This is a genomic window from Clavibacter californiensis (assembly GCF_021952865.1).
Taxonomy (GTDB): domain Bacteria; phylum Actinomycetota; class Actinomycetes; order Actinomycetales; family Microbacteriaceae; genus Clavibacter; species Clavibacter californiensis.
Window position 1 is genome coordinate 2649395 of sequence record NZ_CP040792.1, and the last position, 230686, is coordinate 2880080.

Here is a 230686-nt window from a genome sequence, read left to right on the forward strand (position 1 = left end):
GCCGCGCGGGCGTGCGCCGCGCGGGGCGGGATCAGCCGCCGAGCGCGCCGCCGCAGCGGTGCAGCGCGGTCGCGAGGGCGTCGATCTCGGCGCGGGCGGACTCCGCCCGGACGGACGGATCCACGTCCTCCGCCCAGATCGTGAACGCGACCTCGGTGCCGTCCTCCGCGTCGGCGATGCCGGTGAGGCCGTGCATGCGCTCGAGCGTGCCCGTCTTGCCGCGGATCCGGCCGGCCGCCGCGTCCGCCTCGCCCGTGAAGCGGCCGCCCTCCGCGAGCGTGCCCGTGCGCCCCGCGACCGCGAGACCCGCGTCGACGATGGCGAGGTCGCCGCGGTGCTCCGCGATGCGCACCATCAGCCGCGTGAGGAGCGCGGCGGGGACGCGGTTCGCGTCCGAGAGGCCCGAGCCGTCGACCAGGACCACCCCGTCGGTCGGCAGGTCGAGGTCCGCGAGGGCGGCGGGCGTGCCGCGCTGGATGTCCGCGGCTGCGCTGCCCGCGCCCGTCTCGATCGCGACCAGCCGCGCGAGGGTCTCGGCGAGCGTGTCGTCGGAGTGGGTGAGCATGTAGCCGACGAGGTCGCGGACGGGTGCGGACTCCACAGTGCCGAGCACGGCGGATCCGGGTGCCGCGGTCACGAGCGGGCCGTCGGCCGCCACGTCGTCGCCGAGGAGCGCCGCGAAGGCATCGGCCGCGCGCGCGACGGCCCTCTCGCCGCGGCGCGAGTAGGGCTCGGCCGGGTCGTCGCGGTCGCCGTCGATCATGAGCGCCGTGATGTTCGACATGGATCCCCCCCCGCCGCGCCTCGAGCGGCCACTCCGGCAGCCAGGCGGGCCCGGTGAACAGGCTGCTGTCGACCTGGAGGCGGCGGACGGGGACGCCGGCGAGGTCGGGATCGGCGCGTCGGGCGTCGAGCACCTGGCGCGCGAGGTCGTCGAGGTGCGGGGCGTCGGGGTAGACGCCGTCGGTGCCGGACGGCAGTCGGCTGAGCGTGGGATCGCCGCCGCCGATGAGGACGACCGTGTCGGCGCGCGCGCCCTGGACGACGCGCGTGGTGATGCGGCGGTCGGGGCCGAGCGCCTCGACGGCCGCCGCGGCGGTGAGGACCTTCATGGTGCTGGCGGTCGCGGCCGGCTCGTCGCCGCGCACGTCGAGGACGTCGCGTCCCGCGTCGCCGTCGACCTCCGCGGCCGAGAGATGGAGCGTGCCCGTGGACCAGCCGCCCGTCAGAGCGTCGACCGTGCAGGACGCGGGATCCGCCGAGGTCCCGCCCGCGGGCGACGGGAGGATCCCGGTGGCGAGACCGACGCCGACCACCGCGGTCGCGACGACGGCCGCGAGCACCGCGTCGCGACGACGACGGACGGACCGGGAGCGACCCGGCGGTCGTCGGGCGGGCGCGGGACGGGATCCGGTCATGTCCCCAGGGTAGGAAACGGCCGGGCCGGGCACCTCGGCCGCGGGTGCCGACGCGCTCCGTCGCGGGGACGAGCGGGACGAGCGCGAGCCCGAGCGGCCCGACCTCGCGTGGCCGGCCCCGGCTTCAGCGCTGGATGCCGCCCTGGCGGCCCGACTCGGCCCACGCGAGCGCGCGCGTGACGACGCGCTCGCTCACGTCGAGCACGCGCGCGATCTCCGCGGTGTCGCGCCCCTTCGAGCGCTCCTCGACGGCGATCTGCAGCTTGCGACGCGTGATGCCCTTGGGCAGCGACGGGAGGGCGGGCGCGGTGGGCGTCGCGGGGGCGGCCTCGGGGGTGCCCTCCGGTGCGGATCCCGCGGACCGGTCGGCGGACCGCCTGCGGTGCCGCTCGGCCTCCGTCGTCGTCTCCACCGTCGCGAGCGCGAGCGTGGCCGCGAACAGCCCGCGGCCGGCCGCGGTGCCGGCCTCCAGCCCCTCGCGGATGGCGCGGAACGCGATGCCCCGCGCCTCGAGCCCGTTGAGGATCCGCACCACGTCTGCGACGCCCGGCCCCAGCCGGTCGAGGCTCACGACGAGGAGCTCGTCGTTCTCGCGGAGGTAGTCGAGCGCGTCCTGGAGGCCGGGGCGCGGGGCCCTGCGGCCTCCGGCGACGTCGACGAAGATCCGCTCGCAGCCGGCCGCGTCGAGGGCGTCGACCTGGTCCTGGTACGGCTCCTCGGAGCGCGCGACGCGGACGTACCCGACGAGCGTGGTCATGCGTCCTCCCTCATGCGCTGCCTCCCCCTGCGTGCGCCCCCGCGTCACGCGACGACGGACGGGCGCCCATGCGGCGCCCGTCCGTCCCGTTCATGCGTCGATCAGCTCGCGTCGTCGGACTGCGGCGACGCCGTGTCCTTCTTCTCCTGCAGGCGCTCGATCTGCTCGCTCGCCTCCGCCTTGTTGAGGTCGGCGGGGATCTCCTCGCCGGCCTGCGTGGCGAGCGAGTCGAGGTAGCTGCGCTGCGCGCCCGTCATCGGCTCGTCGCCCGTGACCCACGTGCTCGGGTCCTTCTCGGCGCTCTGCGGCGGCGTGGGGGTGGAGGAGCCGAGCATCTCCTTCTCGTCGCCGCCTGTGGTGTCCTGGTTCGCATCGCTCATGGTGGTGCCTCCTCGTGTGGTGCCTCCGACGCTACTCGCGACCGGCGACACCGGACGGGTGCCGGAGTCGTCCTCGACGCCGGGCGGCTAGCTCCGGATCGTCAGCCGCGGGCGCCGCGCAGGAGCGCATCGCGGTGCTCGGTGACGGCGCGCAGCAGGCGCCGCTCGTCGTCGAGGTGCCCGGCCTCGGATCGGCCGGACGCGGCGGGCCGCTCCGAGAGCATCCGCTGGCGGGCGAACGCGAGCCGCGTGGCGTCGCGCGTGAACAGGCTCATCGCCCGGCCCGCCTCGCCGCCGCGCGTGCGCGCCCACAGCCGGGCCCGACGGCGACCCTGCCAGGTGCTCAGCATCTCGACCTCGGCGGGCGTGAACCAGCCGACGGCCGCGTACTCCCGGAGGCGGCGGCGCGTGAGGTGGATCTCGTAGCGGCGCAGGAGGATCACGACCGTCACGAGGAACGCGAAGATCGGCACCTGCAGCAGCACGTAGAAGGAGAGGAAGTCGCCCGTGATGGTGACGCCCGTGTTCCAGAGGGCGTGCAGCACGATGGCGCCGACCAGCCCGAGCGCGCCGAACCCGAGCGCCGCACCCGGACCGCGGCGGGCGCCGTAGCCGATCGCGATGCCGGTGATCATGGTGAAGGTCACGTGCGCGAACGGCGAGAACAGGCCGCGCAGCACGAAGGTGCCGACGAGCGTGCCCGTGGTGCCCGACACGAGCGGGCCGCCGAAGTAGACGATGTTCTCCGTGAAGGCGAAGCCGGCCGCGATGGTGGCGCCGTAGACGACGCCGTCCACCGGGCCGTCGAAGTGCCGGCGCGCGACCCAGAAGATGAGGAGCAGCCCGATCGCCTTCGCGGACTCCTCGACGACGGGCGCCTGGACGGCGAGCTGCAGGAACTCGGTGTAGCGCGTGGGCACGCCGATCGCGAGGCGCGCGTACTGCGCGACGAGGTCGAACAGCAGCGCGATCGCCACCGACGCGGCCGCGCCCCACAGCAGCGCGAACAGCAGGGCGAGCCGCGGCTCGGGCTCCCAGCGGTCGACCCAGCGGATGGCGAGGAGCACGCCGGCGAGCGGGATCAGGGCGAGGAGCGCGCAGATCGCGACGGCCTGGATCCCGAGGCTGAGCACGAGGTACGCCGCGACCACGAGGCCGACGAGCAGCAGCACCGCGACGCCCACGACGCCGAGCACGGCGGACGCGGTGATGCGCGACGACGCGCGCGGCGCGGGCAGCTCCATGGACGGCGGGGGCGAGGCCGGCGAGGGACGGTGGACGGTCACGGGGATGGACGGGTCGGTCACGACGGCCCTCTCTTCGGCGGATCGGCTCCGCCAGCCTAGCGAGGGGAGGGCCCGCCGTCCGGGTCGGATCGGCGCGTGGACACGCGACCGGATGGCCGCCTGGTCAGGCCGATCTGCCGGGGTTCAGGCCGCCCTGCTGGGGTTCAGGCGGCCTTGCCCGGGTTGAGGATCCCCCGCGGGTCGAACACGCGGCGGATCCCGCCGGCCAGCCCCATGACGTCATCACCCAGCTCGTCGGCGAGCCAGCGCCGCTTCAGGAGGCCCACGCCGTGCTCGCCCGTGAGCGTGCCGCCGAGGTCGACGGCCGCGCGGAAGAGGAGGTCCGCCGCGCGCCAGACGTCGTCGGGGATGCCGGTCGCGTCGCCGTCGGGCGTGTCCGGGTCCTCGGGGATGCAGAAGTTGGGGTGCAGGTTGCCGTCGCCCGCGTGCGCGACCGTCGGGATGGCGAGGCCCGTCTCGCGCTCGATCTCGCGGATCCGCGTGAGCATGTCGGCGAGGCGCGAGCGCGGCACGGCGACGTCCTCGATGAGCACGCGGCCGCGGGCGGCGAGCGCCGGGTGGAAGGCGCGGCGGATCGCGAGGAGGCGCTCGCCCTCGTCGGCGTCGTCGGTCACGTCGGCCGTGCCGCTGCCCGCGACGACGACCTCGACCACGCGCGCGGCCTCCTCGGCGGCGTCGGGGCCGTCGCAGCGCACGAGGAGGTGGGCGGATCCGCGGGTGGAGTGGTCGGTGCCGAGGAACGCGTCGATGGCCTCGAGCGCGCCGGCGTCGAGCAGCTCCATGGCGGCCGGCCGGATCCGCGCGGCCGTGATCGCGGAGGACGCGGCCGCCGCGGTCGCCGAGTCCGGGAAGAACGCGGCGACCGTCGCCGGCGTCGCGGTCGGCAGCGGCCGGAGCCGCACGGTCGCGCGCACGATGACGCCGAGCGTGCCCTCCGAGCCGATCATGAGCGCGGTGAGGTCGTAGCCCGTGACGCCCTTCACGGTGCGGTGTCCGGTGTCGATCACGCGGCCGTCGGCGAGCACGACCGTGAGCGCGAGGACGGCCTCGCGGGTCACGCCGTACTTGGCGCACAGCAGCCCGCCCGCGTTGGTGGCGATGTTGCCGCCGATGGTGGAGATGGCCTTGCTCGCGGGATCCGGCGAGTACCAGAGGCCGAGCGGCGCGAGCCGCGCGTTGAGGTCGTCGTTGAGGACGCCGGGCTCGACGACCGCGAGCTCGTCGGCCTCGCTCACCTCGAGGATCCGGTCCATGCCCCGCACCGACAGCACGACCTCGCCCGCGGTCGCCGTGGCGCCGCCCGCGAGGCCCGTGCCGGCGCCGCGCGTGACGACGGGGGTGCGTGTCGCGTGCGCGATGCGGAGGGTGGCGACGACGTGATCCACCTCGGTGGCGCGCACGACGGCGATCGGATCCGCGGGGCTGCGATAGCCGGACCGGTCGCCGCGCGCGTCGTCGAGGGAGGCGGGGTCGGTCGCGACGATGTCGCCGAGGGCCCGGACGAGCTCCGCGCGGACGGCATCGGGGTCCGCGTCGGCGGAGGGGGCGAGGACCACGTCGTCGATCATGCGATCCACCCTAGGTCGCGCGCCCCCGCGGTCGCGGGCGTCGGGCAGGCTGGGGGCATGGACTACCCCGGCGCCGTCGCGCACGTCGACCGCACGGTGCTCGAGGTGCCCGCGCCCTTCGACGGCGGCGGCGTGATCCGCTTCCTCTCCTGGCACGCGGTCACGGGCGCCGAGGAGGGCGACGCGACGTCGTTCACGCAGTCGGCGCGACTCGCGCACGGCGCGGGGACGGTGACCGTGCGGCTGCTCGAGGCCGAGCCGGGCGATGACGCGGCCACGCGCGTCGAGGTGACCACCCGCGTCGAGCACGCGGCCGACGCCGCGGAGCTCCTCGCCGGCACGCGGCGCCTCCTCGGCCTCGACGTGGACGCCGCCCGCATCGACGCCGACCTCGCCCGCGACCCCGCGCTCGCCGCCGCCGTGCGCGCGACGCCCGGCCTCCGCATCCCCGGCACGCTGGATCCGCGGAGCACGCTCTTCCGCACCATCGTCGGCCAGCAGATCTCCGTCGCCTCCGCCCGCGCCACCCATGGCCGCATGACCGCCGACCTCGGCGAGGACCTGCCCGCATCCGTCGCGCACGGATCCGTCACCCGGCTGCCACCGACCGCCGCCCGCATCGCCCGCGACGGCGCCGAGCTGCTGCGCGGTCCGGCCCGGCGCACGGCCACGCTGATCCGCACCGCCGAGGCCCTCGAGACCGGCGAGCTGGTGATCGAGCACGGCATGCCCCGTATGGAGCTCCGGGCCGCGCTCGTCGCCTTCCACGGCGTCGGACCGTGGACGGCCGACTACGTCGCGATGCGCGCGCTCGGCGAGCCGGACATCCTGCTCTCCGGCGACCTCATCGTCCGCCGCGGGGCAGCCGCGCTCGGGCTCCCCGACGAGGCCCGCGCCCTCGACGCGCGCGCCGCCGCGTGGTCGCCGTGGCGCTCCTACGCGACCCTGCACCTCTGGCGCGTGATGACCGATCGGATGCCGGTCGCGGGCTGACGCCTACGCGCTCTTCCGCTCGGTAGGAGGCTCCTTCTTCGTGGCGGCCTTCTTGGTCATGGCGGCCTTCTTGGTCGTGCTCGACTTCTTCGCCGTGCCCGACTTCTTCGCGGTCGTGGAGCGCGAGGACTTCGACGCCGACTTCGCCGTGCCCTTCGCGGCGGCGCTCTTCCCCTCGCTGCCCGTCTTCGCCGATGCGGCGGACGCCTTCCCCTTCGCGGGCGCCTTCCGCGAAGGAGCGTTGCGCGACGGCGCCTTCTCCGCCCCGGATCCCCCGCCGCGGCTCCGCTCGATGCTCCGCTTCAGCGCGTCCATGAGGTCGAGCACCTCGCCGCCCTCGCCCTCGTCGTCGTCCGCGTCGCCCTCCCCGAACGTCGCGTCGGTGTCGAGCGAGTCACCCTGGGCGAGCTTCGCGTCGATCAGGGTCTTCAGCTGCTCCTGGTACTCGTCGCCGAACTTCGACGGGTCGAAGTCCTCCGCGAACCCCTCCACGAGCTGCGCCGACATCTTCAGCTCCCGCGGCGAGACCTTCGGCGCCGCGTCGAGCGACGGGAAGTCGGCCTCGCGCACCTCGTCGTCCCAGAGGAGGGTCTGCAGCATGAGCACGTCGCCGCGCACGCGGAGCGCCGCGAGCCGGGTGCGCTGGCGGAGGGTGACGTGCACGATCGCCGTGCGGTCGGTCTCCTGCAGCGTCCGGCGGAGGAGCGCGTACGACTTCGGGCTCGACGAGTCGGGCTCCAGGAAGTAGCTGCGGTCGAGCATCACGGGATCGATCTGGTCGCTCGGCACGAACTCGACGACGTCGATCTCGCGGCTCCTCTCCTCCGGGAGGCTCGAGAGGTCCTCCTCGGTGATCACGACCGTGCGGTCGCCGTCGTCGAACGCCTTGTCGATGTGGGCGTAGTCGACGACCTTGCCGCACACCTCGCAGCGGCGCTGGTACCGGATCCGCCCGCCGTCCGCGTCGTGCACCTGGTGCAGCGGCACGTCGTGGTCCTGCGTCGCGCTGTAGACCTTCACGGGCACGTTGACGAGGCCGAAGGTGACGGCGCCCTTCCAGATGGCTCTCATGGATCCAGTGAACACCGGCAGGGCCATGCTGGAGCGATGGCGGGGACGAAGCAGCAGGTCGAGGTCGACGGGCACCGGATCGCGCTCACGAACCTCGACAAGGTGCTGTACCCGGCCACCGGCACGACCAAGGGCGACGTCATCGCGTACTACGCCGCCATCGCGCCGCACATGCTGCCGCACCTCCGCGACCGGCCCGTGACCCGCAAGCGGTGGGTCGACGGCGTCGGCACCGACGAGTCGCCGGGGAAGATGTTCTTCCAGAAGGACCTCGACGCGCACACGCCGGAGTGGGTGCAGCGGCGGGCGATCCAGCACCGCGACCACGCGAACGACTACCCGCTCGTCGGCGACGTCGCGACGCTCACCTGGCTCGGGCAGATCGCGGCGCTCGAGCTGCACGTGCCGCAGTGGCGCTTCGGCCGCACGGGCGACGTGCGCCGCCCCGACCGGCTCGTGCTCGACCTCGACCCTGGCCCGGGCACCGGCCTCCCCGAGTGCGTCGAGGTCGCGAAGGCGGCGCGGGCGATCCTCCGCGACATGGGCCTCGACCCGTACCCGGTGACGAGCGGATCCAAGGGGATCCACCTCTACGCCGCGCTCGACGGCAGCCACGACGCGGATGCGATCTCCGAGGTCGCGCACGAGCTCGCCCGCGCGCTCGAGGCCGACCACCCCGACCTCGTCGTCAGCGACATGAGGAAGGCGCTGCGCGAGGGCAAGGTCCTCGTCGACTGGAGCCAGAACAACCCCGCGAAGACCACGGTCGCGCCGTACTCGCTGCGCGGGCGCTCCCGGCCGATGGTCGCCGTGCCGCGCACCTGGCGCGAGCTCGCGTCGCCGACGCTCCGGCACCTGGAGCTGGACGAGGTCGTCGCGCGGATGCGGAAGCGTCGGGATCCGCTCGCCCCCGTCGAGGAGGGCCACCGCGAGAGCCTCGAGCCGACGCGCGAGCGGCTCGCGGGCTTCGCGCGGAAGGAGCCCGACGCCGACGCGCCCGCCGACGACCGCCTCGCGACCTACCGGTCCAAGCGCGACGCCGCCAAGACGAGCGAGCCCGTGCCGGCGGAGTCGCCCGCGCCCTCGGAGGGCCGCTCCTTCGTGATCCAGGAGCACCACGCCCGCGCGCTGCACTGGGACTTCCGGCTGGAGCACGACGGCGTCCTCGTGAGCTGGGCCCTCCCCAAGGGCGTGCCCACCGAGCACGGCACGAACCACCTGGCGGTGCAGACCGAGGACCACCCTCTGGAGTACGGATCCTTCGAGGGCACGATCCCCGCGGGCGAGTACGGCGGCGGCGAGGTCACCATCTGGGACGCGGGCACCTTCGAGCTGGAGAAGTGGCGCGACGGCGAGGAGGTCATCGCGACGCTGCACGGCACGGGCGACGGCACCGGCATCGACGGGCCCCGGCGGTACGCGCTCATCCACACGGGCGGGCACGGCAAGGCCGACGCGAACTGGCTGATCCACCTGATGGAGCCGGCGGACGCGCCGGCGAAGGCGCACGCGAAGGCGCACGCGAGGCCGGCACGGCCCGCGGCGCTCGCGAAGGCCGGCGGACGCACGCGCGTCGGCGCGCGGCGGAAGGGCGGATCCGCGTCCGCTCCCGCACCCATGCTCGCCACGGCCGCGACCGGTGCCGGCCTCGACCCCGCCGAGGAGTGGGCGGTCGAGATGAAGTGGGACGGCTACCGCGCCATCGCCGTCGTCGCCGACGGCCGGGCGACCATCACGAGCCGCAACGGCGTCGACCTCACGCCCGCCTTCCCCGAGCTCGCTGAGCTGCCCGACTCCCTCGACGTCGACGCCGCCGTGCTCGACGGCGAGATCGTCGTGCTGGGCGCGGGCGGCCGCCCCGACTTCGGCCTCCTGCAGACCCGCCTCGGCCTCACGGGCGAGAAGGAGATCGCGCGCGCCCGGAAGGCCGCGCCCGTGCACCTCATGCTCTTCGACGCGCTCGCGATCGGCGACCGCGTGCTCGTGGAGGAGCCCTACCGGGATCGCCGTGCCGCGCTCCTCGACGCGGTCCGGTCGCCGGGCCGCCGGCGGATCCAGGTCCCGCCCGCCTTCGACGGCGACCTCGACGGGGCGCTCGCCACCAGCCGGGAGCTCGGACTCGAGGGCGTCGTCGCCAAGCGCGTCGACGCGCCCTACGAGTCGGGCCGCCGGTCGAGCGCATGGATCAAGATCAAGCACCATCGGACGCAGGAGGTCGTGGTCGGCGGGTGGCGGCCCGGATCCGGCGGCCGCGCATCCGGCGTCGGCTCGCTGCTGGTCGGCGTCCCCGGCCCCGACGGCCTCGCGTACGCGGGCCGCGTCGGCACGGGCTTCACCGAGCGCGACCTCGCCGAGGCGCTCCGCCGCTTCCACCCGCTCGCCCGCAAGACCAGCCCATTCGCCGACGTGCCCGCCGCCGACGCCCGCGACGCGCACTGGATCACGCCCCGCCTCGTCGGCGAGGTCGAGTTCGCCGAGTGGACCTCGACGGGCCGCCTCCGCCAGGCGTCGTGGCGCGGCTGGCGGCACGACAAGTCGCCCGACGAGGTCGTCCGCGAGGACTGACCGGCGCGCGCGCAGGTGCGGCGGACCTTCCCATGCACGTTATGACCGCAACCTCGCCCGTCCACGCGCGCCCGATACGCTCGGGGTCATGAAGTTCGCCCACCTGCTCGCCGACGACGGCGTGACCCCCCGACTGGCCGCGATCGTCTCCGAGGGCGAGGCGCTCTTCCTCGACGAGGTGCTCGACGACTCCCCGCGCGACCTCCAGGACCTCATCGAGCGCGGCGACGACGAGATGGCCCGCGTGCGCGCGACCGTCGAGCGCGCCGTCGCGAGCCGCACCAGCACCACGCCGGTGGACGGCCTCACGCATGCCTCCGCGATCCTCCGCCCGCCGGCCGTCTACGCCGTGGGCCTCAACTACTCCGCGCACGCCGAGGAGCTCAACATCACGAGCGCATCCGCCCCCACGGTCTTCGCGCTCTGGCCCAACTCGCTCTCGGGCCACGAGGGCACCACGAGCTGGCCGCGCTCGCTCAGCGAGGAGGTCGACTACGAGGTGGAGCTCGGCGTCATCATCGGGAGGGCCGCGCGCGACGTGTCGGAGGCGGACGCCCTCGACCACGTCTTCGGCTACACGGTCGTCAACGACATCACGGCCCGCAACCTCCAGTTCTCGGAGCAGCAGTGGAGCCGCTGCAAGAGCTTCGACGGCTTCTCCCCCACGGGTCCCGTCGTCGTCACGCGCGACGAGGTGCCGGATCCGCAGGACCTCCGCATCACCACGGTGCTCGACGGCGAGACGGTGCAGGACGGCCGCACGAGCGGCATGGTCCGCACGGTCGCGCGCCTCGTCTCGTACCTCTCGACCTCCTCCACGCTGCTGCCCGGCACGCTCATCTCCACGGGCACGACGAGCGGCGCCGGGTACTCGCGCGACCCGCAGATCTTCCTCAAGGACGGCAGCACCGTCACGGTGTCCGTCGAGGGCATCGGCTCGCTCACGACGCACACGCGCATCCTCTGAGTCGCGAGCCGCGCGTTCCGGGGCGCGCGTAGGGTCGATCGCATGACCGACCCGCAGCAGGACCCGATCCACGACCACTCCATCCCGGAGGACGCCGACATCTCGGCACCCGACGCCGTGGATCCCGAGACGGACGAGCTGCACGACACCACCGGCCGTCGAGGCGAGAAGGACGCGTAGCGCCTCCCGGCCGACGCACGTGCGCCGCGTCTAGGCTCGACGCATGATCAACCGTCTCCTCTTCCTCGCCGGCATCGGCACCGGATACGTCCTCGGCGCGCGCGCCGGGCGCAAGCGCTACGAGGGGATCGCGCGCACCTCGCGCGCCGTCTGGTCGAGCGAGCCCGTCCAGCGCGGCGTCCGCCAGGCGCAGACCGTGCTCGACGAGAAGGGCCCCGTCGTCGTCGAGCGCACTGTCGAGACCGCCCGCGAGGTCGCGGACTTCGTCGGCCACGCGGTCCAGGGCGCCGCTGTCGCCGTCGGCCGCACCGCGCACACCGTGGGCGAGCGCATCGGCACCACCACGCAGGACGTCGCCGGTCGCGTCGGCAGCACCACGCAGGACATCGCGGGCCGGGTCGGCGACACCGCCAAGGACCTGGGCACCCGCACGGCCGACCAGACCAAGCACGTCGTCGACCGCGTCGGCCAGCAGGCCGCCGAGGTCGGGCACCGCGTCGCGGAGACGGCCGAGGACGTGCGTGACCGCGTCGTCGAGACCGCCGAGGACGCGCGCACGCGCGTCCAGGCCACGGCCGAGGACCTCCGCGAGCGCGGCGAGGAGGCCGGCCGCCGCGCCGTCTTCACCGCGGCCGAGGCGCGCGACGAGGCCCTCGCGTCGTTCGACGACGAGGACGAGACCGGTCCCGTGGCGATCCCCCAGGACGGTCACGCCGACGCGGCACCCGCCGCCGAGCCCGCACCCGCTCCCGCTCCCGCACCCGCACCCGCGAAGCCCAAGGCGGCCGCGAAGAAGGCGACCCCGAAGCCGAAGACGACGCCGGAGCCGGCCGACGCCCCGCACGTGCCGACGCCGGGTGACATCGCCGGATCCGTGCACCGCGAGGAGCCCGCTCACGCCGCGCCCGCCGACGACGCGACCGGCACCACCCCGGCCCGCACCTCCGGCGACGACGCCTGATCCCGAGCACGCCACCCCGCACGTGACAGCGCGCCGCAGCCGTCGGGCCGCGGCGCGCTGTCGTCGTCAGGGGGCGGGTCAGTCGGCCTGGCCGCCCTCCTCGGCGGCGTGCGCCGCGAGCATCTCTGGCGTGATCACCGACATGGCCGCCGTCACGGGCTCGAGCCCCGAGAGCCGGTCGGGCGCGAGGATCTTCTCCACCTGCGTCCGCGTCATGAGCCCCGCCTCGACCACGAGGTCCGGGATCGACGCGCTCGTCATGAGCGCCGTCTTCGCGAGGCTGGACGACGCGGCGTAGCCGATGTACGGCGTGAGCGCCGTGACGACACCGACCGACGACTCCACCTGCGCCGCGAGCCGCTCGGTGTTGGCGGTGATCCCGTCGATGCAGTTCACGCGCAGCGTCTTCGCCGCGTTCCGCAGCCAGCTCAGCGACTGCAGCAGCGAGTGCGCGATGACGGGCTCGAACGCGTTGAGCTGCAGCTGCCCGCCCTCGGCCGCCATGGTGACCGTCACGTCGGCGCCCGCGATGGAGAACGCGACCTGGTTGACGACCTCGGGGATCACCGGGTTCACCTTGCCCGGCATGATGCTGGAGCCCGCCTGGCGCGGCGGCAGGTTGATCTCGCCGAGCCCCGCCTGCGGCCCCGACGACAGCAGCCGCAGGTCGTTGCAGATCTTCGACAGCTTGATGGCGCCGCGCTTGAGCGTCGACGACAGCGTCATGAACACGCCCGCGTCGCTCGTCGCCTCGATGAGGTCGCTCGCGGTCACGAGCGTGTAGCCCGTGATGGCGCTGAGGTGCCCGCGCACGGCGGCCGCGTAGTTCGGGTCCGCCGTGATGCCCGTGCCGATCGCCGTCGCCCCGAGGTTGATCTCCGACAGCAGCGGCACGAGCTCGCCGAGCCGCGCGTGGTCCTCGCCGAGCGTGGTCGCGAAGCCGTGGAACTCCTGGCCGAGCGTCATGGGCACGGCGTCCTGCAGCTGCGTGCGCCCGACCTTGAGCACCTGCGAGAACTGCGCGCCCTTCGCGAGGAACGACCGGCGCAGCAGGTCGAGCTCGTCGAGCGTCTGCAGCAGCGAGTGGATGAGGGCGACCTTGAGCGCGGTCGGATACGTGTCGTTCGTCGACTGGCTGCGGTTCACGTCGTCGAGCGGGTGCATGTGCCGGTAGTCGCCGAGCGCGTGGCCGGCCCGCTCGAGGGCGCGGTTCGCGATGACCTCGTTGGTGTTCATGTTGGTGCTCGTGCCGGCGCCGCCCTGGATCACGCCGACCACGAACTGGTCGTGCAGGTGCCCGGCGATGATCTCGGTGCAGACCTCGTCGATCTGCTTCGCCTTCCGCGCGTCGAGCACGCCGATCTGCACGTTGGCGCGGGCGGCGGCCTGCTTCACCTGCGCGAGCGCGACGACGAACTCCGGGTACACGCTCAACGGCCTCAGGCTGATGGGGAAGTTCTCGAGCGCGCGCGCCGTGTGGATCCCCCAGTACGCGTCGGCGGGGACGTCCATGCTCCCCAGGCTGTCGCTCTCGGTCCGGACGGGGTGGCCGTCCGGGGTCGGGACGCGGTCGTCGTTCGGGCTGACAGGGGTCATGTGGAGGCTCCATCGTCTCGTCGCTCGTGGCATGAGGATCCCCCGACCCTACTAGCGGGGTCGCGCCGCGCCGAGGCCGCCCGGGCCCGCGGATAGGCTCGTCGGATGCGCCGCTTCCTCGGGATCGACCTCGCCTGGGCGGAGGGCACCGCGACCCGTCCGGCCCGCGAGACCGGGCTCGCGTGCATCGACTCGGCGGGCCGCGTGCTCGACCTCGCGACGGCCCGCGGGATCGACGAGGTGGCCGACTGGATCGCGCGCTGGGACGGCCCCGGAGCGGTCGCCGCGGTCGACGGGCCGCTCGTCGTCGCCAACGCGACGGGCAGCCGACTCGCCGAGAAGGAGGTCGCGTCCCGCTACGGCCGCCTCGGGATCGCCGCCTACCCGTCGAACACGGGACGCCCTGCGCAGGGCGCGGTCGCGCTGCGTCGGCGACTGGAGGACGCGGGCTGGGTGTACGACGACGGGTCGGGTGCCGCGCCCGACGCCGACGCCCGCACGATGATCGAGTGCTATCCCTACACGACGCTGGTCGGCGCGCCCGAGCTCGGGTTCGACTCCATGAAGCCGCGCTACAAGCGCCTCGCCCCGCTGCTCGCGACGGCCGAGCGCCGGCCCCATCGCGCGGCCGAGTTCCGCGTGGTGCTCGACGCGGTCGCGGGGCTCGCGCACGCGGATCCGCCGCTCGACGTGTCGACGCACCCGCGCGCGGCCGCGCTCGTCGCTGACGGCCCGGCGATCGTGGAGCGGCAGCACAAGCACCTCGAGGACCTGCTCGACGGCCTGATCTGCGCATGGACCGCCGCGTACTGGGCGCGCCACGGACGCACGCGGTCGCAGGTGCTCGGGGCGACGGATCCCGTGGTCGACGCGTCCGGGCGGCGCGGCACGATCATCGCGCCGGCCCGGCCGCACCAGCGCGCCCCCGGCGATCCGCTGCACGCACCCGAGGCGTGACCGCGGAGGCGACGCGACGGGTCAGCCCCGGCGGAGCCCGAAGCGGAGCTGCAGCACGAGCAGCAGGTTCTTCACGAGCGTGTCGCTCGGGATCTTGGACTCGCCCTCTGTGCGGTCCATGAACACGATCGCCACCTCGGTGGGTCGCTTGGCGAGCTTCAGCGCGCGCTGCTTCATCTCGATCTGGAAGCCGTAGCCCGTCGTCGTGATGGTGGACGGCGTGATCCGCCGCAGCAGCTCCGTCTCGTAGAGGTTGAAGCCGCCGGTGTAGTCGGTGATCCGCGAGCCGAGGAACAGGCGCGTGTAGAGGTTGCCGCCGACGCTGAGGAACCGGCGCTTGAGGTTCCAGTCGGGGGTCGCGCCGCCGCGGATGTAGCGCGAGGCGACCACGAGGTCGGCGCCGCCGCGCACCCGGCGCAGCATCTCCGTGATGTACGAGGGGTCGTGCGAGAGGTCGGCGTCCATCTGCAGGATGTGGGTGGGCGGCTCCTCGGTCCCCAGCAGCTTCTCGAAGGCCCAGATGTACGCCGCCCCGAGGCCGGCCTTCTCCGCGCGCGTCTCGACGCGCACCCGGAAGGACTCCGTCTCGACGCTCGGCGCGATCGAGCGGGCGAGGTCCGCGGTGCCGTCGGGCGAGGAGTCGTCGACGATCATGGCCGTGATCCGGAAGTCGGCGTTCTCCGCCGCCATGGCCGCGAGCCGGGGCAGCAGCTCCCCGACGTTGCGCGCCTCCTCGTAGGTGGGGATCACGATCGTGAGACTGCTCAAGCTGGTGGTTCCGTCTCCGAATCGGGGGATGACCCGGATCCGGGCCTCGTCGAGTCTAGCCAGCGCACGCGGATCCGACCGCGCGGGACGGCCGTCGCCCGTTATCTCCTTGTTACACTTCGGGAGGCCCGGCGCCCTGACGCCGTGCGCACCCGCCGAACCGTCCGGCGACCGCCCGGGAGGATCAGCGTGACCAGACTCCTCGCCGACCGCCGCGTCCGGTTCCTCATCGCGGGGCTCCTCAACACGGCCCTCGACTTCGTGCTGCTCAACGCGCTGATCCTCGCGGCCCACATGCCCGTGCTCGCCGCGAACCTGATCTCGGTCACGGTCGGCATCACGATCTCGTACTTCCTCAACCACTTCTTCGTGTTCCGCCACGGCGAGGCGGTGACGATCGGCCGGTTCCTCAAGTTCTTCGCGGTCACGGGCTTCAGCTCGCTGCTGCTGCAGAGCGGCGTCATCTGGCTCTTCGAGCGCGGCTTCGACACGACGTTCGGCAGGTCGCTCCTGATGTTCGGCACGAGCGCGGAGCAGGAGTTCCTCGAGATCAACATCGCGAAGGCGACCGCGGTGCTCATCGGCCTCGTGTGGAACTTCACGCTGTACCGGCTCGTGGTGTTCCGGACGCCGACGCCCGCCGCGGAGGCCGGCGCCGAGGCCGCGACCGACGGCTCCCCCGCCGTCCGCCAGGCCGCGTCCGCCGACTGAGCGCGCGCGCCGCCGGCTACAGCAGCTTCCCGACCTCCGTCACGAGCTGCTGCACGCCGAGCACCACGAACAGCAGCGCCGAGAGGCCCATGACCGTGTTGCTGAGCGGCCGGTTCCTCCACGCGCGCGGGGTGCGGTCGGTGTTGAGGAGCACGAGCAGCGTGATCGCGAGGAACGGCATGAAGAGGGCACCGAGCACGCCGTACGCGATGATCAGGCCGATCGGCTGGTCGAGGAACAGCAGCGCCATGGGCGGCACGGTCAGCCAGAGGATGAACGCCCGGTAGTAGCTGCCGCCGAGGCGACGGCGCGGGTCCTCGACGTCGAGGCCGCGGACGGTGCCGAGGAAGTCGGCGAACATGAGCGAGACGCCGTTCCAGACGCCGAGGATCGACGAGAACGACGTCGCGAAGAAGCCGAGCAGGAAGAACCAGGTCATGAAGGCGCCGTAGCGCTCCCCCAGCACGTCGGCGAGCTGCACGAGCCCGCCCTCGCCGTCAGCCAGGGCGATGTCGGCCGAGTACAGGAGCTCCGCGCCGACGACGAGCATCGAGAGCACGAAGATCCCGCTCATCACGTAGGCGACGGAGTTGTCGATGCGCATGACCGTCATCCAGCGGGGCGCGACCCAGCCCTTCTCGCGCAGCCAGTAGCCGTAGGCGGCGAGCGTGATGGTGCCGCCTACGCCGCCCGCGATGCTCAGCGCGACGACGAGGCCGCCCTCGGGGATCGTCGGGACGAGGCCCGTGAGGAGCGCGGGCAGGTTCGGCACGGTGACGATCGCGGCGCCCACGACGGTCACGAACATGAGGCCGACGAACACCGCGATGATCTTCTCGAACGCGGAGTAGCGCCCGAACCAGACCACGACGGCGCCCACGAGGCCGCACGCGATGGCGAACACCTTGAGGTCCACGCCCGGGAAGAGGGCCGCGAGCGGGAGCGCCGAGGAGCTCATCGCGGCCGCGCCGTAGACGAGGCCCCAGATGAGGATGTACGGACCGAAGTACCACGTGGTCCAGCGGCCGACGGTGCGCCAGCCCTCGAAGATGGTCCTCCCCGTCGAGAGCGAGTACCGGCCGGCGCCCTCCACCAGGAAGATCTTGATGATCACGCCGAGGACCGCGGCCCAGAGCAGCGCGTAGCCGAATCGGGATCCGGCCACGAGCGTCGCCACGAGGTCGCCCGCGCCGATGCCCGTGGCGGCCACCACGAGGCCGGGGCCGACGATGCGCCAGCGCTTGGCTGACTCCTGGGGTTCGCGGACGTCGCCGCGGCTGTCGAGGTCGGTCATGAGCGGGCTCCCGTGCGTCATCGGATGGGGGTCCCGTCCCACCTTACGCAGGGCTGGGCGCCGCGCGGCCGCCAGCGGTCGCGCGACGTGCGCGGATCAGACGCCCAGCAGCTGCTCGATGGGCCCGCGCGCGAAGAAGACCAGGAAGCCCGCGGAGACGACCCACAGCAGCGGCGAGACCTCGCGGATGCGACCCGAGAACGAGCGCACGAGCACCCAGGAGAGGAAGCCGACGCCGATGCCGTTGGCGATCGAGTACGTGAGCGGCATGACGAGCACCGTGAGGAACACGGGCAGCGCGACCGAGAAGTCGGTCCAGACGATGTCCTTGATCTGCGACGCCATGAGCGTGCCGACGATCACCAGCGCGGCGGCCGCGACCTCGAGCGGCACGACCTGCGTGAGCGGCGTGAAGAACATGGCCAGGAGGAACAGCACGCCCGTGACCATCGACGCGAGGCCCGTGCGGGCACCCTCGCCGATGCCGGAGGCCGACTCGATGAAGACCGTGTTCGACGAGCTCGACGTGGCGCCGCCGGCGACCGCGCCGAAGCCCTCGACGACGAGCGCGCCCTTGAGGCGGGGGAAGTCGCCGCGCTCGTCGGAGAGGTCGGCCGCCTTGGCGAGGCCCGTCATGGTGCCCATTGCGTCGAAGAAGTTCGTGAAGACGAGCGTGAAGACGAGCATCAGGCTCGAGATGATCCCGATGCGGCCGAACGCGCCGAAGTCGAAGGCGCCGACGAGGCCGAGGTCCGGCAGCGCGACCGGGGTGCCGGGCAGCACGGGCGCATTGAGGTTCCAGCCGGTGGTGCCCGAGGTGAACGACGGGCCGATGTGGAAGACCTGCTCCACGACGATGGCGATGAGGGTGGTCGCGACGATGCCGATGAGGAGCGCGCCCGGCACGCGGCGGGCCATGAGCACGCCCATGATCACGAGGCCGAGGATGAAGACGACGGTCGGCAGCGACGCGATGGACCCGTCGATCCCGAGCGCGAGCGGCGACGCGGGCACGCCCGTGCCGCGCACGAAGCCGGAGTCGACGAAGCCGATGAACGCGATGAAGAGGCCGATGCCCACCGTGATGGCGGTCTTGAGCTCGCGCGGGACGGCCCGGAAGATCAGGGTGCGGAGGCCCGTGGTGGCGAGCAGCACGATGACGAGGCCGTTGATGACCACGAGGCCCATCGCCTCCGGCCAGGTGACCTCGCCGACCACGCTGACCGCGAGGAAGGAGTTGATGCCGAGGCCCGCGGCGAACGCGAACGGGAGGCGCGCGACGAGGCCGAACAGGATCGTCATGACGCCCGCGGTGAGGGCCGTCGCGGCGCCCACCTGCGAGGCGCGCAGCCAGTTGCCCTCGACGTCGAGCGTGGCCGCGTCCGCGCTGAAGCCGCCGAGGATCAGCGGGTTGAGCACGACGATGTACGCCATCGTCACGAAGGTGAGGACGCCGCCGCGGATCTCGCGCGCGTAGGTGGATCCGCGCTTCGTGATCTCGAAGAACCGGTCGAGCGCGCCGCGCCCGTCCGTGCTCTCGGGGGCGGGGGACGACGTGCGCGCTTCGGTCATGGGCTTCTTCCGCGAGGGGTGGGGCGACGGGAGGGAGAGGAGCCGACGACCTTGTCGGGACGGGGTCGAGCCTAGGGGCGGGCGCGCGCCGGGCACCAGCCGCGGATCCGCAGGCCGCGGTCAGGAGTGCAGGGCGGGGACGATGAGGTAGACGCCGTACAGCACGGCGACGCCGCTGAGGGCGAAGCAGACGTAGCCGCCCACGGTCGCGGCCTGCGGGCGGATCCCCGTGACCGAGACCTTGTCGCCCTCGTCGTCGTACTCGGTGCCCACGGCCAGCAGGCGCACCCCGAGGGAGAAGAGGCAGACCACCGCTACGGCGCCCACGAGGGCCGCCACGGCGACGACGAGGAACGCGCTCCAGTCGATCATGCGGCCTCCCTGGCCTTCCGAGCGGCCTTGGTGGCCTTCCGTCCCCGCACGGCGAACCCGGCGGCGTCCACCTCGACGATGGCGTTGCGGGCGTCGACCGCGTTCCGGCGCGAGCGCCAGAAGATCCAGACGATGACGGCCACGCCGACGACCGCGTCGATGACGAAGCCGACCGTGCCGGTGCTCGCCACGAGCGCCGCGATCGCGCCGACGATGGCGGCCGACGGCAGCGTGAGCAGCCAGCCGAGCGCGATCTTGCCCACCGTGTTCCAGCGCACGGACGCGCCGCGGCGACCGAGGCCCGAGCCGATGACGGATCCGGACGCGACCTGCGTGGTCGAGAGCGCGAAGCCGAGGTGGCTGGACGCGAGGATGGTGGCCGCGGTCGACGCCTCGGCGCTGAAGCCCTGCGCGGGCTTGACCTCGGTGAGGCCGGATCCCATCGTGCGGATGATGCGCCAGCCGCCCATGTAGGTGCCGAGCGCGATGGCGACGGCGCAGACCGCGATGACCCAGAACTCGGGGCCGGAGCCGGCCGCCTGGAAGCCGCCCGCGATGAGCGTGAGGGTGATGATGCCCATGGTCTTCTGCGCGTCGTTGGTTCCGTGCGCGAGGGCCACGAGCGACGACGTGAAGATCTGGCCGTAGCGGAAGCCGCCGCGCTCGTTCGGGCCGCTCGAGCGGCGCGTGATGGAGTAGGCGAGCTTGGTGGTCGCGTACGCGATGAGGCCGGCGATCGCGGGGGCGAGCAGCGCCGGGAGGATCACCTTCGACAGCACGACGCCGAAGTCGACCGAGCCGAGGCCCGCGCCCACGACGGCCGCGCCGATGAGGCCGCCGAACAGCGCGTGGCTGGAGCTCGACGGGAGGCCGCGGAGCCAGGTGACGAGGTTCCAGACGATGGCGCCCATGAGGCCCGCGAAGATCATGGTCGGCGTGATCTGCACGCCGCCGTCGCCCTCGCGGATGATGCCGCCGGAGACGGTCTTCGCGACCTCTGTGCTGAGGAACGCGCCCACGAGGTTGAGGACCGCGGCGATCGCGACGGCGACCCGCGGCTTCAGCGCACCCGTCGCGATGGGGGTGGCCATCGCGTTCGCCGTGTCGTGGAAGCCGTTGGTGAAGTCGAAGAACAGGGCCAGGGCTATGACCAGGACGACGATGAGGGTGAGATCCACTATCGGATCCCTCGAGCGGATGTCACAGTCGTCGATCCTAACGGCCTGCATACGCTGGGCTCGAACGGGCGTCCGGCGGATGGAGATCCGGTGAACATCCTGCGCCGGACGCCGGGCGTCAGATGTGCGGCACGAAGTCGCGCCACGCGACGCGGCGCTCGGCGTGCGGGTCGTGCTCGATGCGGTCGACCACGTCGAAGACGAGGGTCGCGCGCTCGCCCGACGCGCCTGCGTCGGCCGCACCGGTGCCCGGGGCCTCGTCGGCGACGCCCACGTAGGGCGGCCAGGACTCGTCGACGGTGCCGTCCTGCGCGAAGCGGAGCCACGCGATGCGCATCCGCTCCCCCGCCGCGACGAACGCGCGCCGGCCGCCGAGGAGGGTCATGCCGCGGCCGAGCATCGAGTCCATGCGGTCGAACAGCGCGAACAGCTCGAGGCCGTGCGTGGCGTCGAGGCCCATGAGGTGCACGAGGCGCGGCGCGATGTCGAAGCGGTAGAAGTGCACGGGCGCGTAGCGGGCATGGCGCTCGGCGACCTTGATGGACGGGAACCAGAAGGCGTAGTCGCCGCCGAAGTCGAGCGCGGCCCGGCGCTTGGGCAGGCCGGGGTAGAGCGCGGCGAGCTCCTCGCGGTGGGCCTCGTCGGTCTTCGCGAACACCGCGTCGATGCGCGGCGGCGTGGTGGCGAGGATGTCGAGGCGGCCGGTGAACAGGGATCCCTCGCGCTCGTTGGTGCCGATGATGAGCGGCACCCGGGCCGCGCGGCCGTGCTTGAACGCGTCGAGCGGGCGCTCCGGCAGCACGTCGCCGTCGATGACGGGGCTGAACGTGATGGTGCCCGGCTCCTCGTCGGGCGTCCGCACCATCAGCTCGTTCGCCGCGGCGGCGAGGGTGGACGCGCTCGCGGCCGTGAGCAGCCGGACCGCCTCGGCGTCGTCGGGGGCGCGGCCCGCCCGACCGGCGAGGAGGCCCACGAACTCGGCCGCCCATCGCGCGGTCTGCTCGGCCGGGTAGACGGCGTTCGTCGGCGAGCTCTGCGCGATGGCGCGGGCGAACAGCCCGTGCGCCGACGGCACCGCCATGAGGGTCGTGACGGCGTTGCCGCCGGCGGACTCGCCGAAGACCGTGACGTTGTCGGGATCCCCGCCGAACGCGCGGATGTTGTCGCGCACCCACTGGAGCGCCTGCACCTGGTCGCGCAAGCCCAGGTTCGACTCGATGGGGCGCTCCGGCGTCGAGTACCGGCTGAAGTCGAGGTAGCCGAGCGCCCCGAGGCGGTAGTTGAAGCTCACGTAGACTATGCCGCCCTGACGGACGAGGCCCTCGCCCTGCACGGGGTTCTCGCGCGAGGAACCGACGACGTACGCGCCGCCGTGGATGAAGACCATGACGGGCCGCAGCTGCGACTCACGGTTCACGCGCGCGGCGTCGGGGCTGAGGCCGGAGGGCGCGATGACGTTGACGGTGAGGCAGTCCTCCCCCATCGGCGTGCCCTGCGGCGCGCCCATGAAGGCTCCCGCGCTGACCTGCGGCGCGACCTTGCCGAAGTGCTGCGCGAACCGCGCGCCCTCCCAGCCGACGACGGGCTGCGGCGCCCGGAAGCGGAGGTCGCCGCGGGGCGGTGCGGCGAAGGGGATGCCGCGCCACGCCTCGATCCCCCGCTCGCGCACGCCGCGGACGGTGCCGCCGGTGACCCGCACGTCGAGCTCCGACGGGTCGTACGCCGGGGTGGGCACGTCGGCGTCTGGGGTCACCCGATCGAGTTTACGGTCCGCCCTCACGCTCCCGGGACGGGGGTCGCGAGCAGGCGCTCCAGCGCGCGCTCCGCCCGCCAGAGCGCGGACTGGGTGCGCAGCCGCTCGGCCTCGTGCAGCACGCCGAGCGCGAAGGCGTCCTCACCGCGGGCCGCGAGGCGCTTCGCCTCGTCGCGGAGGACCCGCTGCATCGCGATGCCGTCGCGGTGCTCGCCGAGCTCGTCGTGCACCTCCTCGGCGGCGGTCGCGAGCCGCATCGTCTTCCGGCCGAGGACCTGGACCGTGCGGCCGCTGACCTCCTCGGCGGCGTAGCGGAGGCGCTTGGCGGCCTTGCGGACCTCGTGCAGCGCCTCGGTGCGCGCTGCCTCGCCGACCGCCTCCTGCGCGACCGCTGCCCGGCGGCCGACCCGCTCGGCGTCGCGACGGAGCGCCGCGTGCAGGGCGGGCCCCGCCGGGGCGCTCGCATCGTGCGTGAGGGGCGGATCCGCGACCAGCCGGTCGAGGTCGTCGAGCAGCGCGAGGTAGCGCGCCGACGAGAGCGCGCGGACCACGCGCTCGTGGGCGCGGCGGTACCGCTCGTCGAGGACGTCGTGCAGGGCGTCGCCGACGTGGTCGGGCACGGTCTCCGTGTCGTGCTCCACCACCGACCAGACGACGCGGTCGCGCAGCACCTCCATGTCGCGCGCGCCGCCGAGCACGGTCCCGAGCGCGGTGAGCTCGGCGCGGACGGCCGCCGTGGCCGCCGGGTCGATCACGTCCTGGTGGGTGCGGAGCGCGCTGCGGAGGCGGCGGACGGCGACGCGCATCCTGTGCACGGCGTCGTGCTCGTCGGCGCGCACGTGCGGGTCGGCGGCCACGAGGTCGCGGACGCCGCGGGCGAGGATCGCGCGGGCCACCTCGGACGCGGGGCTCTCCTTGGTGAGGGTCGCGGGATCCGGCAGGGCGGGACCCGCGGGAGCCTCGCGGCCGAGCGCGTCGGCGCCGAGCGCGCGGGCGAGCTTCGAGGCGCTGTCGGAGGGGCGGGCGCCCGCGTCGACCACGTGCCGCTCGATCAGGTCGAGGAGCGCCGCGCGCTGCTTCCGCTTCGCGGGCGCGTCCGGCAGCAGCTCGACCTCCCACTCGTGCCAGGCGCGCACGGTGCCGCCGCGGACGTCGGATCCGGTGACGCGGTCGTCGGCGAACTCGGCGACCGCGCGCCCGTCGGCGTCGAGCAGCGTGACGGTGGTGCGGACGGTCTCGAGGCGCGCGAGGGGCGTGAGCTCGCGGCCGCGCACGTGCACGGCCACCTGGTCGAGCACGGGGCCGGGGATCGCGCCGTCGTCGCCGTCGCCGTCCTCGAGCGGCCAGCCGAGCTCGGTGCGGCCCTCGCCGCCGTCGGCCGGGAGCTTCACGTGCCAGCCCGCGTCGTGGCCTCCCTCGCGGCGGCGGAGGATCATGCGGCGATCGGCGAGCGCGTGGTCCGCGGTGTCGAGGTAGACGGCCACGAGCGTCACGGGATCCGCGGCTCGCGCCTCGGCGATCCCCTCGATGCCGACGAAGGCCGGGACCGGCACCCCGTCCGCGACGTCGTACTTGCGCTCGATCTCGACGGAGGATGTGTGCACCATCCCCCTTGTGTAGCGCACCCGGAGTGGCGCGGCCAGCCGCTGAGCGCCGTCGCGGCCTCCGGGCGCGCGGGCGTGGGTCAGACTTGCGGGCATGCCCATCCGCCCGCGCCGCGCCGCGCCCGACGACGCCTCGCCGCAGGCCGAGCTCGACGAGCAGGCGCTGCACCGGCGGCAGCGCATCGGCCGCGAACTCGGCTGGTACGCGTGCCGCCGCGCGGTCTACGGATTCATGAAGCACCGCGGCATCGACATGGCCGCGAGCCTGACCTTCTACTCCACGCTCTCGCTCGTCCCCGCGGCGGTCGCGGTGCTCAGCCTCATCGGCGTCGTCGGCGACACGCGCGCCGGCGTCGAGGGCGTGCTCGGCGTGCTCACGGCGGTGCTGGGCGACTCGGCCGTCGACGTGATCCGCGACCCCGTCGAGCAGCTCGCCGACGGTCCCCGCTCCGGCATCGCCTTCACGGTGAGCTTCCTCGGCGCGCTCTGGACCTCGGCCGCCTACGTCACCGCCTTCGGCCGCGCGATGAACCGCGTGCAGGAGACGGAGGAGGGCCGGCCGCTGGTGAAGTACCGGGCGCTGATGCTCGGGGTCACGGTCGCGCTGCTCGTCGTCAGCGTCGTGATGGTCGGCATGCTGCTGCTCACCGACGACGGCGCCCGCGCGCTCGGGCAGCAGCTCGGCCTCGGCGACACGACGCTCGTGGTGTGGGCGATCGTCAAGTGGCCGCTGCTCGCGGCGCTGCTGACGGGGATCATCGGCGTGCTGTACGCGGCGACCCCGAACCTCCGCCGTCGCCGGGTTGACCTGCTCACCTGGGGCAGCCTCGTGGCGATCGTCGCGTGGGGCCTCGGCACCGCCGGCTTCGTCTGGTACGTGACGACCATCGCGACCTACGAGTCGACCTACGGGGTGCTCGGCGCGGTGATCGTGCTGCTGCTGTGGCTCTACATCGGGAACCTGTCGCTCGTCCTCGGCGGGGAGCTGGATGTGGAGATCATCCGCGCCCGGCAGCTGCAGGCGGGGATCCCGGCCGAGCACGCGCTGCGGCTGCCCGTGCGCGACACGACCCGCGCCGACCGCCTCGCCAGGCGCCGGGCCCTCCTCGAGGACGAGGGACGGCGCCTGCGCGAGGCGCGCTCGGGACGGGAGGCGACGGCCGCCGAGGAGCGCCGGGCGGATGCCCCGCCGACGCTCCCCGAGGACGACACGAGGGAGGTGCGGATCAGGCGGAGGCGCGGGTCCGCACGACCATCTTCCCGACGTTCTCGCCGCGCATGAGGCCGGTGAAGGCCTCGAACGCGCGGTCGATGCCGTCGATCACGGTCTCGTCGGCGGTGATGCGGCCCTCGGACAGCCACGGGCCCATCTTCGACGCGAACTCGGGCGCGAGGTCCTGGTGGTTGCCGAGGGTGAAGCCGCGGAGCGTGAGGCCGCGCGTGACGATGCGGCCCGTGTTGCGGATCGCGATCTCCTCGCCGGTGGAGTTGTAGGTCGAGATCGACCCGCAGTTGGCGACGCGGCCGAAGTCCCTCAGGGCGCCGAGCGCGGCGGAGAGGTGGTCGCCGCCGACGTTGTCGAAGTAGAGGTCGATGCCGTCGGGGGCCGCCTCCGCGAGCTTCTGCTCGAGGTCGCCGCCGTGGTAGTCGAACGCGGCGTCGAAGCCGAGGTGCGACGTGAGGCGCTCGACCTTCTCCGCGGAGCCGGCGCTGCCGACGACGCGCGAGGCGCCGAGGAGGCGGGCGATCTGGCCGACCATCGAGCCGACCGCGCCGGCCGCGCCGGACACGAAGACGACGTCGCCCTCCTTGATGGAGGCGATGCGGGTCAGGCCGACGTACGCGGTGAGGCCCGTGAGGCCGAGCACGCCGAGGTGGGCGGACGACGGCACGCCGGGGACCTCGGGGACGGGGCGGAAGCCGCCGGCCTGGCCCTGCGCGACGTCGCGCCAGCCGAGCATGTGGCTGACGAGCGTGCCGACCGCGAGGTCTTCGGAGCGGGACTCGACGACGCGGCCGACCGCGGATCCGGTCATCGCCTCGTCGAGCTGGAACGGCGGCACGTAGGAGGGCACGTCGTTCATGCGGCCGCGCATGTAGGGGTCGACGGAGATGAACTCGTTCTCGACGCGGACCTCGCCGTCCTGCAGGTCGGGCAGGTCGACCTCGACGCGGCGGACGTCGTCGGGGGTGGGCTCGCCGGTGGGGCGCTTCGCCAGCTGCCACTGGATGCTGCGTGCAGACATGGGTCTCCTTCGTTCTCGGGGGCGGGCGGTCGGACGGCCGACCCGCGGCGCTCGTGGCGCGGCCCCACCCTTCCACCGCCCGCTGGATGCGGCACCCAGCGAGCCGTGGCCTCGTGACGAGGGCCGCGCGGCCGGCTACGCGGCGGACGCGCTCACGCGCTCGGCGACGTGCGCGGCGAGCACGTCGCGCACGCTCGTCCAGGTGTGCGCGCCGAACCGCTCGCGGTCCACGTGCCGCAGCTCCGCCTCGCCGCTGTACATGCTCACGAGGTACTGCATCCCCTGCCAGGCCGGGAAGGTCTCCTGCTCGTCGCGGCCGACGCGGCGCATCGCCTTGGCCGCCGTGGAGAGGACCCCCGTGCTGCCCGCCCACTGCAGCGCGAACGGCGTGCCCGTGATCTCCGTCATGGTGCGCGCGAGGTCCCGCGCGGTCACCCGGTCCCCCGCCACCTCGACCACGCGCGGCGCGTGGTCGTCGAGCGCGACGAGCGCCGTCACGCGGGCGGTGTCGTCCTTGGTCGTGAAGTCGAGCACCTGGTCGGCGGACGACCAGTAGAGGACGCGGCGCCGGTCGAACAGGACGATGGGCGCCTGCCCGGTGAGCATGTCGGCGAAGGCGCCGTTGAGCACCGAGGTGGCCCGGATCGGCGCGGCGTCGAGGTCGGCCGCGAACTCGCGGCGCAGCTCGAAGTTGCGGTTGCTGCCGGGCGTGACCCGGCGGTAGTCGGAGGAGTAGTCCGAGGGGATGAAGCGCGGCACGCCGGCCGCGACCGCCGCCGTCAGGAGCGCACGCTGCGCCCCGACGATCACGGCGCGGGCGCCGCTGACCGCGGAGACGACGACGCGCGCGCCGGCGACCCCGCGGATCAGCGCGGCCCGGTCGGTGTACGCGGCCTCGACGACCTCGACGCGCGGGTCGTCGCCCCACGCCTCGGCCGCCGCGGTTCTTCCGGGCCGGGTGAGGACGCGGACGCGCGCGCCGGCCGCGAGCAGCTCGCGCACGATGCGGCGGCCGAGGTCGCCGGTGGCGCCGGCGACGACGACGGGGCCGGATGCGGATGCGGATGCGGATGCGGGCGATGCGGTCATGGGCGGGTCTCCTCCTGGGCGGCGCCGCACGGGGAGGGCGGCGTCGGTCGCGCCCGCGTCGGGCGCCTCCCGACGAGCATGCTCGGGAACCGTGCCCGTGCGGGCGACGCGCCGGGGCGGGGCCGGGATCCGCGCGCCCTGGATGAGCGACGCCCTCCCGGATCAGCCCCCGAACGGCCGCAGCGACACCGACTCGAGCGTGCCGTCGCGGGTCTGGTCGACGACGAGGCGCACGGCGCGCGCGACGGACGCGGGCTCCAGGTAGCGGGCCTCGTCGTACTCGCCGCCCTCCTTCGCGCGGAGCTCGCGCTGCATGTCGGTGGCGACGCGGCCCGGGTGCACGCTCGAGACGCGCACGCCGTGCGAGCGCTCCTCCTCGCGCAGGGCGTCGCCGAGCGCGCGGAGGGCGAACTTGGATCCCGCGTAGACGCCGCCCGTGGGGTTGGCCGTGAAGCCGGATCCGGAGTTCACGAGCACGACCTGCCCCTGCGCCGCCCGGAGCGCGGGCAGGAGCACGCGCGTCACCTCGGCGACCGCGAAGACGTTGACCTCGAAGACCCGCCGCCACTCGTCGACGGGCGTCTCCGCCACGGCGTCGCCGCCGATCACGCCGGCGGAGTGCACGAGCACGTCGAGGCGGTCGAGGCCGGGGACGAGGTCGGCGAGGCCGCCCGCGGCGAGGTCGGCCGCCCAGCCGACGGCGTCCGGCAGGGACGCGGCGAGCGCGTCGACGGCGTCGCGGTCGCGGCCGTGCACGATCACGCGGTGGGTGCGGCCGAGGTCCTCCGCGATGGCGCGGCCGATCCCGCGGGTGGCTCCCGTGACGAGGGCGACGGGGCGGGCGTGGTCGGTCATGGATCCTCCTGGGTCGCGGTCCTCCAGGCTACCGACGGCATCCGACCACCCCGTCCGCCCAGCGCGCCCCGGGGCATGACGTAGCGTGAAGGGACGGCGGCCGTGAGGCGCGTCGGCCCGCCGCCCGAGAGGATCCGCCCGTGCACGCCCGCTTCCCCGCCAGCCTCGAGGTGCTGCGGCAGGAAGCCCGCGACGAGCTGGACGCCGTGATCGAGCACCGATGCCGGAACGGCGACGACCCGTGGGAGATCATCCCCCAGCTGCCCACGGTGGACGAGCACGTGGTCGCGACCCTCCGCCAGGACGCGCTGGAAGCCGACGGGATGGCCGACGAGCTGGCCCGCGTGCGCCACCCGTCAACGGCGCCTGGCGTCGTCGCGCGCTTCGAGTACCGGCTGTTGCGCGGCATCGCGCTCGAGCACCCGGACCTCTCGCGCGCGGTCTGGACGCTCATCGGGCGCATGGAGCGCGACCTCCGCCGCCGCTCCTGAACAGGTGATGAGAGCGGCATTCGCCGTAGGCGAACGGCTTGGCACTCCCCTGCGCCGAGTGCTAATCTCATCGTGGTTGAGCCGAGGAGGCTCAACCCCGGAGATCATCACCGCAGATCATCAGAGGAGTCGAGCATGAACATGACCTTCGATCCGTTCCGCGAGCTGGACCGCGCCATGGGCGCGCTGGCCGAGACCCGCCAGGCGAACCGTCCGATGCCCATCGACCTGCACCGCGAGGGCGACACCTACGTGCTGGCCGCCGACCTCCCGGGCATCGACCCGGGCTCGGTCGACATCGACGTGGACGGCCAGCTGCTGACCATCCGCGCCGAGCGCACGCTCGCCGGCGACCAGAACGTGCGGTGGCTGACGCGCGAGCGCGTGGCGGGCACGTTCCTCCGCCAGCTCACGCTCGGCCAGGGCATCGACACCGAGCGCATCTCGGCGCACTACGCGAACGGCGTGCTGAGCGTCACCATCCCGGTGAGCGAGCGGGCGAAGCCGCGGAAGATCGCGGTCACGTCCGACGAGCCGCAGGGCCAGGAGGGCCGCACGCTGACGGTGGAGCAGGGCGCGCACGCGGCGAGCTGATCCGACCGGGCGGCGCTCCGGCGCCGCACACGACGACGGGAGCCGTCGTCCGCACGAAGCGGGCGGCGGCTCCTCGCGCGTCCGGTCCGGGACGCGTGTCGGCGCCGTCGACGTCAGCTGATGCGCGGCCGCAGCCCCGCGTGGATCGCGAGCGGGTTCCGCAGCGAGCCGCGGATCTGCATCACCGGCGCCTGCAGGTCGACCATGCGCCGGTTGTCGCGCAGCTGCAGCCGGTTGAGGCAGGAGCGGTCGAAGGACGGCGCGAAGAGGTCGAACCGGGCGATGCGCTCCGCCAGCTCCGGGTGCGCCCGCTCGTGGTCGGCGAGCGCCTCCGCGGCCACGCGCCACGGGCCGTCGGGGCCGAGGTCGTCACGGTCCTCGACGAGCGCGGCGGCGAAGCGGAGGAAGCCGTCCATCACGTCGGTGAAGACCGTGAGGGTGCGCTCCTCCTCGGGGACGTCCATACGGATCCGGCGCACGTCCTCCGGCAGCTCGCGCTCCATGTCGAAGAGGGCGACCTCCTCGGCGATGTCCTTCATCAGCACGCGTACGACGACGTGGTCGCGGAGCACGAGGATCACGTTCTCGCCGTGCGGCATGAAGGCGAGGTCGTGCGCGATCAGCGCGTGCGCGAGCGGCACGAGGTAGGCGTCGAGCCAGCGACGGATCCAGGCGGCCGCGCCGATCCCGGACGCGTCGATGAGCGCCTCCAGCACGCTCGCCCCCTGCGCGTCGACGTGCAGCAGGCTCGTCATGCTCATCAGCCGCTCGCCCTCCGCGAGGCTCGGCACGGGCGACTCCCGCCAGAGCGCGGACAGCATCTTGCCGTGGGAGTGGCCGGCGGGCAGGGCCGAGTCGACGCGGGCGTCGCGCACGCCGACGGACGCGACCTCGCGGAGGATCCCGAAGCCGCGCCGCGCGAACTCCGGGTCGCCCGTGACGAGCGCGTGCACCCAGTCGTTGATCGCCGGGGTGACCGCCATGTAGGCCGGCGAGAGGCCGCGCGTGAACCCCATGTTGAGGATCGAGAGCGACGTCTTCACGTAGCAGCGCTCCGGGGTCGTGCGGTTGGCCCAGGTGCGGATCGACTGCTGCGCGCCGTACTCGTCGTCGCCCGTGCCGAGGAGCACGATGTCGCGGGTGGCGACGAGGCCGGCGAAGGTGACCGTGACGACGTTCTCCCACTGCCACGGGTGCACCGGCACGAGCACGCGCTCGGCCGGGTCGATGCCGAGGTCCGCCATCCGGGCCCGGAACCGCTCGCGCACGGAGGCGCCGAGCTCGGCGTCGAGGAAGGCCTCGCGGTCGGGGCCGTCGACGGCGGCGAAGCGCGCGAGGCGCTCGTGGACGGCGAGCCAGAGGATCCGCACGTCCTCCCCCGCCTCGGGCGCGTACCGGTCGTGGTCGTCGAGGTCGAAGCCGATGCGGCCGTTGGTCGCGACGAAGCAGGGGTGGCCCTCGTCCATCGTCGACTCGACCTCCGCGTACGACGCCGTGAGGAGGCCCTGCGCGTCGGGCACGTCGCGGAGGCGCGAGAAGGCCGCGGCCGAGAGCGTGCTCTGGATCTCGTCGAGGTAGACGGGCAGCACCTCGTCGGTGATCCCCAGGCGGTCGCGGAGGTCGAGCACGAGGTCGGTCGCGTCGAGCTCGGTGGGCCGGCCGTCGACCGTGCGGCGGATGCTCGCCTCGTTGACGTCCCAGTGGTCGAGCTCGAGGATCCTGGCCCGGTACGCGTACGCGCTCCGGCCGTCGCCGCTCGCGACGCGGTAGGCGGCCCAGCGCCTCGGGTCGTGCGGCAGGCGGGGAGCTCCGGATCCACGCGCTCGGGTGCGATGAGCAGCTCGTGCGCGAACTCGGCGAGCGCCTTGCGCACGAGGTGGCGGGTGGCGGCGGCCCACACGTCGGGACGGAGGTGCGCGGCGCGGTGCACGCGGGGATCCGGCTCGGCGGTCCTCGAGGCGGCAGCCGGCCGGGCCTCGGGGTGGGTGTCGAGGGGGTGGTCGTGGGTGAGGGTCATGGCATGTCCGTCCATGGGGGTGGCGTGCAGGAGGGCGTCGTTGCGGGTGGCGACGCTGAGGAGCGCGTGCTTCGCGCCGAGGTCGACGACGCGGAGCGGCCGGAAGCCGACGAGCTCGTTGAGGCGCTGGATCCGGGTGTTGCGGACGTCCGGCTCGACAACGAGGCGCTCGACGGCCGGGTCCCGGAGGAGGTGCGCGACGACGTGCCGCATGACCGCGCTCGTGAACCCCGGCAGCGGGTCGCCCGCGGGCGGGCCGACGAGCAGGTGCATGCCACGGTCGCCGCAGGGCGGACCGACGCCCGCCCCCGCTCGTAGGGTGGGGGCATGAGCGATCGCGACGACCAGGCAGACGGCATACGCACCGGGCGCGGCCCCGGCGATCCCGACGGGCTGGTGACCGTGGACGACGTGGTCGGCGGCGACGACGCCCCCGCGGGTGTCGGCGACGAGGTGCGCGCGCCCGAGGGCACCGGTTACGGGCACGCCGAGGAGGACACCCTCGAGGTCGAGGACGCGGATCCGGCGAGCGCCGAGTACCCCGAGGTGCCCGACAACCGCTCCGTCACCGCGGCGGACTCGCACATGAGCGCCCCGGCCGACGACGCGGCCGGCCACGTCGACCCCGAGGGCCGCTGAGGTGACGGATCCCGCCGACGCCCCGCGCCACCCGCTCGCCGAGCCCGCCCGCATCGACGCCGACTCGATCGCGGAGCTCGCCGAGGCCGCGGAGGAGGACGCCCGCGACGCCGCGGCCGACCCGGTCGGCGAGGGTCCCGACGACATTTGATCCGCCCAGGGAGACCCGCCTGCACGCCGCTCGGGACCGCTCCATGGGCGTTGCCTGAACGCAACCACACAGCTCTCGGGGCCGAGCGTAGCGTCGGACGCATGGACACCGACGACCCGCGCCTCCAGCCCGCGGGCACCTCAGACACCCGGCAGGACAAGGACTTCATCTCGCCCAGCGAGGACGACACGCGCGTCAAGCAGAGCGAGCAGATCGTCGAGAGCGAGGGCGTCTCCGACGACGTCCCCGCCGCCGCGGACGACGTGCAGGTGCTGCCCGGCTCGGGCGGACCCGACGACGTCGGCGAGATCGACGTGGATCCCGACGAGCTCAACCTCAGCGGCGACTCGATCCCCGGCCACCCCAAGCCCGAGGCCGGTGCGTGACCGTGACCGACGCCACCGCCACCCCCGCTGACGACTCCACCGGCGACGACACCGCGCTCGACACCGAGGCCCTCGCGAACGAGACCGCCGTGAACGACGCCGTCGCCGGCGAGACCGTCCTCCCGGACACTGACGAGCCCGTCGAGGAGCCCGATGACGACGCCGTAATGGGCGCCGACGCGGAGCCCACCGCCGACGTCCTCGGCGTCGACGGCGAGGCCGAGCCCGTGCTCGCCGACAACGAGCTCTCAGGCCAGGACATCGACCTGGACGACACCCCGCCCAGCTGATCCACCCCGCCTTCCCGCACGCAGATCACCGCACCAGGAGACACATGAGCACCGACCAGTACACGTTCCAGGACCCGACGAAGATGTACGCGGACATCCAGCCCAGCGCGCAGCAGCAGGACGGCCCCGGCCTCGACGCCGCGCTCGACGACACGGCGGACCGCGGCGAGAGGACCTACCGCGGATCGAACCGCCTCGAGGGACGCAAGGCCCTCGTGACCGGCGCCGACTCCGGCATCGGCGCGGCCGTCGCCATCGCCTACGCCCGCGAGGGCGCGGACGTCGCGCTCTCCTACCTCCCCGAGGAGGAGGAGGACGCGAAGAAGGTCGTCGCCCTCATCGAGGAGGCGGGACGCACGGCCGTCGCCATCCCCGGCGACATCGCCACGGCGGAGTTCAGCCGCGAGCTCGTCGCGAAGGCGGTCGAGGGCCTCGGCGGCCTCGACATCGTCGTGAACAACGCGGGCAAGCAGCAGAACTTCGACTCCCTCGAGGACATCTCGGACGAGGAGTTCGACGTCACCTTCAAGACCAACGTCTACGCGATGTTCTGGATCACGAAGGCCGCGCTCCCCCACCTCAAGCCCGGCTCGTCGATCATCAACACGTCGTCGATCCAGGCCTACGCGCCGTCGCCGAACCTCGTGCACTACGCCACGACCAAGGCCTCGATCAACGCGTTCTCGAAGGGACTCGCGCAGCAGCTCGCCCCCAAGGGCATCCGCGTGAACGTCGTCGCGCCCGGCCCGATCTGGACGCCGCTGCAGACCGCGGGCGGCCAGCCCGAGGACGCGCTTCCCGAGTTCGGCGAGGACACCCCCCTCGGCCGCGCCGGCCAGCCCGCCGAGCTCGCGCCCGCCTACGTGTTCCTCGCCTCCAACGAGTCGAGCTACGTGGTCGGCGAGACGCTGAACGTCAACGGCGGGATGCCGACGCCGTAGCGGCACGGCGCCTCCGCGCAGCGAATCGTCCGACGCCCGGGCCGACCATCTGGTCGGCCCGGGCGTCGCCGCGTGCCGCTCGACGATCTGGAGCCGGACGCCGGGAGCGCACCGGAATAGGGTCGGGAGATGTCCGGCACCCCGGCCCGCGTCGGCGGGAACGTCCTCGCGGGGCTGGTCTCCGCCGTCCGCCTCGTCCGCCGGCCGCGACCGCTGCATCCGCACGGCGTCGCGCTCTCCGGGACGCTGACGCCCGTCGCCGGTCGTGCGGCATCGGGGCTCGCCTGGCTCGACGCGCTCGACGAGACGCTCGCGGTCGACGCCCGGTTCTCGCGGGGCGGCGGCCTCCCCGCGGCGCTCCCCGACGTGCTCGGGCTCGCGCTGCGGATCCCGGGTGAGGGCGGCACCACGGTCGACGTGCTGCTCGCCACCACCGGGATCTCGCCCACCGGCCGGTTCCTGCTGGCGCCGCGGCGCGCCCTCTCGGGGGCGCGGCTGACGACGCTGATGCCGTACCGCGGATCCGCCGGGCCCGTGCTGCTCGGCGTGCTGGTGGACGCAGATCCGCCGCTCCCCGCGGGCGCGGACGACCTCGGTCGCGCGCTCGCGACACGACCCGCGCGCATGCGGCTGGTGCACGCGACACCACGCGGACTCTGGCACGTCGCCGCGCGCATCGAGCTGACGCACGACGCCGCGGGACCGCTCGACACGGCGGCGCGCGCGGATCCCGTGCTCGCGGCACCGCCCGGCGACACGACGTACCCCTGGACGCGCCGGCTCCGCTCCCCCGGCTACCGCGTCGCGCGCGCGGGCCGACCGGTCGCGTCCCGGCACGCGTCCCTTGATCCGGACGCCTGACCTGCGTGCCGCCGGTGTGACATCAGCACCCTCGACGTGGGTCGCGCGCCCTTGTCACTGCTCGCGGTCAGGCGTTGCCTGGAGTCAGAGCGCCGACGGCGGCGCCGGAACCGGCAGGAGACCCCATGAGGGAGTTGAGGCTCGTCGCGGCCATCGCGAGGATCGAGGACGCGGAGGCGCTGGATCCGATCGTCGACCGGGTGAAGGGCGTCGTCACGGCGCTGCTGAAGCCGCGGGCGCTGGCCGACCTGCTGCACGGCGTGCCGTTCGGGCACCCGCTGCACCCGGTGGCCGTGCTGGTCCCCACCGGCGCCTGGCTCTCCTCGACCGTCCTCGATCTCCTGCCCGGCAACGAGAAGGCCAGCCGCGCGCTCGTCGGCGTCGGCGTGCTGAGCGCGGCGCCCTCCATCGCCTCCGGCTACGCCGACTGGTCGCAGCTGCACGAGCAGCAGATGCGCGTCGGCATCGTGCACTCCGCCGCGAACGCGCTCGCGACGGGCATCTACGGGCTGTCGTGGATCCAGCGGGCCCGCGGCAAGCACACGAGCGGCAAGGTCCTCGGGCTCGCGGGCCTCGGACTCGTCTCGGCCGGCGGCTTCCTCGGCGGGCACCTCGCCTACCGCCAGGCGGCGGGCGCGAACCACGCCGAGGACGTGCCGCACCGCTTCCCCGCGGGCTGGCAGGAGCTCGGCCACCTCGACGAGCTGCCCGACGGCCGCCTCGCGACGCGCGACGTCGCGGGCCTGCCGCTCCTGGTGCGCCGGAACGGCATGACCGTGGATGCGCTGAGCGACGTGTGCAGCCACCTCTCCGCGCCGCTCCACGAGGGCGAGCTCGGCACGGACCCGAAGACCGGCGAGGCGTGCGTCACGTGCCCGTGGCACGACAGCGTGTTCAGCCTGAAGACCGGAGCGGTGATCCACGGCCCCGCGACCGCGCCGCAGCCCCGCTTCGAGACGCGCGTCACGGGCGGTCTCGTGGAGGTGCGGCTGCCGAACGCGGGCTGACCCCGATCAGGCTGGACTATCGGGCAAGGGGGTGGGGCGCCGTCCGCCGACGAGCAGACCCGTTGCCGCCATGAGGAGGACGACGCACATGACCGCGAGCAGACCGCGGTAAGGGACCACGGTTATCAGCACAGCACCGGCCGCTATCGCCAGTGTTTGCGGGACGGTCACGGAGGCGTCGAAGGCGGACGCGATCCGGCCTCGGAGCTCGTCGGGCGACCGCCTCTGAACGAGCGTGGTCGCTCCCACGATTAGCCAGGGCAATCCGAGCCCAAGTAGCGCCGAGCCGACCGATACGGCGCTATCGGCGGGGACAGCCCAGAGCGCGCTGGCAACAGCCATCGCGAGCGCACCTGATGCGGTCGACCGCGCCTCGCCGAGCTGACGGAGGAGACGCGGAGCGGTGAGTCCGCCGACCACCGCACCCACCCCCTGGATGGTCACTAGCACCGCCAAATGCTCAGGCGGCAGCCCAAGCCCCTCGCCAACCACGACGAACATCACGCTCTCGGAGAGACCTAGCACGAGCCAGACCGCCGCCGAGGCGACGACGACCGCGAGGAGAGGCCTATCCGCGCGTATGTGCGCGAACCCACCCAGAAGGTCGGATGCCCGCGCCCGCTGCCGCTCGTGCCTTGCAGGCACGCGCTCATCTACCTTGATAATTAGGAGGCTGCCTGCCCCTAGCAGGAATGTCGCCGCGTCGATGACCGCCACCGTCCCTCCCCCGAAGCGGGCGAGCAAGGTCACGCCGATCAGGGGGCCAGCAAGTCGCAAACCCTGCCGCACCGTCTGCAGCAGTCCGTTCGCGTCCGCTAGGAGCTCGCTGCCGACGACTGCAGGCAACAAGGCGGTCTGCGCCGAGCTGATGACAACGGCCCCGAGGCCATATAACACCATGACCACGTATACGATCCCCACGTCCTCCGCGGTGGAGACAAACGTGAGCAGCAGCACGGCGGCCGCCATAGCGACGTTCGTCGCCACTAGTAAGGTGCGTCGACGAACCCGGTCGACGAGCAGACCCACTGCTGGCGCCAGCAGAGAGGGAGCGGTGACGCAGAAGAACACGGCGGCTGCGGCGGCGTCCGAACCCGTCAGCTGACGAACCCAGACCGCGGCAGCAAGGAACATCACGGTGTCGCCGAAGACCGAGACGACCTGCCCACCCAGGTAGAGGCATGTGCGTCGGTTCGTGAGCAAGGGTGTGATCACCTTCGGCCGCCCGATGCGAGGCAGGGCGCCAAAGCCTGAAGCGCCTCACCCGAGGCCGCTTTCGAGACAGGAACGGCAGCGCTTTGCACGTGGTAGTCCCGTCTCTCTACCTCGGCTACTCGTACATGCATGTTCGATGCCCTTCATTCTGGCTGCGCACTCTTCAGATGACAGCCGCCCAGTTCCAGACGGCCTCTAGCCAGACGGGCCGCAGTTACTGGCCTCGAAAGCTGCCGCCGGCGGCTTATGCCGGCGTGGCGCCGGCTGAGCGCTCAACGACATGGAACGTACACGACAGCACCTATTCCTCGCCAGCTGAAAACTGACATCGTTCGACCTATTGACACGCCGGAGAACTTGAGGACACTTAATCGCGAACGACCGCCCGGCCGTTCAGTCGCAATTACTCGAACGGAGAAATAGCAATGCAGACCTACGCCATTTCTGAACTCGCTAGCGCCATGGACACCACCTCGGCGGCCCCCGCCATGTCTCCGGACACGGCCATCGCATTCGAGGCTTACCGCAGTGAGTACCTCGCGGAGCAGCGCGTTCTGAAGAAGGACAACTAAGCACTGTGAGTACGCCCTGGCGGACGGCGCAAGCCGTCCGCCGGGGCGTCTCGGCGAAGAGAAGTGAGCATATGGCGTTCCAGAATTGGTATCTAGAATCACAAGGCCTCGAAATCCCGCTAGGGAAAGCAAATGGCGACTTTTACTCAACGATGCTGTCCCTCTTTGGTGACAGCCTGAGCGCCCAGCCGCCCGAGCTAATGATATTGACACGACGAAACGATGCCGAGGCGGATCAGCTGTCAATCGCGCTCGGCCGCCGGGGGCACGCCGTCGCCCGATGCAACGTTGAGGACCTGAACAACGCTACAACATTGACCATCGGGGTCGGCGAATATGGTGCATCTCCGAGCCTTCGGCTTGGACACGTCGATCGCCCGCACTACAATCCCCGGCTCGTGTACATACGCCATTTCGATCTCGATGCGCTGGCGCCGGCCATCACGAAAAGATCGCGGGGATGCGAAATTCTCAACAAGTATCATCGGCAGCAATGGACGGCCATGACGAACGCTTTGCTTCATAGCGGAGTAGAAATCATTGGCCTCAATGCCGTGCGCGCCAACGACGACAGAATTCGTCAAATCACGACGGCGCAACACCTGGGATGGGCGACCCCGTCGACCCTCGTCAGTAATAGTACAAAAGACCTTCGAACATTCGCGCTAGCCAGCCCCTCGGGCATAATTGTGAAAGCATTGGGCTCGCACTTTGTCGAGGAACCGCCACAATTACTGAATGGATACTTTCCGCGCATACTCAGATCTCGCGATGCGATACGAGCTATCTTCGACGAGCAAGATCAGGGATTCGAGCCATCACCTGTCTTATGCCAGTGGTTCATCCCGTCGCATTATGAGGTCAGGGTATATGTAGCTGGCACCGACACCAGGGCATTCCAGATAAAGAAGGCGAGCCACGACAACCTCTGGATCGATCCGGAAGGGACGGCTGCCGAGTTCATAGATATCGGCGATGAGACATCGCGCGCACTCGTCCGGCTGTCCCAAGCCCTGGGTATGGACGTAGCGGCGATCGACCTCTTGTATACCGAGCAAGGCTTCGTATTTCTCGAAGCAAACGCGAATGGGGACTGGTGTTGGGTCGAATCAACAACAGGCAGCGCAGACGTGACCGCCATGCACGCCAAGTATCTAGAAGGGAAGATCGGTGAGATATCACCTCAGTAGGGCGGGCGTGATCTTCGTTGACGGTGACCAAATCATCTGGGACGGCTACCTTTCGCATGAGCAATTTGCTTTGAGAACCGAGGCTCTCAAAATGCTCCTTCAGGCCCGCACATGGGTGACGTGGAGCGAGTTGGTGGCGGCGGAAAATCGGTCAGAGCAGCACGACAGGGAGACGCTGGCACAGAATCTCATCGACGAGGGTCTACTCGTGGAGCAAGACTCTCCGCTGGCAATTGCTGAAGCGAATCTGCTCGGGTGGGATGAATGGGGAACCAGCTCGAAGCACTACCACTTCTCCAGTCGAATACTCAAGAAGACCATCTTCACACCGCCGTCGGAGGACGTCAACCGCCTCAAGGCGAAGGCGATGATCATGCAACGACCTCCCCTGGTGAGTAGAGCAGCTAACGAAATCATGTTAGGCACCGGCGGTGACACCAGCCAAGGCAAGATATCCCTGGCGGAAGCGCTGCGCAAACGGCGAACAGAACGTAACTTCGACTCTTCGCCCATCGAGCTTCATGCTCTCTCCGAGCTTTTGGACATGAGCGCACGATACACGTCTGTGTCCGAAACCGCCGACGGAGGCGTGGTCGCGCAGCGAAGCAGTCCCTCCGCAGGGTGCCTGCAGAGCACAGATATCTACGTCATATGCTCCGACGTGACCGGACTTCCAGCGGGGGCTTACGCCTATCTGCCTGATCGGCATGCCCTCTCTCCCGTGACCGCTACCCCACCGCCCTTAGCAAAGCTGTTACCCGAGCAGACCTACTACCAGCGCGCGTCTGCCTTCGTCGTATATGTAGGCAACGTTTCGCGCATGCAATGGAAGTATGACGGACCACGAGCTTACCGGGGTCTTTTACTTGATGTCGGCCATCTCAGTCAAACCTTTTATTTGTCTTGCACGGCTCTCAATCTTGCTGTCGGCTTCTCGGGTGCCGTGTGCGATGAGGCGATCGAAGAGTACCTGAACTTGAATCCATACGAGCATCTTGTGTTCGGGATCACAGTCATCGGAAACGAGTCGCCAGGCGGAGCGATGGCGACTCGTCAATCGCTGATCGGATCACGGAAACCACCGGAATGATGTTTTAAGATGGGCCGGGAATCACGCGAGACTTACGACTGCTGACCCTCGGATCACGACGTCGGGTACCGCTAATTAGCGAGGCTCGCCGCAGGCGAAATCTGCGTACAGTCAATTTGCGATGTAAAGCGCACCCACCGCCTGGACGCGTTACGTCATGAGCCCGACTGACGGAACTCGCTAAGTCTCCGTGTTCTAAGAGCCGAGTCCCGAAGAACGCAAAACACAATCTGTCTTTCCGCAACACTCTATTTATTCCCGACGCGTCAAGTGGCGCAGCGCCACCACCGCGAGCACCGCGCATCCCGCGAACACGATCGCACCCGCGACGGTCGGCAGCGCGATGCCCGAGGTCGCGAGCATGCCGCCCAGCGCGGATCCGGCGGCGAGGCCGAGCAGGCTGACCACCCGGCCCGCAGCGCCCACGCGCCCCAGGAGGTCCGCCGGGACGAGCCGCTGCCGGAGCGTGGTCGCGCAGATGCTCCAGACCACCGCGTGCAGGATGTAGAGCGCGAGCAGGATCCCCGCGACGATCGGCTCCCGCGCCACGGCGAGGCCCGCGAGGCTGGCCGCGCCGAGCGCCAGGGCCCCGGTGATGGTCCACCGGGAGCCGAGGCGGGCCCGCAGCGGCGCGGCGATCGCGGATCCGGCCAGGCCGCCGAGCGCGCTGGCCGCGAGGAGCACGCCGTAGCCGGCGGCGTCGAGTCCGAGCCGCTCGCCCGCGAAGAGCACGAGGACCGAGAACGGCAGCATGTAGCCGACGCTCGCGAGGCCGCCGATGAGGGCGAGGGATCCGACCACGCGGTGCCGGGCGAGCCAGCGCACGCCCTCCGCGGCCTCGCGGAAGACGGAGGGGCGCGGGCTCGAAGCGGAAGACGCCGGATCCACCCGCCGCGGCAGCGCGAGCGCCACCGCACCCGCCGCCACCCACAGCCCGCCCGTGGCGTACACGGGAACCGCGGCGGCGAGCGCGAACAGGATCCCGCCGAGCGGCGGCCCCACGAACTCGTCCGCCACGAGCTGCGTGCCGGTGATGCGCGCGTTCGCCCGGTCGAGCCGGTCACCCGGCACGATCGACGGCAGCACGGCGACCGCGGCCCCGTCGGCGGCGCTCTCGAGCACGCCCACCACGGCCATCACCGCGTAGAGCACCGCGAGCGACGCGACGCCCGACTGGATCGACACCGCGAGCCCCAGCACCGCGACACCCCGCAACAGGTTCGCGACGACGATCAGCGTGCGCCGGTCGAGCCGGTCGACGTACACGCCCACGGGCAGCGCGACCAGCAGCCGCATGAGCGCGTACGTGGTCGCGAGCCCGGCGACGCCGCGCGGGTCGTCGGTGAGGCCCGCCGCGACGAGCGGCAAGGTGACGAAGACGAGCCCGTCCGCGAGGTTGGAGAGCGCGCTCGCGACCCACAGCGCCCGGAACGGGCTCGTGGATCTCACGCCGTGCTCCCCGGGGCGGCGTGCGCCCCGAGGAGCCGCGGCATCGTGATCAGATCCCGGCGCCCTCGGACGCGGCCGTCGTGGGGCCGACATCCGTGGAGGTCGCACCGGACGCGGATCCGCCGGCGGATGCGCCCGCCGCCGTCGAACCCAGGAACGAGCTCAGCGCCGTGGCGACGTCGATGCCCGTGGTGTCCTTGAGCAGCTTCGGCAGCGTCGCCATGTTCTCGGCCACCGAGCGGTTGAGCGCGTTCGCGCCGTCCGCGGAGATGATCGTCATGTTGTCGACGTTCGCGAGCGGCGCCGCCATCTCGCGCGCGATCTCCGGCATCGACGCGATGATGCGCGCCTGCAGCGCCTCGCGCGACAGCTTGTTCTGCGCCTCGGCGAGCGCGGCGGCCGCCTCGGCCTCCGCCTGGCCGCGGGCCTGGATCGCGTCGGCGTTCGCCTTCCCGAGCGCGGTGATGGACGCGGCCTCATTCACGGCAGCGGTCTTCGCCGCCTCGGCGTTCTGCGTGCGCTGGTAGACCTCCACGTCGACCTTCGCCTTCTCCGCGTCGCGGGCGGCCTGCGCGTCCTGGACGGTCGCGTACTTGCGGGCCTCGGCGGGGAGCTCCACGTCGATGCGCAGGCGCTCCTTCGAGACCTCGGCCTGCGCGGCGACGGCCGTGCGCTCCTGGTCGGCGACCAGGCGGTCCTGCTCGGCCTTCGCGAGCTCGCCGGCCGCGAGCGCGGTGGCGTTGGCGCGGTCGGTGTCGGCCTTGATGGCCGCGCGGCGCAGGTCGAGCTCGAGCTGGCGCTCGGCGGTCTGCTGGTCGTTCTCGATGGCGGCGAGCGCGGAGATCCGCTTGTTCTCGGCCTCAGCGACCTCGGCGATCTGGCGGGCGCGCGCGGCGTTCGAGCGGGCCCGGTCGTCGAGGTACGTGCTGCCCGGCGTCGTGATCTCGCGGACGTTGAGCGTCTCGATCTGGAGGCCCAGCTCCGCGAGGTCGTTCTTGGTCTGGTTCACGGCCTCCTGCGCCACGACGGAGAAGCTCTTGACGAGCTCGTCGACGGGCCGGTCGCCGATGAGGCCGCGGATCGCGCCCTCGAGCGACTGCCGCACGATCTCCGGCAGGGCGTCCTGCTGCAGGAGGTAGCGCTGCACCGCGCGGCGCACGCCGTCCTCGGTGCCCGTCACCTTGAAGTTGACGGTCGCCACCACGGCGGTGTTGATGAAGTTCGCGTCGCGCGCTTCGGCCGTGACGCTCGTCTGGTACTGCTCCAGGGAGAGCGTGAAGCCCTCCTGGAAGATCGGCCAGATGAAGGTCCGGCCGCCGATGATGACCTTCTGCGGGCTCGAGAAGCCGGCGCCGCCCTCGCTCTTCTCGGCGTTGCGGCCGACGATGACGAGCGCCTGGTTCGGCGGGACGCGACGGACGCGGGAGGCGATGAACGCCACCAGCGCCACGAGTATGACGATGACGACGATGACGGCGATGGCTGTGGTGCCGCCGGAGATCAGGTCCACGGGATGGTTCCTCTCGTTGGGACGGGTGCTGCTAGGTGGTGGGGTCGGCGTCGGCGTCCGCGTCGGCGTCGGGCTCGACGCGCACGCGGAAGCCGTCCTCCGAGACGACGCGGATGCGCGTGCCGACGGCCAACGGCTCGGCGCTCATGGCGAGCCGGCGCTCCAGCTCGCGGGTGTGCTCGAGCCGCACCTCGCCGCCGCTCGGAGAGGTGGGCGAGGTGACGACGCCGACCATCCCGACGGGCGAGTAGGAGCCGCCGCTCTCCTGCTTCGCGACGAAGCGGACGGTGAGCTGCACGACCACGAGGGCCACGAGCGCGAGGGCGACGGCGATCGCGATGGCGCCGCCGGATCCGATGCCGGCCTGGTCGGCGAGCACGCCGCCGACGCCGTAGATGGCGAGGGCCGCGCCGAGCGCGACGCCGGAGACGAGGCCGTCACCGCCGCCGATCGCGTCGAGGATGTCGCCGAGCACGATGCTGGAGAGGAGGAGGAGCAGGCCGACGGCGCCGACGACCACGAAGACGATCACGCGGCGGCTCCCGGGCAGGCCGCCGCGGCGGAGACGTGCGCGCCGTCGTGGTGCGTGGTCATACGGGGCCGATCTGCCGGATGCGTGTCCTCCGAACGTACCGGGTGATCCGCCGAGCGTCGCGTCCTCGTCCGGGGGCCGCCCGACGCCCTATGCTCCGTGCCCCCGCGCGTAGCCTCGTGAGGTGATCCTCCTGTTCGGCACGCGCGCCCGCGACGCCCTCATCGTCATCGTGACCTTCGCGTGCCTCCGCTGCGGTGTCACCAGCGCACAGCGCGTGCTCCACAGGACGCTCCGCTTCACCGTCTTCTTCGTGCCGCTCATCCCGCTGCGCTCGACCTACCGCGTCGCGTGCCCGAACTGCGGCCTCGAGACCCGGCTCTCGAAGGACCAGGCGATGCACGCCCTCGAGTGGGCCGTGCGGAACCGGGGCGCGCGCCGCTGAGCCGGCTCGCGCCGCTCTCCCAGGAATCCCGACCAGGGGTTAGGAATAAGTTTCGTCGCGCGCTTAGAGTGATCGTGGGCCCTGGCCCATCTGCCATCAACGACGACGGGAGGGATGCGATGACGCATTCGATCAGCAGGAGACAGGCTCTGGGGGTGGGGGCCGCCGCCGCAGGGACGCTCGCCCTCGCATCGTGCTCGGCGCCGGGCGGGAGGCTGGTCAACTCCGATCCGGTCATCCCCGCCGCAGCGCCCGGCGAGAAGGTCACGCTCACGTACTGGGCGTGGCTGAAGGACCTGCAGAAGGTCGCGGACGTCTGGAACGCGCAGAACCCCGACATCCAGGTCGAGGCGGTCTGGATCCCCGGCGGCAACGCGGGCGGCTACCAGAAGATGTACTCCGCCATCACGGCGGGCGGCGGCCCCGACATCGGCCAGGTCGAGCTCCGGCAGCTGCCCGAGTTCCTCCTCGCGAACGGGCTCGTCGACCTCACCCGCTACGGCGTCGAGGAGTACAGGGACAGCTACGACGAGGCGCTCTGGAAGCAGGTCAGCTTCCAGGACGGCGTCTTCGGGATCCCGCAGGACTCCGGCCCCATGGCCTTCTACTACCAGCGCGAGCTCCTCGACCAGGTCGGCGGCCAGCCGCCGGCGACCTGGGACGACTGGGCGACGCTCGGCGCCGAGGTGCGGAAGACCGGCGCCGGCAACTACCTCGACTGCTTCCCCGTCGCCGACGCCTCGGTCTTCACCTCCTACGCGACGCAGGCCGGCGCGAACTGGTTCAAGGTCGACGGCGAGCGCTGGGTGGTCGACATGCTCGACGAGCGCACGATGGAGGTCGCCGCGTTCTTCGACAAGGCCATCGACGACGACGTGGTCAACACCTCGTACTCGGCCTTCTCCCCGCCGTGGACCGCGGCCGCCGCGGACGGCAAGGTCTTCGGCGTCACGAGCGCCAGCTGGGGCGACGCCCTCATCCAGTCGGTCTCCGGCGGCGAGGGCAAGTGGAAGGTCGCGCCCATGCAGACCTGGGGCTTCGACGGGGCGTACGGATCCAGCTACCTCGGCGGATCCACCGCGGCCGTGCTCGCGAACAGCAAGCACCCGGCCGAGGCGCTCAAGTTCATGACGTGGATGACGACCTCCCCGGAGGGCATCGACGCGATGATCGAGAACTCCGGCATCGGCTGGTCGCCGTCGCCCGACTACATCGGCGCCGCCCGGCAGCAGCCGAGCGAGTGGTTCAGCGGCCAGAGCTACAACGAGGAGGTGTTCGCGCCCGCGGCGAAGGAGCAGAACCTCGACTGGTCCTGGTGCCCGCTCACGCAGTTCACCCTGAACACGCTGCAGGACGAGTTCCGCCGCAAGCTCACGAGCGGCCAGACCCTCGTCGACTCCCTGCCCCTCGCGCAGGAGGCCGTGATCGAGGCCTTCCGCAACAAGGGCCTCACGGTCGAGGCGGCCTCCGCATGAGCGTCGATACGCGTCCCGCCAGCGGCGAGCGCGCCGCGACCCGCCCCGCCCGCGCCGAGCGCTCGGGCGTCACGAAGGGCCAGCTGAAGAAGTCGCAGACCATCGCCCCGTGGGTGCTGCTCGCGCCCTTCCTGGCGGTGTTCCTGCTGACCTTCGTCCTCCCGATCATCTACGCGGTGTTCCAGTCGTTCACGACCGTGCGGCGGGAGGGCCTGTTCGGCGAGCAGGGCGTCACCACCGTGTTCGCCGGGTTCGAGAACTACGCGCTCGCGCTCGCGAACGACGCCTTCACGGCGTCCATCGGGCGGGTGCTGCTGTTCGGCATCGTGCAGGTGCCGGTGATGATCATCCTCTGCACGATCCTCGCGCTCCTGCTCGAGTCGGCGTCGGCGAAGTGGCCCCAGTTCTTCCGGGCGGCGTACTTCATGCCGTACGGCGTGCCGGGCGTCATCGCGACGATCCTCTGGGGCTTCCTCTACATCCCCGGCCTGTCGCCCATCATCGACATCGGCCAGATGTTCGGGCTCCAGCTCGACTTCCTCGGCGCGGGCACCGTGCTCTGGTCCATCGCGAACATCGTGACCTGGACCTACACGGGCTACAACATGCTCATCATCATCGCCCAGCTGAAGTCGATCCCCGGGGACGTGTACGAGGCCGCGCGCATCGACGGGGCGGGCGCGTGGCGCACGGCGATGTCGATCCAGCTGCCGCTCATCCGGCCGGCGCTCGTGCTCGCGACCGTGTTCTCGATCATCGGGACGCTGCAGCTGTTCGCGGAGCCGCAGGTGCTCGCCACCTCCGCCCCCGCGATCGACTCGCAGTACACGCCGAACCTGTCGGCGTACACCACGGCGTTCGCGTACAACGACTACGGCGTCGCCGCGGCCCAGGCGGTCATCATCGCCCTCGCCGCGTTCGTGCTCTCGTTCGTGTTCCTCGCGTTCACGAACAGGAAGCCCAAGGAGGAGCGGGAAGCCGCCGCAGCGAGGAACAAGGGGGCACGCGCATGACCGCCACGGAGGCACGACCCACCACCACGGAGACGGCAGCCGAGAAGGCGGAGCAGAAGCGCCTCGCGCAGGCCGCCGAGTCGAGGGTGAGCCGACCGTCGAAGAACGGCAGCGCCCCGGGCGCGGGCACCAAGCCGGCGACGCGGATCATCGTCACGGCGATCCTCACGCTCGTCGCGCTGTACTTCCTCGTCCCCGTCTACTACATCGTGGTCGCCGCCACGAAGACGACGGCCGACCTGTTCAGCACCAACGGGTTCCTGTTCGCGAACATGAACCTCTGGCAGAACCTCACGATGGTGTTCACGTACGACGGCGGCATCTTCGTGCGCTGGTTCATGAACTCCGTGCTGTACGCGGGCGTGGGTGCGCTCGTCGCGACGTACTTCGCCGCCGCCGGCGGGTACGCGCTCGCCAAGTACAGGTTCCGGGGATCGAACATCGTGTTCGGCACCATCCTCGGCGGGGTGCTCGTGCCGGGCACGGCGACCGCGCTGCCGCTGTTCCTGCTGTTCAGCAGCATGGGGATCGCGAACACGTACTGGTCGGTGCTCATCCCGTCGCTCGTCTCGCCCTTCGGCCTGTTCCTCTGCCGGATCTACGCGCAGGCGTCGGTGGAGGACGCGGTGATCGAGTCGGGCCGGATCGACGGGGCGAGCGAGCTGCGGATCTTCCACACGCTCGCGCTCCGCTCCATGACGCCCGCGCTCGTGACGGTGTTCCTCTTCCAGCTCGTCGGCATCTGGAACAACTACTTCCTGCCGCTGATCATGCTGGCCGACACGAAGCTGTACCCGATCACGCTCGGCCTCAACAACTGGCGGAGCCAGGTCGACCGGCTGCCGGAGTTCTACCAGCTCACCACCGGCGGCGTCCTCGTCTCGATCATCCCGCTCATCGCGGCGATGATCGTGCTGCAGAGGTTCTGGCGCGGCGGTCTGACAGACGGCGCCGTGAAGGGCTGACGCCCCGACGCGATCGATCGCGGACGGCCGGGCGGGGCGACCTGCCCGGCCGTCCGCGCATTCGGCGCGTCGCCCCCGGACCCACGATGATGGATGCGCGGCACGTCGCCGCACCCGCCCACGCGCAAGGAAGCCCATGACGCACGCCCTCCCCTACTTCGAGGACTTCGCCCCCACGACGGGCCCGGCCCGCCGCCCCCGTTCCTGCCTGCACTCGGATGCCCCGCGCATCGTGCTGAACGGGGACTGGCGATTCCGCCTCTCCCCCACCCCGCGCGGCCTCTCCGACGAGATGGCCGACCCCGCGTTCGACGACTCCGGCTGGGACGAGATCCCCGTGCCGAGCCACTGGGTGCTCGGCCAGGACGGCCGCTTCGGCCTCCCCGCCTACACGAACGTGCAGTACCCGTTCCCCGTCGAGCCGCCCTTCGTGCCGGACGAGAACCCCACGGGCGACTACCGCGTCGAGGTCGACGTGCCCACGGACTGGCAGTCGCTCGAGCGCGTCGTGCTCCGGTTCGAGGGCGTCGAGTCCGCGTTCAAGGTGTGGCTGAACGGCGAGGAGGTCGGCACCGCGATGGGATCCCGCCTCTCGCACGAGTTCGACGTCACCGCGTCGCTCCGCCCCGGATCCAACGTGCTCGCCGTGCGCGTGCACCAGTGGTCGATCGCCAGCTACCTCGAGGACCAGGACCAGTGGTGGATGCCCGGCATCTTCCGCGACGTCACCCTCCTCGGCCGCCCCGAAGGCGGCATCGACGACGCGTGGACCCGCGCCGAGTACGACCACGAGACGGGCGCGGGCACCGTGCACGTCGAGGTCGACGCGGAGCCGAGCGCGTTCCCCGTGACCCTCGAGGTCGATGGCCTCGGGATCCACGTGACGTGGGACACCCCCGCCGATGTCGCACCCGTGCACGTCGACCGCGTCGAGCCGTGGAGCGCCGAGAGCCCCACGCAGTACCAGGGCTTCCTCCGCACCAACGTCGAGGCGCTCTCCATCCGGCTCGGCTTCCGCACCGTGCGCATCGAGGGCGACCGGTTCCTCGTCAACGGCCGCCGCGTGGTCTTCCACGGCGTCAACCGGCACGAGGCCCACCCCGAGCGCGGCCGCGTCTTCGACGAGGACCACGCGCGCGCCGACATGCTGCTGATGAAGCAGCACAACGTCAACGCGATCCGCACCAGCCACTACCCGCCGCACCCCCGCGTCCTCGACCTCGCCGACGAGCTCGGCTTCTGGGTCATCGACGAGTGCGACCTCGAGACCCACGGCTTCGAGTTCGGCGGCTGGGTCGGCAACCCCAGCGACGACCCGCGCTTCGCCGACCACTACCTCGATCGGATCGAGCGCACGATCGAGCGGGACAAGAACCACCCCTCGATCGTCATGTGGTCGCTCGGCAACGAGTCGGGCACCGGCCGGAACCTCGCCGCCATGTCGGCGTGGGTGCACCGCCGCGACCCCGGCCGCCCCGTGCACTACGAGGGCGACTACACGGGCGAGTACACCGACGTCTACTCGCGCATGTACTCGAACCTGCAGGAGACCGAGTCCATCGGCAGCGACGTGCTCCCGGGCGACCTGCTCGGCTGCACGCCCGGCGAGGGCATGCGCCAGCGCACGAAGCCCTTCATCCTCTGCGAGTACGTGCACGCGATGGGCAACGGCCCCGGCCAGATCGGCGAGTACGAGGACCTCGTCCTCCGCTACCCGCGCCTGCACGGCGGCTTCGTGTGGGAGTGGCGCGACCACGGCATCCTCACCGAGACCGCCGACGGGGAGGCGTTCTACGCCTACGGCGGCGACTTCGGCGAGGTCGTGCACGACGGCAACTTCGTGATGGACGGGATGGTCCTGCCCGACGACACCCCCACGCCCGGCCTCGCCGAGTACAAGGCCGTCGTGCAGCCCATCGCGTTCGGGCTCGAGCGCGACGGCGGATCCGCGTCGCTCGTGGTCGAGAACCGCTACCACTCCGTGTCCACCGCGCTCGCGAGCCTCGTCTGGGTGCTCGCGGTCGACGGCGACGACGTGGCGACCGGGGTCCTCGACGCCGAGGCCGTCGCGGCCGGCGAGACCGCGCGGATCCCGCTGCCCGCCGACGCGCTCGACGCGGGCGAGCTCGCGGGCGACGGCGCCGAGGTGTGGCTGACCGTGCAGGCGATCCTCCGCGACGACGAGCCGTGGGCCGAGGCCGGCCACGTGGTCGCCGTGCAGCAGTTCGACCTCACGCCCGCGCCGCGACCCGCCGTGCCCGCGCGCTGGGTCGACGCCGACGAGGAGACGTACCCCGCATCCGGCGCCACGCGCCTGACCCTCGGCGACGGCGAGTTCGACCTCGCCACCGGGCGCCTCGTGCGCCTCGGCTCGCTCGAGGTCGACGGCCCGCGCCTGGAGCTGTGGCGCGCGCCCACCGACAACGACCGCAGCGACAGCAGCGGCTCCTACGAGCTGGCGGATCCGCGCCTCACCTTCGGCAAGGGCGTGCCCGGCCCGTCGAGCGAGGCGCGCTGGCGCGGAGCGGGCCTCGACCGGCTGACGCACAGGGTCCGCTCGGTGAAGGTCGGCTCGGGCTCGCTCACGGTCGTCGTGCGCACGAGCGCGGCGCAGTCCTTCGACTCGGTCGACACGACCTACTGCTGGACAGAGGGCGCCGACGGCGACCTGGGCCTCCGCGTCGACATCGTGCCGAGCGCCGGATGGGCCATCACCTGGCCGCGCGTCGGGATCCGCATCGACCTGCCCGCGAGCGTCACCAACGCGGAGTGGTTCGGCACCGGACCCTTCGAGTCGTACCCCGACTCGCGGCGCGCGGCGCTCGTCGGCCGGTTCTCGTCGCTCGTCGACGACCTGGGCGCCGTGTACTCGATGCCCCAGGAGACCGGCCACCGCAGCGACCTGCGGGAGCTCGAGCTCGGCACGTTCGACGGCGAGAGCGGCATCGTGATCCAGGCCCGGCCCGACACCGCGGGCCGCCGTCCCGGCTTCACGGCCTCGCGGCACACGCCGCAGGAGCTCGACCGCGCGGCGCACCCGCACGAGCTGCCCGCGAGCGAGGCGGTGCACCTCTACATCGACGCCGCGCAGCACGGGCTCGGCTCGCGCGCGTGCGGGCTCGACGTGCTGCCCGAGCACCAGCTGTGGCCGTCGGCGCGCACGCTGGAGCTCACCATCCGCAGCCGCTGACGCGGAACGGGACCGGGCCGCCCATCCGGGCGGCCCGGCGCTCGCCCTTCCCCCGGGATGGCGAGCAAGCTGGAGACGACGGCGTCCGATGGCGGGCGCGAGGAGGACGCATGACCGACACCATCGAGCAGGGCACCGCGGGCACCAACTGGGCCGGCAACTACGCGTACAAGGCCGGCGAGGTCCGCACGCCGACGAGCGTCGAGGAGCTGCGGACCATCGTCCGCGAGGCGACCCGCATCCGGGTGCTCGGCTCCCGGCACTCGTTCAACGACATCGCCGACTCGGAGGTGCTGGTCTCGCTCGCCGAGCTGCCGGCCGACCTCGTGATCGACCGCGACGCCAGCACGGCCACCTTCTCCGCGGGCCTCGCCTACGGGAAGCTCGCGGAGCTGCTCGGCGAGGAGGGCCTCGCGATCCACAACCTCGCCTCGCTGCCGCACATCTCGGTCGGCGGCGCCATCGCGACGGCGACCCACGGATCCGGCATCGGCAACGGCAACCTCGGAACCGCGGTCGCCGCCCTCGAGCTGATCACCGCCGACGGCGAGACCGTCACGTACCGCCGAGGGGACGACGACTTCGACGGCGTCGTGGTGGGCCTCGGCGCGCTCGGCGTCGTCACGCGCGTGACCCTCGACGTCGAGCCCGCCTACCTCGTGCGCCAGCGCGTGTTCGAGGGCCTGTCGTGGGACGCGTTCGACGAGAACCTCGAGGACGTCTTCGGCGGCGCCTACAGCGTCAGCGTCTTCACGCGCTTCGGCGAGGCCACCGACCAGGTGTGGCTGAAGAGCCGCGTGCCGCTCGACGTCGACGGCCAGCCCGAGGACGAGGTCGTCGTGGCCGACTACTTCGGGGCGCCCGCCGCGACGGAGGAGCGCCACCCGATCCTCGGCATCGATCCGGTGAACAGCACCTCGCAGCTCGGGGTCGTCGGGCTCTGGTCCGACCGCCTCTCCCACTTCAAGATGGGCTTCACCCCGAGCGACGGCGAGGAGATCCAGTCGGAGTTCCACGTGCCGCTCGACCGGGCCGTCGAGGCCGTGCGAGCGCTCCGCGCCATGGGCGACCGGATCCGCCCGATCCTCCTCGTCTGCGAGCTGCGCGCCGTCGCCGAGGACCGGCTGTGGCTGAGCCCCCAGTTCGGGCAGACGACCATCGGCCTGCACTTCACGTGGAAGCGCGACCAGGCGGCCGTCGAGGCCGTGCTCGTCGAGCTCGAGGCGGCCATCCGACCGTTCGGCGCGCGCCCGCACTGGGGCAAGGTCTTCACCGCGCAGGCGGCCGACATCGCCCCGCTGTACCCGCGATCGGGCGACTTCCTGGCCCTCGCCGAGCGCCTCGACCCGACGGGGAAGTTCCGCAACGCCTGGTTCGAGCGCTCGCTGCTCGGCTGAGCCGCATCCGACCCTGACCGGGACCGCACCAGAGGATCCGCGACGCGCCGAGCACCTCCTCGCGCGCCGCGGATCCGGGGTCGGCGTCGAGAACGGCGCGTAGGGTGAGGACCATGGCGCCCGAGACCTCCTCCTACGTACCTGCCCCCGGGCGGATCACGATGTTCTCCACCACCTGGTGCGGCTACTGCCGCCGGCTGAAGTCCCAGCTCGACAAGGCCGGCATCGGCTACGACGAGGTGGACATCGAGCAGGTGCCGGGCACGGCCGAGCTCGTCGAGGCCATCAACGGCGGCAACCAGACCGTCCCCACGGTCCTCTTCCCCGACGGCTCGTCCGCCACCAACCCGTCGCTCGCCGACGTGACCGCGAAGGTGGCCTGACATGCAGCACCACGACCTCAGCGAGATCCCCGACTTCCTCGCGGCCTGGATGCGCGAGCAGCGCTGGTTCGCCTCGAAGGGCACCGACCCGCGCCTCGAGCGCATCGGCGGCTGGAGCTTCAGCGACGAGGGCTGGTTCGCCCGCATCGAGACGCACCTGATCATCGACCACGGCAGCGCCAAGCCCGTCCTGTACCAGGTGCCGCTCACCTACCGGCAGGCGCCGCTGGAGGAGCTGAAGCCGTTCCACATCGGCACGATCGTCGAGGACGACGGCGTCGAGCTGCACGTCTACGACGGCCCGCACGACCCGGCGTACGCGTGGGCCCTCATCCGCACGATCCTCGACGACCGCGAGGCCGACGTCGACGAGACGTCGCTCGGCGCGACCGCGCGCGGCCAGCGCCAGCCGGGCGTGGAGATCGCGACCGTCGTCGGGTCCCACGTGCTCTCGGGCGAGCAGTCGAACACGTCGATCATCTACGACATGGTCTCGGCGGACGGCCATGCCGTGAACCCGATGATCGTCAAGGTGTTCCGCGCGCTGCACCACGGCGAGAACCCCGACGTCGTGCTCCAGTCGGCCATCGCGGGCGCCGGATCCCGGCTCGTGCCGCAGACCATGGGCAGCGTGCTCGCCGAGTGGAGCGACTCCGGCCGCGAGGAGGGGCGCGCCATCGGGCACGTCGCCTTCGCGCAGGAGTTCCTGCCCGGCGTCACCGACGCCTGGCGCGTCGCGCTCCGCGCCGCCGAGGCCGACGCCGACTTCCAGGCCGAGGCCCGCGCGCTCGGCGAGGCCACGGCCGACGTGCACGCCACGCTCGCCGCCGCGCTGCCCACCGTCGAGGCGACTCCCGAGGTCATCGAGGGCATCATGGTCAGCTTCCGCCGCCGCCACGCGACGGCCGAGCGCGAGGTCCCCGAGATCGCCGCCTTCCACGACGCCATCGCGAGCGTGTACGACGCCGCCGAGAAGGGCGAGTGGCCGAAGCTGCAGCGCATCCACGGCGACTACCACCTCGGCCAGGTGCTCTCGGTGCCGAACCGCGGCTGGGTGCTCCTCGACTTCGAGGGCGAGCCGCTCCGGCCGATGCACGAGCGTTCGCTGCCCGACGTCACGCTCCGCGACGTCGCGGGCATGCTCCGTTCGTTCGACTACGTCGCCGGCTCCTACGCGCTCGCGCATCCCGGCAAGTCCGCCGCCGCGTGGGCCTCCGCGGCCCGCCGCGCGTTCGTCGACGGCTACATCGCCCGCTCCGGCACCGACCTCCGCGCGAACCGCGCCCTGCTCGACGCGTTCGAGATCGACAAGGCCGTGTACGAGGCGATCTACGAGGTACGCAACCGCCGGGCTGGCTGTCGATCCCGCTGCAGGCCGTCGCGCGCCTCGCCACCCGTTCGAGCACGCTCGGCGCGGTGACCACTCCGGGCGCCACCGGGCCGCGCGAAGCGGGGCCGCTGGTCCCCTGACCTCGGCCGGCACCCGGAGCCGGGGACGGCTCCGGCCTCGCCGCGCTCGGGCCCGGTAGCATCGGCGCACGCTCGCGTCCGTGCCCGGCCGTGGCCGTGGCCGACGGAGGGGACGCGGATGCTCGGACAGGCGCTGCTCGCCCTCGTCGGCGTCGCGCTGATCCTCCTCTCCTGGCCGGTCGGTGCATCCGCCGACGGGTCGGGCTGGTGGGGCGTCGTCGGCGGCGGGCTCATCGTCGTCGGCGCCGCCCTGGCTGCCGTCCGGTCCCGTCGCCCGGGCCGCGTCCGGCGAGGGTCCCCGCCGCGTCGGTAGGCTCGACGGATGACCGACCCCGCCGTCCCGGCCGTCTCCTCCCCCGCATCCGAGCCCTCCACCACCCCTCCCGTCGCGGACCAGCGTCCGATCGTTCGCACGTTCCACGGGGACACGTTCGTCGACCGGTACGAGTGGCTGCGCGACAAGGACTCGCCCGACGTCATCGCGCACCTCGAGGCCGAGAACGCGTACACGGAAGGCGCGACCGCGCACCTGGAGCCGCTGCGCGAGCGGATCTTCACGGAGATCAAGGACCGCACGCAGGAGACCGACCTCTCGGTGCCCGTCCGCGAGGGCGACTGGTGGTACTACGCCCGCACGGTCGAGGGGTCGCAGTACGCGATCCGCTGCCGCCGTCCCGTCGCCGGCCCCGACGACTGGACCCCGCCGGCCATCGAGCCCACGGACGGCGGCGCGATCGAGGGTGAGCAGGTCCTCCTCGACTCCAACGTCGAGGCGGACGGCCACGAGTTCTTCTCCCTCGGCGCGTTCGAGGTGAGCCCCGACGGATCGCTCCTCGCCTACTCGACCGACACCGAGGGCGACGAGCGGTTCACGCTCAGGATCCGCGACCTGGCCACGGGCGAGGACCTCGCCGACGAGATCCCCGGCACCAGCCACGGCGCGACCTTCTCGGCGCACGGCGACCACCTCTTCTACGTCACGGTCGACGACGCCTGGCGCCCCGACACCGTGTGGCGCCACCGCGTCGGCACCCCCGCGTCGCAGGACGTGAAGGTGTTCACCGAGCCCGACGAGAGCTACTTCGTGGGCTTCGGCATGACGCGCAGCCGGCAGTACCTCACCATCTACGTCGGCTCGAAGATCACGACCGAGGTGCTGCTGCTCGACGCCGGGGATCCCACGGGCGAGTTCCGCTCGGTGTGGCCGCGCCGCCACGGGGTGGAGTACGACGTCGACCATGCGGTCATCGACGGATCCGACCGGCTCCTCATCCTGCACAACGACGGCGCCACGAACTTCGAGCTCATCGACGTGCCGGCGGACGACCCGACCTCCACGTCCGACCGCCAGGTCGTCATCCCCCACGACGACGACGTGCGCCTCGAGGACGCCAGCGCGTTCGCCGACCACCTCGTGATCTCCTACCGCCGCGAGGGCCTGACGCGCGTCGGCGTGATCCCCTTCGACCGCGTGCTCGACGGCGAGCAGCTGCACGAGATCGCGTTCGACGAGCCGATCTACACGGTCGGCACGGCGGGCAACCCCGAGTTCGCGCAGCCCACCGTCCGCCTCGGCTACACGAGCCTCGCGACCCCTGCCACGACCTACGACTACGTGCTCGCGACCCGGGAGCTGCGCCTCCTCAAGCAGCAGCCGGTGCGTGGCGGATACGACCCCGACGACTACGTGCAGACCCGCGAGTGGGCGACCGCGGAGGACGGCACGGAGATCCCGCTGTCTGTCATCTACAAGCGCGGCCTCGTGCACCCCGGCACGCCCGCGCCGCTCCTGCTGTACGGCTACGGCTCCTACGAGGCGAGCATCGATCCGTCGTTCTCCATCGCGCGGCTGTCGCTGCTCGACCGGGGCATGGCGTTCGTCATCGCGCACGTGCGCGGCGGCGGCGAGATGGGCCGACGCTGGTACGACGAGGGCAAGACGCTCACCAAGAGGAACACGTTCACCGACTTCGTCGCGGCCGCCGACCACCTCATCGCCCGCGGGTGGACGAGCCCCGAGAAGCTCGTGGCCGAGGGCCGAAGCGCCGGCGGGCTGCTGATGGGCGCGGTCGCGAACATCGCGCCGGACCGGTTCGCCGGGATCCTCGCGGGCGTGCCGTTCGTCGACGCGCTCACGAGCATCCTCGACCCGTCGCTGCCGCTCACCGTGATCGAGTGGGACGAGTGGGGCGACCCGCTGCACGATGCCGAGGTGTACGCGTACATGAAGTCGTACACGCCGTACGAGAACGTGCGCGAGGGCGTGCAGTACCCGCGGATCCTCGCGGTCACGAGCCTCAACGACACGCGCGTGCTCTACGTCGAGCCCGCGAAGTGGACGGCCCGCCTCCGCGAGGTCGGCGCGCCCGTGCTGCTGCGCACCGAGATGCAGGCCGGCCACGGCGGCAAGTCGGGCCGCTACGACGCGTGGCGCGAGCGCGCCTCCGACTACGCGTGGGTGCTCGACGTGGCGGGGCTCGCCTAGCGCGCGGCAGGCCTCCGCCGCCGGTCGACCGGCGGCTGCGACGCGTCTCCCCTAGGGTGGATCCCTGACACGGGGTGCCCACGAGGGCTGAGATGAGACCCGTCGCACCTGATCCGGTTCGCACCGGCGGAGGGATGTCATCATGAGCGCTGCGCGCCCATCGGCCCACGAGATCACGGGGACGGGGACCGCCTCGGCGGCTCTCCTCCAGCAGCTGCGGGAGCGCGTGCCGCTCGTGCAGTGCATCACGAACGCGGTCGTCACCGGCTTCACCGCGAACGTCCTGCTCGCGCTGGGCGCCGCGCCCGCGATGACGGACGTGCCGACCGAGGCGGGGCCGTTCGCGCGCATCGCGTCGGGACTGCTCGTCAACCTCGGCACGCCGCACGCGGAGCAGCGGGAGGCCTCCGTCGAGGCCGCTCACGCGGCGCGCGAGGCGGGCACGCCGTGGGTGCTGGATCCCGTCGCCGTCGGCGCCCTGCCGGTGCGGACGCGGCTCGCGCACGAGCTCGTGGCGCTGTCGCCGACGATCGTGCGCGGCAACGCCTCGGAGGTCATCGCGCTCGCGACCGGCGGCGCGGGCGGCCGCGGGGTCGACGCCACCGACGAGGTGGAGGCGGCGCTCGACGCCGCGACGCTGCTCGCGCGCACCTTCGGCACGGTGGTCGCGATCTCGGGGCCGGTCGACCACATCACGGACGGCCACCGGGTCGTCCGGGTGCACACGGGCGACGCGCTGCTCACCAAGGTCACGGGCGGCGGGTGCGCGCTCGGCGCCGTGATGGCGGCCTTCGCGTCGCTGGACCCGGATCCGCTGCGGACCGTCGTCACCGCGACGAGCGTCTACACGATCGCCGCGAAGGTCGCCGCCGAGAGATCGAGCGGGCCGGGATCCTTCGCGGTCGCGCTGCTCGACGCGCTCGACGCCGTCACGCCCGAGCTCGTCGCCCAGCGCGAGCGCCTCTCGTGAGCGCGCTCGACCTCTCCGTCTACCTCGTCACCGATCCGGCCCTGTGCGGCGCGCGCGGCGTGACCGCGGTCGTCGCCGCGGCGGTGGCGGGCGGGGCGACGGCGGTGCAGATCCGCGACAAGCACGCGAGCGGCGCCGAGCTGCTGGAGACGGTGGTCGCGGCCGCGGAGGCCATCGACGCCCATGCGGCCGCGCATCCATCCGCTCGGCGCCCGCTGCTGCTCGTCGACGACCGCGTCGACGTCGTCCTCGCGGCGCTGGCCCGCGGTGCGCGGGTGGACGGCGTGCACGTGGGCCAGTCCGACGTGCCCGCCGACCTGGTACGGCGGATGCTCGACGCCGCCAGCCCGGATCGACGTCTCGTGCTGGGCCTCACCGCGAACACGCCCGCCCACGTCGAGGCGGTGCGGGCGATGCCGGCGGGCACGGTCGACTACCTCGGCGTCGGGGTGATCCGGCCCACGACCACCAAACCCGACCACCCGGCACCGCTCGGGCACGACGGGTTCGGGATCATCGCGGGGCTCTCGCCCGTCCCGTGCGTCGCGATCGGCGGGGTCGACGTGCGCGACGTCGAGGCGATCGCGGCGGCCGGCGGCGCGGGGACGGCGGTCGTGTCGGCGATCTGCGCAGCGGAGGATCCCGAGGCCGCGGCGCGCGAGCTCACGGACGCGTGGGCGCAGGTGCGCGCGGGCGGGTCCGCGGAGGCGACGGGATCGGACGCGCCCACCGCGGATGCGACCGCGACGGCGAGCGCCGCGCCAGCCACGCCACCCGACTCCGCCCGCGTCCCCCGCGTCCTCAGCATCGCGGGCACGGATCCCACGGGCGGCGCGGGCATCCACGCCGACCTCAAGTCGATCGCGGCGAACGGCGGCTACGGCATGGCCGTCGTCACGGCGCTCGTCGCGCAGAACACGACGGGCGTGCGGGAGATCCACGTGCCGCCCGTCGCGTTCCTGCGCGCGCAGCTCGACGCGGTGTCCGACGACGTCGTGATCGACGCCGTGAAGATCGGCATGCTCGGATCCGCCGCCGTGGTCGACGAGGTCGCCGACTGGCTGCGTGCGGTGCGCCCGCCGGTCGTGGTGCTGGATCCGGTGATGGTCGCCCAGTCCGGCGACGCCCTCCTCGACGCCGACGCGACCGAGGCGCTCCGCCGCCTGCTGCCGCTCGCCGACGTCGTCACGCCGAACCTGCCCGAGCTCGCCGCGCTCCTCGGCGAGAGCGAGGCCGACGGCTGGGATCAGGCGCTCGCGCAGGGCCGGGCCCTGGCGGCGCGGCACGGCGTCCGCGTGATCGTCAAGGGCGGGCACCTGCGCGTCGACGACTGCCCGGACGCGCTCGTCACCCCGGGCCAGGCCGGTGCGGAGGCCGCGGCGCACGTCGTCGACGGCCCGCGCATCGCCACGACCAGCACCCACGGCACCGGCTGCTCCCTCTCCAGCGCGCTCGCGACCCTGCACCCCCGGCGCGGCGACTGGCTGACCGCGCTGACGGAGGCGAAGGCCTGGCTCACCGGATCGCTCGCGCACGCCGAGGACCTCGAGGTCGGATCCGGTGCCGGCCCGCTCGACCACCTGCGTGCGCTGTGGGACGCTGCGGGCACCCACGCCGGGCGGATCTCCGCGGAGATGTGGGCCGGATCCGCCGACCTCCGCCGCGAGATCGACGAGCTCCCCTTCGTCCGCCGCCTCGGCGACGGCACCCTGCCCGAGGCGTGGTTCTCGCACTACCTCGCGCAGGACGCGATCTACCTGCGGGCCTACTCGCGGGTGCTCGCGCGGGCGAGCCAGCTCGCGCCGACGCCGGACGCGCAGGTGGCATGGGCGCGTTCCGCGGCGGACGCGATCGCCGCGGAGTCGGCGCTGCACGAGGAGTGGCTGGCCCGGCATCCGGCCCCCGCGGTCGCCGGACCGGTGACGCGCGCCTACGTCGACCACCTGCTCGCGCACGCCGCGACGAGCGACTACGCGGTGCTCGTCGCGGCGCTGCTGCCCTGCTTCACGATCTACGCGGACGTGGGGACCAGGCTCCGGGCGGCGGGATCCGCGGCAGCCGCGGCCGGCGAGGCCCACCCGTACGCGGCATGGCTGGCGACGTACGCGGATCCGGGGTTCGCGGCAGCCACGCGGCGCACGTGCGAGCTGGTGGACGAGGCGGCGGTGATCGCGGGTCCGAGCCGGCGGGCCGCGATGCTCGAGGCGTCCCGCCTGTCGTCCGCGTACGAGCGCGACTTCTTCCGTGCCCCGGAGGCTCTCGGCTGACCCGGGGCGGCGGATCCGGGATGCGGCTCCCGGGGGCGGCTCCCGGGGGCGGATCCCGCCCGCGCCTGGGGACGCCCCGGCCCGCTCCCCGCGGCACCCGCGGGAGGATGCCCGTGCCCCGACGCGACCACCGCGCCGGGGCTCCCCGTTCCACGACCCGGGCACCCGCGTGCCCGACAGAGAGGACACCGCATGCGCGTCCAGGCCGAGACCCCCGCCATCACGATGCCCGACCACCAGTTCACGGGCGATGCCCGCCTCCGCTGGCTCTCCACCCCGCAGACCCCCGAGCAGCGCGCCGTCGTCGCGGCCGTCGCCTTCGCGGCCGGCGCCCGCACCGTGTGGCACTCCCACGTCCTCGGGCAGACGCTGCACGTGACCTCGGGCATCGCCCGCGTGGGCACGCGCAGCGGCGAGGTGGTCGAGGTCGGGCCCGGCGGATCCGTCTACATCGCGGCGGGCGAGGAGCACTGGCACGGTGCCACGGCCCACGCGCCGATGGAGCACATCGCGGTGCTCGAGGACGGCGACGACCCCGTCGACGCCACCACCTGGGGCGCGCCCGTGACCGACGAGGAGTTCCTGCGGCCGGCCGCCCCCGCATCCGTCGCCGCGCCGACCGCCACCCCCGCGGCCGCGCTGCCGGTGCCGCTCGGCCGCCCCGTGCTCGTGCACGCGCTCCGCTACACGGCCATGTTCGGCGAGAAGCCGTTCGACGAGGCGCTGCTGGTGTACCTCGACAACGGCTCGTACAAGATCCTCTCGCCCGGTGAGGAGCACTACGGCAGCTACGTGTCGTCGTCGGAGACGGGCGTCGCGCCGCGTCACGTCGCGTTCCTGTCGTGGCCGTCGGACGACTGGCACCGCAACGTCGCCAGCCACACGCTCACCTTCTCGGAGGACACGGGCGCCTTCATCCAGTCGCTCGTGCTGCCCGGTGACGCGGTGCCGCGCGCGCAGCACGGCTTCGCGGAGGTGGTCGCGGATCCCGCGCAGGTCGACATGACGGCGTCGTGGGACGCGCTGCGGGTCACGCACGCGGCGGCGTTCGAGCGCCTGGCCGAGCGGGTCCGCCAGCTCTGACGTCACAGGGCGGGCCTCCGCCCGCCCCGGCGCTACGCTCGTCCCACCGCGAGCGCCTGCTCACCCCGCGAGGCGCGCGACCCACCCGAGCGCCATCCCGGAAGCCAGGACCATGACCACGACAACCTCTCCGCGCACGCGCGCCCAGCGCCTCGACGCCCTCCCCTGGACCCGTGCGCACTCCCGCATCCTCGGCGGCAGCGGCGTCGGCTGGGCGCTCGACGCGATGGACGTCGGCCTCATCTCGTTCGTCATCGCGCAGCTCGCGGTCATATGGGAGGCGGACGCGGGTCAGCTCGGGTTCGTCGCGTCCGCCGGGTTCCTCGGCATGGCGATCGGCGCGAGCGTCGGCGGGCTGGTCGCCGACCGCATCGGCCGCCGCCAGGTGTTCGCGCTGACGCTGCTCGTCTACGGGGTGGCCACGGGCGTCTCGGCGCTCGCGATGTCGGTGGGCGCGCTCATCGCGCTGCGCTTCGTCGTGGGGCTCGGGCTCGGCGCCGAGCTGCCCGTCGCGTCGACGCTCGTGAGCGAGTTCTCGCCCGCGCGGATCCGCGGCCGCGTCATCGTGATCCTCGAGTCGTCGTGGGCGGTCGGCTGGACCGCCGCGGCGCTCATCGGCTACCTCGTGATCCCCGGGAGCGACGACGGCTGGCGGTGGGCGCTCGCGCTCGGCGCGGTGCCCGCGGTGTGGGCGATCGTCGTGCGGCTGCGCCTGCCGGAGTCGGTGCGGTTCCTCGAGGCGAAGGGCCGGCACCTGGAGGCCGAGCACGTGGTGCGCGACCTCGAGCGGGCGGCGGGGGCGGATCCCGCGACCTTCGTCGCCGACGACACGACCGCCGAGGCCCGGGCAGCGGACGCCGCTCACCCCGCCGATGCGCCCGACACCGACGCCGCACCCCGCGAGCGCCTCTTCGGCGCCCGACTCCGCCGCCGCACGCTCTCCCTCTGGATCGTGTGGTTCTGCGTCAACTTCGCCTACTACGGCGCCTTCATCTGGCTGCCGACGCTGCTCGTCGCGCAGGGCTTCTCGCTCGTGCGCTCGTTCGAGTACACGCTGCTCATCACGCTCGCGCAGCTGCCCGGGTACGCGGTGTCGGCCTGGCTCGTGGAGCGCTGGGGCCGGCGGGTGACGCTCGCGGTCTTCCTCGCGGGATCCGCGGTGTCGGCCGGACTCTTCGGCACCGCCGACTCCGTCACGGCGATCCTCGTGTTCGGCGCCCTCATGTCGTTCTCGAACCTCGGCGCGTGGGGGGCGCTCTACGCCGTGACGCCGGAGCTGTACCCGACCCGGGTGCGCGCGACGGGCGCGGGCAGCGCCGCGGGCTTCGGGCGCCTCGCCTCGATCATCGCGCCCCTGTGCGTGCCGCCGCTCCTCGCGCTCGGCGGCGTCGCGCTGCCGTTCGGCGTCTTCGCGGCGGTGTTCGCGCTGGCCGCCGTCGCCGCGCTGACCCTCCCGGACCTCCGCGGCGCGGCCCTCGAGGACTGAGCGCGGGGATCCGGTCGGTACGCTCGGGAGCACCGAGCCGAGGAGACACCGTGATCCTGTCTATCGTGATGCCCGCCGTGATGGTGGTCGTGGTGATCCTCCTCGCCTTCGCCGTCATCGGCACCACGCGCTCGAACCCGACGCAGGACGCGCAGGACGCCGTCGCCCGCGAGCGCCGCGCGGCCCGCACGGCGGAGCGGGCGCGCAAGAAGGCCGAGCGCGGCTGATCCACGCTGGGGAGCGTACGCTCGCCGCCGGCCTCCGACGCGCATCCTGATCGGATGAGCCCGGACGAGCTGCGACGGCGACGCATCCGCGCCGCACGCGACGCCGCCATCCTCCCCGCCTTCTACCTGGTGTCCCAGCTGGTGATCGTGCCGCTGGTAGCCGGGCGTCCCGCCGCCGACCAGGCGGCCCCGGCCGCCGTCTGGGCCGTCCTCCTGTTCGCCTTCGCCTACTCGATCACCATGGCGCGGTACCGGCGCGGCCAGGACCGCGACTAGTCCGCCGCGCGCACGACGACGCCCCCGCGACCAGCTGGTCGCGGGGGCGTCGTCACGTGCTGCGTGTCGCGACAGCTACGCGGCCAGCGCCTCCTCGAGGAGGTGCGAGAGCGCGTCGAGCTGCACGGACGTGGATCCGGCCTCGTCGAAGTCCTCGCCGTCGAGCGCGCGCGCCGCGAGGCCCGCCTTGCTGTCGATGAGCTCCGCGATCTTCGCGTCGATCGTCTGCGCCGCGATGATCCGCCACGCGGTGACGGGCTCCTCCTGGCCGATGCGGTGCACGCGGTCGATGGCCTGCGTCTGCTCCGCGCTGGTCCAGCTGAGCTCGGCGAGCACCACGTTCGACGCCGCCTGCAGGTTGAGGCCGACGCCCGCCGCGGTGAGCGAGCACACCACGACCTTGACCTCGGGGTCGTTCTGGAAGGAGTCGATCGCGTTCTGGCGCGCCGCCGGCGACTGGTCGCCGCGGATCGAGACGCTCTTCAGCTCCCGCTTCGCGAACGTGGCCTCGGCCTGGTCCATCACGTCGACGTGCTTCGCGAAGAACACGACCTTGCCCACCGAGCGCGCGAGCTGCGCGGCGTAGTCCGCCGCGAGCACGGCCTTGGCCTGGCCGATGCGGCGGACCATGGTGAACACGTTCTCGCCGGTCTTCTGCGCCTTGGCCTCGTCGAGCTCGGACTGCGCCACGAGCCGCACGAGGCTCGCGCGCTCGGATGCCGGTCCGTCCATGACGTCGGCGACGGTCGTGCCGCGTGCGCCGACGAGCGCCGTGAAGCGCCTGACGAGGCGCGCCGCGAGCTCGCGCTCGGCCTGGCGGATGGAGCGGCCCAGGTCGTCGTCGAGCTCGACCGGGAGGTCCGCGATGCGCTTGGAGGGCAGGTCGGTCGCCACGTCGATCTTGCGGCGCCGCACGATGCCGAGGTCGATGACCGCGCGCCGCGCCTCGGCGAAGAAGCCGGGGTCGGCGGGCGTGAGGCCCGCCTCCTCCAGCTCGCCCATGAGGCGCGACGTGGGCTTGTCGCCGTCGATCCAGCCGAGGAACTGCCAGATGGCGCGGAAGTCGTCGATGTCGTTGATGAGCGGCGTGCCCGTGAGCGCCATGAGCAGCGGGTTCGACTGGCGCTGGCGGATGCTCTCGGCGAGCGTGAGCACGAACTTCGACCGCTGCGACTGCAGGTTCTTGATGAAGTGCGCCTCGTCGACGACCATGCCGCGGAAGCCGAGCGTGCGGAGCCAGCCGATGTGGCGATCCAGGACCTCGTAGTTGACGATGACGACGTCGGCGAAGGCGTCGAGCCCCGCGCCGTCGCCGTGGATCACGGTGGCGCGGCGGTGCGGCGTCCACCGCTCGACCTCGCGCTTCCAGTTCATCTTGACGACGTTCGGGACCACGACGAGCAGCGGGTAGGCGTCGGCGACGGACGCCGCGAGCAGCGCCTGCGCGGTCTTGCCGAGGCCGGGCTCGTCGGCGAGCAGGAACTCGCGGTGGCCGAGGCGCACGCTCTCGAGGAAGCGCGCCTGGTGGCGCATGAGCTCGAGGTTCTGCGGCGAGAGGCGGTCGATGCGGGGGCTCTCGGGCAGGTCCATGCTCGCGATGCCGCCGCCGGCGCCGTACTCGAACGACTTGAACAGCGGGCCGAGCAGCTCCCAGTTCGCCAGCAGGCGTGTGGGCGGCGCGGCGGGCGCGGGCCGGTCGAGGTCCGGCTCGAGGAACGGGTTCGCGAGGACGCGGGCCTTGACCGACGGCGGGACGACCTGGCGCTCGTGCAGCTTGGCGAGGGCGGGATCCTCGGGCTCGGGCTCCGGCTCCTCCTCCACGACCATCTCCACGCCGCCGTCGAACAGCATGTGCTTGCGCATGGCGCGGGCGGTCTCGGAGAGCTTGGCGTCGGGATCCAGCAGCGGCAGCACCGAGGTGTCGCGCGCGGCCGTGCGGGCCAGGATGCTCGCGATGCCGTCGAGGCGCTTCAGCGTCTCGGCGCGCTCGGGGTCGCTGAGCGGGGTGGCCGGGTCCTTGGCGTGCGTGCGCTCCTCGCGCATCAGCACGGCGATGACCTGGAACTTCGTGCGGTTGACGGGCTTGAGCTTGCCGCGCTGGGCGGCCTGCTCGATCTCCCGCACGGCGCGCGCCAGCACGGGGATGAGCCCCTCGTTGTCGATCGTGCGCGTGCGGGCGGAGGACCGCCGCTGGCCGGTGCGAGCCATTCAACTCCTTGTTCACTGCCGGAGCCAGGCGCTGCCTGCGCTCCCGGATCGGAAGGACGTGCGTCCGTCGCGCACGGTGACGCGTGCGGTCGGACGGTGGCGAGGGGACCTGCCTCGAGCAACCGGGGTTCCGGGTCGGGGGTGGGACGTGGGTCCGCCGCCTGCGCCCGGCCGCCTCGGGGAGGACGGGCACACGGAGAGTTTAGGGCACGCGCGAGGCGGTGCGCGCCGGTGTGCGCGGGGTGGCCCGGCCACGAGGACGACGGTGAGCACCGGTTCACCGAGGACGGGACACCTCGAAGGACGGAGCCCTTCGAGTGGTCGCCAGCGCCCGAACCGACGGTCCCTGCCCCGCGCGTGGTGGACGCGCCAGGCCGCCGCAATCAACCTCTTCCGCTCCGGTACCAGATCCCCGAGACCGAAGAGCATGCGATCCCCGAGAAGTACCGGACGCACCAGGTCGTTAAAGACCTCTTGGCGCGGTGACACGGCTCCACGAGTCCGACGAGCTCCGCAGGCACGCCGCCGAGCGACGGGACCGCGAGCTCGAGGAGAGCGGCCGGCAGTCACGGAGCGGGAGCAGGAGATGGGCACGCACGAGCGCCGCGGCCCCCACCTCTAAGTGGGCCTCTTGACTCGGCTGCTCGACAACTCCACGCGTGTCGTCAGACAGATGTCCCCGTTCGAGGGGATGCGGTCGCATTTCTGACGTGAGACTCTGTTGCACAGAGGTATGCCCGTCATGGCTTCGAATTCATGCGCCATTCTGATCGCGATCAGCAGATTCGCCAACATGGAGCCAGATGAAAACCCTAACCCTCATCGCCACAGCGACTACCGCAATGCTTATGGCCGCTTCCCTTGCGGCAAGCGGTTCTGCAAGCCCAGCGCCCGAAGACCCCAGGGTACAACCTCAAGTCGATTCCCTTAGCCTCAATGTGATGACGCCAGAGTCGCCTCATACGCCTGTTCCCGCGAATGATGAGTCGTACCAAATCGAACGGGATAATGCTTGGCAGGTCGACAAGAATGCAGTTCTCGCGGATCTGCGAATGCAGTATCCGAACGACTATGCTGGCTCATGGAGGCAGGATCGGGCCGTCACTGTAGCGTTCTCTGGATTGGCACCAGAGGGCGCGGTGGCGTTTCTTGAGGCGAGTCCGTTCGACTTCACTTACCAGGAAAACGTTGGTGTAAGTGAAGAAGATTTGGCTGCCTTGACGCAGGAACTGCACGACGATGCGGTAGGGATAGCCGGATCAGGGGTCACGGTGACCACAGTGCCTTCACTCAAGCAGCGCAGCATTGAGGTTTTACTTGGGGGTGAGGTTGCCGACTCAAGTGCGGGGACGGGCAGCAACGCGGGCACCGCGATTGCCGCCTCCGCTACAGCCGAAGTCAGTGCGGATGAGGTGCGAGACAAGCTAATCGAGTCGGTCGGCGAGAAGCGGCTTGGTGTTCTGGATCTGAAGGTGGAGGTAAGCCCCTTGGCTGGAATCAAGGACGCTGGGTGGGGGGAAGCCGGCGGAGAGCGACTCACAGCACTGAACGGTAACCTCGTTTGCACGTCGGCGTTTGTCGTAAGTTCTCGTGTAAATGCCGATATCGGCGTACTCACCGCCGGTCACTGCGAGGGCACCTTGTTGCAAAACAACCGATATATATTCGACTTTCGAGCTGAGCATCAAGGCAACTACGGCGATATTGAAGTCAGGCGAAGTCCCCGGATGATGGACGCTTCGTTTCACTATGACTATGGCCGCGGATGGCCCGTGCGCGGAAAAGATATTGCATCCTCGGGAGACAGCGTGTGCCGCTTCGGCCACACGACCGGGCGCGAGTGCGGCACAGTGCGCGAGACCGGCGTAACGGCAACACCGGCTTCTGGGATCACAAGTCGTAACTTGACGGCCTACAGCGGTGTCCTCGGAGACCTTGGCGATAGCGGGGGGCCTGTTTACTCGTCCTATACTGCTTATGGCATGACCAAGGGCTTCATGCCCGATAAGCGCTGGAATCTATATTCGCCTATCGAACCCGCTCTGCAGTTGTTTAAGCTTGATCTTTGCACTGATCCGATAGGATGCAGATGATGAAAGTTGTTCACTTCACTTTGATTGCCGCGGCGTGCGTAATGTGCGTTTCTTGCTCGTCTGATACCACCGAGAACGGTGGTCCTGTGCTATCTGACATTGAATCTAATTCACAGCTTCTTTCCTCTAAAGAGGGAGTGATAGCCATGCAAAATGGATGCCTGGTGCTCGAAGATGGAACCATCCCCGTGTTTCCCAGGGCTTCTACAACTTGGGACGGAACTCAATTGACTTGGCAGGGTGAGACGTACCAAGTCGGAGATAGCATTCGACTCGGCGGGGGCGAGGCTCCGGACGGATCTCCGGCGCAGCAACTCGTCCCCTCGATGTGTGGTGATGGACCAGTGTTCGCCGTAAATGCTCCTTAACGTGATTTGATCACTAGATGAGGGCGATGCGTAGGTGGCGTTGATGGTACTGCTCGCTAAAGACGAAGGCCGCCTCAAGTGCTTTCTCATATGGCCATGAACGTAGAAGTCAAAATGACGTCGTACAACCAGCTGCGGCGCTCGATTGAGGGGAGAGATGTCATATGTTCGGGGCAGCAGGTCAGTGGAGCCGGTTTCCGGCCCGGCGACGCTCCGTGAGGCCGAGGTAGATGAACCCGACGATGCCGAGCGGGATCGCGACCGACACGAGCACGACGAACATCACGGCCTTCCCGGCGAAGAATGCCCCCAGGACGGGAAGCTGGACGATCAGGACCGACATGGACGACCGCAGCGGCCACGCCAGCCGGAAGTAGACCCCCGCGCGAACGGATAACAGCAGCGCCTCGAGAGCGACCGCTACAAGGTCGCTGGCCGCTGCGCTCCCCGGTTGTGAGCTGGCGTGGATGATCGCCGCGGCGAAGTGGGCCTCTCCGACGAGCGCCGCCAGCACGCATGAGGGAACTGGCGGCGTACAGCGCCGATTCAGGTACGCACGCCCGATGCAGTTCGCTCGGGTCCCTCCGCTGAGGTCGCCACAGCTGCGGACGGCGCGATGGCGGCAGCCGGCGAACCGCTCGTTGCGCTGGCACCGGCCATCGTGTCGGCGCCGCCCGACTCGCTGGCGTCGACGCGAGCGGTGACATCCACCGCGTCATCGTCGGTCGAGAAGGCGTATGTGTAGGTGACCACCACGGTTGCGGACAATGCCAAGCGCCTTGATCCGGTCCAGGGTCGGTCACACGCCGCGCTCGTGCCCCTCGATCAGCGCCATTGACGGGACGCGCTGGTGCGGTGAGTAGACGCTGAGGTACCCGACATACAGGGCGGTCATCAGCCCCACTGACACGGGGTTGGTGAAGCACCGCGGCGGCAGCACGAATACGTTCTCCTCGGCGGGTCACTGCTCGAGTCGGCCTGGACGCGGTCGGCCCGACCGCCGTGGGCGGCCCGGCCTAGGGTGGATGCATGACGGATCAGGCGACACCCGCAGGCAGCAACGAGGCGGGCGCTCCCGGCCGCTACGTGGAGGAGGGTGAGTTCACCCGCGACACGAACTACATCGAGGACCGGATCCTCCGGGACGGCTCGCAGGGCTGGCCCGTCGAGGCCGGCCGCTACCGCCTCGTCGCGGCGCGCGCGTGCCCGTGGGCGAACCGCTCGGTGATCGTGCGCCGCCTGCTCGGCCTCGAGGACGCCATCTCGCTCGGCCTCCCCGGCCCCACGCACGACGCCCGCAGCTGGACCTTCGACCTCGACCCCGAGGGGCGTGACCCGGTGCTCGGCACCGAGCGCCTGCAGGAGTCGTTCTTCGCGCGCTTCCCCGACTACCCGCGCGGCATCACGGTGCCGGCGCTCGTCGACATCCCCTCGGGCCAGGTCGTGACGAACGACTACCCCCAGATCACGCTCGACCTCTCCACCGAGTGGACCGAGCACCACCGCGAGGGCGCGCCGGACCTCTACCCCGTCGCGCTGCGGGCCGAGATCGACGAGGTCGCGGACCTCGTCTTCCGCGACGTGAACAACGGCGTCTACCGCTGCGGATTCGCGGGATCCCAGGAGGCGTACGAGAAGGCATACGACCGGCTCTTCGGCCGCCTCGACTGGCTGAGCGACCGCCTGTCCACGCAGCGCTACCTCGTGGGCGACACGATCACCGAGGCGGACGTGCGCCTCTTCACGACGCTCGCGCGCTTCGACGCCGTCTACCACGGGCACTTCAAGTGCAACCGGCAGAAGCTCGACGAGATGCCCGTGCTCTGGGCCTACGCGCGGGATCTCTTCCAGACGCCCGGCTTCGGCGACACCATCGACTTCGTGCAGATCAAGCAGCACTACTACCTGACGCACACCGACATCAACCCGACCCGCGTCGTGCCCACGGGCCCCGAGACCTGGGGCTGGCTCGAGCCGCACGGGCGCGAGGAGCTCGGCGGCCGACCGTTCGGCGAGGGCACGCCCCCCGGCCCCGTCCGAGAGGGCGAGCGCGTGCCCGAGGGCCACGGCGCGGTGCCGCGCGGCGGACGCGAGACGCGCCCCTCCGAGGCTCGCGCGTCCGTCTCGGGGACGCCCGTGCCCGGATCGGCGGGCGCCGGATCCGCGGGCCGCTCCTGATGGCGGCGCGCACCGCTCCCGGCACGCTCACCCGGCGTCGCCGGCTCCTCGGCCTCGCGATCCGGCACGTCCCGGCGATCGCCCGCTCGATGCGGGGTACGCCCGCCGCGGGCACGCGCATCGTGCGCTTCCCCGCAGGCGGCCAGCAGGGCGTCCCCCTCGACGTGGCCGTGTGGACGCCGCCCGGGCACGACCGCTCGGCGACCGGATCCCCGGTGCTGGTCGTCCTCGCGCGTCACGACGGCGACTGGCTGCCGTCCACGCTCGCGAAGGACCTGCGCGCGGTGGTCGTGACCATGGCGCCCGAGGACGACGCGCAGGCGCTCGCGGGCCTCTCCTGGATCGCGTCGCATGCGGCCGGGTGGAACGGCACGCCGGAGCGGCTCGGGATCCTCGGCGACGGTCCCGGTGCCGACCGGGCACTGCGCATCACCGCGCTCGCCCGCGACGCCGGCGGACCCGCCGTGCTGCGGCTCGTGCTCGTGAGCCCGTCCGGCGACGTGCCGAGCGCCGGATCCGCCGACCGCCAGGGGCACGGCCGCGACCGGCTGCCCGACATGCTCGTGCACGTGGGCGCCGCGGATCCGCGCATCGACCGCGTCGCGGAGGGCGTGACGGCGCTGAAGGCGGCCGGTGCGAAGACCCGGCTCATCCGGATCCCCCGCGCGGACCAGGGCTGGCTCGCCTACCCGGCGGCCGACCCGGCGCTCGCCCGCCGCTCGCTCGACGAGATCGTCGCCTACCTGCGACGCGGACTCACCGAGGAGCGCGCGTTCGGGGTCGGCCCGGCGTAGGGCTCCCCTCCACGGGCACCTTCACGAGGATGCCGGCCGCGATGAACACGATCGCGGCGACGTACTGCAGGGACTGCCACGTGACGGCCTCGATGGGGATCACGGCGACGGGGTTCCACATGACCGCGACCGCCGCGAGCAGCGCGGCGCTCCACCAGCTGCGGGCGCGCACCGAGAACACGATCATGATGAGCGCGAGGATCGCGACCGCGAACCGCACGACGGTGAAGAGGTCGCCGTCGATGACCGCGAACCCGGCCAGCAGCACGATGGCGCCGAGCAGCCCGGGCGCGAGCGACGGACGGGTGAACGCGGGGGCGGCGGGTGTGCGGGTCACCCCGTCAGTCTGCCAGCGCGCGCCGGGAGGACGCCGCGCAGGCAGTCGGCCGGCTCCGCCCCATATCGGCGGGAGCGGGCCGGCGCTCGGATACCGTGGACGAGCCCGTCCCCGCCCCGACCCCGAGGAGCCCCCATGCGCGCCGTCGTCTACGAGAGGTTCGGCGAGACGCCCGTCGTCCGCGAGCTGCCGGATCCCGTCCCGTCCGCCGCCGGCGTGGTCGTGCGCGTCGAGGCCACGGGCGTCTGCCGCAGCGACGCTCACGGGTGGCTCGGCCACGACGACGGCATCGAGCTCCCGCAGGTGCCGGGCCATGAGCTGGTCGGGCGGATCCACCAGGTCGGCCCCGAGGTCACGCGCTTCCACGTCGGCGACCGCGTGACCGTCCCGTTCGTGTGCGCCTGCGGCCGCTGCGCCGAGTGCCGCGCGGGCAACGGCCAGGTGTGCCGCGACCAGACGCAGCCGGGCTTCACGCACTGGGGATCCTTCGCCGAGCTGGTCGCCCTGCACGACGCCGACGTCAATCTGATCCCCGTGCCCGACGACCTCGACGCGGGCGCCGCCGCTCTCCTCGGCTGCCGCTTCGCCACGGCCTTCCGCGGGCTCGTGCACCGGGCCCGGATCCAGCGCGGCGAGCGCCTCCTCGTCATCGGCTGCGGCGGCGTGGGCCTCAGCGCGGTGATGATCGGCGTGGCGGTGGGCGCGGAGGTGATCGCGGTCGACGTCGACCCGGCCGCCCTCGCGCGCGCGTCGGAGCTCGGGGCCGAGTACACGATCGACTCGTCCGACCTCTCGGAGCTCGACGTCCTCGACGCGATCCACGCGGTCTCCCCCGACGGCGTCCAGGTGTCGGTGGAGGCGCTCGGCCGCGAGTCCACGCTCCGGATCAGCCTGCTCGCGCTCGCGCCGACCGGCCGCCAGGTGCAGATCGGCCTCTTCGCGAGCGAGCCGACGGTGCCCGTGCCGTTCGTCATCAGCCACGAGCTGAGCCTGCACGGCAGCCACGGCATGCCCGCGCACGACTACGCGGAGCTGATGGCGCTGGTCGCCTCGGGCGCGCTCCGCCCGGAGCTCCTCATCGAGCACCGCATCACCCTCGACGAGGCCCCGGCCGCGCTCGAGGCGCTCGCGTCGGGCGACCGCTCGAAGGGGATCACGCTGGTCGAGGTCGGCTGAGCCGACGCGGTCGCCTAGAGTGCGCCCTGCAGCTCCGAGCCCGCCGGGATCGGCACCAGCCGCGTGACGACGGCGGGCCCCGTGATGAGGCCTGCCAGCGACGTGCCCATCCGGGCGACGGCCTCGCCCGCGCCGTGCGCCTCGAGGTCCTCGACGGACGACCACTTCTCGAGCATCACGATGGTGCCGTCGGGCGCGTCGTGGATCGCGTAGACCTCGCAGCCCTCCTCCTCGTGCACCTCGGCGATGCCGAAGGACAGGGCGGCGACCGCCTCGTCGTGCTTGCCCTCGACGGGCGTGAAGACGGCGGTGACGACGACGGGCTGGGACATGGGTTCTCCTCGAGGTGGGACGGGCGATGGGACGTCAGCGGAACCGCTCACGGCCGCGGGATGTTCCGCAGGTTCGAGCGGGCGAGCTTCACGGCCTCGCCGACGCCGCCGTTCATCACGATCTTCGACATCGACAGCGCGAAGCCCTTCACCTGCGCGGCCGTGATCTCCGGCGGGATCGAGAGCGCCATCGGGTCGGTCACGAGGTCGACGAGCGCGGGCCCGTCGTGCGCGAAGGCGGCCTCCAACGCGCCGCGGATGTCCGCCGGGTCCTCGACCCGCTGGGCGTGGATCCCGAGTGCCGCGGCGACGGCCGCGTAGTCGACCATCGGCACGTCCACGCCGAAGTCGGGGATCCCGTCGACGAGCATCTCCACCTTCACGAGCCCGAGCGTCGAGTTGTTGAACACGACGACCTTCACCGGCAGCTGGTACGCCGCGACCGTGACGAGCTCGCCCATGAGCATGGACAGGCCGCCGTCGCCCGAGACCGACACGACCTGCCGCTCCGGGTGCGCGACCTGCGCGCCGATCGCCATCGGCAGCGCGTTGGCCATGGACCCGTGCACGAGCGACCCGAGCATCCGCCGCCGTCCGTTCGGGGTGATGTACCGCGCGGTCCACACGTTGCACATACCCGTGTCGCTGAGGAAGACGGCGTCGTCGGCCGCGACCTCGTCGAGGATGCTGGCCGCGTACTCCGGGTGGATCGGCTTCAGCTTCTCCGCCTTGGTCGTGTACGCGCCGACCACCTGCTCGACCTTCTTCTCCTGCTCCTTCAGCAGCTTCTCCAGGAACCTGCGGTCCGTCTTCCGCTCCACGAGCGGCAGCACCGCGCGGATGGTGGAGAGCGCGTCGCCGTGGATCGCGATGTCGACGTCGGTGCGGCGGCCGAGGCGCTCGGGCGCGATGTCGATCTGCGCGGTCCGCACCTCCTTGCCGGGCAGGAACTGGTCGTAGGGGAAGTCGGTGCCGATGAGGATCAGCAGGTCGGCGCCCGAGATGCCTGCGGCGGCGGCGCCGTAGCCGATGAGGCCCGTCATGCCGACGTCGAACGGGTTGTCCTGCTGGATCACGTCCTTGCCGCGCAGCGAGTGGCCGACGGGAGCGGCGATCTTGTCGGCCAGCTCCATGAGCTCGGCGTGCGCGGATCCCGCCCCGCGGCCCGCGAAGATCGCGACGCTCCTCGCCTCGTCGATGGCGGCGGCGAGCGCGCGCACGTCCTCCTCGGCGGGCACGATGGCGGGGCGGCGCGGCAGCGAGAACGCGGGCGCCTCGCCCTCCGCCTCGAACTCGGCGACGTCGCCGGGGAGCGTGATGACGCTGACGCCGCCGAGCGCGAGCGAGTGCCGCATCGCCTGGTCGACGACGCGCGGCGCCTGGACGGCGGTCGAGATCATCTCCGTGTAGTGCGAGCACTCCACGAAGAGGCGGTCGGGGTGCGTCTCCTGGAAGTAGCCGGAGCCGATCTGGTTCGTGGTGATGTGGCTCGCGATCGCGAGGACCGGGGCGCCCGAGCGGTGCGCGTCGTAGAGGCCGTTGATGAGGTGCAGGTGGCCCGGCCCGCAGGATCCGGCGCACACGGCGAGCTTCCCGGTCAGCTGCGCCTCGGCGGATGCCGCGAACGCCCCCGCCTCCTCGTGCCGCACGTGGATCCAGTCGATGCCGCCCTTGCGGCTCCCGCCCGTGCGCCGCACCGCGTCGACGACGGGATTGAGGCTGTCGCCGACGACCCCGTAGATCCGGCTCACCCCCGCCTCGATGAGCTGGGCGATGAGCTGGTCGGCGACCGTGCGAGCCATGTTGCGTCCTTCCGTCGGTGCATCCAGTCAATACCCGTCGCCTCCGCGCGGGCTCCGCGCGCCGCGCGCTCCGGGAATGCGCCCGCGCCAGGCGCGTTGACCCTCACGTGACCGACACGACGACCGATCCCGCCCGCTCCGCCGCCGCCGACCCCGACGCCCTCGCCGCATACGACTCCTGGCACCGCGCCCGCCTCGCCGCCGTGACGAGCCCGTTCGGCAGCCTCGCGCTCATCCAGACGACCTGGCTCGAGCCCGGCCGGGAGGTCAGCGACCTGGAGGCGCTCGAGGGCCAGCCCGACACCGTGCAGCTCACGCGCATCGAGCGCACCTCGCTCGACACCGGCGAGCCCGAGCACGGCTACCGGCTGTGGGACGCGGCGAGCCCGAGGAACCGCGCGTTCGAGGACATCGAGGTCTACCCGTACGCGCCCGAGTGGATCCTCGAGGGCCGCTTCGAGCGCGTCGACGACGACCGCGTGATCCCCTTCGAGCACATCGCCGACGCCGGCCGCACGCGCGAGCTGCCCGTCCCCGGCGACATCGTGGTCGAGATCGAGGGGCGCGAGGTGCGCCTCAGCGCCTTCGCCGACGGCGACCGCCTCCAGCTCGTCTTCGCCGACGCCACCACCGGCCGCGAGAGCTACGCGCCCAGCCGCTTCCTCTTCATCCCCCGCCCCGACGGCGACGGACCCGTGACCCTCGACTTCACGCGCGCCGTCGTCCCGCCCTGCGGCTTCTCCGACTGGATGAACTGCCCGCTCCCGCCCGCCGGCAACCGCCTGACCGCGGCCGTGCGCGCGGGCGAGCGCCGGGTCATCTACCGCGACGAGGCCTGAGGCGCGGCCGGTGGGGCCGGCGCGGCCGGCGCGTCGGGCACCCCGACGCCCGCCGCCCAGACGCGCGCGACCTCGAGGCCGGGCGTGAGCGCCACGACGTCCGCGGCGGATCCGGCGCGCAGCAGGCCGAGCCGCTCGTCGAGGCCGAGCGCGCGGGCCGGGACGACGGTGAGCGCCGCGACCGCGTCGGGGAGGGCGAGGCCCACCTCGTCCACCGCGATCCGCAGCGCGCGGTCCTGCGTGAGCGTCGAGCCCGCGATCGTCTCGGTGCCCGCGAGCCGCGCGATGCCGTCGCGCACGTCGGCGTCGAGCGAGCCCAGGCGGTAGCGGCCGTCGGCCGATCCGGTCGCCGCCATGGCGTCCGTGACGAGCGCGACGCGGCCCGGGGCCTCGCGGAACAGCAGGGCCGCGACCGAGGGCGCCACGTGCACGCCGTCGAGGATCAGCTCGAGCGTCACGCGCTCGTCGGCGAGCGCGGCCATGATCGGGCCGGGCTCCCGGTGGTGGATCCCCGGCATCGCGTTGAAGGCGTGCGTCAGCACGGTCGCGCCCGCGTCGAAGGCGGCCCGCGCCACCTCGCCCGAGCACGTGGTGTGCCCGACGGCCGCGACCACGCCCGCGGCGACGAGCCGGCGGATCGCATCGAGCGCGCCGTCGAGCTCCGGCGCGATCGTCACCTGCCGGAGCACGCCCTCCCCCGCCGCGAGCAGGGCCTCGATGCGCGCGGGCGTCGGATCCACCAGGTGCTCGTGCGCGTGCGCCCCCGCCGCGTGCGGCGAGAGGAACGGGCCTTCCAGGTGCGCGCCGAGGACGGTCGGGTCCCCTTCCATCGCCTCGCGGATCGCGCCGAGCGACCGCATGAGGTCGGGCACCGGGTTCGCGACGAGGCTCAGGACGGACCGCGTCGTCCCGTGCCGCCGGTGCAGGGCGACGGCCGTCCGGATCCCCTCGTCCCCGTCCTCGTGGGATGCGCCCGCGCCGCCGTGCACGTGCAGGTCGACGGAGCCGGGCACGAGCGTCGCGTCGCCGAGGTCCAGCGTCCGGTCGGCCTCCGGCGCGGTGCGTCCCGCGCCCACTGCGCGGATCCCGTCGGCCTCGATCAGGACCCACGCGTCGGCGGTCGTGCCGCGGGCGTCGACGGCCCAGGCGGCGCGGAGGAGCGTGGTACCGGGGGCAGGGCGCGCGGGCATCCGGTCATCATCCCGCATGCCCGCGCCGCCCGGCCTGCGAACCGCGGTGCTAGCCGAGCACCTCGGGCCGCTTCCACTCCGCACCGTGCACGTGCTGGTCGAGGAAGGCGAGCACCGTCCGGTACCAGACCACCGACTGCTGGGGCTTGAGGACCCAGTGGTTCTCGTCCGGGAAGACCAGGAACCGGTGCGGAGTGGTGCCGTCGTCGGCCGCGTGGTGCTCCGCGAGCTCCGACCAGAGCCGCAGGCTCTCGCCGATGGGCACGCGGTAGTCCCGGTCGCCGTGGATCACGAGCATGGGCGTCACGATGTCGCGCACCGAGTGGTGCGGGGAGTTCCGGTCGAGCCCCTCGGCCGAGAAGATGCTCTGCCAGTACTGCGACGAGTCGGTGGTGGGCCCGAACTGGTCGAGCGACCACAGGCTCGCGTGGCTGACGATCGCGCGGAAGCGGTCGGTGTGCCCGGCGACCCAGTTGGCCATGTAGCCGCCGAACGAGCCGCCCATCGCGGCCGTGCGCGTCTGGTCGATGTCGTCGCGCGCCTCGACGGCGTCGGTGATGGACATGAGGTCGGTGTAGGGCGCCTCGCCCCACGCGTCCCAGCCGCGCGCGATGAAGTCGAGGCCGTAGCCGGTGCTGAGCGCGGGATCCGGGAGCAGCACCGCGTAGCCGCGCGCCACCAGCACCTGCGGCGTCCAGCGCCAGCTCCACGCGTTCCAGCTGTTGAGCGGGCCGCCGTGGATCCACAGCAGCAGTGGCGCGGGCGTCTCGGCCGACGCGCCATCCGGCAGCATCAGCCAGGCGCGCACGCGCGCGCCGTCGGCGGCCGTCGTCTCGACCTCGGTCATGGTCCCGGTCGTGGCGGGGACGGGCGCGGGCGTCGCGAGCCCGGTGACGGATCCGTCGGCGGCCGACACGCGCACGGGGTGCGCGGGCGCCATCCACGAGGAGCGGAGCGCGAGCACGTCGCCGGTCTCGCCGTCGACCTGCACGTCCGTGTAGGTGTGGTCGTCGGTCGTGAGCTGCGTCACCGAGTCGTCGAGGCCGATCCGGAACACGGGTCCGCGTCCGTCCTGGTCGGCCGTGACGACGAGCGCCTGCGAGTCCGCGTCGAACCGCAGCGACGAGGGCCAGCGATCCCAGCCCGCGGCGACGCGGCGCGCGTCGGACCCGTCGAGCGCCGACACCCAGAGCTCCTGCTGCGTGGGCGCGGCGGGCGTGGCGCGGTCGGTGCGCACGTAGGCGAGCAGCGCGCCGTCGGGGCTGATGGCGGGCATCTCGAGGTCGACGCCGGGCACGTCGAGGAGGGTGGTGCGCTCCCCGGTCGCGACGTCGATCGACAGGAGGGCCTGCCGGTAGCCGCGGCGCTCCTTCACGCCGAGGGCGACGACGAGCGTGCGGCCGTCCGGGCTGATCGCCGCGGTGGCGTGCTCGAGCGTGCGGCCGGGCTCCGGCGTGAGGTCGCGCGGCCGCGGCAGCGAGGTCGGGTACGGCTGCGCGCCGGCGGCCGGGGCCGTGGCCGCGGATCCGCCGTCCTCGGTCGCGGCCTCTGCGGCGAGCGCGGCCGCCGCATCCGCGGTCGTGGGCTGTGCGGGCTCCTCCACGAGCGCGTCGGCGAGGTCGAGCGCGAACAGGTGCGGCTCGTCCGGGCCGAGGTCGTGGTCCCAGTAGCGCACGGGGTAGCTCTCGTGCAGGATCGCGTTCACCTTCAGGTCGGCGCGCGTCTTCCGCGCCATGGCGTCGGCCTCGAGCGAGCCGGATCCGGGCAGCAGCCGCGCCTGCAGGACCACCGTGGCCGCGTCGCGCGCGACGGCCGCGATGCCGTCCACCCCGCCGGCGAGGCGGGTCAGCGCGCGGGCCTCGCCGCCGGCCGCCGGGAGGATCCACAGCTGGGCGGCCTCGTTCCCGTCGGCGTCGTCGGCGTCGGGCCGGGAGGAGACGAAGAGGAGGTCGCCTGACGCGGTGAACGCCGCGCCGCCCTCGCTCTTCGCCGAGCGGGTGAGGCGCCGCGGCACGCCGCCGCCTGCCGCGGGCACGACCCAGAGGGCGTGGCGGTAGCCGGTCCTCGCGGCGTCGAGGGTCGTGACGGTGAGCACAGCGCGGCGTCCGTCGGGTGAGAGCACGAGGCCGCCGAGGCGCGGGATGGCGATGAACTCGTCGAGCTCGGTGAAGGGGGTGGTGGTGGTGTCGGGCATGCTCCCACGCTAGCCGCGGCGACTCCCGGCGCCGGCCGACGGAGCCGCGGCGGCCGGCCCTCCCGCCACCGAGCTCGACGCGGGACGGGATCCTTCGCCCCCGAACCGCTGGCGCCGTCACGGTAGGATCGGGCGCATGGAGCGGCGAGCCGGTCGGGTCGGGAGGCCCGCGCGCGTCTCGCGGAGGCTCATCGCGGAGGCGGCCCTCGAGGTCGGCCTCAGCACCCTCACCCTCACCTCGCTCGCGCAACGCCTGGGCGTCGACCACTCGACGCTGTACCGGCACGTCGCCAGCCGCGACGACATCGTCCTCCTCGCGTGCGACACGGCCGTCGCGCGCATGGACTGGCCGACGGTCCCCGACCTCCCGGCCGCCCAGCTCGTGGCGCCGGACGACACCTCGTGGCGCGCCTACCTCGAGCAGGCCGTCGCGCGCATCTGGGACATGTACGACCGGCACCCGGGCCTCGCGAGCGCGATCCACCACCTCGACACCGCCCCCGACCAGGTCGTCCTGCGCTTCACCGGGGCGATCCGCGACCTGACCCGCATGGGCTTCGCGGAGGCGGAGGCCGTGCTGGTCCTCGACACCGTGCTCGACATCGGGGTGGAGTCCTACGTCGGGTGGGAGCGCGTGCTGGCGGCGGGCGGCGGTGCGGCCGACCGGCCCGCGTCGTCGTCCCCCATGGTGGACGCCACGCTGCCGGCCGCCGTGGGGCGCGGGCTGCTCGCCCTGGCCGCCGACGGGGTCGCGGCTGAGCACGCCGCCGACGCCGCCGGGACCCTCCACGCGTCCCGGCGCGGAGGCCCCGCACACTCGGCGGGCGCCCCGGACGCGCTGCACGCGCGCGAGGAGGCGGCGCAGCGCGACGCGCTCGGCACCATGGACCGCGTCACCGCCAGGTTCTCCGGCGAGGTGTCGACGGGATCCGCCGCGACGCCGCGCGACTGGTGGCTGCGCAAGCTCGGCGTGGTCCTCGTGGGCGTGGGCGCGCTGCGCTCCCCCGAGCCGGACGCGACCGACCCCTAGGAGCGGGCCGGATCTACGGCCTCGGCCGTCGCGTCGTCCGCCGACCCGTCCTCGCCGTCCCCGGCCGCGAGGACGGGCGCGAGCACCGCGCGGACCGCCTCGGCCCCGTCGTCGGTGAGGTGCAGCCGGTCGTCCGTGAGCGTGGGGGCGAGCTCGCCGTCGCCGAAGCCGAGGGCGGGCCAGAGGTCCACGTGCTCGGCGCGGACCGCCGGCGCGTACTGGCGGATGTGCACGTTGACGACGCGGATCCGCTCGGCGTGCTCGCGCCCGCGCGGCGGCACCGACAGGACGACGATGCGCGCCGCCGGGAGGTCGCGACGGAGGTGCGCGAGGATCGTCTCCAGCGCGCGGACGGTCGCCTCCGGCCCGCGGCGCGCGGCGCCCAGGTCGTGCGTGCCGCAGGACACCACGACGATCGAGGGGTCGGCGGCCACCGCGTCCGGCAGGAGCGCGAGCACGTCGTCGGTGGTCTGGCCGGCGCGCCCCAGGTCGACGACCCGCGTCTCCGCGTCCTCGCCGTCGGGACCGGGGACGATGCCGCCCCAGCCGCCGTCCCCCGTCAGGCTGTCGCCCAGGAGGACTGTCGTGCGCGTGCGCCGTGCCATGGATCCGCCTCTCGTCGTGCCCATCATGGCCCTGCGCCCGGGGAAGTCACCGGATCGGCGCCGGCCTCAGCCGTGCTGCCGGCGCGCCACCCGGCGCCACCAGAGACGTCGGCGCGGCGACAGCACGAGGACCGCGACGGCGATGAGGAGGGGGAGCGACAGGATCGCGGCGACGAGCGCGCCCGCCTGCCCGGGGTTCAGGGGGATGCCGAGCACGTCGATGGTGACGCGCGACGCGGCGCCGTCGGTGAGGTCGGTGATGTTGCGGTCGCCGGCCGCGTCCACGGGGACGGGCTTCCACGACTCGGAGGCCGCCGGGTCGGGCGTGCTCCCCGCCGGCGGCGTGCGCGCCGCGGCCGGTCCGTCACCCGAGATGATCGAGAGGTCGGCCCGCGCCTGCACGGGCGCGGACACGCTCATCGTCACCGCGGTCGCGAGGCCGGCCGACGCGAGGGCGATGCCCACCAGGGTCAGGAGGATCAGGCCGATGCGCGGGGCGCCGATCCGCCGGCTCACCGCGCGGCCCCCTCGAGGGGACGCCCGGCCTCGCGGGACCGCGTCGCGGCGAGCGCCTTCGCGGTGATGCGGGTGGCCATCGACGTGAAGATGACGCCGTGGAACGGCAGGATCGAGAACCAGTAGAGCCGGCCGGCGAGGCCGGAGGGGAAGAAGATCGCGCGCTGCCGGTAGTCGCTGCCGCCGCCCTCGCGGGGCGTGGAGCTCAGCTCGAGCCAGGCCTCGCCGGGCAGCTTCATCTCGGCGCGCAGCCGCAGCGAGGATCCGCGCTCGATGTGCTCGACGCGCCAGAAGTCGAGCGCGTCGCCGGTCTGCAGCGTGGTCGCGCTGCGGCGTCCGCGGCGGAGGCCCACGCCGCCGACGAGCTTGTCCATCCAGCCGCGAGCGGCCCAGGCGACGGGCAGCGAGTACCAGCCGTTCTCTCCGCCGATCGACTCGATCACGGCCCACAGGTCCTCGGGCGCCGCGTCGGTCGAGCGCTCCTTGAGGTCGAGGTACACCGTGTGCCCCGACCAGTCGGGGTCGCTCGGCAGCAGGTCGCTGGGCGCGCCGACGACGGCGGAGTCCTTCCAGCTGGTCTCGACCACGCCGTCGCGCATCCGTCCGAGGGCGAGGCGCACGGAGCGCCGGTAGCCGGTGAGGCCGCCCTCGGGGTCGGGGATGTAGCTCGAGATGTCGTGCTCGCCCATGACGCAGTCGTACTGCAGCGACTCGATGATCGGCACGGCCAGCGTCCGCGGGATGGGCGTGACGACGTTGACCCAGTGCGCGGCGAGGCGCGGGGCGAAGATCGGGATGGACGCGATGGGCCGCTGCGGCAGCCCGGCCTCGACCGCGTAGCCGTTCATCATCTGGCCGTAGCGGAGCACGTCGGGCCCGCCGATGTCGAAGGTGCGGTTGAGGTCGGCGGGCAGGTCGGCCGCGGCGACGAGGTAGTAGAGGACGTCGCGGATCGCGATGGGCTGGATGAAGTTGCGGACCCAGCCGGGCGCGGGCATGAAGGGCAGCACCTCGGTGAGGTGGCGGATCATCTCGAACGACGTGGAGCCGGATCCGATGACCACGCCCGCCTGCAGCGCGATGGTCGGGACGCCGCTCGCGAGGAGGACGTCGCCGACGGCCTTGCGGCTCGCGAGGTGCTTCGAGAGCTGCGGGGTGTCGGGGTGCAGCCCGCCGAGGTACACGATGCGGCCCACGCCCGCGGCCTTCGCGGCCGTCGCGACGTGCTCGGCGGAGGCGCGCTCCGACGACGCGAAGTCGCCCTTGGACCCCATGCCGTGCACGAGGTAGTAGAGGACGTCGACGCCGTCGACCGCGGGCCCGAGCGTCGCGGAGTCGGCGAGGTCGCCGCGCACCACCTCGACGTCGTCGCGCCAGGGCACGTCGGTGAGGCGACGGGGATCCCGCACGAGCACGCGCACGCGGAAGCCGGCCTCGAGGAGACGGGGCACGAGCCGACCGCCGATGTAGCCCGTCGCTCCGGTCACGAGGGCGAGACGGGAGGCGGCGCTCGGCGATGTCATTCCCTCACGCTAGGCAATCAGCCTGGCAAGCGGCTCCCAGGAGCCGGGACGGGCGGTGGACGCCGCCCGCGGATCAGCCCTCGGCGGACTCGAGCTCGGCCAGGTACCGGCGCCAGGTGGGGCCGTGCTCGGCCTCGCATGTCGCCCAGTCCACCGGGCTGCCGTGCACGAGGTCCTCGAGCAGGTCGAGGTGCAGGCGCCAGCTGGCCTTCAGCACGTTCGCGATGCCGGCGGGGAGGAAGCCCGAGACCGTGACGCTGATCTCCGTCTGCCGGTCGCGCGGGCCGCCGGGCAGCTCGTGGAGGCGGATCAGGAAGCGGGCCGAGACCTCGCCTTCGTGCACGAACGTGTAGTCGATCGCCCGCCCCTCCTCGAAGCGCGTGACCGTGCCGCCGGACGCGGAGGCGAGGCTGCGGTCGGGCACCGTCATCCACTCGAACCAGAAGTCGCCGCCGTCCTCCTGCTCGATGGACGCCTCGGCGAGCCAGCCGGAGACCATGTCGGCGTCGGACACCGCGTCCCACACGATGAGCGGCGGCAGGGGGATGAGCCGGCGGAAGACGAACTCGTACGGCAGGAAGACGGTGGACTCGCGGGCCTCGGAGAGGAAGGCGCCGGGCAGGGCGGGGAAGCGCGCGCGGTCGTCGCCGCGGTCGTCCTCGAGGCCGGCGGAGGAGGGCATGCCCTCGTCGAGCTCGCGGGAGGCGAGGCGCGCCTCGGCGGCGTCGGTGTGCTCGAGGGCGGGGGCGCCGCCGCGCCGGGAGGGCATCGGGTTCTCGGCGCGCGGGTCGGACGCCTCGCGCGGGGTCTGTCCGGGGGTGTGATCGGGATCCACGTGCCGAGCCTAGGTGCGGACCGCCGGTCCGGTCAGTGAATTCCTCACAGGTGTCAGGGCATGGTGCGCACGGGGATGCGGAGGGCGGGCCGCGCGCCCCGCGGGTGGGCCGCCCACCGCCCGTATCCTGGACGCCGGTCGACGGGCGGATCCGGGGCCGGGACAGGACGAAGATGCCTCGCACGCTCGCGCTCGCCGTCGACTTCGGCGGCACCAAGGTCGAGTCCGCGCTCGTGGACGACGCGGGCCGCGTGCTCGAGGGCAGCCGGTTCCGCGGCCCCACCGGTCCCGAGCGCTCCGCCGACGAGCTGCTCGACGCCGTCCTCGGGGTCGCCCGGCAGGCGCTGGCCGCCCTGCCCGACGACGCCGAGCTCGTCGGCACGGGCCTCGCGGCGGCGGGCCCCGTCGACGTGCCGCACGGCCTCGTGTCTCCGCTCAACGTGCCCGCCTGGCGGGACTACCCGCTGCGCGACCGCGTCGCCGAGCTCACGCCCGACGTGCCCACCACGCTGCAGATGGACGGCCTCGCGATCACGCTCGCCGAGCACTGGGTCGGCGCCGGCCGCGGCCACGACCACGTGATGGGGATGATCGTCTCCACCGGGATCGGCGGCGGGCTCGTGCTCGGCGGCCGCACCGCGGCGGGATCCACGGGCAACGCCGGTCACATCGGGCACGTCGAGGTCGCCGGGTTCGACGACCCGTGCACCTGCGGCGGACAGGGATGCGTGGAGGCCATCGCGTCGGGGCCGAAGAGCGTCGCCTGGGCGCGCGCGCAGGGCTGGACGGGATCCACCGGCGAGGACCTGGCCGCCTCCTACCGGGACGGCGACGCGACGGCCGTCGCGGCTGTCCGGCGCGCGGGCCTCGCGATCGGCCGGGCCATCGCGTCCGCCAGCTCCCTCGTGGACCTCGACGTCGTCGCGATCGGCGGCGGGTTCAGCCGCGTCACGCCCGACCTCTTCGACATGATCCGCGAGCCGATCGCGCTCCGCGAGCAGTTCGGCTTCGTCACCAAGACGCGCGTCGTGCCCTCCGGCCTCTCCTCCGACGGCCCGATCATCGGCGCGGGCGCGCTCGTGCACCGCCGGGAGATGGTCCCGAGCTTCTGACGGCGGTCGCCCTCGCCTGGGACAGCTCGGCGTGGAGCGGGCTCGTGGAGGACCAGAGGTCCTCCCACGGGTCCGCGTCGCCCAGCACGTCGATGGCGGGGCCGGCCGGGTCGATCGCCGCTCCGGTCCGGAGCGAGCCCCTGCGGCTCACCGTCGTGCGTGCGTCGTTCGTCCTCCGTGTCCTCCGTGTCGCCGTGCCCGTGGATTCCCCACGGTGCCGAATCGATGCGACGGGCGATGGACCCCGTACGGGCGGCGGGCTGTCGGGAGGTGGACGGAGCACGCGACGCGATCCGCCGGGCGTCAGCCCTCGCGTGCGGCCTCGCGGGGCGCGCGGTCCCAAGTGTCCTCGAGCATCCGCGGCCGGGCGAGGTAGAAGCCCGACGCGGATGCGACCGCGACCATCACGAACAGCATGAGCAGCGGCACGGTCCAGCCGCCGGACAGCTCGTGCAGCACGCCGAACAGCAGGGGTCCGATCGCGCCGATCGAGTAGCCGATGCCCTGGACGAAGCCGCTGAGCGCCACCACTCCCCCGTGCGTGCGGGTGCGCAGGTTGATGAGCACGAAGACCAGCGGGAACAGCAGCGGGCCGGATCCGGCGGCGGCGACCCAGAGGAGCGGCGCGGCGGCCGGCGCGACCAGCAGGCCGACGTAGCCGACGACGAAGAAGAGCACGCCGACCTGGATCAGGATGCCGACGTTCTTCATGCGCGCCGCGAGGATCGGCATGACGATGGCCGCCGGCAGCCCCATGAAGCCGAAGACGGCGAGGAGCGCGCCCGACGCGACGGGCGACTGCCCCGCGGTGTCCTGGAGGAGGGCGGGCAGCCACGCGAACATGGCGTACGCGTTGAACGACGAGGCGGACTGGATCCCCACGAGCGCCCACGCGACCGGCGAGCGGAACACGCGGCCCGTGACGGCGGCGGGCGCCTCCTCCACCTGGTCCGCCCCGGCCGCGGCGGCGCGCTCGCGCCGGGTGTCGCGGCGGTGGTTCACCAGCAGCGCGATCCACGGCACGAGCGCCACGACCGCGATCGCCGCCCAGGCTCCGATCGCCACGCGCCAGCCCGCGCTGTCGGCCAGGGGCGCGGCGACCAGCGACGGGACACCCGTGCTGATCGACAGCATCACGGTGGTGAGCGAGGTGAGCGGCCCGATCCGGCCGGGGAAGTACTTCTTCACGAGCGGCGGCAGGAGCACGTTGCCGAGGCCCATGCCCGCGAGAGACAGGATCGTGCCGACGCCGAAGACGACCACGGTGTCGGATCCGGCGCGCAGCAGGTGCCCGACGACCATCGCGACGAGGCCCACCACCACGGTGAGCTCGAGGCCGAGTCGACGCGAGATCGCGGGCGCCAGCAGGCCGAACAGCGCGAAGCAGACGGGCGGCAGGGCGCCGAGCGCGCCGATCGAGACGCTGTCGAGCGGCACGTCGCGGCCGATCTGGTCGACGATCGGCGAGAAGACGGCGACGGCCGTGCGGAGGTTGAGGGCGACCAGCACGATGCCGACCAGGGCGAGGAGCGCGCCCGCGCGGGGAGCTGCGGGAGTCGTCGTCACCACCAGATTCTACGGCGGTCGGAATAGGCTCTCGGCCATGAGCGAGATCTCCCGGCACCTGCCCCTCAGCCAGCGCCCGTCCGAGCCCGAGGCGAAGGTGACCGGGATCTGGAGCGCGGAGATCGCGGACGTGCTGGACCGCACTGCCGACCTCCTCGCGTCCCTCGACGCGGACGGCTGGGAGGCGGCGAGCATGTGCGAGGGCTGGACCGTGCGCGACGTCGCCGGGCACATCGTCTGGCGGGTCGGCGCGAGCAACGCCGCCATGGTGCGCACGGCCGTGGGGTCGATGCGCCGCCGCCCGCACCTCAACCCCATGCACGTGATGGACGACCTCAGCGCCGACGAGGCCGCCCGCTCCCCCGAGGAGCTCGTCGCCCGGATCCGCGCCATCGCCGCCGAGAAGCGCGCCGGGAAGGGTCGCAAGCGCCTGCCGGAGCTGCTCGAGGTGGTCGTGCACGCCTTCGACATCGCGCACGCGCTGAAGGCGGATCTCGAGCTCGACCACCGCGCGACCGGCGCCGTCGCCGTCGCGCGCGCCGCGATCGCGCCCGCGCAGATCCGCGGGGTGCTGCGGGCGCGCACGCTGCGCGCCTCGGACGCCGGCTGGAGCGTGGGCCACGGCCCCGTGATCGAGGCGACCGCGTCGACGCTCGTCATGTACCTCTTCGGCCGCACGCCCCGCCCCGAGGGCGACGCGGCGCGGACAGCGGGCGAGGCCTAGATCCCGAGCACCCCGCGCGTGCGCATCACGTCGTCCGCCATCTGGGCGATGAGCGGCTCGCGCCCCTCGTAGGCGACCATTCCGCGGATGCGGGCGACGAACACCACCTCGACCTCGTGGTCGTAGAGGTCGAGCGTCTCGTCGAGCACGAACGCCTCGACGACGCGCGGCCGGACGCCCGCGAACGTCGGGTTGGTGCCGACCGAGATGGCGGACGGGTACGTGCGGTCGCCGTCGCGCAGCCAGCCCGCGTAGACGCCGTCCGCGGGGATGAGGCCCTCGGCCTCCGGCGACAGGTTCGCGGTGGGGAAGCCGAGCTCGCGGCCGCGCTTCTCGCCGTGCACGACGACGCCCCGGACGGCGGGCGCCCGACCGAGCAGCTCGGCGGCGGCCTCGACGTCGCCGCGGTCCATGAGGTCGCGGATCCAGGTGGACGACACCTTGCGGCTGCCGTCGGGCATCACGTCGCCGACGACGACCGTGCGGAAGCCGTGGTTCTCGCCGAGGCGCGTGAGGGTCGCCGCGTCGCCCGCCCCCTGCGCGCCGAAGCGGAAGTCCTCGCCCACGAGCACGACGCGGGCACGGAGGGCGTCGACCAGCACCGTGCGCACGAACTCCTCCGGGCTGAGGCGCTGGAGGCGCTCGTCGAACGGGAGCATGAGGGTCGCGTCGACGCCGAGCTCCGCGAGCAGCTCGATCTTCTGCCGGTTGCTCACGAGGCTCTGCGGGCGCGCGGCGGGCGCGAGGAGCGCGGCGGGGTGGCGGTCGAAGGTGACGACGGCGGAGGCCAGGCCCTCGTCGGCCGCGATCCCGAGGAGGCGCCGGATCACCGCTCGGTGCCCCGCGTGCACGCCGTCGAACTTGCCGATGGTGACGGCGCTCGGCCCGAAGCCGCCCGGCACGTCAGCCGGGTCGTGGACGACGAGCACGGTCAGCGGTCTCCGCGCACGGGGCGCTCGTCGACGGCGCTCACGCGCGAGCGTCCCCCGCTCCGGAGCCACCACAGGCCGAGGACCGGCAGCACGAGCGGGATGAACACGTAGCCGTAGCCGTAGACCGACCACACGCTGTCGTGCGGGAAGAGCTGGGAGTCGACGAGGCTCAGGGTGCCCACGACGAGCACGCCCACGAGCTCGAACGCGATCGTGGCGAACGCGATCCGGTACCAGCGGCGCGCGGCCTCCTGCGTGCGCGCGGGCGCGACCAGGGCGACGGTCGCGACGATGTAGACCACGGCCGCGAGCGCGGAGAGCGCGTACGCGACGGGCGCCTCGTCGAACTTGGTGAGGATCTGCGTGACCGAGCGGCCCGTCGCGGCGAGGGCCAGCAGCCCGTAGAAGAAGACCAGGACCCGTCCGAGACCGGTCATGCGCGAGGTACGGGAGTCAGTCATGGCACCTGCGATTATCCCCTACCCGAGGGAGAGGCCGGTCACGCGGACTGCACGTTCCAGATGACGTCCATCCGGTAGACCATGATCGCGATGGCCAGGCACGACGCCCCCAGGATGATCGTGCTCCAGCGGGTGCGCTCGACCAGCGCCCAGAAGACCGCGAGCGGCGGGATCAGCAGGCCGCTCAGCAGGTAGGCGTAGAACTCGATCAGACTGCCCGACGGCGGGTTGCCGACCGCGGGCGCGACGATCGCCATGACGAGCTGCACCACGAGCAGCACCTCGACGAGCGCGGTGGGGAGCACCGTGAGGTCGCTCGGCTTCCGCCCGATGGCGCCGACGACGAGGCACAGGACACCCGCGACGACCGCGACGGCGACCTGCGCGACCGTGAACCAGCCGATCACGACGCGCCCCGGTCGTCGGCCGGGAAGTTGACGATGGACGTGCCGGTGCGGCCGTGGAAGCCGACCAGCCCCACGAGCCGGCCGTCGGGCGCGACCGCGGCGAGCGGATCCCCCGTGGGCGCCTCGTCGGGCGTCGTGAGCTTCTTGCCGTGCCCGAGGTCGATCGCCTCCTGCTCGGTGAGGTGCAGCACGTCGAAGAGGCGCGCGGCGGCGTCGGCCGGCGGGATGAGGCGGTCGGCGACGACCATGTCGTCGATCGGCACCGCGTCGTCGACGTGGAAGGGCCCGACGCGCGTGCGGCGGAGCGCGGTGAGGTGGCCGCCGACGCCGAGCGCGCGGCCGAGGTCGCGCGCGAGCGCCCGCACGTAGGTGCCGGACGAGCAGGTGATGCGGACGTCGAGGTCGAGCTGCGCGCCGTCCTCCTCGCCCTCCTCGGGCTCCACCGCGTCGAAGCGCAGCACGTCGAACGCGGAGACGGTGACCTCGCGCGCGGCGAGCTCGACGTCCTCACCGGCGCGGACGCGGGCGTACGCGCGCTTGCCGTCGACCTTGATGGCGCTCACGGCGCTCGGCACCTGCGAGATGGTGCCGCGGAGGTCCGCGATGGCCCGCTCCACGTCGGCGACGGCCAGGTCGCGGATCCGCCCGGGCTCGGCACGGGACACGACCTCGCCCTCGCGGTCGTCCGTCGTGGTGGCGCGACCGAGGCGGATGGTCGCCAGGTACTCCTTGTCGAGGCCGACGAGGTAGGTGAGCAGGCGCGTGGAGCTGTTGACGCCGAGGATCATGAGGCCCGTCGCCATCGGGTCGAGCGTGCCCGCGTGCCCGACCTTGCGGGTGCCGGCGAGGCGGCGCGTGCGGGCGACGAGGTCGTGGCTCGTCCACTCCCCGCGCTTGTCGATGAGGAGCAGGCCGCTCGCGGTGGAGGGCGCGGCGCGGGGGGTCGGGGTTTCCATGGCCCCACCATCATGCCGTGCCCGGCGGTGCCCCCGGCTCCCTCGGATCCGCCCGGCCTAGGATCGATGGAGTCGGAGGAGGACGCGTGCGGATCGGTGTCGTGGGTGCTGGCGCGGTCGGCGGCACGCTCGCGGCGCTCCTCGAACGGGCCGGCCACGAGGTCGACGTCACCGCGCGCGGCCCGCATCTCCGGGCGATCCAGGACCGCGGGCTGCGCCTCGCCGGCGGCTACGGAGACCACGTGGCGCGCGTCGCGGCGGCCGAGCGGTTGGGCCGCCCGCCCGAGCTCGCGATCGTCGCCACCAAGATCGCCGACGCCCGCGACGCCATGACGGAGAACGCGGGCTGGCTCCGCGGCATCCCCGTGCTCGTCGTGCAGAACGGCCTCTCCGCGATCACGATGGGCGTCGAGTGCCTGCCGCGCTCCCAGGTCGTCGGCGGGCTCGCGCTCGCGGCGACGTCGCTCACCGAGCCCGGGCTCGTCACGGTCACGTCGCCCGCCGGCATGCAGATCGGCTCCGCGGACGGCCCTGGCGGTGCCGGGATCGCCCTGGTGCGCGAGGTGCTGGATCCCGTCATGCCGATCACGGTCGCCCCCGACTTCCGCGGCGCCCAGTGGACCAAGCTCGTCATCAACGGGATCAACGCGGTGCCGGCCGTCACCGGCCTCAGCGTGCAGGCCGTCATCGCCGAGCCCGTGCTCCGGCGCATCGTCACGCGCGCCATGCAGGAGACCGTGCGCACGGGGCTCGCGCGCGGGGTCACGTTCGGCCGGCTCGGCGGCCTCACCCACCGCCACCTGCGGCTGTTCGCCTCGCTGCCGCTCCCCCTCGCCGAGCGCCTGCCGGTGTCGCTCGCCCGGAACATGGGGCAGGTGCCGAACCCCGGCTCGACGCTGCAGAGCATCCGCCGCAACCGCCTCACCGAGGTGGACCACCTCAACGGCGCGGTCTCGGCCCTCGCGCCCGGCGCCGGCCAGGACGCGCGCGTCAACGCCGCGCTGGTGCAGCTCGTGCACAGCGTGGAGGCCAGCGGCCGCCACATCTCCCCCGCGGACCTCGCCCGGCTCGTGCCGCGCTGATCCCCGCTCCCGATCCGTCGGCGGGCGAGCCGCCGGACGCAGGACGCCTCAGCAGCTGTCGGCGAAGACGCGGCGCGGGAGCTCGGGATCGGTGACGTCCACGATCATGGTCGCCGCGCGTCGCGGATCCACCTGCCGGATGTAGCGGGCGTGAGCCTCCTGGGCCGCGGATCCGGCGTCGCCCCCCGAGGTCGCGAGCGGCTCGTCGGGCAGCAGCAGGTAGACGACCGCGTTCCAGAGGCCGCGGAGGTCCGGGGTCTGCAGGGCGTCCCCCGCGACGATCAGCACGGCGTCGTCGGGTGCGTCCGTCACGGCGTCCCCGTCGGGTCGCAGCGCGAACGCGCTGCCGGGCTTCCGGAACGGCCGCACGAGCCCGTCGCGGAGGGCGTCAGCCGCAGGAGCGCCGCCGCCGGAGGCGAAGTCCGCGGCCGCGACGGCGTACGCCCCGCGGCCGTCCGCGCGCAGCATGTCCGCGAGGTCGTGGGCGAACGCGCTCGGGTCCGCGAGCGGCCCGCCGTCGACCGCGAGGAACGCGCGTCCATGGCCGTAGTTGTGCAGGAACTCGTCGGCGAGCGAGGCGAGGACCTCGGCGCGGGAGGCGCGGTACAGGGGCATGCGCCGAGCCTAGGCTCATCGTCTCGTACGCTGGCCGGATGCCGGAGACCGCCCTCGCCCGAGACGTGAACGCGTGGTTCCGGGAGAACGCCCGCGACCTGCCGTGGCGCCGCGAGGGCTTCGGATCCTGGGGGATCCTCGTCAGCGAGTTCATGCTGCAGCAGACGCCCGTGGTCCGCGTGATCCCGCGGCTCGAGGAGTGGCTCGCACGCTGGCCCGTGCCCGCTGCCCTCGCCTCGGCGCCCGCCAGCGAGGCCGTCCGCGCGTGGGGCCGCCTCGGCTACCCGCGGCGCGCGCTGAACCTGCACGCGTGCGCGGTCGCGATCGTCGAGCGGCACGGTGGCGAGGTGCCGGAGGACGTGGATGCCCTGCTCGACCTGCCGGGCGTCGGCCCGTACACGGCGCGCGCGGTCGCGGCGTTCGCCTTCGGCCACCGCCATCCCGTGGTCGACATCAACGTGCGGCGGGTGCTCGCACGCGCGATCGCCGGCCAGGGCGACCCCGGACCGGCGCGCACGACCGTCGACCTCCAGGCGATGGAGGCGCAGCTGCCCGACGACGTCGCGGAGGCGCGCGTGTTCAACGCCGGCGCGATGGAACTCGGAGCGGTGATCTGCACGGCCCGCGCGCCACGCTGCGACGACTGCCCGGTGCGCGACCTGTGCGCATGGCGCGCCGCGGGGTACCCGGCCTACGACGGGCCGGCGCGCGTCATGCAGAAGCGGTTCGAGGGATCCGACCGCCAGGTGCGCGGCCTCCTGCTCGCCGAGCTGCGGTCGAGCCACTCCCCCGTGAGCGCGGCCGACCTCGCGACCGCGTGGCCGGAGCCCGTGCAGCGCGGGCGCGCGCTCGACGGCCTGCTCGCCGACGGGCTCGCCGTGCGCCAGCCCGACGGGACGTACGCCCTGCCGAGCTGACGCGCGGCGGTCGACCGGCGCGGACGCCGGCCGACCGGATGGATCAGTGCGCGGGCTCGTACCCGGGCGCCGAGCGGTCGGCGTCGTCGCCGTCCTCGCCGTCCTCGCCGTCCTCGTCGTCCTCGTCGTCCTCGTCGTCCTCCCCGATCACGCGGGGCTTGACGTACGGGTCCTCGTCGCCCGCGTAGACGCCGGCCTTCGCCTGCGCCTGCACGTCCGCGTCGCGCCGACGCGCCTCCTCCAGGAGGGCGTCGATCGCGGCCGCGTTCTCGGGCACGCCGTCGAGGATGAACTCGAGCGACGGCGTGAGGCGCGCGGTGATGTTCTTGCCCACCTCGCTGCGGAGCATGCCGGTGGCCGACTTGAGGGCGGCTGCCGTGTCGGCTCGCTCCTCGTCGGTGCCGTAGACCGTGTAGAAGATGCTGGCGTGCTGCAGGTCGCCCGTGACGCGCACGTCGGTGACGGTCACGAAGCCGAGCCGCGGGTCCTTGATGCCACGGTCGAGCTTGCGCGCGACGATCTCCTTGATGCGGTCGGCCATCTTCCTGGCCCTCGCGTGATCGACCATGGTCGACGTCCTTCCGTGACGCTGCTCGCCGGGCGTGCTCGTCCGGCTGGAGTGCTGGTGCCCCGCGGGTGGCGGGTACCGCCGGACGCGAGCGCCCGGGTCGTGCTGGTGCCCCGCGGATCGCGGGACGGGGAGGGCCCCGCTCCCCTGGTGGGGAGCGGGGCCCGGATCGGCCGGGGTCAGACCCGCGGCTTCTCCTTCATCTCGATCGTCTCGATCTCGTCGCCGATCTGGATGTCGTTGAACTTGCCGAGGCCGATGCCCGCCTCGAAGTCCGTGCGGACCTCGGACACGTCGTCCTTGAACCGGCGGAGCGACTCGATGGCCAGGCTGTCGCCCACCACCACGCCGTCGCGGATGACCCGCGCCTTGGCGTTCCTGGTGATGGTGCCCGAGCGGACGATGACACCCGCGATGTTGCCGAACTTGGAGGAACGGAACACCTCGCGGATCTCGGCGACGCCGGACTGGACCTCCTCGAACTCGGGCTTGAGCATGCCCGTGAGGCTCGACTCGATCTCCTCGAGCGCCGAGTAGATGACGCTGTAGAAGCGGATGTCGACGCCCTCGCGAGCCGCACGTGCACGGGCCTTCGGGTCGGGGCGGACGTTGAACCCGATGATGATCGCGTTGTCGATCGTCGCCAGGTTGACGTCGCTCTCGGTGACCGCTCCGACACCGCGGTGGATGATCCGCAGCTGCACGGAGTCGTCCACCTCGATCTTCATGAGCGACTCCTCCAGGGCCTCGACGGCACCGGACACGTCGCCCTTGATGATGAGGTTGAGCGACTCGACCTTGCCCTCCTCCAGCGCACGCGTGAAGTCCTCGAGGCTGATGCGCTTGCGGGCCTTGGCCAGCTGCGCGTTGCGCTCGACGGCCTCGCGCTTCTCGGCGATCTGACGGGCGGTGCGGTCCTCCTCGGTGACGAGGAAGGTGTCGCCCGCGCCGGGGACCGACGAGAGGCCCTGGACCTGGACCGGTCGTGACGGGTAGGCCTCGTGGACCGCGTCGCCGTTCTCATCCATCATCGCCCGGACCCGGCCGTAGGCCGTGCCCGCCACGATGGCGTCGCCCACGCGGAGCGTGCCCGACTGGATGAGGACGGTCGCGACCGCACCGCGGCCCTTGTCGAGGCGCGCCTCGATGGCCACGCCGCGCGCGTCCTTGTTCGGGTTGCTGCGCAGGTCGAGCCCGGCGTCGGCGGTGAGCAGGACGGCCTCGAGGAGGTCCTCCACGCCCTTGCCGGTGAGCGCCGACACGTCGACGAACATGACGTCTCCGCCGTACTCCTCGGCGACCAGGCCGTACTCGGTGAGCTGCTGGCGCACCTTGGCGGGGTTGGCCCCCTCCTTGTCGACCTTGTTGACCGCGACCACGATCGGCACGTTCGCCGCCTGGGCGTGGTTCAGGGCCTCCACCGTCTGCGGCATGATGCCGTCGTCGGCCGCGACCACGAGGATCGCGATGTCGGTGACCTGCGCACCACGGGCGCGCATGGCGGTGAACGCCTCGTGGCCCGGGGTGTCGATGAAGGTGATGGCGCGCTCGTAGCCCTCGTGCGGCGCCCAGACCTGGTACGCGCCGATGTGCTGCGTGATGCCGCCCGCTTCGCCCTCGATGACGTTGGCGTTGCGGATGGCGTCGAGCAGGCGCGTCTTGCCGTGGTCGACGTGGCCCATGACGGTGACGACGGGCGGCCGGATCTCCAGCACGTCGTCGTCCTCGTCCTCGAGCTCCTGGTCGAGGTCGATGTCGAAGCCCTCGAGCAGCTCGCGGTCCTCGTCCTCGGGGGAGACGACCTGGATCTTGTAGCCGAGCTCCGTGCCGAGCACCTCGAAGGTGGCCTCGTCGAGCGACTCGGTCGCCGTGGCCATCTCACCGAGGTGGAACAGCACGGTCACCAGGTTGCCGGGGCTCGCGTCGATCTTGTCGGCGAAGTCCGAGATGGACGCGCCGCGACGCAGGCGGACGATGGTGTTGCCGTCGCCGCGGGGTACGCTGACGCCACCCAGCGACGGGGCCTCGCGCAGCTCGAACTCGGCCCTCTTCGTCCGCTTCGACTTGCGCGACTTGCTCTTGCCGCCGCCGCGCCCGAAGGCGCCGGCGGTGCCGCCGCCGGGGCCGCGACCACGGCCGCCGCCGCCGGGACGACCGGCGAAGCCGCCGGCCGGACGCTGGAAGCCGCCGGCTGCGGGGGCGCCGGGGCGTCCCGCTCCGCCGGGCGCTCCGCCGGGGCGACCCGCACCCGCGGGACGCTGGCCGAAGCCGGCCGGGCGTGCGCCCTGGCCGACGCCGCCGGGACGCGGGGCGCCGGGGCGGGGGGATCCGGGACGGGGAGCGGCCGGACGGGGGCCTGCGGCTCCCGCGGCGGGACGCTGGCCCATGCCCTGGTTGCTCGCGAACGGGTTGTTGCCCGGGCGGGGCTTGGTGCCCATGCCCTGGTTGCTCGCGAAGGGGTTGTTGCCGGGGCGCGGGGCCGCCGGACGCGGGATCCCGGGGCGCGGGATGCCGTTCGAGGGGGCCGGCGTGCTGCCGGCGTCCGGGCGCGGGGCGCTCGGGGTCTCGGCGGCCGGGGCGTCGGGGGTGGCGGACGCGGCCGACTTCTCGGCCTGCGCCTTCTCCTCCGCGGCGGCCTTGCGGCTCGCCTCGGCCTGGGCCTGGCGCTCCGCGACGGTCAGCGGCTTCGCCGGGACCGGGACGTCGGACGCCTCGGGCGCCTCGACCTCGGGAGCAGCGGTGGGCTGCGGGGCGGGGGTGGGACGGCCGCCGGGCTTGGGAGCCGACGAACGGGCTCCGGGGCGCGGCGCGGACGAAGGAGCCGCGGCGGGTGCCGCTGCCTGTCCGGTGAGGCCGGCGGCCTCGAGGGCGGCCTTGAGCTTGCGGGCCACGGGGGGCTCGATGCTCGACGACGGTCCCTTGACGAACTCGCCCATCTCCTTGAGCTTGGCGAGTGCGGTCTTGCTGTCGACGCCGATCTCGGCGGCGATCTCGTGTACGCGTGGTTTTGCCACTGTTCTCCTGTCTGGGGGTCCTCTCCCAGGCAGGAGGGGACCGCTAGTGCTGGACGGATCTCATTTCGAGCCGCTCATTAGTTGTCCATGTGCCGTTCAGCCTGTTCTCTCGGATGCTCGCGCGCTCGGCTGGGCCGCGAGCCGCTCTCGTAGTCCCCCAAGAGCTGCGGGGTCGAGCGCCGCGTCGCTCCGCAGGGCCCGCCCGAAGGCACGCCGCGCGATCGCTCTGTCGATGCACTCGATGGTCGGATGGATCCACGCACCCCTGCCGGCCATCACCGCGCGCTCGTCGATGACGAGGGAGCTGGTGGGGGGATCGGCGACGATCCGCAGTAGCGCGGACCTCGGGGCACGCCGACGACAGCCGACGCACGTTCTTACCGGATCCATACTACCCCCTCCGTCCGGCGGCGGGGAGGCCGGGTCGCGGCGGGCGGCGCTCAGTCGTCGCCCTCGAGGATCGAGTCGGGCTGGATGTCGATCTTCGCGCCCGTGAGCTTGGCGGCGAGGCGGGCGTTCTGGCCCTCCTTGCCGATGGCGAGCGACAGCTGGTAGTCCGGCACGAGGGCGCGGACGGCCTTGGTCGCCTGGTCGATGACGAACGAGCTCGTGACGCGGGCGGGCGACAGCGCGTTGCCGACGAACACGGGCAGCGACTCGGAGTAGTCGACGATGTCGATCTTCTCGTCGTTGAGCTCCGCGGTGACGGCGCGGACGCGCTGCCCCAGCTCGCCGATGCAGGCGCCCTTGGCGTTGATGCCGGGCTCGGTCGCGCGCACCGCGATCTTCGTGCGGTGGCCGGCCTCGCGGGCGAGCGACACGATCTCGACGAGCCCCTGCGCGATCTCCGGAACCTCGAGCGCGAACAACTTCCGGACGAGGGACGGGTGCGTGCGCGAGACCGTGATCTGCGGGCCCTTCGCGCCGCGGGAGACGCTCGTGACGTAGACGCGCAGGCGGGAGCCGTGCACGTACTTCTCGCCGGGGACCTGCTCCTCGGGCGGGAGGATCGCCTCGATGGTGCCGAGGTCGACGTGGATCATGCGCGGGTTCGGGCCCTGCTGGATGACGCCCGCGACGATGTCGCCCTCGCGGCCCTTGAACTCGCCGAGGATGCGGTCGTCGCCGATGTCACGCAGGCGCTGGTTGATGACCTGCTTCGCGGCGAAGGCGGCGATGCGGCCGAAGTCGCTCGGGCTGTCCTCGGACTCGCCGATGACGAGGCCGTCCTCGTCGAGCTCGGGGACGTGCACGGAGACGTGGCCGGTCTTGCGGTCCAGGTGCACGCGAGCGGGGGGCACGCCGTCGGCGACGGGCTTGGCGTCGGCCTGGTCGGTGTGCTTGAGGTAGGCGGTGAGGATGGCCTGCTCGATGATCGAGACGAGCTCCTCGAACGGGATCTCGCGCTCGCGCTCCATCAGGCGCAAGACGCTCAGGTCGATGTCCACGGTGCGACTCCTCTATTCGGTTGGAAACACTCGAGGCTACCCGACCGGGAGCGGTCGGGCAGCCTCGGGCGGGGGCGCGGTGCGGATCAGCGTCCGGCGGTGAGGGCGCCCACGACGTCGGCGAGGGCGACGGGCGTGCGCTCGTTCGTGCGGCGGTCCCAGAGCTCGGCCATGCCGTCGACGGCGCCGCGGCCGACGATGACGATGGTCGGCACCCCGATGAGCTCGGCGTCGCCGAACTTCACGCCGGGCGAGACCTTGGGGCGGTCGTCGAAGAGCACGTCGAGGCCCGCGGCGTCGAGCGCGTCGACGAGCTCCTCGGATGCGGAGGCGATCTCGTCGCCCTTGCCGGTCATGACTACGTGCACGTCGAACGGGCTGATGGACGCGGGCCAGAGGAGGCCGCGACCGTCCTGCGTGGCCTCGGCGACGAGCGCGAGGTTGCGCGTGATGCCGATGCCGTAGGACCCCATCGTGACGGTGACGAGCTTGCCGTTCTCGTCGAGCACCTTGAGGCCCAGGGCCTCCGCGTACATGCGGCCGAGCTCGAAGACGTGGCCGATCTCGGTGCCGCGCGCGGTGCTGATGGGACCGGATCCGTCGGGGGCGGGGTCGCCGTCGCGCACGTCGGCCGCCTCCACGACGCCGTCGGGCGTGAAGTCGCGGCCGGCGACGAGCGAGAGCACGTGCTTCCCGGCGACGTTGGCGCCCGTGATCCACGAGCTGCCGCCGACGACGCGGGGGTCGACGAGGTAGCGCACCTTCGTGCTGGACGTGGATCCGAGGACGGGTCCCTCGGCCGACCACGGGCCGATGTAGCCCTTCACGAGGCCGGGCTGCTTCGCGAGGTCGCCCTCCGTGGCGGGCTCGACCTCGGCGGGGAAGAAGGCCACCTCGGCGCGCTTGAGGTCGATGTCGCGGTCGCCGGGGATCCCCACGACGACGAGCTCGCGCGTGCCGTCGAGGTGGGTGAGCGCGAGCACGATGTTCTTCAGCGTGTCGGCGGCCGTCCAGGCGCGGCCGTCCTCGCGGGGCTCGCGGGCGTTCGCGAGGTCGACGAGGGTGGCGATGGTGGGGGTGTCGGGCGAGTCGAAGACGCGCGCGGCGGGCTGGCCATCGATGGGGATCGACTCGGGCACGAGCGTGGTGAATGCCTCGACGTTGGCCGCATAGCCGCCGGGGCTGCGCACGAACGTGTCCTCGCCGATGGGCGTGGGGTGCAGGAACTCCTCGCTCTTGGACCCGCCCATGGCGCCGGCGTCGGCGGCGACGATGACGTACTCGAGGCCGAGGCGCTGGAAGATCCGCTCGTAGGCGTCGCGCTGGGCCTGGTAGCTGACGGCGAGGCCGGCGTCGGTGTGGTCGAAGGAGTAGGCGTCCTTCATCGTGAACTCGCGCCCGCGGAGGATGCCGGCGCGGGGCCGGGCCTCGTCGCGGTACTTGTCCTGGATCTGGTAGATCGACAGGGGCAGGTCCTTGTACGACGAGTAGAGGTCCTTCACGAGCAGCGCGAAGAACTCCTCGTGCGTGGGCGCGAGCACCATGGGCGCGCGCTTGCGATCCTCGAGGCGGAACATCCCGGGGCCGTACTCGTCGTAGCGGCCGGTGGCCTGGTACGGCTCGGCGGGCAGGAGCGCGGGGAAGTGCACCTCCTGGGCGCCGATGCGCTCCATCTCCTCGCGGACGATGGCCTCCACCTTGTTCTTGACCCGGAGGCCGAGCGGCAGCCAGGCGAAGATGCCGGGAGCCTGGCGGCGGATGTAGCCGGCGCGCACGAGGAGGCGGTGGCTGGCGACCTCGGCGTCGACGGGGTCTTCCCTGAGGGTGCGGACGAAGAGCTTGGAGAGGCGTGTGGACACCGGTTCAGCCTAGCGATCCGCCCGGGCCCGCTCAGCGCGCGGCGGCGTACGAGAGGCGGAGGCGCTCGAAGCCCTCGTCGAGGGAGACGGCCGGGGTCCAGCCGAGCGCGCGACGCGTCGCGCGCTGGTCGAACCAGTGCGCGGTGGAGAGCTGCTCGGCGAGGAAGCGGGTCATGGGCGGCTCGTCGGATCCGGGGCGCACGGCCCACACGCGCTCGACCGCTCCCCCGGCGGCACGGGCGAGGGCGGCGGGCACGCGGATCCGCGGTGCGGGCACCCCGGCCGCGCGGCACATGCCCGCGAGCAGCTCGGCGACGGGTCGCGGCTCGCCGTTGGTGACGACGTAGGCGCGGCCGTGCGCGGTGTCGGCTGCGTCGAGCGCGGCGACGACGGCGTCGGCGGCGTTGTCGCGGTAGACGGTGTCGATGAGCGCGGCGCCGTGGCCGAGGAGCGGGAGGCGTCCGCGGGCGGCCCGGTCGACGATGCGGGCGACCAGCTGCGTGTCGCCGGGGCCCCAGACGAGGTGCGGGCGGACGGCGAGGACGCGCATCGCGGGGTCGTCGGCGGCCAGCGCGATGAGCTCGCCCTCGGCCTTGGTGCGGGCGTACTCGCCGCGGGCGCGGACAGGATCCGCCGTGCCGGCGCCGTCGCCCGTGATGGAGAGACCCGTGTGCGCGACCGACGGCGAGGAGACGTGGACGAAGCGGGAGACGCCGGCCGCGCCCGCCGCCCGGAGGAGCGCGCGCGTGCCCTCGACGTTGACGGCGCGGAAGTCGGCCGGGTCGCCCGCGAGCGAGACCTTGGCGGCCAGGTGGATCACGGCGTCGACGCCGTCGACCGCCCGGACGACGGCGGCCGGGTCGGTGACGCTGCCGCGGAGGTCGACGACCGCTCCCGGCACGGGCGCGGTGCCGCTCGCCGCGAGGCCGGACGGCTGGCGCTGGAAGGTGCGGACGGCGTGGCCCGCGGCGGCGAGCCGCTCGGCGACGGATCGGCCCAGCATGCCGCTGGCGCCCGTGACGAGCACGATCACGGCGCGCTCACCCGGCCGCCCGCGAGGATCCCGGCCGCCCAGCGGCCGAGGCGGGCGCGGTCGACCTTGGAGTTGTGGCGCACGTCGGTCGGCAGGACGGGGACGACGATCACGGCCGCGACGGGGATGCCGACCGCGGCGCGCACGGCGGCGGCGAGGTCCGCAGCCGCGAGGCCGACCCGGCGCGCGGCCGGCGCGCTCTCGACGACGAGGACGAGCTGCTGGACGCCAGCCGGACCGACGCCCACGGCGGCCGCGCGGCCGACGCCCGGCGCGGTCTCGGCGCGCTGCTCGGGGCCGACGGGCGTGAGCACGCCGTCGGCCGTCGTGATCACGTGCGGCAGCCGGCCCTCGATCCAGAGCGCGCCCGTGGCGTCGAGGTGGCCGACGTCGCCCGTGCGGTGGCGGCGGATCCCATCTGCCGAGTCGCGGCGGGCCGCGCGGTCGGTGACGTGCAGGCGGTCGTACCGCTCGTGCAGGTGCGGCGCGGACGCGACGATCTCGCCCGTGATGCCGGGCTCGTCGGTGAGCGCGCCCGTCGCGGCGCCGTCGGCGTCGAGGGGGCTGATGCGGATCGCGACGGGGTCGACGGGCTCGCCGACGCACACGCCGGCGTCGCCGCGGAGGGCGGCGGCGCGGATCCCCTCGAGGGTCACGTCGGTGAGCAGCAGCCCCTCCGTCATGCCGTAGGGCGTGTGCACCTCGGCGGCCGGCACGAGCGCGGCGGCGCGCGCGAGCAGCGCCTCCGAGAGCGGGGCGCCCGCGGAGAGCAGCGAGCGGACCCGGCCGAGCGCCTCCCGATCGGCGGCCGAGAGGGCGTCCGCCGTGGCGACCACGTTGGCGAGAGCGGCGGGCGACGCGAAGACGACCGTGGCGTCCGCGGCGCTGGCCGCGGCGGCGAGGGCGGACGCGGTGAGGTCGCGCGGGCGGGTCACGTCCATGTCGGGCGTGACGCTCGTGGCGCCGAGCGCGGGGCCGAGCAGCGCGAACGGGGCGAACCCGGCGACGAGGCCGGTGCCGACGCCCACGTCGAAGCGGGACCCGAGGGTGTCGCGGAGCGCCGCCAGCTGGCGGTTCGTGTAGACGACGCCCTTGGCGGGGCCGGTGGATCCGGAGGTGAAGAGGATCGCCGCGTCGTCGTCCGCGGCGGGCTCGGGCGGGAGGACCTGCGCGCGGCCGTCGCGGGCGATCTGCGGCAGGCTCGCGGCGACGCCGAGCGCGCGCGCGACGGGCGGCGCGAGGGTGGTGACGGAGATGCGCTCCCCCGGCCAGCCGAGTGCGCGCGCGAGGGCGAGGCCGGCGGGGATGCCGACGACCATGTCGGGGCGGGATCCCGCGACCGCGCGCCCGAGGCCCTTCACGCCGAGGCCCGCGTCGGCGACCACGACGACCGCGCCGATGCGCAGGCACGCGTAGAGGAGGGCCGTGAGGTCGGCGCCGGGCGGGACGAGGAGCGAGACGCGGTCGCCGGCGCGGAGGCCGCGCGCGTGCAGCCCCGCGGCGATCTCGCGGACGCGCCGCGAGAGCAGCCGCCAGGAGACGGTGCGCGGACCGCCGCCGCCGCCGCGCGGAGCCATCTCGACGAGGACGGGCGCGTCGCTGTCGCACAGCTCCTCGAGGAGGGCGCCGAGCAGGCGGACGGGCGGGGAGGCGACGGCCGCCGGAGCGGAGGCGGGCGCGGATCCCGGCGCGACCCGATCCGCGAGCCAGTCGAGCGCGGCGGATGCGTAGTCGTGGTCCTCGGCGACGAGGTGGCCGGCGCCCTCCACCCGGTGCACGTCGGCGTGCGGCAGGCGCTCGAGGAGGTCGGACAGGTAGACGTCGCTGAAGATCGGGTCGCGCGGTCCCCACACGAACAGGGCCGGCAGGTCGAGGTCGCGGAGCCCCTCCGCGATCGAGGTGAGCGTCGCGTGGCTCGGGTGCGCGGGGCCCACGGGGATGTCGGCGACGAAGCCGCGGATCCCGGCGCGGCGGTCGGCACCGCGGTACGGCGCCGCGAACGCGCGACGCACGGCGGGGTCGAGCGGGGGGTGCGCGAGCGCGAGCGTGGTGGCGAGGAAGCCGGGCGTGCCACGGGTGGCGGCGTCGTGGATCCCCGTGGCGAGCGCGAGCCGCAGCGGCCACGGGATGGGCACGCCCTCCTCCTGGTGCACCGCGGTGTTGAGGGCCATGACCCCGGCGAGCACGTCCCGGTTGCGCAGCGCCCAGCCGAGGCTGATCACTCCGCCCCAGTCGTGGCCGAGCGTGACGACGGGCGCGGTGACGCCGGATCCCGAGAGCCCGAGCTCGTCGGTCAGCGCCTGGAGGTCGTCGAGCCGCATCGGCAGCGTGCGCGCCTCGCCCGTGCGCTCGGAGAAGCCCATGTCGAGCTGGTCGACGGCGACGACGCGCCAGGCCGGCCGCGACGGATCCCGCTCGGCGCGCGCGAGCGACTCCGCCGCGATGCGCCGCCACAGGTACGACCAGGTGGGGTTGCCGTGCACGCACAGGATCGTGCCCGCGACGGGCGCGCCCGTCGCCGCCAGTCGCTCCCCCGTGTCGAGCAGGTGCCAGCCGTGGCCGCCCGCGCGCTCGACGCGCGACCATGCGGGATCGAGCCCGGTCAGCGGCTGCCCGTCGGGACCTGCCGCGGGGACGGTCGCCGGGGCGACCGCGGCCGATGCGCTCACGCCGCGGCTACCAGAGGATCTCGGTCATGGCCGTGTTGAGGCCCGAGCCCACGCCCATGCAGAGCACGCGGTCGCCGCGGCTCAGGCTGTCGGCCTGGTCGGCGAGCGTGATGGGGATGCTCGCGGGCCCGACGTTGCCGTAGCGCGGGTAGGTGAGCGGCACGCGCGACTTGTCGAGCTTCGCGGCCTTGACGATGGCGTTCGTGTGCACGTCCGAGACCTGGTGGAGGATGTAGCGGTCCATGTCGGACCAGTCCCAGTCGTCCTGCGCGGCTTCCTTCCACGCGTCGACGACGAGCTCCATGCCGCCGCGGAGCAGCTCCTTGGTGTCGGTGAACATGCCGTCCACGTCGCCGATGCAGAGCTCGTGGTGCTGGGTGGCCGCGCGCGTGACGCCGCCGAGGATCCGGTGCCCCTCGGGGTGGTCGCTCGTGCGTCCGAGGACGGCGGCCGCGGCGCCCGCGCCGAGGGTGAGGCTGGGGAACTCGCTGAGGAAGTCGGCGCGCGTGGTCTCCGGCCGGAGCAGGCGCGCGACCGTGTTGTGGCGGATCTCGCCGGCGTCCTCGCCGTCGACGATCATCGCGTAGTCGATCTGGCCCGAGTCGATGAGGTGGCCGGCGAGCGTCATGGCGTTCACGAAGCCGAGGCACGCGTTGGCGATGTCGAAGTTGAGGGCGGACGACGGCAGACCGAGCCCGTTGTGGATGCTGACCGCGACGCTCGGTTCGAGGTGCGCGCGCGTGACGGACGTGTTGATGAGCAGCCCGATCTGCGACGCCTCGACGCCGGCCTGCGCGAGCGCCTTGCGTCCGGCCTCCGTTGCGGCCGCGTCGAACGACATGGACGTGTCCCAGTTGCGCCGCTCGAGCACGCCCGCGACGCGCTGCAGCAGACCGGTGGGGAGGCGGAGCCGGGACAGCACGGGCTTCAGCCGGTCGTCGATCTCGACGGAGGTCACGGTGTGCGGGGCGAGGACGCTGGCGAGCCCCAGCAGGGAGGTGTTCCGATGCCGGAATGTGGCGTTACCGTTCAACAGCATCCTCAGTTCGTGGGGCGGTCCGCCGGGCGGACGACTAGCAGAGCCTACGCGCAGCCGGCGCGCGCGGACGCACGCCGCCCGCGCGGGCGGGTGGGAGAGAAGGGGACTAGACCAGGATCTCGGGGCTGCCGATGGATCCGGCGGGCATCTCCGCGGCGAGGCGGTTGGCCTCCTCGATGAGGGTCTGGACGATCTCGGCCTCGGGCACCGTCTTGATGACCTCGCCCTTGACGAAGATCTGCCCGCGGCCGTTGCCGGACGCCACGCCGAGCTCGGCCTCGCGGGCCTCGCCGGGACCGTTCACGACGCAGCCCATGACGGCCACGCGCAGCGGCACATTGACGTGCTTCAGGCCCTCGGTGACCTGCTCGGCGAGCGAGTAGACGTCGACCTGGGCGCGGCCGCAGCTCGGGCAGGAGACGATCTCGAGCTTGCGCTCGCGGAGGTTGAGCGACTGCAGGATCTGCAGGCCCACCTTCACCTCCTCGGCCGGCGGCGCGGAGAGGGAGACGCGGATGGTGTCGCCGATGCCCTCGGAGAGCAGGATCCCGAACGCCGTGGCGCTCTTGATGGTGCCCTGGAACGCGGGTCCCGCCTCGGTGACGCCGAGGTGCAGCGGCCAGTCGCCGCGCTCGGCGAGCAGGCGGTACGCCTTCACCATGATGACCGGGTCGTTGTGCTTGACCGAGATCTTGAAGTCGTGGAAGTCGTGCTCCTCGAAGAGGCTGGCCTCCCAGACGGCGGACTCGACGAGCGCCTCGGGCGTGGCCTTGCCGTACTTCTGCAGCAGGCTCGGGTGCAGGGACCCGGCGTTGACGCCGATCCGGATGGACACGCCAGCGGCCTTGGCGGCCTTCGCGATGGCGCCGACCTGGTCGTCGAACTTGCGGATGTTGCCGGGGTTCACGCGCACCGCGCCGACGCCGGCGTCGATGGCGGTGAAGACGTAGCGGGGCTGGAAGTGGATGTCCGCGATGATCGGGATCTGGCTCTTCTTCGCGAGGATGTGCAGCACGTCCGCGTCGTCCTGGTGCGGCACCGCGACGCGCACGATGTCGCAGCCCGTGGCCGTGAGCTCGGCGATCTGCTGGAGCGTCGCGTTGATGTTGGTCGTCTGCGTCGTCGTCATCGACTGGACGCTCACCTGGGCGTTCCCGCCCACCTTCACCTTGCCGACGCTGATCTGACGGGTCTTGCGGCGGGGCGCGAGGACCTCAGGGACCTTCGGCATTCCGAGATTGACTGCTGGCACGGGAAGAGCCTACGTCCGATTCCTGCGCGCCCGGTGCGGCGGGGGCGCGGGGCGCTCCCGACCGGCGCCGCCCGGGATCACGTCAGGCGGACGGGGTTCACCAGGTCGGCGAAGATCAGCAGCGCGCTCATCGCGCCGAAGACGATGACGACCACGAACGTCAGCGGCATGAGCTTCGCGACGTCGACCGGTCCGGGATCGCGCCGGCCGAAGGCCTTCGCGAGGAACCGTCGGACGCCCTCAACGATCGCGCCGAGCACGTGCCCGCCGTCGAGCGGCAGGAGCGGCAGCAGGTTGATCATGCCGAGCGCCACGTTGAGCGAGGCGACCAGGCCGATCATCGCGGAGGCACGCGAGGCGACCGGCGTCTCGTCGAGGCTCGCGATCTCGCCCGCGACGCGGCCGACGCCGACGACGCTCATCGGGCCGTTCGGGTCCCGCTCGCCGCCGCCGAACGCGGCGCGGCCGACGTCCACCAGGCGCTGCGGGAGGTTCAGGATGAGGTTGCCGACCGCGGCCATGTTCTCGCCCGTGGTGGTGAACGCGGCGGAGAGCGGCTGCTGCTGCACCGCCTGCGTCGGGCTGAAGCCGATGAGGCCCACCTCGCGCGTGACCGGGTTCCCCTGTTCGTCGACCTCGGGGGCGCCGCGCTGGCCGATGACGGCCTGCTGCGTCAGCACGGGCGTGATGGCGAGCGTCTGCCGCGCGCCGTCGCGCTCCACGACGACGTCGAGCTCCTTCCCGGCGGAGACCTGGACCGTGCTCGTGACCTGGTCCCATGCGGTGACCGGCGAGCCGTCGATGCTGACGATCGTGTCGCCGGGCTGGAGGCCGGCCGCGGCGCCCGGCGCCTCGGGTGCGCCGGCGGGGCAGGTGGCGGCGTCGGCGGACGCGCTGGATCCGGCGGGCACGATGCACGCGTTCACCTGGCCGACCGTGGTGGTGGGCGTCGTGACGCCGAAGCCGCAGAGGACGATCGCGAACAGCACGATCGCCAGGATGAAGTTCATCGCCGGGCCGCCGAGCATGATCACCATGCGCTTGGGGACGGGCAGCTTGTAGAAGGCGCGGTCCTCCTCGTCGCCGACGCTCTCGGCGCTGGCCTGGCGGGCGTCCTGCACGAGGAGGTCGAAGAAGCCGCGACCGGCGCGGTCACCGGCGTCCGGGGTGGTCGTCGATCCGGCGTCGGCGGCGTCGCGGCGGGTGTCGGGCCCGACCAGCTGCGCGATCCCCGTGCTGCTCGTGCCGGCGCGGGAGCTCTGCGGCGGGAACATGCCGATCATGGAGATGTAGCCGCCGAGCGGGATGGCCTTCACGCCGTACTCGGTCTCGCCCTTGCGGCGGCTGAAGATGGTGGGCCCGAAGCCGATCATGTACTGCGTGACGCGCACGCCGAAGAGCTTCGCGGGCACCAGGTGACCGACCTCGTGGAGGCCGATGGACACGGCGACGCCGACCACGATGATGAGCACCCCGAGGATGTAGAGGAAGACGCCGTCCATGGTGGGAGAGGCTACCTCCCGCACCCTGGGCGGACGCCGCCGTGGCGCGGATCCGCAGGCTGGCCGCCGACCGGGCCGGGCGGACTCCGCCCAGGAGCCCCGGGCTAGTCTGGGAGCCCGAGAGGAGAGGTGCGCCCATGCCCGGAGAACGGCCCGACCCACTCGCCGGCACGCTGCTGGCCGGTCGCTACCGCATCAGCGGGCTGCTCGGACGCGGCGGCATGGCCACCGTGTACCGCGCCGCCGACGAGACGCTCGGCCGCGAGGTGGCCGTCAAGGTCTTCGCGACCGACTCCGCCGATCCCGGCGAGGTCGAGCGCCAGGAGGGCGAGGTGCGCATGCTCGCGGGGCTCAGCCACCCCGGCCTCGTGACGCTCTTCGACGTGGGCGACGACGTCGTCGCCGACCGCGTGCTCGCCTTCATCGTGATGGAGATCGTCGACGGCTCGACGCTCGCCGACCGCATGAAGGAGGGGCCGCTGCCCGGGCCCGAGGTGGCGCGCATCGGCGGGATCCTCAGCGACGCGCTCGGCTACATCCACCGCCGCGGAGTCGTGCACCGCGACGTGAAGCCCGCCAACGTGCTGCTGGCGCGACCCGAGGACGACGACGAGCCGGCGGTCGCCAAGCTCACCGACTTCGGCATCGCCCGGCTCGTGGACGGCACGCGCCTCACGTCGACCGGATCCATCATCGGCACCGTCAGCTACCTCAGCCCCGAGCAGGCGCTCGGCGAGGAGGTGGGCGCGCCCACCGACGTCTACGCGCTCGGCCTCGTGCTCCTCGAGTGCCTCACCGGCCGCCGCACCTTCCCGGGCACGGCCGCGGAGTCGACCATGGCGCGCGTGGTGCGCGACCCGGAGATCCCCGCCCGGCTCGGCGCCTCGTGGGTGGACCTGCTCTCCCGCATGACCCGCCGCGATCCCGCGAGCCGGCCGACCGCGCGCGAGGTCGCCGCGGAGCTCCGCACCGGACGCGCGCCCGAGTCCGCGGTGGATGCGCCGACCGCCACCTCGACGCGGGTGATGCCCGCTGCGGCGGCTGCCGGGTTCGGCGCGGCCGGGGCCGGTGCGGCTGCTGCTGCTGCGCCGTCCGCGGATCCGGACGCCCGGACCGAGCGGTTCGCCGCCGCGCCGACGACGCCTCCCGCGCGCGGCGCGGACCCGACCGCCAGGACCTCCCGGGCCGCCGACGCGGATCGCACCCCGGCGAAGCGTCGCGGCAACCGGGCGCTCAGCATCGGCGTCGTGTCCGTGCTGATCGCCGCGGCCGCCGTCGTCGGAGTAGTGGGTGTCCAGGCGCTGCAGACCCGCGACACCTCGTACCCGTCCGTTCCCGGACCCCTCGGCGCGAGCCTCGAGGAGCTGCAGAAGAGCGTGGAGGACGCCCCGTGATCCGCACATCGACCCGCCCGACCGACGGTCCCCGGCGGCGCTCCCTCCGCGGTCGTGCCGCCGTGGGCCTCGCGACCGCGACCACGACCGTGCTCCTCCTCGCCGGCTGCGCGGGCTCGTCGACGCCGGAGGACAGGGCGCTCGACGACCTGCAGCAGCGGACGCTCTCGGTGACCCAGTCATCGAAGGACGGCGACTACGCCAAGGCGCTCGCCCAGCTCGAGGAGCTCCGCACGGCGGTCGAGGCCGACCTCGCCGACGGATCCATCGACCAGGCGCGGCGCGACGAGGTCATCGCGCGGATCGACGCGGTGCGCGCGCAGCTCGAGGCCGCCCGCGACGCGGCGGAGACGACCCCGACGACGTCCCCGTCGCCGTCCGCGAGCCCCTCGCCGTCACCGTCCCCCTCGCGGACGGCGTCGCCGTCGCCCTCGCCCAGCCCGAGCCCGAGCCGCACGACGACGCCGACTCCCGCGGCCACGCCGAGCCCGGCCCCGGGCGGCGGGAACGGGAACGGTAACGGGAACGGGAACGGGAACGGCGGAGCCGGCAACGGCAACGGCGGTGGGAACGGCGGTGGCGGAGCGGGCGAGCCCGGGAACGGGGACGGCTGAGCTGAGGGGCGGTTCCACGTCCGGCCGCCTCGGCAGGATGTCCGGGATCGCCGCGGTCGCCGCGTTCGACCTGGTCCCGACGGTCGAGGCGGTCGCCGCCCTCGGTGACGGTCAGGCCCAGACGGTCAGACCCCGAGCACCCGGTCCGCCTCGGCGCGCGCCCAGCGCTCGGCCTCGGCCAGCGTCTCGCGCGTGAGGGGCCCGGATGCGGGCTCGTGGGCGTCGACGACACGGCCGATGGTGTCCACGATGTCGAGGAACCCCGCGCGCCCCGCGTGGAACGCCTGCACGGCCTGCTCGTTCGCCGCGTTGTAGACGGCCGGGTAGGTGGATCCCGCGGCACCGACCTGCTTGGCCAGCAGCACGGCGGGGAAGGCCTCGTCGTCCAGCGGCTCGAAGGTCCACGTCGCCGCGCGGGTCCAGTCGATGGGCACGCCGACGTCGTGCATGCGGTGCGGCCAGTTCAGCCCGAGCGCGATGGGCAGGCGCATGTCCGGCGGGGATGCCTGCGCGAGCGTCGACCCGTCGATGAACTCGACCATGGAGTGGATCATCGACTGCGGGTGCACGACCACGTCGATCCGCTCGTAGGGCACGTCGAACAGGAGGTGCGCCTCGATGACCTCGAGGCCCTTGTTCACGAGCGTCGACGAGTTCGTGGTGATGACGAGGCCCATGTCCCAGGTCGGGTGCGCGAGCGCCTCGCGCGGGGTGACGTGCTCGAGCTCGGAGCGCGTGCGGCCGCGGAACGGACCGCCGGACGCCGTGACGACGAGCCGCCTGACCTCCTCCGCCGTGCCGCCGCGGAGCGCCTGCGCGATGGCGGAGTGCTCCGAGTCGACGGGGACGAGCTGGCCCGGCGCCGCGAGACCGCGCACCAGCTCGCCGCCGACGATGAGCGACTCCTTGTTCGCGAGGGCGAGTGTGCGGCCCTCCTCCAGCGCGGCGAGGGTGGGGCCGAGCCCCACGGATCCGGTGATGCCGTTGAGCACCACGTCCGCGTCGACCGAGCGGATGAGCTGCTCCGCCTCGTCCGCGCCGAGGGCCGTGTGCTCGACGCCCGCGACGCGCGCCTGCTCGGCGAGCGCCTCGCGCTTGCTGCCGGCGCCGAGACCCACCACCTCGAACAGCTCCGGGTGCCGGGCGACGACCTCGAGGGCCTGCACGCCGATGGAGCCCGTGGATCCGAGGATGATGACGCGGCGCACGGCTCCTCCTACTGGGCCGGAGCGGACTGGGTGCCGAGGATGTCGACGACGAACACGATGGTGTCGGTGCCGCCGATGTCGGTGCCCTGGCCCTTGTCGCCGTAGCCGTCGGCGGGCGGGATGATCGCGATGACCTGCGAGCCGACCTTCTGGCCGACGAGCGCCTTCGTGAAGCCGGGGATGACGCCGCTCGTCTGGAACGAGACCGGCTTGGCGCCCTTGTCCCAGCTCGAGTCGAAGACCTTCTTGGTGTTCCAGTTGATGCCCGTGTACTGCACCGTGACGTTGGCGCCGTCCGTGACCTCTGCGCCGTCACCGACCTTGAGGTTCGCGATCTTGGTCTCGGTGGGCGGCGCGGCGTCCGGGATGGTGATGGTGGGCGCCCCGTTGTCCGCGAGGGTGACCGTCGGGAAGCCCTCAGGTGCCGGCTGGTCCGCGCCGTCGGCGCGCGTGGGGACCTGGCTGAGCACGTCCACCACGATGACGATGGGGTCGTCGGCGCCGAGGCCGAGGGTCGTCGCCTGCTCGGCGGCGAAGCCGTCCGCCGCGGGGACGACCGCGACGATGCGCGATCCGACCGTGGTGCACTCGACCGCACGGACGACGCCGGGGACGAGCGCGCTGTCGTCCAGGGTGGCCGGGAGCGGGGAGTCCGCGTTGTAGGCGAGCTGCGAGATGGCTTCGCCGGTCTTGCCGTTGTACGCGGCGAGCGCGATGTTCGCGGTGGCGCCGGCGGCGACCTCCGCGCCGTCGCCCTGCGTGACGACGGTGCGCTCGGTCGTGTCGACCGTGAGCGGACCGTCGACCGTGACCTCGGGGGCCTTGCCGAAGTCGCCGGAGACCTTGACGGACTTCGACGCGTCGCCCGACGGGGTGTCGATGCAGGACGCCCCCGCGGTGCGTGCGCCGGCCGTCGGGCTCGCGGACGGATCCGCGTTCGGCGTGCCGCTGCTGGAGCATGCGGACAGCGCCAGGACGGCGGCCGCGGCCAGGGTGAGGGGGATGCGTCGCTTCACGTGAGTCGCTTTCATCGGCGCGCCGGACGCACCAGTTATGTAGGAGGGACTCGCACAGTCTGCCCGAACCGGCCGGGGACCGGCTGACAGGGCGCGAGCAGAGAGCCGGGTCAGGCGCCCGCGGGGTCCGCCGGGTCCGCGGGGTCCGCGGGGTCCGCGAGCACCGTGCGCGGCTCGTGGTGGACGGGGAAGTTGACGGAGCTCGCGATGAAGCAGCGCTCCGAGGCGCCCTGGTGCAGCGACATCGCGAGCTCGACGTGCGCGGGATCCCGCACGGTGACGACGGGTCGCAGCGTGACCTCGACGAAGTGCCCGCCCCCGTCGTCCGTCTGCCGCATCGTGCCGGTGGGCTCGTCGCTGTAGCCCACGACCACGACGCCCGCCATCGCGGCGGCGTGCAGGTAGCTGAGCAGGTGGCACTGCGCGAGCGCGGAGATGAGGGTCTCCTCCGGGTTCCAGCGATCGACGTCACCGCGGAACGGGCGGTCGGCGGATCCCAGGAGGTCGGGCTTCCCGGCCGCGCGGACGACGTGGTCGCGGCCGTAGGAGCGGTAGTCGGACGTGCCGGATCCGCGGTCGCCCGTCCACTCGAGGGACAGGGCGTACCGGTGCTCGATCTGCATGGGATCACGCTAGCGAACGGCGCCGCGGCCCTTCCGGATCCCGCTGCCCGCGCGGGTAAACTCGCCGGATCATGACAGACACCCTGGACTCCGCCCGCGTCGGCATCCCTGCCGGCTCCGCCTCCGACTCCCCCGCCGCGGCCGCCCGCGACGCGCGCCCGCAGGTGCCGCAGGAGCGACACATCGTGACGGAGATCCCCGGCCCGCTCTCGCGCGAGCTGCACGAGCGCCGCAAGCGCGTGGTGCCGCCCGGCGTCTCCTCCCTGCTCCCCGTCTACATCTCCCGCGCGCACGGCGCGATCGTGGAGGACGTGGACGGCAACCGCTTCATCGACCTCGGTGCCGGCATCGGCGTGACCACGGTCGGCCACACGCGCCAGGAGGTCGTGGACGCGGCGACCGCGCAGCTCGGCGACGTGATCCACACGCTCTTCACCGTGACGCCCTACGAGGAGTACGTGCGCGTGGCGGAGCTGCTCGCGGAGCACACGCCCGGCACGCACGAGAAGCGCACGGTGCTGGTGAACTCGGGCGCGGAGGCCGTGGAGAACGGCGTGAAGATCGCGCGCAAGCACACGGGTCGCCGCGCGGTGGCTGTGCTCGACCACGGCTACCACGGCCGCACCAACCTCACGATGGCGATGAACTACAAGGCCTCGCCCTACGGCACCGGCTTCGGGCCCTTCGCCGGCGACGTCTACCACGCGCCGAGCTCGTACCCGTATCACGACGGCCTCTCGGGCGCCGAGGCCGCGGCCCGCACCATCTCGTACCTCGAGAAGCGGATCGGCGCGACCGACCTCGCGTGCGTCGTCGCGGAGCCGATCCAGGGCGAGGGCGGCTTCATGGTGCCGGCCGACGGCTTCCTGCCCGCGCTCCAGGAGTGGTGCACGGCGAACGGCGTCGTGTTCATCGCGGACGAGATCCAGTCGGGCCTCGCGCGCACCGGCCGCTTCTTCGCGAGCGAGCACCTCGGCCTCGTGCCCGACCTCGTGCTCACCGCCAAGGGCATCGCGGGCGGCCTGCCGCTCGCGGGCGTGACCGGACGCGCCGAGATCATGGACTCCGCGCTCCCCGGCGGCCTGGGCGGCACGTTCGGCGGCAACCCGGTCGCAGCGGCCGCCGCGGTGGCCGTCTTCGAGGCGATCGAGACGCACGGGCTGCTCGACGAGGCCACGCGCATCGGCGACCACCTGCACCACGCGCTCGCGGACCTGCAGGAGGAGCACGACATCATCGGCGACGTGCGCGGCATCGGCGCGATGGTCGCCATCGAGCTCGTGCAGCCGGGCACGGGATCCACCACGAAGGAGCCGAACGCGGACGCGGTCGCGGCCATCGCGGCGTACTGCCACGCGCACGGCGTGATCATCCTCACCGCGGGGACGTACGGCAACGTCCTCCGGTTCCTGCCGAGCCTCGCGATCTCCGAGGAGCTGCTCGACGACGCGCTCGGCGTGATCGCCGACGCGTTCCGGGCGCTCTGATGGCGGCGGCCGTCGAGACGATCCCCGTCCAGGGCGCCGTCGAGCTCGCGGTGCTCGAGCGGAGCGGCTTCGTGGAGTCGCGCCACATCGGCGCGGCCGTCGTGCTGTCGCCCGAGGGCGAGGTGCTGCGAGAGGTCGGGGACGCGACGACGCCCGTGTTCCCGCGCTCCAGCATGAAGCCGTTCCAGGCCCTCGCGGTGCTGGCGAGCGGCGCGGAGCTCACCGAGGAGGAGCACGTGCTCGCCACGGCGAGCCACGCGGCGACCGCGCGACACGTGGAGGTGGTGCGGGGGATCCTCGCGAAGGCCGGGCTCGACGAGTCCGCGCTGCGCTGCCCCGCCGACTGGCCGCTCGACCGGGCCGCGCGCGACGATCTCGTGCGCGCAGGGATCCCCGCCTCCCCCGTGTACATGAACTGCTCCGGCAAGCACGCCGCGATGCTGCTCGCCTGCGTGACGAACGGCTGGTCGACCGACGACTACCTGCACCCGGACCACCCCCTGCAGGTGCGGATCCGCGACGTGGTCGAGCGCTTCACGGGAGAGCGGATCGCCACGACGGGCATCGACGGGTGCGGTGCGCCCGTGCACGCGATGTCGCTGACGGCGCTCGCGCGCGGGATCCACCGCATCGCGACCTCCGCGCCCGGCTCGCCTTTCGCGCTGTACCGGCACGCGGCAGCCCTCACCGCTGCCGTGCGCGCCCACGGCTGGGCGATCGACGGGCCCGGCCGCGCGAACACCGTCGTGATCGAGCGGCTGGGCCTCTTCGCCAAGGGCGGGGCCGAGGGGATCATGATCATGACAGCCCCCGACGGCACGACGGTGGCCTCGAAGACGCTCGACGGGAGCCTCCGGGCGTCCACCATCGTGGCGCTCGAGCTGCTCGCCCAGGCGGGCGCGATCACGCGGGACGACGTGGAGCGCGTGCGCCCCGAGCTCGACCTCCAGGTGCTCGGCGGCGGCGTGCCGGTGGGCGGGATCCGGGTGTCGCCGACGCTCATCGGCTGATCCCGGCAGGCTGCGCGCGACGCGGCGGGTCGGCGGGGAGCGCCGTGGGTGCCGCCGGCACCGTCGGTGCCGCGGGTGCCTCCCCGTAGACCGGCCCATCGGGCGGCCCCGCCGTCGCCGGCGGCCACGAGCAGCGGCGCACGTCGCCGTCGGGCGTGACGAGCCAGGCGCGCCCGGGGATCGGCGCGAGGGGCGGCGGCACCGCGCGGACGCGGAGCAGCGTGCGCGCGTCCCGCGGGGTGCAGCCCTCCAGCACGACGTCGCCGGCACGACGGAGGTCCGCGAGGAGCGGGCCGCGCATCAGCCAGGCGTCGGGATCCCCGACCACGACCCGGGGACGCGCTGCGCGGCCGCCAGCGTCGTGCACGCCGTGGCCGACGGCGGCTCGCGTCGAGATCCCGATCCCGTCCGCGGCCGGACCGGGGAACGGCTGATCCGCGCACCAGCCCGGCGGGACCCGCGCGGCCTCGACCGCGTCGACGCCCCGCTGGCGGAGTCGCGCGACCGCGGCGGCGGACGACGGCGTCACGAGCGCATGCACGGCGTCGCCCGAGAGGAACACGCGGGGCGCGGGGTCCGCTGGCTCCCGCGCACCGGACCCCTCCGCATGCTGGACGGACGCGCTCTCGACCTCGGGCGGAATGGCCACCTGGATCCGCTCGCCGCGCCACTCCCCCGCTCCGGGCTTCGGGCGGGCATCGAAGAGGCGGCTCTCGCCGCCCGCCAGGACGTGCTCCTGCCGGGTCGGGAGCGGGAGGATCACGGGCGGTCCCGAGGCGGCCGTCACACCCTGGAGCGACCCGCCCGCCCGACGGCAGGCGACGGCGAGCGCCACCCCGGCGTGGGGCCCCTCGCGGACGATGGCGGTCAGCCCCTCGAGCAGGGCGGCCTGGTGCTCGGGTCCCAGGCGGGAGACGGCGACGTCGAGGTCGTCGGCCAGCACGACGAGCGGATCGCGCGGCCCGTGCGGGTCGCGGATGCGGGCGACGACGCCGGCGACCGCATCCCAGCAGCCCTCCGCGTCCGCGGGCACGTGGATCACCTCGGCGCCGGCCACGGCGGCGGACGCGGCGATGGTGCGCAGGCACGTGCTGCGGCCGGATCCCGGGCCGCCGACGACGAGCAGGTGGCCGTCCGTCGCCGGGCACCACACGGCCGTCGCGCGCCGCTGCTCCGCGGGCAGGTCGACGAGGGCGAAGGGCATGGGGGACGCGCCGGATGCGAGGGCCGCGGATCCGCGCCTGGGGAGGGGCGGCACCGCGTCGAGGTCGGCGAACGGGATGGACGCGGGCAGCGGATCCAGCCACGGGCGCCGGACGGGGACGGGGGTCGCGCGGGCGGCGGCGACGCGGGCGAGGTCGCCAGCCGTCGTGACGGCCACCTGGAACGGGCGCGCCGGCGCGCCATGCGCCCCGACGAGGCATCGACCGGAGGGCGCGTCGGCGAGGCGGGCCGCGTCGACGGTGCCGAGGAGCGCCCGGCTGTCCGCCTCGTTGTTGACGCGGAGCGAGAGGCGGAGGTCGCAGTTGGCGAGCACCGCGTCGCGCACGACGCCGGCGGGACGCTGGGTGCAGAGCACGAGGTGCATGCCGAGCGAGCGGCCCCGGGCGGCGATGTCGGCGACGACCTCGTGCAGGCCGTCCTGGTCGGCGAGGAGGGCGGCCAGCTCGTCGACGACGATGACGAGGCGCGGCAGCACGCCCGCCGCGGCGGGGTCGTCGACGTCGCGTGCGCCGGCGTCGCGGAGGACGCGCTCGCGATGCCGGATCTCCGCGCGCAGGCTCTCGAGAGCGCGGCGCGCGCCCTGGCCGTCGAGGTCGGTGACCAGGCCGACGGCGTGCGGCAGGACGAGCAGCGGGTCGAACGCCGCGCCGCCCTTGAAGTCGACGAGGAGAACGGTGACCTCCTCGGGCGGATGCGCCGCCGCGAGCGCCGCCATCCAGGTGACGAGGAGCTCGCTCTTGCCGCTCCCCGTGGTGCCGGCGACGACCGCGTGCGGGCCGTCCGCGACGAGGTCCACCGACACGGGACCGTCGTGCCCGACGCCGATGACCGCCGCGAGCGTGCGCGGACGGCGGGGGCGCGTCAGGCGGTCCCGCTCGGTGCCGGATCCGTCGCCCGCCGCGAGCCCGGGAGCCGACGGGGCCGGGTCGCCCGCGGCCGGCTCGTCGACGGCCGGCGGCTCCGCGAAGGGCGGCTCGGCGGCCAGCAGGTCGGCAGCCAGCAGGTCGGCGAACGGCACGCGCGGCGGGAGGGGCGCCCGCGCCGCCGCGAGCCCGCGCCGCCGCGCGAGGTCGGCCAGCTCGTCCGCGAGGCGCTCCACCTCCGTGAGGGACACGAGGTCGGGACGCACCAGGCCGGTGCGGGTGAGTCGCGGCACCGGGATGCCGTCGTCGTCGGGCGGGAGGACGTGCGCGGCGGGATCCGCGGAGGCGCCGGGGCCGAGGGCGGCCGGGGCGGCAGGCGCCGGGTCGGCCGCGAGGATCCGCGCCGTGCCGGGGCTCCGGACGTCGAGCACCGTGCGGCACGCGGCGGGGAGCGACTCGACCCGCGGCGCCGCGGCGAGCACGACCTCCCGCCCGCCGAGCGCGAGCCGGATCGCCCACGCGCCCGGCTCCCTTGGCGCGATGCGCTCCGCGGCCGGTCGGTCGGCGCCGGCCCGCTCCTCGCGGAGTCCGTCGGCCGCGTGCGGCAGCCGCTCGAGCCAGTCCCACTCGGGCCCGGCCGGGCGGGACGCGATGCGCAGGTCGTCCGGCGGGAGGGCGTGCACGAGCTGGACGACGACGCCCCGGAGCACGGGCGCGACCAGGGCGGGGGCGCCCCGCAGCCCGAGGCCGCCGGTGGCGGAGACGAGGACGGGCGCGTCGGGGACCCAGCGGACGAGATCCGCCCACCGTGCCGGATCGTGGAGGGAGGCGCCGGACGCCGATCGCGCACCGGCGGAGACGCGACGGGTGCGCCGCCGCAGGGACCGCAGGAGCGGACGACGCAGGAGCATGCCGCGCCCGTCCCGCGCGTCGGCATCCGGCACCCGCGCGTCCGGATCGCCGCGCCAGACCATGCCGCTCGGCACCTCGCCCGTGCCGAGCGCCACCGGGAGCGGGCCGTCGCCGTCCGGATCCGCCCGCCAGAGGAGCGCGGGGTTGGCGCTCCCGTCGAGGATCTCGCGCGCGGACGGCGCCCGGGAATGCAGGGCGACGCGGGCGGCGGCGACGCGCGCCCGTACCTCGGCGTGCAGGCGCGCGACCGCGGCGCGGGACTCGCGTTCGACCCGGCGGGCGGAGCGCCGGCCGGAGATGCGCTGATCCGCGACGCCCGCGATCGCGACCACGGGCCCGAGCGCCGCGAACAGCAGCGCGTACGGCGAGCGCGTGACGGCCCAGACGCCGACGCTGACGACGAGGGGCGCCGCGACGCCGAGCACGGGGAACGGGGGCGGCGGCGCGGGAGCGGGCGACGGGGGCGGGGAGATGTCCACCGGGCGAGGACACCACGGTCGTCGTGCCCCGGCGGCGCGGTGCCCGCACCTCGTGGACGCCGCGCGCGACGGGATCCTGGGGAGGAGGCGTCAGGGGCGCGGGCGGCGCCGCCGGGCACGCGCTCCCGCGAACCGCGCGCGGCCGTCGCCGTCGCCGCCCGCGCCCCGCCCGCGCCGCAGCGACGCCAGCGACACCATCGCGCGGAGCCGCTGCCGCCGGGTCCGCCCCGCGTCCATGCGCGCCGCGAGCTCGTCGACGCGGCGCCAGGAGGCGTCGGCGAGCGGATCCGGCACATCGCCCGGCGCGAACGCCGACTCGTCGGCCACGTCGGCGAGCCCGCGCGCGCCGCCCACGCCCACGAGCCGCGCCACCTCGCGCCGCGTGGCCTGCACGGGCGGCACGAGGCCGCGGTCGAGCGCGCCGTCGTGGAACTCGTCCCACGCGCCGCCGACCCGGTCGCGGGCCACCGCGGCCCGGCGCCTCCGCCGTCGGCGCGCGACCTTCGCGCCCACGACGGCGAGGGACGGCGACGCCGCGAGCCCCAGCCCGAGCAGCGACCAGCCGGCCACGCTCACGGCGGCGAGCACGGCCTGGAGCGCGGGATCCGTCTCCGGCCGGTCGTCGCGGCTCGCGTCCGGCGGCGTGCGGTCCTCGGGCTCGGCCTGCTCCTCGACGGGCGGCGGCAGCACGGTCTGCGGGCGGGCGACCTCGGTGGGCTCGTCGGGCAACGCGTCGGGCACGTCGCGGACCGGCGGGTTCGGATCGACGGCCACCCAGCCGGAGGACGCGGTGTCGACCTCGATCCAGGCGGTGACGTCGGATCCCTGGATCCGCACGGGCCCGCCGAGCGCGTCCCGCACGGCGGCCTCGCCGGGCGCGAAGCCCATCACGACGCGGACGGGGAAGCCGAGGTCGTCGGCCATGAGTGCGGCCGCGACCGCGTACTGCTCCGCGTCGCCCAGCATGGGGCGCGTCGTGAGGAGGTCGGCGATCCGCTCGGCCGAGTGGCCCGACCGGCTGAAGGGCGCGTCGCCGACGCCGTGGCTGACGTAGCCGTCGGCGCGGAGTGCCGAGATCGCGGCGACGAGCTGCGCGCCGGGCGACGCCGAGGTGCCGACGCCCGCGTCCGCGCCGCCCGCGGTCGCGCCGTCGGGGGCGGCGGTGGACGCCTCCACGCGCGCGGCGATCTCGTCGGGCACTCCCGTGGGGCGCGGGGCCACGGCGTCGCCCGGGCGCTCGTCGGCGAGCGCCTCCAGCGGCGGCGTCGACGCGACCACGGCCTCGATCTCGTACGCGTCGCCGGCGGTCAGCCCGCCGATCACGGCGCCGGTGGCGGTCGCGTCGTCGTAGTAGAAGGAGTCGGCGAGGCGTCCGCCGTCGTCGCCCGCGAAGGCGATGCGCTCGAGGCGGCCCGCGCCCGGCAGCCACACGCCGCGGTAGGCGTCGACGACGACGTCGAGGGTGACGTCGTCGCCCGCGACGCCCGTCTGGTCGAGCCGGTACGGCACGCGCGCGAAGGTGCCGGAGGCCTGCCCCGTGCGCGACGCGTCGACGCTGCCGCGCGCGCCGCCCGTGCCGTAGACGACGCCGTCGTAGGTGTCGAGGGCGGCGAGTCGCACCCGGCCGCCGACGGGCAGGCCCGCGACCGTGAGCAGCGTCTCGTCGGCCGTCGGCGTCTTCCAGTAGGTGCGGAAGGACGAGAGCGGGCTGACCTGCTCGCGCGGATCGAACGGCTGCTCGATCGTGGAGCGGAGGCCGGTCCGGGACGCGTCGGGCGGGGCCGCGCCCGTGGCGGCGACGCCCGCGGCCAGGGCGGCCGCGAGCACGACGACCGCGGAGACCCCGGCGCGGGCGCCCGAGCGGCGTCGGTCCGACGCGGACTCCACGGGGATCCCCGCCTGCCGGCCGAGGCGCCGGACCGCGCGGTGGCGTCGGCGCCAGCGGCAGCGCGCGATCCACAGCAGGGCCGCCGCGAGCCAGGCCAGCGCGACCGGGACGAGGAGGCCAGCGGCATCGGGCGCGTCCGGGCCCTGGCTGCGGTCGGGGCCGAGGGCGGCGGCGACGACGAGGATCACGAGGGAGGGGATCACCGCGAGCTCGGGCCGCCGGGAGCGCAGGGCCACGGAGACGCCGATCACGGACCCCAGCAGCACGAGCGCGAACGCGGGCACGAGGAGCGCCTGGTAGTCGCCGACCGGGAGCGCGATGGTCAGGAGCCGCACGATGCCGAGGGACGCGCCCTCGACGAGCTCGCCGAGGCCAGCGAGCGTGGGCAGCCAGCCGTCGACCGCGCCGGAGGGCACCGCGAGCGGCACGCCGAGCGCGAGGAACGCCACGAGGATCGCGGACGCCACCACCGCGCTCCCCCAGCGGAACCGGGCGCCCGCGACCGCGAGGAGCGTCCCGACGACCAGCGTGATCCCCGCCATCCGCACGAACGACGCGTCGCGGTAGACGGGCCAGAGGGCGGCCGCGGCGAGGCCGGTGAGCAGTGCGATCGCGACGGCCGGGACGAGCGTGCGGCCGGGGTCGCGGGATCCGGCGGGGACGCGGGGGCGGGCGGCGCGACCGGGAGCCGCGCGGCGGGCGACGCGGGCGCCGGCGGGACCCCGCGCGCTCACGTCGCGCTCCGCTGCAGGGCGCCGCGCAGGTCCTCGAGGTAGCCGATCGTGAGGACCGACAGGTCGCCGAGGCGGCGGAGCCCGGGCTCGACCTCGGGGTCGCAGACGACCGCGACCACCTGCACGCCGGGCGGGAAGCCGACGGCGGCCGCGCGGATCGCGGCGGGTGCCGCTCCCGTGCCGCAGACGAGGAAGACGACGGACACGCCCGCGACCTCGTCGGCGGCCGCGCGGGCGAGCTCGACGAGCGACGCCGCGCGGTCGGAGGCGCCGATCTCGGCGAGGTCGTCGAGGAGGCGGTCGCGCGTGACGGTGGCGAGCCGGCGGAGGCGGGCGGAGCGGGATCCGGGCGGACCCTGGCGCGCGACGGTGCGGGCGAGCCCGGGCAGCGTGGGCGCGGTCGGGGGGCGGCGCGCGCGTCGCGCCGCCCTGTCGGCGCTCGCGACGACCTGCAGGGTCCGCGCGTCGACGATGGCGCGCGCGCCCAGGGATCCGACGACGCTCACGGCCAGCTCGAACTCGGCGTCGGCGCTGGATCCGGCGAGCGCGCCCGCGGCATGCCCCGCCGCGACCGTGGTGCCGCCCGCCGGGATCGCCGTCGCGTCCTCCACCGGGCTGGCAGCGCCGTCCCCGTAGTCGCCCGCGTGCAGCGACAGCGCCACCATGATGTGGCTCCGCCGGGTCTCCTCGAAGCGCCGCACCATGTGCACGCCGGTCTTCGCGGTCGAGCGCCAGTGGATGTGCCGCACCGGGTCGCCCGGCACGTACTCGCGGAGCGACTGGAACGACACGTCGCTGTCGGTGAGGTCGCGCGTGGCGCGGCCCTCGAGGTCGCGGACGAAGCCCGTGCTCGTGCTGGGCATCGCGAGCGTGCGCGGGTGCACGAGCAGGCGGGTCGCGGCGGCCTCGGCGGACTCGCGGCGCACCAGGCCGATCGGGTCGCCGCGGACGATGCGCGCGGGGCCGAGCGCGATCACGCCGCGGCGCGAGGTCGGCACGACGAACACGTCCTCGTGGGAGTGGCCGTGCGCGAGGGAGGGGACGTGGACCTCGGCGAGACCGGATCCGACCGGCACCTCCACCGTGAGGCCGACCGCGCGGCGGCGCAGCGGGTTCCGCACGGCGACGGTCGCGGGCGCGCGCTCCCCCGCGACCACGCGGTCGCGCGGCAGGCGCAGCGACACCTCGACCCCGGAGGATCCGACGAGGTGCAGCAGCGCGATGACCCAGAGGGCGGCGGCGGTCCAGGCGACCGCGACCAGCTCGCGCCAGCCGAGCGCGTACCCGACGGCGCCCGTGACGACCGCGGCCAGCGCGACGACGCGGCCGAGCGGCGTGACGACCGCGACGAGGCGCGCGAGGGCGTGGCGCCGCGGGGCGGCGGCGGGATCGAGCGGGGACGCGACGGCGGCGGGATCCGGTGCGGCGGCCGCGCCGCGCATCCCGACCGCGCTCATCCGCCCGACCGCGCGCCGGCGGCGGAGGCGCCCGAAGCGGAGGGCCCCGCGACGTGCGACCCCGTGGCGGCCCGACCGCCCGACGCCCCGGCGTGCCCGTCGCGCGGCGGCGCGGTCTCGATGAGGATCTGCGACAGCACGCTCGTGGGCGTCACGCCGTCGAACTCGGCCTCGGGATCCAGCAGCAGGCGGTGCGCGAGCACGGGCTCGGCGAGGGCCTTCACGTCGTCGGGCACGACGTAGTGCCGGCCGTCCGCGGCGGCCCAGGTGCGGGACGCGCGCACGAGCGCGAGGGCACCGCGCACGCTCGCGCCCAGCCGCACCTCGGGCGCGGTGCGGGTCGCGTCGACCAGGCGCACCACGTAGTCGGCGACCGCGGGATCCACGTGCACGGTCCCCGCGCGCTCCTGCAGCGCCCGCACGGCGGCGGCCGACGCGACGGGCGCGAGCGTCACGTCGTGCGCGCTCACGGACGCGCCCTGCAGGATCCGCAGCATCGACTCGTGGTCGGGGTACCCGATGGAGGTGCGCAGCAGGAACCGGTCGAGCTGCGCCTCGGGCAGCGCGTAGGTGCCGGCCTGCTCGATCGGGTTCTGGGTCGCGATGACCATGAACGGGTGGCCGACGTCGTACGGGGTTCCGTCGACCGTGACGCGGCCCTCCTCCATCACCTCGAGGAGCGCGGACTGGGTCTTCGGGCTCGCGCGGTTGATCTCGTCGGCCAGCACGATGCTCGCGAACACCGGCCCGCGGTGGAACTCGAACTCGCCCGTGCGCTGGTCGTAGACGCTGACGCCCGTGATGTCGCCGGGCAGCACGTCGGGCGTGAACTGCACGCGGCTGTGCGTGCCGTCGACGGTCTGCGCCATGGCGCGCGCGAGCGAGGTCTTGCCGGTGCCGGGCACGTCCTCGAGCAGCAGGTGCCCGCCCGTGACCATGGCCGTGAAGGCGAGGCGCACGACGTGCGACTTGCCGAGGAGCACCTGCTCCACGTTGCGCACGAGCCGCGCGAACTCGTCCTGGAAGGCGCGGGCCTCGTCGGCGGTCATCGTCATGGGTGCGTGCCTCTCGGGTACGGCCGCGTCGTCCGGCGTGAGGGCCGCGGGTTCGGCCGTCATCCGCGGTGGGCGTACGTGTACAGGGTGCCCGAGTTCGCGGTGACGCGCACCTCGAGGATCCGCTCGCCGCCGGCCGGGACCGCGCAGGATCCGGCCGCGCCCGACGACGCGTCGGTCCACGCGCCCTGGCCGCCGCAGCGCCACTCGCTGCGCGCGTACCCGCCGGCGTCCGAGACGCGCGCGCCGCGTCCGGCGGCCGGCGGCATCGAGGTCCACGAGAACGTCGTGACTCCCGCATCGTCGGTGGCGGACCGCACGTCGCCCGCGCGCGCGTCCACGGCGGTGCCGGCGGGGACGGGATCCGACCAGCCGCTCGACCGCGGTCGCCCGTCGCCCGAGTCCTCGACGACGCGCACCTGGATCGAGGCGCCGACGCCCGTGCGCGGCAGCGTGAGCGCCTGGCCGACGCCGATCGGCACGCCGTCGCCCTGCCCGTCGACCCGGTACAGCAGCTGGGCGGACGCGGACGCGCTGCCGGGCCGGTAGCGGGCGTCGGCGAGGACCGCGCGGAAGACGCCGTCGGCGGACCGGTCCGGGCTCGGCAGGTCGACGCGGACGACGGGCGTGGACGGCGCCGTGCGCGGGGTGAGCTGCCCGGCCTCGACGACCGTGCAGCCCTGGCTGTTGGCGGCGAGCACGGCGAACGCGACGGGCTGGTCGGTGGCGAGGCCCGTGAAGACGTGGCTGGTCGCGCCGCCCACCTCGACCGCGGGACCGTGCTGGGCCGACCACGGCGACACGCCCTCGGTGGGCACCGTGCAGCCGGGCGCGGATCCCGGGGCGTACGCGGCGACGAGGTAGCGGATCCCGTCGACTCCCTGGCCCTGGAACGCCGGCCACGAGACGGTCACGCGCGTCTCGTCGGTCGCGTCGGCGACCGCGGTGGGCGCGCCGGTGGCGGTCGGGGCGCCGCGCGGCGTGCCCGTCGCGGTGGCGGTGAGCCACGCGGTCCCGTCCTGCACCTGCGCGCTGTTGCGCGCGGCCACCGAGACGGCGACGGGCACCTCGGCGACGAGCGACGGATCCCGCACCTCGACGCTCGTGGCGTCGGCCGGGACCTGCCGGGTGAGGCCGCCCACCCCCACGACGTACTGCGTGACGGGGCTCGACGACGACGGCACGGCCGACGGCTGCCACGAGAGGCGCAGCCCGTCGACGAGCGGCTCGACGGCGAGGCCCGCGGGCGCGGGCGGGAGCACGTCCGACCAGAGGCCCGCGATCGAGACGGGGTCGGAGGTGCCCACGCCGTTCACGGCGGAGACCTCCACCTGCACCGAGTTGGCGGGCCCGTTGCCGGGGGTCGGCACGGTGCAGGTCGTCGACGGGCAGGTGACGGTCGCGGTCGCCGTGCCGCCGCGGAGCACGCGCAGCTGGTAGCCCGTGATGGCGGATCCGTTGAATGCGCCCGGCTCGAACGCGACGGTGAGCGAGCGGTCCGCGAAGCCGGAGGCCCGCAGGGCCGTGACGGGTCCCGGGCGGTCCTGCACGTGGATCACGACGGTGCCGAACGCTGCCCGGCCGGCGTCGCCCGTGGCGTCGCGCACCTCGTACTGCACGCGCACGTCGCCGGGCTCGGCGTCGGCTGATGCGCTCACGGAGAGCGTCGCGCGGTCAGCCGACGGCGTCACGGTCACGCCCGCGGGGAGGCTCGCGCCGTCGGCGCCGCGGATGGACGCGACCGTGAGCGGCGTGCCCGGGAAGGGGTTGCCTGCCTGGTCGTTGGCGAGCACGTCGACGGTGGTGGAGGATCCGCGGGTCACGGTGCCCTCGTCCGTCGCGGGCTGCGCGAGCGGGCGCGTCGACGGCACGACGCGGAGGTCGATGCGGCCCGCGCGCCCGGTCTGCGTGGCGTCGCGGACGCTCACCGGGAACGACGCGGCCTGCCCCGTCGCGACGCCCTCGTCGGCGGAGATGCGGAGCGTGCCGCCGTCGACGGACGCGCGGAACCCGGCGGCGACGGATCCCTCCAGCGCGAAGGCGAGCTGCCCGCGGTCGTCCTGGTACGGATAGGTGGTGAGGCGGCCGAGGTCGACGTCCTTGGACTGCCCGGGCTCGAGGTCGATGACCGCGCCCGTGAACACGGGCGGCTGGTTCTCGGTGGGCGTCACGGTGATCGGCAGCACGAGCGCGGCCGTGCGCCCGCCCGCGCCCGACCCGTCGGTCACGGTGAAGGAGATCGCCGCCGGCCCGAAGTACCCGGGCTCGCTCTGGTACGCGATGGTGTCCTCGTCCACGAGCTCGACGGGCCCGGCGGCGTGCGTCGCCGACAGCGAGTTCGGATCCGCGATGCGCACGGCCCGGCCGCCCGCCGCGACCACCTGCTCGTCGAGGTCGACCACGAGCCGCTCGCCGCTCGGCACGGTCGGCCGCGGCTCGCCCACGCGCAGCTGCGGCAGGGTGTCCTCGAAGCCGGGCACCCAGACGAAGGCCGTCGTGGAGATGGTCGGGTCGTCGGGCTGCGTCACCGTGAACGGGACGATGCGGCGCTCGTCGCCGACCTCGACGCGGATCCGGCCGTCGTCCGTCACCCGCGCGACGTCCTCGTAGCCGGCGCCGACGGCGAGCACGAGCGACGACGCGTCGCCCTCCGCGGAGAACACGTTGCGCATGACGTCGACGTCGACGGACGAGCGGTCGAGCACGTCGGAGAGCTGGAGCACCGTGTCGCGCGCGACCGGGCGGGTGGGCGGCGCGGCGGGATCCACGATCACGGTGAGGAACGCCTCGTCGCTGCCGCCGCGCGCGTTGCGCACGCCGTACACGAAGCCGTAGCGGCCGGCGGCCTCGGGCGCGACGACGCGCACGGTGTCGCCGTCGAGCCCCGCGACGACGCCCTCCGCCTGCGGCTGCACCGAGACGAGCGAGAGCGCGCCGCCGTCCGGATCCGTGTCGTTGGCCAGCACCTGCACGCGGAGCACGCGGCCCGGCCGCACGGTCACGGTGTCGGCGGTGGCGACGGGGTTCCTCGCGCCCTCGACGCGCGGGCTGATGCCCACGCGGATCGTGCCGGTCGCCCGCGCGCCCAGCCCGTCGACCACGGCGTACGCGAACGCGTCGGTGCCGGTGGAGTAGTCGCCCGCCTGGTAGTCGATCCAGTCCGGCCCCACCTCGACGACCTGGCCCTTCTCGGGCCCGGTGTCCTGCCCGAGGAGCCGCACCGAGTCGCCGTCGGGGTCGATGCCGGTGAGCGGCACGGGGATCCGCACGGTCTCCCCCGCGAGCACGCGCGCCGTGAGCGGGCGCGGCACGGGCTCGGCGTTGGTCGCGACGTCGGCCTCGCGCACGGAGACGGTGAGCGTCGCGGTCGCCCACTGCCCGTCGGGCGCGACGGCGCGGTAGACGGCGGTGTAGTCGCCCGTGCGGCCGGGCGCGAGGTAGCGGAGGCGGTCCTCGCTCGCGAAGAGGAGGCCGGCGCCGTCGGGCAGCGGATCCACGAGCACGGGGTCGAGGCGGAGCCGGTCGCCGTCGGGCTGCTGGTCGTTGGCGAGCACGGGGATGTCCACCGCGTCGCCCACGCGCACAGCCACGCGGTCGTCGGTCGCGACGGGCGGCTGGCGCACGGCCGGCTCGGGCACCTCGATCACGGTGATCACGCCGGTCGCCTCGGCCACGCCGTTGCTCACGCGGTACTCCACGTCCACCGGACCGTCGAGCGGCCGGGTGAGGCTGATCCGCACGAGCCGCTGCCCGACGACCTCGGCGCGCACGCCCACGGCGTCGCCGGGCGAGACGGCGTCGGTGATCACGAGCACCCCGCCCGCGGGGTCGAAGTCGGTCTGGAGCACGTCCACGTCCTGCGCCTGGAGCGCGCGCACGAACACGGTGTGCGGCACGGTCACGGGCCGGCCGTCCGACGCGGGCGCGCCGCGCACCTCGACGCGCACGACGCCCGTGGCCGTCGTCCGCCCGTCGGTCACCGTGTACTCGAGCAGGTGCGTGCCCGCCTGGCCGCCCTGGAGGCGGAAGGTGCCGGCCTCGAGGTCGGGCGTGATCTGCACGCCGGCCCGCGCGGGCACGGCCGCCAGCCGGATCGCGCCGCTCCCGCCGCGCGCGTGCGTCAGCGGCTCGACCGTGATCTCGCGCCCGATCGCCGCCTGCACGACGAAGGCCTCGGCCACGAGCGGCACGTCCCCGGCGCGGCGCACGGTGACGACCAGCTCGCCCGCCCCCTCCTCGCGCCCGTCGGACACCTGCAGCGCGACGGTCCGCGTGTCGCCGCCCGCCCCGGCGTCCGTGTAGACGACGCGCCCCTCGGGCTTCCAGCTGACGGCGTCGGGCGCGGGGACGCTCGCGCGCGTGAGGTACATCGGATCCCCGTCGGGGTCGTACCAGCCGCCCAGCACGTCGGTCTGCAGCCGGTCGCCCTCCGCGACCGTGCCCGTCGCGGGCCGCGACTGCTCGGGCGGCGAGTTCTCGTCGGCCCCCCGCACGGCGACGCGCACGTCGGCCGTCGCGGTGCCGCCGCGCCCGTCGCTCACGACGTAGGAGAACCGCACGGTGCCGGACGCGCCCGCGGCGAGCGCGAGCTGGAGGCCCTGGCCCTCGTCCACGATGACGACCGCGCCGACCGCCGCGTCCACGGGCGTGACGGAGTCGATCACGAGCACGTCGCCGTTCGGGTCGTGGTCGTTGAGGAGAACGGGCAGCGCGGTGGTGCGGCCGGGGCGCGCGCCGAGGTCGTCGTCGACCGCGACGGGCGGCTGCTGCACGCGGTCGGTCTCGGGCGGGGTGTCCGCGGTGTTCTGCTCGACGACCGTGTCGGAGCGGTCGCGGTCGATGAGGTCGGCCCAGTTGTCGATGAGTCCCGCGTCGCCCTGCACGGCCCACGCGGCGCCGCCGCGGGTGTCGTTGAGCACCACGCGCGATCCGTCGACCACGAAGCGCAGGGCGGCCTGCTGCGGCATGGATCCGATGCCGCTCGTGGCGCCCGCCGCCGTGCGCCGGGCGTCCTGGTCGCCGTCGCCCCCACCCGCGAGGGTCGCGGGCGCGAGGCAGCGCTGCCACGCGGATCCATCGGTCCAGCCCGCGAACTCGCAGCCGGCCACGCGGACGGGACGCGCGGGGTCGCCGCGCACGTCGCCTGTCACGACGACCGGATCCCCGCCCGCGACGGGCACCTCGACGAGCCCGCCCGAGTGCGCGACCAGGACGCCGCTGCCGTCCGACGACGCGCGCTGGAGGGCGACGCGCGCGTCCGCGGCCACGGATCCGGCGAGGTCGACCGTCCGCCCGTCGACGAGGAGGGCGCGCGCGTCGGCGTCGTACAGCGCCCAGTGGCCGTCGATGGACGTGAGCGCGAGGCGCTGGCCGGCGGGCCGGCCGGCATCCCCGGCCTGGACGGTCTCGCCCGCGAGGGCCGCCGCGGGATCGGCGGGGGCGTCGGCCGCCGCGGCCACGGGCGCGCCGACGGGCCCGACGTCGACCGTCTCCCGCACGGTGTCCTCGGTCGCGGCCTGGATGCGCGACAGCGTCCCCGTCGCGGCCGAGTACACGAGCAGCGTGCCGTCGTCACCCATGGACGCGACGGCGTCGGCCCCGAGGATGAGCGTGGGCGCGCTCGCGGCGTCGAACGCGGAGAGGCCGGCGACCGGCACGAGCCACAGCTGGCCCGTCGCCGGCACGAGGATCGCGGCGCGCGATCCCGCGAGCATGACCTCGGCGCCCGCGGGCAGCGGTGCGGTGTCGACCACCTCGCTCGTCGCGTCGTCGACCACGTCGAGCCGCGAGCTGCCGCGGTCGGCGAGCAGCACGGTGGATCCGGCCTGCAGCACGTCGATGTCCTCGCTGCGGGACTCGACGACGCTGTCGAGCTCGAGCACGGCCGTGTTGGCGCGGCCGATCGCCTGCTGCGCGGAGTTGACGACCCACACGGATCCGTCGTCGAGGTCGACGCGCTGCGCCTGGTAGCCGTCCGAGACGAGCGCGAAGCCCGTGAGGAGGGCGAGCACGACGGCCCCGCCGGTGACGGTCGCAGCGGCCTGGCGGTGGCGGCGGATCCACTCGCGGATCATCGCGGGAGCTCCGCGCACTTCTCCGTCGACGTCTTCCCGGCGATGCCGTCGCGCGTGACGGTGACGCGGATGCAGGCGCGGTCGCCCGTGCCGGCGCCCGCGGTGCCGCCCGAGCCGGACGTCACCCGGAAGGTCGTGTCGCGCTGCGTGCTCGGCAGCCCGCCGTCGCGCACCACCTGGTACGCGTCGCCGGCGCCGAGGCCGGGGTCGCTCCAGGAGAACAGCACGCCGTCGGCTGCGGCTGAGGCCTGGATCTCGCCCACCACCGGGATGTCGCGCGTCGCGTTCCCGCCGCCCGACCCGCCGAGGAGCACGCCCACGGCCACGCTCGCGACGATCGCGCCGGCCGCGGCCGCCGCGAACGCCACGCGGTGCCGCGCGAGGAACGCGCGCCGGCCGGGGAGGGTGGTCCGGACCGGGGCGGAGAGTCCGACGGGCCCGGAACCGGACCGGCCGAGGGAGGTGGACGCGGATCCCGCCCGGACCTGCTCGGACGCGGTCGCCGGGACGCCGGGACGCGCCGCGCCGCCCGTCTGCCGCGCCACCGCGGGCGCCGGCTTCCGCCGCGCGCGCCGGATGCCCGCCGCGCCGCCCGGCCCGGTCGTCCCCGGATCCACCTGCGCGATGCCGCGCACGCGCGTCGGGTCGTCCTCCTCGTCGACGCCCGCCGCGACGGCCGACGCCCACTCCTCGCTCGCGACCTCGAGCGGCGTCTGCGCCAACCGGAGCTCCGCCTCCACCGCCTGCAGCTCGCGCACGAAGGCGAGCGCCGACTCCGGCCGGGCGTCCGGCTGCCGCGACATCGCGCGGCGGAGCACCAGCTCGAGCCGCTCGGGCACGTCGGCGCGTCCCGTCGGCAGGGGCCGCGCCCGCTGGATCCGCGCCACGAGGTCCGCGGGCGCGTTCTGCCCGCCGGGCAGCTCGAAGGGGCTGCGCCCGGCGAGCAGCGAGTACACGGTCGCGGCGAGCGACCACACCTCGCTCCGCACGGTGCCGGGGCTCTCGTCGGCGAGCACCTCGGGCGCCGACCACGGGATCGAGAGGCCCACCGCGTCGGTCGCGGCGGCGTCCTCGAGCGTCGAGGCGATGCCGAAGTCGCTGAGCACGGGGTGGCCGAACGCGGTCGTCAGGATGTTGGCGGGCTTGATGTCGCGGTGCAGCACGCCCGCGCGGTGGGCGGTCTCCACGGCGCTGGCGATGCGGATCCCCACGCGCAGCACCTCCGCGACGCCGAGCGGCTCGCGCCGGTACCGGTCGCTGAGGCTCGACGAGCACAGCTCCATGACGAGGTACGGGCGGCCGTCGGCGGCGACGGACGCCTGGTGCACGGTGAGCACCGACGGGTGCGCGCTCAGCTGCGCCATGAGGTCGGCCTCGGCGCGGAACATGGCGCGGAGGCGCTCGGTCACGATCTCCGCGAGCATCACCTTCACGGCGACCTGGCGGCGCGGCATGTCCTGCTCGTAGAGGAACACGTCGGCGAAGCCGCCGGAACCGAGGACCGTCACGTAGGTGAACCCCGGCAGCACCGGCGGGGCGGACGGCAGGCGTCTGGCCATGGCCCCCTCTTCGGGTCGGGACCGACGGCAGGGGCTCTTGCGGGCGGCGGATGGATCTCTCGCTGTGAGACGAGTCTAGGTCGCTGATCCGCGCGGGTACACGGATCAGCGGCCTCCTGACGCCCCCTCTTCGGGAGCGACGATGTGCGGGCCGGGCTAGTCGCGCGGCGGCAGGTCGCGCGCGGGCTGGCCGATGTAGAGCTGCTGCGGGCGGCCGATCTTGGTGGCCTGGTCCTCGTTCATCTCGCGCCAGTGAGCGATCCAGCCGGGCAGGCGCCCGATGGTGAACAGCGCCGTGAACATGCGCGTCGGGAAGCCCATGGCCTTGTAGATCACGCCCGTGTAGAAGTCCACGTTCGGGTAGAGCTTCCGCTCGATGAAGTAGTCGTCCGCGAGGGCGACCTGCTCGAGCTCCTTGGCGATGTCGAGCAGCGGGTCCTGGATGCCGAGGGCCGCGAGCACCTCGTCGGCGCTCTCCTTCACGAGGCGGGCGCGCGGGTCGAAGTTCTTGTAGACGCGGTGCCCGAAGCCCATGAGGCGGACACCGTCCTCCTTGTTCTTCACGCGCTCCACGTAGCGGTCGACGCCCTCACCGGAGTCGCGGATGCGGCCGAGCATCGAGAGCACGGCCTCGTTCGCGCCGCCGTGCAGCGGCCCGAAGAGCGCGCCGATGCCCGCGGAGACGGAGGAGAACATGTTCGCCTCGGTGGATCCGACGAGCCGCACGGTCGACGTCGACGCGTTCTGCTCGTGGTCCTCGTGCAGGATCAGCAGGCGCTCGAGCGCGCGGCTGACGACGGGATCCACCTCGTAGCGTTCGGCGTTGTTGCCGAAGTTCAGGCGCAGGAAGTTGTCGACGAAGCTCAGCGAGTTGTCCGGGTAGAGGAACGCCTGGCCGAGGCTCTTCTTGTGCGCGTACGCCGCGATGACCGGCAGCTTGGCCAGCAGGCGCAGCGTCGAGATCTCGACCTGCTCGGGGTCGTGGACGCTCAGCGAGTCCTCGTAGTAGGTGGAGAGCGCGGACACCGCGCTGGACAGCACCGACATGGGGTGCGCGTTGGTCGGGAGCGCGCGGAAGAGGCCCTTGAAGTCCTCGTGCAGGAGCGTGTGGCGGCGGATGTCGTCCTCGAACCGCGCGAGCTCGTCGCTCGTCGGTAGCTCGCCGTGGATGAGGAGCCACGCCACCTCGAGGTAGCTCGACTGGCGCGCGAGCTGCTCGATCGGGTAGCCCCGGTAGCGGAGGATCCCCTGCTCACCGTCGATGTAGGTGATGGCCGAGCGGGTCGACGCGGTGTTCACGAAGCCGTTGTCGAGCGTCGTGAGGCCCGTCTTCTTCGTGAGCGCCGAGATGTCGATGCTGGACGCGCCCTCGACCGCGGGGAGGATGGGGAACTCCACCCGTCCGCCCGGGTACGTCAGGGTCGCCGTGGGCTTCTGCTCCGCCTGGGGCTCGTCCGCCTGGGGCTCGTCCGCCTTCGGCCGGTCGTCCGCCTGCTGCCCGCCATCGGTCACGGCGCCTCCTCGAGTCTGGGTGGATGGCCGGGGGATGCGCCGCGGGGCGCCCATGGCGCCGTCGCGGCGTCGGACTCCGAGCCGACTACAGCCTAAAGGGCTGACAGGGACACTGTCGCCTCCGCCAGCATCCGGCCGGATCCGTTGGAGGACGTGCTACGCGGAGCGGGGCGCTGCGCCGGCGGCGCGGAGCCGGGCCGCCGCCTGCGCGATCCGCTCGTCCGTCGCCGTGAGCGACAGGCGCACGTGCTCGGGAGAGGCGTCGCCGTAGAACGGGCCGGGGCCCGCGAGGATCCCGAGGTCGGCGAGCTCCGCGATCCCCTCCCAGGCGTCCCGGCCGCGGGTCGCCCAGAGGTAGAGGCCGGCCTCGCTCGAGTCGATGCGCCAGCCGGCGTCCTCGAGCGCGGGGCGCAGCACGTCGCGGCGGGCGCGGTACAGCTCGCGCTGGGCGCGCACGTGGGAGTCATCGCCGAGCGCCACGGTCATGGCGTGCTGGAGCGGCGCGGGCGGGAGGAGCCCCGCGTGCTTGCGCACGCGGATCAGCCGGGCGATGAGCTCCCGGTCGCCCGCGACGAGCGCGGCCCGGTACCCGGCGAGGTTCGACTGCTTGCTCAGCGAGTAGAGCGCGAGCACGCCCGCGTGGTCGTCGCCGACGACGCGCGCGTCGAGGATCGAGGGCGTCGGACCGTCGGCCCACTCCCCCTCCCAGCCGAGCTCGGCGTAGCACTCGTCGCTCGCGATCACGGCGCCGAGCTCCCGGGCGCGGGCCACGGCGGCGCGCAGCTCGTCGACGCCGAGGACGCGGCCGTCCGGGTTGCCGGGCGAGTTCAGCCAGACGAGGCGCGTGTGCGCGGGCCAGTCGGCGGGGTCGTCCGCGGGGACCGACTCGGCGCCCGCGAGGGCCGCGCCGATCTCGTAGGTCGGGTACGCGACGCGCGGGCGCACGACCGCGTCGCCCTCGCCGAGGCCCAGCATGAACGGCAGCCAGGCCACCATCTCCTTCGACCCGATGGTCGGCAGCACCTGGTCGGTGCCGAGCGTCGCGTTCCGGCGACGCGCGTGCCACTCGACCATCGCCTGCCGCAGCTCGGGCGTGCCCACGGTGGTGGGGTACGCGTGCGCGTCGGTCGCCCAGGCGAGGGCGTCGCGGATGAGCGTCGGGGTCGGATCCACGGGCGACCCGATGCTGAGGTCGACGATGCCGTCGGGGTGCCGACCGGCCCGCTCGGCGTACGGGGCCATCTGGTCCCAGGGGTAGTCAGGGAGCTCGCCGAGGGCCACGCGCGTCAGCCGTTCTGGATGGGGAGCGCGGCGATGACGGGGTGGTCGCCCGCGGTGACGCCGACCTTGGTCGCGCCGCCCGGGGATCCCATCTCGGCGAAGAACTCGACGTTGGCGGTGTAGTAGTCCGACCACTTCTCGGGCAGGTCGTCCTCGTAGTAGATCGCCTCGACCGGGCAGACCGGCTCGCACGCACCGCAGTCCACGCACTCGTCCGGGTGGATGTAGAGGCTCCGCTCGCCCTCGTAGATGCAGTCGACCGGGCACTCGTCGATGCAGGCGCGGTCCTTGACGTCGACACAGGGCAGGGCGATGACGTAGGTCACTTCGGGCGGGTCCTTCCGGGAGCGGTGCGGCCCGACGAGTCTACGCGGCGCGCGGACCGGTCCCGGCCGGGGCCGGGGCGTCGGATCCCGCGACGGCGGCGGCATCCGGGCGGGCATCCGCGCCCGGCGCGCGCGTCGAGAACCGCGGCCACACGACCACGGCGGCGACGAGGATCGCGGGCGCGATCGCCCACACCTGGCTCAGGCCGTCGTCGGGGAACAGCACGGATCCGCTCGGCCCGCGCGTGCCGAGGACCGCGACCGCCGCGATCACGCCGAGCCCGAGGCAGAGCGCGTGCAGGCGGTCGACGAGGAGCAGGCGGAACGCGACCAGCAGGCACGCGAGCGTCGCGAGCGCGAGCACGAGGCCGACCGGCAGCGCGATCCCGCCCACCGGCAGGGTCGCCCGGTGCGCGGCAGTGGCGACCGCGCCCACGAGCAGGCCGAGCACGAGCGACGCGACCGCCGTGCCGATCCGCTGCGCACCGCGCGGGGGACGCGGGCTCCCGTCGTCCTCGGCGGCGCCGGCCGGCCGGTGCAGCCGGAAGAGCTCGACGGGCGCGATGGGCGCCCCGATGCCGTGGGAGAGGGCGAACTGGTCGCCGTCGACGACGGTCTGCGTGCGGTGCGCGGCGATCGCGCGGATCTTCGCGTCGAGCACCTCGGACGCGTCCACGGCGAGGTCGACCCGGTCGTCCGCCAGCACGAGCGTCCCGGCCGGATGCGCGTCGGGCGCGGGGAAGCGCCCCCGCGCGGCCACGAGCTCGTGCGCCTCGCGCGCCGAGGACCCGGTCGTGGTGATGAGGTACGCGGGGATCCCCGCCTCCTCGGCCGCCCAGGTCGCGATGACGTGCGTGCGCACGTGGTCGGGGTGGCCGTAGCCGCCGTGGTCGTCGTAGGTGATGACGCAAGTGGCGTCCACGTCGGCGATGACGGCGAGCACGTCGCGCGCCTCGTCGGCCTCGTCGCCCGCGCACAGCGAGTCGGGATCGAGCGGCCGCAGCGCCACGGGCACGCCGTCGTCGCCCCACTCCATGCCCGAGTCGACGTAGCGGCGGGGATCGAGGCCCTTCCAGCGGGCATCCGGATCCCCGAGGAAGCGGTGGTCGGCGACGCCGAGCGCGGCCATCGCGTCGGCCAGCTCGGTCTCCCGGTGGTCGGCGAGCGCGCGCAGGTCGCCCTCCAGGTGGCGGAGCTCGTCGGGGATCACGTCGCCGCGCTCCCCGCGCGTGCACGTGAGGACGGTGACGGGCACGCCGTCGCGCACGAGCCTCGCGATGGTGCCGCCCGTGACGATGCTCTCGTCGTCGGGGTGGGCGTGCACGAAGAGGACGTGCTCGCGCGCGGGACGGGCGGTGCGGGCGGCCCGATCGGGGCGTCGGGACGTGCCGGATGTCATCCGGCGATCCTAGCCGCGGGCCGCGCGCCGCTCCCTGGGCGCCCGCCCGGGACGGGCGACTGGACGCGATCCCGCCCCCGCGCTACTGTTCACGAGGTAAGGCTAGCCTCACCTACTTTTCCCCACACCAGCAATAGGACGCGTCCCGTCGCGTCCGCCGCCCGGAGAGGCGCACGCGTGTTCGCGAACTACCTGATCGGCCTGCGCGAGGGCCTCGAGGCCGCGCTGGTCGTCACCATCCTCATCGCCTACGTCGTCAAGATCGGCCGCCGCGACGTGCTCGGCCGGCTCTGGCTCGGCGTCGGGCTCGCGGTCCTCCTCGCCCTGTCCGTCGGCGCGCTCCTCACCTACGGCGCCTACGGCCTCACGTTCGAGGCGCAGGAGGCCATCGGCGGATCCCTCTCCATCGTCGCGACGGGCCTCGTCACCTGGATGGTGTTCTGGATGCTGCGCACCGCGAAGGACATGCGCTCCGAGCTGCAGGGCGCCGTCGACCGGGCCATCGCCGGCGCGGCGTGGGGCCTCGTCGCCGTCGCCTTCCTCGCCGTCGGCCGCGAGGGGATCGAGACGGCCCTGTTCCTCTGGTCGGCCGTGCAGGCCACGGGCGCCACCACCGTGCCGCTCGTCGGCGCGGCCCTCGGGCTCGTCACCGCGGTCGCGCTCGGCTGGCTCGTCTACCGCGGCGTGCTCCGCATCGACCTCGCGCGCTTCTTCACCTGGACCGGCGCGCTCCTCATCGTCGTGGCCGGCGGCGTGCTCGCATACGGCGTGCACGACCTGCAGGAGGCGGGCATCCTCCCCGGTCTCGGCGCGCTCGCGTTCGACGTCTCCGGCGCCGTCCCGCCCGGATCCTGGTACGGCACGCTCCTCAAGGGCACCGTCAACTTCTCCCCCGCCACCACCTGGCTCGAGGCGGTCACATGGGTGCTGTACGTCGTGCCCACGCTCACCGTGTACCTCCGGCTCGCGCGGCGGGGACGCCGGGCGCGCCCGGCGACGTCCGTCGCGGCGCCGTCCGCGTCGGCGCCCGACGCCGCTCCCGCGCCCGCTCCGGAGCCCGTTGACGGCGACCCGGCCCGCGTCGCGGACGCGCCCGCCGCCCGCTGACCCGTCGGCTCCCCGCAGCTCCCCGCACCTCCCGCTCTCCTCCCCATCCACCGCCGGCACCGCCGGCCCGCTCCCCCGAGGACACATGAAGCGCTCGACCCTCGCCGCCGCCGCCCTGCTCGCCGGGGCCGCCCTCGCCCTCTCCGGCTGCGTCGCGAACACCCCGACGGGATCCGCCGACGCCGGTGCGGGTGCCGCGGGCGCCGACTCCGGCGTCACGCAGCTCACGGTCGACAGCTCCGCCGACGCGTGCGCCGTGTCCGCCGCGACCGCGCCCAGCGGCACGGTCTCGTTCCACGTCACCAACTCCACCGACCAGGTGACCGAGTTCTACCTGCTCGCGGACGACGGCCTGCGCATCGTCGGCGAGGTCGAGAACGTGAGCCCCGGGATCGAGCGCGACCTCGTGCTCACCGCCCAGCCCGGCAGCTACTACACCGTGTGCAAGCCCGGCATGGTCGGCGACGGCGTCGGCCGCGCGCCCTTCACGGTCACGGGCGACCAGGTCGCGCTCGCGGGCGACGCGGAGCAGCAGGGCCAGGACGCGGCCGCCGCCTACCTCGCCTACGTCAAGGACCAGGTCGGCCGCCTCCTCCCGGCCACGCAGGAATTCGCGGACGCGTACCTCGCGGGCGACGACGACAGGGCGCGCACGCTCTACCCCACCGCCCGCGCGTACTACGAGCGCGTCGAGCCGGTCGCGGAGTCCTTCGGCGACCTCGACCCGGAAATCGACTTCCGCGAGGCCGACGTCGAGCCCGGCACCGAGTGGACCGGGTGGCACCGCATCGAGAAGGACCTCTGGCAGCCATCGCCCGACGCGAACGGCGGCGACGTCTACACGTCGCTCGGCGCCGCGGATCGCGCGCACTTCGCCCAGGAGCTGACCGCGGACACGCAGAAGCTCTACGACGCGGTGCACGCGGACGGCTTCTCGGTCGACATCTCCACGGTCTCCAACGGCGCCGTAGGGCTGATGGACGAGGTCGCCTCCGGCAAGATCACCGGCGAGGAGGAGATCTGGTCGCACACCGACCTCTGGGACTTCCAGGCGAACCTCGAGGGCGCGCGCGTCGCGTACGAGGGCGTCCGCGACATCGTCGAGCCCAAGGACCCGCAGCTCGTGGCCACGCTCGACGCGCAGTTCGCGTCGCTCGAGAAGGAGCTCGCCGCGTACGGATCCCTCGACGAGGGCTTCACCACCTACGACAAGCTGACCACCGAGCAGGTCAAGGGCCTCGCGGACGGCGTCAACGCGCTGGCCGAGCCGCTGTCGAAGCTCACCGGCGCGCTCGTCGGCTGATGACGGATCACGAGACCACGGCGGCCGCCGACGCCCCCACGACCCCGGCGTCCGCCGGCATCTCCCGCCGCGGGATCCTCGGCATCCTCGGCGCGGGCGCGCTCGGCGGCGGCCTGGTCGGCTCCGCGGGCGGCGTCATGGCCGATCGCGCCTTCGCGGGCGCGCGCCAGGCCGCGGGCGGCGCCACGTACGCGTTCCACGGCGCGCACCAGGCCGGGATCACGACGCCCGCCCAGGACCGCCTGCACTTCGCCGCGTTCGACGTCGCCGACATCGATCGTGCGGGCCTGATCTCGCTCCTGCAGGACTGGAGCGCCGCGGCCGCGCGCATGACGGCAGGCGGATCCGCGGGCGCGCTCGGCGCGGTCGACGGGCCGTACGACTCCCCGCCCGACGACACGGGCGAGGCGCTCGACCTGCCGCCCGCCGGCCTCACCATCACGTTCGGCTTCGGCCCGTCGCTGTTCACGACCGCCGACGGCGTCGACCGCTTCGGCATCGCCGACCGCCGGCCCGCCGCGCTCGTCGACCTGCCGCGCTTCCCCGGCGAGGCCCTCGTGCCGCAGGCCACGGGCGGCGACCTCTGCGTCCAGGCCTGCAGCGACGACCCGCAGGTGGCCGTGCACGCGATCCGCAACCTCTCCCGCATCGCGTTCGGCCGCGCGTCCATCCGGTGGTCGCAGCTCGGCTTCGGCCGCACCTCGTCGACGAGCCGCGCCCAGGTCACGCCGCGGAACCTGTTCGGCTTCAAGGACGGTACCGCGAACGTGAAGTCCGAGGACACGCGTCAGGTCGAGGACCACGTCTGGGCCGACACGGGATCCGCCCCCGCCGAGGCGTGGATGCAGGGCGGCTCCTACCTCGTCGCGCGCCGGATCCGCATGACGATCGAGACCTGGGACCGCTCCTCCCTCCGCGAGCAGGAGCGCGTGGTCGGTCGCACGAAGGGATCCGGCGCACCCCTCAGCGGCGGCACCGAGATGACCGCGCCCGACTTCCACGCAACCGGACGCGGCGACGCACCGCTCATCGACCCCGCCTCGCACGTGCGCCTCGCGCACCCGGACGCGAACGACGGCGCGGTGCTGCTCCGCCGCGGCTACAACTTCGTCGACGGCAACGACGACCTCGGCCGCCTCAACGCTGGCCTGTTCTTCCTGGCGTTCCAGCGGGATCCGCGCACGCAGTTCATCCCCATCCAGCGGAGCCTCTCCCGCGATGCGATGAACGAGTACCTGCGGCACGTGGGCAGCGGGATCTGGGCGGTGCCGCCGGGCGCCTCGCGCGACGGCTACGTCGGGGAGACGCTCTTCGCGTCCTGATCCGGCGCGCGCCGCCGGGCGGGCCCGAGGGCCGCGGGTCTCAGCCCGCGGGCATCACCACGTACGTGGCGACCGGGGATCCGGGGTCGGCTGAGACCGTGACGATGACGGAGTACGCGTCGGTCGTGAACCGCCCGTAGCCGCTCTGCGCGTCGGTCGCCACGTCGCTCGACGCGTAGCCCGCGGCCTCGAGGCGCGCCCGGGCATCGGCGAACCCGCCCTCGACGTCCGGCACGGCGACCTGCGCCACCCAGCCGGCGTCCTCGGGGGCCGCTCCCCCGCCGAGCAGCTCGCCCTCGGCGAAGGGCACGGCGTCCGTCGGGAACGAGGGCGGCACATGGCCGTCCGTCGACACCTGGACCTTGCCGAGCGTGTCGCCGATGACGTCCTCGACGCTGTGGCGCACCTGCTTCGCGCCCTCGTGGGCGGCGTCGCGGACGACCTCGCCCACCTGGCTGCACCCGGTGAGGGCGAGGGCGGGGACGAGGACGAGCCCGGCCGCGAGCCCCCTCCTGCGGAGGGACCTGGCGGACGGGCTCGTCGGGGTCATGCTGCGTTACGCGTTCTGCTTCTTCAGTCGCGACGTCTTGCGCTGTCGGGCGTTCGCGTCGAGCTCGACCTTGCGGATGCGGACGAACTCGGGCGTGACCTCCACGCACTCGTCCTCGCGGGCGAACTCGAGGCACTCCTCGAGCGTCAGGCGCCGCGACGGCGTCATGCGCTCGAAGGAGTCGGAGGTGGACTGACGCATGTTGGTCAGCTGCTTCTCCTTCGTGATGTTCACGTCCATGTCGTCGGCGCGCGAGTTCTCGCCCACGACCATGCCCTCGTAGACCTCCTGGGTCGGCTCCACGAAGAACGACATGCGCTCCTGCAGGGCCACCATGGCGAACGGGGTGGCGACGCCGGAGCGGTCCGCGACGATCGAGCCGTTGACGCGGGTCGTGATCTCGCCCGCCCACTGCTCGTAGCCGTGCGACACGGCGTTGGCGATGCCCGCGCCGCGCGTGATCGTGAGGAACTCCGTGCGGAAGCCGATGAGGCCGCGCGACGGGACGACGAACTCCATGCGGACCCAGCCGGTGCCGTGGTTGCTCATGCCCTCCATGCGGCCCTTGCGGGCGGCGAGGAGCTGCGTGATCGCGCCGAGGTACTCCTCGGGCGAGTCGATGGTGAGGTGCTCGTAGGGCTCGTGCACCTTGCCGTCGACCTGCTTGACGACCACCTGCGGCTTGCCCACGGTGAGCTCGAAGCCCTCGCGGCGCATCTGCTCCACGAGGATCGCGAGCGCGAGCTCGCCGCGGCCCTGGATCTCCCAGGCGTCCGGGCGGCCGATGTCGACCAGCTTGATGGAGACGTTTCCGATGAGCTCGCGGTCGAGGCGGTCCTTGACCATGCGGGCGGTGAGCTTGTGGCCCTTGACCTTGCCGATCATCGGCGAGGTGTTGGTGCCGATGGTCATCGAGATGGCCGGGTCGTCCACCGTGATGGTGGGCAGCGGGCGGACGTCGTCCGGGTCGGCGAGCGTCTCGCCGATCGTGATGTCCTCGATGCCGGCGACGGCGACGATGTCGCCGGGGCCTGCGGACTCGGTCGGGAAGCGGTCGAGCGCCTTCGTGATGAGGAGCTCGGTGATCTTCACGTTCTTGACGGTGCCGTCGTGCTTGACCCAGGCGACCTGCTGGCCCTTCTTCAGCGTGCCGTTGAAGACGCGCAGGAGGGCGAGGCGGCCGAGGAACGGCGACGCGTCGAGGTTGGTGACGTGGGCCTGCAGCGGGTGCTGGTCGTCGTAGGTGGGCGCCGGGACGTGGTCGAGGATCGCCTTGAAGAGCGGCTCGAGGTCGTCGTTGTCCGGCAGCGTGCCGTTCTCCGGCTTGTTGGCGCTCGCGGCGCCGTTGCGGCCGGAGGCGTAGACGACGGGCACGTCGAGGATCGCGTCGAGGTCGAGGTCCGGGTGCTCGTCCGACATGTCGGAGGCGAGGCCGAGGAGCAGGTCCTGGCTCTCGGCCACGACCTCGTCGATGCGCGCGTCGGGGCGGTCGGTCTTGTTGACCAGGAGGATCACGGGCAGCTTCGCCTCGAGCGCCTTGCGGAGCACGAAGCGCGTCTGGGGCAGCGGGCCCTCGGACGCGTCGACGAGGAGCACGACGCCGTCGACCATGGACAGGCCGCGCTCGACCTCGCCGCCGAAGTCGGCGTGGCCCGGGGTGTCGATCACGTTGATGACGATGGGCGAGCCGTCCGCGTGCTTCCCGTTGTAGAGCACCGCGGTGTTCTTCGCGAGGATCGTGATGCCCTTCTCGCGCTCGAGGTCGTTCGAGTCCATCATGCGGTCCTCGCCCTCGAAGTGGGCGTCGAACGAGTTCGTCTGCTTGAGCATGGCGTCGACGAGCGTGGTCTTGCCGTGGTCGACGTGGGCCACGATGGCCACATTGCGGAGGTCGTTGCGCGCGACTAGCGCCATAGTGCTGTCCTTCAGTGGAGAGGGTGCCGGCCTTGTCATCAAGGGAGGAGGGCGAAGAGCCGCCGTCTGCTATTCCCAGCGATCACCAGCCTACCGTGCCGATGCAAACCGGGTCAGGGAGCGTCGCGTGACAGCGTCCAGCGCCACGCGTCGTCGAGGATCCCGGCCTGGTGCGGCGACACCTGGACCCCGCCGATGCCGTCGCGCGCTGCTGCGAGCGCGGGCAGCTGGTAGAGCGGCAGGCCGGCGCGGTCGCCGTACATGCGGCGGTCCAGGCGGAGGAGGAGCTCGTCGCGCGCATCGGCGTCCTCGGTGCGGCTGAGCGACGCGAAGAGGGACGCGACGTCGGGGTCGGCCGTCGCCTGCCCGTCGCGGGCGTCGGCGCGGGCCTCGTGCGCGGCGCGGATCCCGGCGACGGACGGGTACGCGTCCCGGGAGGAGAGGAGCGCGACGTCGTAGGCGCCGGGCTGGTCGAGCACGCTCTCCCACTGCGGGGTCGAGCAGTCGGTCACGACGAAGCCGGCCTTCTCGGCGGAGTCGCGGATGGCGTCGAACGCGGCCACGCGGCGGGGGTCGGCGGGGTCGTAGAGCACGCAGACCTCGGGCGCCGAGCGGCCGACCGACGCGAGCAGCTGCCGCGCCTCGTCGATGTCGACGTCGTCGAAGCGGCTGGACCCGTTGGCGCGCACCTGGTCGTCGTAGCCGTCGGATCCGGGAGCGAGCACGAAGGAGTCGCGCGTCGTGGCGTCGGGATCCGCCGGCAGCGCGGCCTGGCGGACGATCGCGTCACGCGGGACGGTGGACAGGAACGCGGTGCGGACCGCGACGTCCGACATGGCCGGGTCGCGCGCGCCGAGGGTCTGCAGGTCGAGCCGCTCCCACGAGTCGGAGGATCCGCGCACGACCTGCACGCCGGCGATCCCGGACAGCGCGTCGGACACCTCCGCGTCCGCCTCGGGCGCGATGACGTCGACCTCGCCCGCCTGGAGCGCGGCGACGGCGGCGCCGGGATCCTCGATCGTGGACACGACGATGCGCTCGACCGACGGGCGGTGCAGGCCCGTGTAGAAGCGGTTGGCGCGCAGCGTGATGGAGGTCCCCGGGTCGATCGACTCGATGGCGTACGGGCCGGAGCCCACGGCGCGATCCGGGTGCGCGGCGATCTCCGCCACGCCGAACCCGCGGTTCCACGCGTCGGAGATGGGCGAGAGGAGCTCGGGCGCGCGATCCTGCACGGCGTCCACGAGCGTCTGCTTCGCGCGGCCGGGGCTCGACATGTCGAGCGCGAGCTGCGCCACGCTGTGCGCGGGCAGGCCCACCTCGAAGGCGAGCCGCCAGTCGGGCGCGTACTCGTCGAAGACCATGGTGATCGACCGGCCGCCGTCCCCGATCTCGGGCGTGCGGGTGACGTGCGAGAGCGTCTCGTCCGCGGCCGCGTCGAAGTAGACGGTCTGCTCCGGCAGCGGACCCGTGTAGCCGCCCGTCGTCTCGTCCACGTAGCCGGACGGGTCGAACCCGGGGGTGTCGAGCGCGCCGGATCCGGCGGCCCAGGCCAGCAGGAGGTCCGCCGCGTCGACGGGCTCGCCGTCGGACCAGCGGACGCCCTCGGCGACGGTGTACTCGACCGTGAACGGATCGCGCGAGACGACCTTCGCGGTCCCGTAGCCCGGGTCGGCGGCGACGCTGCCGTCCGCGGCGACCTCGGAGAACCGCGAGTTCGTCGCGTGCACGATCTCCCGGTTGCCCTCGGTGCCACCCGTGCGCGACGCCGCGTTGTAGGAGGTGAAGGAGGTGGGGACCGCGGCGCGGATCTCGGTGTCGGCCACCATCCCGGTGGTCGGCGAGCAGGCGGCGAGGCCGGCGACGAGCGCCAGCGCGACGGCGGCGGATGCGCCCCGGACGGCCCGGCGGATCCCTCGCGGGCGCCGGGCTCTGGCGGCCCCGGGGCCTCGCGTGTCGCTGTCCATCGCCGTCGATCCTACGCGAGCGGCACGACGAGGCCCGCCGCCCGAGCGCCCCCGCGAGGGGGTGCGTCGGACGGCGGGCCGGGTCGTGCGGGCGGATCAGGCCGCGGGCGGCTGCTGGTCCCGCAGCGCCTCGCGGAGCTCGCGGCGCTCCTGCTGCTGGTCGGGATCCGGCAGCGGGACCGCGGCGATGAGCTTCTGCGTGTACGGGTGCTGCGGGTTCCGGAGGATCGACTCGGTCGGCCCCTGCTCCACGATCTTGCCGTGGTTCATCACGACGATGCGGTCGGCGAGCAGGTCGACCACCGCGAGGTCGTGGCTCACGAAGAGGCACGCGAACTGGAGCTCCTTCTGGATCTCCTGCAGCAGCGCGAGCACGCGGGCCTGCACCGACACGTCGAGCGCCGAGGTGGGCTCGTCGGCCACGAGCACCTTGGGCCGGAGCGCGAGCGCGCGTGCGATGCCGACGCGCTGTCGCTGGCCGCCGGAGAGCTCGTTCGGGTAGCGGTTGCGGAAGCTGCGGGGCAGCTCGACCTGCTCGAGGAGCTCCTCGACGCGGTCGCTCTGCTGCTTCTTCGAGAACTGCCCCGAGAGCTCGAGCGGCTCGCCGATGCTCTGGCCGATGGGCCAGCGCGGGTTGAGCGAGGAGCCCGGGTCCTGGAACACGATGCCGATCTCGCGGCGCACGGCACGGAGGTCCTTCTGCGAGATGCCCGTCATGCGGCGTCCGGCGACGACGAGCTCGCCGCCCGCGACGGGCAGGAGGCCGACCGCGGCGCGCGCGATGGTGGTCTTGCCGGATCCCGACTCGCCCACGACGCCGACGACCTCACCGGGGTGGATGTCGAAGGACGCGCCGGTGACCGCCCGGAACGCCGGCACGCGGCCGAGCTTCGGGTAGTCGATGTCCACCTCCTTGAGGGAGATGGCGGGCTCGGTCGTGCGCTCGACGACCTCGATCTGCGACGCCTCGCCCGTGCCGAGGTGCGGCACCGACGCGAGCAGCTGCTTCGTGTACGGGTCCTTCGGCGACTGGAAGATCTCGCGCACCGAGCCGCGCTCGACGATGCGGCCGCTCTTCATCACGATGACGTTGGTCGCGAGGTCGGCCACCACGCCCATGTCGTGCGTGATGATCACGATCGCGCTGTTGAGGCGCTGGTGGAGTCTGCGCAGCAGGTCGAGGATCTCGGCCTGGATCGTCACGTCGAGCGCCGTCGTGGGCTCGTCCGCGATGAGCATGTCGGGGTCGCACGACAACGACTGCGCGATCATCGCGCGCTGACGCTGACCTCCCGACAGCTGGTGCGGGTAGGAGTCGAACGCCTTCTCGGGATCCGGCATCTCGACGAGCTTGAGCAGCTCGAGCGCGCGCACCTTGGCGGCCGACGGGATGATCGAGTTGTGGACGCGCAGGGCCTCCACGATCTGGAAGCCCACCGTGTACACCGGGTTGAGCGCGGTCATCGGCTCCTGGAAGATCACGGCGATGTCGTTGCCTCGCGCCTTCCGCAGCGTGGCCTGGTCGGCGCCGACCATCTCGACGCCCTTGAGCTTCGCGCTCCCCCGGACCCGGCCGTTCTTCGGCAGGAGCCCGAGCAGCGACATCGAGCTCACGGACTTGCCGGAGCCGGACTCGCCCACGATCGCGAGCACCTCGCCCGGGTTGACCTTGTAGTCCAGGTCGATGGCCGCGGGGATCCACTCGTCGCCGACCCAGAAGTCGACGCCGAGGCCGGAGACCTCGAGGATGGGGACGATCTCGTCCGACCCGTTCGCGTGAGCGGTCATGCTGCGGCCTCCTGGCTGCTGGAAGTGGGGATGTCGAGGGGCGTCCACGCGGGCCGTGGGACGATGTGGCCATGGATCAGCCCGTCGTCATCCGCCCGTCGTTCGGACGCCTGCTGACCGTGATCGTCTCGGCGATCGCGGTCCTGGTGCTCGTGAGCACCGTGGTCGGGGGTCGGGCCGACCTCCTGCCGACGGCGGTGTGGGGCCCGGTGATGCTGGCCTACGTCTCGTGGCTCGTCTTCTGGCACCCGCGGGTGCGCATCGCGACCGAGGGCGTCGAGATCCGCAACGTCTTCCGCACGCACGAGATGTCGTGGCCCGCGATCCGCGAGGTCGACACCAAGTGGGCCCTGAACATCACGACCGCGCACGAGCGCGTCACGGCCTGGGCCGCTCCGGCGCCCGGTCGACGCTCCAACGCCTACATCACCACGAAGGAGGAGAAGATCCAGCCCTACCTCAGCGCCATGATGCAGGACGCGCGCCGCGGCGACCTCCCCCGCACCGACTCGGGCGACGCGGCCACGGTGATCCGCCTGCGCCTGGCCGAGCTCCGCGAGGCTGGCCACCTGGGCGGCCCGGTCGAGGAGGAGGAACGGCGCGTCCGCACGCACTGGGCGGAGATCGCCGTGCTCGCGGTGCTCGTCGTCGCGACTGTGCTGACCGGCCTGCTCTGACGGGCGACCGACCGCACGCACCCGGCCGTGCGGCCGGCGCGAGTCGGTGATCGTCATCGGCCGTCCGCGCTGTCGGGTGCCTGGCCGTCGGCGGGGCCGTCCGCCTGCGCGTCCGGTCGGGCGGATCCGACGGGCGGCGGCACGCGCACGCCCTCGGCCCCGGCGCCGGTCGTCGGACCCTGGTGGCGGCGGTTACGCCCGGTGAGCATCGCGAACATCTGCTTGTAGGGGCCCTGGCCGCCCGGCATGCGCCGCTGGCGCGGGTCGAACGCGTCGCGCAGGCCGTCGCCGATGAAGTTGATCGACAGCGCGATGATGATGATGAACAGGCCGGGGAACCAGAACAGCCACGGCCGGGTCGCGAACGCGCCCTGGTACTCGTTGATGATCTGGCCGAGCGAGACGTCGGGCTTCACGATGCCGAACCCGAGGAACGACAGCGCGGCCTCGAGGAGGATCGCGGCGCTCATCAGCAGGGTCGTGGAGACGATGACCACACCGATGGCGTTCGGCAGGATGTGCCGGAACACGATGCGGCTGTTCGAGGCGCCGGCGACGCGCGCGGCGTCGACGAACTCGCGCTCGCGGAGGCTCAGGAACTCGCCGCGCACGAGGCGGGCCAGCGACGGCCAGCCGATGAGGCCGAGGACGATGCCGAGCACCACCGCGCCGAGCCCGCCGAAGGTGCGGCCGAGGACGGCCGCGATCACGATCACGGGGATCACGATGATGAGATCGGTGAAGCGCATGAGCAGCGAGTCGATGCGTCCGCGGAAGAAGCCGGACACGGCCCCGATCACGATGCCGATGAACGCGGCGATGATGCCGTACAGCACCATCACGACGATGGACTGCTGCGTGCCGCGCATGACGCGGGCGAAGATGTCGCGCCCGATCTCGTCCTGGCCGAAGGGGTGCGCGCCGAACTGGAAGGGGAGCTCCCACGTCGGGTTGCCGCCGTTGACGATGGGCGACGCGTCCTCGTAGCCCCACATCCACCAGCCGGGGATGCGCAGGCCGAAGAACTGGATGCCGACGGACGAGTACACGAGGATCGCCATGAGCAGGAGCACCACGAGCGCGGTCATGGCGCCCTTGTGGCGGAGGAACCGGCGGCGGACGACGGTGCCCTGGCTGAGGCCCTCTATCTCCCGCTGCTCGATCGTCAGCTCGGAGTTGGCGCCGCCCTCGGGCAGGTGCGGGTCATTGTGGGGGTCGTTGGGGTTCCCCATCAGTGCGTTGGACATGTGTCAGCTCACCCGGATTCGAGGATCGAGGACCGAGTACAGGATGTCGGCCAGCATGTTGAAGATGACGGTCAGGATGCTGGTGATCAGGATGAATCCCATCAGCGGGTTGAGGTCGGTCTTGGTCAGGGCGTCCTGGAAGACGGATCCCATGCCCTTCCAGGCGAAGATCGTCTCCGTGATCACCGCGCCGCCGATGAGGCCGCCCACGTCGAAGGCGATGACGGTGGCGACCGGGATCATGGCGTTGCGGAACGCGTGGCGCATGATCACGGTGCGCTCGGTGAGGCCCTTGGCCCGCGCGGTGCGCACGTAGTCCTGGTTCATGACCTCGAGGAGGCTCGCCCGCGAGTAGCGCGAGTAGCTCGCGACGGAGATGAGGAGGATCGCGATCGTCGGCAGCAGGAGGTGGGTGTAGCTGTCGAGCATGCCCTGCCAGATCGAGCCGTTGAGGCCCGGCGTCACCGCGCCGACGGTGGCGATGGGGCGGCCGCGGGTGTTGGTGACGTAGTCCGGCCACACCTGCATGACGCGGTCGACGATGATCAGCAGCGCGACGAGGCCACCGGTGATGCCGGCGCCGCGGGCCACGATGGGCTTGTCGTTCTGGCCGACGACGTAGCCGAGGACCACGCCGATCACGGCGAACGCGAGGACGAGCACGATCGTGATCCACCAGGGCGCGGAGACCGTGAGCACATACTGCAGCGGGTACCAGAGCGCGGCACCGAGCACGGCCATCCCAAGGGCCGAGTAGAACGCCCGGCGGTTGCGCAGCCCGGTCGAGAGCGAGGTGATGAGCACCGCGATGAGTGCGCCGAGCGCGCCGATGAGGACGATGCCGAGACCGGGACGGGAGAACCAGTCCGTCGCCACCAGGTAGACGAGCACGACGGCGGTGATGACCGTCGCGGAGCCGAACACGATGAGGCGCGGCTTCGGGTCGCCGCCGATGATGCTCATCCAGACGAAGCCCGACACGAGCGACAGGACGACGATGAGGATCGGCGGGATCGACGGGTTCACGAGGAAGTCGTTGAAGCCGATGGCCACGTACTGCTTCAGCAGCACGGCGACGAAGAAGATCGGCAGCGAGAAGAAGAGGAACGACGCGAAGGTGACCGTGTAGTCGTAGCCGCTGTACTGGCGGAGCGCGGTCGTCATGCCGATGGAGACGCCGATGAGCACCGCGATGATCGTGGCGATCGTCACGAGCTGGATGGTCTGGCCGGCGGCGTTGGCGATGAGGTCGTTGACCTCGCGGCCGTCGATGGCCTTGCCGAGGTCGATCTGTCCGATGAAGACCTTGAACACGCCGCCGAGCCAGATGAAGTAGCGCAGCGGCGACGGGACGTCGAGGTCGAGGAGATCGGTGCGGGCCGCGATGAGGGCGTCGCGGTTGGGCGAAGGGCTCTCGCGCAGATCACCGAGGGGATCACCCGAGTTGGCAGCCAGGTTGTAGATGATGAAGCTGGCGCCCAGGAGGACGAAGAACGACGCGACGAGGCGTCTCAAGACGAAGGTAAGCACAGGGCGACGACGTCCCTTTCTGTGTTCGGCCAGGGCTCGTGACCCGACCCGACGAGAGCATACGCGGCCGGATCCGCGGATCACGAATCGGCAACGGACATGGAGAGGGTGCCGAGGCCAGGCGGCCTCGGCACCCTCGCACCCTCCCGTTCAGGGGACGGCGCTCATTGCTTCCGTGCTAGTTGGCGGCGTTGTCTGCCGGGGCCCACTCCCAGTAGTTCCAGAAGTAGGTCGGGGACAGGAACGCCGGCTTGACGCCCGTGACCGTGTCGCTCCAGGCGGTGAGGCCCGGGAACTGGAAGATCGGCGTCGTCCAGCCCTGCTGCTGGATGAGGGTCTCGGCCTGGATGAGCAGATCGCGCTGCTTGTCCGTGTCGGTCTCGGTGTCCAGCTGCTTGAAGAGGTCGTCGACCTCGGGGTCCGACCAGCCGTAGTAGTTGTTGATGCCACCGGTCTGGTAGTTCGGGCCGGACTCGCCGACCGCGAGGCTCGTGGACTGCCATCCGAAGAGGGCGATGTCGTACGAGTCGGGCTTGCTGGAGAGGTCGGCACCCCACGTGGCGCTGTTCACGTCGATGAGGTTGATGCCGGCCTGGGCTGCCGACTGGCGCATGAGCTCGAACTCCTGCTGGCGGCGCGTGTTGCCCTGGCCGTAGATGACGCGGGCGTCGATCGTGCCCGTGACGCCGGCCTGTGCGAGGTCCGCCTTGGCGCCCTCGATGTCGACGGCCTGGTCCTTGTAGCCGTTCTTCTCGACCGAGGCCTCGTAGTTCGGCGTGCCGGGGACGAAGACGTTCGAGTTGCGGAGCTCCGCGTCCTCCTGGAGGGGCTTGATCAGCTTGTCGAGGATCTCCTCGCGCGGCAGCGTCTTGAAGAACGCCTGGCGGACGAGCTTGGCCTTCTCGGCGTCTCCGCCGTACTTCGTGGGGTCGAACGGGCCGCCGTTGGTGACCTGGAGGTCGACGTGCTCGTACGTGCCCTCGGCCTGGCCCTTGTACTCGATGCCGCTGAGCCCCTGGACCTGCTGGAGGAGGTCGGCCGTGGGCTGACCGGACGCGATCTGGACCTCGCCGTTGGAGAGGGCCTGGATCTGCGCCTGCGGGTCCGAGATGAAGCGGACCGTGATCTTCTCGTACTTCGGCTTCTTGTCGCCGGTGTACTCCTTGTTGGCCGTCAGGGTGATGTACTGGTCGGCCTTGAGGTCGGTGATCGTGTACGCGCCGTCGCTCAGGGTCTTCTGCGCCTCGGACGGCATGTCCGAGTAGCGGTAGCCGTCGTTCCAGACCTTGGAGACCGGGGCGAGGACGCTGGCGTCCTTGTCCTGGATCGCCGTGATGAGCTTCTTCTTCGCGTCCTCGGGTGAGAGGTTGTCGTCGGGGAACGCGAGCTGCGTGGTGCCGTGGGCGGAGACGCCGACGCCGTTGCCGGTCGCGACCTCCCAGTCGACGTACGGCTGGTCGTACGTGTAGGTCAGGCTGCGGCCGTCGTCGCCGATCTCGGGCGTCTTCGTGACGAGGCCGAGGCGGGTGTCCGCCACGGCGCCGGAGTTGAAGAAGACCTGGTCGTCGCCGGTGGAGACCGTGCCGTCCTCGTTCGTCGTGACGTCGTCGCTGCTCGCCGTGTTGACGTTCGTGGTGTTCGCGGCCCAGTTGAGGAGCATGTCCGCGGCGTCGACGGGCGTGCCGTCGCTCCACTTGACGCCCTCGTTGATGGTGAACTTCACGACGAGCGGGTCGTCGGAGACCTTCTCGTAGGTGCCGAAGTCGGTGTCCTTCACGAGCGACGGGCCGTCGTCGTAGTAGTTGAACGCGCGGTTCGTCAGGTACACGATGTTCGTATTGGCGGTGGCGTTGCCGGTCGCCGACGCGTTGTTGTACTCGAGGAACGGGTCGTTCCAGGCCACGGTGATCTCAGTGCCGGCGATGACCTCGGACTCCTGGGCGGGCGCAGAGCAGCCGCTGAGTACGAGGGCACCGGAGACGATGACGGCACCAGCCGCTGCAAGGCGTCTGATTTTCAAGGTTCCTCCTGTGCATGGGAATGGCGCGGACCCACCGTGCGTGCGGTCGACCGCGCAGATAAGAATGACCCTAGATACGGCTGGGAGTCTTTGCAAAAACTGGGCCCAAACGTTACATACCGGTAACTCGGACGCGCGGATCCGCGCGTCAGGCTCCGGATCCGTGCGTGTGGACGGCCGGATTCGCGCGTGATCACCGCCTCCTGCGACGGATCGCGTCGTCAGCGCCCTCACCGGCCACGTCCGGCCGGCGGGCGGCCCGGCGGCATCGCGCGCCTAGGATCGGCCCGTGCCCGACGCTCCCGCCCTCGCCCGCGCTCCCCGACTGCCGCTGCGGCGCGCCATGCGGACGCGGCTGCGGTGGGAGATCGCGATCGTGCTCGGGCTCTCGCTCGGGGCGAGCGCCGTCTACTCGGTGCTGCGCATCGTCGACCTGTCCACGCGCCCGGAGGCCCTCGGCTCGCAGAGCGCCACCATCAACCGGAGCCTGAACGACCGGCAGGCGTTCGACCTCCTGTACCAACTGCTCGACATCGCGACGGCCCTGGTGCCCGTGGTCCTCGTGCTCTTCCTGCTGTGGCAGCCGGGGAGGAGCGCCTTCCGACGCATCGGGCTCGACCTCGCACGACCGGGGCGCGACGTGGCAGCCGGCTTCGGCCTCGCGGCGCTCATCGGGGTGCCCGGGCTCGGGCTGTACTTCGCCGGCCGCGCTCTCGGGATCACGGTCGATGTCGTGCCGACCGCGCTCGACTCGTACTGGTGGACCGTGCCGGTGCTCGTGCTCGTCGCCCTCCGAGCGGCGCTGCAGGAGGAGGTGATCGTGGTCGGCTACCTCTTCACCCGGCTGCGCGAGCTCGGCTGGGGGCACGGGCGGCTGGGCGCGTGGAGCATCATCCTGACGGCGTCAGTGCTGCGCGGGAGCTACCACCTCTACCAGGGCTACGGGCCGTTCCTCGGCAACGTCGTGATGGGGGTGGTGTTCGGCTGGTGCTACGTGCGCTTCGGCCGCACCGCGCCGCTCGTGGTGGCGCACCTGATCCTCGACGTCGTGAGCTTCGTGGGCTACCCGGTCGCGCTCGCGCTGCTGCCGGGGCTGTTCGGCTGACGGGTGCTCGCGCACGGACCGGGGGCGTGGCCCTGGCGCATCCCCCGCACCTGTGCCTAACCTGAGAACGCCGCACGACGAGGTGCGGCCGTATCTCGAGGAGATCTCATGGGCGACGCCGCTCATCCGTCCGGGGACCCCCGGCCGGCCATCGACTACCTGGGGGTCGAGGACTCGGCCCGGTTCCGCGAGCTGAAGCGCGAGCACCGCAGCTTCGTCTTCCCGCTGGCCGTCGCCTTCCTCGTCTGGTACTTCGCGTTCGTCCTGCTCTCGGACTACGCGCACGAGCTCATGTCCACGCCCGTCATGGGGAACGTGAACCTCGGGATCCTGCTGGGGCTCGGGCAGTTCGTGACGACCTTCGCGATCACCACCTGGTACGTGAGCCGGGCGAACTCGCGGTTCGATCCGATCGCCGCGGAGATCCGCGCCGACCTGGAGGAGCGGGAGCGCGCGGCGCTCGAGGGGCCGCGCGAATCCACGCCGCCGAAGCGCCGGAAGGGCGGCCGACGGTGACCGCCGCGGGAGGCGCCGTCATGGCGACGACGCCCACCACCGACACGGGCGATCCCGTCCTCAACATCTCGATCTTCGGGGCGTTCGTGGTCATCACGCTCGTGATCGTGTTCCGCGCGAGCCGGAACAACTCGACCGCGGCCGACTACTACGCGGCCGGCCGCTCGTTCACCGGCCCGCAGAACGGCACGGCGATCGCGGGCGACTACCTCTCGGCGGCGTCGTTCCTCGGGATCGTGGGCGCCATCGCCATCAACGGGTACGACGGGTTCCTCTACTCGATCGGATTCCTGGTCGCGTGGCTGGTCGCCCTGCTGCTCGTGGCCGAGCTCATGCGCAACACGGGCAAGTTCACGATGGCCGACGTGCTGAGCTTCCGGCTCAAGCAGCGGCCCGTGCGGCTGGCGGCGGCGACCACCACGCTCGCGGTCTGCTTCTTCTACCTGCTCGCGCAGATGGCGGGCGCGGGCGGGCTGGTGTCGCTGCTGCTCGGGATCGACGACCGGCTCGGGCAGTCGCTCGTGATCGCCGTCGTGGGCGCGCTGATGATCGTCTACGTGCTGGTCGGCGGGATGAAGGGCACGACCTGGGTGCAGATCATCAAGGCGTGCCTGCTGATCGCAGGCGCGGCCGTGATGACCGTGTGGGTGCTCGCCATCCACGGGTTCAACGTCTCGGACCTGCTGGGCGCCGCCGCCGCCGCGGCCGACAAGCCCGTGCTCGAGCCCGGCAACCAGTACGGAGCCACGGGGATCACGAAGCTCGACTTCCTGTCGCTCGCGCTCGCGCTGGTGCTCGGCACGGCGGGCCTCCCCCACGTGCTCATGCGCTTCTACACGGTGCCGACCGCGAAGGAGGCGCGTCGCAGCGTCGTCTGGGCGATCTGGCTCATCGGCGTCTTCTACCTCTTCACCCTGGTGCTCGGGTACGGCGCCGGCGCGCTGCTCGGGAGCGAGCGGATCCTCGCGGCACCCGGCGGCGTGAACTCCGCCGCTCCCCTGCTGGCGCTCGAGCTCGGCGGGCCGATCCTGCTCGGGATCATCGCGGCGGTCGCGTTCGCGACGATCCTGGCCGTGGTCGCGGGCCTCACCATCACGGCGGCCGCGTCGTTCGCGCACGACGTGTACGGCAGCGTCATCAAGAAGGGTCAGGTCTCGGCCAACGGCGAGGTGCGGGTCGCGCGGATCACGGTGGTGGTGATCGGCATCGTCTCGATCATCGCGGGCATCGGCGCCAACGGGCAGAACGTCGCGTTCCTCGTGGCCCTCGCGTTCGCAGTGGCCGCGAGCGCGAACCTGCCGACCATCCTGTACTCCCTCTACTGGCGGCGGTTCTCCACCCGGGGCGCGGTGCTCAGCATGTACGGCGGGCTCGGTACGGCGCTCCTGCTCATCGCGTTCTCGCCCGTCGTGTCGGGTGGGGAGACCTCGATGATCCCGGGGGCAAACTTCTCGTGGTTCCCGCTGAGCAACCCGGGCATCGTCTCGATCCCCGTCGGGTTCCTGCTCGGCTGGATCGGGACGGTGACCTCCACGCGCAAGGAGGATCCGCTCGTCGCGGCCGAGATGGACGTGCGGTCGCTCACCGGGCACGGCGCCGAGAAGGCGACGGAGCACTAGGGCCCGGCGGCCGCCGGACGTGCGACGAGGGCGGCGGGAACGGAAGGCCCCGCCGCCCTCGTCGTGCATGCGTCGTTCGGCGTGAGTCAGCCGCGGATCAGGCGAACGCCTCCGGCGGCGGGCAGGCGCAGAACAGGTTGCGGTCGCCGTAGGCCTGGTCGATGCGGCGCACCGGCGGCCAGTACTTGTCGCGCACCAGGGTCGACACCGGGTAGACGGCGCGCTCGCGCGTGTACGCGTGCGTCCACTCCCCCGCGATGACCGACTCGGCCGTGTGCGGCGCGTTCCGGAGCGGGTTGTCGTCGGCCGGCCACTCACCCGCGGCGACCGAGTCGGCCTCCTGCTTGATGCCGATCATCGCGGCGATGAAGCGCTCGACCTCGGCGAGGTCCTCGCTCTCCGTCGGCTCGACCATGAGCGTGCCCGGGACGGGGAAGCTCATCGTCGGCGCGTGGAAGCCGTAGTCGACGAGGCGCTTGGCCACGTCGTCCACCGTGATGCCCGTCGCGGCGGTGAGCGGACGCAGGTCGAGGATGCACTCGTGCGCGACGAGGCCGTCCTCCCCCGCGTAGAGCACCGGGTAGTGGTCGCGGAGGCGCGCGGCGATGTAGTTCGCCGAGAGCACCGCGGCGCCGGTCGCCTGCTTGAGGCCCTCGGCGCCCATCATGCGGACGTAGGCCCAGCTGATCGGCAGGATGCTCGGGGAGCCGAAGGGCGCGGCCGACACCGGGGCGCCGCCGTGCTCGATCGTGGACACGACCCCGTCCTGGACGAGCGCGTGCACGTTGCACTGCGCCTGCGGGTGGCCGGGCAGGAACGGCGCGAGGTGCGCCTTCGCCGCGACCGGGCCGACGCCCGGTCCGCCGCCGCCGTGCGGGATGCAGAACGTCTTGTGCAGGTTGAGGTGCGAGACGTCGCCGCCGAAGTCGCCGAACCGGGCGAAGCCGAGCAGGGCGTTGAGGTTCGCGCCGTCGACGTAGACCTGGCCGCCGGCCTCGTGCACGGCCTCGCAGATCGCGCCGACCTCGTGCTCGTACACGCCATGGGTGGAGGGGTACGTGATCATGAGGCCCGCGAGCTCGTCGCGGTGCTTCGCGATCTTCGCGCGCAGGTCGTCGAGGTCGACGTTGCCGAGGTCGTCGCACGCGACCACCACGACGCGCATGCCGGCGAGCACGGCGCTGGCCGCGTTCGTGCCGTGCGCGCTCTGCGGGATGAGGCAGACCGTGCGCGCGTCGTCGCCGTTCGCGAGGTGGTAGCCGCGGATCGCGAGGAGGCCCGCGAGCTCGCCCTGGCTGCCGGCGTTCGGCTGGAGGCTCACCGTGTCGTAGCCGGTCACGTCGGCGAGCCAGGTCTCCAGCTGGAGGACCAGCTCGAGGTAGCCCTCGACGTCGTCCGCCGGGGCGAAGGGGTGGATGGCCTGGAACTCGGGCCAGGTCACCGCCTCCATCTCGGTGGCCGCGTTGAGCTTCATGGTGCAGGAGCCGAGCGGGATCATGCCGCGGTCGAGCGCGTAGTCCTTGTCGGAGAGGCGCTTGAGGTAGCGCATCATGCCGGTCTCGGAGCGGTGCGTGGAGAAGACGGCGTGCGTGAGGTACTCGCTCGTGCGGATCGACTGCTCGGGGATCGAGGAGAGGTCGCCGTGCGCGCCCTCGTCGTCCGCGAGCTCGGCGCCGAACGCGCGCGCGACGACCGCGAGGTCCTCGGGGCGCGTGGCCTCGTCGACGCTGAAGCCGAGCGTGTCGGCGTCCACGCGGAGCAGGTTGACCCCGCCCGCGGCGGCCGTCGCGAGGATCTCGTCGGCGCGGCCGGGAACGGAGACGCGCACGGTGTCGAAGAACGCGGCGTGCAGCGGCTCGACGCCGACCGTCGCGAGCGAGCGGACGAGGCGGCGGGCGCCCCGGTTCGCCTGGCGCGCGATCACGCGGAGGCCCTTCGGCCCGTGGTAGACCGCGTACATCGACGCCATCACGGCGAGGAGGACCTGCGCCGTGCAGATGTTGCTCGTGGCCTTCTCGCGGCGGATGTGCTGCTCGCGCGTCTGCAGCGAGAGGCGGTAGGCCGGGTGGCCGGCCGCGTCCTGGCTGACGCCGACGAGGCGGCCGGGCATCTGCCGCTCGAGCCCCGCGCGCACGGCGAGGTAGCCCGCGTGCGGACCGCCGAAGCCCATGGGCACGCCGAAGCGCTGCGAGGTGCCGACCGCGATGTCCGCGCCCAGCTCGCCCGGCGAGGTGATGACCGTGAGGGCGAGGAGGTCGGCCGCGACGACCGCGAGGCCGCCCGCCGCGTGCACGCGCGCGATGACGGCGCTCGGGTCCCAGACGCGGCCGGAGGCGGCCGGGTACTGGATGAAGGCGCCGAACGCGTCGGGCAGCTCGGCGGGATCCACCGTGGCGAGGTCGTGCGCGACGAGCTCGATGCCGAGCGCGGCGGCGCGGCTGTCGAGGAGCGCACGCGTCTGCGGCAGGGCGTCGGCGTCGATGAGGAACACGCTCGTCTTGGCCTTCGAGGCGCGGCGCGCGAGCAGCATGCCCTCGACCACGGCGGTGGACTCGTCGAGCATGGACGCGTTCGCGGTCGCGAGCCCGGAGAGCTCCGCGACCATCGTCTGGAAGTTGATGAGCGCCTCGAGGCGGCCCTGCGAGATCTCCGGCTGGTACGGCGTGTAGGCCGTGTACCAGCTCGGGTTCTCGAGCACGTTCCGGGTGATGACGGCGGGCGTGATCGTGTCGTGGTAGCCGAGGCCGATCATCGAGGTGCGGACGCGGTTGCGGCCCGCGATGCGGCGGAGCTCGGCGAGGGCGTCGCGCTCGGTGGCGGCCTCGGGCAGCACGGAGTCGCCCTCGGTGCGGAAGCGGTCGACCTGGATCGTCTCGGGGACGGCCTTCGCGAGGAGCGACGGGATCGAGTCGTGGCCGAGGACCCCGAGCATGGTGGCGCGGGCCTCGGAGTCGATGCCGATGTGGCGGGCGCCGAACGCGCCGGGCGCGAACGCCGAGGACTCCTCCGCGATGTCGGGTGCGGCGTCGGGCGCGGGGGTGGCCGGGCGCGTGCCGGCGTCGACGGCGGTCACTCGCCCACCAGCGCGACGTACTCGTCGTGGCTGAGGAGCGTCGGGAGCGCCTCGAAGCGCACCTTCACGAGCCAGCCCGCGCCGAAGGGGTCGCTGTTGACGAGGTCGGGCGAGGCCACGACGTCGTCGTTGACCTCGGTGACCGTGCCGTCGATGGGCGCGAACAGCTCGCCGACCGACTTGGTCGACTCGATCTCGCCGACGACCTCGCCGCCCGCGAGCTCGTCGCCCACCGCGGGCAGCTCGACGAAGACGACGTCGCCGAGCTTGTCCGCGGCGTAGGAGGTGATGCCGACGGTCGCGACGTCGCCGTCGACCTGCACCCACTCGTGCTCGGCGGTGTACTGGAGGCTGGTCTGGTCGGTCATGCGAGGGCCTTTCGCGAGTAGAAGGGGAGGGTCACGACGGTGGCGGGCACGCGCGTGCCTCGGACGTCGACGGTCAGGCGCGTGCCGGGGGCGGCGAGCGAGGGATCCACGTACGCCATGGCGACGGGGTGGCCGAGCGTGGGCGACAGGGCGCCGCTCGTGATGATGCCGACGGGCCCGACGGCGCCCTCGGTGGCCTCCATGACGGCCTCGAGGGCCGCTGCGGACTCGCCCGCGGCCTCCTCGGCGTAGACGGGGTAGTCGGCGCGGGGCGCGCGGCGGCCCTCGGTGACGAGGCCGACGAGCACGCGGGCGACGGGATCCGGGCCCTTCTCCACGGCGGCGCGACCGCGGAAGTCGCCCTCCTTGCCGAGCGCGACCACCTTGCCGAGGCCGGCCTGGACCGGCAGGGTGTGGAGCCCGAGCTCGTGGCCGTACAGCGGCATGCCGGCCTCGAGGCGCAGGGTGTCGCGGCAGGCGAGGCCCGTGTTCAGGAGGCCGAGCGGTGTGCCGGCCGCGACGAGCGCCTCCCAGAGGGCGACGGCGTCCTCGGTCGCGACGTACAGCTCGTAGCCGTCCTCGCCCGTGTATCCGGTGCGGGCGACGAGCACGTCCTGGCCCGCGAAGCGCGCGGCCGTCGCGCGGTAGTAGCCGAGCGCCTCGAGCGGCGTCTCGGTCTCGAGGCCGGCGGTGGCCTCGAGGATCGCGCGGGACACCGGGCCCTGCACGGCGATGAGCGCGACGTCGTCGCTCGCGTCGTCGACCTCCACGTCGTCGAGGCCCCGGGCGGCCTCCGCGAGGACGGCGAGCACGGGATCGTGGTTGCCCGCGTTGGCGACGACGAGGAAGGACTCCTCGCCCGTGCGGTAGACGATGAGGTCGTCGACGATGCCGCCCGACGGATCCAGCAGCAGCGTGTACTTCGCCTGCCACTCGGCGATGGCGGAGAGCCTCCCCGCCAGGACGGAGTCGAGGAACGCGGCGGCGCCCTCCCCCTCCACCGCGATCTCGGCCATGTGCGAGATGTCGAAGATGCCCGCGGCCTCGCGGACGGCGCGGTGCTCGGCGAGGTCGCTCGTGTAGCGGACGGGCATGAGCCATCCGGCGAAGTCGGTGAAGGAGGCGCCGGCCGCCTCGTGCACGTCGTGCAGCGGGGAACGGCGGGGCGGGGCCGCGGCGGCCGCGGCGGGCGCGGTGTCGGCGGGTGCGTCGGGCATGGAGTCCTCCGGTCGTGACCGACGCGGACGCCGGATGCGGGACTCCCCCTCTGTCATGTGCCTGAGAGCTTCGCGCCGTCCGAGGACGGTGCTTTCACCGTGGGCGAGCCGCGCGGGACGGCTGCTTTTCAGAGTGGCCAGTGCATCGCGGTACGTGGACCTGAGAGATTGGCGGGGAGGCTTGCTCCTTCGGTGCTCCCGGAGGAGCTCTCCCGCGATGCGTGCGCGGCCGTGTTACGCGTCCCAGCATATCGAGCGGGACGTTTCCGCCGTGTGACGATTACCGGTCCATCCCCCGCGCCGGACGCGACGACGCCGCCGCACCCGATGGATGCGGCGGCGTCGGGGGTCGGGTCGACCCGCAGGATCAGATCGCGTCGGGCGAGGGCGCGGCGGGCGCCTGCGGTGCGCCGTCCTCGTCCTGGTCGATGACGCGGCGCACGTCGTCGGCGAGCTGCGCGACGCCCTCGGGCATCATCTCGAAGCCGTCGGTGGTGCCGACGTTGATGACGAGGCCGGTGCCTTCGGGGATCGCCTGGACGAGCTCGGCGGCGGGGATGGTGGCCACGTGGTCGGCGACGCTCGTGACCTTCTCGTCGATGCGGTCCTCGTGCGTGAACGCGGCGAGCATGGGCACGCCGTCGCGGTCGAAGAGGACGGGCTGGAGCTGGTCGGTCTCGGGGGTGAGGGGCGTGGCGGTGGGCACCACGACCGTCGTGTTGATGAACTCGGTGAGGACTGCGGTCATGTCGGACTCGCCCGCCTGGCCGCGCGCGATGGCCTGCTCGAGGGGGGTGGGCTCTCGGTCCTGTGAATCGGTCATGGGTCCATCGTGCCCGATCCGCCGGGGCGGCGGCTGGCGGCGGCTGACCGCGGCGCCCTGGCCGGGCCTCCCCGCGGCCGCGCGCGGAGTTAGGATCATCTCTTGCACCCGCCATCCGTCCCGAGGGGAGACGCCTGTGTCGATCGGACGCCAGCGCCCCCGCGGCGAGCTCGAGGCGGCCATCATGGACGCGCTGTGGGACGCCGACGAACCGCTCACGGCCAAGGACGTCGTCGCCCGCATCCCGGATCCGCGCCCCGCGCCCCGCGCTCACGACCGTGCTCACGGTGCTGGAGCGGCTCGGCCAGAAGGGCCTGGTCACGCGCTCCGACGAGGCGCGCGCGCTCACGTTCGCGCCCGCCCGCTCGCGCACCGACCACGCGGCGTCCCTCATGTCGGGCGCGCTCGCGGCCACGAAGGACCGCGAGGCGGCGCTGCTGCGCTTCGCGGGCACGCTCGACGGGGACGACCTCACGGCGCTGCGCCGCGCCCTCGGCGGGGACGACCGGGCGTAGGGCGGGCCGCCGACCGCGGGGGGCGGGCCGCCGACCGCGGGCCGTTGGCGCGGATCGGCTAGCGTGGGTCGTCGGCGCCGTCGTACGGACCGCCGACGCTCTCGCCGTCCTCGCCGGGGAACCGGCGCGACGATCGGCGCACGACGCCGACCACCACGAGCACGGCGGCCGCGAGGATCACGAGGCCGATGAGCACGAACACCCAGACGGGCGTGGTCTCCGCAGCGTCGACGAGCGGCACGGACTCGCCGGACTGCGCGTCCGAGGTGGGCGCGGGCGCCACGGTCTCCGCGCCCTGCGTCGTCAGGGTGCCCTCGGGCTCGGGCGTCGCGGTGGCCGCGCTGCCCGCCCAGGCGTCGCCGCAGGCCGGGGCCGCGGTGATGGCCGGGGTGCCCGTCGTGTCGCCGGTCGGCGCGTAGGTGAAGGAGTACGTGCCGTCGATGGGGTGGCTGTCGCTCGAGACTGCGCGCCACGTGACCTGGTAGGTGCCGGCCGTGCCGAGCGCGATGCGGGTCGTGGCGGTGGTCCCGTCGACGGCGACGCAGCCGTCCTCATGGAACGAGCCGTCCGAGGCGTTGACCACCTGGATCGCGAAGCCGGAGGCCTGCGCGTCGAGCGCGAGGAGCTCCTCGCTGAAGTCGAGCGCGATGGTGCCGGGCTCGTCCGTGACGGTGGCGTCGGCGGCGGGGGTGGATCCCACGAGCCGGTCGTGCGCCGACGCGGCGCCCGCCGGGATGAGCGCCCCGCCCAGCACGAGGGCCGCGGCTCCCGCGGCGAGCGCGGCACGACGGAGGAGGGACGGGGTGCGGAGGTGGTGCGGAGACGCCATGGGTACATCATCCCCCGGGCCCGGGGCGACGCTCGGGCGGCGTCTGCGACGCCGCGCCGGTGCCCGTGTTGCGCCGAGGGCCGCGGCACGATGGACTCGTCTGATGCACACCGCACCGCAGGACACCCCCGGCGACGGCCCGGCGCGATCCGCCGGCCTCACCGCCGACGAGATCGACCGGATCCGCCGCGACTTCCCGCTCCTCGACTCGGAGGTGAACGGCCACCCGCTCGTCTACCTCGACTCGGCCGCCACCTCCCAGAAGCCGCGGCAGGTGCTGGACGCGGAGCGCGCGTACCTGGAGCACCGCAACGCCGCCGTCCACCGCGGGGCGCACACGCTCGCGGCGCTCGCGACGGAGGAGTTCGAGGAGGCGCGCGAGAAGGTCGCGCGCTTCGTGGGCGTCGACGCGGGCGAGATCGTGTGGACCTCCAACGCGACCGAGGGGCTGAACCTCGTCGCGTACGGCCTCGGGAGCGCGGCCGCGCCGGCGTCCATCCGCGTGCGGGAGGGCGACGAGATCGTCGTCACGGAGTCGGAGCACCACGCGAACCTCATCCCGTGGCAGCAGCTCGCGCTCCGCACGGGCGCCCGGCTGCGGTTCATCCCCGTCGACGACCAGGGCGCGCTGCGGCTGGAGACGCTGGGCGACGTGATCACGGAGCGCACGCGCGTCGTCGCGCTCGCGCAGGTCTCCAACGTGCTGGGCGGGGTCGCGCCGCTCGGCCCGGTCATCGCGCGGGCGCGGGAGGTCGGCGCCCTCGTCGTGCTCGACGCCTGCCAGTCCGTGCCGCACCTGCCGGTCGACCTGCGCGCGCTCGACGTCGACCTCGCCGTGTTCTCCGGGCACAAGATGCTCGCGCCGACAGGCATCGGCGTGCTCTACGGTCGCCGCGCGGTGCTCGAGGCGCTGCCGCCGTTCCTCACGGGCGGGTCGATGATCACGACCGTGACGATGGAGGCGGCCGAGTTCCTGCCGCCGCCCCAGCGCTTCGAGGCCGGCACGCAGCGCATATCGCAGGTCGTGGCGCTGGGCGCCGCGGTCGACTACCTGGAGGCGGTCGGCATGGACCGGATCCAGGAGCACGGCCGGCGCATCGGCGCGCGGCTGGTGGCGGGCCTCTCCGGGATCCGGGGCGTGCGCGTGCTCGGGCCCCACGACGACCGCATCGGGCTCGCGGCGTTCGACCTGGCGGGCGTGCACGCGCACGACGTGGGGCAGATCCTCGACGACCGCGGCATCGCCGTGCGCGTCGGGCACCACTGCGCGCAGCCGCTGCACCGCCGGCTGGGGCTCACCGCGTCCACGCGCGCGAGCGGGACCCTGCACACGACCGATGCCGAGATCGACCTGCTGCTGCAGGGCGTCGAGGACGCCGCCGCGTTCTTCGGGGCCGGCCGATGAGCGCTCCCGCGTCCGGCGGCGGCGCGCTGTACCAGGAGCTGATCCTCGACCACTCGCGCACGCCCGAGGGCCGGGGCGATCCCACCGGCTGGCCGCTGCACGCGCACCAGGTGAACCCGACGTGCGGGGACGAGATCACCCTCGGCGTCCGCATCGAAGACGGTCGGGTGGCGGAGATCGCATGGACGGGCCACGGTTGCGCGATCTCGCAGGCGTCCGCCTCGATGCTCGTCGGCGTGCTCGACGGCGCGGACCTGGACTCCGTGCGCGCGCGGGCCGAGGCGTTCCGCGAGGTCATGCGGAGCCGCGGCGCGTCGCACCTCGACCCGGAGGAGTTCGGCGACGCGGTCGCGCTCGACGGGGTCTCCCGGTACGTGGGGCGCGTCAAGTGCGCGATGCTGCCGTGGACGACGCTGGAGGAGGCGCTCCGCGCGGGCTGATCCGAGCCCGCCCGCACTTACCCGCACGGTCCGCGCGTGGGGCGGTGCAGAGTGGAGGGGCGGCGGCCGCCCGGGCCGGCGATCTGCGACACCAGGAGGATCCGTGGCCCCCGACGACGACATGCCGAGCACCATCCGCCGCTCCCCCGAGCACGCGCAGGCCACCTGGTCGGCGGCGCACCAGGCGGCCGAGGAGCAGTACGGATCCGGCGAGCGCGCCGAGCGCACCGCATACGCCGCCCTCAAGCACGGCTTCGAGAAGGTCGGCGACCACTGGGAGCCGAAGGAGTCGGCGGGGCCGTCCGACGCGGGCGCCGAGGACCGCGGCGCGGGCACGGCAGGCGGGGTCGACGCGAACGCGTCGAAGGCGCACCTGATGGAGGTCGCGCGCCGCCTCGACGTCGCCGGCCGCAGCCGCATGACGAAGGATGAGCTGGTGGACGGGATCCGGAAGGCGAACGACCGGGAGACCCGGAAGGCGCGGCAGCGCGAGAGCTGAAGCGGGGCGCCGGACGCGCCTAGGGCAGGTCGACCCGGAACAGCGCGCACTCCGTGTCGTAGTAGGCGCGCGTGCGGCCGAGGGGACGCATCCCGATCCGGCGGCACACCGCCTGCGACGGCGCGTTCGCCGGGTTCGTCACCGCGAGCACGCGCGTGAGCCCGCCCTCGGCCGCGTGCGCGAGCACCCGCCGGGCCGCCTCCGTCGCGACGCCGCGGCCCCAGGCGTCCGGATGCAGGTGCCAGCCGATCTCCGTCTCGCCGTCCTCCGGCGCGTCGCGGGGAGCGGGGTCGTCGCCGGCGAGGGGCGCGGCCGACGCGGGCAGGTCCTTGAGCAGCAGCGTGCCGAGGAGCGCGCCGCCGTCGCGGTCCTCGATCGCCCAGATCCCGCGCACCGGGTGCTCGAGCGCGGCGTAGCGGGCGGCGCGGGCGGCGGCCTGGGCGGGATCCGTCTGCACCGCACCCGTGCCGATCCACCGCATCACCTCGGGCCGTGCGTGCAGGTCGAGGAGGAAGGGAGCGTCGGCGTCCGTGAAGCGGCGGAGGAGCAGGCGGTCGGTCGCGAGGTCGGGCATCGCCCCAGGCTAGGGGGACGTCGGTGGCTCCCCCTAGCGTGACGGCATGCCCGAGCCGGTGGATGCGTGGTGGGCGCGGCGCCGCTGGTCGCGCGGCCTCGACGTGCCGTACCCGGTGGGCACCTACCGGGAGGCGTGGGCGTCGTTCCCCGTGCTCATCCGGCAGTACCACCCGGAGCTCAACCGCGGGATCACGCTGACGCAGGTGCCGCCCGCGGCCGACGTGCTCCTCACCTGGCAGTGCGATGTCGGGCACGTCTTCGTCGCGACGCCCGAGGAGCAGCGCAGGCGTCCGGGCCGCGAGCGCCGCCGCTCGTCGTGGTGCCCGGACTGCGCGGAGGCCGCGGCGCCGCGCACGCCCGTGCTGCCGATGGCGGACCAGGTGCGCTGGCCGGGGGCGTCGCCGCTGGTGGCGGGGCCGGTGGCGGGCGGATCCATGGTCGGCGCGTCCGGCGCGTCCGACGGCTCGCCGTCCACGGCCGGCGGACCCGGATCCCCGCGTCCGCGGCGTGGCGCGCGCGACGGCCGGCCCGCGGTCGGCGGCACGTCCCGCGACCGGCGCGGGAAGGACGGCACACCGAGCGCTGTCGATCCCGCCGAGCGACGCGGATCCCCCGCCAGGGCCACCACGCCGGCCCGCGCCCGCCGATCCCCCGCCCTCTGCGGGAAGACCCCCGACCTCCCGGTCGGCGAGCCGTTCGCGAGCGCCTGCGCACCGCCGCCCGCGTCCGCCGTCGAGGAGCGCCTGCGGCAGGATCTGGCCGCGCGCCTCGATCACACGCCCGGCCTGAACGCCGTCCGCCTCGCCCGCCCGTTCTTCGAGCACCTCGAGGCGTGGCCCGACATCCTGCTGCCCGAGCTGCGCGTCGCGATCGAGTACGACTCCACGGGCCGCCACGGCCTCGAGCACGTCGGCCGCCGCGAGGAGGCCGACCGGCGCAAGGACCGCGCGCTGCGGGCCGCGGGATGGGAGGTCATCCGCATCCGCACCGGCAAGCTCACACCCCTCGGCCCCTACGACCTCTGCATCTCGGGCCTCACCCGCGGCACGGTCGACCAGCTCCTCGAGCGTCTGCGCGAGATCCGCGGTCCGCTCTTCGTGGACGCCTACCTGCGCGAGGTGCCGCCGTCGGCCGCAGCCGGGTGAGCCGTGCCCCCCCCCGCCTCAGCTGACCCGCAGCGCCAGCGCCTCGCTCCGCCAGCGCGCGAGCAGCTCCCACGGATCCGGCTGGCCCGCGGCGAGCGCGGCCACGTGTCCCCGCAGCTCCGCGTGGAGCTCGAACCACTCGGTGCGCGCGAAGCGCTGTCGCGCGAACTCCGCGTGCCGCGCCCGCTCCACCGCCCGGCCGCCGCGCTCGAACGCGAGCAGCTCGTCGTGCCGGAGCGTGCCGAGCCGCTGCCGCGGGTTCGCGCTGGTGCCGATCTTCAGCCGGTCACCGAAGCGGATGTAGTAGACGACGTCGACGCGCGGAGCCGCGAGCTCGCCGTCCGGGTGGTCGCCGTGTCGCCACTCGCACACCGCGCACAGCCAGCCCGACGGGTACCGGACGCCGAGGCGTGATCCGCACGCCGGGCACGGCGACGGCAGCACGTCCTCGACGCCGTGCGCGCGCTCCGCCCACGCGGCCGCGGCCACGAGGTGCGCGGCGCACAGGGGCACGGGTGCGCCGGGTTCAGCCACCGTGGCGCAGCCCTCGGCGAGGCAGAAGGCGGATCCGGTCGACGTCATGCCCCGACGCTAGGCGCGGGCGCCGACACCGGCACACGCGGGAGGCGGCCCGGGACTCCTCAGCGCGCCGCCCGCACGACGACAGGCGCCTCGTCCTCGAGCCCGTGGCGGAGCTCGACGGAGGTCCACGGCACGGGGGCGTCGGCGAAGATCGGCTCGAGCACCCCCCACATGATGCGGCGGTCGGGCCCCACGAAGTACACGTCGTAGGAGTCCTCGCCGAACTCGTTGCCGTCGATCCATCCGGCCTGGAGCAGCTGCAGGGCGTCGTCGCCCGCGATCTCGGTCGCGGCCAGCGACTCGAACGCCTCGTACGCGGTCGCCGCCTCACCGGCCTCGAAGCGCAGCACGACCCAGTCGTCGGGCTCGTCATCTCGGGTCCAAGGGCGCGCGACCGCGACGATCGCCATGGTCAGGCCGGTGAGGATCCCGGTGAGGAGGAGCGCCCGGATCCGCGGCGTCATGCCCGCGCCCGTCCGGTGTCTGCTGCTGCTGCGCTCATGCGCCCTCCCCGTCCCGACGGCCGCCCTCGCGAGGCGCGACCTCCCCTCAGTATCCCCTGATGCCCTCCGGCGTCACGTGACGCCCGCGGCCCTGGACCGGGAACGGTCCTGATGGGTAGCTTTCCCCCACGAGCAGGCGGTCGGCCGGCTCCCCATCCGCTTCGCCGAAGGAGCGCCGTGTCCGAGCCGAGCACTCCCGAGCAGCTGATCGTCTCGATGGCGACCGTCTTCGACCTCATGGACGCCGCGACGCTCGACGCCTGGGAGGGCCTCACCGGCCTGCAGATCCAGCTGCTGCGCGTCGTCGCCACCGGCATGCAGGTGGACCGCCAGTCGCTCTCCATGTGGACCCGCACCTCGCGCGCCGCCCTCGTGCCGAGCCTCGCGGCGCTGCTGCAGCGGCGGATCCTCGTGGAGGAGACGGACGACGAGGGCACGCGCCTCGTCGTCGGGCCCGCCGGCCGGGATCTCCTGCAGACGGTGATGCGCGCCCGCATCGGCTGGATCCGGGGCGCCTGCGCGGCCGTGCAGCCGCCCGTCGACGAGGGCGAGCTCCGGCATGCGATCGGCGCGCTGCAGCGGATCGCCGACGGCGCCTGACCCGGGGATGCCACGGACGCCGGCCGATCCCGCCCCCTCGACCCCTCGCCATCACGCCCCTAGGGTGGGGAAATGGCGAATCCCATCGAGGCCCAGGCACCCCCGAGATCCGAGCTGAAGCGCTCCATCACAGTCAAGCAGCTGTACTTCTACGTGGTCGGCGACGTCCTCGGATCCGGCATCTACGTGCTCGTCGGCCTCGTGGCCGCGGCCGTGGGCGGCGCGTTCTGGATGGCCTTCCTCGTGGGCGTCTCCATCGCGACCATCACCGGCCTCGCCTACGCGGAGCTCGTCACGAAGTACCCGCAGGCCGCCGGCGCCTCGCTCTACATCAACAAGGCGTTCCGCAGCCCGGTGCTCACGTTCTTCATCACCATCTGCATGCTCAGCGCCAACATGGCCGCCGTCGGATCCCTCGCGGCCGGCTTCGTCCGCTACCTCAGCGACCTCATCGGCCTGCCCGAGTCCGCGATCTGGGCGAGCACCGGCATCGCCGTCGCGTTCGTCGCCGTCATCACGGCCATCAATCTCATCGGCATCAGCGAGTCGGTCGTCGCGAACGTGATCATGACGTTCGTCGAGATCAGCGGCCTCATCATCGTCGTCGCCATCGGCGTGATCGCGCTGGTCGAGGGCGTGGGCGACCCGGCCGTGCTGCTGCAGTTCCAGGTCGAGGGTGGTCCCGGATCCGCCGTGCTGGCCGTGCTCGCCGGCGTCTCGCTCGCCTTCTTCGCCATGACGGGCTTCGAGAACGCGGCCAACGTGGCGGAGGAGACGATCAACCCGTCGCGCGCGTTCCCCCGCGCCCTCATCGGCGGCATGATGACCGCCGGCGTCGTCTACGTGCTCGTCTCGATGGCCGCCGCCCTCGCCGTGCCGATCGACGACCTCGCGGGCAACACGCTCCTCGAGGTCGTCCGCGCGGACCTCTTCTTCATCCCGGCCGCGGTGATGCTCGTGATCTTCGGCCTCATCGCCATGGTCGCCATCAGCAACACCGCGCTCGTGACCGTGGTGGCCCAGTCGCGGATCCTGTTCGGCATGGCCCGCGAGAACGTCGTCCCGGCGATCTTCGCCAAGGTGCACCCGGCCCGCCGCAGCCCGTACGTGGCGCTGATCTTCGGCGGCGCGGTGGTGGCCGGCCTCCTCATCATCGGCGCGGCGATCCGCTCCAGCCAGGCCGGCATCCCCGAGGACGAGCGGCTCGACATCGTCGACCGCCTCGCGACCATCACGGTCGTGTTCCTCCTCTTCATCTACGCGCTCGTGATCGTCGCGTGCCTGAAGCTCCGCGGCCACGACGAGCGCGACGACACATACCGCGCGAACACGGCGCTGCTGATCGTCGGGATCCTCGGGAACGTCGCCGTGCTGATCTACACGCTCGTCGACGACCCCGGGGCGCTGTTCTGGGTCGGCGGGCTGCTCGCGCTGGGGCTCGTGCTCTACCTCGCGCAACGCACGTTCGGCGCGAAGAAGCCGGACCTCGAGGCCGCGGCAGGCGTCGCCGCGGCCGGACCCACGGACAGGGAGGTCTGACCCGTGCACGTCATCGTCGCCACCGACGGATCCCAGGCATCGCTCCAGGCGGCCCGCCAGTTCCAGGTGATCGCGGACTCCCGCGAGATCACCGAGGTCACCGTTCTCGCGGTCGTGAGCCCGTACGCGGCCGCGCCGTTCGCCAACGAGCTCGGCCCGCGCCGCGCGACCGGCCAGACCGAGCTCAGCTACCGCCGCGACGCCGAGGCCGCAGTCGCAACGGTCGCGGCGGTCTTCGACGGCTGGGGCCCGACCATCCACCACGACGTGCGCAGCGGCTCCCCCGCCACCGAGATCATCCGCGCCGCCGAGGACCTCTCCGCCGGCCTGATCTCCATGGCCGCCGGCAGCCGCGGCCTCACCGCGACGATCCTCCTGGGCAGCACGGCCTCGCGCGTGCAGCATTCGGCGCCGTGCCCGGTGCTGATCTGCCGGCCGACGGTGCGCGGGCGGGGATAGCGCGGCGGAGCCATGCGGGCGACGTCGACGTCGACGTCGCCTGAGCCCCGCGACGCATACCGCTCGAATGTAAAGCCCATGTGAACACTTCCGGGCGGAGCGGTTCTCCTGCGTATCGTGCTCAGCACCTCCCGGCCCGACGCGTCGCCGGCCGACCGGGGGATCCCCCACCGGAGAACGCCGACCCCCTCGGAGGCATCCATGGCATCCGCGCCCCAGCTGCACAAGAGCCTCACGCAGAGGCAGCTCACCATGATCGCGATCGGCGGCGTGATCGGCGCCGGCCTGTTCGTGGGATCCGGGGTGGTGATCAACGGCGCGGGGCCCGGCGCGTTCCTCACCTACGCGATCTCCGGCGTGCTGATCATCCTGGTGATGCGGATGCTCGGCGAGATGGCGACCGCGAACCCCAGCACCGGATCCTTCGCCGACTACGCCCGGCACGCCCTCGGCGGCTGGGCCGGCTTCTCGATGGGCTGGCTCTACTGGTACTTCTGGGTCATCGTCGTCGGATTCGAGGCGGTCGCCGGCGCGAAGGCGCTCACCTACTGGTTCGACGCGCCGCTGTGGCTCCTCTCCCTCGGCCTCATGGCGCTGATGACCGCCACCAACCTCATCTCCGTCGGCGCGTTCGGCGAGTTCGAGTACTGGTTCGCGGGGATCAAGGTGGCGGCGATCATCCTGTTCCTGGGTCTCGGCACCATGTACGTGCTCGGCTTCTGGCCGGGGCGCACGATGGACTTCTCGAACCTCGTCGTGCACGGCGGCTTCTTCCCGAACGGCGTCGGCGCGATCTTCTCCTCGGTCGTCGTCGTGATCTTCTCCATGGTCGGCGCGGAGATCGCCACCATCGCGGCCGCGGAGTCGAAGGACCCCGCGAAGGCCATCCGGAAGTCGACCAACTCCGTGATCCTCCGCATCTCGCTCTTCTTCGTCGGCTCGCTGTTCCTGCTCGCCGTGATCCTGCCCTGGGACTCCACGGAGCTCGGCGCCTCACCGTTCGTGAGCGCATTCGACCGCATGGGCATCCCCTTCGCGGGAGATGTGATGAACGCCGTCGTCCTCACCGCCGTGCTCTCGTGCCTGAATTCCGGCCTCTACACGGCGAGCCGCATGCTCTTCGTGCTCGCCGCCCGGCGCGAAGCTCCCGCACGTCTCGTGAAGGTGACCGAGCGCGGGGTGCCGCGCGCGGCGATCCTGCTGTCGTCGGTCGTCGGCTTCCTCTGCGTGATCGCGGCGGCCGTCTCCCCCGACACCGTCTTCCTGTTCCTGCTCAACTCCTCCGGCGCGATCATCCTGTTCGTCTACCTGCTCATCGCGATCTCGCAGATCGTGCTCCGCCGCCGCAGCGGATCCACCGGGCTCGTCGTGCGGATGTGGCTGTTCCCCGGCCTCTCGATCGTCACGGTCGCGGGGATCGTCGCGGTGCTCGTGCAGATGGCGCTGGATCCGGAGATCCGCCCTCAGCTCGTGCTGAGCCTCGTGGCGTGGGCGATCGTGCTCGGGCTGTACGTGGTGACGAGGGTGCGGGGCGGGTCGGTGGATCCGGAAGGAGGTCACACGTCTGAGACCATCCACGTTCCAGCTATGTCAGCATCAGCCGAACCGCACCCTCAGCCGCCCGTGGACTCTTCGGCAGGCGAGAGGCGCTAGTTCCCACCTACGGGATTAGTGCGGACGTCACCGCGCTCATAGTGGCGTGGGCACCCGATGAGATGGACGACCCGGACTAGTCTTCTCTAGCTGAAAATTCGAGCCAAACTCCCGACTCAGTGAGCTCGCTTATCGAAGGCCCCTTGCGTCTACCGCTGTAAGCCACACGATAACTGTGCGTCTGACCGCCTCCGCCGTCGAAAGTCAATACCCACGGCACGCCGATCAGGTTGCTGGATGCGTTGAACGCCCGGTAACCGCCGACCAGCCTGGCCACGGTCCATCTGCCGGTAAGCCCCTTGCTGTCCCACCAGGCGACAAGATCCGCGAGCACTCTTAGGGGTATCGCCGAAGGCAGGTAATACTCTCCATGGTCGACACGAATCGTGTCCGTCTCAGAATTAGGCGCAGGATCGACATCAGGCACGGACGCCCCCTGCTCGACGTAATCGACCGGCTCCGGCACGGCTTCGACGCCACTCGAGGCATCCACAGCCGGACCCATCGCCTGGAGGATGTCCCTGGAGTCCACAGAACTTGTGGCGGCTTGCCTGGCCAGAGACTCAAGGCGCTTGAGGATCCTTGCCTGCCCCTCGGCTTCCAAGCCAGCCGCGTCTGTTTGCAATTTGTAGATCAGAAGGGAAACGCCGACAGCCGCAACTGTCACGCCGCCAGACGCCAAGGCTATGACATCCCATTGGCTGCGCTCCTCGCCCCAAGTCGCCAGCCCGTATACGACGGAGGCTACGAGAGCGGCCGCTGCGATCAGGAAGACCGTGAGGACCATCCACCGACGAACCCAGGAGCGTCGAGACTCCTGCACGTCGTCCTCAATCACGGCCAGCGCCGTTCGGCCTCCCCTACCAGGAGATTTCGTTACTCTGCCTTCTTCTAGCAGTCGATTGCGGACGTCCCAATACTCTTCCTCCGGGACGTCCAGCAGACGCTTGAGGTCAGCATTTGGTCGAGGTGTCCCATCCTGGGGCAGGAGAGCTAGGAGCCTTGCTTCGACTGTCTTGATCTGTGCCATGTGCATCCATCTCGCTAAGTGAGTACTACAGAACCACGTACGCGTAGCCGCCGACGATCAACGGCTGGGACCTGTCGAGACAAGCCCTACTTCGACACCGGGCCGGTGACGCAGACACTGCGACAGCATCTACTTATAAGTGATGCGTAGGACACGTGCGAATGGATCGCTTCGCGCACCCGACCCCGCAGCGCCGGAACCCACACTGGCCGACGCTACGAGAGGACATGCATGGTGTCTACACCCCCAACAGGGGAAAAACTCCCCGAGGTCGCCTGCCGACATTCGACACGATGCGTTGCGGACGCGCCGGACCCTCCACGTCGGAAACTCCTAAGAAGAGCGCGACATCTCGTACAGCTTGTGTGCTTCCCCGGGACGAGGAGCTCATTTGGTGCACACTCCCGAAATGCCTTCGCGCAGGAATATGCCAACGCCCCTGAACCGGACCGGGTTTGAGACGAGACAACTCAGATCATGACGAAGTTGCCCATTGAGTTACTTTCGAGCGTGCGGCGAATGGCCGCGCCTGTCGGAAGGCCGGCCTGGGCGCAAACATGGACTTCGTTACGTCATTAAGCTGGCTCGCATGGCGACAGTGATCCTCGTGCGGCACGGACGGACGACAGCGAACGCGACCGGGATCCTGGCGGGGCGCACCCCCGGCGTCGACCTCGACGACACCGGACGCGACCAGGCCGACCGCGCTGGCGACCGGCTGGCAGCTGTCCCGCTGGCGGCCGTCGTGTCCAGCCCGCTGCAGCGCTGCTGGGAGACCGCGCAGCGGATCCTCGAGCGGCAGTCGGGGAAGCCGGCCCAGCCCGTCGACCCCGACCTCACCGAGTGCGACTACGGCGACTGGCAGGGCCGCCCCCTCAGCGAGCTCGCCACCGAGGAGCTCTGGAAGACCGTCCAGTCGCACCCGTCCGCCGTCGTCTTCCCCGGCGGCGAGTCCATGGCCGGGATGCAGGCGCGCGCGGTCGCCGCGATCCGCCGCCACGACGCCGCCATCGAGGCGGAGCACGGACCGGGCGCCGTGTGGGTCGCGGTCAGCCACGGCGACATCATCAAGTCGATCCTCGCCGACGCGTACGGCATGCACCTCGACCTGTTCCAGCGCATCGACGTGGGCCCGGCGTCGATCTCCATCGTGCGCTACGGCGCCGGCCGGCCGACCGTGCACGCGACGAACACCGACGCGGGCGACCTCTCCTGGCTGGCCGCGGCCGTCGGATCCGGTGACGCTCCCGTGGGCGGCGGCGCCGGGCACGCGACGCCGTGATCCACCGCGCATAGAGTGGACGTATGCCCACACGAGCCCTCGAATTCGACTGGCCGGACCGGGCCGTGGTCGGCACCATCGGCCTCCCGGGCGCGCGGACCTTCTACTTCCAGGTGCGCTCCGGCCCGCAGCTGGTGACCATCGCCCTCGAGAAGCAGCAGTCCGCGCTGCTCGCCGAGAAGATCGACGAGATCCTCGACCAGCTCGTCACCGTCGAGGGCAACCCGTTCAGCATCCCCGAGAGCACGCCCCCGGAGCTGGTGGACAACGACCCGCTCGAGGATGTCGACGAGCGCTGGCGCACCGGTGCGATGGGCCTCGGCTGGGATCCGTCGATGGCCCAGGTGGTCATCGAGGCGTACCCCCTCGCGGAGGACGACGACAGCGACGACTTCGACCTGCCGAGCGTCGACGACGACGTGGACGCGGACGACACCGAGATGCTCGTCGTGCGGATGCCCGTGGGTGCGGCCCGCGCGTTCGCGAAGCGCACCCATGAGATCGTGGGCGCCGGCCGCCCGATCTGCGCGGTGTGCGGCTACCCCATCGACCCCGACGGGCACATCCACACCTTCCCCGACGAATGATGCCGGAGACGGACCCGCTGGCCGGCGAGCTGATCGTCACCGGCCGCATCCGCACCGCGTCGAACGCGACGTTCCTCGGGACGATCGGCGACGTGGCCGTCGTCTACAAGCCGATCCGCGGCGAGAACCCGCTGTGGGACTTCCCCGACGCGGTGCTCGCGCACCGCGAGGTCGCCGCGTACCTCGTCTCCGAGGCGCTCGGCTGGGGCGTCGTGCCGCGCACGTGGCTCCGCGACGGCCCCTCGGGCGAGGGCATGGTCCAGCTCTGGCAGGACGAGGATCCCGACCAGGACGCCGTCGACCTGGTCCCCGCGGCCGAGATCCCGGAGACCGGCTACCGGACGGTCCTCGGCGGCGAGGACGAGGAGGGCAACACGGTCGCCCTCATCCACGAGGACACCCCGGCGCTGCGCCGCATGGCCGTCTTCGACGTGATCGTCAACAACGCCGACCGCAAGGGCTTCCACGTGCTCGCCATGCCCGACGGCCACCGCTTCGGCGTCGACCACGGCCTCACCTTCCACGAGGAGCACAAGCTGCGCACGGTGCTGTGGGGGTGGGTCGGGGATCCGCTCACCGCCGAGGAGCTCGAGGGCGTGGATCGGGTGCTCGCGGGGCTGGATGGGGAGTTGGGGCGGGAGCTGGCGGAGCTGGTCACGGCGGAGGAGGTCGCGGCGCTGGCGGAGCGGTGCGCGCGGTTGCGCGGCGAGGCCCGGTTCCCGGCTCCTGCTGGACAGTCGTCGGCAGTCCCCTGGCCGCTGTTCTGAGGACTCGGCGTCAGGCGACGCGCAGGGGCACGATCTCGGCGATCCTGTCGTGCAGGGCCCGCCGCTCGAGCCGTAGCTCGTAGTTGCTCTGCAGGTTCATCCAGAGCTCGTCCGAGGTGCCGAAGTACCGCGCAAGCCGGATGGCCGTGTCGGCCGTGATGCCGCGCTTGCCGTGCACGATCTCGTTGATGCGCCGCGGCGGCACGCCGATCGATACCGCGAGCTTGTTCTGCGTGATCCCGAAGGCCTCGATGAAGTCCTCCATCAGGATCTCGCCCGGGTGGACCGGGTCGATCCGACCCCCCTCAGTGGTAGTCGACGAGTTCGACATCCTCTGCACCTCCCTCTCGCCAGATGAAGCAGAGCCGCCACTGGTCGTTCACCCGGATGCTGTGCTGACCGCGGCGATCCCCGACCAGCCGCTCGAGCCGGTTGCCCGGCGGGATGCGCAGATCCTCGACATCCACCGCGGCATTGATCAGCTCGAGCTTCCGGAGGACCGCCCTCTGGACGTTCCGGTCCACGCCCTTGACGTACTGCTGATCCCAGATGCGCTCGGTCCGCTTGCTGCCGAACGACCTGATCACATGAGGACCGTATAACGCTCGGCGTCAATGATGCCACACGTTATACACAGGCAGGTCAGTTGTTGAAGCGGAACTCCACCACGTCGCCGTCCTGCATGACGTACTCCTTGCCCTCGATGCGGGCCTTGCCCTTGGAGCGCGCCTCGGCGATGGAGCCCGTCTCGACCAGGTCGTCGTAGGAGATGACCTCGGCCTTGATGAAGCCCTTCTCGAAGTCGGTGTGGATCACGCCGGCCGCCTGCGGGGCCTTCCAACCCTTGCCGATGGTCCAGGCGCGCGTCTCCTTGGGGCCCGCCGTCAGGTAGGTCTGCAGGCCGAGGGTCTCGAAGCCGATGCGGGCGAGCTGGTCGAGGCCCGACTCCTCCTGGCCGGTGCTGGCGAGCATCTCGGCGGCGTCCTCGGGGTCGAGCTCGATGAGCTCCGACTCGATCTTCGCGTCGAGGAACACGGCCTGCGCGGGCGCCACCAGGGCGGCCAGCTCGTCGAGGCGACCCTTGTCGCCGAGCACCTGCTCGTCGACGTTGAAGACGTAGATGAAGGGCTTGGCCGTCAGCAGGCCGAGCTCGCGGACGGGCTCCAGGTCGATCTTCGACGCCGACAGCGGCTTGCCCGAGTCGAGCCACTCGCGCGCCGCCTTCGCCGTCTCGAGCACGATCGGCTCGATGCGCTTCGTCTTCAGCTCCTTCTCGTAGCGCGGCTCAGCGCGCTCGAGGGTCTGCAGGTCGGCGAGGAACAGCTCGGTGTTGATGGTCTCCATGTCGCTCGCGGCGTCGACGCGGCCGTCGACGTGCACGACGTCCTCGTCCTCGAAGCCGCGGACGACCTGCGCGATCGCGTCGGCCTCGCGGATGTTCGCGAGGAACTGGTTGCCGAGGCCCTCGCCCTCGCTCGCGCCGCGGACGATGCCCGCGATGTCGACGAAGGAGACGGGCGCCGGGAGGATCTTCTCGGAGCCGAAGAGGCCGGCGAGCACCTCCAGGCGCGGGTCCGGGAGGTTCACCACGCCCACGTTCGGCTCGATCGTCGCGAACGGGTAGTTCGCGGCGAGCACCTGGTTCTTGGTCAGGGCGTTGAAGAGCGTCGACTTGCCGACGTTGGGGAGACCGACGATCGCGATAGTGAGAGCCACGGGAGTCCATCGTACGGGGCCGGTCGGCTCCTCCCCCGCCCGCGCCGGGCTGGGCTGTCCCGGGATCCGGCGTCGGTCGTGCGTGGAACACTCGGACCCATGCCGTTGGACTTCACCGCGATCGACTTCGAGACCGCCAACAACTCGTCGGCGAGCGCGTGCTCGGTGGGTCTCGTGAAGGTCCGCGACGGCGTCGTGGTCGAGACCGCGTCCTGGCTAATCCGACCGCCGGCGGGGCACGACACCTTCTCGGTCTGGAACACGCGGATCCACGGCATCGTCGAGGACGACGTCGCCGGCGCCGACGGCTGGGCCGACCAGCTGCCGCGCCTCATGGCCTTCGCGGGCGACGACCACCTCGTCGCCCACAACGCGCGCTTCGACATGGGCGTGATCCAGGGCGCGTGCAAGGCCACCGCGCTCATCCCGCCGCCGTACTCCTACCTCTGCAGCCTCCAGGTCGCGCGCCGCACGTACGCGCTCGACTCCTACCGACTGCCGGTCGCCGCGCGGGCCGCGGGCTTCGAGGACTTCTCGCACCACGAGGCGCTGGCGGACGCGCGGGCGTGCGCCGCCATCGTCGTGCACGCCGCCAGCCGCCACGGGGCCGCATCCGTCACCGGGCTGGCGGAGGCCGCGGGCGTGGGCCTCGGCCGCATCGGCGCGCCGCGCACGCAGACCGTCACGCGCGCCTCGGCCGCCGCGACGCCGCCCATCGACTGGGCCTGATCCGCCTGCTCGACCACCCGCCGCCCGGCGTCCCTGCCGTGTCGGGGGCCGCTGGCACACTGCACGCATGGATCCCGTCATCGCCCTGCTCGTCGGCCTCGTCATCGGCCTGGCCGTGGGCGCGGTGGTGGGGCTCGCCGTGTCCCGCGCCCGCTCCGGGGTGGATGCACCGGGCAGCGCAGGCGAGGCCGCGCGCCTCGCCGCCGCGGAGGCCACGGTCACCGCTTTGCGCGAGCAGCTGGATCGCACGGAGCGGCTCGCCGAGGAGCAGGTCGCCCAGACCACCGCGCAGTACGCCGAGCGCGCCCAGACGCAGGACGCGCTGCACCGCGAGCGGCTCGACGCGCAGGAGTCGCACCTCCGCGAGCAGATCGGCCAGCAGGAGGACCGCATCGCGGAGCTGCAGACCCGGCTGCGCGAGATCCAGCGCGCCGAGGTCGCGCGCACCGAGGAGGACGGCCGTGTGCTCACCGCGCTCAGCCCGGTCGCCGAGAGCCTCAAGCAGGTGCAGGCGAAGGTGCACGAGCTCGAGGAGCAGCGGCGCCAGCAGCACGGCGAGCTGAGCGAGCAGCTCCGGAGCGCCACCGAGGCGGAGGAGCGGCTGCGCGCCACGGCCGAGACGCTCGCGTCCGCGCTCCGCTCCAACAGCACGCGCGGCGTGTGGGGCGAGACGCAGCTGCGGAGCGTCGTCGAGGCGGCGGGACTGATCCACCGGGTCGACTTCGACGTGCAGACCTCGGTCTCCACCGCGCAGGGCGTCGGCCGGCCGGACATGGTCGTGCACCTGCCCGGCGGCAAGCACATCGCGGTGGATGCGAAGGCGCCCTTCACCGCCTACCTCGAGGCGAGCGCCATCCCGGCCTCCGCGACCGGACCCGAGGGCGCGCGCCGCGACGCGCTCATGAAGCAGCACGTGCAGGCCGTGCGCGACCACATCACGGCGCTCGGCAGCCGCGCGTACTGGGAGGGGCTCGACGCGAGCCCCGAGCTGGTCATCGCGTTCATCCCGAGCGAGTCGCTCGTCTCGTCGGCGCTCGAGGCGGATCCGAGCATCATGGAGTTCGCGTTCTCCCGCCGCGTCGCCCTCTCCTCCCCCGTCACGCTGTGGTCGGTGCTCAAGACCGTCGCGTTCAGCTGGCAGCAGGAGGTGCTCACTGAAGACGCGAAGCAGCTCTTCGACCTCAGCCGCGAGCTGCACGCGCGCCTCGCCACGAGCGGCGAGCACATCGCCAAGCTCGGCCGCTCGCTCACGGGCGCGGTGGGCGACTACAACCGCGTCGTCGGATCCCTGGAGCGCCAGGTCCTCCCCACCGCCCGACGCCTCACCCGGCTCGACGAGTCCAAGGTCATCGGCACGCTGGAGCCGCTGGAGGCCACCACCCGCGAGCTCACCGCGGACGAGTTCACCCGCCCGCCCGCCCCGGTCGCTGGCACCCCCGCTGGGTAGAGTGGCGAGCACGCGGGGCCCGGCCGCACGACTCCATCCGCCGGCCGATCGGGATCCCGCGACAGCCGCACGGCGTCGCCGTGGATCCGCCGAAGGAGATGCACCATGCCCGTAGCAACCCCCGAGCAGTACGCCGAGATGCTGGATCGCGCCAAGGCCGGCGGATTCGCCTACCCGGCCGTCAACGTCTCGTCGTCGCAGACCATCAACGCGGTCCTCCAGGGCCTCACCGACGCCGGATCCGACGGCATCATCCAGGTCACCACCGGCGGCGCCGACTACTTCTCCGGCCACACCGTCAAGAACCGCGCGGCCGGCGCGCTCGCGTTCGCGCGATTCGCCACCGAGGTCGCCAAGAACTACCCGATCACGGTCGCGCTGCACACCGACCACTGCCCGAAGGACGCCCTCGACGGCTTCGTCATCCCGATGATCGAGGCCAGCGAGGAGGAGGTCCGCGCGGGTCGCAACCCCATCTTCCAGTCGCACATGTGGGACGGCTCGGCCATCCCGCTGAACGAGAACCTCGACATCGCGACGGACCTGCTCCCCCGCATGAAGGCCATCAACGCGATCCTCGAGGTCGAGATCGGCGTCGTCGGCGGCGAGGAGGACGGTGTCAGCCACGACACCGGCTCGCACCTCTACACGACCCTCGAGGACGCGATCTCCACGGTCGAGGCCCTCGGCCTCGGCGACAAGGGCCGCTACATGGCCGCGCTCACCTTCGGCAACGTGCACGGCGTGTACAAGCCCGGCGGCGTGCAGCTGCGCCCGGCGCTGCTCAAGGAGATCCAGGACGGCATCCAGTCGAAGTACGGCACGGGCGAGAAGCCGTTCGACCTCGTCTTCCACGGCGGATCCGGCTCCTCCGACGACGAGATCGCCGAGGCCGTGCGCAACGGCGTCGTGAAGATGAACATCGACACCGACACGCAGTACGCGTTCAGCCGTTCCATCGCCGACTCGGTGCTCCGGAACTACGACGGCTTCCTCAAGGTCGACGGCGAGGTCGGGGACAAGAAGACGTACGACCCCCGCGCCTGGGGCAAGACGGCGGAGTCGGCCATGGCCGCCCGCGTCGTCGAGGCCACGCGCCAGCTCGGCTCGCACGGCAGGTCGCAGAGCTAGCGGGACGCAGCTCGACGCGCGGCAGCGCGGACGACGGCGGGGCCGGTCCACCAGGACCGGCCCCGCCGTCGCGCGCTCAGGAGGATGCGGGTGCGTCAGGGCCCGCGGCTCGACATGATCTGCTGGAACGCCGGATCCTGGATGATCAGCGTCAGCACGAGCACGCTCGTGATCACGGTGGCCACCACCGCCCCGACGATCGGCACCCAGAAGGCCAGGCGCTTGCGCTTCACGAGCTCGAGCGAGATCCACGCGGCGAGAACGAAGACGACGATGTTCACGACGTTGACCGCGATGCCGATGACGGAGGTCTGCGGCGTCACCTCGTAGGTGCCACCGCCGAACAGCGCGTACGACTGGTTGATGGCCTGCGACGGATCCGCGTTCGCGCCGATGCTGCCGGCCACGTTCACGAGGCCCGCGGCGAGCAGGCCGACCGTGATGGCCGCGTCGAAGCGCCGGGGCGCGCGGCGCGGCTCCTGCCCGGCGAGGTAGGCGGGGCGCTCCGGGCGGGTGCCCGGGGTGGAGGCGGCGGGATCCGGCGTGGACGCGGTGCCCGGCGAACGGCGCGCGCCCCGGCGCTCGGCCGCGGCGGCCTTCTCCGCGACGCGGCGGGCATCCGCCGCGGCCTTCTCGGCGTCGCGGCGCTCCGCCTGCTGGCGCTCGCGCGCGGCCTTGCGCTCCTCGGCCATCTGCTCGGCGAGGGTCTGCGGGGCGGCCGACCTGCCGGCCTTCCTGCCGCGGCCGGCGGATGCGGGGGCATCTCGCTCGGCCTGCGCCCGGCGGTACTCGGCAGCCTCCGCGACGATGCGCGCATCCGCCTCGGACAGCCCGGAGTCCTCCGACGACGACGAAGAGGACGAGGACGACGACGCCGCGTACTCGCCGTAGCGCGGCGCGGGCCGACCGGGACGGCGCGTGCCGTCGTCGTCGCTCACGCGCGGGTGCGCCCGCCGATGGCGCGGGAGTCCGTGTTGCCGGACTGGTCCTTGCGCAGCTCCTTGGGCAGCGAGAAGACGAGGTCCTCCTCGGCCGTGACGACCGCGGTGACGTCGCCGTAGCCGGCGTCGGCCAGGTCGTCGAGCAGCTCCTGAACGAGGACCTCGGGCACGGACGCGCCGCTCGTGACGCCGACCGTCTGCACGCCGTCGAGCCACTCCTGCTTGACCTCGGACGCGTAGTCGACCCGGTAGGACGCCTTGGCGCCGTACTCGAGCGCGACCTCGACGAGACGGACGGAGTTGGAGCTGTTCGCGGATCCGATGACGATCACGAGGTCGGCGTCGACCGCGACCTTCTTGATGGCGACCTGGCGGTTCTGCGTGGCGTAGCAGATGTCGTCGCTCGGCGGGTCCTGCAGGTTCGGGAACCGGGTGCGGAGTCGGCGGACCGTCTCCATCGTCTCGTCGACCGAGAGCGTGGTCTGCGACAGCCAGACGAGGTTGTCGGGGTCCTTGACCTCGATCACGTCGGCGTGCTCCGGGGAGTTGACGACGATGGTCTGCTCGGGCGCCTCGCCCGCGGTGCCCTCGACCTCCTCGTGGCCCTCGTGGCCGATGAGGAGGATCTGCATGTCGGCCTTGGCGAAGCGCACGGCCTCGCGGTGCACCTTGGTGACGAGCGGGCAGGTCGCGTCGATGGCCTGGAGGCCGCGGTCGGCCGCGCCCTGGACGACGGCCGGCGAGACGCCGTGCGCGCTGAAGACGACGTGGGCGCCCTCGGGCACCTCATCGACCTCCTCCACGAAGATCGCGCCCATGCGCTCGAGCGTCGAGACGACGTGCACGTTGTGGACGATCTGCTTCCGCACGTAGACGGGGGCGCCGTAGCGCTCGAGCGCCTTCTCGACGGCGACGACGGCGCGGTCGACGCCCGCGCAGTAGCCCCGGGGAGCGGCGAGCAGGACCTTCTTCGGTCCGTCCACCGGGTTATCCTTGAGCCTGTTGCGGACGCCGGGCATCCGCGGCATCGACAGGCTGACGACGGGTGCTCCCACGAGTCGCTGGTCAGTGGTCGCTGTAGTCACAGTCCCGAGTCTAAGCGCCCGTGCTGGGCGACGAGTGGGGGAGCCATGAGCGAGACGCGCAGCGTGTCCATGCCCGCGGCGGACGCCCCGACGGTCGACGCGCCGTGGCCCGTCTCGGTGCTGTCCGGGAAGATCAAGGGCTGGATCGACCGGCTCGGCACCGCGTGGGTCGAGGGCGAGATCACCCAGTGGGGCGGATCCGGCGGCAACGTCTACGGCAAGCTCAAGGACCTCGACGTCGACGCCACCATCAGCTTCACCGTCTGGTCGTCGGTGCGCGCGAAGATCCCCGCCGACCTCGGCCAGGGCGCCCGCGTGGTCGCGCTCGTGAAGCCGAACTACTGGGTCAAGGGCGGCACGCTCACGATGCAGGTGCTCGAGATGCGCCACGTCGGCCTCGGCGACCTCCTCGAGCGGCTCGAGCGCCTGCGCCAGACGCTCCGCGCCGAGGGCCTGTTCGACGCCGACCGCAAGCGCCGCCTGCCGTTCCTCCCCGGCTGCATCGGCCTCATCACCGGCAAGGACTCGGACGCCGAGAAGGACGTGCTCCGGAATGCGCAGCTGCGCTGGCCGAGCGTCCGGTTCCGCGTCGTCCACACCGCGGTGCAGGGCGACCGGGCCGCGGGCGAGGTCACGCGCGCCATCGGGGTGCTCGACGAGGATCCCGAGGTCGACGTCATCGTCATCGCGCGCGGCGGCGGCGACTTCCAGAACCTGCTCGTCTTCAGCGACGAGAAGCTCGTGCGCACGGCGGCCGCGTGCCGCACGCCGCTCGTGAGCGCGATCGGGCACGAGGCCGACCGGCCGCTGCTCGACGACGTGGCCGACCTCCGCGCGTCCACCCCCACCGACGCCGCGAAGCGCGTCGTGCCGGACGTGTCAGAGGAGCTGTCACGGGTGCAGCAGGCCCGCGCGCGCATCGGCATGCGCCTCACCTCGCAGGTGCGCGGCGAGATCGACCGCATCGAGCAGCTGCGGTCGCGGCCGGTGCTCGCGAGCACCGCGTGGATCGTCGACTCGCGCGCCGAGGAGCTCGGCCGATACATCGCGCGATCCGCGGAGCTCGCCGGCCGCGTCGTCGAGCGCGGGATGCAGCAGACGAGCGAGCTGTCCCGCCAGCTGCGCACGCTGTCGCCGCAGCACGTGCTCGACCGCGGCTACGCCATCGTGCAGACGGCCGACGGATCCGCCCTCCGCGCCCCCGAGGACGCGCCCGACGGCACCGGACTCGTGCTCCGTCTCGCGGCCGGCGCGCTCGGCGCCACCTCCACCGGCCCCACCGACGACATCCCGTCGTCGGCGGCGCGGCTGCCCGCCTCCCCCGCCCCGGACGCCCGGCCGGCGTCCGGGGCCGAAAGCTAGGATCACCCCCATGCCCACCAGCCCCGCCGACACCGGCGCACGCCTGCCCGACGTCTCCGAGCTCAGCTACGAGGAGGCGCGCGACGCCCTGGTGCGCGTCGTCAACGACCTCGAGCAGGGCGCGTCCACGCTCGAGGAGTCGATCGCCCTGTGGGAGCGCGGCGAGGCCCTCGCGGCCCGCTGCGAGGAGTGGCTGCTCGGCGCCAAGGCGCGGCTCGACGCCGCCCGCACCACCGCGTCCGACGCCGGCTGACCGTGGCGAAGGACCGCACCCCGAACGTCGTCGCCGAGCTCGGCCGACCGGAGACGCCCGAGGAGACCGCCGCCCGCAAGGCCGCCGACTCCCGCCGCCACCGCGCCAAGCAGACGTTCCGCAACCTGCTGTACTCGCTCATCGTCACGGTCGCGACCGTCGCCGTGATCGTCGCGCTCGTGCCCCGCTCGAACACCACGATCCTGCCCGACGTCGACTACGGAGCCGCCGCCGCCGAGGCGCAGGGCGGGTTCCCGCAGACGCTCGTGGTGCCCGACCTGCCGACCGCCTGGAAGAGCAACGACGCCGAGATCCGCCCGGCCGGCCGCGACGGCGTGGCCGTCTGGTACATCGGCCTCATCACGCCGAGCAACCGCTACATCGGGATGTCGCAGGGCATCGACGCGAACCCCACCTGGCTCGACGAGACGCTGCAGTCGGCCCCCGAGGTGAGCTCCGAGGAGATCGGCGGCCTCGAGTGGACCCTGTACGACAACTCGCAGGCGGACGACCCGGGCAACGTCGTCCTGGCCGCGAGCGCCGTCGACGGCGACAGCACCTACGCGATCTACGGCACGGCCGACGCGAACGAGCTCCGCACCGCCATCGATGCGGTCGCCGCCGCACGCACCGCCCCGGCGGGTGCGACGCCGTCGCCCGCCGACGGCACCACCAGCACCACCGCACCGGAAGAGGGGATCGAGGGATGACCGATCAGGTCGGCACCACGCAGGACGACGCCGTGCAGGCGCCCGCCGCAGTCTGGGCGGAGATGGTGGAGGGAAACGCGCGCTTCGTCGCCGGCACCCCCGAGCACCCGCGCCAGGACGTGGAGCGCCGCGCCGCGCTCGCCCACGTGCAGCGCCCGGTCGCCGCTCTCTTCGGCTGCAGCGACTCGCGCCTGGCGGCCGAGATCATCTTCGACAAGGGCCTCGGCGACCTCTTCGTGATCCGCAACGCCGGCCAGATCATCTCGGACTCCGTGCTCGGCAGCCTCGAGTACGCGGTCGCCGTGCTGGGCGTGCCGCTCATCGTGGTGCTCGGGCACGACGAGTGCGGTGCCGTGCGCGCCGCCATCGAGAGCGCGGCGCCCGGAGCAGAAGCGCTGCCGCCGCACATCGCGAACCTCATCGCGCCCATCGCGCCCGCCGTCCGCCGGGTCGCGGGCGACCATGTCGTCCCCAGCGAGGTCGACGCGGGCGAGGTCGGCCGCCAGCACCTGCGCGGCACCGTGACCGGCATGCTGGAGGCGTCCGAGATGATCTCCGACCGGGTGGCGGCCGGTAGCCTGGCCATCGTCGGCGCCAACTACAAGCTCCTCGAGGGCACCGCGGTGCCCGACGTCATCGTGGGCGACATCCCTCGCTAGAGGGCCCGTCCGCGCTGACCCCCTAGACCCCCGCGGCCCACGGGCCCGGGTGCATGACCCGTTCCCGAAGGAGAGAAGCAGCGTGGCCGACATCGCCCCAGGATCCCCGAGCAGCGCGGACGAGTTCCGCATCGAGCACGACACGATGGGCGAGGTGCGGGTCCCCCGGGATGCGCTGTACGCCGCCCAGACGCAGCGCGCCGTCGAGAACTTCCCCATCTCCGGTCGCGGGCTCGAGCCGGCGCAGATCCAGGCGCTCGCCCGCATCAAGCGCGCCGCCGCGATCGTGAACGGCGAGATGGGCATCATCGACGCCGACGTCTCGGCCGCCATCGTCGCCGCCGCCGACGAGGTGGCGGGCGGATCCCACCACGAGCACTTCCCCATCGACGTGTACCAGACGGGCTCCGGCACGAGCTCGAACATGAACATGAACGAGGTCCTCGCGGCCCTCGCGACGGCGTCGCTCGGGAAGCCCGTGCACCCGAACGACCACGTCAACGCGTCGCAGTCCTCCAACGACGTCTTCCCGACCTCGGTGCACGTCGCCGTCACGGGCGCGCTCCTCGCCGAGCTGATCCCCGCGCTCGAGCACCTCGCCGAGGCCCTCGAGACGAAGGCCGGCGCGTGGAAGGGGCTCGTCAAAGCGGGCCGCACGCACCTCATGGACGCGACCCCGGTCACGTTCGGCCAGGAGTTCGCGGGCTACGCGCGCCAGATCCGCCTCGGCATCGAGCGCGTGCGCACGGCCCTCCCCCGCGTCGCGGAGGTCCCGCTCGGCGGCACCGCGACCGGCACCGGCATCAACACCCCGCTCGGCTTCCCGCAGAAGGTCATCACGGTGCTCGCGGACGACACCGGCCTCCCCGTCACCGAGGCGCTCGACCACTTCGAGGCGCAGGGCGCGCGCGACGGCCTCGTCGACGCGTCGGGTGCTCTCCGCACGCTCGCGGTGAGCCTCACCAAGATCTGCAACGACATCCGCTGGATGGGCTCGGGCCCGAACACGGGCCTCGGCGAGCTGCACATCCCGGACCTCCAGCCCGGGTCCTCGATCATGCCCGGCAAGGTCAACCCGGTCATCCCCGAGGCCGTGCTCATGGTGTGCGCGCGCGTCATCGGCAACGACGCCACCGTCGCGTGGGCGGGTGCCTCTGGCCTGTTCGAGCTCAACGTCGCGATCCCCGTCATGGGCTCGTCGCTGCTCGAGTCGATCCGCATCCTCGCCTCCTCCACGCGCCTGCTCGCCGACAAGACCGTCGACGGCCTGCGCGTCAACGAGGAGCACGCGCGGGCGCTCGCGGAGTCGTCGCCGTCGATCGTCACGCCGCTGAACCGCATCATCGGCTACGAGGCCGCGGCGAAGATCGCCAAGCACTCGGTCGCGCAGAAGATGACGGTGCGCGAGGCCGTGGTGGACCTCGGCTACGTCGAGCGCGGCGAGATCACCGAGGAGCAGCTCGATGCGGGCCTCGACGTGCTCCGGATGACGGCGCCCGGCCTCTAGCCGCCGCTCCGCACCGACGCCGACGGGCGCCGATCCCCTCGGGGACCGGCGCCCGTCGTCATGCGCGGAGCGGGCGGATCACACGGGGTCGCCGTCGAGCAGCCCCGTCACGAGCGCCGCGATCGCGCTGCGCTCCGAGCGGGTGAGCGTGATGTGCCCGAACAGCTCGTGCCCCTTGAGGGTCTCGATCACGCTCGCGACGCCGTCGTGCCGGCCGACCCGAAGGTTGTCGCGCTGCGCCACGTCGTGCGTGAGCACCACGCGCGAGTTCTGGCCGATGCGGCTGAGCACCGTGAGCAGCACGTTCCGCTCGAGCGACTGCGCCTCGTCGACGATCACGAACGCGTCGTGCAGCGACCGCCCGCGGATGTGGGTGAGCGGCAGCACCTCGAGGATCCCGCGCTCCACCACCTCGTCCATGACGTTCTGCGAGACGACGGAGCCGAGGGTGTCGAACACGGCCTGCGCCCACGGGTTCATCTTCTCGGCGGCGTCGCCCGGGAGGTAGCCGAGCTCCTGGCCGCCCACCGCGTACAGCGGCCGGAACACCATGATCTTGCGGTGTTGCTGCTTCTCGAGCACCGCCTCGAGCGCGGCGCAGAGGGCGAGCGCCGACTTCCCGGTGCCGGCGCTGCCGCCCAGGGACACGATCCCCACCTCGCGGTCGAGGAGCAGGTCGATCGCGAGGCGCTGCTCGGCCGAGCGGCCCTTGAGGCCGAACACCTCGCGGTCGCCGCGCACCAGGTTGACGGTGCCGCGGCGGACGACGCGTCCGAGGGCGGATCCGCGGTCGGAGTGCAGCACGACGCCCGTGTTCACGGGCAGGTCCTGCACGACGCGCGTCTGGAGCGACTCGCCGTCGTAGAGGTCGGCCATCTGCTCGCTGGAGAGGGTGACGTCGGCCATGCCGGTCCAGCCGCTGTCCACGGCGAGCTCGGCGCGGTACTCCTCCGCCTGCAGCCCGATGGAGGCGGCCTTCACGCGCAGCGGCATGTCCTTCGAGACGACCGTGACCGCGAGGCCCTCGGTCGACAGGTTGAGCGCGACCGCGAGGATCCGGGAGTCGTTGTCGCCGAGCTGCAGGCCGTTCGGGAGAGCGGACATGCTCGAGTGGTTGAGCTCCACCCGCAGCGTGCCGCCGGACTCGCCCACCTCGATGGGGAAGTCGAGCCGCTCGTGCTCCTCGCGGAGCTGGTCGAGGAGGCGGAGGGCCTGGCGCGCGAAGTAGCCGATCTCCGGGTCGTTCCGCTTCGCCTCGAGCTCGGTGATCACGATGACCGGGATCACCACCGCGTGCTCGGCGAAGCGGAACAGTGCCCGGGGGTCGGACAGGAGGACGGAGGTGTCGAGCACGTACGTGCGCTCGGCCTGCGGCGTCCCCTCCTGCCTGCTCGCGCGTCGTGCGGTGCTGCTCTGGCTGTCCATCGGGGCCACGGGCCACTCCATCCCCGAGCGGTCGCGCTCGGATCCTGACGGCGATCGGGCCACGGTGGCGAGAAGAGATCCTGCGGCCCTCTCGATCGGGCGCCATGCCCGATGAGTGCGAACCTACGTCGCCCACCGTCGACATGGCCAGAGCGACGCGGGTCCGGATGTGTCGTGGACATTAACTCTTGCTCCGCGCGCCCCGGACGGCGCCGGGGAGCGGGTCAGGAGCCGAAGCGGCGCTGGCGCGAGGAGTAGTCGCGCAAGGCGCGGAGGAAGTCGACCTCGCGGAGGTCCGGACCCAGCGCCTCCATGAAGTAGAGCTCGCTGTGCGCCGACTGCCACAGCATGAAGTCGCTGATGCGCTGCTCGCCCGAGGTGCGGATCACGAGGTCCGGATCCGGCTGCCCGCTCGTGTAGAGGTGCTCGCCGATGAGGTCGGGGGTGAGGAGCGCCGCGAGGTCCTCCAGCGTGCCGCCCGCGAGGTGGTGCTGCTGCACGATGCTGCGCATGGCGTCGGCGATCTCGGTGCGCCCGCCGTAGCCGACGGCCAGGTTGATGTGGAGCCCGGCGTTGCCCTTCGAGCGCTCCTCGGAGGCGTCGAGCCGGGCGATGAGCTCGGGCGGCAGGCCCTCGTCGGATCCGACGTGCTTGACGCGCCAGTCGCGGTGCCGGGAGAGGTCCTCCGCGAGCTCGCCGATGATGTCGATGAGCGCGGTGAGCTCGGCGCTGCCGCGGCCCGTGAGGTTGTCGGTCGAGAGCAGGTACAGCGTGGTGACCTTGATGTCGAGGTCGTCGCACCACTCGAGGAACTCGAGGAACTTGGCCGCCCCCGCGCGGTGGCCGTGCGCCGCGGACTCGAGCCCGAGCTGGCGGGCCCAGCGGCGGTTGCCGTCGAGGATCATCGCGATGTGGTGCGGCAGCGCGTCCCGGTCGAGGCCGCGGCGGATGCGCTTCTGGTACGCCCGGTAGAGCAGACCGCGCCACGGTCGGATCGGCTTCTCTCGCACGGGGGCAACGCTATCCCACGCGCCCGGGAGCCGGATCGCCCTCCCGGCCGACGTCGTGCACCGCTGACCTACACTCGCAGGATGACGCGCGACGCCTCCTCCTCCGGACCGCTCGGCAGCCCGGAGGACGCGTCGGCGGACGAGCAGGCTCCCATCCCCCACCTCCCGCTCGTCGAGGATGCGCAGGACGCGGGCCCCGAGCCCAAGCCCACGTGGCGCGGCTGGCTGCACGCGGGAATGACCCCGGTGGCGCTCGTGCTCGGGATCGTGCTCATCGCGGTCGCCGACGGGGCCGCGGCGAAGATCGCGTGCGCCGTGTTCGTGGCGTCGTCGCTCCTGCTGTTCGGCGTCTCGGCCGTGTACCACCGGTTCGACTGGTCGCCGCGGGCGAGGATCCTCCTCAAGCGGATGGACCACGCCAACATCTTCCTGCTCATCGCGGGCTCGTACACGCCCATCACGGTCCTCGCGCTGCCGCACGAGAAGTCGGTGCTGCTGCTCTGGCTGGTGTGGTCGGGTGCGGCGATCGGCGTGCTGTTCCGTGTGCTCTGGATCCACGCCCCGCGCTGGCTCTACGTGCTGCTCTACCTCGTGCTCGGCTACGCGTCGCTCGTGTTCATCGTCGACTTCTTCCGCGCCGACGCGGCGATGATGACGCTGATCCTCGCGGGCGGCCTCGCCTACACGGTGGGCGCGGTGGCGTACGCCTTGAAGCGGCCGAACCCCTGGCCCGGCCGCTTCGGCTTCCACGAGATCTTCCACGCGTTCACCCTGGTGGCGTTCCTCTGCCACTGGACGGGGATCCTCCTCGTGGCGACGCACCCGCCCGTCGTCTGACCGGCGCTCGGCCCGCCTGCGGAACCGCTCTCAGGCGCCCGCGCGCCCGAAACCGGGGAACCGCGCGACGAAGCCCGGATGCGCCGCGAGCAGCTCGCGCGCGTACCGGGGGTGGTTCGCCGTGGTCGCGTCCACGTCGAGCTCCATGATGCGGCGCACCTCGCCCGGTCCCTCGAGGAGGGAGGCGTGCACGCGGAGCCCCGCGTCGTGCAGCTGATCGACGAGCGCCCGTGTCAGGCCGCGCCACGGCAGCATGATGGTGCGCGCCCCCGTCGGCGCGACCGCGTCGCGCCACTCGCCGTCGATGTCGGCGACGAGCAGTCCGGTGCCGCGCGGGAGGTCGGGCGACCCGGCCATCACGTCCACGAGCGCCTGCGGGTGGAAGCTGATGACCGTGCAGCGTGCCCGGTCGGCGTCGCCGCGGGTGCGCAGGAGCGCGGCGAGGGGTCGCGCCGCCGCCGGCGCCTTGACCTCCACCTGCACGAGGCCACGCGTGCGGTCGAGCACCTCGTCGAGGGTCGGCACGCGCTGGCCCGAGCCGAGGTCCGCCGAGCGGACCTCGGCCAGCGTCAGCTCCTCGACGGGCGTGTGGAGGTGCGGGCCGGGCGCCGCCGCCGTGCGCTCGAGCGTGCGGTCGTGCAGCACGACCACCTGCCCGTCGCGCGTGAGGCGCACGTCTAGCTCGATCTCGTCCGCCCCGGCCCGCTCCGCCGTCGTGAACGACAGCATCGTGTTCTCCGGGCAGTCCGCCATGCTGCCGCGGTGGCCCGCCAGCAGGAAGGTGCGCGGAGCGTCGGTCACAGGTACGGCTCGACGTTCTCCGTGTAGGCGGACGTGAGCTGCGTCGCGGCGGCCGGGAACACGGCGGCCGGGTCGGCGTCCTGCGTGAGGATCTGCGACCACGGCTGCTGCAGGTACGTGTCGCCGTTCGGGATCAGCGTGCGCGCCCAGTCCTGCGAGCGCACGTGCTCGAGGCTGTCGTACACGGTGCGGAAGGCCGGGTTCGCCGCCCAGAAGCCCGTGAGGTCGGACGACTGGCCGGCCGAGGTGCGCACGGGCGCGTAGCCCGTCTTCTTCGCGAAGGCGACTTGCTGGTCGACCTCGGTGACGTGCTTGATGAACATGGCGGCCGCGAGCTGCTGCTCCTTGGTCTTGCTGCCTATGACCGCGAGGCCCGTACCGCCCGTGGGGACGAACTGGCCCTGGGGGCCGCCCGGCAGCACGCCCGTGCCGATGGGGAACTTCGCGCTCGCGGTGACGATGCCGACCGCACCCGCCGAGGCGATGGTGCAGGGCGCGAGCCCGCCCGCGAAGTCGACCGCGGTGTCGCCGCTGGCCGCCGCGACGTTCGCGATCTTGGAGTCGAAGACGAGGCCGCGCGCGTATCCGGCCGCCTCGAGCGTCTCGGGCTGGTCGAGCTTCAGGTCCCAGCCGTCGGAGTACTGGCCGCCGCGGCCCCACAGGACGTTGCTCATCGCCCAGGTGCCGATGGATCCCTGCGGCAGGCGCACCGCGGGGTTGCCACCGGTGGCCTTCATGATCGCGGGCGCCCACTCCTCGAGCTCGGCCCAGGTGTCGGGCGCGCGGTCCGGGAGGCCGGCCTTCTGCCAGATCGACTTGTCGTAGTAGAAGATCGGCGTGGAGCGCGCGTACGGCACCGCGTAGCGCGCGCCGTCGTACAGGTAGTCGTCGAGGAACACCTTGTTGAAGTCGTCGACCTCGAAGCCGAGGTGCGACATGAGGCCGTCCATCGCGATCGACTGCTTGTTCACCATGTAGCGGAACCACCACGTGTCGCTGGCGTTCACCATGTCGGGCATGCTGTCGGTGCCCGCGGCCGCCTGCAGCTTCTGCGCGATCTCGTCGTAGCTCGCGCCGCCCGTCACCACGTTCACGGTGATGCCGGTCTTGGCGAGGAAGTCCGCCGCGAACTGGGCCTCGAGGTCGGAGGTCTGGCCGGGGTGCGTGGTCCACCACGTGATGTCGGTGGCGGGCTGGATCCCGTCCCAGTCGGTGTCGGGAGCCGCGCTGGCCGCCGTGTCGCCGCCGACCGACGGGCCGGAGCAGGCGGCGAGCATCGCGGTGCCGCCGAGGACGGCGCCGAGCTTCAGCACGCCGCGGCGGTCGAACGGGCGGGCGGCGAAGCCGCCGAGGGCCGAGCGGGGATCGATGGGCATGGTTCTCCTGGGTTCGGGATGCGGGTCGTGCGGGAGGGGATGAGGCGGGGAGGGAGGGGCGTCAGCCGGTCACGGCACCGGCGGTGAGGCCGCCGACGATGCGCCGCTGGAAGACGAGGAAGACGGCGAGCACCGGGATCGTCACGATGACGGTTCCCGCCATGAGCACGCCCCAGTTCGTGATGCCAGTCGTGTCCTGGAGCAGGGTGAGGCCGACGGGCAGCGTCATCATGCGCGGGTCGGTGGTGACGAGGAGCGGCCAGAGGTAGTCGTTCCACTCGCCGACGACGGAGACCAGCGCGACCGCGGCGATCGTGGGGCCCGACATGGGGATCACGAACGACCACAGGCGCCGGAGGTGACCGGCCCCGTCCATGGACGCGGCCTCGAGCACGGAGCCCGGCAGCGTGAGGAAGTGCTGGCGGAACAGGAACGTGCCGTACGCGCTCGCGACGCCGGGGAGGATGAGGCCCGGGTAGGTGTTGATCCAGCCGAGGCCCGCGATGACCTGGTAGTTCGGGATCATCACGATCTGCTGGGGCACGAGGAGCGCGAGGATCACGACGCCGAACCACAGGTTCTTGAACGGCACGCGGATGAAGACCAGCGCGTACGCGGTCATCAGGCCGAGCAGCACCTTGAGGCCCGAGCCCGCGATCGTCTTGATGAGGCTGTTGGTCGCGAGCGTCGAGAAGGAGACGGTGTCGGACGCGGTCGCGTAGTTCGTCGGGGCGAAGGACGACGGCAGGAGCCTCAGCGGCAGCGAGTAGATCTCGCCGAAGTCCTTGAAGCTCGTGAGCACCATCCAGACGAGCGGCAGGAGCATGACGACCACCGCGAGGGCGAGCGCGAGGTAGGTGCCGGCGAGGGGCGGGCGGGAGGATCCGGACGCGTCCGGGCGGCGGCCGCCGGAGCGAGGACGGCGCGACCCCGCGGTCGCCCCCGCGGGCTCGGGACGGGCGAGGGTCGTGGTCACGAGTAGTGCACCTTCCGCTGGACGATCACGAGCTGGACGAGCGTGACGACGAGCAGAACGAGGAAGAGGATCGTGGCGACGGCGGAGGAGTAGCCCGCCCGTCCGGCGACGAAGCCCTCGTGGTAGATCTGGTACATCATCGTGGTGGTCCCCTGCAGCGGCCCGCCCTTGGTCATGGCGCTGATGAGGTCGAAGGTCTGCAGCGAGCTGAGCAGGGTGGTCACGCTGAGGAAGAACGTGGTCGGGCTGAGCAGCGGCAGCACCACGCGGAGGAACGTCCGCACGCGTCCGGCGCCGTCGAGGGCGGCCGCGTCGAGCAGGTCCTTCGGCACCGCCTGGAGGCCCGCGAGGTAGATGAGCGCGCAGTAGCCGAGGTCGCGCCACACCTGCACGGTGGTGACCATGGCGAGCGCGGCGCCCGGGTCGCTGTACCAGTCGGGCGACGGGAGCCCGACGAACTGGAGGCCCGCCGAGATCAGGCCGAAGTTCGGGTCGAAGACGTAGAGCCAGAGGAAGCCGACGGCCACGCCGGAGAGCACGTACGGCGCGACGATGATCGTGCGCACGGGCCCGCGCAGCCGGATCCTCCTGTTGAGCAGCACCGCGACGCCGAGCCCCAGCGCCATCGAGCCGACCACCGTCACTCCCGTGAAGATCAGCGTGACCCGGATGACGGTGGGCGTCTGCGGGTCCTGGAACCACGCGACGTAGTTGGCGAGGCCGACCTCGCGGGCCACAGAGGATCCGATGTTCCACTGCAGCGTGGAGTAGTAGAAGGACTCGAGCAGGGGCTTGTAGGTGAAGACCGCGAGCAGCAGCACGTTCGGACCGACGAAGGCGAGGAACAGCAGGCCGTCGCGCAGCCGGCCCGGGCGACGACGGCGCGGTCGCGGCGCGGCGGACGCACGCGCGGCCGCCGGTGGGGTCGGGGCCGATGCCGCTCCGGGCGGCGGTGCGACCCGGGCGGGCGCGGGGGCATGCGTCATGTCGGGCTCCTCGTGCGGCTCACGAGAGGGAACGTTCCCTCCGCGCCTCGCAAACGTAGGCAGGGATGGTTAATCGCGGGCGACCAGCTCGTGACGAGCGGGGGGACGGGCGACGGCCGGCGTCCCCCTCATGGGGGACGGGCGACGGAGACGGGTCAGCCGGTCGAGGTCGGCGCGGATCGCGCGTGCACCTTCCGCTCGCGGCCCGAGCTGGCCGTGGGGTCCCGCGCGGACGACGGCGAGCCGCTCACCGCGGACGCGGACGCGGGCGCGATCGCCGGTCCGACGCCTCCTGCGGGTCGAGGGCGAGGTGGAGGGCACGGCGGTGGAGCTCCGATCTCGGGTGGAGCCCGAGACCACGGAGCGGACGGAGCGGCAGGACGCACGGGTCCACAGGGATCGGACGGACGCGCCCCGGGCGGGGGGCGTGCGTCCAGGCGCGGGGCGGGCGCCCGTCAGGCGCGGGGCGGGACCGCCGGGTCGTCAGGATCCGCGGTGCCGTCGCCGGCGGCGTCGCCGGTCGCGGTGCCCGTCGTCCGGCGGTCGCGCTCGGGCGCGGCGTCGCGGGCGAGGTCCGCCTCGAGCTTCTCCGCCTCCAGCCGGCCGCGGATCTCCTCGCGGTAGCGGGTGCGGCGGATCCGGCGGGTCATGTCGACCATGAGCAGCAGCACCATGACGGCCACGAAGAAGATCGCGATGAAGCCGACCGGGCCCGGCGAGACGGTGTCCGGGTCGAACTCCGCGGTGGGCGTGGGGCTCGGGGTGGTGACCGCCGCAGCGACGCGCAGGACGATGTCGGCGCCCATCACGCGACGGCCGCCTGCTCGTCGTCGACGATGCCGGCGAAGAGGTCATGCTCCTCGTCGGGCGCGGCGACGCGCGACTCCACGAGCTGGAAGTCCTCGAACGGCCAGGCCCGCTGCTGCAGGTCGCGCGGCCAGCGGAAGAACGAGCTGTCCGGCGCCACCTGGCTCGCGTGCGAGAGCAGGGCCCGGTCGCGGGCCTCGAAGTGGTCCGCGACGTGGACGTGCGTGGTCGCGAGGTCGGGGCGGTCGCCCATCCAGCCGAGCATCTCGTCGACGGCCTCGAGCATCTCCGGAGCGGCGTCGCCGGCCACCAGGTGCTCGCGCACGGCGCGGAGCTTGGCGCCGTTGAAGATCCGGTCGAAGTAGAGCTTGGAGATCTCCCACGGCTCTCCCGCGTCGGGATACGAACCCGCGACGCCGGACTCGCGCCACGCCTCCATCGCGACCACGTGCGCCTGGATGTGGTCGGGGTGCGGGTAACCGCCGTTCTCGTCGTACGCCACGAGCACGTGAGGGCGGAACTCGCGCACGAGGCGGATGAGCGGCTCGGCCGAGACCTCCACGGGGATGCTCGCGAACGACGCCGGCGGCAGGGAGCCGTCCTCGCGCGCCATGCCCGAGTCGACGTAGCCGAGCCAGCGGTGCTGCACGCCCATGACGGCCTGCGCGCGCGCCATCTCGATGCGGCGGAGACCCGGCAGGTCGCGCTCGGCCATCGCGCGCTCGGCGAGGCCCTCGTTGAGGATGTCGCCGGCCTCGCCGCCCGTGCAGCTGACGACCATGACCTCGGCGCCCTGGCGCGTGTAGTGGGCGTACGTCGCCGCGCCCTTGCTGGACTCGTCGTCGGGGTGGGCGTGCACGGCCATGAGGCGCAGGGTCACGGGGCTCCAAGGGTGGGGAAGGTAGTCTGGATGCCCAGAGTACAAGGTGCGTGTGAGGAGATCGCCGTGACGACCGAGTCCCGCTCCCCCGCCCCCACGGCGCCGCACGCAGACGACGACGAGACCGTCGAGCACCGCGTCCCCGCGCCGCAGTCGACCGCCGCGCTCGACGAGCGGTACGGGCGCACCCGACCGGCGCGCATCCGCCAGCGCTGGCTCTACGGCACCGCCGGCGGCCTCGTCGCGCTGGTGTTCGGCGCGTGGGTGCTGTGGGCGGGTCTCGACCAGGCGTCGGGGAACATCGACGCCACCGACCGCGCCTTCGACATCGTCGACGCCCGAACCATCGACGTCACCTTCTCCGTCGTCATGCCCGCCGGCACGGAGGCCTTCTGCGCGGTGCAGGCGCAGGACGAGCAGCGCTCCATCGTCGGCTGGAAGGTCGTCGAGCTGCCGGCCCAGGACGGGTTCGAGCGCATGGAGACGGTGCGCCTCCGCACCACCGGTCCCGCGGTGACCGGCTTGATCCACAGCTGCTGGCCCGCCTAGAGTGGGGGATTCGCCTCGACGGTTCCGTCGGGGCGTCCGTGCGAGTGCAAGGAGTCCATCGTGGCGCAGGAGCAGGCAGTCACCTGGCTGACCCAGGAGGCGTTCGACCGCCTCAGCAGGGAGCTCGACACCCTCAGCGTGCAGGGCCGCGAGGAGATCGCGAAGAAGATCGAGATCGCCCGCGAGGAGGGCGACCTCAAGGAGAACGGCGGCTACCACGCCGCCAAGGAGGAGCAGGGCAAGATCGAGGCCCGCATCCGCCAGCTCACGCAGCTGCTGCGGACGGCCGAGGTCGGCGACGCCCCGGAGAGCCACGGCGTCGTGGAGCCCGGCACGGTCGTCACCGCGCTCATCGCCGGCGACGAGACGAAGTTCCTGCTCGGCAACCGCGAGATCGCGGGCGACAGCGACCTCGACGTCTACAGCGAGCAGTCGCCGCTCGGCGCCGCCATCATCGGCTGGGAGGTCGGGCAGAAGGGCGCGTACACCGCGCCGAACGGCCGCGAGATCCCGGTCGAGATCCAGGCCGTGGAGAACTACACGCCGTAGGGCGAGCGGCACGACGACGAGGGGCGCGGACCATGCGGTCCGCGCCCCTCGTCGCGTGCAGGCCGCTCAGTCGCGCTGGAGGCGCGGGTCGTAGCCCGCGTCGCGCAGGCGCTGGACGACCTCGCCCGTGTGCTCGGGCCCGCGCGTCTCCACGCTCACCTCGAGCTCGACCTCGCTGATCTGCAGGCCGCGGCCGTGACGCGTGTGCAGCACCTCGACGACGTTCGCGTTCGCCTCGGAGATGATCTGCGAGGTGCGCGCGAGCTGGCCCGGGCGGTCCGGCAGCATGATCCGCAGCTTGACGTAGCGGTCGCTCGCGGCGAGGCCGCGGCTGATGACGCGCTCCATCATGAGCGGGTCGATGTTGCCGCCCGAGAGGATCACGACGGTGCGGCCGGCGTCCGTCACGAGTCCCGCGAGGATCGCCGCGACGCCGACGGCGCCCGCGGGCTCGACCACGAGCTTCGCGCGCTCGAGGAGCAGCAGCAGGGCGCGCGCGGTGTCGTCGTCCTCGACCGTCACGACCTCGTCGACGCTCTCGCGGATGATGTCGAAGTTGAGCAGGCCCGGCTTCGCGACCGCGATGCCGTCGGCGATGGTCGGCGTGATCTCGATCTCGGTCGCGCGGCCCGCGGCGAGGGACGGCGGGTACGCGGCGGCGTTCCGCGCCTGCACGCCGACGACGCGGATCGTGCGGCCCTCCTCGGCGGCCCGCAGCTTGAGCGCGGTGGCGACGCCGGAGATCAGCCCGCCGCCGCCGATCGGGACGACGACCGTCTCCACGTCGGGCGTCTGGTCGAGGATCTCGAGGCCGAGCGTGGCCTGGCCCGTGATGACGTCCTCGTGGTCGAACGGCGGGATGAGCACGGCTCCCGTCTGCGCGGCGAACTCGGCAGCGGCCAGCAGCGGCTCGGCGACCGTGTGCCCGCGCAGGATGACCTCGGCGCCGTACTGGCGGGTGGCCTGGAGCTTCGGCAGCGCGACGCCGACGGGCATGAAGATCGTGGCGCGGATCCCGAGCTCGCGCGCCGCGAACGCCACGCCCTGCGCGTGGTTGCCGGCCGACGCCGCCACGACGCCGCGCGCCTTCTCCTCGTCGGTGAGGCGCGAGATGCGGTTGTATGCGCCGCGGATCTTGTACGAGCCGGTGCGCTGCAGGTTCTCGCACTTGAGGTGCACGGGGCTGCCGAGGATCTCCGCGAGGAACCGCGACGACTCCATCGGCGTGACCTCGGCGACGCGGCTGACGACCGCGCGGGCGGCCTCGATGCGCGCGAGCGTCGGCGCGGATCCGCGGGGCAGCTCCCCGGCGAGCGCCGCGGCCTCCTCCCCCAGCTGCGACGGGTCGAGCTCGTCGCCGACGGCGCGCAAGTGCGGCAGGTCGGCGTGCGGCGCGGCGGCAGCCTCTTCGGCGGTGGTCCGGGCGGGTGCGGCGTCGGTCATCGGGTCGGCTTCCTCGGGTTAGGGCGGCGGGTGGCGTGCGCGGCGTCGGCGGGGACCGCGGGAGGAGGCGGCTCGGGCTGCCCCCGCCACGCCCCGCTGGCGACGTGCTTGACCATGGAGTTGAGGGTCGCGACGAGCGGCACGGCGAAGAAGGTGCCCGCGATGCCGGCGACCATGCCGCCCGCCGCCACCGAGAGCACGACCGCGAGCGGGTGCACCTTGACGACCGAGCCCATGATGAGCGGCTGGAGGACGTGGCCCTCGACCTGCTGCACGAGGAGCACGATGCCGACCATGATGAGCGCCTGCGTCAGCCCGTTGTAGACGAGGGCGACGAACACGGCGAGCGTCCCCGTGACGACCGCGCCGACGATCGGGATGAACGAACCGAGGAACACGAGCACGCCGATGGGGATCGCGAGCGGCACCCCGATGATCGCGGCGCCGCCGGCGATGCCGATCGCGTCGATGAGGGCGACGAGCACCTGCACCTTCACGAAGTTCTGCAGCGTGCTCCAGCCGGCCCTGCCCGCGCCGTCGACCGCGGGACGGGCGAGCCGCGGGAAGAGGCGGACGACCCAGCGCCACATGCCCTGGCCGTCGATGAGGATGAAGAGGGTCGAGAAGAGCACCAGCAGCACGCCCGTGAGCACGTGGCCGAGCGACGAGGTGACGGACAGCGCGCCGCTGAGGAGCGCACCCGCGTCCCGCTGCACGGCGTCGACCGCCTGCGCGTACACGTCGTTGAGCTGCTGCTCGGAGAGCTGGAGCGGCCCATCCGTGAGGAAGCCGCGGAGGTCGGCGTAGCGCGTGAGCGTCTGCGCGCGGAGGGAGTCGTACTGGCCGATGATCTGCGTGGTCACGAGGTAGACCAGGGCGGCCACCGCGACGATCACGCCGATCTCGGAGATGGCGACGGCCAGCCACTTCGGCACGTGGTGGCGCTGCATCCAGTTCGAGATGGGGACGAGGAGGGCGGCGAGCACGATGGCGAGGAACAGCGGGATGACCACGTACTCCAGCTGGATCACGAGCCACGCGACGACCCCGAGCACGCCGAGGATGAGGAGCAGCCGCCAGGCCCACGCGCCCGCGATGACCATCCCGGGCGGCACGGTCTCGGCGACGGTGCGCGCGACGGGCTGGACGGAGTCGATGTCGGGCTCGGCGGACCGCTCGGCCGCGCGGGCGGCTGCCGCGGCGCGCGCACGGGATCGCTGGCCGAAGATCATGCTGGGAGTCTAGGACGGGCCTCCCGTGCGGCCGCTCCCCGCCGGGCCGGTGCCGCCCGGTCCCCGCCGCCCGGTCGGGGGTCGCCGCTAGCGTCGCACCATGGCCGACATCGTCTCCCCCGCCCTCGCCCGCCGCGTGGCCCTGGGAGCACAGGGGCTCGGTCGGCCACGCCCGGCGGCGGCGGGCACGCGACGCCTGGCCGCGGAGATCAGGCGCCTCGGGCTGCTGCAGATCGACTCCGTCAACGTCTTCGAGCGCAGCCACCACCTGCCGATGCTCGCCCGGGTAGGGCCCTACGACCGGGCGGCGCTCGACCGGATGCTGTTCGGCGGCGGTGGCGCGTACACCGAGTACTGGGCGCACCAGGCGGCCGTGCTGCCCGTCGACGACCTGCCGTTGTTCGCTTGGCGGATGGAGGCGGAGCGGGCCCGGCGGACGCGGCCCGGTTCGTGGGCATCCGAGCACCTGCCGCTCATCGCCGAGGTGCGGGCCGAGCTCGCCCGCACCGGTCCGGTGCCCGCGAGCGCGATCGAGCACGAGTCCAACGTCCGCACGGGTCCGTGGTGGGGCTGGTCGGACGTGAAGCGCGCGCTCGAGGCGATGTTCGCGTGGGGCGAGATCGCGAGCGCCGGACGCCGCGGGTTCGAGCGGGTCTACGGGCTCGCGGAGGACGTGCAGCCCGCCGACGTCCTCGCGCGTGAGGTGCCCGAGGAGGACGCCGTGCGGGAGCTCGTGCGTCGCGCGGCCGTCGCGCACGGCATCGGCACGGCCGCCGATCTGGGCGACTACCACCGCCTGTCCCGCGCCGCGACCGACCGCGCGCTCCGCGACCTCGCCGACGCGGGCGAGGTGCTGCCGGTCGCCGTGCGCGGCTGGGAGGCGCGCGGGAAGCCGCTGCCCGTGTGGCTGCACCGCGACGCTCGGCTGCCCCGGCGGATCCGCGGCGAGGCCCTGCTCTCCCCCTTCGACCCGGTCGTGTGGTTCCGCGAGCGGGCGCTCCGCCTCTTCGACCTGCACTACCGGATCGAGATCTACACGCCGGCGGCGCAGCGCGTGCACGGCTACTACGTGCTGCCGGTGCTGATGGACGACGAGATCGTCGCCCGGGTGGACCTCAAGAGCGACCGGCAGGCGGGCCTGCTGCGCGTGCAGGCGTCGTGGATCGAGGGGCGGCACGATCCCGCGGCCGTCGCGGAGCGCATCGCGCCGCTCCTCGAGCGTGCTGCCGCGTGGCAGGGGCTCGAGGGCGTCGGGGTCGTCGACCGCGGCACGCTCGCCGCGTCGCTCCGGGCGCACCTGCCCGCTGTCGCTGCCGCCTCGGAGGAGGCGTGAGGCGCCGTCGCTAGAACTGGACGCGCGGCGGCTCGGCGATGGACGCGAGGCTCGAGACCTCGTAGAAGTCCCGCTCGCCGAAGCCCAGCCCGCGCACGAAGAGCGTGTTCGGGAACTGCGTGATCTTGGTGTTGAGCTCGCGCACGCCGCCGTTGTAGAAGCGGCGCGACGCCTGGATCCGGTCCTCGGTGTCCACCAGCTCGCCCTGCAGCTGCAGGAAGGTCTGGCTCGTCTGGAGCTGCGGGTACGCCTCGGCGACCGCGAACAGCGACTTCATCGCGCCCTGCAGATGCTCCTCGGCCGTGCTCGCCTCCGCGGGGCTCGCGGCGCTGATCGTCTCGGTCCGCGCGGACGCGACCTTCTCGAACACCTTCTGCTCGTGGTTCGCGTAGCCCTTGACCGACTCGATGATGGTCGGCAGCAGGTCCGCGCGCCTCTTCAGCTGCACCGTGATGTCGCTCCACGCCTCGTCCACGCGGACGTTGAGGGTGACGAGGGCGTTGTACGTCGCCCAGAGGTAGATGCCGACGAGAACTGCCAGGAGCACGACGACTCCGAGCGCGATCCACAATTCCATGCTCAGGATCCTACGCGCGGGTCTGGGGAGGACCCGGGGGATCCGGGGCCCGCGCACCCGTTCTGGGGCGTCTCCGGGCCCCGCCCGGAGCCGGCGTCAGCCGCGCTCGCGCAGGGTGTCGCGGAGGAAGCGGTAGGAGGAGCGGGGCGTGCGGTCGCCGGTGCGGGGATCCACGTGCACGAGGCCGCGCGGATGCGCGCGTCCCTCCTCCCACTCGAACCCGTCGAGGAGGCTGCCGGCGACGACGGCCTCAAGGCGCACGCCCTCCGCCAGCCCGCCCGGCGCGACGGCGGCGAGCGCCTGCACGAGGTGGTCGGAGATCGCGTGGGCCCGGCGCGGATCCCGGCGGGAGCCGTCGCGGTCGTCCACCTGCTCGGGGTGCGCGGCGTCGAGGCCCGCGAGCACGACGGGCGGCAGGGCGTCGCCGTAGCGCGCGCGGAGGTCGGCGAGCACGGCGGGCACGAGATCGGGCGCGACGGGGTGGCCGTCGAGGGAGGCCGGGTGGTCGGTCCAGGGCAGCTCGGCGAACGGGATCGCGGTGGATCCGGCGACGAGGCGCGGCACCGCGGCCACGCGGATCGGGTCGGCGAGCGCGACGCCGTAGTGGTCGAGCGGCTGGCCGATGACGCGGAGATCGGCGGGATCCACGCGCCCGAGCCGCTCGAACGCCTCGGCGTGCGGACCGGCGAGGTCCGGGTAGCGGCCGAGGAGCACGGCGTCGGCGAAGAGGTCCTGGTGCAGGGCGCGCGCCACGGCGGCGGCGGCGCGGTCGTCGTCGTCCGCGGAGGCGGCCTCGACGACGCGATGGGCGTTCACGATGCCGACGCGGGCGGCGGAGCGCGAGCCGCGGATCGCCTCGACGGCGAGTCCGTGGGCGAGCAGCTGGTGGTGCACGGTGGGGAGCGCGTCGAGCCCGAGGCGGGATCCGGGCGCGTGCGTGCCCGTGACGTGGCCGGCCATCGTCGTGAGCGCGGGCGTCCGGAGCGTGACCCAGTCGGGCACGCGGTCGGCGAGGGCCTCCGCGGCGAGGTACGCGAGGTCGCCGAAGCGCAGCGCGGTGTCGCGGTGGAGCCAGCCGCCGCGATCCTGCAGCTCGACGGGCAGGTCGTGGTCGTGCAGGGCGGCGCGTGGGCGGATCCCCGCGGCCAGCAGCGCGTCGACCAGCTCGTCGTAGAACGCGATGCCCTCACGGCGGAGGCCCCCGCGCGCCTCGGGCTGGAGCCTGGACCAGGAGAGGGAGAAGGAGAGGACGTCGACGCCGAGCTCGGTCGCGAGCGCGACGTCCTCCCGGTACCTCTCCAGGTGCCGGGCGCCGCGCTCCGGGTCGGAGCCGTCGGCCACCGCGCCGGGCCGTCGGGCGAACGCGTCCCACACGGACTCGGTGCGACCGCCCTCGTGCGCGCGGCCCTCGACCTTGGTCGCGCTCGTGCTCACCCCGATGCGCGGGCCGCCCGCGAGCAGACCCGCCAGCTCGGTCGGCGTCGGGCGGTCGGGGGCGGCGTCGCGAGGGGTCACCTGAGCCAGTATCGGGCACCGACGACGCACACCCCGCCCACCGGTGCCGGGCACGCGGCGCACAGGTTCCCGTACCACTTCCGTCACGGTCGGTGCGTGCGGTTGACACGCCCGGATGCACCCGTCTGAATGGGACCACGGTGCAGCAATTGGCGAGGAACGAGGATCGTCCGTCCACGGGGGGTGGGGCGGGCGGTGTCCGTCGATCCCGGCAGCGGCTCGCACGCACGGCCTCGGTGCTCCTGCTGCTCGCGGCGCTCACCGCCGGCGGCACGGTCGCCGCCTCCGCCGCCACGCAGACCCCGACCCCCACGCCCAGCCCGGTCCCCTCCGGCGCGCTGGCCCCCGCGCCGACGGTGGAGACGCCCGCCTTCTCGACCGACGGCGCCATCGCGGTCACCGGCACGCGACCCGCGGGCGCCGACGTGCAGGTCACCATCGCGAGCGTGCCCGCCGCCGTGACGCTCCCGTCCTCCACCACCTGGCGCGCGACCGCGACCGGCGTCCCGGACGGGCAGAGCCAGGTGCGCGTCACCGCGGGAGGGCAGGAGGCCACCGCCACCGCGTCCGTCCTGCGTGCACCCGGCGTCAACAGCTTCTCGGTCGTGACCACCGGGCTCGTCAGCGGCACCGGATACCCGGGCGCCATCGTCGACGCGCGCTCGGGATCCGCCGCCTGCCGCGCGACCGTCGGCGCCTCGAGCACGTGGGCATGCCTCCTCGCCCCGCCGCCGCCCTCCGGCACCGGCGTCCCGGTCACCGCGACGCAGACCACGCCGTGGAGCTCGGGCACGCCCGCCGTCGGACGCGGCACGGGCAGCTTCGACACGACCGCGCCCGGCGCCGCGGTCATCACGGCCCCCGCGGCGGGAGCGACGGTCGAGGCCACGGGGATCACCATCTCCGGCACCTCCGACGAGGACGGCGCCCTGGTGCGCGCCTACCTGACGGGCTACGGCGACGCCGCGTGCCAGGCGCAGGTCGCCGGCGGTCGCTGGTCGTGCACGACCGGCACGCTGCCGCCCGGGCCGCTCGGGATCACGGCGACGGTCACGGATCCGCTCGGCAACATCAGCACGCTGGCAGCCGAGGTCGACGTCACGGTCGCGACCCCTTCCTCCTCGCCCACCCCGGGCGCGACCACGCCTCCCGCGACCCCCACGCCCGAGGCCACCAGCTCGCCCGAGGGCACGCAGGCGGCTCCCGCACCCGGATCCGGTTCCGGTTCCGGCGGCGAGGGCAGCGGGGGCGGCGGCGCGACCGGCACCGCGCCCGGACCGGACGGCGCGCCCGGTTCCGGATCCGCGCCCGTGGGAGCCGCGCCCGGCACCTGGAACGCGCCCACGCGCTTCGGCACCTCGCTCCAGCCGCTGCCCGCGGCGTTCACCGACGGACGCGGCCTCCTCCCGCTCCTCCTCGCGCTCGGCGCCGTGCTGCTCGTCACCCTCCCCGCCCTCCTCCTCCGCGGGGCGCTCGTGGCGCGCTTCGGCGGCCGCCACCGCGCGGCCGAGGACGTGACGCCGCTGAGGATCGTGCCCCGCGGCGATGCCGGCGCCCTCACGACCCGGGCCGCGGCCGCCGCGTTCACCGACTCGGCCGCGACGACCGGCCAGCTGCGCATCGTGCCGGGGCGGCTCGACTCCGCGCCGATCCCCGTGCCCGCCCGCCGGGAGCCCGCGCCGACGCTCCTCGGAGCCCGTCCCGCCCGCGAGCCCGGCCGCGCCGGCCGCTGGAGCGCCGCCGCGGCGGCCCTCGCTCTCGCCGCCGCCCTGGCCGCGCTCTCGCTGCCCGTGGGATCCGACCCCAACGCCGTCCGCCTCTTCCTCGCCGCCCTCGTGGGCCTCGCCGTCGTCAACGGCGTCGGCGTGGTCGCCGTCGCCGCGGTGGCCGGCCGCGTCGGCGCCGCACCCGCCCGTGTGCGCGCCGTGCCCGCCCTCCTCGTCCTGTCGGCGACAGCCTTGCTCGCGTCGCGGGCGTTCGGGCTGGCCCCGCCCATCGTCATCGGCCAGGTCCTCGGCCTCGTCGCCGACGACCGCGACGACCGATCGCGCGCTCGCCTCGCGCTGGTGCAGTCGGGGTCGCTCGCGACGCTGGGCCTCCTGGCATGGATCCTCTACGGCTTCGTCCCCGCCGACGGCGCCATGTGGCCGCAGCTGGCGAACGAGCTGCTCAGCGTGGTCACGCTCGCCTCGCTCAGCTCCGCCGCCCTCGCGCTCGCGCCCGTGTCCCTCGTGCTCGGCCGCTCGCTCCTGCTGCGCTCCCTGCCGCTCTGGGCCGTCGTCAGCGTCGCCGTGCTCACGCTCGCGTTCGCCGCGGTCGCCACGACCGCGAGCGGGGTGCCCGCCGAGGTCTGGATCACCGCCCTCGTCGTCGCCGGGGCGTTCGCCGCGGTGAGCGTCGCCGTGTGGCTCTGGATCCGCGTGGTCGAGCCCTCGCTCCAGCGCCTGTAGCACCCGTCCCCCGCCGCTGTCCCGCTGCCGCGCCGCACCTGGTGCGGATCGTCGGCCGGGGCCACACTGGGTCCGTCGCCGGCTCCGGCGGCCTCGACCCGGCCCGCGCGGCCCCGACGGCAGGAGTCCTGCATGAGCACATCGAGCACGTCCCTCTGGGCGGCGCTCACGCGGCGGAAGCCCGTGGAGGCCATCGAGGCGGAGCCCGGCGCGGCGACCGAGGAGGGCGGCCTCACCCGCTCGCTCGGCCTGTGGCAGCTCACCGCGATCGGCGTGGGCGGCATCATCGGCACCGGCATCTTCACGCTCGCGGGCACGGTCGCGAACCAGACCGCCGGCCCCGCGGTCCTCATCTCCTTCCTCATCGCCGGCATCGCGAGCGCCGCTGCCGCCCTCTCCTACGCGGAGTTCGCGGGCATGATCCCCAAGGCCGGATCCGCGTACACCTACGGCTACGCGGCGCTCGGCGAGATCGTCGGCTGGTTCATCGGCTGGGACCTGCTGCTGGAGTACACCGCCATCGTCGGCGTCGTCGCCATCGGCGTCTCCGGCTACGCGGGCTTCCTCCTCGACCAGTTCGGCGTCGACCTCCCCGCCTGGATGCTCGGCGCCGCCGGCACGGGCGACGGCCACGTGGTCGACCTGTTCGCCGTGATCCTCTGCCTCGGCACCGCGTTCGTCCTCACCCGCGGCATGAAGAGCGTCGGCCGCTTCGAGCTGTACCTCGTGGGACTCAAGGTGACGCTCGTGCTCGTGATCGTCGTCATCGGCTTCACGCAGATCACCGGCGCCAACTACCAGCCGTACTTCCCGTTCGGCGCGGCCGGCGTCTTCACGGGCGCCGCCACCGTCTTCTTCGCGGTGTTCGGCTACGACGCCATGAGCACCGCGGCCGAGGAGTCGAAGGACGCGACCAAGCACATGCCGAAGGCGATCCTGCTGTCCCTCGCGATCGCGATGGTGCTCTACGTGCTCGCGACCATCGTCCTCACGGGCATGCAGAAGTACAGCGACATCAACCCGGAGAGCGGCTTCGCGACCGCGTTCGAGTCGGTGGGCCTGCCCGCGGTGGCGAACGTGGTGGCGGTCGGCGCGATCGTCAGCGTCGTCACCGTGATGCTCACGTTCATGCTCGGGGCGTCCCGGGTCTGGTTCTCGATGAGCCGCGACGGCCTGCTGCCGAAGTGGTTCGCGGTCACCGACCGGAAGCGCAACGTGCCGACGCGCGTGACGTGGATCATCGGCATCGGCTCGGCCCTGTTCGCGGGCTTCCTGCCCATCACGGTGGTGGCGGAGCTGACGAACATCGGGATCCTGCTGGCCTTCGTGGTGGTGTGCGCGGCCGTGATCGTGCTGCGCTACAAGCGGCCGGAGATCCCGCGGGCGTTCCGCCTGCCGGCCATGCCCGTCGTGCCGATCATCGGCATCGGCTTCTCGCTGTGGCTCGTGTCGTCGCTGCCGTGGGAGACGTGGGTGCGGTTCGCGGTGTGGCTCGTCATCGGCCTCGTGATCTACCTCACGTACTCGCGCCGCAACTCGGTCCTCGCGCCGGACAGCCCACGCAACCGGCGCTGACCGGCGCGGATCCGCACGCACGACGACAGGGGCGCCGCCCACCTCGCGAGGTGGGCGGCGCCCCTGCTGCATGTCTCCTGCTGGCTAGTTCGCACCGCTGGTGTTGATGCCGCCGTTGACGCCGTTGGGGTAGAACCCGCCCTTGGTCACGGCCTTGTTGTTCAGGTACACGATGTTGAGGACCTGACCCGTGGTGCGGCTGAACGCGATGCCGTTCGCGTCGGTCGGCACGAGGTTCGCGCCGCCCGAGACCGTGATGCCCTGGTCGAGGTCCGTGGACCCGTCGAGGGAGTCGCGCGCGTCCGAGATCGCGTTCGTCGGAGCCGCGAGGCCCTTCGCGAACAGCGACGTGCGGATGATGCCCGCGTGGTACGCCTCGACCGCGAGGATGCCGGCGGCCGCCTCGAGGTACGTCTTGTTCGTGATGAGCGGGGCGGCGCCCTTGTAGGCGGTCACTCCGACGTCCTCGAACACGAAGGACGCGAGCAGGAAGTTCTCGTCGCTCGCGAACGCGTCGAACTTCTGGCCCGGCTTGATGAGGCCGGCGGCCGTCGCCGCGGCCGAGAAGGCCGCGTCGAGGTCGATGGCCGGACGGGCGACCTTGGCCGAGCCCAGCGCGGAGCGCAGGAACTTGACGTGGGCCTTCTCGTCCTGGGCGATCTCGCGGGCGTACTCGCGGATGGCGCGGTCCTTGAACTGGACCTGGCGGCCGCCCGTGACGCCACCGGCCGTGCCGACACCGGAGATGTCGTTCGGGACGAGGCCCGCGCCGGTGGAGGCGCGGAGGTAGAACTCGGCCTCGAGGTACTCGAGGTTCAGCGCGAAGTTGAGGACGGCGAGGTCGGTCGCCTGGCCGGAGTCGGCCTCGGCCTGGGCGTCGGCCGCCTGGGCTCCGGTCGCGGGGAGGAGGGCCGCGGCGCCGACGCCGAGACCCGCGACGCCCGCTGCGCTGAAGAAGCGACGACGGTCGAGCGGCGACTGCGCGCTCCGGTCGATGGCCTGGGTGATGAACTTCTTGTCGAACATGGATTGAGCTCCCTTGATCGGCGCGTCCGTATCCCAGATACCGAGCGCGTGGTGGTTCGAACGCTAAACGAGTGGTTGGCATCCGGGTAGAGGCGCGACGCACTGTTTCGCCGGATGTCACGAACACTTCGGAACGCGGCTCTCCTCGGATTGGCCCGGGGGCGCACGGATCTGCGGGTCGCGGATCAGGTCGGGATGACCTTGAAGAGCACCTTCCGCGTGACCATGAACCAGATCGCCGCCAGCACGAGGGTGTGGACCACTGTCCCCTGCCAGGGATTCGACCTGTCGAGGAACGGCAGGCTGCCGACGATCAGGACGAAGAACACGTGGACGATGAAGACGTAGAGGCTCGCGGATCCGAGCGGCGTGTAGAACCAGCCGAACGCGCGGTCCACGGGCTTCCACACCCGGGTGAGGAACGTGTACGCGACCACGAGCATCAGCGCGAGGTCGATGAGGCGTCCGGGCTGCAGGAACGTGCGCTGGTACATCGACTCGTACAGCGACGAGTAGAGGCCGTCAGGCACGCCCGGCAGCTGCACGCCGTAGGTGTGCCCGGCCCAGAGCACGGCGAGCGAGCCGACGTACGCCACCAGCCCGATCGTCACGAGCACGCGGCCGAGCCGGCCGGTGAGGGCGCGCGTGATCTGCTTCCGGTAGTAGCCGATGACCATGCCGTTGAGGAACGCGACCTGCCATGTGAGCAGCGGGAACACGTCCTCGAACATGGACGGCAGCACGCGGATGTCGAACTGCGCGTTGAGCAGGTACCCGGTCCAGCTGACGATGAGCACGACCCACCACATGCGGCGGCGGAGCAGCCACACGACTGCGGGGACGAGCAGGGTCAGCACCACGAACAGGCCCATGATGTTGAACACCCACGGGCCCATGCGGAGCAGCAGCAGGTCGCGGATCGCGTACCAGGGCGGCGGGTAGTCGAGCAGGCGCGCGCCGTTCGGGTAGAGGTCGTAGACCTGGCCGGTCGAGACCTTGCCGTCGGCGCCGGTGCCGCGGTCGGTGAACGTGGTGATCACGTCGGTGTCCAGGAAGGGCACGAAGGTGAGGGCGAAGACGATGACGACCACCGCGATCGCCACGATGTACTGCTTGAATGCGCGCCGGAGGATGGAGACGAGGGCCTTCATCTCGCCGAGCTTCTTGATGGCGAGCGGGTAGACCATGCCCAGCACGAGGCCGGACAGCAGCACGAACATCTCGGCACCCGTGATGGCGCCGATCGCGTTGATGGTCACGTACGAGTACGGGCTCGCCACCTCGATGTGGGTGATGACCACGGCGACGATGGTCCAGCCGCGGAAGAGGTCGAGGCGGCGGTCGCGGGGCGAGTTCTCGTCGGGGTAGCGCCAGCCGGGCTTGAGGCGGCCGATGGGCCCGGAGATCACGAACAGCAGGAGCAGCACGACCGCGCAGAGCACGATCCAGCCCATCTGCTCGTCCTCGGGCGATCCCGGGTCGCGGTACTGCGCGGTCGCGACGTTGGCGCGCTCCTGGTCGAAGACCTGCGTGACGGCGCCGAGGGTGGCGGTCGCGGGATCCAGGTGCGCGAGCAGGGCGGACGCGATGGGCGGATCCCCCGTGGCGCGCCAGTCGATGACGGCGCCGTCGGCCTCCGCCTCCGTGCGCTGGACCTCGCGCCACACCACCATGCCGATGCCGGGGTGCGCGGCCCGGATGTCGGCGGAGAGCACCTGGTCCCACCACGCGCTCTTGATCTCGATTTCGCTCGCGCCGTCGGTGCGGGCCGGGTCGTAGAGGGCGCCCGTCTCGATGACGGCCGGCTTGCCGGTGCCCTCGATCCACTCGGCCGCGAAGTCGCGCCCCGCGCCGCCCTGGTCGGCGTATCCGTACTCGCCGGCGAGCTCGCGGCCGAACTTGCCGTCCTCGGGCACCACGTTCTCGCCGAACGACTGCTGCGGGATCACCTCGCTCCCCAGGTAGTCCTTCGTGGGCTGCCCGACGGTGAAGTCCTGCTCGGAGCCGAAGTGGGACGCGGACAGGCCCACCCAGTCGACGGCGTCGTCGCCCGGGTAGTAGGGCCGGTAGGCGTCGTCGTCCACGTCGACGCGGCCGTTGCCGTCGGTGTCGAGCTCCGCGATGGACCGGGTGCCGGACGCGTCCGTGAGGCCGTCGGCGGATCCGAACGGGTAGCCGGCCGCGTAGGCGGGCGACCACACGGTGACGGCGCCCGCGTCGGACGCGTGCACGGCGTCGGCGACCTGGCGGAAGGCCGCGATGTACGCGGTCGGCTGCTGGCCCCAGGGGGTCCACGAGCCGTTCATCTCGGGCGCGAACCGCACGAGCGCGCGGGAGTCGTAGCGCTCGCGCAGCGCCTCGAGCCGGCCCGTGAGGGCGGTCGCGTCCGCCGCCGTCAGGTCGGCGAGCGGCTTCGTCGGCTCGAGCGTGAGGAAGAGGAGCGATCCCTGCTGCGCGGCCTGCTGCGCGAACTGGTCGAGGTAGGTGACGTCGTCGGATCCGAGCGGGTAGCGCACCGACTGGCCGAGCACCGCGGGGCTCGCGCCCAGGCGGTCGGCGTAGCTCTGCGCGTCGTCGGCCGTCCAGTCGAGGATGCCGCCGAACCACGGCGCGGCGGGCGCGCGGGTGAGGTCGACCTCGTCGGCGGGTGCCGCGGGCGCGGCCGCGCGGGGCGATCCCGCCTGCGGCGCCGCGGGCACGGCGAGCGCCGCCGTCGCCGGGACGACCGCGATCGCGAGCGCCACCATGGCCGCGGCCCAGCCGCCGATCCGTCCCCGCGTGCGCCCGCCCCCGCGTGCCCGCATCCCCCCGCCGCGCATCAGCCGCGCAGCCGGACCAGCCGCCAGCGGTTGCTGCCGTCGGTGCGCTCGTAGGTGAGGTCGTCGAGCACCGCCTGGGCGAGCGCCAGCCCGCGGCCGCTCTCGCTGAGGTCGTCGGGCATGGACACGCGCGTGAGGTCGACGATGGCGGGCTTCCCGTCGTCCTCGAACAGCGCCACGATGCGGTCGTGCTGGCAGATCACGGTCATGGTGAACGTCACGGGATAACCCGCGCGCTCCCCCACCGAGACGCCGTGCTCGACGACGTTGCCCGCGATCTCCACCACGGCCGTCTCGAACAGCATCCGCTCCTCGTCGCTCACGTCGGACGCCTGGTCCCAGACCGCGGCGATCACCGCGTGCACGGCGCCGAGGCTCTCCTCGACGGCGGGCAGCGTGACGTTGGCGCGCACCGGCGGCGCCGGGTGCGTCATGCCCTCATCGGTCACGGAACACGCCCTCGGGCGAGTCGTGCACCGTGAGGACGCGGTTGAGGTTCGTGAGCTCCAGCACGGCCTTCACCTGCGCGTTCGGGCGGGCGAGCCGGAGGTCGCCGCCCGCCTGCCGGGCGCGCTTGAGACCGGAGACGAGGGCGCCGAGGCCGGAGGAGTCCATGAAGTCGGTGCCGCCGAGGTCCACGACGACGAACGGCCGGCCGCCGTCGATGACCTCGGTGATCACCGTCGTGAGCTGCCGGGCGGAGACCATGTTGAGCCGACCTGTGGGGCTGACGACGCTCACGTGCGTGCCCTGCTCGTTGACTGCGATGTCGATCATGCGTCCTCCTTGGCCGGCGTGAAGCCCCTGTAGCGGGCCGCACGGATGATGATGCTGAAGATCGCCAGGTCGAAGACGACCCACGCGAGGTTGGTGAACGTGCCGAGCGGCGTGGCCTGCCCGACCCCGAGGCGCAGCAGGCCGATCGCCGACGCGACGATCAGCGCGCCGATGACGTAGAGCTGCGGCTTCACGAGGTCCCACCGCGGCTTCCCGCTCGCGGCACGGACCTTCGGGGTGACCGCGAAGTCGAGGGGCTTGCGGAAGAACACGTTGGCGACGGCAGTGGTGACCGAGGAGATCCACACCGGGAACAGCGCGAGCGAGTACTGCTGGCCGCGCCAGGTGCGCTTGCCGCGGCCGACCACGGCGAACAGGAGCTGGTTGACGAGGAGGAACGGGATCAGTCGGATGAAGAAGTCCGTCGAGATCGCCTGCACCGGCAGCACGCCGAAGACGAGGTAGATGATGGGCGCGGCCACGTAGACGATGGCGGTGAAGCCGGAGAAGTAGCTCCACATCGTGGCGAAGTACATGAGGCGCTGCGGGATGGAGAGCGCCTTCTGCAGCAGCGGGTTCTCGCGGAAGAACACCTGGATCGTGCCCTGCGCCCAGCGGAGCCGCTGCGTGAGCATCGTCGGCAGGTCCTCCGGCGCCAGCCCGTAGGCGAGGACCTCGTCGTGGTACGCCGACTTCCAGCCGAGCCCGTGCAGGCGCATGCAGGTGGCCATGTCCTCGGTGACGGAGATGGTGGCCAGCGGCATGATCGACTGCGCGTCGTCGTCGCGGTGCACGTCGATGTCGCGGACGATCGCGCGCACCGCGTCGAGCGCCCCGAGCGGCGACCAGTCGCGCTGCGCGAGGCGCGTCATGGCGCTCTCGTCGACGAGCGACACCGCGTCGCGCGCGGCGGAGTGGCGGCCGGCGAGCGCGGCGATCTCGGCGAGGTCGGCGTTCAGGGCCGCCATGTCGTCCTGCACCATGCGCGCGGCGATGGAGTCGACGCGCTTCTGGAAGCGGTAGGTCACGTCCGCCAGCGCCTGGCCGCGGCGGAGCTCGGCGCGGGCGCGGCGCACGTCGTAGGCGACGTCGTCGAGGGCCTTGCGCAGCTCCTGCTGGTCGGGCTCGAGCTCCTCGCAGGCCTTGTCGATCACGTCGCCCGCAGTCCGGAGCGCGCGGAACACGGTGATCTCGATGTCCGTCACGTAGCGCGAGACGCCGAGGAGCATGAGGGCCTCGCGGCGGAGGATCGCGTTGGAGCCGCAGAAGAACGCCGCGTTCCAGCCGTCCTTGCCCTGCTGGATGGGGCCGTAGAACAGCGGCGCCTGGCTGCCGAGAGGATCCGCGTCCGGCACGTTCACGAACACCTGCGGCGTCTGCACGAGCGCCATGCGCCGGTCGTCGAAGTAGCCGAGGGTCTTGTCGAGGATCTCCGGCGTGGGCACCTGGTCGGCGTCGAGGATGAGCATGAACTCGCCCTCGGTCGTGAGCAGCGCGTTGTTGAGGTTGCCGGCCTTGGCGTGGCGGGCGCGGCCCGACCAGTCGGCCGAGCGGGTGATCCAGCCGATGCCCTCCGCCTCCGCCAGGTCGCGGAGCTCGGTGCGGTCGCCGTCGTCGAGGACCCACGTCTTGTGCGGGTAGGTGATGCGCTGGGCGGCGCGCGCCGTCTCCATCACGAGGTCGAGCGGCTCGTTGTACGTCGCGATGAACACGTCGACCGTGAGGCCCGGCTGCGGCGCGGGCGGCTTGGGCCGGTCGCGGGCCCGCCACATCGTGAGCCCGAACAGCAGCGAGTCGATGAGGCTGTACGTCTCCGCGAGCACGAGCGGGATCGCGATCCAGAGCGCCTCGGTGTTCACGGAGAACAGCAGCCGCCAGATGATGTAGTTCAAGCCGAGGATCGCCGTCACCACCACCAGGAGGCGGATGAACGCGAACCGCAGCGGCGACCTGCCCGTGGTCGGTGCGCGGTGAGTCGAGCGGCTCATGCGCGGCTCACGGCGAGGACGGTCACGTCGTCGAGCGGCGTGCCGGCGGAGGCGAGGATGCGGACGCGCTCGACGAGCGCGTGCACGCCGCCGGCCTCGGTCACGAGGCGGCCGATCGACCCGAACGCGGGCGCGCTGCCGCCGAACATGTCGAACAGGCCGTCGCTGAAGGTGACGAACGTGTCGCCGCGCCCGAGCACCACGTGGCGCTCCTCCCAGCGGTGGTCGACGTCGATGCCGACCGGCAGGTCGCTCGTGTCCAGGTGGGTGACGCTGCCGTCCGGGTGGACGACGATGGTCAGCCCGTGCCCCGCGTCGGCGTAGCGGAGGAGTCCGGAGGCCTGGTCGAGGTGCCCGTGCTGCAGCGTGACGAAGGATCCCGTGCGGTCGAGGTCGGCGTCGAGCGAGCGCGCGGCGTCGGTGACCATGAGGCCCGTGTCCTCGAGGACGCCCGCGCCGTAGCGGTCGGCGGTGCTCGCGATGCCGCGGAGGACGGCGCGGACGGTGGCCGTGAGGATCGCCGCGCCCGTGCCCTTGCCCATCACGTCGGCGATCGAGAAGCGGAGTCCGGACGCGGTGCGCTCGTAGTCGTAGAAGTCGCCGCCCACGACCTGCGCGGGCACGCACACGGCGGCGATGTCGTAGCCGGGGATCTCGACCTCGGCGGCCGGCAGCAGCGCCATCTGGACCGCCTGGGCGCGCTCCATCTCCGCGTTCGCGACGAGCTCGCGCTGCGCCCACTCGGCGAGCTCGGCGAAGAGCGCGAGCTGGCCGGCGTCGAGAGCGCGCGGCTCGACGTCGTACAGGCAGAAGGTGCCGAGGACGAGGCCCTCGGGGTCCCGCAGCGGATGCCCCGCGTAGAAGCGGATGTGCGGCTCGCCCGCGACGGTGGGCAGGTGCCGGAAGACGGGGTGGTCCCGCGCGTCCTCGACGACGAGGATCCGCTCCTCGCGCACCGTGGTGTCGCAGAAGACGGTGCTGATCGGCGTCTCCGAGAGCTCGGCGCCGGCGCACGACGCGAACCACATGCGGTCGTGGTCCGCGAGGCCGATGGTCGAGAGCGGCACGCCGAACGCCGTGCGAGCCAGGCGCGTGACCCGGTCGAAGCGCTCCTCGGGAGGTCCGTCGAGCAGTCCCAGGGCCTCGACGGCACGCTGCGATGCGCTCGACCGCGCGTCCTCGATCAGACTCATCCCCGCCCCCACCTCGCCGGCGTGGACCCCCGTCCACGACCCGATTCCACGGGCGCGCTCAGCTTACGTGCCCGGATCCATAGGGGGCGTACTAAGTAGCCCTACGCGGATGACATGAGTGGTCGTCCCAGTGGTGGCAGTGGCGGCTGCTAGCGTCGGGACAGGGATCGGGGGATCGCATGGCATCAGCACGACGACCGGAGCTGCCCTACCTCGACGGAATGCGGGGCGCCGCCGCCCTCGCCGTCGTGGCGTTCCACGCGTTCCTCTACACCGGGCTCAGCGGTCAGGCCTGGCGGGACCTGCCGCTCCTCGGGTGGATCACCGGCTACGGCTACCTCGGCGTGCCCGTCTTCATCGTCCTGTCGGGCTACGTCCTCATGCTGCCCGTCGCCGGCCGCCCGGGGCTCGACCTGCGGCACGGCACGGCGACCTTCCTCCGGCGCCGGGCCCGGCGGATCCTGCCGCCCTACTTCGCGGCCCTCGCGCTCAGCCTGCTGATGGCGCTCGCGATCCCCGTGATGCGCGACGGCGCCGGCACCGCGTGGGAGAGCGCGGCGCCCGCCACCCCCGCGGGCATCGTCTCCCATGTGCTCCTGCTGCAGGACGTCTCCCCCGCGTGGGTCAGCCAGGTGAACGCGCCGCTGTGGAGCGTGGCCGTCGAGTGGCAGATCTACTTCCTCATGCCGCTGGTGCTGCTGCCGCTCTGGCGCCGCTGGGGCGGGCTGCCCGTCGTCGCTGCCGCCACGATCGTCATGACCGGCGCGTCCCTCGCCGTCTTCGCCCCCTGGGCGTGCCCGTGGCTGCTGGGCCTCTTCGCCGCCGGGATGCTCGCCGCCGAGCTCACGGTCGGCGGTCGCCCGCGCTGGGCGTCCGACCGGCTGCTGCTCGCGGTGGCCGCGGGCGCCGCGGCCGTGCTGCTCCTCGGGATCACGGTGCTGCAGGGCAGCGTGTGGGCCGCGGAGCTCGTCGCCGGCGCGGGCTTCGCGTCGCTCCTCGCGTGGGCAGGCGGGCGCACGATGGCCGGATCCCGCCCGCGCGCGCTCGGCGCCTTCGTCACCCGTCCGGCGCAACGGCTCGGACTCGTCTCCTACAGCGTCTACCTCGTTCACGGCCCGTTCCTCGCGCTCGGCAACCTCCTCCTGCTGCCGCTCGGGCTGCCCACGGGCGCGCACGCGGCGCTGATGCTGCTGGTCGTCGCGCCGCTCGCGGTCGCGGCCGGCTTCGGCTTCTTCCACCTCGTGGAGCGGCACTTCCTCAACACGCGCCAGGTGCACGTCACGGAGGCGGCGGTTCCGGATGGGGTGCCCGTCTCGCCCAAGCCCGCGGCCTGACGCGGGTCGATCGGCCCGATCAGCCCGCCTCGGCGGTGCCCCCGCAGGGACTCGAACCCTGACCTGTAGCGATTTTAAGTCGCCCGTCTCTGCCAATTGGACTACGGGGGCGTCGGCGCCGAGGCGCTCCCGACAGCCTACGGTCGGCGGACGGATCCGGTCCGCCCGCGCATGACGACGGCCCGCACGCTGCTGCGTGCGGGCCGTCGAGAGTGGTGCGGGTGGATCAGGCCGAGGGCTTCTCGTCCGCGTTCTCCACGCTGGGCGAGGAGCTGTAGCTGCCCGCGAGCGCCGGGGACTTCTCGCCCTCGGTGGGCGCGTCGGCCTTCTCGTCGGCGGCCTTCTTGGCGGGCGCCTCCTCCTTCTTCGCGGGAGCGGCCGGCGCGGCGTCCGCGGCGGGACGCGGGCGCGACGCGAACGTCTCGAACGCGGTGCGCGGGGTCTCGCGCGCCTCGAGCGAGACGATGTCGCGGCCCCAGACCAGGTTGTTCACCCAGCCGGTGACGACGCGCGCCTTGCGCTCGAAGGACGGGATCGCGAAGCCGTGGTAGCCGCGGTGCATGACCCAGGCGGGGAAGCCCGTGATGCCGAGCTTGCCGGACTGGAACGCGCCCTGGTACAGACCGAGGCCCGCGACGGCGCCGAGGTTCTTGTGGAAGTAGTCGGTGATCCCCTCGCCGCGGAGGCTCGCGGTGAGGTTCTTCGCCATGAGCTTGCCCTGGCGGACGGCGTGCTGCGCGTTGGGCACGCAGAAGCCGCCGACGCCGCCGCCCGTGAGGTCGGGGGTGGCCGCCACGTCGCCGGCGCCCCAGGCGTCCGCGACGATGCCGTCGTCGCCCTCGACGCGACCGTCGGCGCGCACGCGCAGGCGCCCGCGCTCCTCGATCGGGAGGTCGGTGTTCTTGAGCATGGGGCTGGCCATGACGCCCGCGGTCCAGACGATGACGTCGGACTCGAACGACTCGCCGGTCGACAGCTCGACGACGCCGCCGACGGCGGACTTGAGCTGCGTGTCGAGGTGCACGAGCGCGCCGCGCTCGGCGAGGTTCTTCAGCACCCAGTGGCTGGTCTCGAGCGACACCTCGGGCATGATGCGGCCCATCGCCTCGATGAGGTGGAAGTGCGTGTCCTCGAAGTCGATCTCGGGGTACTTCTTCACGAGGTCGGTCGCGATGCTGCGCATCTCGGCGAAGACCTCGATGCCGGCGAAGCCGCCGCCGACCACCACGAAGGTGAGGAGGCGCTCGCGCTCGGGGCCGGCGGGCAGCGTGGCCGCGCGGTCGAAGTTGGCGAAGATGCGGTCGCGGATGGCGACGGCCTCCTCGATCGTCTTCAGGCCGATGGCCTCGTCGGCGACGCCCGGGATCGGGAACGTGCGCGAGACGCTGCCCGCGGTGACGACGATGATGTCGTACGCGAACTCGTACGGCTCGCCCACGGGCGGCGTGATGGTCGCGGTCTTCGACGCGTGGTCGATGCCGGTGACCTTCGCCGTGACGACGTTGGTGGTGCGGAGGTGGCGCCGCTGCGAGACGACCGCGTGGCGGGGCTCGATGGATCCGGAGACCACCTCGGGCAGGAACGGCTGGTACGTCATGTACGGCAGCGGGTCCACCATGGTGACCTCGGCCTCGCCGGATCGGAGGTGCGACTCGAGCTTCCATGCCGTGTAGAAACCGGCGTAGCCGCCGCCGACGATCAGGATTTTGGGCACGATGGATGACTCCCTGCAGGTTGTGGTCGAAATCAGGCTACCCCTTCCGGAGCAGCCTCCTGAAATGCCGCGATGCGACGACGGCCATGGCCGCCGCGAGCGCCGCGAAGACGGAGAGGACGAGGGCGGGGATCCCCACCTCGCGGAGCGCGCCGACGGTCGGCAGCGCGCCGGCCTCGGGGTCGGCGGTGGGGCCGTCGGCGGGCACCGCGGGCGCGGCGTCCGGGGTGGCGGACGCGGCCGGATCCGGCGTCGCGGCGGGCGCGCGGCGGTACAGGCGCACCCACTCCTCGAGGTCGCCCAGCGGCTTGCCGCTCGCGGGCGCGACGTCGGCCGTCACGGCGGCGGCCGCGTCGACGAGCCCGCGGCCGTAGATCTCCGCCTGGCCCTTCTGCCGGGCCGTGGCGAGCACGCGCTCCACGACGTCGTCGGCCTTGAGCTCCGGATGCGCGGCCCGCACGAGCGCGACCACGCCGGACACGAGGGGCGCCGCGCCGCTCGTGCCGCTCCACTGCACGTACCGACCGCCGGGCTCCACGCCGACGAGCTGCTCGCTGGGAGCGGCCACCGCGATGGTGATGCCCTGCGACGACGCGTCGAAGCTCGCGGCGCCCGAGCGGTCGACGCCCGCGACCGCGAGCACGCCGGGGATCGTGGCGGGCGCGCCCACCTCGGTCGTGCCGCTCCCCCGGTTGCCGGCCGCCGCGACGACCACGACGTCGTGCTCGTAGGCGTAGAGGAAGGCACGGTCCCAGCTCTCCGGCCAGTCGAGCGAGTTGCGCGTGAGGGACATGTTGATCACGCTGGCGCCGTTGTCGACGGCCCAGCGGACGGCGTCGGCGATCTGCGCGTCCTCGTCGCGCGCGCCCGGGGTCGGGCCGCCGAGCGCGACCGAGACGCTGAGCACGCTCGCAGCCGGGGCGACGCCGATGACGCCGGATCCGGTGCCCGTGCCGCGGCCCGCGAGGAGCGACGCGACCATCGTGCCGTGCTCGCTCGAGGCGCCGACGGGCTTCGTGCCGTCCGCGGATCCGACGCCCGAGACGTCCGTGCCGCCCGCGACCGCGCCGCGCAGGTCGGCGACCGAGGCGTCGACGCCCGTGTCGATGACGGCGACCTTCACGCCTTCGCCGCGCGTGGTCTGCCACGCCTGCTCGATGCCGTAGTCGGCGAGCCAGTACTCGCGCTCCCGCACCGGATCCGCGTGGGCGGGCGTCGCGGAGGGCAGCACGGCGACGAGGGCGAGGATCCCGACGGCGGCCGTTCGCGTGAGACGGCTCCCGGGCCGGGTCGACGCGCGCGGGCCGGACGCCGGGGTCATGCCGCGTCGGGGTCGGCGCACTCGCAGACGTCCGGCGACCACGAGGCCCGGGCCAGCGCGATGTCGCCGATGGGGTTCACGCCGGGACCCGCGGCGAGCGCGTGGCCCGCGAGGGCGTGCAGGCACTTGACGCGCACGGGCATGCCGCCCGCGGAGACGCCCGCGAGCTCGGGCACCACGAGGATCGACTCGCGGTCGGCGAGGTAGGACGCGTGCGCGGCGGCATAGGCGTCGCGCAGCGCCTCGTCCTCCGCCAGGTCGTCCTGCAGCTCGGCCATGACGTGCTCGGCCTCGAGGTGCGAGATGGCGGCGGTGGCCGCGGGGTGGCACAGGTAGTACAGCGTGGGGAACGGCGTGCCGTCGGTGAGGCGAGGCGCCGTGCTCACGACGGTGGGGTTGCCGCAGACGCAGCGGGCGGCGATGCCGACCACGTCGCGCGCCGGGCGGCCGAGCTGGGCGGTGACGACGCGCACGTCGCGCTCGGAGGGCGGGTCGAAGGGGGGTCGGGTCACTGGTCGCCTCCCTGGACGGATCCCTGGAGCTGGTCGGGCGGGGTGTCGCTGAGGGCGCTGGTGAGCGCGGAACCGAGCAGGGCCTGCACCCAGTCCTGCTTCGTCTCCTGCAGGTCGGCGCTGATGGGAGCGCCGTCGGGCGTGGTGGTGGCGGCGTCGCCTGTCGCGGCCGGCAGTCCGCGGACGAGGTAGCTCGTCTCGCCGGGCATGACGTAGAAGAGGCGATCCCGGACCTGCGCCTTGAGGAAGGCCGGATCGTCGTAGCGGGCGCGCTGGTCCTGGAGCTGGGCGATGGTGCCCTTCTGGGCGTCCACCGCGCTCTGCAGGCTGCTGAGCTGCTGCCGCTGCTCGAGGTAGATGCGGAGGCCGGGGGCGAGCACCACCACAGTGAGGACGAGCAGCACGAGCACCATCACGGAGAAGCCGGAGAAGCGCATGCTGCGGAGCCAGTTGCCCGCGGGGGCGTCGCCGTCGGGCAGCGCCACGGGGACGCGCTCGGTGCGCGGACGCGGAGCGCGTCGGGCGCGGAGGGTGTCGAGGCCGGGGAAGCGGGCCATCGGTCCTCCTTCGTGTGCGGATCGGGTCGTGGGGGGGGGGGGGAACGGCGATCCGCCCGCGCCGGGTGGGCGCGGGCGGATCGGCGTGATCAGGCCTGGAAGCGCGGGAAGGCGCTGCGGCCGGCGTAGACCGCGGCGGCGCCGAGGTCCTGCTCGATGCGGAGGAGCTGGTTGTACTTCGCGACGCGCTCGCTGCGGGCGGGGGCGCCGGTCTTGATCTGGCCCGCGTCCACCGCGACCGCGAGGTCGGCGATGGTCGTGTCCTCGGTCTCGCCGGAGCGGTGCGAGAGCACCGTCGTGTAGCCGCTGCGCTGCGCGAGGCTGACCGCGTCGAGCGTCTCGGTGAGCGTGCCGATCTGGTTGACCTTCACGAGGATCGAGTTGGCGACGCCGCGCGTGATGCCGTCGGCGAGGCGCTTCGGGTTGGTGACGAAGAGGTCGTCGCCGACGATCTGCACCTTGGAGCCGAGCTCGGCGGTGAAGTGGTCGTAGCCGGCCCAGTCGTCCTCGTCCAGCGGGTCCTCGATGGTGATGAGGGGGTAGGACGCGACGAGGTCGGCGAAGTACGCGGTGAGGTGCGCCGCATCCACCTTCTGGCCCTCGAACGTGTACGCGCCGTCGGAGAAGAACTCGCTGGACGCCACGTCGAGGCCGAGCGCGATCTGCTTGCCTGCCGTGAAGCCCGCGGAGTCGATGGCCTCCATGAGCAGGTCGAGCGCGGCGCGGTTGCTGTCGAGGTTCGGCGCGAAGCCGCCCTCGTCGCCGAGGCCGGTGGAGAGGCCCTTCTTCTTCAGCAGGCTCTTGAGCGCGTGGTACGTCTCGACGCCCCAGCGCAGGCCCTCCGAGAAGGTGGAGGCGCCGACGGGGAGGAGCATGAACTCCTGGATGTCGACGTTGGTGTCCGCGTGCGATCCGCCGTTGATGACGTTGAGCATGGGGACGGGAAGCGTGTGCGCGTTCGGGCCGCCGAGGTAGCGGTACAGGGGCAGCTCGGCCGAGTCGGCCGCGGCCTTCGCGACCGCGAGGGAGACGCCGAGGAGCGCGTTGGCGCCGAGGCGGGACTTGTTCTCGGTGCCGTCGAGCTCGATCATCGTGGCGTCGATGATGCGCTGGTCCGCGGCGTCGAGGTCCTGGATGGCCGGGCCGATCTCGTCGACGACGGCGGCGACGGCCTTCTGGACGCCCTTGCCCAGGTAGCGGCCCGCGTCGCCGTCGCGCAGCTCGTACGCCTCGAATGCGCCGGTGGATGCGCCGGACGGGACGGCGGCGCGGGTGAACGTGCCGTCCTCCAGGAGCACCTCGACCTCGACGGTCGGGTTGCCCCGGGAGTCGAGGATCTCGCGTGCGTTGACTGCTTCGATGGCTGCCACGGATTGGTCTCCTTGCGTTGCGGTGAGGGGTGGGAAGTCGGGTCCATCCTAGCCGCGGGGTCATTCCGGGCCGCGGGCGGCGAGGCCCGCGCATGTGTCGCGCAGGTGACGGATCAGCCGCGCGGTCCTCCGTCGAGCGGGCGCTCCTGGAGGGAGGCGGCGTCCGCCGTGTCGGCGTCGACGGAGGCGAACGTGCGGAAGCCCTGCTGCTTGAGCGCCTCGAGGAGCGGCGCGACGTTCTTCGGGCGCGGCTCCAGGCGCACGCGACGACCGGACCTGACGAGCTCGGCCTTGAGGCGCGCGAGCACGGCGACCGGGGTGCGCCGGTCGTGCACGAGCGCGATCGCGTCGGCGTCCTCCGCCGCGGGCAGCACGGCCAGGTCGACGATCCGCTCGAAGCCGATGGAGAAGCCGGCCGCGGGCACGTCCTGCCCGAGGAATCGGCCGATCATGCCGTCGTAGCGGCCGCCGCCGCCGACCGAGCTGCCGGAGGCGGGGTGCGCGATCTCGAAGATCGTGCCCGTGTAGTAGCCCATGCCGCGGACGAGGGTCGGGTCGAAGCGGAGCGTGACCCCGTCGGGCAGGCCGACGAGCGCGCCGGCGAGGGTCTCGAGGTCGGCGATCGCGTCGGGGTCGACGCCCGCGGGGAGGATCCCGGTGATCGCCTCGGCCGTGAGCGGCACGCCGCCGTCGGCGAGCGCGGGCTCGATGCGCTCGAGGATCCCCCCGAGCACGGCCGCCGCGTCCGCGCCGCCCTCGGCGAGCTCCGCCACGACGCCCGCGGCGCCGATCTTGTCGAGCTTGTCGATGCTGATGAGCGCCTGCGCCTGGCGATCGGGCGCGAAGCCGCAGAAGCCGAGGATCCCGGCGAGGATGCGGCGGTCGTTCACGCGGATGGTGCAGCCGGTGAGGCCGAGGGCCGCGAGCGTGGCGGCGGTCGCGGAGATCAGCTCGACCTCGGCCAGCTGCCCGGCCTCCCCGATGATGTCGATGTCGCACTGCATGAACTGGCGGTAGCGGCCCTTCTGCGGCCGCTCGGCGCGCCAGACCGGCGCGGCCTGGATCGACCGGAAGACGCCGGGGAGCTCCGCGCGGTGCGAGGCGTAGAAGCGCGCGAGCGGCACCGTGAGGTCGAAGCGGAGCCCGAGGTCGGAGAGGGCGAGCACGTCGCCTGCGTCGGCGGCCGCGTGCAGGTCGTCGCCCGAGAGGCCGCGCTTCAGCACCGAGTAGGCGAGCTTCTCGTTGTCGCCGCCGAGGCCCGCGTGCAGCCGGCCGGACTCCTCCACCACGGGCGTCTCGATCTCGTCGAAGCCGTGCGCGCGGTAGGTGCGGCGGATGATCGCGAGCGCCTGCTCGCGGCGGGCCTTCTCGGCGGGCAGGAAGTCGCGCATGCCGCGGGGCGGCGTGATCTGCTGGGGCATCCCCCGATTCTGTCAGGCGACGGGCGGCGTCCCCGCCCCGGGCGCACCGGGCGCCCCCGGGCCCGCGGCGAGGTCGAGCCACGGCTGGATGCGCGGGGTGAACGCGTCGATGAGCGCCTCGAAGCCGCGCATGGCCCGGTCGCGGTCGCCCGAGATCACGAAGTCGAACTGGAGGCCGTACGACCCGGCCCGCAGGAGGTCGGCGGTGTCGAGGGCGACCTCCTCGGGGACGCCGTGGGCGCGCATCCACTCGAGCCCGAACCGGCGCCACGCGGTGACGCTCGCGATGGCGTGCGGCCGGACGACGCCGTCGCGCGTGCGGAGGAGGGCGGCCTCGAACTCGAGGCGCTGGAAGTCGCGGTTGACGTCGGTGAGTCGCCAGCGCCACGCACGCGTGGCCCACTCCCGGAGCTCGTCGGGCCCGATGACCCGCGGGTCGCCCTCCACCATCTCGGCCTGGCGCTGGTCGATGGCGTCCATCGCGGCCTCGAGCAGCCGCTCCTTGGACCCGAAGTGGTAGACGAGCACGAAGGTGCTCTCGCCGAGCGCGTCGGCGAGGCCGCGGAAGGTCACCGACTGGAGCGGGTGCGCGCGCAGGTGGTCGAGGATGTGTGCCAGCAGGTCCTGGCGGCGGTGCGGATCCGGGGCTGCCACGCCTCACCATAACAACTGTGATGGACGGGCGGCGAAGGCCGTTACCGTGTGATCGCCCAGGTCTGTCCGCCGTCTCCTTCGGGTGGAGGCGACGGACGCGGCCGCTCGGGATCGGGTAAATCCCGGGCGATGCCCCCGCGGGCCGGAGCTCGCCTCAGGCGGTCCGGCCCGCGCCGGGGGACACGTCGGCGGCGTCGGTCCCGCTTTCGCCTGCATGCGGCTCCGCGGTCTGGATCTCCGCGGCCTGGATCTCCGCCGTCTGGATCTCCGCCGTCAGCGACCGCAGCGTCGTCCGCAGCGCGCGCTCCGCGTCGAGGCCGCGCGACCTCGCCGAGACCACGACCGCGAGCAGCAGCCGGCCGAGGTCGTCCTCGTCGTCGACGGGGATCGCGGCCGGCGCGTCAGCCTCGAGCAGGCCGACGCGCTCCGCCCGGCCGAGCAGCTTGTCGGCGAGCGCGAGGGACGGCATGCCCATCGGGATCCCGTCGACCACGCTCGTGCGTGCCGACTTCTCGCGGTCCTTGGCGGCGCCCCAGACGCGCAGGACCTCCTCCACGGTGTCCGCGCGCTCGTCGCCGAAGACGTGCGGATGGCGGCGCACCATCTTCTCCGTGGCGGTGCGGGCGACGTCCGCGAGGTCGAAGCCCTCGCCCTCGGTGCGCGCGATGTCGGCGTGGAAGACCACCTGGAGCAGCACGTCACCGAGCTCCTCGCGCATGCCGGGCACGTCGTCGGTCTCGATGGCCTCGACGAGCTCGTGGCTCTCCTCGAGGAGGTACGGGACGAGGGTCCGGTGCGTCATCTCCCGGTTCCAGGCGCACCCGTCGGGGGCGCGGAGGACGGCCATCGCGGCGGCGAGCTCGGCGACGGCGGCGGACGCGGCCTCGGATCCCGGTTCGGCGGCGGATGCGGACGGGGACGCGGGCTCGCTCATCCCGACATCCTCGCACCGGGCCGCCGGTAGGCTGGGGTCCGGTGTGCCGGGAAGTCTGGTCGGCGGCGGGTGACCGTCTCCCCATCCACCGACCCCGGAAGGCCCCATGACCTCCCTCATCCGCTCCGAGCGCGTCGCCGCCGGGCTCCTGCTGCTCGCCGCCGTCGTCGGCCTCGTCGTCGCGAACACGCCGGCCGGGCCCGGTCTCCTCGCCTGGGCCGACGGGCACCTGGCGATCCCCGCGATCGGCGTCGACCTGTCGATCCGGCACTGGGTCAGCGACGGCCTGCTCGTCGTCTTCTTCTTCATCGTCGCGGTGGAGCTCAAGCACGAGTTCCTGGCGGGCGGCCTGAACAGCGTCTCCGCGGCGCTCGTGCCCGCCATCGCCGCGGTCGGCGGGGTCTTGGTGCCCGCGGGCGTGTACCTCGCGATCACCGCGGGCAGCGGCTTCGAGCGCGGCTGGCCCGTGCCGACCGCGACCGACATCGCCTTCGCGCTGGGCGTCCTCGCGGTGTTCGGCCGCGGGCTCCCCGCGGCCGTCCGCGTGTTCCTCCTGGCACTGGCCGTGCTCGACGACCTCATCGCCATAGGGATCATCGCGGTCTTCTTCACGACCGACCTCGCGATCGTGCCGCTCGTCATCGCCGCGGTCGGCGTCGTGCTCTTCGCCGTCGTCGGCCGCCTCGGCGTCGGGCGCACGGGCGCCGCGCGGATCGCCGTGGTCGCGCTGCTGGTGCTCATCGCCCTGGTGACCTGGTGGGCGACGCTCTCCTCCGGGATCCACGCGACCATCGCGGGCGTCGCGCTCGGCTTCGCGCTCCCCCGCCTCTCCGGGCTCCGCGCCGCGCACGCGCTGGAGCCCTTCTCGAACGGGATCGTCCTGCCGCTGTTCGCGTTCTCGGCCGCGCTCGTCGCGATCCCCGCGGTCGGCCTGGCGGAGCTCGCGCCCGCGTTCTGGGGCATCGCGCTCGCGCTGCCGCTCGGCAAGCTCGTGGGGATCACGGCGGGCGGGCTGCTCGGCGCGTGGGTCGCGCGCCGCCGCGGATCCGCCGGCGGCCTCGCCGTGGCCGACCTCGGGACCGTGTCGCTCCTCGGCGGCATCGGCTTCACGGTGTCGCTGCTGATGAGCGAGCTCGCGTTCGCGGGCCTCGACGAGGTGCGCGACGAGGGCACGCTCGCGGTGCTGCTGGGATCCGGCGTCGCGATCGTCGCGGCGGCCGTCACGCTGTCGATCCGCAGCGGCCGGGCACGTCGCGACGGCGCGGCCTCGGAGGAGGACGACGCGACCCGCGACGACTTCCCGGCGCACGCGGGCGACGGACCGGCCCGCGCCTAGGCGCGACCGGCCCACCGCCGATCACGCCTTGGGCGCGGACTCCTTCGCGGCCGGCGCCGGCTCCACCGTGAACACGGCGTCGAGCAGCTGCCGCACCCAGTCGACGAGCTCGGCATCGGGCAGCGGCTCGCCGTCGCGCTTGGGCAGCGGCACGGTCACGGCGTTGGTCTGCGCGAACAGCCGGCTGCCCGGGTACATGCGCTGCAGGCGCACCTGCTTGCTGTCGGCGAGGTCGGCCGGCGCGATGCGCAGGTTCGGCCCCATGGCGACGACCTCGCTGAGCCCGGCCCGCTGCGCCACGCGACGCAGGCGCGAGACCCGCACGAGGTTGTCGACCTCCACGGGCGGTTCGCCGTAGCGGTCGGACAGCTCCTCGATGACCCGGTCGATCTGGTCGTCGGTCGCCGTGGGCGACGCCGCGGTGGACAGCTTCTGGTACGCCTCCAGGCGCAGCCGCTCGCTGTCGACGTACTCCTCGGGGATGTGCGCGTCCACCGGCAGCTCGAGCCGCAGCTCGGTCTGACCCTCGGCGACGTCGCCGCGGAAGGTGGAGACGGCCTCGCCGATCATCCGCAGGTAGAGGTCGAAGCCCACGCCCTGGATGTGGCCGGACTGCTCGCCGCCCAGGAGGTTGCCTGCGCCGCGGATCTCGAGGTCCTTGAGCGCGACCTGCATGCCGGATCCCAGCTCGTTGTTCGCCGCGATGGTGGACAGCCGGTCGTGCGCCGTCTCGGACAGCGGCTTGTCGGCGTCGTAGAGGAAGTACGCGTAGGCGCGCTCCCGCCCGCGGCCGACGCGACCGCGCAGCTGGTGCAGCTGGCTGAGGCCGTACTTGTCGGCCCGGTCGATGATGAGCGTGTTCGCGTTCGCGATGTCGAGGCCGGTCTCGATGATGGTGGTCGACACGAGCACGTCGAACTTCCGCTCCCAGAAGTCGACGATGACCTGCTCGAGCATCGCCTCGCTCATCTTGCCGTGGGCGACGGCGACGCGCGCCTCGGGCACCAGCTCGGCCAGCTCAGACGCGACCCGGTTGATGCTCGACACGCGGTTGTGGACGAAGAACACCTGGCCCTCGCGCAGCAGCTCGCGCCGGATGGCGGCCGCGATCTGCTTCTCGCTGTTCGGGCCCACGAAGGTGAGGATCGGGTGCCGGTCCTCCGGCGGCGTCGCGAGCGTCGACATCTCGCGGATGCCCGTGACCGCCATCTCGAGCGTGCGCGGGATCGGCGTGGCAGACATCGCGAGGATGTCGACGTTGGCCTTGAGCTTCTTCAGCGCGTCCTTGTGCTCGACGCCGAACCGCTGCTCCTCGTCGATGATGACGAGCCCCACGTCCTTGAACGCGATGTTGCCGGTGAGCAGGCGGTGCGTGCCGATGACGACGTCGACCGAGCCGTCCTCGAGGCCCTTGACGGTCTCGCGCGACTCCTTCTCCGACTGGAAGCGGCTGAGCTGGCGCAGGTGCACGGGGAACCCGGCGAAGCGCTCCGAGAAGGTCTCGAAGTGCTGCTTCACGAGGAGCGTCGTGGGCACGAGCATCACGACCTGCTTGCCGTCCTGCACGGCCTTGAACGCGGCGCGCACGGCGATCTCGGTCTTGCCGAAGCCGACGTCGCCCGAGACCAGGCGGTCCATGGGGATGGGGCTCTCCATGTCGCGCTTGACCTCGTCGATGACGGTGAGCTGGTCCGGCGTCTCCATGAACGGGAACGCCTCCTCGAGCTCGCGCTGCCACGGGGTGTCCGGCGGGAAGGAGTGCCCGCGCGACGCCATGCGCGCGGAGTAGAGCTTCACGAGCTCGACCGCGATGTCGCGGACGGCCCGGCGTGCCTTGCCCTTCGCCGCGGCCCAGTCGCTGCCGCCCATCTTGCTGAGGGCGGGCTCCTCCCCGCCGACGTAGCGGCTGAGCAGGTCGAGCTGGTCGGTGGGCACGAAGAGCTTGTCGCCCGGGTAGCCGCGCTTCGAGGGCGCGTACTCGATCACGAGGTACTCGCGGCGGGTCTTCACGGCGTTGCGGCCGCCCGACGAGACCTCGCGCTGCGTGAGCTCCACGAACCTGCCGATGCCGTGCGTGGTGTGCACGACGTGGTCGCCCGCCTTCAGCTGGATGGGGTCGACGACGTTCTTCCGCCGGGTGGCGAGCTTCTTGACCTGGCGGCTGTCGTAGCCGGCCGCGCGCCCGTAGAACTCGCTCTCCGTGAGGAGCGCGAGCTTGACCTCGGGCATCTCGAAGCCCGCGTCGATGGCGGAGCGGAGCAGGTAGGCGATGCCGGGCTCGGGCTCCGCGGGGAATTCCTCGACCACGCGCGCCGGGACGCCCGCCTCGCGGAGCACGGTGTCGGCGCGCTCGACGAGGCCGGATCCCTGGGCCACGACGCCCACGCTCCAGCCGTCGGCGAGGCGCTGGCGCACGTGCTCGATGGCACCGTCGGCGTTGCCCGCGAAGCTCGGCACGGGATCCGCCTGGATGCGCACGGTCATGACCTCGTCGATCCCGAGGTCCTCCGGCAGCACGTCGGTGGCCTGGAAGCCCGACAGGGTCCACCAGCGGCGCGGGCCGCGGGCGTCGCGCAGGCGCCCGAGCGAGAGGAAGTCGCCGGACGCGAGGTCGATGGGCGCCTGCGCGCCCGCGGTCGCGGCGTTCCACGCGGCGTCGAGGAACTCGCGGTTGGTGTCGGCGAGGCTCTGGGCGCGCGTGGACACCCGCTCGGGCGAGACGACGGCGATGGCCGCGTCGACCGGCAGGTAGTGCGTGACCGGCACGAGCCGGTCGACGAGCGCCGGGGCCAGCGACTCCATGCCCTCGACCGGGATGCCCTCGGCGATCTTGGCGAGCATCTGCTGCAGGTTGGGGAACTCGTGCTGCATCTCGCGAGCGCGCTGGCGCACGGGCGCGCTCAGCAGCAGCTCGCGGCTCGGTGGCAGCTCGACCGAGGTGATCTCCTCCTCGAGCGAGCGCTGGTCGGCGACCGCGAACGGCCGCATCTGGTCGACCTCGTCGCCGAAGAACTCGACGCGCACGGGGTGGTCGGAGACGGGCGGGAACACGTCGAGGATGCCGCCGCGCACCGCGAACTCGCCGCGGCGCGTGACCATGTCGACGCGCGAGTAGGCGAGGTCGACGAGCCGGACGGCGAGCTCGGACAGGTCGTGCCCGCGGCTGCCCGTGGCGAGCTGCACGGGCGCGAGCTCGGTGAGGTTGTCGGCGACGGGCTGGAGGGCCGCGCGCACCGAGGCGACGATGACGAGCGGCCGCACCTGGTCGGCGGGCACCTCGCGCGCACCCTGGCCGAGCGCGGCATGCCACTGCTCCATGCGGCGCAGCGCGTGGATCCGCTTGCCCACGATCTCGGCGCTCGGGCTGAGCCGCTCGTGCGGCAGCGTCTCCCACGCCGGGAACTCGAGGATCTCGGCGTCCGGCAGCACCGCGTCGAGGCTGCGGCGCATGCCCTCGGACTCCCGACCGGTGGCGGTGACGACGAGCAGGCACCCCGGGATGCCGCGCTGGATGCGCTGGCGCAGGAGCCCCGCGAGCAGCGGCCCCTGGAGCCCCTCGGTGAGGGAGAAGTCGGCGTCGCGGGAGGCCGATGCGAGGGCGTCGTCGAACGTGGAGGCGCGCGAGAGCGCCGGGATCAAGCCCTGGAGGATCACCAGATGATCGTACGCGCCGCCACCGGCGCCCTCGCCGTCGTCCGCCGAGGGCGGACGCGGGACTCGGGGACCGGGCCGGGCGCGCGGATCAGGACGCGGCGGTGTGGAAGCGCAGCTGCGCCGCGATGAGGCCGTCGGAGGCGATCATCTCGATGGCGTCTGCCGCGTCCTCCAGCACGTTCGGCAGGACCTGCCGCTCCGTGGAGGAGAAGGGCTTCAGCACGAAGTCGGCGGCGTCCTGGCGACCGGGCGGGCGGCCGATGCCGATGCGCACGCGCGTGAAGTCGCCCGTCCCCGCGGAGGAGATGATGTCGCGGATCCCGTTGTGCCCGCCGTGCCCGCCGCCCTGCTTGAGCTTCATCGAGTCGAACGGGATGTCGAGCTCGTCGTGCGCGACGACGAGCTGCGCGGGCTCGAGCGAGAAGTACTTGAGGAGGTTCGCGACCGGCCCGCCGGACAGGTTCATGAACGAGCTCGGCTTCGCGAGGATGAGCTTCGGCCCGCCGGGAACCGCGCGCCCCTCCGCGACCTGCGCGTTGGAGCGGTGCGAGCGGAACGTCGCGCGCATCCGGTCGGCGAGGACGTCGAGCGCCATCTGGCCGACGTTGTGCCGCGTGCCCGCGTACTGCGGGCCGGGGTTGCCGAGGCCGACCACGAGCAGGGTCCGGTCGTCCACGTGCGCTCTCCTCGTCCGTCGATCGCATCCGGGGCGGATGCGCGGAGCCCGCCGGCCGCTGCCGGTGTCCCGGACGGCGGCCGACGGGCTCCGTGGTGCTGTCGTGCTGGTGGTGCGTGCGCGGCCGGGGCCGCGGCGGGTGCTACTTGTCGTCGCCGGACTGGTCGCCCGTGGCGCCGTCGTCGGTGACGTCGACCTCGGCGTCGCCCTCGGCCACGACGTCCTCGTCGACCGCGTCGGTCGTGAGGTCGAGCTGCGGCACGGAGATCGCGAGCACGAGCGTCTCGGGGTCGGTGACGAGCGTCGCGCCGGCGGGCAGGTCGACCTGGCCGGCCAGGATCTGCGTGCCCTCCTCGAAGCCCTCGATGGAGACGACGAAGCGCTCCGGGATGTGGGTGGCCTCGACGTCGACCGTGATGGACGTGTACTCGAGGTTGTGGATCGTGCCGGGGTAGGACTCGCCCTCGACGTGGATCGGGACCTCGACCTCGACGCGCTCGCCCTTGCGGACGACGATGAGGTCGACGTGCTCGATGATCTGGCGCACGGGGTCCTTCTGGACGTCCTTCACGAGCACCAGCTGGGGCGTGCCCGCGATGTCGAGCGTGATGATCTGGTTGGCCTTGCGGATGATGAGCATGAGCTCGTGGCCCGGCAGCGTGACGTGCTGCGGGTCGGTGCCGTGGCCGTAGATGACCGCGGGGATCTTGCCGACCGCGCGGATCTTGCGGGCCGCGCCCTTGCCGAACTGCGTGCGCAGCTCCGCGGAGAGGTTGTTGTCAACCATGGTGTCGCTCCAATTGCGGCCCGTGAGGGCTCGCGTCGTGTGTCTGTGTCTGCTCGAACGCTTGCGCGTGAGGAATGAGGTGCGAGCCCCGTCCACCGCGTCGATAACGGACCGCCGCCGCGCTCGCGCGCCGCCCTGCGATCCCTCGCCGAAGTTCAACCCCCGATGCTACCGGACGGACGGCTCCCCGGTCGACGCGTCGGGTGCGGCCGCCGGCGACGGGGATCCCGGCGCGGGCGGCGTGGACTGGCCGACCCGGAGGCGCAGCCCGTCGTGCACGCCGTCGACGACGTCCTCGAACGCGACCGGCGCGCCGAGCGTCGCCGAGACGTAGACGCTCACCACGGTCGCGAGCGACAGGAAGGCGTCGTCGACCGTGACCCCGGCCGGTCGGCCCGAGCGCAGGGCGTCGGCGATGTCGTCGTACTGGCGGTAGTGGCCCTCGAGGTAGGTGTTGTCGAGGCGCGGCGAGCGCGGCAGGTCCGCGGCGTGGATCTCCAGCTCGGCGTCGTTGCGCACGTCGGCCTGGGCGGGCACGCCCGACTCGGGCGCCGCGTGGAAGTAGGTGAGGGATCCGGCCTCGATCACGGCGGATCCGCGCGTGCCCTGCACCTGCACGCGGGAGTCGAGGCCCGGGTAGCCGGCTGTGGTCGCCTGCAGGGTCGCGAGGGCGCCGGAGGCGAAGCGGATCACGGCGACCGCGACGTCCTCGACCTCGATGCCGTCGTGCGCGAGCAGCGCGGTCTGCGCGTACACCTCGACCGGGCGGCCGAGGTAGGAGACGAGCAGGTCGAGCGTGTGCACGCCCTGGTTCATCAGCGCGCCGCCGCCGTCGAGGTCCCACGTGCCGCGCCAGTGGCCGGAGTCGTAGAAGCCCTGGCTGCGCCACCACGGCGCGCTGGCGACGGCCGTGGTGAGGCGGCCGAGGCGGCCGGAGCGCACGGCCCGGTCGACGACGACGCTCGACGGGTTGAAGCGGTGCTGGCTGATGACGGTCGAGAGGATCCCCCGGCCGGCGGCCTCGCGCGCGAGCTCGGCGATGCGGCGGCCCCGCGCGAGGTCGACGTCGAGCGGCTTCTCGATGACGACGTGGAGGCCGGCGGCGAGCGCCTCCTCGGCGAGGCCGATGTGCAGGCCGCTCGGGGTGCAGATGACGACGAGCTCTGCGGCGTCCTCACGGATCATGTCGCCGAGGTGCGCGAAGACGCGCGGGCGGTCGGCGCGCAGCTCGTCGACCACCACATCGGCGAGCTCGTCGGCGGTCGCGGCCGTGACGTCCACGAGCGCGGCGACGCGGAACTCCGGGTGCTCGGCGAGGACGCGCGCGTGATGCGTGCCGATGACGCCGCAGCCGACGATCGCGACGCGGATGGGCTCGTGGACGGCCGCCGCGGGGGCGCCCTCCTGGCCCGCGGACGGGGCCGCGTCGACGCGGTGCGCGTCGACGCGCGGCACGTCGGCGTCGGACCGCGCCTCGCGGACGACCGCGGGGACGTCCGCCTCGGGCACCGCGGCGGCGGGCTCGGACGCGGTGGCCGGCGCGCCGTCGACCCGGCCGGGCGACGCCGTGCGTGCTCCCGGCAGCAGCTCGCGGACGGCCGCGTCGGCGAGCGCGACGGGATCGTCGGTGATGTCGAGCGTGATCCCCTGCTCGTCGTCGCCGAGCGGCTCGAGCGTGCGCAGCTGCGACGCGAGGAGGCTCGTCGGCATGAAGTGGCCCTCGCGGCCGCCGAGGCGCTCGGCCAGCAGCTCGTGGTCGCCGGCCAGGTGCACGAAGACGGCGTCGGGCGCGGCGGCGCGGAGGATGTCGCGGTAGGAGCGCTTCAGCGCGCTGCACGCGACGACGGGTCCACCATCGGGGCGCCCGGCGAGCGCGCGGCCGACCTCCTCCAGCCAGGGCCGGCGGTCGTCGTCGTCGAGCGCGTGGCCCTCGGCCATCTTGCGGCGGTTGGCCTCCGGGTGGAGGTCGTCGCCGTCGATGAAGGGGACGCCGGCATCCTGCGCGAGCAGCTCGCCCACCGTCGACTTGCCGGATCCGGAGACCCCCATCACGATCACGGGCGGGAACGGGCGGACGGCGTCGATGCGGATCACTCCCTGCGGTTCGGTGAGGAACTCGTGCGGCGCGACCGTGCGGGTGCGCTCATCCATCCTACGAGACGCTCCCCGAGGCCCCGCTGACGGTAGGCAGCCCGGGCGTACCCTGAGCACGACTGTCGACAAGGAGGCATCAGATGTCAGATGACCAGCAGGCCACGGCGAACATCGGGGTGGTGGGGCTCGCGGTGATGGGGTCGAACCTCGCCCGCAACCTCGCCAGCCGCGAGGGCAACACGGTCGCGGTGTACAACCGCACGACCCAGAAGACCACCGACCTCGTCGAGGAGCACCCCGAGGCGGGCTTCGTCGCGGCCACGACGATCGAGGAGTTCGCCGCCTCGCTGCAGCGCCCCCGCACCGCGATCATCATGGTCAAGGCCGGACGCGGCACGGACGCCGTCATCGAGCAGCTGACCGAGGCGTTCGAGGAGGGCGACATCATCGTCGACGGCGGCAACGCGCTGTTCACCGACACGATCCGCCGCGAGAAGGAGGTCCGCGCGAAGGGCCTCCACTTCGTCGGCGCCGGCATCTCCGGCGGCGAGGAGGGCGCGCTCAAGGGCCCGAGCATCATG

The 230686-nt window shown here is 73.0% G+C and carries 198 protein-coding genes, 1 tRNA gene, 2 pseudogenes and 3 riboswitches (1 of these 204 only partly in view); of the genes and pseudogenes, 85 read left to right on the forward strand and 116 right to left on the reverse strand.

The features are described from left to right. Positions 1-31 precede the first annotated feature (31 nt). From FGD68_RS12780 to FGD68_RS12805, 6 genes and pseudogenes are all read right to left on the reverse strand, one after another. Positions 32-784, reverse strand: a complete 753-nt coding sequence (locus FGD68_RS12780) for a D-alanyl-D-alanine carboxypeptidase (protein WP_237609524.1) — start codon at positions 782-784, stop codon at positions 32-34. Between the two features lie 85 nt (positions 785-869). Further along, positions 870-1418: pseudogene (locus FGD68_RS15560) on the reverse strand (D-alanyl-D-alanine carboxypeptidase); the annotation flags it as partial. Between the two features lie 124 nt (positions 1419-1542). Continuing rightward, positions 1543-2175, reverse strand: coding sequence for a recombinase family protein (locus FGD68_RS12790; protein ID WP_119373378.1), 633 nt, complete (start codon positions 2173-2175; stop codon positions 1543-1545). A gap of 101 nt (positions 2176-2276) precedes the next feature. Next, positions 2277-2555 carry a DUF3072 domain-containing protein gene (locus FGD68_RS12795; RefSeq protein ID WP_012038756.1) on the reverse strand — a complete coding sequence of 93 codons (279 nt, stop codon included), beginning with the start codon at positions 2553-2555 and terminating at the stop codon, positions 2277-2279. A 101-nt stretch (positions 2556-2656) separates the two neighbouring features. Then, complete coding sequence (locus FGD68_RS12800) at positions 2657-3862, reverse strand: PrsW family intramembrane metalloprotease (RefSeq protein WP_119373379.1); 1206 nt, start codon at positions 3860-3862, stop codon at positions 2657-2659. 143 nt (positions 3863-4005) lie between these two features. Next, positions 4006-5430 carry an FAD-binding oxidoreductase gene (locus FGD68_RS12805; protein ID WP_237609525.1) on the reverse strand — a complete coding sequence of 475 codons (1425 nt, stop codon included), beginning with the start codon at positions 5428-5430 and terminating at the stop codon, positions 4006-4008. A gap of 57 nt (positions 5431-5487) precedes the next feature. On the opposite strand from FGD68_RS12805, the gene FGD68_RS12810 reads away from it, so the two are divergent. After that, complete coding sequence (locus FGD68_RS12810) at positions 5488-6423, forward strand: DNA-3-methyladenine glycosylase family protein (RefSeq protein ID WP_237609526.1); 936 nt, start codon at positions 5488-5490, stop codon at positions 6421-6423. Between the two features lie 3 nt (positions 6424-6426). Here the strand turns inward: FGD68_RS12810 and ku are convergent, their stop codons facing one another. Continuing rightward, positions 6427-7494 (reverse strand): non-homologous end joining protein Ku, encoded by a 1068-nt coding sequence (gene ku, locus FGD68_RS12815; protein WP_119373624.1) that lies wholly within the window; start codon positions 7492-7494, stop codon positions 6427-6429. Between the two features lie 36 nt (positions 7495-7530). Here ku and FGD68_RS12820 point away from each other — a divergent pair, with 36 nt between their 5' ends. From FGD68_RS12820 to FGD68_RS12835, 4 genes are all read left to right on the forward strand, one after another. Further along, entirely contained in the window at positions 7531-10059 is a 2529-nt protein-coding gene (locus FGD68_RS12820) for an ATP-dependent DNA ligase (RefSeq protein WP_237609527.1), read from the forward strand. 88 nt (positions 10060-10147) lie between these two features. Then, complete coding sequence (locus FGD68_RS12825; RefSeq protein WP_119373682.1) at positions 10148-11026, forward strand: fumarylacetoacetate hydrolase family protein; 879 nt, start codon at positions 10148-10150, stop codon at positions 11024-11026. A gap of 42 nt (positions 11027-11068) precedes the next feature. Continuing rightward, a complete protein-coding gene (locus tag FGD68_RS12830) occupies positions 11069-11206 on the forward strand; it encodes a hypothetical protein (protein ID WP_182480978.1) in 138 nt (45 codons plus the stop codon). A gap of 43 nt (positions 11207-11249) precedes the next feature. After that, complete coding sequence (locus FGD68_RS12835) at positions 11250-12167, forward strand: apolipoprotein A1/A4/E family protein (RefSeq protein WP_237609528.1); 918 nt, start codon at positions 11250-11252, stop codon at positions 12165-12167. A 78-nt stretch (positions 12168-12245) separates the two neighbouring features. On the opposite strand, the gene FGD68_RS12840 is transcribed toward FGD68_RS12835, so the two are convergent. After that, positions 12246-13763, reverse strand: a complete 1518-nt coding sequence (locus FGD68_RS12840; protein WP_119372807.1) for an aspartate ammonia-lyase — start codon at positions 13761-13763, stop codon at positions 12246-12248. A 105-nt stretch (positions 13764-13868) separates the two neighbouring features. Between FGD68_RS12840 and FGD68_RS12845 the strand changes: the two genes are divergently transcribed. Beyond that, entirely contained in the window at positions 13869-14720 is an 852-nt protein-coding gene (locus FGD68_RS12845; protein ID WP_119372806.1) for a DUF429 domain-containing protein, read from the forward strand. A 21-nt stretch (positions 14721-14741) separates the two neighbouring features. Here FGD68_RS12845 and FGD68_RS12850 read toward each other — a convergent pair whose 3' ends face one another. Next, positions 14742-15488, reverse strand: coding sequence for a polyprenol monophosphomannose synthase (locus FGD68_RS12850; RefSeq protein ID WP_119372805.1), 747 nt, complete (start codon positions 15486-15488; stop codon positions 14742-14744). A gap of 189 nt (positions 15489-15677) precedes the next feature. Between FGD68_RS12850 and FGD68_RS12855 the strand changes: the two genes are divergently transcribed. Then, a complete protein-coding gene (locus FGD68_RS12855) occupies positions 15678-16199 on the forward strand; it encodes a GtrA family protein (protein ID WP_119372804.1) in 522 nt (173 codons plus the stop codon). A gap of 16 nt (positions 16200-16215) precedes the next feature. On the opposite strand, the gene FGD68_RS12860 is transcribed toward FGD68_RS12855, so the two are convergent. From FGD68_RS12860 to FGD68_RS12885, 6 genes are all read right to left on the reverse strand, one after another. Next, entirely contained in the window at positions 16216-17493 is a 1278-nt protein-coding gene (locus tag FGD68_RS12860) for an Nramp family divalent metal transporter (RefSeq protein ID WP_119372808.1), read from the reverse strand. A gap of 96 nt (positions 17494-17589) precedes the next feature. Continuing rightward, positions 17590-19065, reverse strand: a complete 1476-nt coding sequence (locus FGD68_RS12865) for an NCS2 family permease (RefSeq protein ID WP_119372803.1) — start codon at positions 19063-19065, stop codon at positions 17590-17592. Positions 19066-19185: 120 nt separating this feature from the next. Further along, on the reverse strand, positions 19186-19437 hold the full coding sequence (locus FGD68_RS12870; RefSeq protein WP_104236250.1) for a hypothetical protein: 252 nt from the start codon (positions 19435-19437) through the stop codon (positions 19186-19188). Beyond that, complete coding sequence (locus FGD68_RS12875; protein ID WP_119372802.1) at positions 19434-20615, reverse strand: inorganic phosphate transporter; 1182 nt, start codon at positions 20613-20615, stop codon at positions 19434-19436. Before FGD68_RS12875 ends, FGD68_RS12870 begins: the two co-directional genes overlap by 4 nt. A gap of 118 nt (positions 20616-20733) precedes the next feature. Then, positions 20734-22368 carry a carboxylesterase/lipase family protein gene (locus tag FGD68_RS12880; protein ID WP_237609529.1) on the reverse strand — a complete coding sequence of 545 codons (1635 nt, stop codon included), beginning with the start codon at positions 22366-22368 and terminating at the stop codon, positions 20734-20736. A gap of 23 nt (positions 22369-22391) precedes the next feature. After that, positions 22392-23975, reverse strand: coding sequence for a CYTH and CHAD domain-containing protein (locus FGD68_RS12885; protein ID WP_237609530.1), 1584 nt, complete (start codon positions 23973-23975; stop codon positions 22392-22394). A 91-nt stretch (positions 23976-24066) separates the two neighbouring features. On the opposite strand from FGD68_RS12885, the gene FGD68_RS12890 reads away from it, so the two are divergent. Next, the gene (locus tag FGD68_RS12890; protein ID WP_104236246.1) at positions 24067-25254 is read left to right on the forward strand and encodes a YihY/virulence factor BrkB family protein; all 1188 of its coding nucleotides are present in this window, start codon (positions 24067-24069) and stop codon (positions 25252-25254) included. Here the strand turns inward: FGD68_RS12890 and FGD68_RS12895 are convergent. The 3 genes from FGD68_RS12895 to FGD68_RS12905 form a co-directional block, all read right to left on the reverse strand. Then, on the reverse strand, positions 25199-26218 hold the full coding sequence (locus FGD68_RS12895) for an NADP-dependent oxidoreductase (protein ID WP_237609531.1): 1020 nt from the start codon (positions 26216-26218) through the stop codon (positions 25199-25201). The genes FGD68_RS12890 and FGD68_RS12895 overlap by 56 nt on opposite strands. Before the next feature lie 135 nt (positions 26219-26353). Continuing rightward, positions 26354-27307, reverse strand: coding sequence for an NmrA family NAD(P)-binding protein (locus FGD68_RS12900; protein ID WP_237609532.1), 954 nt, complete (start codon positions 27305-27307; stop codon positions 26354-26356). A 162-nt stretch (positions 27308-27469) separates the two neighbouring features. Next, positions 27470-28162, reverse strand: a complete 693-nt coding sequence (locus FGD68_RS12905; RefSeq protein ID WP_237609533.1) for an SDR family oxidoreductase — start codon at positions 28160-28162, stop codon at positions 27470-27472. 140 nt (positions 28163-28302) lie between these two features. Between FGD68_RS12905 and FGD68_RS12910 the strand changes: the two genes are divergently transcribed. After that, positions 28303-28653, forward strand: coding sequence for a hypothetical protein (locus FGD68_RS12910; RefSeq protein ID WP_119372725.1), 351 nt, complete (start codon positions 28303-28305; stop codon positions 28651-28653). 135 nt (positions 28654-28788) lie between these two features. Next, complete coding sequence (locus FGD68_RS12915) at positions 28789-29247, forward strand: Hsp20/alpha crystallin family protein (protein ID WP_012038780.1); 459 nt, start codon at positions 28789-28791, stop codon at positions 29245-29247. Positions 29248-29360: 113 nt separating this feature from the next. Here FGD68_RS12915 and FGD68_RS12920 read toward each other — a convergent pair whose 3' ends face one another. Beyond that, complete coding sequence (locus FGD68_RS12920) at positions 29361-31145, reverse strand: IucA/IucC family protein (protein ID WP_237609534.1); 1785 nt, start codon at positions 31143-31145, stop codon at positions 29361-29363. Between the two features lie 257 nt (positions 31146-31402). Next, positions 31403-31537: pseudogene (locus FGD68_RS12925) on the reverse strand (GNAT family N-acetyltransferase); the annotation flags it as partial. Between the two features lie 54 nt (positions 31538-31591). Between FGD68_RS12925 and FGD68_RS12930 the strand changes: the two are divergent. The 7 genes from FGD68_RS12930 to FGD68_RS12960 all read left to right on the forward strand — a co-directional run bounded on the left by FGD68_RS12930 (position 31592) and on the right by FGD68_RS12960 (position 35539). Further along, complete coding sequence (locus FGD68_RS12930) at positions 31592-31903, forward strand: hypothetical protein (RefSeq protein ID WP_104236330.1); 312 nt, start codon at positions 31592-31594, stop codon at positions 31901-31903. 1 nt (position 31904) lies between these two features. Further along, positions 31905-32054 carry a hypothetical protein gene (locus tag FGD68_RS12935; RefSeq protein ID WP_182480897.1) on the forward strand — a complete coding sequence of 50 codons (150 nt, stop codon included), beginning with the start codon at positions 31905-31907 and terminating at the stop codon, positions 32052-32054. Between the two features lie 101 nt (positions 32055-32155). Beyond that, positions 32156-32440 carry a hypothetical protein gene (locus FGD68_RS12940; RefSeq protein ID WP_119372726.1) on the forward strand — a complete coding sequence of 95 codons (285 nt, stop codon included), beginning with the start codon at positions 32156-32158 and terminating at the stop codon, positions 32438-32440. Beyond that, positions 32437-32730: a hypothetical protein gene (locus FGD68_RS12945; RefSeq protein WP_119372727.1), complete on the forward strand. Its 294-nt coding sequence runs from the start codon at positions 32437-32439 to the stop codon at positions 32728-32730. The genes FGD68_RS12940 and FGD68_RS12945 overlap by 4 nt, the downstream gene beginning before the upstream one ends. A 44-nt stretch (positions 32731-32774) precedes the next feature. Further along, on the forward strand, positions 32775-33671 hold the full coding sequence (locus FGD68_RS12950) for a glucose 1-dehydrogenase (RefSeq protein ID WP_119372728.1): 897 nt from the start codon (positions 32775-32777) through the stop codon (positions 33669-33671). Positions 33672-33800: 129 nt separating this feature from the next. Next, the gene (locus FGD68_RS12955; RefSeq protein WP_119372729.1) at positions 33801-34532 is read left to right on the forward strand and encodes a hypothetical protein; all 732 of its coding nucleotides are present in this window, start codon (positions 33801-33803) and stop codon (positions 34530-34532) included. 125 nt (positions 34533-34657) lie between these two features. Beyond that, a complete protein-coding gene (locus FGD68_RS12960; protein ID WP_119372730.1) occupies positions 34658-35539 on the forward strand; it encodes a Rieske 2Fe-2S domain-containing protein in 882 nt (293 codons plus the stop codon). Between the two features lie 6 nt (positions 35540-35545). On the opposite strand, the gene FGD68_RS12965 is transcribed toward FGD68_RS12960, so the two are convergent. Beyond that, the gene (locus FGD68_RS12965) at positions 35546-36742 is read right to left on the reverse strand and encodes an MFS transporter (RefSeq protein WP_147361628.1); all 1197 of its coding nucleotides are present in this window, start codon (positions 36740-36742) and stop codon (positions 35546-35548) included. Positions 36743-37397: 655 nt separating this feature from the next. On the opposite strand from FGD68_RS12965, the gene FGD68_RS12970 reads away from it, so the two are divergent. Continuing rightward, the gene (locus FGD68_RS12970) at positions 37398-38516 is read left to right on the forward strand and encodes an ATP-grasp domain-containing protein (protein WP_119372732.1); all 1119 of its coding nucleotides are present in this window, start codon (positions 37398-37400) and stop codon (positions 38514-38516) included. Between the two features lie 7 nt (positions 38517-38523). Further along, positions 38524-39606: a SagB family peptide dehydrogenase gene (locus FGD68_RS12975; protein WP_119372733.1), complete on the forward strand. Its 1083-nt coding sequence runs from the start codon at positions 38524-38526 to the stop codon at positions 39604-39606. Between the two features lie 252 nt (positions 39607-39858). On the opposite strand, the gene FGD68_RS12980 is transcribed toward FGD68_RS12975, so the two are convergent. The 3 genes from FGD68_RS12980 to FGD68_RS12990 are packed head-to-tail and all read right to left on the reverse strand — an operon-like array spanning position 39859 to position 43097. After that, on the reverse strand, positions 39859-41055 hold the full coding sequence (locus FGD68_RS12980) for an MFS transporter (protein ID WP_237609535.1): 1197 nt from the start codon (positions 41053-41055) through the stop codon (positions 39859-39861). 49 nt (positions 41056-41104) lie between these two features. Then, complete coding sequence (locus FGD68_RS12985) at positions 41105-42565, reverse strand: SPFH domain-containing protein (RefSeq protein WP_119372655.1); 1461 nt, start codon at positions 42563-42565, stop codon at positions 41105-41107. A 31-nt stretch (positions 42566-42596) separates the two neighbouring features. Further along, on the reverse strand, positions 42597-43097 hold the full coding sequence (locus FGD68_RS12990; protein ID WP_119372656.1) for an NfeD family protein: 501 nt from the start codon (positions 43095-43097) through the stop codon (positions 42597-42599). A gap of 184 nt (positions 43098-43281) precedes the next feature. Here FGD68_RS12990 and FGD68_RS12995 point away from each other — a divergent pair, with 184 nt between their 5' ends. The 16 genes from FGD68_RS12995 (at position 43282) to FGD68_RS13070 (ending at position 62229) form a co-directional block, all read left to right on the forward strand. Then, on the forward strand, positions 43282-43542 hold the full coding sequence (locus FGD68_RS12995; protein ID WP_104236230.1) for a zinc-ribbon domain-containing protein: 261 nt from the start codon (positions 43282-43284) through the stop codon (positions 43540-43542). Positions 43543-43661: 119 nt separating this feature from the next. Then, positions 43662-45017 (forward strand): ABC transporter substrate-binding protein, encoded by a 1356-nt coding sequence (locus FGD68_RS13000; protein ID WP_104236229.1) that lies wholly within the window; start codon positions 43662-43664, stop codon positions 45015-45017. Beyond that, a complete protein-coding gene (locus FGD68_RS13005; RefSeq protein WP_119372657.1) occupies positions 45014-46030 on the forward strand; it encodes a carbohydrate ABC transporter permease in 1017 nt (338 codons plus the stop codon). The genes FGD68_RS13000 and FGD68_RS13005 overlap by 4 nt, the downstream gene beginning before the upstream one ends. Beyond that, positions 46027-46995 (forward strand): carbohydrate ABC transporter permease, encoded by a 969-nt coding sequence (locus tag FGD68_RS13010; RefSeq protein ID WP_104236227.1) that lies wholly within the window; start codon positions 46027-46029, stop codon positions 46993-46995. Before FGD68_RS13005 ends, FGD68_RS13010 begins: the two co-directional genes overlap by 4 nt. Positions 46996-47131: 136 nt before the next feature. Beyond that, positions 47132-50185, forward strand: a complete 3054-nt coding sequence (locus FGD68_RS13015; protein WP_119372658.1) for a glycoside hydrolase family 2 TIM barrel-domain containing protein — start codon at positions 47132-47134, stop codon at positions 50183-50185. A 110-nt stretch (positions 50186-50295) separates the two neighbouring features. Beyond that, positions 50296-51582 carry a D-arabinono-1,4-lactone oxidase gene (locus FGD68_RS13020; protein ID WP_119372659.1) on the forward strand — a complete coding sequence of 429 codons (1287 nt, stop codon included), beginning with the start codon at positions 50296-50298 and terminating at the stop codon, positions 51580-51582. Positions 51583-51695: 113 nt separating this feature from the next. After that, the gene (locus FGD68_RS13025; protein ID WP_015490745.1) at positions 51696-51965 is read left to right on the forward strand and encodes a mycoredoxin; all 270 of its coding nucleotides are present in this window, start codon (positions 51696-51698) and stop codon (positions 51963-51965) included. 1 nt (position 51966) lies between these two features. Then, on the forward strand, positions 51967-53385 hold the full coding sequence (locus FGD68_RS13030) for a maltokinase N-terminal cap-like domain-containing protein (protein ID WP_237609536.1): 1419 nt from the start codon (positions 51967-51969) through the stop codon (positions 53383-53385). A gap of 168 nt (positions 53386-53553) precedes the next feature. Continuing rightward, complete coding sequence (locus FGD68_RS13035; protein WP_119373513.1) at positions 53554-53748, forward strand: hypothetical protein; 195 nt, start codon at positions 53554-53556, stop codon at positions 53746-53748. Positions 53749-53757: 9 nt separating this feature from the next. Then, on the forward strand, positions 53758-55920 hold the full coding sequence (locus FGD68_RS13040) for a S9 family peptidase (protein ID WP_119373512.1): 2163 nt from the start codon (positions 53758-53760) through the stop codon (positions 55918-55920). Between the two features lie 60 nt (positions 55921-55980). After that, positions 55981-56072, forward strand: a riboswitch (TPP riboswitch). Then, the gene (thiM, locus tag FGD68_RS13045; RefSeq protein ID WP_119373514.1) at positions 56063-56890 is read left to right on the forward strand and encodes a hydroxyethylthiazole kinase; all 828 of its coding nucleotides are present in this window, start codon (positions 56063-56065) and stop codon (positions 56888-56890) included. Its footprint overlaps the riboswitch before it by 10 nt. Beyond that, positions 56887-59157 (forward strand): bifunctional hydroxymethylpyrimidine kinase/phosphomethylpyrimidine kinase, encoded by a 2271-nt coding sequence (gene thiD, locus FGD68_RS13050; RefSeq protein ID WP_237609537.1) that lies wholly within the window; start codon positions 56887-56889, stop codon positions 59155-59157. Before thiM ends, thiD begins: the two co-directional genes overlap by 4 nt. Before the next feature lie 192 nt (positions 59158-59349). After that, positions 59350-60240, forward strand: a complete 891-nt coding sequence (locus FGD68_RS13055; protein WP_119372776.1) for a cupin domain-containing protein — start codon at positions 59350-59352, stop codon at positions 60238-60240. A gap of 112 nt (positions 60241-60352) precedes the next feature. After that, complete coding sequence (locus FGD68_RS13060; protein WP_119372777.1) at positions 60353-61726, forward strand: MFS transporter; 1374 nt, start codon at positions 60353-60355, stop codon at positions 61724-61726. A gap of 50 nt (positions 61727-61776) precedes the next feature. Then, positions 61777-61953, forward strand: coding sequence for a hypothetical protein (locus tag FGD68_RS13065; protein WP_182480901.1), 177 nt, complete (start codon positions 61777-61779; stop codon positions 61951-61953). Between the two features lie 54 nt (positions 61954-62007). Next, complete coding sequence (locus FGD68_RS13070; RefSeq protein WP_104237141.1) at positions 62008-62229, forward strand: hypothetical protein; 222 nt, start codon at positions 62008-62010, stop codon at positions 62227-62229. Between the two features lie 75 nt (positions 62230-62304). Here FGD68_RS13070 and FGD68_RS13075 read toward each other — a convergent pair whose 3' ends face one another. Then, positions 62305-64437, reverse strand: coding sequence for a DEAD/DEAH box helicase (locus tag FGD68_RS13075; protein WP_119372778.1), 2133 nt, complete (start codon positions 64435-64437; stop codon positions 62305-62307). Positions 64438-65378: 941 nt separating this feature from the next. Between FGD68_RS13075 and FGD68_RS13080 the strand changes: the two genes are divergently transcribed. After that, positions 65379-66530: a S1 family peptidase gene (locus tag FGD68_RS13080; RefSeq protein ID WP_237609538.1), complete on the forward strand. Its 1152-nt coding sequence runs from the start codon at positions 65379-65381 to the stop codon at positions 66528-66530. A 549-nt stretch (positions 66531-67079) separates the two neighbouring features. Here FGD68_RS13080 and FGD68_RS13085 read toward each other — a convergent pair. After that, positions 67080-67412 (reverse strand): hypothetical protein, encoded by a 333-nt coding sequence (locus FGD68_RS13085; protein WP_119372779.1) that lies wholly within the window; start codon positions 67410-67412, stop codon positions 67080-67082. Positions 67413-67927: 515 nt separating this feature from the next. Here FGD68_RS13085 and FGD68_RS13090 point away from each other — a divergent pair. Together FGD68_RS13090 and FGD68_RS13095 are read left to right on the forward strand one after the other, a co-directional pair. Further along, the gene (locus tag FGD68_RS13090; protein ID WP_237609539.1) at positions 67928-69076 is read left to right on the forward strand and encodes a glutathione S-transferase family protein; all 1149 of its coding nucleotides are present in this window, start codon (positions 67928-67930) and stop codon (positions 69074-69076) included. Beyond that, positions 69076-69870: an alpha/beta hydrolase gene (locus FGD68_RS13095; RefSeq protein WP_119373370.1), complete on the forward strand. Its 795-nt coding sequence runs from the start codon at positions 69076-69078 to the stop codon at positions 69868-69870. The genes FGD68_RS13090 and FGD68_RS13095 overlap by 1 nt, the downstream gene beginning before the upstream one ends. Here FGD68_RS13095 and FGD68_RS13100 read toward each other — a convergent pair. Further along, positions 69833-70207 carry a DUF6804 family protein gene (locus FGD68_RS13100; protein ID WP_119373369.1) on the reverse strand — a complete coding sequence of 125 codons (375 nt, stop codon included), beginning with the start codon at positions 70205-70207 and terminating at the stop codon, positions 69833-69835. The two genes, FGD68_RS13095 and FGD68_RS13100, sit on opposite strands and share 38 nt — an antisense overlap. Positions 70208-70342: 135 nt before the next feature. On the opposite strand from FGD68_RS13100, the gene FGD68_RS13105 reads away from it, so the two are divergent. Then, positions 70343-71383, forward strand: a complete 1041-nt coding sequence (locus FGD68_RS13105; RefSeq protein ID WP_119373368.1) for a zinc-dependent alcohol dehydrogenase family protein — start codon at positions 70343-70345, stop codon at positions 71381-71383. 14 nt (positions 71384-71397) lie between these two features. Here FGD68_RS13105 and FGD68_RS13110 read toward each other — a convergent pair whose 3' ends face one another. After that, complete coding sequence (locus FGD68_RS13110) at positions 71398-71715, reverse strand: putative quinol monooxygenase (RefSeq protein ID WP_119373367.1); 318 nt, start codon at positions 71713-71715, stop codon at positions 71398-71400. 47 nt (positions 71716-71762) lie between these two features. After that, complete coding sequence (locus FGD68_RS13115) at positions 71763-73517, reverse strand: pyruvate dehydrogenase (RefSeq protein ID WP_119373366.1); 1755 nt, start codon at positions 73515-73517, stop codon at positions 71763-71765. A 107-nt stretch (positions 73518-73624) separates the two neighbouring features. Between FGD68_RS13115 and FGD68_RS13120 the strand changes: the two genes are divergently transcribed. Next, entirely contained in the window at positions 73625-74356 is a 732-nt protein-coding gene (locus FGD68_RS13120) for a DUF1684 domain-containing protein (RefSeq protein WP_237609540.1), read from the forward strand. Here the strand turns inward: FGD68_RS13120 and nagA are convergent. Next, on the reverse strand, positions 74338-75546 hold the full coding sequence (nagA, locus tag FGD68_RS13125; RefSeq protein ID WP_237609541.1) for an N-acetylglucosamine-6-phosphate deacetylase: 1209 nt from the start codon (positions 75544-75546) through the stop codon (positions 74338-74340). The two genes, FGD68_RS13120 and nagA, sit on opposite strands and share 19 nt — an antisense overlap. 49 nt (positions 75547-75595) lie before the next feature. Continuing rightward, positions 75596-77740, reverse strand: a complete 2145-nt coding sequence (locus tag FGD68_RS13130; protein WP_237609542.1) for a S9 family peptidase — start codon at positions 77738-77740, stop codon at positions 75596-75598. A gap of 136 nt (positions 77741-77876) precedes the next feature. Between FGD68_RS13130 and FGD68_RS13135 the strand changes: the two genes are divergently transcribed. Continuing rightward, positions 77877-78770, forward strand: coding sequence for a TetR/AcrR family transcriptional regulator (locus FGD68_RS13135; RefSeq protein ID WP_237609543.1), 894 nt, complete (start codon positions 77877-77879; stop codon positions 78768-78770). On the opposite strand, the gene FGD68_RS13140 is transcribed toward FGD68_RS13135, so the two are convergent. The 4 genes from FGD68_RS13140 to FGD68_RS13155 all read right to left on the reverse strand — a co-directional run bounded on the left by FGD68_RS13140 (position 78767) and on the right by FGD68_RS13155 (position 82249). Further along, positions 78767-79375, reverse strand: a complete 609-nt coding sequence (locus FGD68_RS13140) for a GDSL-type esterase/lipase family protein (protein WP_237609544.1) — start codon at positions 79373-79375, stop codon at positions 78767-78769. The genes FGD68_RS13135 and FGD68_RS13140 overlap by 4 nt on opposite strands. A gap of 66 nt (positions 79376-79441) precedes the next feature. Next, positions 79442-79891, reverse strand: a complete 450-nt coding sequence (locus FGD68_RS13145) for a hypothetical protein (RefSeq protein ID WP_104237153.1) — start codon at positions 79889-79891, stop codon at positions 79442-79444. Then, positions 79888-81414 (reverse strand): SDR family oxidoreductase, encoded by a 1527-nt coding sequence (locus FGD68_RS13150; RefSeq protein ID WP_119373641.1) that lies wholly within the window; start codon positions 81412-81414, stop codon positions 79888-79890. Before FGD68_RS13150 ends, FGD68_RS13145 begins: the two co-directional genes overlap by 4 nt. A gap of 73 nt (positions 81415-81487) precedes the next feature. Beyond that, positions 81488-82249 (reverse strand): SRPBCC family protein, encoded by a 762-nt coding sequence (locus FGD68_RS13155; RefSeq protein WP_237609545.1) that lies wholly within the window; start codon positions 82247-82249, stop codon positions 81488-81490. Positions 82250-82422: 173 nt separating this feature from the next. On the opposite strand from FGD68_RS13155, the gene FGD68_RS13160 reads away from it, so the two are divergent. Then, positions 82423-83361, forward strand: coding sequence for an ROK family protein (locus FGD68_RS13160; RefSeq protein WP_119373757.1), 939 nt, complete (start codon positions 82423-82425; stop codon positions 83359-83361). A gap of 303 nt (positions 83362-83664) precedes the next feature. On the opposite strand, the gene FGD68_RS13165 is transcribed toward FGD68_RS13160, so the two are convergent. Further along, positions 83665-84927: an MFS transporter gene (locus FGD68_RS13165; RefSeq protein ID WP_237609546.1), complete on the reverse strand. Its 1263-nt coding sequence runs from the start codon at positions 84925-84927 to the stop codon at positions 83665-83667. Between the two features lie 37 nt (positions 84928-84964). Here FGD68_RS13165 and FGD68_RS13170 point away from each other — a divergent pair, with 37 nt between their 5' ends. After that, positions 84965-85651 carry a maleylpyruvate isomerase family mycothiol-dependent enzyme gene (locus FGD68_RS13170; protein ID WP_119372918.1) on the forward strand — a complete coding sequence of 229 codons (687 nt, stop codon included), beginning with the start codon at positions 84965-84967 and terminating at the stop codon, positions 85649-85651. On the opposite strand, the gene FGD68_RS13175 is transcribed toward FGD68_RS13170, so the two are convergent. Genes FGD68_RS13175 through truB form a run of 4 tightly spaced genes read right to left on the reverse strand, consistent with a single transcriptional unit; the run spans position 85648 to position 88407 of the window. After that, entirely contained in the window at positions 85648-86580 is a 933-nt protein-coding gene (locus FGD68_RS13175; protein WP_119372917.1) for a bifunctional riboflavin kinase/FAD synthetase, read from the reverse strand. The genes FGD68_RS13170 and FGD68_RS13175 overlap by 4 nt on opposite strands. A gap of 2 nt (positions 86581-86582) precedes the next feature. Further along, on the reverse strand, positions 86583-87044 hold the full coding sequence (locus FGD68_RS13180; RefSeq protein WP_104237160.1) for a hypothetical protein: 462 nt from the start codon (positions 87042-87044) through the stop codon (positions 86583-86585). A 38-nt stretch (positions 87045-87082) separates the two neighbouring features. After that, positions 87083-87451, reverse strand: a complete 369-nt coding sequence (locus tag FGD68_RS13185; protein ID WP_119372916.1) for a hypothetical protein — start codon at positions 87449-87451, stop codon at positions 87083-87085. Then, entirely contained in the window at positions 87448-88407 is a 960-nt protein-coding gene (gene truB / locus FGD68_RS13190) for a tRNA pseudouridine(55) synthase TruB (RefSeq protein WP_119372915.1), read from the reverse strand. The genes FGD68_RS13185 and truB overlap by 4 nt, the downstream gene beginning before the upstream one ends. An 86-nt stretch (positions 88408-88493) precedes the next feature. Between truB and FGD68_RS13195 the strand changes: the two genes are divergently transcribed. Then, positions 88494-89489 carry a ketopantoate reductase family protein gene (locus FGD68_RS13195; protein ID WP_119372914.1) on the forward strand — a complete coding sequence of 332 codons (996 nt, stop codon included), beginning with the start codon at positions 88494-88496 and terminating at the stop codon, positions 89487-89489. A 48-nt stretch (positions 89490-89537) separates the two neighbouring features. Here the strand turns inward: FGD68_RS13195 and FGD68_RS13200 are convergent, their stop codons facing one another. Beyond that, on the reverse strand, positions 89538-90104 hold the full coding sequence (locus FGD68_RS13200) for a nucleoside/nucleotide kinase family protein (protein WP_104237164.1): 567 nt from the start codon (positions 90102-90104) through the stop codon (positions 89538-89540). A gap of 38 nt (positions 90105-90142) precedes the next feature. On the opposite strand from FGD68_RS13200, the gene FGD68_RS13205 reads away from it, so the two are divergent. Continuing rightward, positions 90143-91021 carry an HhH-GPD family protein gene (locus tag FGD68_RS13205; RefSeq protein ID WP_119372913.1) on the forward strand — a complete coding sequence of 293 codons (879 nt, stop codon included), beginning with the start codon at positions 90143-90145 and terminating at the stop codon, positions 91019-91021. 43 nt (positions 91022-91064) lie between these two features. On the opposite strand, the gene rbfA is transcribed toward FGD68_RS13205, so the two are convergent. The 10 genes from rbfA to FGD68_RS13255 form a co-directional block, all read right to left on the reverse strand. Beyond that, positions 91065-91589: a 30S ribosome-binding factor RbfA gene (gene rbfA / locus FGD68_RS13210; protein WP_119372912.1), complete on the reverse strand. Its 525-nt coding sequence runs from the start codon at positions 91587-91589 to the stop codon at positions 91065-91067. A 179-nt stretch (positions 91590-91768) separates the two neighbouring features. Continuing rightward, positions 91769-94603, reverse strand: coding sequence for a translation initiation factor IF-2 (gene infB / locus FGD68_RS13215; protein WP_237609547.1), 2835 nt, complete (start codon positions 94601-94603; stop codon positions 91769-91771). Positions 94604-94699: 96 nt separating this feature from the next. After that, positions 94700-94993: a YlxR family protein gene (locus tag FGD68_RS13220; RefSeq protein WP_119373524.1), complete on the reverse strand. Its 294-nt coding sequence runs from the start codon at positions 94991-94993 to the stop codon at positions 94700-94702. A gap of 50 nt (positions 94994-95043) precedes the next feature. Continuing rightward, a complete protein-coding gene (gene nusA / locus FGD68_RS13225; protein WP_086522104.1) occupies positions 95044-96051 on the reverse strand; it encodes a transcription termination factor NusA in 1008 nt (335 codons plus the stop codon). 86 nt (positions 96052-96137) lie between these two features. Further along, entirely contained in the window at positions 96138-97910 is a 1773-nt protein-coding gene (locus FGD68_RS13230) for a proline--tRNA ligase (protein WP_119373523.1), read from the reverse strand. 31 nt (positions 97911-97941) lie between these two features. Next, positions 97942-98943, reverse strand: coding sequence for an NAD-dependent epimerase/dehydratase family protein (locus FGD68_RS13235; RefSeq protein ID WP_237609548.1), 1002 nt, complete (start codon positions 98941-98943; stop codon positions 97942-97944). Then, a complete protein-coding gene (locus FGD68_RS13240) occupies positions 98940-101612 on the reverse strand; it encodes an alpha/beta fold hydrolase (RefSeq protein WP_237609549.1) in 2673 nt (890 codons plus the stop codon). Before FGD68_RS13240 ends, FGD68_RS13235 begins: the two co-directional genes overlap by 4 nt. A gap of 7 nt (positions 101613-101619) precedes the next feature. After that, positions 101620-102651, reverse strand: a complete 1032-nt coding sequence (locus FGD68_RS13245) for a 3-oxoacyl-ACP synthase III (RefSeq protein WP_043582646.1) — start codon at positions 102649-102651, stop codon at positions 101620-101622. 106 nt (positions 102652-102757) lie between these two features. Continuing rightward, positions 102758-103903, reverse strand: a complete 1146-nt coding sequence (gene ispG, locus FGD68_RS13250) for a flavodoxin-dependent (E)-4-hydroxy-3-methylbut-2-enyl-diphosphate synthase (protein ID WP_012038846.1) — start codon at positions 103901-103903, stop codon at positions 102758-102760. 77 nt (positions 103904-103980) lie between these two features. Beyond that, positions 103981-105405, reverse strand: coding sequence for a M50 family metallopeptidase (locus tag FGD68_RS13255; protein WP_182480939.1), 1425 nt, complete (start codon positions 105403-105405; stop codon positions 103981-103983). A gap of 137 nt (positions 105406-105542) precedes the next feature. On the opposite strand from FGD68_RS13255, the gene FGD68_RS13260 reads away from it, so the two are divergent. Together FGD68_RS13260 and FGD68_RS13265 are read left to right on the forward strand one after the other, a co-directional pair. Continuing rightward, positions 105543-106799: a serine/threonine-protein kinase gene (locus FGD68_RS13260; protein ID WP_237609550.1), complete on the forward strand. Its 1257-nt coding sequence runs from the start codon at positions 105543-105545 to the stop codon at positions 106797-106799. Continuing rightward, positions 106796-107413: a hypothetical protein gene (locus tag FGD68_RS13265; RefSeq protein WP_119373185.1), complete on the forward strand. Its 618-nt coding sequence runs from the start codon at positions 106796-106798 to the stop codon at positions 107411-107413. Before FGD68_RS13260 ends, FGD68_RS13265 begins: the two co-directional genes overlap by 4 nt. A 125-nt stretch (positions 107414-107538) precedes the next feature. On the opposite strand, the gene FGD68_RS13270 is transcribed toward FGD68_RS13265, so the two are convergent. From FGD68_RS13270 to FGD68_RS13280, 3 genes are all read right to left on the reverse strand, one after another. Then, positions 107539-108621: a 1-deoxy-D-xylulose-5-phosphate reductoisomerase gene (locus FGD68_RS13270; RefSeq protein ID WP_119373186.1), complete on the reverse strand. Its 1083-nt coding sequence runs from the start codon at positions 108619-108621 to the stop codon at positions 107539-107541. An 8-nt stretch (positions 108622-108629) separates the two neighbouring features. Next, entirely contained in the window at positions 108630-109637 is a 1008-nt protein-coding gene (locus FGD68_RS13275) for an FKBP-type peptidyl-prolyl cis-trans isomerase (RefSeq protein WP_237609551.1), read from the reverse strand. A 110-nt stretch (positions 109638-109747) separates the two neighbouring features. Continuing rightward, positions 109748-110260, reverse strand: a complete 513-nt coding sequence (locus FGD68_RS13280) for an OsmC family protein (protein WP_119373187.1) — start codon at positions 110258-110260, stop codon at positions 109748-109750. Between the two features lie 71 nt (positions 110261-110331). On the opposite strand from FGD68_RS13280, the gene gabT reads away from it, so the two are divergent. Together gabT and FGD68_RS13290 are read left to right on the forward strand one after the other, a co-directional pair. Beyond that, a complete protein-coding gene (gabT, locus tag FGD68_RS13285; protein ID WP_119373188.1) occupies positions 110332-111747 on the forward strand; it encodes a 4-aminobutyrate--2-oxoglutarate transaminase in 1416 nt (471 codons plus the stop codon). Beyond that, positions 111747-112757 carry an asparaginase gene (locus FGD68_RS13290; RefSeq protein ID WP_119373189.1) on the forward strand — a complete coding sequence of 337 codons (1011 nt, stop codon included), beginning with the start codon at positions 111747-111749 and terminating at the stop codon, positions 112755-112757. Before gabT ends, FGD68_RS13290 begins: the two co-directional genes overlap by 1 nt. Here FGD68_RS13290 and FGD68_RS13295 read toward each other — a convergent pair. From FGD68_RS13295 to FGD68_RS13340, 10 genes are all read right to left on the reverse strand, one after another. Then, complete coding sequence (locus FGD68_RS13295; protein WP_237609552.1) at positions 112747-116235, reverse strand: FtsK/SpoIIIE domain-containing protein; 3489 nt, start codon at positions 116233-116235, stop codon at positions 112747-112749. The two genes, FGD68_RS13290 and FGD68_RS13295, sit on opposite strands and share 11 nt — an antisense overlap. Positions 116236-116325: 90 nt before the next feature. Next, the gene (locus FGD68_RS13300) at positions 116326-118857 is read right to left on the reverse strand and encodes a transglutaminase-like domain-containing protein (protein ID WP_237609553.1); all 2532 of its coding nucleotides are present in this window, start codon (positions 118855-118857) and stop codon (positions 116326-116328) included. Continuing rightward, positions 118854-120314 (reverse strand): DUF58 domain-containing protein, encoded by a 1461-nt coding sequence (locus tag FGD68_RS13305; RefSeq protein ID WP_237609554.1) that lies wholly within the window; start codon positions 120312-120314, stop codon positions 118854-118856. Before FGD68_RS13305 ends, FGD68_RS13300 begins: the two co-directional genes overlap by 4 nt. Beyond that, on the reverse strand, positions 120311-121369 hold the full coding sequence (locus FGD68_RS13310; RefSeq protein WP_104237225.1) for an AAA family ATPase: 1059 nt from the start codon (positions 121367-121369) through the stop codon (positions 120311-120313). The genes FGD68_RS13305 and FGD68_RS13310 overlap by 4 nt, the downstream gene beginning before the upstream one ends. 59 nt (positions 121370-121428) lie before the next feature. Next, a complete protein-coding gene (locus FGD68_RS13315; RefSeq protein WP_237609555.1) occupies positions 121429-127461 on the reverse strand; it encodes an Ig-like domain-containing protein in 6033 nt (2010 codons plus the stop codon). Continuing rightward, positions 127440-129002 (reverse strand): serine/threonine-protein kinase, encoded by a 1563-nt coding sequence (locus FGD68_RS13320; protein ID WP_237609556.1) that lies wholly within the window; start codon positions 129000-129002, stop codon positions 127440-127442. The genes FGD68_RS13315 and FGD68_RS13320 overlap by 22 nt, the downstream gene beginning before the upstream one ends. Before the next feature lie 156 nt (positions 129003-129158). Continuing rightward, positions 129159-130514, reverse strand: a complete 1356-nt coding sequence (locus FGD68_RS13325) for a citrate synthase (protein WP_182480915.1) — start codon at positions 130512-130514, stop codon at positions 129159-129161. Positions 130515-130670: 156 nt separating this feature from the next. Continuing rightward, on the reverse strand, positions 130671-131795 hold the full coding sequence (dapC, locus tag FGD68_RS13330) for a succinyldiaminopimelate transaminase (protein ID WP_104237228.1): 1125 nt from the start codon (positions 131793-131795) through the stop codon (positions 130671-130673). Positions 131796-131800: 5 nt separating this feature from the next. Next, positions 131801-132121: a ferredoxin gene (gene fdxA, locus FGD68_RS13335; RefSeq protein WP_012299507.1), complete on the reverse strand. Its 321-nt coding sequence runs from the start codon at positions 132119-132121 to the stop codon at positions 131801-131803. Between the two features lie 40 nt (positions 132122-132161). Then, positions 132162-133520, reverse strand: coding sequence for a PIG-L family deacetylase (locus tag FGD68_RS13340; protein WP_119373013.1), 1359 nt, complete (start codon positions 133518-133520; stop codon positions 132162-132164). A gap of 177 nt (positions 133521-133697) precedes the next feature. Between FGD68_RS13340 and efeU the strand changes: the two genes are divergently transcribed. From efeU to efeB, 3 genes are all read left to right on the forward strand, one after another. Next, a complete protein-coding gene (efeU, locus tag FGD68_RS13345; protein WP_119373012.1) occupies positions 133698-134627 on the forward strand; it encodes an iron uptake transporter permease EfeU in 930 nt (309 codons plus the stop codon). An 85-nt stretch (positions 134628-134712) separates the two neighbouring features. After that, positions 134713-135930, forward strand: coding sequence for an iron uptake system protein EfeO (efeO, locus tag FGD68_RS13350; RefSeq protein WP_119373011.1), 1218 nt, complete (start codon positions 134713-134715; stop codon positions 135928-135930). Continuing rightward, entirely contained in the window at positions 135930-137252 is a 1323-nt protein-coding gene (gene efeB, locus FGD68_RS13355; protein ID WP_237609557.1) for an iron uptake transporter deferrochelatase/peroxidase subunit, read from the forward strand. The genes efeO and efeB overlap by 1 nt, the downstream gene beginning before the upstream one ends. A gap of 40 nt (positions 137253-137292) precedes the next feature. On the opposite strand, the gene FGD68_RS13360 is transcribed toward efeB, so the two are convergent. The 4 genes from FGD68_RS13360 to FGD68_RS13375 all read right to left on the reverse strand — a co-directional run bounded on the left by FGD68_RS13360 (position 137293) and on the right by FGD68_RS13375 (position 143471). Further along, on the reverse strand, positions 137293-137802 hold the full coding sequence (locus tag FGD68_RS13360) for a hypothetical protein (RefSeq protein WP_104237171.1): 510 nt from the start codon (positions 137800-137802) through the stop codon (positions 137293-137295). Between the two features lie 6 nt (positions 137803-137808). Further along, positions 137809-139716: a translational GTPase TypA gene (gene typA, locus FGD68_RS13365; protein ID WP_104237172.1), complete on the reverse strand. Its 1908-nt coding sequence runs from the start codon at positions 139714-139716 to the stop codon at positions 137809-137811. Between the two features lie 113 nt (positions 139717-139829). Then, positions 139830-141683 (reverse strand): ABC transporter family substrate-binding protein, encoded by a 1854-nt coding sequence (locus FGD68_RS13370; RefSeq protein ID WP_237609558.1) that lies wholly within the window; start codon positions 141681-141683, stop codon positions 139830-139832. Between the two features lie 96 nt (positions 141684-141779). Continuing rightward, a complete protein-coding gene (locus FGD68_RS13375) occupies positions 141780-143471 on the reverse strand; it encodes an ABC transporter ATP-binding protein (RefSeq protein WP_119373704.1) in 1692 nt (563 codons plus the stop codon). A gap of 71 nt (positions 143472-143542) precedes the next feature. On the opposite strand from FGD68_RS13375, the gene FGD68_RS13380 reads away from it, so the two are divergent. Continuing rightward, on the forward strand, positions 143543-144148 hold the full coding sequence (locus FGD68_RS13380) for a PH domain-containing protein (protein ID WP_119373705.1): 606 nt from the start codon (positions 143543-143545) through the stop codon (positions 144146-144148). A 53-nt stretch (positions 144149-144201) separates the two neighbouring features. On the opposite strand, the gene FGD68_RS13385 is transcribed toward FGD68_RS13380, so the two are convergent. From FGD68_RS13385 to FGD68_RS13395, 3 genes are all read right to left on the reverse strand, one after another. After that, complete coding sequence (locus tag FGD68_RS13385; RefSeq protein WP_237609559.1) at positions 144202-145395, reverse strand: ABC transporter permease; 1194 nt, start codon at positions 145393-145395, stop codon at positions 144202-144204. Positions 145396-145398: 3 nt separating this feature from the next. Then, positions 145399-146925: an ABC transporter permease gene (locus tag FGD68_RS13390; RefSeq protein WP_119372626.1), complete on the reverse strand. Its 1527-nt coding sequence runs from the start codon at positions 146923-146925 to the stop codon at positions 145399-145401. A gap of 178 nt (positions 146926-147103) precedes the next feature. After that, positions 147104-148945, reverse strand: a complete 1842-nt coding sequence (locus tag FGD68_RS13395) for an ABC transporter family substrate-binding protein (RefSeq protein WP_119372625.1) — start codon at positions 148943-148945, stop codon at positions 147104-147106. 289 nt (positions 148946-149234) lie between these two features. On the opposite strand from FGD68_RS13395, the gene FGD68_RS13400 reads away from it, so the two are divergent. The 3 genes from FGD68_RS13400 to FGD68_RS13410 all read left to right on the forward strand — a co-directional run bounded on the left by FGD68_RS13400 (position 149235) and on the right by FGD68_RS13410 (position 152185). Next, on the forward strand, positions 149235-150050 hold the full coding sequence (locus FGD68_RS13400; RefSeq protein ID WP_119372624.1) for a CPBP family intramembrane glutamic endopeptidase: 816 nt from the start codon (positions 149235-149237) through the stop codon (positions 150048-150050). Between the two features lie 108 nt (positions 150051-150158). Beyond that, on the forward strand, positions 150159-150566 hold the full coding sequence (locus tag FGD68_RS13405) for a DUF485 domain-containing protein (protein WP_119372623.1): 408 nt from the start codon (positions 150159-150161) through the stop codon (positions 150564-150566). Between the two features lie 20 nt (positions 150567-150586). Continuing rightward, positions 150587-152185, forward strand: a complete 1599-nt coding sequence (locus FGD68_RS13410; protein ID WP_182480890.1) for a solute symporter family protein — start codon at positions 150587-150589, stop codon at positions 152183-152185. A 97-nt stretch (positions 152186-152282) separates the two neighbouring features. Here FGD68_RS13410 and gcvP read toward each other — a convergent pair whose 3' ends face one another. The 4 genes from gcvP to FGD68_RS13430 form a co-directional block, all read right to left on the reverse strand. Continuing rightward, positions 152283-155258, reverse strand: coding sequence for an aminomethyl-transferring glycine dehydrogenase (gene gcvP, locus FGD68_RS13415; RefSeq protein WP_119372621.1), 2976 nt, complete (start codon positions 155256-155258; stop codon positions 152283-152285). After that, positions 155255-155626: a glycine cleavage system protein GcvH gene (gene gcvH / locus FGD68_RS13420; protein ID WP_043588545.1), complete on the reverse strand. Its 372-nt coding sequence runs from the start codon at positions 155624-155626 to the stop codon at positions 155255-155257. Before gcvH ends, gcvP begins: the two co-directional genes overlap by 4 nt. Then, a complete protein-coding gene (gcvT, locus tag FGD68_RS13425; protein WP_119372620.1) occupies positions 155623-156843 on the reverse strand; it encodes a glycine cleavage system aminomethyltransferase GcvT in 1221 nt (406 codons plus the stop codon). The genes gcvH and gcvT overlap by 4 nt, the downstream gene beginning before the upstream one ends. A gap of 43 nt (positions 156844-156886) precedes the next feature. Beyond that, a riboswitch (glycine riboswitch) is annotated at positions 156887-156980 on the reverse strand. Between the two features lies 1 nt (position 156981). Continuing rightward, a riboswitch (glycine riboswitch) is annotated at positions 156982-157068 on the reverse strand. Between the two features lie 142 nt (positions 157069-157210). After that, on the reverse strand, positions 157211-157666 hold the full coding sequence (locus tag FGD68_RS13430) for an SseB family protein (protein ID WP_104237184.1): 456 nt from the start codon (positions 157664-157666) through the stop codon (positions 157211-157213). Positions 157667-157944: 278 nt separating this feature from the next. Between FGD68_RS13430 and FGD68_RS13435 the strand changes: the two genes are divergently transcribed. After that, the gene (locus FGD68_RS13435) at positions 157945-158181 is read left to right on the forward strand and encodes a BlaI/MecI/CopY family transcriptional regulator (protein ID WP_237609560.1); all 237 of its coding nucleotides are present in this window, start codon (positions 157945-157947) and stop codon (positions 158179-158181) included. 58 nt (positions 158182-158239) lie between these two features. Here FGD68_RS13435 and FGD68_RS13440 read toward each other — a convergent pair whose 3' ends face one another. Then, positions 158240-159010 carry a copper resistance CopC family protein gene (locus tag FGD68_RS13440; RefSeq protein ID WP_119373508.1) on the reverse strand — a complete coding sequence of 257 codons (771 nt, stop codon included), beginning with the start codon at positions 159008-159010 and terminating at the stop codon, positions 158240-158242. A 103-nt stretch (positions 159011-159113) separates the two neighbouring features. On the opposite strand from FGD68_RS13440, the gene FGD68_RS13445 reads away from it, so the two are divergent. The 3 genes from FGD68_RS13445 (at position 159114) to FGD68_RS13455 (ending at position 161354) form a co-directional block, all read left to right on the forward strand. After that, complete coding sequence (locus FGD68_RS13445) at positions 159114-160415, forward strand: SufS family cysteine desulfurase (protein WP_119373509.1); 1302 nt, start codon at positions 159114-159116, stop codon at positions 160413-160415. Then, entirely contained in the window at positions 160412-160855 is a 444-nt protein-coding gene (gene sufU / locus FGD68_RS13450; RefSeq protein ID WP_119373510.1) for a Fe-S cluster assembly sulfur transfer protein SufU, read from the forward strand. Before FGD68_RS13445 ends, sufU begins: the two co-directional genes overlap by 4 nt. Before the next feature lie 103 nt (positions 160856-160958). Then, positions 160959-161354, forward strand: a complete 396-nt coding sequence (locus FGD68_RS13455) for a ChaB family protein (protein WP_104237188.1) — start codon at positions 160959-160961, stop codon at positions 161352-161354. A 19-nt stretch (positions 161355-161373) separates the two neighbouring features. Here the strand turns inward: FGD68_RS13455 and FGD68_RS13460 are convergent, their stop codons facing one another. Further along, entirely contained in the window at positions 161374-161928 is a 555-nt protein-coding gene (locus tag FGD68_RS13460) for a GNAT family N-acetyltransferase (protein ID WP_119373511.1), read from the reverse strand. A gap of 46 nt (positions 161929-161974) precedes the next feature. On the opposite strand from FGD68_RS13460, the gene FGD68_RS13465 reads away from it, so the two are divergent. Continuing rightward, the gene (locus FGD68_RS13465) at positions 161975-163075 is read left to right on the forward strand and encodes a zinc-ribbon domain-containing protein (protein ID WP_237609561.1); all 1101 of its coding nucleotides are present in this window, start codon (positions 161975-161977) and stop codon (positions 163073-163075) included. 18 nt (positions 163076-163093) lie between these two features. On the opposite strand, the gene FGD68_RS13470 is transcribed toward FGD68_RS13465, so the two are convergent. Next, complete coding sequence (locus FGD68_RS13470; protein ID WP_119372573.1) at positions 163094-163657, reverse strand: GIY-YIG nuclease family protein; 564 nt, start codon at positions 163655-163657, stop codon at positions 163094-163096. Between the two features lie 59 nt (positions 163658-163716). Next, positions 163717-164121, reverse strand: a complete 405-nt coding sequence (locus tag FGD68_RS13475; protein WP_119372572.1) for a hypothetical protein — start codon at positions 164119-164121, stop codon at positions 163717-163719. A 216-nt stretch (positions 164122-164337) separates the two neighbouring features. On the opposite strand from FGD68_RS13475, the gene FGD68_RS13480 reads away from it, so the two are divergent. The 4 genes from FGD68_RS13480 to FGD68_RS13495 all read left to right on the forward strand — a co-directional run bounded on the left by FGD68_RS13480 (position 164338) and on the right by FGD68_RS13495 (position 168411). Continuing rightward, entirely contained in the window at positions 164338-164760 is a 423-nt protein-coding gene (locus FGD68_RS13480) for a MarR family transcriptional regulator (protein WP_119372571.1), read from the forward strand. Between the two features lie 72 nt (positions 164761-164832). Continuing rightward, positions 164833-166299 carry an APC family permease gene (locus tag FGD68_RS13485; protein ID WP_119372570.1) on the forward strand — a complete coding sequence of 489 codons (1467 nt, stop codon included), beginning with the start codon at positions 164833-164835 and terminating at the stop codon, positions 166297-166299. Positions 166300-166302: 3 nt separating this feature from the next. Then, on the forward strand, positions 166303-166758 hold the full coding sequence (locus tag FGD68_RS13490) for a universal stress protein (RefSeq protein ID WP_119372569.1): 456 nt from the start codon (positions 166303-166305) through the stop codon (positions 166756-166758). 201 nt (positions 166759-166959) lie between these two features. Beyond that, complete coding sequence (locus FGD68_RS13495) at positions 166960-168411, forward strand: amino acid permease (protein ID WP_220452705.1); 1452 nt, start codon at positions 166960-166962, stop codon at positions 168409-168411. A 76-nt stretch (positions 168412-168487) separates the two neighbouring features. Here FGD68_RS13495 and FGD68_RS13500 read toward each other — a convergent pair whose 3' ends face one another. After that, entirely contained in the window at positions 168488-169441 is a 954-nt protein-coding gene (locus FGD68_RS13500; protein WP_147361611.1) for a hypothetical protein, read from the reverse strand. Positions 169442-170030: 589 nt separating this feature from the next. On the opposite strand from FGD68_RS13500, the gene FGD68_RS13505 reads away from it, so the two are divergent. From FGD68_RS13505 to FGD68_RS13515, 3 genes are read left to right on the forward strand one after another with little or no spacing between them, the layout of a single operon-like run. Then, positions 170031-170723 carry a histidine phosphatase family protein gene (locus FGD68_RS13505; protein ID WP_119372567.1) on the forward strand — a complete coding sequence of 231 codons (693 nt, stop codon included), beginning with the start codon at positions 170031-170033 and terminating at the stop codon, positions 170721-170723. Positions 170724-170746: 23 nt separating this feature from the next. After that, a complete protein-coding gene (locus tag FGD68_RS13510; RefSeq protein ID WP_119372566.1) occupies positions 170747-171310 on the forward strand; it encodes a DUF3090 domain-containing protein in 564 nt (187 codons plus the stop codon). After that, positions 171310-172077, forward strand: a complete 768-nt coding sequence (locus FGD68_RS13515; protein ID WP_119372565.1) for an SCO1664 family protein — start codon at positions 171310-171312, stop codon at positions 172075-172077. Before FGD68_RS13510 ends, FGD68_RS13515 begins: the two co-directional genes overlap by 1 nt. A gap of 10 nt (positions 172078-172087) precedes the next feature. On the opposite strand, the gene FGD68_RS13520 is transcribed toward FGD68_RS13515, so the two are convergent. From FGD68_RS13520 to ychF, 3 genes are read right to left on the reverse strand one after another with little or no spacing between them, the layout of a single operon-like run. Continuing rightward, positions 172088-172408 carry a HigA family addiction module antitoxin gene (locus tag FGD68_RS13520; RefSeq protein WP_119372564.1) on the reverse strand — a complete coding sequence of 107 codons (321 nt, stop codon included), beginning with the start codon at positions 172406-172408 and terminating at the stop codon, positions 172088-172090. Next, the gene (locus FGD68_RS13525) at positions 172383-172664 is read right to left on the reverse strand and encodes a type II toxin-antitoxin system RelE/ParE family toxin (RefSeq protein WP_119372563.1); all 282 of its coding nucleotides are present in this window, start codon (positions 172662-172664) and stop codon (positions 172383-172385) included. Before FGD68_RS13525 ends, FGD68_RS13520 begins: the two co-directional genes overlap by 26 nt. 55 nt (positions 172665-172719) lie before the next feature. Then, positions 172720-173793: a redox-regulated ATPase YchF gene (gene ychF, locus FGD68_RS13530; protein WP_119372562.1), complete on the reverse strand. Its 1074-nt coding sequence runs from the start codon at positions 173791-173793 to the stop codon at positions 172720-172722. 99 nt (positions 173794-173892) lie between these two features. Between ychF and FGD68_RS13535 the strand changes: the two genes are divergently transcribed. From FGD68_RS13535 to fbaA, 3 genes are all read left to right on the forward strand, one after another. After that, positions 173893-174522 carry a 3'-5' exonuclease gene (locus FGD68_RS13535; RefSeq protein ID WP_119372561.1) on the forward strand — a complete coding sequence of 210 codons (630 nt, stop codon included), beginning with the start codon at positions 173893-173895 and terminating at the stop codon, positions 174520-174522. Between the two features lie 67 nt (positions 174523-174589). After that, positions 174590-175969: a DNA recombination protein RmuC gene (locus FGD68_RS13540; protein WP_119372560.1), complete on the forward strand. Its 1380-nt coding sequence runs from the start codon at positions 174590-174592 to the stop codon at positions 175967-175969. A 105-nt stretch (positions 175970-176074) separates the two neighbouring features. Then, positions 176075-177100, forward strand: coding sequence for a class II fructose-bisphosphate aldolase (gene fbaA, locus FGD68_RS13545; protein ID WP_104234922.1), 1026 nt, complete (start codon positions 176075-176077; stop codon positions 177098-177100). Positions 177101-177195: 95 nt separating this feature from the next. On the opposite strand, the gene FGD68_RS13550 is transcribed toward fbaA, so the two are convergent. Both FGD68_RS13550 and FGD68_RS13555 read right to left on the reverse strand, forming a co-directional pair. Further along, complete coding sequence (locus FGD68_RS13550; RefSeq protein ID WP_237609562.1) at positions 177196-178038, reverse strand: DUF6264 family protein; 843 nt, start codon at positions 178036-178038, stop codon at positions 177196-177198. Next, on the reverse strand, positions 178035-179069 hold the full coding sequence (locus tag FGD68_RS13555) for a 4-hydroxy-3-methylbut-2-enyl diphosphate reductase (RefSeq protein ID WP_119372638.1): 1035 nt from the start codon (positions 179067-179069) through the stop codon (positions 178035-178037). Before FGD68_RS13555 ends, FGD68_RS13550 begins: the two co-directional genes overlap by 4 nt. Before the next feature lie 102 nt (positions 179070-179171). On the opposite strand from FGD68_RS13555, the gene xseA reads away from it, so the two are divergent. The 5 genes from xseA (at position 179172) to FGD68_RS13580 (ending at position 183617) form a co-directional block, all read left to right on the forward strand. Continuing rightward, a complete protein-coding gene (gene xseA, locus FGD68_RS13560; RefSeq protein WP_043588604.1) occupies positions 179172-180488 on the forward strand; it encodes an exodeoxyribonuclease VII large subunit in 1317 nt (438 codons plus the stop codon). A 10-nt stretch (positions 180489-180498) separates the two neighbouring features. After that, positions 180499-180741 (forward strand): exodeoxyribonuclease VII small subunit, encoded by a 243-nt coding sequence (locus FGD68_RS13565; RefSeq protein WP_012038920.1) that lies wholly within the window; start codon positions 180499-180501, stop codon positions 180739-180741. Between the two features lie 2 nt (positions 180742-180743). After that, complete coding sequence (locus FGD68_RS13570; protein ID WP_119372637.1) at positions 180744-181451, forward strand: DUF4245 domain-containing protein; 708 nt, start codon at positions 180744-180746, stop codon at positions 181449-181451. Beyond that, complete coding sequence (locus tag FGD68_RS13575; protein ID WP_104234927.1) at positions 181448-182110, forward strand: carbonic anhydrase; 663 nt, start codon at positions 181448-181450, stop codon at positions 182108-182110. The genes FGD68_RS13570 and FGD68_RS13575 overlap by 4 nt, the downstream gene beginning before the upstream one ends. Positions 182111-182192: 82 nt before the next feature. Then, the gene (locus tag FGD68_RS13580; protein ID WP_119372636.1) at positions 182193-183617 is read left to right on the forward strand and encodes a class II fumarate hydratase; all 1425 of its coding nucleotides are present in this window, start codon (positions 182193-182195) and stop codon (positions 183615-183617) included. Between the two features lie 78 nt (positions 183618-183695). Here the strand turns inward: FGD68_RS13580 and FGD68_RS13585 are convergent, their stop codons facing one another. Further along, positions 183696-185042: a PhoH family protein gene (locus tag FGD68_RS13585; protein WP_119372639.1), complete on the reverse strand. Its 1347-nt coding sequence runs from the start codon at positions 185040-185042 to the stop codon at positions 183696-183698. Between the two features lie 224 nt (positions 185043-185266). Then, positions 185267-186052 (reverse strand): isoprenyl transferase, encoded by a 786-nt coding sequence (locus tag FGD68_RS13590; protein ID WP_119372635.1) that lies wholly within the window; start codon positions 186050-186052, stop codon positions 185267-185269. Between the two features lie 81 nt (positions 186053-186133). Here FGD68_RS13590 and trhA point away from each other — a divergent pair, with 81 nt between their 5' ends. Then, complete coding sequence (trhA, locus tag FGD68_RS13595; RefSeq protein ID WP_119372634.1) at positions 186134-186889, forward strand: PAQR family membrane homeostasis protein TrhA; 756 nt, start codon at positions 186134-186136, stop codon at positions 186887-186889. A 30-nt stretch (positions 186890-186919) separates the two neighbouring features. Here the strand turns inward: trhA and FGD68_RS13600 are convergent, their stop codons facing one another. From FGD68_RS13600 to mca, 6 genes are all read right to left on the reverse strand, one after another. Next, positions 186920-187690, reverse strand: coding sequence for a glycerophosphodiester phosphodiesterase (locus FGD68_RS13600; protein ID WP_119372633.1), 771 nt, complete (start codon positions 187688-187690; stop codon positions 186920-186922). Beyond that, entirely contained in the window at positions 187687-189066 is a 1380-nt protein-coding gene (locus FGD68_RS13605; protein ID WP_104234931.1) for an extracellular solute-binding protein, read from the reverse strand. Before FGD68_RS13605 ends, FGD68_RS13600 begins: the two co-directional genes overlap by 4 nt. A gap of 61 nt (positions 189067-189127) precedes the next feature. After that, on the reverse strand, positions 189128-190042 hold the full coding sequence (locus FGD68_RS13610) for a carbohydrate ABC transporter permease (protein ID WP_104234932.1): 915 nt from the start codon (positions 190040-190042) through the stop codon (positions 189128-189130). Then, positions 190039-191028, reverse strand: a complete 990-nt coding sequence (locus tag FGD68_RS13615; RefSeq protein WP_104234933.1) for a carbohydrate ABC transporter permease — start codon at positions 191026-191028, stop codon at positions 190039-190041. Before FGD68_RS13615 ends, FGD68_RS13610 begins: the two co-directional genes overlap by 4 nt. 455 nt (positions 191029-191483) lie before the next feature. After that, positions 191484-191834 (reverse strand): hypothetical protein, encoded by a 351-nt coding sequence (locus tag FGD68_RS13620; RefSeq protein WP_237610008.1) that lies wholly within the window; start codon positions 191832-191834, stop codon positions 191484-191486. Next, on the reverse strand, positions 191834-192715 hold the full coding sequence (gene mca, locus FGD68_RS13625; RefSeq protein WP_181036622.1) for a mycothiol conjugate amidase Mca: 882 nt from the start codon (positions 192713-192715) through the stop codon (positions 191834-191836). Before mca ends, FGD68_RS13620 begins: the two co-directional genes overlap by 1 nt. A 66-nt stretch (positions 192716-192781) precedes the next feature. Here mca and FGD68_RS13630 point away from each other — a divergent pair, with 66 nt between their 5' ends. Further along, positions 192782-193264 (forward strand): DUF4307 domain-containing protein, encoded by a 483-nt coding sequence (locus FGD68_RS13630; RefSeq protein ID WP_119373278.1) that lies wholly within the window; start codon positions 192782-192784, stop codon positions 193262-193264. Between the two features lie 60 nt (positions 193265-193324). After that, a complete protein-coding gene (gene greA / locus FGD68_RS13635; protein ID WP_012299701.1) occupies positions 193325-193813 on the forward strand; it encodes a transcription elongation factor GreA in 489 nt (162 codons plus the stop codon). Positions 193814-193879: 66 nt separating this feature from the next. Here greA and ilvA read toward each other — a convergent pair whose 3' ends face one another. After that, entirely contained in the window at positions 193880-195256 is a 1377-nt protein-coding gene (gene ilvA / locus FGD68_RS13640; RefSeq protein WP_119373279.1) for a threonine ammonia-lyase, read from the reverse strand. Beyond that, positions 195253-196488: an AI-2E family transporter gene (locus FGD68_RS13645; protein WP_119373280.1), complete on the reverse strand. Its 1236-nt coding sequence runs from the start codon at positions 196486-196488 to the stop codon at positions 195253-195255. Before FGD68_RS13645 ends, ilvA begins: the two co-directional genes overlap by 4 nt. A gap of 100 nt (positions 196489-196588) precedes the next feature. Here FGD68_RS13645 and FGD68_RS13650 point away from each other — a divergent pair, with 100 nt between their 5' ends. Next, positions 196589-197821, forward strand: a complete 1233-nt coding sequence (locus FGD68_RS13650; protein ID WP_237609563.1) for a winged helix-turn-helix domain-containing protein — start codon at positions 196589-196591, stop codon at positions 197819-197821. A gap of 10 nt (positions 197822-197831) precedes the next feature. Here the strand turns inward: FGD68_RS13650 and FGD68_RS13655 are convergent, their stop codons facing one another. Together FGD68_RS13655 and FGD68_RS13660 are read right to left on the reverse strand one after the other, a co-directional pair. Further along, complete coding sequence (locus FGD68_RS13655; RefSeq protein ID WP_043588635.1) at positions 197832-198398, reverse strand: LemA family protein; 567 nt, start codon at positions 198396-198398, stop codon at positions 197832-197834. Positions 198399-198494: 96 nt separating this feature from the next. Further along, positions 198495-199913 carry a glycoside hydrolase family 1 protein gene (locus FGD68_RS13660; protein ID WP_237609564.1) on the reverse strand — a complete coding sequence of 473 codons (1419 nt, stop codon included), beginning with the start codon at positions 199911-199913 and terminating at the stop codon, positions 198495-198497. 236 nt (positions 199914-200149) lie between these two features. Here FGD68_RS13660 and FGD68_RS13665 point away from each other — a divergent pair, with 236 nt between their 5' ends. Beyond that, positions 200150-202363 (forward strand): hypothetical protein, encoded by a 2214-nt coding sequence (locus FGD68_RS13665; RefSeq protein ID WP_237609565.1) that lies wholly within the window; start codon positions 200150-200152, stop codon positions 202361-202363. Positions 202364-202495: 132 nt separating this feature from the next. Next, on the forward strand, positions 202496-203938 hold the full coding sequence (locus FGD68_RS13670) for an amino acid permease (protein WP_104234940.1): 1443 nt from the start codon (positions 202496-202498) through the stop codon (positions 203936-203938). An 84-nt stretch (positions 203939-204022) separates the two neighbouring features. On the opposite strand, the gene FGD68_RS13675 is transcribed toward FGD68_RS13670, so the two are convergent. The 6 genes from FGD68_RS13675 to FGD68_RS13700 all read right to left on the reverse strand — a co-directional run bounded on the left by FGD68_RS13675 (position 204023) and on the right by FGD68_RS13700 (position 211741). After that, positions 204023-204964, reverse strand: a complete 942-nt coding sequence (locus tag FGD68_RS13675) for a ferritin-like domain-containing protein (protein ID WP_104234941.1) — start codon at positions 204962-204964, stop codon at positions 204023-204025. 185 nt (positions 204965-205149) lie between these two features. Next, on the reverse strand, positions 205150-207768 hold the full coding sequence (opgC, locus tag FGD68_RS13680; RefSeq protein WP_237609566.1) for an OpgC domain-containing protein: 2619 nt from the start codon (positions 207766-207768) through the stop codon (positions 205150-205152). A 14-nt stretch (positions 207769-207782) separates the two neighbouring features. After that, on the reverse strand, positions 207783-208232 hold the full coding sequence (locus FGD68_RS13685) for an ATP-binding protein (protein ID WP_237609567.1): 450 nt from the start codon (positions 208230-208232) through the stop codon (positions 207783-207785). Next, positions 208222-208560, reverse strand: a complete 339-nt coding sequence (locus tag FGD68_RS13690; RefSeq protein WP_104234944.1) for an STAS domain-containing protein — start codon at positions 208558-208560, stop codon at positions 208222-208224. Before FGD68_RS13690 ends, FGD68_RS13685 begins: the two co-directional genes overlap by 11 nt. Continuing rightward, entirely contained in the window at positions 208557-210548 is a 1992-nt protein-coding gene (locus FGD68_RS13695; protein WP_119373377.1) for a glycosyltransferase family 2 protein, read from the reverse strand. The genes FGD68_RS13690 and FGD68_RS13695 overlap by 4 nt, the downstream gene beginning before the upstream one ends. Next, entirely contained in the window at positions 210545-211741 is a 1197-nt protein-coding gene (locus tag FGD68_RS13700; RefSeq protein ID WP_119373376.1) for a PP2C family protein-serine/threonine phosphatase, read from the reverse strand. The genes FGD68_RS13695 and FGD68_RS13700 overlap by 4 nt, the downstream gene beginning before the upstream one ends. Positions 211742-211920: 179 nt before the next feature. On the opposite strand from FGD68_RS13700, the gene FGD68_RS13705 reads away from it, so the two are divergent. Beyond that, positions 211921-213075, forward strand: coding sequence for an acyltransferase family protein (locus FGD68_RS13705; RefSeq protein ID WP_237609568.1), 1155 nt, complete (start codon positions 211921-211923; stop codon positions 213073-213075). Positions 213076-213111: 36 nt separating this feature from the next. Here the strand turns inward: FGD68_RS13705 and FGD68_RS13710 are convergent. From FGD68_RS13710 to FGD68_RS13750, 9 genes are all read right to left on the reverse strand, one after another. Beyond that, positions 213112-213186: transfer RNA gene (locus tag FGD68_RS13710), tRNA-Leu, on the reverse strand. Positions 213187-213301: 115 nt separating this feature from the next. Then, the gene (locus FGD68_RS13715; RefSeq protein WP_237609569.1) at positions 213302-214789 is read right to left on the reverse strand and encodes an NAD(P)/FAD-dependent oxidoreductase; all 1488 of its coding nucleotides are present in this window, start codon (positions 214787-214789) and stop codon (positions 213302-213304) included. A 37-nt stretch (positions 214790-214826) separates the two neighbouring features. Beyond that, on the reverse strand, positions 214827-216110 hold the full coding sequence (locus tag FGD68_RS13720) for a S8 family peptidase (RefSeq protein ID WP_237609570.1): 1284 nt from the start codon (positions 216108-216110) through the stop codon (positions 214827-214829). Beyond that, positions 216107-216622, reverse strand: a complete 516-nt coding sequence (locus FGD68_RS13725) for a DUF501 domain-containing protein (RefSeq protein ID WP_086522571.1) — start codon at positions 216620-216622, stop codon at positions 216107-216109. Before FGD68_RS13725 ends, FGD68_RS13720 begins: the two co-directional genes overlap by 4 nt. Then, complete coding sequence (locus tag FGD68_RS13730; protein WP_043588659.1) at positions 216619-217179, reverse strand: FtsB family cell division protein; 561 nt, start codon at positions 217177-217179, stop codon at positions 216619-216621. The genes FGD68_RS13725 and FGD68_RS13730 overlap by 4 nt, the downstream gene beginning before the upstream one ends. 89 nt (positions 217180-217268) lie before the next feature. Beyond that, a complete protein-coding gene (gene eno, locus FGD68_RS13735; protein ID WP_043588661.1) occupies positions 217269-218549 on the reverse strand; it encodes a phosphopyruvate hydratase in 1281 nt (426 codons plus the stop codon). Between the two features lie 113 nt (positions 218550-218662). Continuing rightward, positions 218663-219970: a histidine--tRNA ligase gene (hisS, locus tag FGD68_RS13740; protein ID WP_119373048.1), complete on the reverse strand. Its 1308-nt coding sequence runs from the start codon at positions 219968-219970 to the stop codon at positions 218663-218665. Positions 219971-219982: 12 nt separating this feature from the next. After that, positions 219983-220624, reverse strand: coding sequence for a TetR/AcrR family transcriptional regulator (locus FGD68_RS13745; protein WP_104234951.1), 642 nt, complete (start codon positions 220622-220624; stop codon positions 219983-219985). A 154-nt stretch (positions 220625-220778) separates the two neighbouring features. Next, a complete protein-coding gene (locus FGD68_RS13750; RefSeq protein WP_119373047.1) occupies positions 220779-221558 on the reverse strand; it encodes a MazG family protein in 780 nt (259 codons plus the stop codon). A gap of 106 nt (positions 221559-221664) precedes the next feature. Between FGD68_RS13750 and FGD68_RS13755 the strand changes: the two genes are divergently transcribed. Then, positions 221665-222894 carry a Na+/H+ antiporter NhaA gene (locus FGD68_RS13755; protein WP_147361654.1) on the forward strand — a complete coding sequence of 410 codons (1230 nt, stop codon included), beginning with the start codon at positions 221665-221667 and terminating at the stop codon, positions 222892-222894. 21 nt (positions 222895-222915) lie between these two features. Here the strand turns inward: FGD68_RS13755 and mfd are convergent, their stop codons facing one another. The 4 genes from mfd to FGD68_RS13775 all read right to left on the reverse strand — a co-directional run bounded on the left by mfd (position 222916) and on the right by FGD68_RS13775 (position 230162). Beyond that, positions 222916-226548, reverse strand: coding sequence for a transcription-repair coupling factor (mfd, locus tag FGD68_RS13760; RefSeq protein WP_119373170.1), 3633 nt, complete (start codon positions 226546-226548; stop codon positions 222916-222918). Positions 226549-226636: 88 nt separating this feature from the next. Beyond that, positions 226637-227224, reverse strand: coding sequence for an aminoacyl-tRNA hydrolase (gene pth / locus FGD68_RS13765; protein WP_012038959.1), 588 nt, complete (start codon positions 227222-227224; stop codon positions 226637-226639). Positions 227225-227366: 142 nt separating this feature from the next. Beyond that, positions 227367-228011 (reverse strand): 50S ribosomal protein L25/general stress protein Ctc, encoded by a 645-nt coding sequence (locus FGD68_RS13770; protein WP_104234956.1) that lies wholly within the window; start codon positions 228009-228011, stop codon positions 227367-227369. Between the two features lie 168 nt (positions 228012-228179). Further along, positions 228180-230162: a gluconokinase, GntK/IdnK-type gene (locus FGD68_RS13775; RefSeq protein ID WP_237609571.1), complete on the reverse strand. Its 1983-nt coding sequence runs from the start codon at positions 230160-230162 to the stop codon at positions 228180-228182. Positions 230163-230245: 83 nt separating this feature from the next. Here FGD68_RS13775 and gndA point away from each other — a divergent pair, with 83 nt between their 5' ends. Next, positions 230246-230686, forward strand: partial view of an NADP-dependent phosphogluconate dehydrogenase gene (gene gndA, locus FGD68_RS13780; RefSeq protein ID WP_119373162.1) — the start only. The gene runs 1014 nt beyond the window's last position; only the first 441 of its 1455 coding nucleotides appear in the window; the start codon lies at positions 230246-230248; the stop codon falls past the right edge of the window.

Excerpts from the sequence above, each read along its gene's own strand:
- truB (WP_119372915.1), bottom strand. The coding sequence starts at position 88,407 with ATGGAAACCCCGACCCCCCGCGCCGCGCCCTCCACCGCGAGCGGCCTG.
- FGD68_RS13495 (WP_220452705.1), top strand. The coding sequence starts at position 166,960 with ATGGCATCCGCGCCCCAGCTGCACAAGAGCCTCACGCAGAGGCAGCTC.
- FGD68_RS12895 (WP_237609531.1), bottom strand. The coding sequence starts at position 26,218 with ATGTCTGCACGCAGCATCCAGTGGCAGCTGGCGAAGCGCCCCACCGGC.
- FGD68_RS12795 (WP_012038756.1), bottom strand. The coding sequence starts at position 2,555 with ATGAGCGATGCGAACCAGGACACCACAGGCGGCGACGAGAAGGAGATG.
- FGD68_RS13095 (WP_119373370.1), top strand. The coding sequence starts at position 69,076 with ATGGCGGCGCGCACCGCTCCCGGCACGCTCACCCGGCGTCGCCGGCTC.
- FGD68_RS13360 (WP_104237171.1), bottom strand. The coding sequence starts at position 137,802 with ATGACCCCGACGAGCCCGTCCGCCAGGTCCCTCCGCAGGAGGGGGCTC.
- FGD68_RS13755 (WP_147361654.1), top strand. The coding sequence starts at position 221,665 with ATGACCTCCCTCATCCGCTCCGAGCGCGTCGCCGCCGGGCTCCTGCTG.
- FGD68_RS12915 (WP_012038780.1), top strand. The coding sequence starts at position 28,789 with ATGAACATGACCTTCGATCCGTTCCGCGAGCTGGACCGCGCCATGGGC.
- FGD68_RS13130 (WP_237609542.1), bottom strand. The coding sequence starts at position 77,740 with ATGCCCGACACCACCACCACCCCCTTCACCGAGCTCGACGAGTTCATC.
- FGD68_RS13115 (WP_119373366.1), bottom strand. The coding sequence starts at position 73,517 with ATGGCTCGCACGGTCGCCGACCAGCTCATCGCCCAGCTCATCGAGGCG.
- FGD68_RS13280 (WP_119373187.1), bottom strand. The coding sequence starts at position 110,260 with ATGCAGATCGAGCACCGGTACGCCCTGTCCCTCGAGTGGACGGGCGAC.
- FGD68_RS13690 (WP_104234944.1), bottom strand. The coding sequence starts at position 208,560 with ATGATCGACATCGCAGTCAACGAGCAGGGCACGCACGTGAGCGTCGTC.
- FGD68_RS13730 (WP_043588659.1), bottom strand. The coding sequence starts at position 217,179 with ATGGCCCGCTTCCCCGGCCTCGACACCCTCCGCGCCCGACGCGCTCCG.
- rbfA (WP_119372912.1), bottom strand. The coding sequence starts at position 91,589 with ATGGTCGATCACGCGAGGGCCAGGAAGATGGCCGACCGCATCAAGGAG.
- FGD68_RS13105 (WP_119373368.1), top strand. The coding sequence starts at position 70,343 with ATGCGCGCCGTCGTCTACGAGAGGTTCGGCGAGACGCCCGTCGTCCGC.
- FGD68_RS13015 (WP_119372658.1), top strand. The coding sequence starts at position 47,132 with ATGACGCACGCCCTCCCCTACTTCGAGGACTTCGCCCCCACGACGGGC.
- sufU (WP_119373510.1), top strand. The coding sequence starts at position 160,412 with ATGAGCGCTCCCGCGTCCGGCGGCGGCGCGCTGTACCAGGAGCTGATC.
- FGD68_RS12830 (WP_182480978.1), top strand. The coding sequence starts at position 11,069 with ATGACCGACCCGCAGCAGGACCCGATCCACGACCACTCCATCCCGGAG.
- FGD68_RS13375 (WP_119373704.1), bottom strand. The coding sequence starts at position 143,471 with ATGACCGCTCACGCGAACGGGTCGGACGAGATCGTCCCCATCCTCGAG.
- FGD68_RS13445 (WP_119373509.1), top strand. The coding sequence starts at position 159,114 with ATGCACACCGCACCGCAGGACACCCCCGGCGACGGCCCGGCGCGATCC.
- FGD68_RS13070 (WP_104237141.1), top strand. The coding sequence starts at position 62,008 with ATGAGCCCGGACGAGCTGCGACGGCGACGCATCCGCGCCGCACGCGAC.
- FGD68_RS13310 (WP_104237225.1), bottom strand. The coding sequence starts at position 121,369 with ATGACGATGACCGCCGACGAGGCCCGCGCCTTCCAGGACGAGTTCGCG.
- FGD68_RS13200 (WP_104237164.1), bottom strand. The coding sequence starts at position 90,104 with ATGCCCCTGTACCGCGCCTCCCGCGCCGAGGTCCTCGCCTCGCTCGCC.
- efeO (WP_119373011.1), top strand. The coding sequence starts at position 134,713 with ATGAAGCGCTCGACCCTCGCCGCCGCCGCCCTGCTCGCCGGGGCCGCC.
- FGD68_RS13720 (WP_237609570.1), bottom strand. The coding sequence starts at position 216,110 with ATGACCCCGGCGTCCGGCCCGCGCGCGTCGACCCGGCCCGGGAGCCGT.
- FGD68_RS13650 (WP_237609563.1), top strand. The coding sequence starts at position 196,589 with ATGGCCGACATCGTCTCCCCCGCCCTCGCCCGCCGCGTGGCCCTGGGA.
- FGD68_RS13750 (WP_119373047.1), bottom strand. The coding sequence starts at position 221,558 with ATGAGCGAGCCCGCGTCCCCGTCCGCATCCGCCGCCGAACCGGGATCC.
- FGD68_RS13035 (WP_119373513.1), top strand. The coding sequence starts at position 53,554 with ATGCTCGGACAGGCGCTGCTCGCCCTCGTCGGCGTCGCGCTGATCCTC.
- gabT (WP_119373188.1), top strand. The coding sequence starts at position 110,332 with ATGACAGACACCCTGGACTCCGCCCGCGTCGGCATCCCTGCCGGCTCC.
- FGD68_RS12845 (WP_119372806.1), top strand. The coding sequence starts at position 13,869 with ATGCGCCGCTTCCTCGGGATCGACCTCGCCTGGGCGGAGGGCACCGCG.
- xseA (WP_043588604.1), top strand. The coding sequence starts at position 179,172 with ATGAGCGAGACGCGCAGCGTGTCCATGCCCGCGGCGGACGCCCCGACG.
- FGD68_RS12790 (WP_119373378.1), bottom strand. The coding sequence starts at position 2,175 with ATGACCACGCTCGTCGGGTACGTCCGCGTCGCGCGCTCCGAGGAGCCG.
- FGD68_RS13000 (WP_104236229.1), top strand. The coding sequence starts at position 43,662 with ATGACGCATTCGATCAGCAGGAGACAGGCTCTGGGGGTGGGGGCCGCC.
- FGD68_RS13775 (WP_237609571.1), bottom strand. The coding sequence starts at position 230,162 with ATGGATGAGCGCACCCGCACGGTCGCGCCGCACGAGTTCCTCACCGAA.
- FGD68_RS13040 (WP_119373512.1), top strand. The coding sequence starts at position 53,758 with ATGACCGACCCCGCCGTCCCGGCCGTCTCCTCCCCCGCATCCGAGCCC.
- FGD68_RS13460 (WP_119373511.1), bottom strand. The coding sequence starts at position 161,928 with ATGCCCGACCTCGCGACCGACCGCCTGCTCCTCCGCCGCTTCACGGAC.
- FGD68_RS13290 (WP_119373189.1), top strand. The coding sequence starts at position 111,747 with ATGGCGGCGGCCGTCGAGACGATCCCCGTCCAGGGCGCCGTCGAGCTC.
- FGD68_RS12905 (WP_237609533.1), bottom strand. The coding sequence starts at position 28,162 with ATGACCGACCACGCCCGCCCCGTCGCCCTCGTCACGGGAGCCACCCGC.
- FGD68_RS13605 (WP_104234931.1), bottom strand. The coding sequence starts at position 189,066 with ATGCCCATCGATCCCCGCTCGGCCCTCGGCGGCTTCGCCGCCCGCCCG.
- FGD68_RS12950 (WP_119372728.1), top strand. The coding sequence starts at position 32,775 with ATGAGCACCGACCAGTACACGTTCCAGGACCCGACGAAGATGTACGCG.
- hisS (WP_119373048.1), bottom strand. The coding sequence starts at position 219,970 with ATGCCCCAGCAGATCACGCCGCCCCGCGGCATGCGCGACTTCCTGCCC.
- FGD68_RS13075 (WP_119372778.1), bottom strand. The coding sequence starts at position 64,437 with ATGGCTCGCACCGGCCAGCGGCGGTCCTCCGCCCGCACGCGCACGATC.
- FGD68_RS13700 (WP_119373376.1), bottom strand. The coding sequence starts at position 211,741 with ATGAGTCTGATCGAGGACGCGCGGTCGAGCGCATCGCAGCGTGCCGTC.
- FGD68_RS13410 (WP_182480890.1), top strand. The coding sequence starts at position 150,587 with ATGGCGACGACGCCCACCACCGACACGGGCGATCCCGTCCTCAACATC.
- FGD68_RS13150 (WP_119373641.1), bottom strand. The coding sequence starts at position 81,414 with ATGACATCGCCGAGCGCCGCCTCCCGTCTCGCCCTCGTGACCGGAGCG.
- FGD68_RS13555 (WP_119372638.1), bottom strand. The coding sequence starts at position 179,069 with ATGCCGCGGATGCCCGGCGTCCGCAACAGGCTCAAGGATAACCCGGTG.
- gcvH (WP_043588545.1), bottom strand. The coding sequence starts at position 155,626 with ATGACCGACCAGACCAGCCTCCAGTACACCGCCGAGCACGAGTGGGTG.
- FGD68_RS13055 (WP_119372776.1), top strand. The coding sequence starts at position 59,350 with ATGCGCGTCCAGGCCGAGACCCCCGCCATCACGATGCCCGACCACCAG.
- FGD68_RS12970 (WP_119372732.1), top strand. The coding sequence starts at position 37,398 with ATGGCGTTCCAGAATTGGTATCTAGAATCACAAGGCCTCGAAATCCCG.
- FGD68_RS12890 (WP_104236246.1), top strand. The coding sequence starts at position 24,067 with ATGCCCATCCGCCCGCGCCGCGCCGCGCCCGACGACGCCTCGCCGCAG.
- thiM (WP_119373514.1), top strand. The coding sequence starts at position 56,063 with ATGAGCGCTGCGCGCCCATCGGCCCACGAGATCACGGGGACGGGGACC.
- FGD68_RS13025 (WP_015490745.1), top strand. The coding sequence starts at position 51,696 with ATGGCGCCCGAGACCTCCTCCTACGTACCTGCCCCCGGGCGGATCACG.
- FGD68_RS13260 (WP_237609550.1), top strand. The coding sequence starts at position 105,543 with ATGCCCGGAGAACGGCCCGACCCACTCGCCGGCACGCTGCTGGCCGGT.
- FGD68_RS13380 (WP_119373705.1), top strand. The coding sequence starts at position 143,543 with ATGGATCAGCCCGTCGTCATCCGCCCGTCGTTCGGACGCCTGCTGACC.
- FGD68_RS13080 (WP_237609538.1), top strand. The coding sequence starts at position 65,379 with ATGACGCCAGAGTCGCCTCATACGCCTGTTCCCGCGAATGATGAGTCG.
- FGD68_RS12840 (WP_119372807.1), bottom strand. The coding sequence starts at position 13,763 with ATGACCCCTGTCAGCCCGAACGACGACCGCGTCCCGACCCCGGACGGC.
- FGD68_RS12960 (WP_119372730.1), top strand. The coding sequence starts at position 34,658 with ATGAGGGAGTTGAGGCTCGTCGCGGCCATCGCGAGGATCGAGGACGCG.
- FGD68_RS12835 (WP_237609528.1), top strand. The coding sequence starts at position 11,250 with ATGATCAACCGTCTCCTCTTCCTCGCCGGCATCGGCACCGGATACGTC.
- FGD68_RS13170 (WP_119372918.1), top strand. The coding sequence starts at position 84,965 with ATGAGCGAGATCTCCCGGCACCTGCCCCTCAGCCAGCGCCCGTCCGAG.
- FGD68_RS13180 (WP_104237160.1), bottom strand. The coding sequence starts at position 87,044 with ATGACTGACTCCCGTACCTCGCGCATGACCGGTCTCGGACGGGTCCTG.
- FGD68_RS13370 (WP_237609558.1), bottom strand. The coding sequence starts at position 141,683 with ATGGACAGCGACACGCGAGGCCCCGGGGCCGCCAGAGCCCGGCGCCCG.
- FGD68_RS12900 (WP_237609532.1), bottom strand. The coding sequence starts at position 27,307 with ATGACCGCATCGCCCGCATCCGCATCCGCATCCGCATCCGGCCCCGTC.
- FGD68_RS13140 (WP_237609544.1), bottom strand. The coding sequence starts at position 79,375 with ATGGCACGGCGCACGCGCACGACAGTCCTCCTGGGCGACAGCCTGACG.
- FGD68_RS12805 (WP_237609525.1), bottom strand. The coding sequence starts at position 5,430 with ATGATCGACGACGTGGTCCTCGCCCCCTCCGCCGACGCGGACCCCGAT.
- FGD68_RS13535 (WP_119372561.1), top strand. The coding sequence starts at position 173,893 with ATGCCGTTGGACTTCACCGCGATCGACTTCGAGACCGCCAACAACTCG.
- FGD68_RS13565 (WP_012038920.1), top strand. The coding sequence starts at position 180,499 with ATGCCCACCAGCCCCGCCGACACCGGCGCACGCCTGCCCGACGTCTCC.
- FGD68_RS13575 (WP_104234927.1), top strand. The coding sequence starts at position 181,448 with ATGACCGATCAGGTCGGCACCACGCAGGACGACGCCGTGCAGGCGCCC.
- FGD68_RS13160 (WP_119373757.1), top strand. The coding sequence starts at position 82,423 with ATGCCTCGCACGCTCGCGCTCGCCGTCGACTTCGGCGGCACCAAGGTC.
- FGD68_RS13500 (WP_147361611.1), bottom strand. The coding sequence starts at position 169,441 with ATGGCACAGATCAAGACAGTCGAAGCAAGGCTCCTAGCTCTCCTGCCC.
- FGD68_RS13010 (WP_104236227.1), top strand. The coding sequence starts at position 46,027 with ATGACCGCCACGGAGGCACGACCCACCACCACGGAGACGGCAGCCGAG.
- FGD68_RS13585 (WP_119372639.1), bottom strand. The coding sequence starts at position 185,042 with ATGGACAGCCAGAGCAGCACCGCACGACGCGCGAGCAGGCAGGAGGGG.
- FGD68_RS13020 (WP_119372659.1), top strand. The coding sequence starts at position 50,296 with ATGACCGACACCATCGAGCAGGGCACCGCGGGCACCAACTGGGCCGGC.
- FGD68_RS12885 (WP_237609530.1), bottom strand. The coding sequence starts at position 23,975 with ATGGTGCACACATCCTCCGTCGAGATCGAGCGCAAGTACGACGTCGCG.
- FGD68_RS12810 (WP_237609526.1), top strand. The coding sequence starts at position 5,488 with ATGGACTACCCCGGCGCCGTCGCGCACGTCGACCGCACGGTGCTCGAG.
- FGD68_RS13385 (WP_237609559.1), bottom strand. The coding sequence starts at position 145,395 with ATGTCCAACGCACTGATGGGGAACCCCAACGACCCCCACAATGACCCG.
- FGD68_RS13205 (WP_119372913.1), top strand. The coding sequence starts at position 90,143 with ATGCCGGAGACCGCCCTCGCCCGAGACGTGAACGCGTGGTTCCGGGAG.
- FGD68_RS13320 (WP_237609556.1), bottom strand. The coding sequence starts at position 129,002 with ATGGCCAGACGCCTGCCGTCCGCCCCGCCGGTGCTGCCGGGGTTCACC.
- nagA (WP_237609541.1), bottom strand. The coding sequence starts at position 75,546 with ATGCCCGCGCGCCCTGCCCCCGGTACCACGCTCCTCCGCGCCGCCTGG.
- FGD68_RS13110 (WP_119373367.1), bottom strand. The coding sequence starts at position 71,715 with ATGTCCCAGCCCGTCGTCGTCACCGCCGTCTTCACGCCCGTCGAGGGC.
- FGD68_RS12825 (WP_119373682.1), top strand. The coding sequence starts at position 10,148 with ATGAAGTTCGCCCACCTGCTCGCCGACGACGGCGTGACCCCCCGACTG.
- FGD68_RS13645 (WP_119373280.1), bottom strand. The coding sequence starts at position 196,488 with ATGATCTTCGGCCAGCGATCCCGTGCGCGCGCCGCGGCAGCCGCCCGC.
- FGD68_RS13620 (WP_237610008.1), bottom strand. The coding sequence starts at position 191,834 with ATGGGCGCCGACATCGTCCTGCGCGTCGCTGCGGCGGTCACCACCCCG.
- FGD68_RS12955 (WP_119372729.1), top strand. The coding sequence starts at position 33,801 with ATGTCCGGCACCCCGGCCCGCGTCGGCGGGAACGTCCTCGCGGGGCTG.
- FGD68_RS13255 (WP_182480939.1), bottom strand. The coding sequence starts at position 105,405 with ATGGACGGCGTCTTCCTCTACATCCTCGGGGTGCTCATCATCGTGGTC.
- typA (WP_104237172.1), bottom strand. The coding sequence starts at position 139,716 with ATGGCGCTAGTCGCGCGCAACGACCTCCGCAATGTGGCCATCGTGGCC.
- FGD68_RS13470 (WP_119372573.1), bottom strand. The coding sequence starts at position 163,657 with ATGACGTCGACCGGATCCGCCTTCTGCCTCGCCGAGGGCTGCGCCACG.
- FGD68_RS13675 (WP_104234941.1), bottom strand. The coding sequence starts at position 204,964 with ATGTTCGACAAGAAGTTCATCACCCAGGCCATCGACCGGAGCGCGCAG.
- FGD68_RS13510 (WP_119372566.1), top strand. The coding sequence starts at position 170,747 with ATGCCCACACGAGCCCTCGAATTCGACTGGCCGGACCGGGCCGTGGTC.
- FGD68_RS13655 (WP_043588635.1), bottom strand. The coding sequence starts at position 198,398 with ATGGAATTGTGGATCGCGCTCGGAGTCGTCGTGCTCCTGGCAGTTCTC.
- ilvA (WP_119373279.1), bottom strand. The coding sequence starts at position 195,256 with ATGACCGACGCCGCACCCGCCCGGACCACCGCCGAAGAGGCTGCCGCC.
- FGD68_RS13695 (WP_119373377.1), bottom strand. The coding sequence starts at position 210,548 with ATGAGCCGCTCGACTCACCGCGCACCGACCACGGGCAGGTCGCCGCTG.
- FGD68_RS13485 (WP_119372570.1), top strand. The coding sequence starts at position 164,833 with ATGGCGAATCCCATCGAGGCCCAGGCACCCCCGAGATCCGAGCTGAAG.
- FGD68_RS13440 (WP_119373508.1), bottom strand. The coding sequence starts at position 159,010 with ATGGCGTCTCCGCACCACCTCCGCACCCCGTCCCTCCTCCGTCGTGCC.
- FGD68_RS13340 (WP_119373013.1), bottom strand. The coding sequence starts at position 133,520 with ATGACATCCGGCACGTCCCGACGCCCCGATCGGGCCGCCCGCACCGCC.
- FGD68_RS13520 (WP_119372564.1), bottom strand. The coding sequence starts at position 172,408 with ATGTCGAACTCGTCGACTACCACTGAGGGGGGTCGGATCGACCCGGTC.
- opgC (WP_237609566.1), bottom strand. The coding sequence starts at position 207,768 with ATGCGGGCACGCGGGGGCGGGCGCACGCGGGGACGGATCGGCGGCTGG.
- FGD68_RS13005 (WP_119372657.1), top strand. The coding sequence starts at position 45,014 with ATGAGCGTCGATACGCGTCCCGCCAGCGGCGAGCGCGCCGCGACCCGC.
- FGD68_RS12820 (WP_237609527.1), top strand. The coding sequence starts at position 7,531 with ATGGCGGGGACGAAGCAGCAGGTCGAGGTCGACGGGCACCGGATCGCG.
- FGD68_RS13475 (WP_119372572.1), bottom strand. The coding sequence starts at position 164,121 with ATGACGCCGCGGATCCGGGCGCTCCTCCTCACCGGGATCCTCACCGGC.
- FGD68_RS13135 (WP_237609543.1), top strand. The coding sequence starts at position 77,877 with ATGGAGCGGCGAGCCGGTCGGGTCGGGAGGCCCGCGCGCGTCTCGCGG.
- FGD68_RS13540 (WP_119372560.1), top strand. The coding sequence starts at position 174,590 with ATGGATCCCGTCATCGCCCTGCTCGTCGGCCTCGTCATCGGCCTGGCC.
- FGD68_RS13030 (WP_237609536.1), top strand. The coding sequence starts at position 51,967 with ATGCAGCACCACGACCTCAGCGAGATCCCCGACTTCCTCGCGGCCTGG.
- FGD68_RS13245 (WP_043582646.1), bottom strand. The coding sequence starts at position 102,651 with ATGCTGTTGAACGGTAACGCCACATTCCGGCATCGGAACACCTCCCTG.
- FGD68_RS13060 (WP_119372777.1), top strand. The coding sequence starts at position 60,353 with ATGACCACGACAACCTCTCCGCGCACGCGCGCCCAGCGCCTCGACGCC.
- FGD68_RS13770 (WP_104234956.1), bottom strand. The coding sequence starts at position 228,011 with ATGGTTGACAACAACCTCTCCGCGGAGCTGCGCACGCAGTTCGGCAAG.
- FGD68_RS13090 (WP_237609539.1), top strand. The coding sequence starts at position 67,928 with ATGACGGATCAGGCGACACCCGCAGGCAGCAACGAGGCGGGCGCTCCC.
- fbaA (WP_104234922.1), top strand. The coding sequence starts at position 176,075 with ATGCCCGTAGCAACCCCCGAGCAGTACGCCGAGATGCTGGATCGCGCC.
- FGD68_RS13465 (WP_237609561.1), top strand. The coding sequence starts at position 161,975 with ATGCCCGAGCCGGTGGATGCGTGGTGGGCGCGGCGCCGCTGGTCGCGC.
- trhA (WP_119372634.1), top strand. The coding sequence starts at position 186,134 with ATGACGCGCGACGCCTCCTCCTCCGGACCGCTCGGCAGCCCGGAGGAC.
- FGD68_RS13405 (WP_119372623.1), top strand. The coding sequence starts at position 150,159 with ATGGGCGACGCCGCTCATCCGTCCGGGGACCCCCGGCCGGCCATCGAC.
- FGD68_RS13305 (WP_237609554.1), bottom strand. The coding sequence starts at position 120,314 with ATGAGCGCGGTCGGGATGCGCGGCGCGGCCGCCGCACCGGATCCCGCC.
- FGD68_RS13220 (WP_119373524.1), bottom strand. The coding sequence starts at position 94,993 with ATGGATCCGGTAAGAACGTGCGTCGGCTGTCGTCGGCGTGCCCCGAGG.
- FGD68_RS13615 (WP_104234933.1), bottom strand. The coding sequence starts at position 191,028 with ATGACGCATGCCCCCGCGCCCGCCCGGGTCGCACCGCCGCCCGGAGCG.
- gcvT (WP_119372620.1), bottom strand. The coding sequence starts at position 156,843 with ATGCCCGACGCACCCGCCGACACCGCGCCCGCCGCGGCCGCCGCGGCC.
- FGD68_RS12780 (WP_237609524.1), bottom strand. The coding sequence starts at position 784 with ATGTCGAACATCACGGCGCTCATGATCGACGGCGACCGCGACGACCCG.
- FGD68_RS12870 (WP_104236250.1), bottom strand. The coding sequence starts at position 19,437 with ATGATCGACTGGAGCGCGTTCCTCGTCGTCGCCGTGGCGGCCCTCGTG.
- efeB (WP_237609557.1), top strand. The coding sequence starts at position 135,930 with ATGACGGATCACGAGACCACGGCGGCCGCCGACGCCCCCACGACCCCG.
- FGD68_RS13430 (WP_104237184.1), bottom strand. The coding sequence starts at position 157,666 with ATGACCGATTCACAGGACCGAGAGCCCACCCCCCTCGAGCAGGCCATC.
- ku (WP_119373624.1), bottom strand. The coding sequence starts at position 7,494 with ATGAGAGCCATCTGGAAGGGCGCCGTCACCTTCGGCCTCGTCAACGTG.
- FGD68_RS13670 (WP_104234940.1), top strand. The coding sequence starts at position 202,496 with ATGAGCACATCGAGCACGTCCCTCTGGGCGGCGCTCACGCGGCGGAAG.
- FGD68_RS12930 (WP_104236330.1), top strand. The coding sequence starts at position 31,592 with ATGAGCGATCGCGACGACCAGGCAGACGGCATACGCACCGGGCGCGGC.
- FGD68_RS13515 (WP_119372565.1), top strand. The coding sequence starts at position 171,310 with ATGCCGGAGACGGACCCGCTGGCCGGCGAGCTGATCGTCACCGGCCGC.
- FGD68_RS12865 (WP_119372803.1), bottom strand. The coding sequence starts at position 19,065 with ATGACCGAAGCGCGCACGTCGTCCCCCGCCCCCGAGAGCACGGACGGG.
- FGD68_RS12940 (WP_119372726.1), top strand. The coding sequence starts at position 32,156 with ATGGACACCGACGACCCGCGCCTCCAGCCCGCGGGCACCTCAGACACC.
- FGD68_RS12860 (WP_119372808.1), bottom strand. The coding sequence starts at position 17,493 with ATGACCGACCTCGACAGCCGCGGCGACGTCCGCGAACCCCAGGAGTCA.
- FGD68_RS13505 (WP_119372567.1), top strand. The coding sequence starts at position 170,031 with ATGGCGACAGTGATCCTCGTGCGGCACGGACGGACGACAGCGAACGCG.
- FGD68_RS13705 (WP_237609568.1), top strand. The coding sequence starts at position 211,921 with ATGGCATCAGCACGACGACCGGAGCTGCCCTACCTCGACGGAATGCGG.